The sequence below is a fragment of the Arthrobacter sp. zg-Y895 genome (assembly GCF_020731025.1).
Classification (GTDB): Bacteria; Actinomycetota; Actinomycetes; order Actinomycetales; family Micrococcaceae; genus Arthrobacter_B.
Genome location: NZ_JAJFZY010000003.1, coordinates 1 through 227,430, shown reverse-complemented (window position 1 = coordinate 227,430; position 227,430 = coordinate 1). Strand labels below are relative to the sequence as shown.

222 protein-coding genes, 4 tRNA genes and 1 riboswitch (1 of these 227 only partly in view) are annotated in these 227,430 nt (G+C 65.7%); of the genes, 163 read left to right on the top strand and 63 right to left on the bottom strand.

Features of this window, described 5'->3' with window-relative positions; translation table 11 throughout:
- The 3 genes in view from LJ760_RS02785 to LJ760_RS02775 are tightly spaced (at most 41 nt apart) and all read left to right on the top strand, a layout consistent with a single transcriptional unit that may run on beyond the window.
- On the top strand, positions 1–588 hold the 3' portion of the coding sequence (locus LJ760_RS02785; protein ID WP_227919033.1) for a histidine phosphatase family protein. Its footprint begins 153 nt before the window's first position; the window shows 588 of its 741 coding nt (coding positions 154–741); its start codon lies beyond the left edge, outside the window; it ends in the stop codon at positions 586–588.
- Positions 569–1,450, top strand: a complete 882-nt coding sequence (locus tag LJ760_RS02780) for an NAD(P)H-hydrate dehydratase (RefSeq protein ID WP_227919031.1) — start codon at positions 569–571, stop codon at positions 1,448–1,450. The genes LJ760_RS02785 and LJ760_RS02780 overlap by 20 nt, the downstream gene beginning before the upstream one ends.
- 41 nt (positions 1,451–1,491) lie before the next feature.
- Positions 1,492–2,256, top strand: a complete 765-nt coding sequence (locus LJ760_RS02775) for a CPBP family intramembrane glutamic endopeptidase (protein WP_227919029.1) — start codon at positions 1,492–1,494, stop codon at positions 2,254–2,256.
- A 151-nt stretch (positions 2,257–2,407) separates the two neighbouring features.
- On the opposite strand, the gene LJ760_RS02770 is transcribed toward LJ760_RS02775, so the two are convergent.
- Both LJ760_RS02770 and LJ760_RS02765 read right to left on the bottom strand, forming a co-directional pair.
- Entirely contained in the window at positions 2,408–2,812 is a 405-nt protein-coding gene (locus tag LJ760_RS02770; RefSeq protein ID WP_227919025.1) for a hypothetical protein, read from the bottom strand.
- Positions 2,813–2,827: 15 nt separating this feature from the next.
- Positions 2,828–2,960, bottom strand: a riboswitch (SAM riboswitch).
- A 676-nt stretch (positions 2,961–3,636) separates the two neighbouring features.
- A complete protein-coding gene (locus LJ760_RS02765; RefSeq protein ID WP_227919023.1) occupies positions 3,637–4,656 on the bottom strand; it encodes an LLM class flavin-dependent oxidoreductase in 1,020 nt (339 codons plus the stop codon).
- Between the two features lie 74 nt (positions 4,657–4,730).
- Between LJ760_RS02765 and LJ760_RS02760 the strand changes: the two genes are divergently transcribed.
- From LJ760_RS02760 to LJ760_RS02750, 3 genes are all read left to right on the top strand, one after another.
- Positions 4,731–5,282: an RBBP9/YdeN family alpha/beta hydrolase gene (locus LJ760_RS02760; protein WP_227919014.1), complete on the top strand. Its 552-nt coding sequence runs from the start codon at positions 4,731–4,733 to the stop codon at positions 5,280–5,282.
- 10 nt (positions 5,283–5,292) lie between these two features.
- A complete protein-coding gene (locus LJ760_RS02755) occupies positions 5,293–6,360 on the top strand; it encodes an ATP-dependent DNA ligase (protein ID WP_227919012.1) in 1,068 nt (355 codons plus the stop codon).
- A 115-nt stretch (positions 6,361–6,475) separates the two neighbouring features.
- The gene (locus LJ760_RS02750; protein ID WP_227919010.1) at positions 6,476–7,858 is read left to right on the top strand and encodes an FAD-binding oxidoreductase; all 1,383 of its coding nucleotides are present in this window, start codon (positions 6,476–6,478) and stop codon (positions 7,856–7,858) included.
- 56 nt (positions 7,859–7,914) lie between these two features.
- Here LJ760_RS02750 and LJ760_RS02745 read toward each other — a convergent pair whose 3' ends face one another.
- Positions 7,915–8,940 (bottom strand): SGNH/GDSL hydrolase family protein, encoded by a 1,026-nt coding sequence (locus LJ760_RS02745; protein ID WP_227919008.1) that lies wholly within the window; start codon positions 8,938–8,940, stop codon positions 7,915–7,917.
- A gap of 242 nt (positions 8,941–9,182) precedes the next feature.
- On the opposite strand from LJ760_RS02745, the gene paaZ reads away from it, so the two are divergent.
- Positions 9,183–11,258, top strand: coding sequence for a phenylacetic acid degradation bifunctional protein PaaZ (paaZ, locus tag LJ760_RS02740; RefSeq protein WP_227920883.1), 2,076 nt, complete (start codon positions 9,183–9,185; stop codon positions 11,256–11,258).
- Between the two features lie 32 nt (positions 11,259–11,290).
- On the opposite strand, the gene LJ760_RS02735 is transcribed toward paaZ, so the two are convergent.
- Positions 11,291–11,941, bottom strand: coding sequence for a CGNR zinc finger domain-containing protein (locus LJ760_RS02735; RefSeq protein WP_227919007.1), 651 nt, complete (start codon positions 11,939–11,941; stop codon positions 11,291–11,293).
- Positions 11,942–12,147: 206 nt separating this feature from the next.
- Between LJ760_RS02735 and LJ760_RS02730 the strand changes: the two genes are divergently transcribed.
- Positions 12,148–13,488: an MFS transporter gene (locus tag LJ760_RS02730; RefSeq protein ID WP_227919006.1), complete on the top strand. Its 1,341-nt coding sequence runs from the start codon at positions 12,148–12,150 to the stop codon at positions 13,486–13,488.
- Here LJ760_RS02730 and LJ760_RS02725 read toward each other — a convergent pair.
- The 5 genes from LJ760_RS02725 to LJ760_RS02705 all read right to left on the bottom strand — a co-directional run bounded on the left by LJ760_RS02725 (position 13,481) and on the right by LJ760_RS02705 (position 17,472).
- Complete coding sequence (locus tag LJ760_RS02725) at positions 13,481–14,527, bottom strand: hypothetical protein (RefSeq protein WP_227919005.1); 1,047 nt, start codon at positions 14,525–14,527, stop codon at positions 13,481–13,483. The two genes, LJ760_RS02730 and LJ760_RS02725, sit on opposite strands and share 8 nt — an antisense overlap.
- A 77-nt stretch (positions 14,528–14,604) precedes the next feature.
- Positions 14,605–14,772, bottom strand: coding sequence for a hypothetical protein (locus tag LJ760_RS02720; RefSeq protein WP_227919004.1), 168 nt, complete (start codon positions 14,770–14,772; stop codon positions 14,605–14,607).
- 116 nt (positions 14,773–14,888) lie between these two features.
- Positions 14,889–15,599 carry a TetR/AcrR family transcriptional regulator gene (locus LJ760_RS02715; protein ID WP_227919002.1) on the bottom strand — a complete coding sequence of 237 codons (711 nt, stop codon included), beginning with the start codon at positions 15,597–15,599 and terminating at the stop codon, positions 14,889–14,891.
- A 29-nt stretch (positions 15,600–15,628) separates the two neighbouring features.
- Positions 15,629–16,981, bottom strand: coding sequence for a phenylacetate--CoA ligase PaaK (gene paaK, locus LJ760_RS02710; protein WP_227919000.1), 1,353 nt, complete (start codon positions 16,979–16,981; stop codon positions 15,629–15,631).
- Positions 16,978–17,472: a hotdog fold thioesterase gene (locus tag LJ760_RS02705; protein WP_227918998.1), complete on the bottom strand. Its 495-nt coding sequence runs from the start codon at positions 17,470–17,472 to the stop codon at positions 16,978–16,980. Before LJ760_RS02705 ends, paaK begins: the two co-directional genes overlap by 4 nt.
- A gap of 152 nt (positions 17,473–17,624) precedes the next feature.
- Between LJ760_RS02705 and LJ760_RS02700 the strand changes: the two genes are divergently transcribed.
- The 6 genes from LJ760_RS02700 to LJ760_RS02675 all read left to right on the top strand — a co-directional run bounded on the left by LJ760_RS02700 (position 17,625) and on the right by LJ760_RS02675 (position 24,726).
- A complete protein-coding gene (locus tag LJ760_RS02700) occupies positions 17,625–18,542 on the top strand; it encodes a DedA family protein (RefSeq protein WP_331460700.1) in 918 nt (305 codons plus the stop codon).
- Between the two features lie 373 nt (positions 18,543–18,915).
- Positions 18,916–20,217 carry an ABC transporter substrate-binding protein gene (locus LJ760_RS02695; RefSeq protein ID WP_227918996.1) on the top strand — a complete coding sequence of 434 codons (1,302 nt, stop codon included), beginning with the start codon at positions 18,916–18,918 and terminating at the stop codon, positions 20,215–20,217.
- 93 nt (positions 20,218–20,310) lie between these two features.
- Positions 20,311–21,270, top strand: a complete 960-nt coding sequence (locus LJ760_RS02690; RefSeq protein ID WP_227918994.1) for a carbohydrate ABC transporter permease — start codon at positions 20,311–20,313, stop codon at positions 21,268–21,270.
- Entirely contained in the window at positions 21,267–22,211 is a 945-nt protein-coding gene (locus tag LJ760_RS02685; protein WP_227918993.1) for a carbohydrate ABC transporter permease, read from the top strand. Before LJ760_RS02690 ends, LJ760_RS02685 begins: the two co-directional genes overlap by 4 nt.
- Entirely contained in the window at positions 22,208–23,677 is a 1,470-nt protein-coding gene (locus LJ760_RS02680; protein ID WP_227918992.1) for a GH1 family beta-glucosidase, read from the top strand. Before LJ760_RS02685 ends, LJ760_RS02680 begins: the two co-directional genes overlap by 4 nt.
- On the top strand, positions 23,674–24,726 hold the full coding sequence (locus LJ760_RS02675; RefSeq protein ID WP_227918985.1) for a LacI family DNA-binding transcriptional regulator: 1,053 nt from the start codon (positions 23,674–23,676) through the stop codon (positions 24,724–24,726). Before LJ760_RS02680 ends, LJ760_RS02675 begins: the two co-directional genes overlap by 4 nt.
- Before the next feature lie 82 nt (positions 24,727–24,808).
- Here LJ760_RS02675 and LJ760_RS02670 read toward each other — a convergent pair whose 3' ends face one another.
- Together LJ760_RS02670 and LJ760_RS02665 are read right to left on the bottom strand one after the other, a co-directional pair.
- Positions 24,809–26,986, bottom strand: coding sequence for a S9 family peptidase (locus LJ760_RS02670; protein WP_227918984.1), 2,178 nt, complete (start codon positions 26,984–26,986; stop codon positions 24,809–24,811).
- Positions 26,987–27,130: 144 nt separating this feature from the next.
- Entirely contained in the window at positions 27,131–27,805 is a 675-nt protein-coding gene (locus LJ760_RS02665; protein ID WP_227918983.1) for a hypothetical protein, read from the bottom strand.
- 164 nt (positions 27,806–27,969) lie between these two features.
- Here LJ760_RS02665 and paaA point away from each other — a divergent pair, with 164 nt between their 5' ends.
- The 7 genes from paaA to LJ760_RS02630 all read left to right on the top strand — a co-directional run bounded on the left by paaA (position 27,970) and on the right by LJ760_RS02630 (position 32,993).
- Positions 27,970–28,929 (top strand): 1,2-phenylacetyl-CoA epoxidase subunit PaaA, encoded by a 960-nt coding sequence (gene paaA, locus LJ760_RS02660; RefSeq protein WP_227918982.1) that lies wholly within the window; start codon positions 27,970–27,972, stop codon positions 28,927–28,929.
- 2 nt (positions 28,930–28,931) lie between these two features.
- Complete coding sequence (paaB, locus tag LJ760_RS02655) at positions 28,932–29,366, top strand: 1,2-phenylacetyl-CoA epoxidase subunit PaaB (protein ID WP_227918980.1); 435 nt, start codon at positions 28,932–28,934, stop codon at positions 29,364–29,366.
- Positions 29,363–30,181 (top strand): 1,2-phenylacetyl-CoA epoxidase subunit PaaC, encoded by an 819-nt coding sequence (gene paaC, locus LJ760_RS02650; RefSeq protein WP_227918978.1) that lies wholly within the window; start codon positions 29,363–29,365, stop codon positions 30,179–30,181. The genes paaB and paaC overlap by 4 nt, the downstream gene beginning before the upstream one ends.
- Before the next feature lie 5 nt (positions 30,182–30,186).
- Entirely contained in the window at positions 30,187–30,690 is a 504-nt protein-coding gene (gene paaD, locus LJ760_RS02645) for a 1,2-phenylacetyl-CoA epoxidase subunit PaaD (RefSeq protein WP_227918976.1), read from the top strand.
- A 4-nt stretch (positions 30,691–30,694) separates the two neighbouring features.
- On the top strand, positions 30,695–31,828 hold the full coding sequence (gene paaE, locus LJ760_RS02640; protein WP_227918974.1) for a 1,2-phenylacetyl-CoA epoxidase subunit PaaE: 1,134 nt from the start codon (positions 30,695–30,697) through the stop codon (positions 31,826–31,828).
- A gap of 9 nt (positions 31,829–31,837) precedes the next feature.
- Positions 31,838–32,605, top strand: a complete 768-nt coding sequence (locus LJ760_RS02635) for an enoyl-CoA hydratase/isomerase family protein (protein WP_227918972.1) — start codon at positions 31,838–31,840, stop codon at positions 32,603–32,605.
- A gap of 139 nt (positions 32,606–32,744) precedes the next feature.
- On the top strand, positions 32,745–32,993 hold the full coding sequence (locus tag LJ760_RS02630) for a DUF6480 family protein (protein WP_227918970.1): 249 nt from the start codon (positions 32,745–32,747) through the stop codon (positions 32,991–32,993).
- A gap of 128 nt (positions 32,994–33,121) precedes the next feature.
- On the opposite strand, the gene LJ760_RS02625 is transcribed toward LJ760_RS02630, so the two are convergent.
- Positions 33,122–33,574 (bottom strand): Lrp/AsnC family transcriptional regulator, encoded by a 453-nt coding sequence (locus LJ760_RS02625; protein ID WP_227918969.1) that lies wholly within the window; start codon positions 33,572–33,574, stop codon positions 33,122–33,124.
- Positions 33,575–33,758: 184 nt separating this feature from the next.
- Here LJ760_RS02625 and pdhA point away from each other — a divergent pair, with 184 nt between their 5' ends.
- From pdhA to LJ760_RS02600, 5 genes are all read left to right on the top strand, one after another.
- Positions 33,759–34,976: a pyruvate dehydrogenase (acetyl-transferring) E1 component subunit alpha gene (gene pdhA, locus LJ760_RS02620; protein WP_227918966.1), complete on the top strand. Its 1,218-nt coding sequence runs from the start codon at positions 33,759–33,761 to the stop codon at positions 34,974–34,976.
- Positions 34,977–35,044: 68 nt separating this feature from the next.
- Positions 35,045–36,148, top strand: a complete 1,104-nt coding sequence (locus tag LJ760_RS02615; protein ID WP_227920881.1) for an alpha-ketoacid dehydrogenase subunit beta — start codon at positions 35,045–35,047, stop codon at positions 36,146–36,148.
- The gene (locus LJ760_RS02610) at positions 36,145–37,764 is read left to right on the top strand and encodes a dihydrolipoamide acetyltransferase family protein (protein WP_227918964.1); all 1,620 of its coding nucleotides are present in this window, start codon (positions 36,145–36,147) and stop codon (positions 37,762–37,764) included. The genes LJ760_RS02615 and LJ760_RS02610 overlap by 4 nt, the downstream gene beginning before the upstream one ends.
- 62 nt (positions 37,765–37,826) lie before the next feature.
- Entirely contained in the window at positions 37,827–38,687 is an 861-nt protein-coding gene (locus tag LJ760_RS02605; protein WP_227918962.1) for an MBL fold metallo-hydrolase, read from the top strand.
- Between the two features lie 49 nt (positions 38,688–38,736).
- Positions 38,737–39,969, top strand: coding sequence for an MFS transporter (locus tag LJ760_RS02600; RefSeq protein ID WP_227918960.1), 1,233 nt, complete (start codon positions 38,737–38,739; stop codon positions 39,967–39,969).
- Here LJ760_RS02600 and LJ760_RS02595 read toward each other — a convergent pair.
- On the bottom strand, positions 39,966–40,901 hold the full coding sequence (locus tag LJ760_RS02595) for a phosphatase PAP2 family protein (RefSeq protein WP_227918959.1): 936 nt from the start codon (positions 40,899–40,901) through the stop codon (positions 39,966–39,968). The two genes, LJ760_RS02600 and LJ760_RS02595, sit on opposite strands and share 4 nt — an antisense overlap.
- A gap of 86 nt (positions 40,902–40,987) precedes the next feature.
- Between LJ760_RS02595 and LJ760_RS02590 the strand changes: the two genes are divergently transcribed.
- Positions 40,988–41,989, top strand: a complete 1,002-nt coding sequence (locus LJ760_RS02590; protein ID WP_227918958.1) for an o-succinylbenzoate synthase — start codon at positions 40,988–40,990, stop codon at positions 41,987–41,989.
- A gap of 33 nt (positions 41,990–42,022) precedes the next feature.
- Here LJ760_RS02590 and LJ760_RS02585 read toward each other — a convergent pair whose 3' ends face one another.
- Positions 42,023–43,651: an SLC13 family permease gene (locus tag LJ760_RS02585; protein WP_227918957.1), complete on the bottom strand. Its 1,629-nt coding sequence runs from the start codon at positions 43,649–43,651 to the stop codon at positions 42,023–42,025.
- A 112-nt stretch (positions 43,652–43,763) separates the two neighbouring features.
- Complete coding sequence (locus LJ760_RS02580; RefSeq protein WP_227918954.1) at positions 43,764–44,852, bottom strand: tartrate dehydrogenase; 1,089 nt, start codon at positions 44,850–44,852, stop codon at positions 43,764–43,766.
- Positions 44,853–45,081: 229 nt separating this feature from the next.
- Between LJ760_RS02580 and menD the strand changes: the two genes are divergently transcribed.
- Together menD and LJ760_RS02570 are read left to right on the top strand one after the other, a co-directional pair.
- On the top strand, positions 45,082–46,854 hold the full coding sequence (gene menD / locus LJ760_RS02575) for a 2-succinyl-5-enolpyruvyl-6-hydroxy-3-cyclohexene-1-carboxylic-acid synthase (protein WP_331460699.1): 1,773 nt from the start codon (positions 45,082–45,084) through the stop codon (positions 46,852–46,854).
- A 66-nt stretch (positions 46,855–46,920) separates the two neighbouring features.
- Positions 46,921–47,115, top strand: coding sequence for a helix-hairpin-helix domain-containing protein (locus tag LJ760_RS02570; protein ID WP_227918952.1), 195 nt, complete (start codon positions 46,921–46,923; stop codon positions 47,113–47,115).
- 182 nt (positions 47,116–47,297) lie between these two features.
- Here LJ760_RS02570 and LJ760_RS02565 read toward each other — a convergent pair whose 3' ends face one another.
- The 5 genes from LJ760_RS02565 to LJ760_RS02545 all read right to left on the bottom strand — a co-directional run bounded on the left by LJ760_RS02565 (position 47,298) and on the right by LJ760_RS02545 (position 52,187).
- Complete coding sequence (locus tag LJ760_RS02565) at positions 47,298–48,047, bottom strand: amino acid ABC transporter ATP-binding protein (RefSeq protein WP_227918950.1); 750 nt, start codon at positions 48,045–48,047, stop codon at positions 47,298–47,300.
- A gap of 5 nt (positions 48,048–48,052) precedes the next feature.
- The gene (locus LJ760_RS02560) at positions 48,053–48,838 is read right to left on the bottom strand and encodes an amino acid ABC transporter permease (RefSeq protein WP_227918949.1); all 786 of its coding nucleotides are present in this window, start codon (positions 48,836–48,838) and stop codon (positions 48,053–48,055) included.
- Positions 48,839–48,911: 73 nt separating this feature from the next.
- Positions 48,912–49,700, bottom strand: a complete 789-nt coding sequence (locus LJ760_RS02555; protein ID WP_227918948.1) for a basic amino acid ABC transporter substrate-binding protein — start codon at positions 49,698–49,700, stop codon at positions 48,912–48,914.
- A 170-nt stretch (positions 49,701–49,870) separates the two neighbouring features.
- Positions 49,871–50,650 (bottom strand): basic amino acid ABC transporter substrate-binding protein, encoded by a 780-nt coding sequence (locus LJ760_RS02550; protein ID WP_227918947.1) that lies wholly within the window; start codon positions 50,648–50,650, stop codon positions 49,871–49,873.
- 187 nt (positions 50,651–50,837) lie between these two features.
- A complete protein-coding gene (locus LJ760_RS02545; RefSeq protein ID WP_227918939.1) occupies positions 50,838–52,187 on the bottom strand; it encodes an isochorismate synthase in 1,350 nt (449 codons plus the stop codon).
- Between the two features lie 120 nt (positions 52,188–52,307).
- Between LJ760_RS02545 and LJ760_RS02540 the strand changes: the two genes are divergently transcribed.
- The 3 genes from LJ760_RS02540 to LJ760_RS02530 are packed head-to-tail and all read left to right on the top strand — an operon-like array spanning position 52,308 to position 55,448.
- Positions 52,308–53,018: a demethylmenaquinone methyltransferase gene (locus LJ760_RS02540; RefSeq protein ID WP_227918937.1), complete on the top strand. Its 711-nt coding sequence runs from the start codon at positions 52,308–52,310 to the stop codon at positions 53,016–53,018.
- The gene (locus LJ760_RS02535; RefSeq protein ID WP_227918935.1) at positions 53,015–54,343 is read left to right on the top strand and encodes a geranylgeranyl reductase family protein; all 1,329 of its coding nucleotides are present in this window, start codon (positions 53,015–53,017) and stop codon (positions 54,341–54,343) included. Before LJ760_RS02540 ends, LJ760_RS02535 begins: the two co-directional genes overlap by 4 nt.
- 49 nt (positions 54,344–54,392) lie before the next feature.
- Complete coding sequence (locus tag LJ760_RS02530; protein WP_227918933.1) at positions 54,393–55,448, top strand: polyprenyl synthetase family protein; 1,056 nt, start codon at positions 54,393–54,395, stop codon at positions 55,446–55,448.
- 67 nt (positions 55,449–55,515) lie between these two features.
- Here LJ760_RS02530 and LJ760_RS02525 read toward each other — a convergent pair whose 3' ends face one another.
- The 4 genes from LJ760_RS02525 to LJ760_RS02510 all read right to left on the bottom strand — a co-directional run bounded on the left by LJ760_RS02525 (position 55,516) and on the right by LJ760_RS02510 (position 58,606).
- On the bottom strand, positions 55,516–56,028 hold the full coding sequence (locus tag LJ760_RS02525; protein WP_227918930.1) for an HIT family protein: 513 nt from the start codon (positions 56,026–56,028) through the stop codon (positions 55,516–55,518).
- Positions 56,012–56,440, bottom strand: coding sequence for a hypothetical protein (locus LJ760_RS02520; protein ID WP_227918929.1), 429 nt, complete (start codon positions 56,438–56,440; stop codon positions 56,012–56,014). The genes LJ760_RS02525 and LJ760_RS02520 overlap by 17 nt, the downstream gene beginning before the upstream one ends.
- 117 nt (positions 56,441–56,557) lie before the next feature.
- Complete coding sequence (locus tag LJ760_RS02515; RefSeq protein ID WP_227918928.1) at positions 56,558–57,187, bottom strand: putative glycolipid-binding domain-containing protein; 630 nt, start codon at positions 57,185–57,187, stop codon at positions 56,558–56,560.
- Positions 57,188–57,196: 9 nt separating this feature from the next.
- Positions 57,197–58,606 (bottom strand): PucR family transcriptional regulator, encoded by a 1,410-nt coding sequence (locus LJ760_RS02510; RefSeq protein ID WP_227918927.1) that lies wholly within the window; start codon positions 58,604–58,606, stop codon positions 57,197–57,199.
- Positions 58,607–58,752: 146 nt separating this feature from the next.
- On the opposite strand from LJ760_RS02510, the gene LJ760_RS02505 reads away from it, so the two are divergent.
- Together LJ760_RS02505 and gabT are read left to right on the top strand one after the other, a co-directional pair.
- Positions 58,753–60,183: a gamma-aminobutyraldehyde dehydrogenase gene (locus LJ760_RS02505; RefSeq protein ID WP_227918926.1), complete on the top strand. Its 1,431-nt coding sequence runs from the start codon at positions 58,753–58,755 to the stop codon at positions 60,181–60,183.
- Positions 60,184–60,234: 51 nt separating this feature from the next.
- Positions 60,235–61,590: a 4-aminobutyrate--2-oxoglutarate transaminase gene (gene gabT, locus LJ760_RS02500; RefSeq protein WP_227918925.1), complete on the top strand. Its 1,356-nt coding sequence runs from the start codon at positions 60,235–60,237 to the stop codon at positions 61,588–61,590.
- Positions 61,591–61,621: 31 nt separating this feature from the next.
- On the opposite strand, the gene LJ760_RS02495 is transcribed toward gabT, so the two are convergent.
- Together LJ760_RS02495 and rarD are read right to left on the bottom strand one after the other, a co-directional pair.
- Positions 61,622–63,364, bottom strand: a complete 1,743-nt coding sequence (locus tag LJ760_RS02495) for an HNH endonuclease signature motif containing protein (RefSeq protein WP_227918924.1) — start codon at positions 63,362–63,364, stop codon at positions 61,622–61,624.
- Between the two features lie 202 nt (positions 63,365–63,566).
- Positions 63,567–64,661: an EamA family transporter RarD gene (gene rarD, locus LJ760_RS02490; RefSeq protein ID WP_442860640.1), complete on the bottom strand. Its 1,095-nt coding sequence runs from the start codon at positions 64,659–64,661 to the stop codon at positions 63,567–63,569.
- A gap of 189 nt (positions 64,662–64,850) precedes the next feature.
- Between rarD and LJ760_RS02485 the strand changes: the two genes are divergently transcribed.
- From LJ760_RS02485 to LJ760_RS02440, 10 genes are all read left to right on the top strand, one after another.
- Positions 64,851–66,272 (top strand): FAD-dependent oxidoreductase, encoded by a 1,422-nt coding sequence (locus LJ760_RS02485; RefSeq protein ID WP_227918922.1) that lies wholly within the window; start codon positions 64,851–64,853, stop codon positions 66,270–66,272.
- A 164-nt stretch (positions 66,273–66,436) separates the two neighbouring features.
- On the top strand, positions 66,437–67,801 hold the full coding sequence (locus LJ760_RS02480) for a GAF domain-containing protein (protein WP_227918921.1): 1,365 nt from the start codon (positions 66,437–66,439) through the stop codon (positions 67,799–67,801).
- 102 nt (positions 67,802–67,903) lie between these two features.
- Positions 67,904–69,427, top strand: coding sequence for an acetaldehyde dehydrogenase ExaC (gene exaC / locus LJ760_RS02475; protein ID WP_227918920.1), 1,524 nt, complete (start codon positions 67,904–67,906; stop codon positions 69,425–69,427).
- Positions 69,428–69,509: 82 nt separating this feature from the next.
- Positions 69,510–70,529, top strand: a complete 1,020-nt coding sequence (adhP, locus tag LJ760_RS02470) for an alcohol dehydrogenase AdhP (RefSeq protein ID WP_227918919.1) — start codon at positions 69,510–69,512, stop codon at positions 70,527–70,529.
- Positions 70,529–70,924 carry a DUF779 domain-containing protein gene (locus LJ760_RS02465; protein ID WP_227918918.1) on the top strand — a complete coding sequence of 132 codons (396 nt, stop codon included), beginning with the start codon at positions 70,529–70,531 and terminating at the stop codon, positions 70,922–70,924. The genes adhP and LJ760_RS02465 overlap by 1 nt, the downstream gene beginning before the upstream one ends.
- 102 nt (positions 70,925–71,026) lie before the next feature.
- A complete protein-coding gene (locus LJ760_RS02460; protein WP_227918917.1) occupies positions 71,027–71,392 on the top strand; it encodes a hypothetical protein in 366 nt (121 codons plus the stop codon).
- Positions 71,393–71,497: 105 nt separating this feature from the next.
- Positions 71,498–72,118, top strand: a complete 621-nt coding sequence (locus LJ760_RS02455; RefSeq protein WP_227918916.1) for a TetR/AcrR family transcriptional regulator — start codon at positions 71,498–71,500, stop codon at positions 72,116–72,118.
- A gap of 282 nt (positions 72,119–72,400) precedes the next feature.
- Positions 72,401–72,700 carry a DUF4193 domain-containing protein gene (locus LJ760_RS02450; protein ID WP_146360892.1) on the top strand — a complete coding sequence of 100 codons (300 nt, stop codon included), beginning with the start codon at positions 72,401–72,403 and terminating at the stop codon, positions 72,698–72,700.
- Between the two features lie 81 nt (positions 72,701–72,781).
- On the top strand, positions 72,782–73,435 hold the full coding sequence (locus tag LJ760_RS02445) for a nucleotidyltransferase family protein (RefSeq protein ID WP_227918915.1): 654 nt from the start codon (positions 72,782–72,784) through the stop codon (positions 73,433–73,435).
- 144 nt (positions 73,436–73,579) lie between these two features.
- Positions 73,580–74,770, top strand: coding sequence for a TerC family protein (locus tag LJ760_RS02440; protein WP_227918914.1), 1,191 nt, complete (start codon positions 73,580–73,582; stop codon positions 74,768–74,770).
- 171 nt (positions 74,771–74,941) lie between these two features.
- On the opposite strand, the gene LJ760_RS02435 is transcribed toward LJ760_RS02440, so the two are convergent.
- Positions 74,942–75,565 carry a hypothetical protein gene (locus tag LJ760_RS02435; protein WP_227918912.1) on the bottom strand — a complete coding sequence of 208 codons (624 nt, stop codon included), beginning with the start codon at positions 75,563–75,565 and terminating at the stop codon, positions 74,942–74,944.
- An 89-nt stretch (positions 75,566–75,654) separates the two neighbouring features.
- On the opposite strand from LJ760_RS02435, the gene LJ760_RS02430 reads away from it, so the two are divergent.
- Positions 75,655–76,431, top strand: a complete 777-nt coding sequence (locus tag LJ760_RS02430; RefSeq protein WP_227918910.1) for a glycosyltransferase family A protein — start codon at positions 75,655–75,657, stop codon at positions 76,429–76,431.
- Positions 76,432–76,513: 82 nt separating this feature from the next.
- On the opposite strand, the gene idi is transcribed toward LJ760_RS02430, so the two are convergent.
- Complete coding sequence (gene idi / locus LJ760_RS02425; protein WP_227918908.1) at positions 76,514–77,035, bottom strand: isopentenyl-diphosphate Delta-isomerase; 522 nt, start codon at positions 77,033–77,035, stop codon at positions 76,514–76,516.
- A 35-nt stretch (positions 77,036–77,070) separates the two neighbouring features.
- Between idi and LJ760_RS02420 the strand changes: the two genes are divergently transcribed.
- Genes LJ760_RS02420 through LJ760_RS02395 form a run of 6 tightly spaced genes read left to right on the top strand, consistent with a single transcriptional unit; the run spans position 77,071 to position 82,376 of the window.
- Positions 77,071–78,138 carry a polyprenyl synthetase family protein gene (locus LJ760_RS02420; RefSeq protein WP_227918906.1) on the top strand — a complete coding sequence of 356 codons (1,068 nt, stop codon included), beginning with the start codon at positions 77,071–77,073 and terminating at the stop codon, positions 78,136–78,138.
- Positions 78,139–78,141: 3 nt separating this feature from the next.
- The gene (locus LJ760_RS02415; RefSeq protein ID WP_227918903.1) at positions 78,142–79,077 is read left to right on the top strand and encodes a phytoene/squalene synthase family protein; all 936 of its coding nucleotides are present in this window, start codon (positions 78,142–78,144) and stop codon (positions 79,075–79,077) included.
- A 2-nt stretch (positions 79,078–79,079) separates the two neighbouring features.
- Positions 79,080–80,759 (top strand): phytoene desaturase family protein, encoded by a 1,680-nt coding sequence (gene crtI, locus LJ760_RS02410; RefSeq protein WP_227920877.1) that lies wholly within the window; start codon positions 79,080–79,082, stop codon positions 80,757–80,759.
- Entirely contained in the window at positions 80,759–81,151 is a 393-nt protein-coding gene (locus LJ760_RS02405; RefSeq protein WP_227918901.1) for a lycopene cyclase domain-containing protein, read from the top strand. Before crtI ends, LJ760_RS02405 begins: the two co-directional genes overlap by 1 nt.
- Positions 81,148–81,492 carry a lycopene cyclase domain-containing protein gene (locus LJ760_RS02400; RefSeq protein WP_227918899.1) on the top strand — a complete coding sequence of 115 codons (345 nt, stop codon included), beginning with the start codon at positions 81,148–81,150 and terminating at the stop codon, positions 81,490–81,492. The genes LJ760_RS02405 and LJ760_RS02400 overlap by 4 nt, the downstream gene beginning before the upstream one ends.
- A gap of 35 nt (positions 81,493–81,527) precedes the next feature.
- Positions 81,528–82,376 (top strand): prenyltransferase, encoded by an 849-nt coding sequence (locus LJ760_RS02395; RefSeq protein WP_231709197.1) that lies wholly within the window; start codon positions 81,528–81,530, stop codon positions 82,374–82,376.
- 69 nt (positions 82,377–82,445) lie between these two features.
- Here the strand turns inward: LJ760_RS02395 and LJ760_RS02390 are convergent, their stop codons facing one another.
- The gene (locus LJ760_RS02390; protein WP_227918894.1) at positions 82,446–83,936 is read right to left on the bottom strand and encodes a catalase; all 1,491 of its coding nucleotides are present in this window, start codon (positions 83,934–83,936) and stop codon (positions 82,446–82,448) included.
- Between the two features lie 52 nt (positions 83,937–83,988).
- Positions 83,989–84,438, bottom strand: coding sequence for a Fur family transcriptional regulator (locus LJ760_RS02385; RefSeq protein WP_227918892.1), 450 nt, complete (start codon positions 84,436–84,438; stop codon positions 83,989–83,991).
- Positions 84,439–84,562: 124 nt separating this feature from the next.
- Here LJ760_RS02385 and LJ760_RS02380 point away from each other — a divergent pair, with 124 nt between their 5' ends.
- Positions 84,563–85,354, top strand: a complete 792-nt coding sequence (locus LJ760_RS02380; RefSeq protein ID WP_227918890.1) for an alpha/beta fold hydrolase — start codon at positions 84,563–84,565, stop codon at positions 85,352–85,354.
- Complete coding sequence (locus tag LJ760_RS02375) at positions 85,351–86,085, top strand: esterase/lipase family protein (RefSeq protein WP_227918888.1); 735 nt, start codon at positions 85,351–85,353, stop codon at positions 86,083–86,085. Before LJ760_RS02380 ends, LJ760_RS02375 begins: the two co-directional genes overlap by 4 nt.
- Positions 86,086–86,091: 6 nt before the next feature.
- On the opposite strand, the gene LJ760_RS02370 is transcribed toward LJ760_RS02375, so the two are convergent.
- A complete protein-coding gene (locus tag LJ760_RS02370; protein ID WP_227918885.1) occupies positions 86,092–86,835 on the bottom strand; it encodes an MBL fold metallo-hydrolase in 744 nt (247 codons plus the stop codon).
- Between the two features lie 120 nt (positions 86,836–86,955).
- On the opposite strand from LJ760_RS02370, the gene LJ760_RS02365 reads away from it, so the two are divergent.
- From LJ760_RS02365 to LJ760_RS02355, 3 genes are all read left to right on the top strand, one after another.
- Positions 86,956–88,227: an MFS transporter gene (locus LJ760_RS02365; RefSeq protein ID WP_227918883.1), complete on the top strand. Its 1,272-nt coding sequence runs from the start codon at positions 86,956–86,958 to the stop codon at positions 88,225–88,227.
- A 105-nt stretch (positions 88,228–88,332) separates the two neighbouring features.
- The gene (htpX, locus tag LJ760_RS02360) at positions 88,333–89,205 is read left to right on the top strand and encodes a zinc metalloprotease HtpX (protein ID WP_227918881.1); all 873 of its coding nucleotides are present in this window, start codon (positions 88,333–88,335) and stop codon (positions 89,203–89,205) included.
- 43 nt (positions 89,206–89,248) lie between these two features.
- Complete coding sequence (locus tag LJ760_RS02355; RefSeq protein ID WP_227918878.1) at positions 89,249–89,926, top strand: histidine phosphatase family protein; 678 nt, start codon at positions 89,249–89,251, stop codon at positions 89,924–89,926.
- 112 nt (positions 89,927–90,038) lie between these two features.
- On the opposite strand, the gene LJ760_RS02350 is transcribed toward LJ760_RS02355, so the two are convergent.
- Positions 90,039–90,530 (bottom strand): YajQ family cyclic di-GMP-binding protein, encoded by a 492-nt coding sequence (locus LJ760_RS02350; protein WP_227918876.1) that lies wholly within the window; start codon positions 90,528–90,530, stop codon positions 90,039–90,041.
- Between the two features lie 133 nt (positions 90,531–90,663).
- Between LJ760_RS02350 and LJ760_RS02345 the strand changes: the two genes are divergently transcribed.
- The 6 genes from LJ760_RS02345 (at position 90,664) to LJ760_RS02320 (ending at position 95,597) form a co-directional block, all read left to right on the top strand.
- Entirely contained in the window at positions 90,664–91,002 is a 339-nt protein-coding gene (locus tag LJ760_RS02345; RefSeq protein ID WP_227918874.1) for a hypothetical protein, read from the top strand.
- Positions 91,003–91,187: 185 nt separating this feature from the next.
- Positions 91,188–91,269 (top strand) — tRNA-Tyr (locus LJ760_RS02340).
- 92 nt (positions 91,270–91,361) lie between these two features.
- Positions 91,362–91,799 carry a MarR family winged helix-turn-helix transcriptional regulator gene (locus tag LJ760_RS02335; protein WP_227918872.1) on the top strand — a complete coding sequence of 146 codons (438 nt, stop codon included), beginning with the start codon at positions 91,362–91,364 and terminating at the stop codon, positions 91,797–91,799.
- Between the two features lie 62 nt (positions 91,800–91,861).
- Entirely contained in the window at positions 91,862–92,263 is a 402-nt protein-coding gene (trxA, locus tag LJ760_RS02330; protein ID WP_227918870.1) for a thioredoxin, read from the top strand.
- Positions 92,264–92,492: 229 nt separating this feature from the next.
- Entirely contained in the window at positions 92,493–93,713 is a 1,221-nt protein-coding gene (gene fdhA / locus LJ760_RS02325; RefSeq protein ID WP_227918868.1) for a formaldehyde dehydrogenase, glutathione-independent, read from the top strand.
- A gap of 291 nt (positions 93,714–94,004) precedes the next feature.
- Positions 94,005–95,597, top strand: a complete 1,593-nt coding sequence (locus LJ760_RS02320; protein WP_227918865.1) for an ammonium transporter — start codon at positions 94,005–94,007, stop codon at positions 95,595–95,597.
- Between the two features lie 7 nt (positions 95,598–95,604).
- On the opposite strand, the gene LJ760_RS02315 is transcribed toward LJ760_RS02320, so the two are convergent.
- Together LJ760_RS02315 and LJ760_RS02310 are read right to left on the bottom strand one after the other, a co-directional pair.
- Complete coding sequence (locus LJ760_RS02315) at positions 95,605–95,889, bottom strand: putative quinol monooxygenase (RefSeq protein WP_227918863.1); 285 nt, start codon at positions 95,887–95,889, stop codon at positions 95,605–95,607.
- A 54-nt stretch (positions 95,890–95,943) separates the two neighbouring features.
- Positions 95,944–96,924 (bottom strand): DNA-3-methyladenine glycosylase family protein, encoded by a 981-nt coding sequence (locus LJ760_RS02310; protein WP_227918860.1) that lies wholly within the window; start codon positions 96,922–96,924, stop codon positions 95,944–95,946.
- A 125-nt stretch (positions 96,925–97,049) separates the two neighbouring features.
- Between LJ760_RS02310 and LJ760_RS02305 the strand changes: the two genes are divergently transcribed.
- Both LJ760_RS02305 and LJ760_RS02300 read left to right on the top strand, forming a co-directional pair.
- The gene (locus LJ760_RS02305; RefSeq protein WP_227918855.1) at positions 97,050–98,429 is read left to right on the top strand and encodes a cystathionine beta-synthase; all 1,380 of its coding nucleotides are present in this window, start codon (positions 97,050–97,052) and stop codon (positions 98,427–98,429) included.
- Positions 98,430–98,499: 70 nt separating this feature from the next.
- The gene (locus tag LJ760_RS02300; RefSeq protein WP_227918852.1) at positions 98,500–99,645 is read left to right on the top strand and encodes a cystathionine gamma-synthase; all 1,146 of its coding nucleotides are present in this window, start codon (positions 98,500–98,502) and stop codon (positions 99,643–99,645) included.
- Here LJ760_RS02300 and LJ760_RS02295 read toward each other — a convergent pair.
- Entirely contained in the window at positions 99,642–100,085 is a 444-nt protein-coding gene (locus tag LJ760_RS02295) for a hypothetical protein (protein WP_227918850.1), read from the bottom strand. The genes LJ760_RS02300 and LJ760_RS02295 overlap by 4 nt on opposite strands.
- Positions 100,085–101,263: an amidohydrolase gene (locus tag LJ760_RS02290; protein ID WP_227918848.1), complete on the bottom strand. Its 1,179-nt coding sequence runs from the start codon at positions 101,261–101,263 to the stop codon at positions 100,085–100,087. The genes LJ760_RS02295 and LJ760_RS02290 overlap by 1 nt, the downstream gene beginning before the upstream one ends.
- A gap of 158 nt (positions 101,264–101,421) precedes the next feature.
- Here LJ760_RS02290 and LJ760_RS02285 point away from each other — a divergent pair, with 158 nt between their 5' ends.
- The 3 genes from LJ760_RS02285 (at position 101,422) to LJ760_RS02275 (ending at position 105,645) form a co-directional block, all read left to right on the top strand.
- Positions 101,422–102,711, top strand: a complete 1,290-nt coding sequence (locus tag LJ760_RS02285; RefSeq protein WP_227918846.1) for a glycosyltransferase 87 family protein — start codon at positions 101,422–101,424, stop codon at positions 102,709–102,711.
- 9 nt (positions 102,712–102,720) lie between these two features.
- Positions 102,721–103,401, top strand: coding sequence for an MOSC domain-containing protein (locus LJ760_RS02280; protein ID WP_227918843.1), 681 nt, complete (start codon positions 102,721–102,723; stop codon positions 103,399–103,401).
- A 345-nt stretch (positions 103,402–103,746) separates the two neighbouring features.
- On the top strand, positions 103,747–105,645 hold the full coding sequence (locus tag LJ760_RS02275) for a DEAD/DEAH box helicase (RefSeq protein WP_269436466.1): 1,899 nt from the start codon (positions 103,747–103,749) through the stop codon (positions 105,643–105,645).
- A 122-nt stretch (positions 105,646–105,767) separates the two neighbouring features.
- Here the strand turns inward: LJ760_RS02275 and LJ760_RS02270 are convergent, their stop codons facing one another.
- Complete coding sequence (locus LJ760_RS02270; protein WP_227920872.1) at positions 105,768–107,141, bottom strand: protein kinase domain-containing protein; 1,374 nt, start codon at positions 107,139–107,141, stop codon at positions 105,768–105,770.
- Between the two features lie 183 nt (positions 107,142–107,324).
- On the opposite strand from LJ760_RS02270, the gene LJ760_RS02265 reads away from it, so the two are divergent.
- The 4 genes from LJ760_RS02265 (at position 107,325) to LJ760_RS02250 (ending at position 109,420) form a co-directional block, all read left to right on the top strand.
- Positions 107,325–107,396 (top strand) — tRNA-Thr (locus LJ760_RS02265).
- Between the two features lie 75 nt (positions 107,397–107,471).
- Positions 107,472–107,545 (top strand) — tRNA-Met (locus tag LJ760_RS02260).
- A gap of 276 nt (positions 107,546–107,821) precedes the next feature.
- On the top strand, positions 107,822–108,388 hold the full coding sequence (locus LJ760_RS02255; protein WP_227918841.1) for a type 1 glutamine amidotransferase domain-containing protein: 567 nt from the start codon (positions 107,822–107,824) through the stop codon (positions 108,386–108,388).
- A gap of 81 nt (positions 108,389–108,469) precedes the next feature.
- The gene (locus LJ760_RS02250; RefSeq protein WP_227918840.1) at positions 108,470–109,420 is read left to right on the top strand and encodes a DUF2797 domain-containing protein; all 951 of its coding nucleotides are present in this window, start codon (positions 108,470–108,472) and stop codon (positions 109,418–109,420) included.
- On the opposite strand, the gene LJ760_RS02245 is transcribed toward LJ760_RS02250, so the two are convergent.
- Positions 109,417–110,238, bottom strand: coding sequence for a helix-turn-helix domain-containing protein (locus LJ760_RS02245; protein WP_227918838.1), 822 nt, complete (start codon positions 110,236–110,238; stop codon positions 109,417–109,419). The two genes, LJ760_RS02250 and LJ760_RS02245, sit on opposite strands and share 4 nt — an antisense overlap.
- Positions 110,239–110,343: 105 nt before the next feature.
- Here LJ760_RS02245 and LJ760_RS02240 point away from each other — a divergent pair, with 105 nt between their 5' ends.
- Genes LJ760_RS02240 through LJ760_RS02220 form a run of 5 tightly spaced genes read left to right on the top strand, consistent with a single transcriptional unit; the run spans position 110,344 to position 113,130 of the window.
- Positions 110,344–110,892: a maleylpyruvate isomerase N-terminal domain-containing protein gene (locus tag LJ760_RS02240; RefSeq protein ID WP_227918836.1), complete on the top strand. Its 549-nt coding sequence runs from the start codon at positions 110,344–110,346 to the stop codon at positions 110,890–110,892.
- Between the two features lie 45 nt (positions 110,893–110,937).
- Complete coding sequence (locus LJ760_RS02235; RefSeq protein WP_227918834.1) at positions 110,938–111,177, top strand: hypothetical protein; 240 nt, start codon at positions 110,938–110,940, stop codon at positions 111,175–111,177.
- A complete protein-coding gene (locus LJ760_RS02230; RefSeq protein ID WP_227918832.1) occupies positions 111,174–111,623 on the top strand; it encodes an FAS1-like dehydratase domain-containing protein in 450 nt (149 codons plus the stop codon). The genes LJ760_RS02235 and LJ760_RS02230 overlap by 4 nt, the downstream gene beginning before the upstream one ends.
- 5 nt (positions 111,624–111,628) lie before the next feature.
- Positions 111,629–112,060, top strand: coding sequence for a MaoC family dehydratase (locus tag LJ760_RS02225; protein ID WP_227918830.1), 432 nt, complete (start codon positions 111,629–111,631; stop codon positions 112,058–112,060).
- A 5-nt stretch (positions 112,061–112,065) separates the two neighbouring features.
- A complete protein-coding gene (locus tag LJ760_RS02220; protein ID WP_227920869.1) occupies positions 112,066–113,130 on the top strand; it encodes a UDP-N-acetylmuramate dehydrogenase in 1,065 nt (354 codons plus the stop codon).
- 21 nt (positions 113,131–113,151) lie between these two features.
- Here the strand turns inward: LJ760_RS02220 and LJ760_RS02215 are convergent, their stop codons facing one another.
- From LJ760_RS02215 to LJ760_RS02180, 8 genes are all read right to left on the bottom strand, one after another.
- Positions 113,152–113,643 (bottom strand): hypothetical protein, encoded by a 492-nt coding sequence (locus tag LJ760_RS02215; protein WP_227918828.1) that lies wholly within the window; start codon positions 113,641–113,643, stop codon positions 113,152–113,154.
- 184 nt (positions 113,644–113,827) lie between these two features.
- A complete protein-coding gene (gene asd / locus LJ760_RS02210; protein ID WP_227918825.1) occupies positions 113,828–114,970 on the bottom strand; it encodes an aspartate-semialdehyde dehydrogenase in 1,143 nt (380 codons plus the stop codon).
- 10 nt (positions 114,971–114,980) lie between these two features.
- Complete coding sequence (locus tag LJ760_RS02205; protein WP_227918823.1) at positions 114,981–115,691, bottom strand: dihydrofolate reductase; 711 nt, start codon at positions 115,689–115,691, stop codon at positions 114,981–114,983.
- 10 nt (positions 115,692–115,701) lie between these two features.
- Complete coding sequence (locus tag LJ760_RS02200) at positions 115,702–116,505, bottom strand: thymidylate synthase (RefSeq protein ID WP_227918820.1); 804 nt, start codon at positions 116,503–116,505, stop codon at positions 115,702–115,704.
- Between the two features lie 77 nt (positions 116,506–116,582).
- Positions 116,583–117,551 carry an NUDIX hydrolase gene (locus LJ760_RS02195; RefSeq protein WP_227918818.1) on the bottom strand — a complete coding sequence of 323 codons (969 nt, stop codon included), beginning with the start codon at positions 117,549–117,551 and terminating at the stop codon, positions 116,583–116,585.
- Positions 117,551–119,776: an RNA degradosome polyphosphate kinase gene (locus LJ760_RS02190; RefSeq protein WP_227918816.1), complete on the bottom strand. Its 2,226-nt coding sequence runs from the start codon at positions 119,774–119,776 to the stop codon at positions 117,551–117,553. Before LJ760_RS02190 ends, LJ760_RS02195 begins: the two co-directional genes overlap by 1 nt.
- Positions 119,777–119,867: 91 nt before the next feature.
- Positions 119,868–120,851 (bottom strand): mycothiol synthase, encoded by a 984-nt coding sequence (mshD, locus tag LJ760_RS02185; RefSeq protein ID WP_227918814.1) that lies wholly within the window; start codon positions 120,849–120,851, stop codon positions 119,868–119,870.
- Positions 120,852–120,910: 59 nt separating this feature from the next.
- The gene (locus LJ760_RS02180; RefSeq protein WP_227918812.1) at positions 120,911–121,615 is read right to left on the bottom strand and encodes a winged helix-turn-helix transcriptional regulator; all 705 of its coding nucleotides are present in this window, start codon (positions 121,613–121,615) and stop codon (positions 120,911–120,913) included.
- 193 nt (positions 121,616–121,808) lie between these two features.
- On the opposite strand from LJ760_RS02180, the gene LJ760_RS02175 reads away from it, so the two are divergent.
- From LJ760_RS02175 to LJ760_RS02160, 4 genes are all read left to right on the top strand, one after another.
- Positions 121,809–122,501, top strand: a complete 693-nt coding sequence (locus LJ760_RS02175) for a hypothetical protein (protein ID WP_227918810.1) — start codon at positions 121,809–121,811, stop codon at positions 122,499–122,501.
- Between the two features lie 312 nt (positions 122,502–122,813).
- Positions 122,814–123,413, top strand: coding sequence for an FABP family protein (locus tag LJ760_RS02170; RefSeq protein ID WP_227918809.1), 600 nt, complete (start codon positions 122,814–122,816; stop codon positions 123,411–123,413).
- Positions 123,414–123,474: 61 nt separating this feature from the next.
- A complete protein-coding gene (gene ygfZ / locus LJ760_RS02165) occupies positions 123,475–124,566 on the top strand; it encodes a CAF17-like 4Fe-4S cluster assembly/insertion protein YgfZ (RefSeq protein ID WP_227918808.1) in 1,092 nt (363 codons plus the stop codon).
- Positions 124,567–124,624: 58 nt separating this feature from the next.
- Positions 124,625–125,026: an ankyrin repeat domain-containing protein gene (locus tag LJ760_RS02160; RefSeq protein WP_227918806.1), complete on the top strand. Its 402-nt coding sequence runs from the start codon at positions 124,625–124,627 to the stop codon at positions 125,024–125,026.
- 16 nt (positions 125,027–125,042) lie between these two features.
- Here the strand turns inward: LJ760_RS02160 and LJ760_RS02155 are convergent, their stop codons facing one another.
- The 5 genes from LJ760_RS02155 to LJ760_RS02135 all read right to left on the bottom strand — a co-directional run bounded on the left by LJ760_RS02155 (position 125,043) and on the right by LJ760_RS02135 (position 129,226).
- Positions 125,043–125,759, bottom strand: coding sequence for a GNAT family N-acetyltransferase (locus LJ760_RS02155; protein ID WP_227918804.1), 717 nt, complete (start codon positions 125,757–125,759; stop codon positions 125,043–125,045).
- A 152-nt stretch (positions 125,760–125,911) separates the two neighbouring features.
- A complete protein-coding gene (locus LJ760_RS02150) occupies positions 125,912–126,943 on the bottom strand; it encodes a 6-phosphofructokinase (RefSeq protein WP_227918801.1) in 1,032 nt (343 codons plus the stop codon).
- 71 nt (positions 126,944–127,014) lie between these two features.
- Positions 127,015–127,257 carry a PspC domain-containing protein gene (locus LJ760_RS02145; RefSeq protein WP_227918799.1) on the bottom strand — a complete coding sequence of 81 codons (243 nt, stop codon included), beginning with the start codon at positions 127,255–127,257 and terminating at the stop codon, positions 127,015–127,017.
- 83 nt (positions 127,258–127,340) lie between these two features.
- Positions 127,341–127,715: a hypothetical protein gene (locus LJ760_RS02140; RefSeq protein ID WP_227918797.1), complete on the bottom strand. Its 375-nt coding sequence runs from the start codon at positions 127,713–127,715 to the stop codon at positions 127,341–127,343.
- 2 nt (positions 127,716–127,717) lie between these two features.
- A complete protein-coding gene (locus LJ760_RS02135) occupies positions 127,718–129,226 on the bottom strand; it encodes a PspC domain-containing protein (RefSeq protein WP_227918795.1) in 1,509 nt (502 codons plus the stop codon).
- Positions 129,227–129,360: 134 nt separating this feature from the next.
- Between LJ760_RS02135 and LJ760_RS02130 the strand changes: the two genes are divergently transcribed.
- Positions 129,361–130,749, top strand: a complete 1,389-nt coding sequence (locus LJ760_RS02130; RefSeq protein ID WP_227918792.1) for an ATP-binding protein — start codon at positions 129,361–129,363, stop codon at positions 130,747–130,749.
- Positions 130,746–131,408 (top strand): LuxR C-terminal-related transcriptional regulator, encoded by a 663-nt coding sequence (locus LJ760_RS02125; protein WP_227918790.1) that lies wholly within the window; start codon positions 130,746–130,748, stop codon positions 131,406–131,408. The genes LJ760_RS02130 and LJ760_RS02125 overlap by 4 nt, the downstream gene beginning before the upstream one ends.
- A 6-nt stretch (positions 131,409–131,414) precedes the next feature.
- Here the strand turns inward: LJ760_RS02125 and LJ760_RS02120 are convergent, their stop codons facing one another.
- Positions 131,415–132,635, bottom strand: a complete 1,221-nt coding sequence (locus tag LJ760_RS02120; protein WP_227918787.1) for a pyridoxal phosphate-dependent aminotransferase — start codon at positions 132,633–132,635, stop codon at positions 131,415–131,417.
- Positions 132,636–132,908: 273 nt separating this feature from the next.
- Between LJ760_RS02120 and LJ760_RS02115 the strand changes: the two genes are divergently transcribed.
- From LJ760_RS02115 to rplL, 8 genes are all read left to right on the top strand, one after another.
- Positions 132,909–132,981, top strand: a tRNA-Trp gene (locus LJ760_RS02115).
- A gap of 84 nt (positions 132,982–133,065) precedes the next feature.
- Entirely contained in the window at positions 133,066–133,347 is a 282-nt protein-coding gene (secE, locus tag LJ760_RS02110) for a preprotein translocase subunit SecE (RefSeq protein ID WP_227918785.1), read from the top strand.
- Positions 133,348–133,443: 96 nt separating this feature from the next.
- Positions 133,444–134,217 carry a transcription termination/antitermination protein NusG gene (nusG, locus tag LJ760_RS02105; RefSeq protein WP_227918783.1) on the top strand — a complete coding sequence of 258 codons (774 nt, stop codon included), beginning with the start codon at positions 133,444–133,446 and terminating at the stop codon, positions 134,215–134,217.
- A 129-nt stretch (positions 134,218–134,346) separates the two neighbouring features.
- Positions 134,347–134,778, top strand: coding sequence for a 50S ribosomal protein L11 (gene rplK, locus LJ760_RS02100; protein ID WP_227918781.1), 432 nt, complete (start codon positions 134,347–134,349; stop codon positions 134,776–134,778).
- A 113-nt stretch (positions 134,779–134,891) separates the two neighbouring features.
- Positions 134,892–135,599: a 50S ribosomal protein L1 gene (gene rplA / locus LJ760_RS02095; protein WP_227918778.1), complete on the top strand. Its 708-nt coding sequence runs from the start codon at positions 134,892–134,894 to the stop codon at positions 135,597–135,599.
- Positions 135,600–135,732: 133 nt separating this feature from the next.
- A complete protein-coding gene (locus tag LJ760_RS02090) occupies positions 135,733–136,815 on the top strand; it encodes a GNAT family N-acetyltransferase (RefSeq protein ID WP_227918776.1) in 1,083 nt (360 codons plus the stop codon).
- 329 nt (positions 136,816–137,144) lie between these two features.
- Positions 137,145–137,714, top strand: coding sequence for a 50S ribosomal protein L10 (rplJ, locus tag LJ760_RS02085; RefSeq protein WP_227918774.1), 570 nt, complete (start codon positions 137,145–137,147; stop codon positions 137,712–137,714).
- Between the two features lie 61 nt (positions 137,715–137,775).
- Positions 137,776–138,150 carry a 50S ribosomal protein L7/L12 gene (gene rplL, locus LJ760_RS02080; protein ID WP_227918771.1) on the top strand — a complete coding sequence of 125 codons (375 nt, stop codon included), beginning with the start codon at positions 137,776–137,778 and terminating at the stop codon, positions 138,148–138,150.
- 113 nt (positions 138,151–138,263) lie between these two features.
- Here the strand turns inward: rplL and LJ760_RS02075 are convergent, their stop codons facing one another.
- The gene (locus tag LJ760_RS02075) at positions 138,264–139,499 is read right to left on the bottom strand and encodes an acetyl-CoA C-acetyltransferase (RefSeq protein WP_227918769.1); all 1,236 of its coding nucleotides are present in this window, start codon (positions 139,497–139,499) and stop codon (positions 138,264–138,266) included.
- Positions 139,500–140,007: 508 nt separating this feature from the next.
- Between LJ760_RS02075 and rpoB the strand changes: the two genes are divergently transcribed.
- The 18 genes from rpoB (at position 140,008) to tuf (ending at position 163,714) form a co-directional block, all read left to right on the top strand.
- Entirely contained in the window at positions 140,008–143,508 is a 3,501-nt protein-coding gene (gene rpoB / locus LJ760_RS02070) for a DNA-directed RNA polymerase subunit beta (protein ID WP_227918768.1), read from the top strand.
- Between the two features lie 191 nt (positions 143,509–143,699).
- Entirely contained in the window at positions 143,700–147,590 is a 3,891-nt protein-coding gene (locus LJ760_RS02065; RefSeq protein ID WP_227918767.1) for a DNA-directed RNA polymerase subunit beta', read from the top strand.
- Positions 147,591–147,726: 136 nt separating this feature from the next.
- Positions 147,727–148,494 (top strand): IclR family transcriptional regulator, encoded by a 768-nt coding sequence (locus LJ760_RS02060; protein WP_227918766.1) that lies wholly within the window; start codon positions 147,727–147,729, stop codon positions 148,492–148,494.
- A gap of 162 nt (positions 148,495–148,656) precedes the next feature.
- Positions 148,657–149,940: an MFS transporter gene (locus LJ760_RS02055; protein WP_227918765.1), complete on the top strand. Its 1,284-nt coding sequence runs from the start codon at positions 148,657–148,659 to the stop codon at positions 149,938–149,940.
- Between the two features lie 158 nt (positions 149,941–150,098).
- Positions 150,099–151,295: a 4-hydroxybenzoate 3-monooxygenase gene (locus LJ760_RS02050; protein WP_227918764.1), complete on the top strand. Its 1,197-nt coding sequence runs from the start codon at positions 150,099–150,101 to the stop codon at positions 151,293–151,295.
- Between the two features lie 121 nt (positions 151,296–151,416).
- Positions 151,417–152,235 carry a protocatechuate 3,4-dioxygenase subunit beta gene (gene pcaH / locus LJ760_RS02045; RefSeq protein ID WP_227918763.1) on the top strand — a complete coding sequence of 273 codons (819 nt, stop codon included), beginning with the start codon at positions 151,417–151,419 and terminating at the stop codon, positions 152,233–152,235.
- A complete protein-coding gene (gene pcaG / locus LJ760_RS02040; protein ID WP_227918762.1) occupies positions 152,235–152,801 on the top strand; it encodes a protocatechuate 3,4-dioxygenase subunit alpha in 567 nt (188 codons plus the stop codon). Before pcaH ends, pcaG begins: the two co-directional genes overlap by 1 nt.
- Positions 152,802–152,804: 3 nt before the next feature.
- A complete protein-coding gene (locus tag LJ760_RS02035) occupies positions 152,805–154,220 on the top strand; it encodes a lyase family protein (RefSeq protein WP_227918761.1) in 1,416 nt (471 codons plus the stop codon).
- Positions 154,217–155,029, top strand: coding sequence for an alpha/beta fold hydrolase (locus tag LJ760_RS02030; protein WP_227918760.1), 813 nt, complete (start codon positions 154,217–154,219; stop codon positions 155,027–155,029). The genes LJ760_RS02035 and LJ760_RS02030 overlap by 4 nt, the downstream gene beginning before the upstream one ends.
- A 52-nt stretch (positions 155,030–155,081) precedes the next feature.
- Entirely contained in the window at positions 155,082–155,438 is a 357-nt protein-coding gene (pcaC, locus tag LJ760_RS02025; RefSeq protein WP_146361690.1) for a 4-carboxymuconolactone decarboxylase, read from the top strand.
- A 73-nt stretch (positions 155,439–155,511) separates the two neighbouring features.
- The gene (locus LJ760_RS02020; protein WP_227918755.1) at positions 155,512–156,711 is read left to right on the top strand and encodes a thiolase family protein; all 1,200 of its coding nucleotides are present in this window, start codon (positions 155,512–155,514) and stop codon (positions 156,709–156,711) included.
- Positions 156,712–156,743: 32 nt separating this feature from the next.
- Complete coding sequence (locus LJ760_RS02015; protein ID WP_227918754.1) at positions 156,744–157,427, top strand: 3-oxoacid CoA-transferase subunit A; 684 nt, start codon at positions 156,744–156,746, stop codon at positions 157,425–157,427.
- Positions 157,424–158,089: a 3-oxoacid CoA-transferase subunit B gene (locus LJ760_RS02010; RefSeq protein WP_227918752.1), complete on the top strand. Its 666-nt coding sequence runs from the start codon at positions 157,424–157,426 to the stop codon at positions 158,087–158,089. Before LJ760_RS02015 ends, LJ760_RS02010 begins: the two co-directional genes overlap by 4 nt.
- Before the next feature lie 19 nt (positions 158,090–158,108).
- Complete coding sequence (locus LJ760_RS02005; protein ID WP_227918749.1) at positions 158,109–158,891, top strand: IclR family transcriptional regulator domain-containing protein; 783 nt, start codon at positions 158,109–158,111, stop codon at positions 158,889–158,891.
- A gap of 341 nt (positions 158,892–159,232) precedes the next feature.
- Complete coding sequence (gene rpsL, locus LJ760_RS02000; protein ID WP_146361060.1) at positions 159,233–159,607, top strand: 30S ribosomal protein S12; 375 nt, start codon at positions 159,233–159,235, stop codon at positions 159,605–159,607.
- A gap of 1 nt (position 159,608) precedes the next feature.
- Positions 159,609–160,079 carry a 30S ribosomal protein S7 gene (gene rpsG, locus LJ760_RS01995; RefSeq protein WP_146361062.1) on the top strand — a complete coding sequence of 157 codons (471 nt, stop codon included), beginning with the start codon at positions 159,609–159,611 and terminating at the stop codon, positions 160,077–160,079.
- A 110-nt stretch (positions 160,080–160,189) separates the two neighbouring features.
- Positions 160,190–162,304, top strand: coding sequence for an elongation factor G (gene fusA, locus LJ760_RS01990; protein ID WP_227918748.1), 2,115 nt, complete (start codon positions 160,190–160,192; stop codon positions 162,302–162,304).
- Between the two features lie 219 nt (positions 162,305–162,523).
- On the top strand, positions 162,524–163,714 hold the full coding sequence (gene tuf, locus LJ760_RS01985; protein ID WP_227918747.1) for an elongation factor Tu: 1,191 nt from the start codon (positions 162,524–162,526) through the stop codon (positions 163,712–163,714).
- Positions 163,715–163,763: 49 nt separating this feature from the next.
- Here the strand turns inward: tuf and LJ760_RS01980 are convergent, their stop codons facing one another.
- The 3 genes from LJ760_RS01980 to aroA are packed head-to-tail and all read right to left on the bottom strand — an operon-like array spanning position 163,764 to position 170,126.
- Complete coding sequence (locus LJ760_RS01980; protein ID WP_227918746.1) at positions 163,764–165,788, bottom strand: oxidoreductase; 2,025 nt, start codon at positions 165,786–165,788, stop codon at positions 163,764–163,766.
- A gap of 7 nt (positions 165,789–165,795) precedes the next feature.
- Positions 165,796–167,064, bottom strand: coding sequence for an acyl-CoA dehydrogenase family protein (locus LJ760_RS01975; RefSeq protein WP_227918745.1), 1,269 nt, complete (start codon positions 167,062–167,064; stop codon positions 165,796–165,798).
- Positions 167,061–170,126: a 3-phosphoshikimate 1-carboxyvinyltransferase gene (aroA, locus tag LJ760_RS01970; RefSeq protein WP_227918743.1), complete on the bottom strand. Its 3,066-nt coding sequence runs from the start codon at positions 170,124–170,126 to the stop codon at positions 167,061–167,063. Before aroA ends, LJ760_RS01975 begins: the two co-directional genes overlap by 4 nt.
- A 332-nt stretch (positions 170,127–170,458) precedes the next feature.
- Here aroA and LJ760_RS01965 point away from each other — a divergent pair, with 332 nt between their 5' ends.
- From LJ760_RS01965 to glmM, 36 genes are all read left to right on the top strand, one after another.
- Positions 170,459–176,275 (top strand): hypothetical protein, encoded by a 5,817-nt coding sequence (locus tag LJ760_RS01965; RefSeq protein WP_227918741.1) that lies wholly within the window; start codon positions 170,459–170,461, stop codon positions 176,273–176,275.
- 181 nt (positions 176,276–176,456) lie between these two features.
- Positions 176,457–176,588 carry a hypothetical protein gene (locus LJ760_RS17375; RefSeq protein ID WP_257793638.1) on the top strand — a complete coding sequence of 44 codons (132 nt, stop codon included), beginning with the start codon at positions 176,457–176,459 and terminating at the stop codon, positions 176,586–176,588.
- A gap of 510 nt (positions 176,589–177,098) precedes the next feature.
- The gene (gene rpsJ, locus LJ760_RS01960) at positions 177,099–177,407 is read left to right on the top strand and encodes a 30S ribosomal protein S10 (RefSeq protein ID WP_146361073.1); all 309 of its coding nucleotides are present in this window, start codon (positions 177,099–177,101) and stop codon (positions 177,405–177,407) included.
- Between the two features lie 17 nt (positions 177,408–177,424).
- Complete coding sequence (gene rplC, locus LJ760_RS01955; RefSeq protein WP_227918739.1) at positions 177,425–178,081, top strand: 50S ribosomal protein L3; 657 nt, start codon at positions 177,425–177,427, stop codon at positions 178,079–178,081.
- A gap of 4 nt (positions 178,082–178,085) precedes the next feature.
- Positions 178,086–178,700 (top strand): 50S ribosomal protein L4, encoded by a 615-nt coding sequence (gene rplD, locus LJ760_RS01950; protein WP_227918737.1) that lies wholly within the window; start codon positions 178,086–178,088, stop codon positions 178,698–178,700.
- Complete coding sequence (gene rplW, locus LJ760_RS01945) at positions 178,697–179,002, top strand: 50S ribosomal protein L23 (protein WP_104052736.1); 306 nt, start codon at positions 178,697–178,699, stop codon at positions 179,000–179,002. Before rplD ends, rplW begins: the two co-directional genes overlap by 4 nt.
- 30 nt (positions 179,003–179,032) lie before the next feature.
- Positions 179,033–179,872, top strand: a complete 840-nt coding sequence (gene rplB, locus LJ760_RS01940) for a 50S ribosomal protein L2 (RefSeq protein ID WP_146361090.1) — start codon at positions 179,033–179,035, stop codon at positions 179,870–179,872.
- A 12-nt stretch (positions 179,873–179,884) separates the two neighbouring features.
- Positions 179,885–180,166, top strand: coding sequence for a 30S ribosomal protein S19 (gene rpsS, locus LJ760_RS01935; RefSeq protein WP_104052734.1), 282 nt, complete (start codon positions 179,885–179,887; stop codon positions 180,164–180,166).
- 38 nt (positions 180,167–180,204) lie between these two features.
- Positions 180,205–180,570, top strand: coding sequence for a 50S ribosomal protein L22 (gene rplV / locus LJ760_RS01930; RefSeq protein WP_227918735.1), 366 nt, complete (start codon positions 180,205–180,207; stop codon positions 180,568–180,570).
- On the top strand, positions 180,571–181,413 hold the full coding sequence (gene rpsC, locus LJ760_RS01925; protein WP_227918732.1) for a 30S ribosomal protein S3: 843 nt from the start codon (positions 180,571–180,573) through the stop codon (positions 181,411–181,413).
- A complete protein-coding gene (rplP, locus tag LJ760_RS01920; RefSeq protein ID WP_055239353.1) occupies positions 181,414–181,830 on the top strand; it encodes a 50S ribosomal protein L16 in 417 nt (138 codons plus the stop codon).
- A gap of 2 nt (positions 181,831–181,832) precedes the next feature.
- Positions 181,833–182,162 (top strand): 50S ribosomal protein L29, encoded by a 330-nt coding sequence (gene rpmC, locus LJ760_RS17370; RefSeq protein ID WP_146361098.1) that lies wholly within the window; start codon positions 181,833–181,835, stop codon positions 182,160–182,162.
- The gene (rpsQ, locus tag LJ760_RS01910) at positions 182,159–182,464 is read left to right on the top strand and encodes a 30S ribosomal protein S17 (protein WP_279326965.1); all 306 of its coding nucleotides are present in this window, start codon (positions 182,159–182,161) and stop codon (positions 182,462–182,464) included. Before rpmC ends, rpsQ begins: the two co-directional genes overlap by 4 nt.
- 382 nt (positions 182,465–182,846) lie before the next feature.
- The gene (gene rplN / locus LJ760_RS01905; protein ID WP_055239356.1) at positions 182,847–183,215 is read left to right on the top strand and encodes a 50S ribosomal protein L14; all 369 of its coding nucleotides are present in this window, start codon (positions 182,847–182,849) and stop codon (positions 183,213–183,215) included.
- 3 nt (positions 183,216–183,218) lie between these two features.
- Complete coding sequence (rplX, locus tag LJ760_RS01900; protein WP_227918730.1) at positions 183,219–183,578, top strand: 50S ribosomal protein L24; 360 nt, start codon at positions 183,219–183,221, stop codon at positions 183,576–183,578.
- Complete coding sequence (gene rplE, locus LJ760_RS01895) at positions 183,578–184,147, top strand: 50S ribosomal protein L5 (RefSeq protein ID WP_227918727.1); 570 nt, start codon at positions 183,578–183,580, stop codon at positions 184,145–184,147. The genes rplX and rplE overlap by 1 nt, the downstream gene beginning before the upstream one ends.
- Positions 184,148–184,237: 90 nt before the next feature.
- The gene (gene rpsH, locus LJ760_RS01890; RefSeq protein ID WP_146361106.1) at positions 184,238–184,636 is read left to right on the top strand and encodes a 30S ribosomal protein S8; all 399 of its coding nucleotides are present in this window, start codon (positions 184,238–184,240) and stop codon (positions 184,634–184,636) included.
- 18 nt (positions 184,637–184,654) lie between these two features.
- Positions 184,655–185,191, top strand: a complete 537-nt coding sequence (rplF, locus tag LJ760_RS01885; protein WP_227918724.1) for a 50S ribosomal protein L6 — start codon at positions 184,655–184,657, stop codon at positions 185,189–185,191.
- A 2-nt stretch (positions 185,192–185,193) separates the two neighbouring features.
- Entirely contained in the window at positions 185,194–185,577 is a 384-nt protein-coding gene (gene rplR, locus LJ760_RS01880; RefSeq protein WP_227918722.1) for a 50S ribosomal protein L18, read from the top strand.
- A 29-nt stretch (positions 185,578–185,606) separates the two neighbouring features.
- The gene (rpsE, locus tag LJ760_RS01875; RefSeq protein ID WP_227918719.1) at positions 185,607–186,287 is read left to right on the top strand and encodes a 30S ribosomal protein S5; all 681 of its coding nucleotides are present in this window, start codon (positions 185,607–185,609) and stop codon (positions 186,285–186,287) included.
- Complete coding sequence (rpmD, locus tag LJ760_RS01870; protein ID WP_227918717.1) at positions 186,287–186,499, top strand: 50S ribosomal protein L30; 213 nt, start codon at positions 186,287–186,289, stop codon at positions 186,497–186,499. Before rpsE ends, rpmD begins: the two co-directional genes overlap by 1 nt.
- Position 186,500: 1 nt before the next feature.
- Positions 186,501–186,956 (top strand): 50S ribosomal protein L15, encoded by a 456-nt coding sequence (gene rplO, locus LJ760_RS01865; RefSeq protein ID WP_227918714.1) that lies wholly within the window; start codon positions 186,501–186,503, stop codon positions 186,954–186,956.
- Between the two features lie 245 nt (positions 186,957–187,201).
- Positions 187,202–188,512, top strand: a complete 1,311-nt coding sequence (gene secY / locus LJ760_RS01860) for a preprotein translocase subunit SecY (RefSeq protein WP_227918712.1) — start codon at positions 187,202–187,204, stop codon at positions 188,510–188,512.
- Positions 188,509–189,081, top strand: a complete 573-nt coding sequence (locus LJ760_RS01855) for an adenylate kinase (protein ID WP_227918710.1) — start codon at positions 188,509–188,511, stop codon at positions 189,079–189,081. Before secY ends, LJ760_RS01855 begins: the two co-directional genes overlap by 4 nt.
- Before the next feature lie 45 nt (positions 189,082–189,126).
- Positions 189,127–189,951, top strand: coding sequence for a type I methionyl aminopeptidase (gene map, locus LJ760_RS01850; protein WP_227918708.1), 825 nt, complete (start codon positions 189,127–189,129; stop codon positions 189,949–189,951).
- A 256-nt stretch (positions 189,952–190,207) separates the two neighbouring features.
- Complete coding sequence (locus tag LJ760_RS01845; protein WP_227918706.1) at positions 190,208–191,032, top strand: glycerophosphodiester phosphodiesterase; 825 nt, start codon at positions 190,208–190,210, stop codon at positions 191,030–191,032.
- Between the two features lie 171 nt (positions 191,033–191,203).
- On the top strand, positions 191,204–191,425 hold the full coding sequence (infA, locus tag LJ760_RS01840) for a translation initiation factor IF-1 (RefSeq protein WP_055239372.1): 222 nt from the start codon (positions 191,204–191,206) through the stop codon (positions 191,423–191,425).
- An 83-nt stretch (positions 191,426–191,508) separates the two neighbouring features.
- Positions 191,509–191,622 (top strand): 50S ribosomal protein L36, encoded by a 114-nt coding sequence (gene rpmJ / locus LJ760_RS01835; protein WP_012397712.1) that lies wholly within the window; start codon positions 191,509–191,511, stop codon positions 191,620–191,622.
- Positions 191,623–191,823: 201 nt separating this feature from the next.
- Positions 191,824–192,201, top strand: coding sequence for a 30S ribosomal protein S13 (gene rpsM, locus LJ760_RS01830; RefSeq protein ID WP_227903828.1), 378 nt, complete (start codon positions 191,824–191,826; stop codon positions 192,199–192,201).
- Between the two features lie 66 nt (positions 192,202–192,267).
- Positions 192,268–192,669, top strand: a complete 402-nt coding sequence (gene rpsK / locus LJ760_RS01825) for a 30S ribosomal protein S11 (RefSeq protein WP_049829160.1) — start codon at positions 192,268–192,270, stop codon at positions 192,667–192,669.
- A 181-nt stretch (positions 192,670–192,850) separates the two neighbouring features.
- Positions 192,851–193,861 (top strand): DNA-directed RNA polymerase subunit alpha, encoded by a 1,011-nt coding sequence (locus LJ760_RS01820; protein WP_146361126.1) that lies wholly within the window; start codon positions 192,851–192,853, stop codon positions 193,859–193,861.
- Positions 193,862–193,926: 65 nt separating this feature from the next.
- The gene (rplQ, locus tag LJ760_RS01815; RefSeq protein WP_227918703.1) at positions 193,927–194,472 is read left to right on the top strand and encodes a 50S ribosomal protein L17; all 546 of its coding nucleotides are present in this window, start codon (positions 193,927–193,929) and stop codon (positions 194,470–194,472) included.
- 38 nt (positions 194,473–194,510) lie between these two features.
- Positions 194,511–195,440 (top strand): tRNA pseudouridine synthase A, encoded by a 930-nt coding sequence (locus LJ760_RS01810; RefSeq protein WP_227918700.1) that lies wholly within the window; start codon positions 194,511–194,513, stop codon positions 195,438–195,440.
- A 320-nt stretch (positions 195,441–195,760) separates the two neighbouring features.
- Positions 195,761–196,204 (top strand): 50S ribosomal protein L13, encoded by a 444-nt coding sequence (gene rplM / locus LJ760_RS01805; RefSeq protein WP_227918698.1) that lies wholly within the window; start codon positions 195,761–195,763, stop codon positions 196,202–196,204.
- A 39-nt stretch (positions 196,205–196,243) separates the two neighbouring features.
- Positions 196,244–196,741, top strand: coding sequence for a 30S ribosomal protein S9 (gene rpsI / locus LJ760_RS01800; RefSeq protein WP_227918696.1), 498 nt, complete (start codon positions 196,244–196,246; stop codon positions 196,739–196,741).
- Positions 196,742–197,110: 369 nt separating this feature from the next.
- Entirely contained in the window at positions 197,111–198,481 is a 1,371-nt protein-coding gene (gene glmM / locus LJ760_RS01795; RefSeq protein WP_227918694.1) for a phosphoglucosamine mutase, read from the top strand.
- Positions 198,482–198,520: 39 nt separating this feature from the next.
- On the opposite strand, the gene coaA is transcribed toward glmM, so the two are convergent.
- On the bottom strand, positions 198,521–199,504 hold the full coding sequence (gene coaA, locus LJ760_RS01790; RefSeq protein ID WP_227918688.1) for a type I pantothenate kinase: 984 nt from the start codon (positions 199,502–199,504) through the stop codon (positions 198,521–198,523).
- A 120-nt stretch (positions 199,505–199,624) separates the two neighbouring features.
- Between coaA and glmS the strand changes: the two genes are divergently transcribed.
- From glmS to tsaD, 13 genes are all read left to right on the top strand, one after another.
- Positions 199,625–201,511, top strand: coding sequence for a glutamine--fructose-6-phosphate transaminase (isomerizing) (gene glmS, locus LJ760_RS01785; RefSeq protein WP_227918686.1), 1,887 nt, complete (start codon positions 199,625–199,627; stop codon positions 201,509–201,511).
- Between the two features lie 13 nt (positions 201,512–201,524).
- On the top strand, positions 201,525–201,875 hold the full coding sequence (locus LJ760_RS01780) for a holo-ACP synthase (protein ID WP_227918684.1): 351 nt from the start codon (positions 201,525–201,527) through the stop codon (positions 201,873–201,875).
- Between the two features lie 10 nt (positions 201,876–201,885).
- Positions 201,886–203,445 carry an NAD(P)H-hydrate epimerase gene (locus tag LJ760_RS01775; RefSeq protein ID WP_227918676.1) on the top strand — a complete coding sequence of 520 codons (1,560 nt, stop codon included), beginning with the start codon at positions 201,886–201,888 and terminating at the stop codon, positions 203,443–203,445.
- A gap of 48 nt (positions 203,446–203,493) precedes the next feature.
- Positions 203,494–205,674 carry a glycogen debranching protein GlgX gene (glgX, locus tag LJ760_RS01770; protein WP_227918673.1) on the top strand — a complete coding sequence of 727 codons (2,181 nt, stop codon included), beginning with the start codon at positions 203,494–203,496 and terminating at the stop codon, positions 205,672–205,674.
- Positions 205,671–208,007: a malto-oligosyltrehalose synthase gene (gene treY, locus LJ760_RS01765; protein WP_227918669.1), complete on the top strand. Its 2,337-nt coding sequence runs from the start codon at positions 205,671–205,673 to the stop codon at positions 208,005–208,007. The genes glgX and treY overlap by 4 nt, the downstream gene beginning before the upstream one ends.
- On the top strand, positions 208,004–209,746 hold the full coding sequence (gene treZ / locus LJ760_RS01760; protein ID WP_227918667.1) for a malto-oligosyltrehalose trehalohydrolase: 1,743 nt from the start codon (positions 208,004–208,006) through the stop codon (positions 209,744–209,746). Before treY ends, treZ begins: the two co-directional genes overlap by 4 nt.
- A gap of 148 nt (positions 209,747–209,894) precedes the next feature.
- Positions 209,895–210,941 carry an L-glyceraldehyde 3-phosphate reductase gene (gene mgrA, locus LJ760_RS01755; protein WP_227918665.1) on the top strand — a complete coding sequence of 349 codons (1,047 nt, stop codon included), beginning with the start codon at positions 209,895–209,897 and terminating at the stop codon, positions 210,939–210,941.
- Positions 210,942–211,466, top strand: a complete 525-nt coding sequence (locus LJ760_RS01750) for a GNAT family N-acetyltransferase (RefSeq protein WP_227918660.1) — start codon at positions 210,942–210,944, stop codon at positions 211,464–211,466.
- A complete protein-coding gene (alr, locus tag LJ760_RS01745; protein ID WP_227918658.1) occupies positions 211,463–212,713 on the top strand; it encodes an alanine racemase in 1,251 nt (416 codons plus the stop codon). Before LJ760_RS01750 ends, alr begins: the two co-directional genes overlap by 4 nt.
- Positions 212,713–213,237 (top strand): tRNA (adenosine(37)-N6)-threonylcarbamoyltransferase complex ATPase subunit type 1 TsaE, encoded by a 525-nt coding sequence (tsaE, locus tag LJ760_RS01740; protein ID WP_227920868.1) that lies wholly within the window; start codon positions 212,713–212,715, stop codon positions 213,235–213,237. Before alr ends, tsaE begins: the two co-directional genes overlap by 1 nt.
- 57 nt (positions 213,238–213,294) lie before the next feature.
- Entirely contained in the window at positions 213,295–213,963 is a 669-nt protein-coding gene (tsaB, locus tag LJ760_RS01735) for a tRNA (adenosine(37)-N6)-threonylcarbamoyltransferase complex dimerization subunit type 1 TsaB (RefSeq protein WP_227918655.1), read from the top strand.
- Between the two features lie 29 nt (positions 213,964–213,992).
- Positions 213,993–214,478: a ribosomal protein S18-alanine N-acetyltransferase gene (gene rimI, locus LJ760_RS01730; RefSeq protein WP_227920867.1), complete on the top strand. Its 486-nt coding sequence runs from the start codon at positions 213,993–213,995 to the stop codon at positions 214,476–214,478.
- Positions 214,475–215,557 carry a tRNA (adenosine(37)-N6)-threonylcarbamoyltransferase complex transferase subunit TsaD gene (gene tsaD / locus LJ760_RS01725; RefSeq protein WP_227918653.1) on the top strand — a complete coding sequence of 361 codons (1,083 nt, stop codon included), beginning with the start codon at positions 214,475–214,477 and terminating at the stop codon, positions 215,555–215,557. Before rimI ends, tsaD begins: the two co-directional genes overlap by 4 nt.
- 86 nt (positions 215,558–215,643) lie before the next feature.
- Here the strand turns inward: tsaD and LJ760_RS01720 are convergent, their stop codons facing one another.
- On the bottom strand, positions 215,644–216,789 hold the full coding sequence (locus LJ760_RS01720) for a glutamate--cysteine ligase (RefSeq protein ID WP_227918650.1): 1,146 nt from the start codon (positions 216,787–216,789) through the stop codon (positions 215,644–215,646).
- A 158-nt stretch (positions 216,790–216,947) separates the two neighbouring features.
- Between LJ760_RS01720 and LJ760_RS01715 the strand changes: the two genes are divergently transcribed.
- Complete coding sequence (locus LJ760_RS01715; RefSeq protein WP_227918648.1) at positions 216,948–217,760, top strand: shikimate 5-dehydrogenase; 813 nt, start codon at positions 216,948–216,950, stop codon at positions 217,758–217,760.
- Positions 217,761–217,790: 30 nt separating this feature from the next.
- On the opposite strand, the gene LJ760_RS01710 is transcribed toward LJ760_RS01715, so the two are convergent.
- Complete coding sequence (locus tag LJ760_RS01710; RefSeq protein WP_227918645.1) at positions 217,791–219,008, bottom strand: THUMP-like domain-containing protein; 1,218 nt, start codon at positions 219,006–219,008, stop codon at positions 217,791–217,793.
- Positions 219,009–219,062: 54 nt separating this feature from the next.
- Between LJ760_RS01710 and LJ760_RS01705 the strand changes: the two genes are divergently transcribed.
- From LJ760_RS01705 to LJ760_RS01685, 5 genes are all read left to right on the top strand, one after another.
- Complete coding sequence (locus LJ760_RS01705; protein ID WP_227918643.1) at positions 219,063–220,238, top strand: MalY/PatB family protein; 1,176 nt, start codon at positions 219,063–219,065, stop codon at positions 220,236–220,238.
- Positions 220,239–220,358: 120 nt separating this feature from the next.
- Positions 220,359–220,727, top strand: a complete 369-nt coding sequence (locus tag LJ760_RS01700) for a DUF6507 family protein (RefSeq protein ID WP_227918641.1) — start codon at positions 220,359–220,361, stop codon at positions 220,725–220,727.
- Position 220,728: 1 nt separating this feature from the next.
- On the top strand, positions 220,729–222,063 hold the full coding sequence (locus LJ760_RS01695) for a hypothetical protein (protein WP_227918639.1): 1,335 nt from the start codon (positions 220,729–220,731) through the stop codon (positions 222,061–222,063).
- A gap of 97 nt (positions 222,064–222,160) precedes the next feature.
- Positions 222,161–222,580 (top strand): hypothetical protein, encoded by a 420-nt coding sequence (locus LJ760_RS01690; protein WP_227918637.1) that lies wholly within the window; start codon positions 222,161–222,163, stop codon positions 222,578–222,580.
- The gene (locus LJ760_RS01685) at positions 222,580–223,992 is read left to right on the top strand and encodes a hypothetical protein (RefSeq protein WP_227918635.1); all 1,413 of its coding nucleotides are present in this window, start codon (positions 222,580–222,582) and stop codon (positions 223,990–223,992) included. Before LJ760_RS01690 ends, LJ760_RS01685 begins: the two co-directional genes overlap by 1 nt.
- 10 nt (positions 223,993–224,002) lie before the next feature.
- On the opposite strand, the gene LJ760_RS01680 is transcribed toward LJ760_RS01685, so the two are convergent.
- The 4 genes from LJ760_RS01680 to LJ760_RS01665 form a co-directional block, all read right to left on the bottom strand.
- Entirely contained in the window at positions 224,003–224,296 is a 294-nt protein-coding gene (locus LJ760_RS01680; protein WP_227918633.1) for a hypothetical protein, read from the bottom strand.
- 202 nt (positions 224,297–224,498) lie between these two features.
- On the bottom strand, positions 224,499–225,257 hold the full coding sequence (locus LJ760_RS01675; protein ID WP_227918630.1) for an iron ABC transporter ATP-binding protein: 759 nt from the start codon (positions 225,255–225,257) through the stop codon (positions 224,499–224,501).
- Positions 225,258–225,294: 37 nt separating this feature from the next.
- Complete coding sequence (locus tag LJ760_RS01670) at positions 225,295–226,311, bottom strand: iron chelate uptake ABC transporter family permease subunit (RefSeq protein ID WP_227918627.1); 1,017 nt, start codon at positions 226,309–226,311, stop codon at positions 225,295–225,297.
- Complete coding sequence (locus LJ760_RS01665) at positions 226,304–227,344, bottom strand: ABC transporter permease (protein WP_227918625.1); 1,041 nt, start codon at positions 227,342–227,344, stop codon at positions 226,304–226,306. The genes LJ760_RS01670 and LJ760_RS01665 overlap by 8 nt, the downstream gene beginning before the upstream one ends.
- Positions 227,345–227,430: the final 86 nt, after the last annotated feature.

Here is a 227,430-nt window from a genome sequence, read left to right as displayed (position 1 = left end):
GCGCTTGGCCGCTGGATTGCCGGGCTTCCCGCCGATGAGCTGCCCGAGTCTGTCTGGTGTTCACCCTACCTGCGGGCCCGGCAGACGGCCGAATTGGCGGGGCTGCCCGGCCTCACCGGCGTCATGCGGATTGACGAGCGCCTGCGGGACCGGGAACTGGGGATCCTGGACCTGCTGACCTCCGCCGGCGTCGCGGCGCGTTATCCCGAGGAAGCCGAACGCCGGTCCTGGCTGGGGAAATTCGCCTACCGTCCGCCGGGCGGCGAGTCCTGGGCCGACGTCGCGCTGCGGCTGCGTTCGGTGTTCCGGGACCTTGACGACGAGGAAGACGGCAAGCGTGTGGCAGTGGTTTGCCACGACGCCGTGATCCTGCTGATCCGCTACGTTTTGGAACGGATGAGCGAGCAGGAACTGCTGGACACCGCCGCCGCCAACAGCGTGCGGAACGGCTCAGTGACCCGGCTGGTGCGCCCCGCCGGCACCGGGCCCTGGAAGCTGCACACCTTCAACAGCGTGCTCCACCTGCAGGACAGTGGAGCACCGGTAACCGAACATGCAGGAGAAACTGATGACATCCACCCCCGCTGAGCTTGTTACCCCCGCGCTGCTGCGCGGCTGGCGGCTTTCCACCGAGGCCTCCGGCAAGGAGGACCGCGGCACCGTGCTGGTGGTCGGCGGAGCCCGGAGCACTCCGGGAGCGGTGATGCTGACCGGGCTTGCCGGGCTGCGGGTCGGCGCAGGCCGCCTGACCATGGGGTTGGCGGAATCGGCAGCGATCGCCGTCGCCGTGGCCATCCCCGAATCCGGGGTGGTGGGACTGCCCGAGGAAGACGGCGGGATTGACGGCGCTGCGGCAGGCAAGGTGCTCGAATCCGATCTTTCGACGGCGTCGGCAGTGGTAATCGGTCCCGGCCTGGACGACGCCGAGCAGGCCGCAGCGCTCCTGCAGTCAGTGGTTCCTCTGCTCGGGAAAAAGACGCAGGTGGTACTGGACGCCTTTGCCCTGGGAGTGCTGCCCGGGCTGCCGGAACTTTACGACACCCTGGCCGGCAGGCTGGTCCTGACCCCGAACGGTGCAGAAATCCTGCGTCTCCTCGAGGACGAGGATGCCGACGAAGACTCTCTGGACCTGCCGAAAGCCTCGCTGGAGGTGGCACGGAAATACTCCGCGGTGGTCAGCGCGCACAACGTCATTACCGCGCCTGACGGAAGGAGCTGGGAAGTGCCGGCCGGGAACTCGGGCCTGGGTACTTCCGGGTCCGGGGATGTCCTTGCCGGTGCGGTGGGAGGGTTCCTGGCCCGCGGTGCGACGCCGGAACAGGCAGCGTGCTGGGGCACCTATCTGCACGCGGTGAGCGGGGACCGGCTCTCCGCCTCGCGGGGACCGCTCAGCTTCCTGGCACGGGAACTGCTCGAGGCCATGCCGCCGGTGATCGCGGAGTTGAGCTAGCGAGGGCTGTATCCCGGCGGAACGGCCCATATCCTGAGGTAATGACAGCGAACGAATACCGGACCGGCCCTCCGGGGCGACCTGCGGCCCAAATTCCGTGGCTTTCCTACCGTTTCACCCGCCGTGACGCCGTGGCAGCAGGTTTCTACGTGTTGTTCCTGCTGGTCCTGAGCTTTGCGCCCGGACTCGTCATGCCTGTCCTGGTGCTGCTGGTTCCGGATCCGGTTGCAGCTGCCTACGTCCTGAACCTGGCGTTTTACGGGGTTGCCGGCCTCTTGGCTTTCCTCGCGGCCAGGCCCTACGTGGTGCGCGAAGCCAAGATCCTGGCCACTCGGCCGGTGCTGTCCCTGTCCCTGATTCCTGTCGGCGTCATCGCCATGCTTATTGTCACCATGATCGGGGCGTTGCTGAGCGGGCAGGTCGAAACGGCGGTGAACCAGGAAGCCGTGGAGGGATTTGTGGGGTCCGTTTCGCCGTGGCTGGTGGTGCCGCTGCTGGTGGTGCTGGCGCCCTTTGTCGAGGAGTACATTTTCCGGCACCTGCTGATCGGCAAGCTCAGCCGCTACTGGAATCTCTGGGGTTGCTGCATCCTGTCGGTCCTGTTGTTCGCCTCCATCCACATTGTGGGCAAGGAATCCCTGTCCCTCCCGGTGCTGATGCCCTACCTGGCGATGGGAGCCACCCTTGTGGGCATCTACGTCTGGGCCGGAAACAACTTCATGCTTTCCTACGGTGTGCACGCCGCCAAAAACCTGCTGGGTGTCATCCTCATCTACAGCGTGCCGCCGGAGCTGCTGCAGCAGTAGCTGCCGTCTGCCTTCTGGACAGCTAACGCCGGGGTCCGTGGCTGGCCTCGTAGCGGAGGGCACGCACCCCGACGTTCCCCTGCGACCGGTTTCCTCCGCGTAGCTTGCTCTGCCCCGGTATCCGTTGGGATCCCGGGGCGTAGCAGAACGGCTAGGAGCCGGCCTTTTCGATCCGCTCAGTTTCCGGGGCCCGAACCAGGGAGCCGTTGCATGGAACCACCTGCTCCGGCCGGGCCAAGTAGAAAAAAGAACTCCGGGCATCCGAATCGAATCCGCCGGGCACCATCAGTGTGGAATAGCGCTGGCACCACTGCGGGGTGTCGACGGCGGCCGCGAGCGCAGTGGCGACGGCCGGAACGTTGTGGAACCACATCAGGTGCTGGGTTCCGTCGGACACCAGATAGATGAGGTCCAGCTGCGGATCGGCCGTGACTTCGACGTCCGACCACTGCTCCCAGCCCTCGAGGCGGCGGCGATGGATCCAATGGATGTTGTGCCCCGGGGCGAAGCCGCTGCAGTTGCTGAGACCGGATTTGCTGACACTGGAAATGCTCACAGTGGGTTCCTTTGCAGGTTGTCCTTGCCTGCGACGTATGACGCAGGCCGCTTCGTCATCCGAACCACCCGCCGAACAGTGGGGTTGGTGTGGGGCCAGTCGGAGCTTTTGTGCCCGGTAAACCGGGCGAAGGCCACATCTCGTGAAGCTGAAACTACTGTAGCTGAGGCCACTGACATTTCGACAGAGGACCGTTTCCGGGTGTGCGGTTGTGCGCGTTCCGGTGGGTGCGTCGGGCGGTGCGATGGGGGTACGTTCCCGGTGGGTGCGCCGGGCGGACCGGAACGGCGGCAACGAAAATCCCTGCTCGCAGAGCTCGCAAGGATTATTAAAGCCGCCTAACCCGGCCCGTCCGGAGCCTGCGTTCCGCACCTCACCTGCCATCAACCCCGGGAGACCGCTGGACGAACATCCTCACGCTCGCCGCCGCAGGAGCTGGGGTCAGAACCCGCCACCGGAGACACGGGGGCCACATCCCGCCACCGGAGACACTGAGGAGCTGGGGCCCATGCGCCGCCGGAAGGTGACACCACACGCCGCCGCCGGAGGGGCTGGAGGAAGGCGGCTTTAATATTTCCCGCGAGCTCTGCGAGCGGGGAATTTCGTTGCCGCCGTTCCAGCCCCGCAGGGGGCGGACGCAGGGGACGAACTCTAGGGGGACCGCCCGCAGGGGGGCGAACTCTAGGGGGACCGCCCGCAGGGGGGGGGCGAACTCTAGGGGGACCGCCCGCAGGGGGGGCGAACTCTAGGGGGACCGCCCGCAGGGGGGGGCGAACTCTAGGGGGACCGCCCGCAGGGGGCGGGTCCGGCCCCAGGGACGAGACTTACCGCCAGCCGGCCCCCGGGGCCACAAGCTTGACGATGCTCTCCAGCAGATGTGCATTGTACTCCACGCCCAGCTGGTTCGGCACGGTCACCAGGACGGTATCGGCCTCCTGCACCGCGGCGTCCGCGGCCAGCTCTGCGGCAATGACGTCCGGTTCCCCGATGTAGCTCTTCCCGAACCGGGCCAAGCCGCCGTCGAGGTGGCCCACCTGGTCCCGGCCTTCGGCCTGCGCCCGCAGCCCGAAGTAGTGCCGGTCCTGCCCGGTCACCAGCGGAATGATGCTGCGGCTGACGGACACCCGCGGGGTGCCCTGGTGTCCGGCGTCGGCCCAGGCCTTCCGGTACACCGCGATCTGCTCGGCCTGCAGCTGGTCGAACGGCACCCCGGTGTCCTCGGTCAGGAGCGTGGAGCTCATCAGGTTCATGCCCTGCTCGCCGGTCCACTTGGCGGTGGCCCGGGTCCCGGACCCCCACCAGATCCGCTCCGGCAGTCCGGGGGACAGCGGGTCAATGGCCATGGCTCCGGTGCTGCCGGTCATGGCCGGATCAGCCTGCGCCACCCCGGCGCCGGCAATGGCGGCACGGAACACTTCGGTGTGCTGCCGGGCCATTTCCGCGTCGGAGGAATCCGGGCCGGGAACGTAGCCGAAGGACTCATAACCGCGCAGGGCAGGCTCGGGGGATCCCCGGCTGATGCCGAGCTGCAGCCTGCCGCCGCTGATCAGGTCCGCCACTGCGGCGTCTTCTGCCATCGCCAGCGGATTCATGTAGCGCATGTCGATCACGCCCGTGCCCAGCTCGATCCGGCTGGTCCGTGCCGCCATGGCGGAGAGCATGGGGAAGGGGGCGGAGAACTGCGGGGCGAAGTGGTGCACCCGCATGTACGCGCCGTCGACGCCGATTTCCTCGGCGGCGACCGTCAGTTCAATCTGCTGCAGTATTGCGTCCTGCGCACTGGGAGTCATCGATCCCACGGCATTCCGGTAATGTCCGAAGGACAGGAATCCTATTTTCTTCATACAAGCTCCAGCGCCGGAAACGCCGGCAGTATTCCCGGTCACCTGCGCCGAACCAGTGAAAGGAAACAGCCCCAGTGCACATCACCATGGTCCCGGGCTATCAGGGCTCACCACCGGAGCAGTGGCAGAGCCGCTGGGAGGCGGAGCTGCCGGACGTCACCCGCATCGCGCCGTCGTCGTGGGATGAACCCGAGCTGGAGGACTGGATGGCGGCGCTGGACCGGGCCGCCGGCGCGCAGAACGGTCAGACGGTCCTGGTGGCACACAGCCTGGGCTGCCTGGCGGCGGTGGAATGGCTGCTGCGCAACCCCGACGGCGCCCACGGGGTGTTCCTGGTCAGCCCGCCCGATCCCGTTGCCGCTTCGTTTCCGCAGGCCGCAGGAACGTTCCGGTCTCCGCGGATGCAGGAACTGCCCGTGCCCGGCCTGCTGATTGCCAGCGAGAGCGATCCGTACTGTGCGCTGCCGGCCGCGCAAAGCATCGCCGCGGCCTGGAAGGTGCCCGTTATTGATGCCGGCGAGCTGGCCCACATCAACGAAAAGAGCGGGGTGGGCTACTGGGAGCAGGGCCGCGACCTGCTCACGGCCTTCACAGCAGGGCTGGGGGAACCGGCCGCAATCGGATAAGAATGGGCACATGGACCTTCCAGTGATGCCCCCGGTTGCCCCGATGCTGGCCAAATCCGTCAGCGCCCTGCCCCGCGGGGACTACTTGTACGAACCCAAATGGGACGGATTCCGGTCCATCATTTTCCGGGACGGCGACGACGTCGAGATCGGCTCCCGGAACGAGAAGCCAATGACGCGGTACTTCCCTGAAATCGTCGAAGCCCTCAAAGCGAACCTGCCCGAGAGGTGCGTGCTGGACGGCGAGATCGTCATGGTGGCTCCGGACGGCAAACGGCTGGACTTCGAACTGCTGCAGCAGCGGATTCATCCCGCCGCCAGCCGGGTGAAACTGCTCGCGGAGGAAACCCCCGCCCGATTTGTGGCCTTCGACCTGCTGGCCCTGGGCGACGTCGACTACCGGGACCGGCCGTTCTCCGAACGCCGGGAGGCCCTGGTCCAGGCGCTGAAAACGGCACAGGCACCGGTGTCCGTCACCGCCGCCACCGACGACGCCGACCAGGCGCAGGACTGGTTCGGCCGTTTTGAAGGTGCCGGCCTGGACGGCGTGGTGGCCAAACCGCTGGACGGCCCGTACGCGCCGAACAAGCGCACGATGGCCAAGCTCAAGCACGAACGCACTGCGGACTGTGTGCTCGCCGGCTACCGGGTGCACAAATCCGGCCCCGATCTGATCGGCTCCCTGCTGCTGGGGCTCTACAACGACGACGGCGTGTTGGTGAACGTGGGCGCAGCAAGTTCCTTCCCGATGGACCGCCGCCGGGAACTGTTCGAGGAACTCCAGCCGCTGGTCGCCGTCGAGGACGGACACCCCTGGGCCGAGGGGGAGCAGGAGAAGGGCACGCGCACCCCGCGCAACTCCGAGGGCAGCCGCTGGAGCGGGAAAAAGGACTTCTCTTTCGTACCGCTGCGCCCGGAACGGGTAGTGGAGGTGCGCTACGACCACATGGAGGGGGAGCGGTTCCGCCATGTGGCCCAGTTTTCCCGCTGGCGGCAGGACCGGACGCCCGAATCCTGCACCTATGAGCAGCTGGAGGAGCCGGTGAAGTTCGATCTGGCGGAGGTGCTCGGGAGCTAGCGGAAACTGTCCGGCGGGGCTAGGCAGGGAAGCACATCGATGCCTAGCATTTTTTGTCAGCATCTCCGGTCCGCTGGACCGGCGGCCGCGGACACCCGCCCACAAGGAGCCGAAGATGATCCAGGCAGCCGACCTCGAAACCCTGCGCAGCGTTGTCCATGGTCCGCTGAACAGTCCAGGGGAGCCCGGGTACGCCGTAGACACCGCCGGCTTCAACCCCTCGTTGATCCAGCATCCCGATGCCGTGCTCGGTGCAGCCGACGTCGAGGATGTACAGAACGCCGTCCGCTGGGCCGCTGAGCGGGGCATCCCCGTCGGGATGCAGGCAACCGGCCACGGTGCTGCCGCCGCCATGGACGAGGGCCTGCTGATCAACACGTCCCGGCTGCAGGACCTGGCGGTGGACTCCGACGCAGGCACGGTCACCGTGGGTGCCGGCGTCAGCTGGCGCTCGGTGCTGGAGAAGACCGTGCTGCTCGGGCTTACGGGCCCGCACGGCTCCTCCGGAACGGTGGGAGTGGTGGGCTACGCGTCCGGCGGGGGGCTGCCGCTGATGGGCCGGGCGCTGGGATTCGCCAGCGACCACGTGCAGGCCATAGATGTTGTGACCCCCGACGGCAGCCTGAGGCACCTCGAAGCAGGCAGCGCCGAGGACGCCGGGTTGTTCGCGGCACTGCGCGGCGGCAAGGGCAACTTCGGCGTCATCACGGCCATGACGCTCGGGTTGACCCCGTTCCGGGAATTTTACGGCGGCGGCATCATGTACCCGGAAGATGCCGGCCCGGAGGCCCTGGCCGCCTTCCGTGCCTGGACACCCCAGCTGCCGACAAATGTTTCAGCGTCCCTGGCCTTCCTGCACCTGCCGGATGCCCCTTTCCTGCCCGAGGAACTGCGCGGTACCGCGCCGGTGCACCTGCGGTTCGCGGTGTTCGGCAGCCGGGAAGAGGGCGACACGCTGCTGGAACCCATGCGGCATGTCTCCGCGCCCTTCATGGATACGGCCGGACCGATGGACTACGGGGCAGTGGGCAGCATCCACATGGATCCGGACGAACCGGTGCCCGCCCTGGACCGCGGGACCCTGCTGGCCGAGCTGCCCGATGAACTGGCGGCCGGAGTGCTGGGCCAGGTGGGGCCGGGTTCGTATACTCCGCTGATGATGACGGAAATCCGGTTGATGGGCGGATCACTGGCTCTGGATCCTCCGTTCGAGGATGCGGTGTCAGGCCGGGAGGCAGCCTTCAACCTCTACTCCGTGGGACTCAACGTCCCGCCGGCTGCGGACGCCACAGCAGCCGCCCTCGATCGGCTCGACGTCGTCGTCGGCCCCTACGCTGCCGGCGCGCTGGTCAACCTCAGCGGACCGGCACGCACGGAGGCAGGCGCCCGGCCTGCGTGGGATCCGGAGGTTTTCGGGCGGCTGCAGGCGGCCAAGGCCGCCTACGATCCGCAGAACCTCTTCCGGTTCGGCCACGCGGTTCCGCTGCCGGTCTCCTGACGGCGGCCCGGACGGGAGGTTCTGGGCCGGGAGGTGCCGCCCGGCGGCATCCGCGTCTAGCGCCGTCCGCGGCAGCCGACCCCGAACTCGCTGCCCGCGTCCTCGAGGATGGCCGCGGTGTAGCCCTCCCGGTATCCCGTCTCCGTGGGATGCAGGTTGTACGGGCTTAGGAGATCGAAGATGATCCAGGAATCCGTGGACCCTACGCCGTGCCCGGCGAACTCATCCACCACGTCCACGAACACCCCGTTGTCCGGAACCTGTTCCGCGATGACCGTGTTCAAGGCATCGGTACCCCGTGTAAAGAGGGCCTGCGCCTCGGTACTGAGCGGTCCGGGGGTTCCGGGCTCAAACAGGTACGGATACCCCGTCACCACCAGGGTTGCCCTTGGAGCCAGTTCAGCGATCCGGGCAAACTCCGCTGCCAGCTGTGGTGCCAGGACGGTCTGTGCGTAAGCGGCAGCTTGATCGATGGCAGGGGCGCAGGTGGCCGGCAGCTGTGCCCCGGCGCAGGCGGCTACCACCGAAGCGAACCGGACGTCATCGCCGCCGATGGTCACGGTGACGGTGTCCGTCTTTCGATTCAGCAGGCCCCGGGCAGCGGCGTCGTCGATCTGCTCGGGAAGGTCCACCGGAGCGTCGGGCGGGGTTGTGAGAGCAGTGGCGCCCGAACAGGTGACATTACCGTCCAGCTCTACCCGGTCCAGGGCGTCCAGAAGCACGGGGTAGCCCTGTGCCGTCCGGCCGCAGGTGTCCAGTACGGGGCCGCCGCCGAAGCCGGAGGCATAGGAGTCACCGAACGCCACGTAGTCGACACTGCCGTGCCCCCGACCGTGCCCGCCGCCGTGCCCACCCCCATGCCCGTGTCCGCCGCCGTACCCGTGCCCGCCGCCGTGCCCACCCCCATGCCCGTGTCCGCCGCCGTACCCGTGCCCGCCGCGGTGCTCAACCGTATGCCCGCCGCGGGAATCGGGCCCGTGGGCACCGCCGGCGCTGGCCGGGGCAGCACCTCCGGCCAGGAGGGCAGTGGTAGTCACTGCCAGGACAGCCAGACGTCGGGACAGCAGCGGTTTGGGGCTCATCTCGTGCTCCTTAGCGGGGGTGCTGCAAACGTTCGAGGGCACGAGTCTGGCGCAGGGGAGGGACCCGCGGCAACCAGAGGTACACCATGTCGGCACGGCAGCAGTATTTAAAGTCCAACGGGTGTGGGAAGGGCCGCTTTCGGCTAGGGTGTCGATATACCGACCGCATGGTCAGTAATCCCGCGGCAGTGACGCCTGCAGGAGGACGGCTGCGGTTTCTTCCCGTTTCGAAAGGCAGCGAAATGACGGCCACCGCCATCGACGTCGAAACCGTTCCCAGCTACGTTCGGGGGTCCTGGTGGACACCGGATCCCGCAGGAGTCCGCGGAACCGAAGTGCACGATGCCAGCACCGGCGAGCTGCTGGCGCTGGTCAGCAGCGAGGGTCTGGACACCGCCGCCGTCGTCGACTATGCCCGAACCGTAGGGCAGGCCGAACTGGGGAAGTCCACCTTCCACCAGCGGGCCCTGCTGCTCAAGGAACTCGCAGTGCACCTCAATGCGCAGCGCGATGAGCTGTACGCCGTGTCCGCCCGCAGCGGCGCCACCCGGACCGATTCCCTGGTGGACATTGACGGCGGGATCGGTGTCCTGTTTGCCTACGGTTCCAAGGGCCGCCGCGAACTGCCGAACTCCAGCGTGATCATTGACGGCGGCGTGGAACAGCTCGCCAAGGACGGCTCGTTCCTGGGTGAGCACATCTACACCCGGATCCCGGGCGTCGCCGTGCAGATCAACGCCTTCAACTTTCCGGTCTGGGGCATGCTGGAAAAACTGGCCCCGGCGTTCCTCGCCGGGGTGCCGAGCATCGTCAAGCCCGCCAGCCCCACCGGGTACATCACGGCAGCGGCCGTGCGGATGATCGTGGACTCGGGCATCCTTCCCGCCGGATCCCTGCAGCTGATTTCCGGTTCCGCGCGGGACCTCCCGGACCACCTCGATTACCGGGACATGGTCTCCTTCACCGGCTCGGCCTCCACCGCCGAACGCCTGCGTGCCCATCCGCAGATCGCCGTAGGAGGTGTCCGTTTCACGGCGGAAACGGATTCGTTGAACGCGGCGATCCTGGGTCCGGACGCCGTTCCCGGTACCCCCGAGTTTGACGCCTTCATCCGCTCCCTGGTCACCGAGATCACGGCCAAGGCCGGCCAGAAATGCACCGCAATCCGCCGGGCCATCGTCCCTGCCGGGCTGGTCGATGATGTGGTTGCCGCGGCCGGGGAGCGCATCCGCGGGCGCGTGGTCCTGGGCGATCCGCGTGCGGAAAACGTGACCATGGGTGCCCTGGCCTCCCGGGAGCAGCTCGACGGCGTCCGGGAAGCGGTGCAGCGGATGCTGGCGGCCGGCGCGCAGCTGGCGCTGGGGTCGTTGGACGCCCCCGACGTCGTCCGTGCCGACGGAAGCGAGGGAACCTCGCCGGACGGCGCCTTCATGGAGCCGCTGCTGCTGACCTGGCCGGACAACGACGCGGATGCCCTGCACAATATCGAAGCGTTCGGCCCCGTGGCCTCGGTGGTGGGCTACACCGAGGTCGCCGACGCCGTCCGGCTGGCCGCGCGGGGCGGAGGATCGCTGGTCGCTACGGTATGCACCAATGACCCGGACGTGGCCCGGGAAGTGCTTACCGGCATCGCCGGACACCACGGTCGGGTATTGTTCCTGAACCGCGAAGACGCCCGTTCCTCCACCGGGCACGGTTCGCCCGTGCCCCACCTGGTGCACGGCGGTCCGGGCCGTGCCGGCGGCGGCGAGGAGCTGGGTGGCATCCGTGCGGTGCGGCATTACATGCAGCGCACCGCGGTGCAGGGCTCACCCAATATGCTCACCGCCCTCACCGGTATCTGGCATCCGGGGGCGGACCGCCGGTTCGACGCCGGACATCCGTTCCGCAAGCACCTCAGTGAGCTGCGGGTGGGCGACGCCGTGCGGTCGGATCTGCGGGAAGTGACCCTTGAGGACATCGCCGCTTTTGCGGAGACCACCGGGGACACGTTCTACGCCCACACGGACGCCGCAGCCGCGGAGGCGAATCCGTTTTTCCCGGGCATCGTGGCGCACGGCTACCTGCTGCTGTCCTGGGGTGCGGGCCTGTTCGTGGATCCTGCGCCGGGGCCGGTGCTGGCCAACTACGGACTGGAAAACCTGCGGTTCCTGACGCCGGTGGCCGCGGGGGACTCCATCCGTGTGACGCTGACCGCCAAGAAGATCACGCCGCGTGAAACGGACGGGTACGGCGAGGTGGCCTGGGACGCGGTGCTGACCAACCAGAACGACGAACTGGTGGCTACCTATGACGTGCTGACCCTGGTGGAGAAGTAAGTTCCCGGAAGGGGGCGGGCCAGGATTTCGGGCTAGGCATTCCGTTTGCGGTAGGCCTGCATCTTCGTGCGGGCGCCGCAGATCTCCATGGCGCACCAGGTTCCGCCCCGGTTGCGTGAAGTGTCGAAGAAGACCCAGCGGCAGACGTCCCGCCGGCACGCTTTCAGGCGCTGAAGCTGGGCCGGATCGGCATGGACCAGGACGGCACCGATGCGGGCGAGTGCCTCGCGCACCGGGGGCTGGGGGACCGGTTCGACGCGCGGCTCCCCTCCGGAGGCCACGACCCGAACCGGAAGCTGCTCCAGGGCACGGTCCAGGCGCTCCAGGCCGGTGACGACGTCGGGTGCCGGCGTGCCGTGCAGGTGCCCGCCGTCGTCGTGCGCAGCCGCGCGGTCCCCGCCGTCGTGGTGCGTGAGGAAGAGGGAGCGCAGCCCCTCCCGTAGGTCGAGCGCCAGGGCAAGATCCTCCTCAGTAGCCTGCGTGCCTGCCCCGACCAGCCCGTAGCCGGCCAGCCAGTCCGCCAGTCCGCCGGGGTTGTCCAGTGCGTCCTTCTCGGCTTCCCGGTCCGCAGTATTGGCGAACACCTGGAGGAGCCGCAGGGGAGCAGGGGCCGGTGCGCGCCCGCCCGGCTCCGGGTATCCGCTGTCCGCAGGAACATTTTGTTCCGAAGTGTTACCGCTCATAGGCGATTGCCGGTAACGTGTGCCGGAGCAACGGACAAGGACAAGCCGGCAGGGGACCCAGGTATGCACGCATCAGCGCGATCAAGGATGGCTCGTCGTCCCGACCGCATGACTCGATTCTTCGTCGCAGTGGGTCTCCATATCCGGCACATGCCTTCATTATTGCCCGTCACCTCCGCCAACGCGGTGCAGCGGAGGGTCTCGGTATGAAGGACCCAAGCTGGGTGCTGCTGCGCACCGACCGCAGTTTCCGCCGCTACTGGCTGGGGCAGGGCGCTGCCAGTGCCGGCGCCCAGGTCACGGGCATCGCCGTTCCGCTGGTTACAGCCATCGCCCTCGATGCCGGGCCGGCGGCGGTCAGCCTTGTCGCTGCGGCCGGCACGCTGCCGTACCTGTTGTTCTCGCTGGTGGCCGGCCATCTCCTGCAGGGGCGGGACCAGCGGCGCTCCATGGTGGCGGCCGATCTTGCCCAATGCGTGCTACTGGCACAGATTCCCCTGGCCTGGGCCGGGGGATGGCTCAGCGTCCCCCTGCTGGCAGCAGTCACCTTCCTCAGCGGCTGCTGCGCCCTGATCTTCGGGTTATCGGCCTTCGCCTTTGTCCCCGCCCTCGTTACGGATCAGGACCTCGCGCCGGCCAACCGTGCCGTCCAAGCCACTCGGACCGTTACGGAAATCGGCGGCCCGGGGCTGGCCGGTCTGCTGGTCTCGGCGGTGGGTGCTCCCGGCGCCTTGATCGCCACCATGCTTGGACATCTGGCTTCCGCTGCGGGAGTGGCCTCGAGCCGCCCCCGGGAACAACGTGCCGTTGCGGCGGCTCCGGCGTCGAGGGCCTCGATACCTGCGGGGGAGGAGAACCGGAGCCCGGTTCCGGAGAAGCGGCCCACGCTCCTCACCGGACTGCGGATCCTGTTCGGTGACCGCCATCTGCGCGCCTTGACCGTCCATGCGGCCACCTATAACGCGGCGGAACAGATCCTGATGCTGAACCTGATTCTCTGGGCGGTGCAGCAGCAGGACGTCGGTGTTGGTGCGTACGGCCTGGCGCTGGCCGGAGCCGGAGTCGGCGGTCTGCTCGGCACCCTGGTTGCGCTCCGCCTGGCCGACAAAGCAGGCCTTGGCCCGGCATTCGCCGTTTCGCTGGTGCTCTCCTGCGCGGTTCCGCTGTTGCTGCCGGTCTGGCCGTTAACCGGATGGACAATGGCGGGGGTCATTGCTGCAGTCATGTTGCTGCGTGGTATCGGCGAGGGCAACGCCAATGTCTACTCGCTGACGATGCGCCAGCAGCTCATTCCGAAGGATGAACTCACCCGCTCAGCCGGTGCCTATACCCAGGTGATGTACGGCTCGATTCCGCTGGGCGCCCTGCTGGCCGGCGTCGTCGGCGAAACGCTGGGGGTCCGCGCCGGCGTCCTGATCGGCGCCGTCGGGCTGGTGCTCTCCGCGGTTCCGATGCTCACCCCCGTGTTCCTGCGGCTCCGTACCATCCCTAGTCCCGGCCGCCGCTTAACGTCCCGGCCTGCAGGGGCCGGGGACAGGGTCAGCTGACACGGAACCAGACGTCACCCATTTGTTCCCGCCGCCAAACCTGCCGAGGCCCGCCGTTCTCTCGGACGCGGTCAGTCAGCCACAAGGTGCTGTCCGGGTCCCAGCCTGCGATCACTGAGGAGGTGCCGGCGTCGACGGGGAGGGCATGCCCTGCACTGCCGAGGTAGCCCAGGACAGTCAGGTGCACGGCGTCCCATTGTCCGGCTGCGCGTTCCCAGTCCGGGATCACCCAGCGGCCGGCGCGTCCCGTGGTGCGAAACCAGTCATGTCGGCGGGAGGCCGTGACCTCCAGCGGATAGGCACGGCACAGGGTAGTCCAGTCCTCGGGGGAGCGGATGTGGAGGATCCTGCCGATGCCGCTGACCGGAATTGCGGTCGCTTCTTCCACATCACTCGAGTCCTCGACGAGGCTCAATCCTGCGGGAATCTGCCCGACGGTGCGGACCAGCCCGAGCGGGATGGACCACCAGCTTCCGCTGAAAGGTGCCCGCGGATCCTGCGGCCGGTCCTTGGCGGCCAGCGCTTCCTCGGTGCGGACAGCTGTGCCCCACTTCTGCAGGGTGCCTTGGGGATCCCGGGGCAGGGGTGCCGGGTCCTCCGCCGGCCGCCAGTCGATGGCCCACTGTTCCGGCGGGCCGGGTCGGCCCCACCACTGTGCTGCCGGTGCGCCCAGCGCCCCTTCAGCCACGTGGTGAAGGGCGTTGCGGATGACCGGGAGTGCGGCCAGCACATCCTCACCGTCGGGTTCCTGCCAGTACCGTGCCGTGTCGACGGACCGTTGGAGGGCCGCCTGGATCTGTTCGCCGTCCAGGCGGCGGAGATCCAGAGACAGAATCCCGGCTGCGAGGTGATCGGGCGAGGGCAGGTCACCGGGGCCGGCGGAGCCGAACAATACCGTCGAAGTTCCTTTCCCAGGGTCGAGTTCGTAGCCCAGCCAGAACACCGCCGAGCGGATATCCGGATCCAGCTCGGCCGCAAGTTCAAGGCACAGGCGCCGTCCGCGCGGTCCCTCAACGAGCTGTTCTGCCGGCGACATCATGCGCCCATCCTTGCACGCCGGACCGGCTCAGCAGCTGCCGCGCCGGGTCGCCCACAACGCCACCTTCCTCTTCCAGCTCACTTGTTGGGGCTCTGCCGGTGCTGGTAGGTCTGTGCGGACACGTAGCCCACGAAAAGGGCACCAGGAAGTCCGATCAATGCCTTGTTGTCCGAAGCGAAGGCCAGAAAGGCCGCAACGGCGAGAAAACATAAAAAGGCAACAGCGATCCGGGCAGGCAGTTTCATGAATACTCCTCACATACGCGTGCCGCGGCACGATGCTTCGGTAAGAGCAGGCTAAGCGCTTCGGATTCAAGGCAGGGACAGGGAGGCTACCTGTCTTTTAGCGGAAAGCACTGCCCTCAAGAGCGGCGGGTGTGCAACCCGTCAAAGACCATGGTGATGATGTTGTCCGCAAGCTTCTGCGCGGGCAGCGGACCGCCGGGTTTGTACCATTCCACGATCGAGTTGATGGTGCCGAACAGCAGGCGCGTGGTGGTGCGCGGATCAATGTCGCTCCGCACCGACCCCTCGCGCCGGGCCGCGTCCACGAGTCCCGCCACCCGGTGGTCGAACTCCCGGCGCCGGGCCAACGCACTGCGTTCAACGTCGGTGTTGCCCCGGAGCCGCAGTAGCAGCGTGACGAACGGCAGTCGCTCCGTCAGCACCTCGATGGTGCCGCGCAGCACGAATTCCAGCCGGGCATCCGCGGCACCGGCCGAAGCCCGCGGATCATCCAGCACCGCCTCGAGCCCGTCCAGCGCATAGTCCAGCGCCAGGCGCAGCAGATCACCCTTGGACGGCACATGGTGGTAGATCGCCGACTTCGTGATGCCCAGGTTCTCGGCCAGGATTCCCATGGACGTGGCTTCATAGCCGTGCCGGTTGAAGACGTCCACGGCCACGTTCAGTACTGTCTGCTGGTCGTATCCCGGCCGGCCCCGGCGCGGCCCGGACGCGGTGCCGGACGCCGGGTCGGAGGCAGGGCCGACGGCGGCGGCGGACGCGGCGGATCCAGCATCGGCAGCGGGAACGGGAGCAGGTTCGGAGGAAGCTCCGGCGGCGGCAGGCATGGCGCTATTTTCCCACGTCAACGGGCGGTTCACCGCGCTGAGGCGGTATCGGTGCCGCGGCGCAGGTCGTAGATCCGGCGGAGCTTGCCGCTGGAGCGTGCCAGCGTCCCGGGGTCGACCACCTCAACGAGGCAGGAGGAACCGACGTGGATCTTGACCTGCGCGGCGAGCTCCGATGCCGCCGCCGCGGAGTCCGGCGTCGTGGAATCCTCACGGCGCTCGATCCGGACCGTGAGCTCATCCATGCGTCCCGGGCGGGTGATTTCCAGCTGGAAGTGCGGGCTCAGGGCCGGGATGCGCAGGGCGATTTCCTCGATCTGGGTGGGGAAGAGGTTGACGCCGCGCAGGATGATCATGTCGTCGCTGCGGCCGGTGATGCGTCCCATCCTGCGCATGGATGGCCGGGCAGTGCCGGGCAGCAGGCGGGTGAGGTCATGGGTCCGGTAGCGGATGATCGGCAGCGCCTCTTTGGTCAGGGAGGTAAAAACCAGCTCGCCCGGTTCGCCGTCGCCCAGGACCCGGGTCTCGTCAAACGGGTCGATGATCTCCGGCCGGAAGTGATCCTCCCAGATATGGGCCCCGTCCTTGCTCTCCACGCACTCGCCGGCCACGCCCGGCCCCATGACTTCCGAGAGCCCGTAAATGTCGCACGCGTCCAAGTCCATCAGCGTTTCGAGTTCGTGCCGCATTTCCTCGGTCCACGGCTCCGCCCCGAGAACCGCGTTCTTCAGCGAAGTCGAGCGCGGATCGATGCCGGCCGCTGCCATCGCATCGGCAATGGCCAGCAGGTAGGTGGGCGTGCAGAGGATGGTGTCCGGTTCGAAGTCCACGATGAGCTGGACCTGCCGCTCCGTCTGCCCGCCGGAAACGGGGATCACCGTGCAGCCGAGTCTCTCCGCGCCGAAGTGGGCCCCCAACCCGCCGGTGAAGAGACCGTAACCGTAGGCATTGTGCACCTTGTATCCCTGACGCACTCCGGAGGCACGCAGCGAACGGGCCACCAGGGAGCTCCAGCGGTCCAGGTCCCCGGCCGTGTAGCCGACGACGGTGGGCCGCCCCGTGGTTCCGGAGGAGGCGTGGATGCGGGCCACCTGCTGCTGCGGGACGGCGAACATGCCAAACGGATAGGTAGAGCGCAGGTCCTCCTTCGTGGTGTACGGGAACCGAGCGAGGTCGCTTAGTTCGCCCAGGTCGGAGGGGTGCACACCGGCGTCGTCGAACTTGCGCCGGTACAGCGGAACCCGTTCGTACGCGTAGGCGACGGTCTGCTTCAAACGCTTCAACTGGAGGGCCTCCAGTTCGTCCCGGCTCATGCGTTCCTCCGGGTCCAGCGTCGAAGGATCGGCTGCGGCGGACTTGATCGGAGCGGAGGGGGCTCTCATGGGCGGCCTTCGGTCGAGGCGCCGGACGGTGTCCGGGCGGGGTTGGGGATGGTGCGCGAGCGTCCGCGGAAGAGGGCGACCACGGCGGCGGTCCCGTCGGGACGTTCGGACCGCACCTCAACGTCGTAGACGCCGCTGCGGCCGTTGCCGGCACGGTGCTCGGCGGAAGCAGTCAGCCGGTCACCCGCCCTGGCCGGAGCCAGGAAGGTGACGTCGGCACCGGCAGCCACCGTGATGTGCTCCCGTTCCCGTGCCGGCCCGCCGTCTTCCGGATTGCAGGCCAGGGCGAAGGCCGTGTCGGCAAACGCGAAGACCATCCCGCCGTGCCCGATGCCGAAACCGTTGACCATCTGCGGGCGGAGAAGCATCGAAATACGTGCCGTGCCGGAGCCGATTTCCAACACATCGATGCCCATCCAAGCCGAGGCGGCGTCGTCGACCAGGAGAGGATGGGCCGGGGATGTGTCCCGGGGAACCTCGGTGTCAGCCATGGGACCTCTTTTCTTTACCGAATGTTCATTAGGTAATCCCGCCATGCGTTCGGCTGTCAAGGATTCCGGCGGTCCCGGCAGGCAGACCTTCCTGCGGACCGAACTTACAGACAGTCGGGGATCGGCCGGAGGCCGTGGCGTACCCTAGTGAGGTGACTCTCTCTGCGGCCACAGCCGTCTCCGGTCCTGTCCGCCCTCCAACGTCTTCCCTTTTGCCTGAGTGGCTGGACCCCCAGGTATTCCTTGCCGACCCGGCCCTCGCACCGTGGGTGGTCCTGATGGTCTGCGGCATCGTGTTTGCAGAAACCGGGCTGCTTATCGGCTTCTTCCTGCCGGGGGATTCCCTCCTGTTTACCGCCGGGCTCCTGGTGGCTACGGGCACCATCGACATTAACGTGTGGCTGCTTGCTGTCCTGGTCTTCATCAGTGCCTTTGTAGGGGACCAGACGGGCTATTACATTGGCAGGAAGGCCGGCCCCGCCGTCTTCAACCGGCCGGACAGCAGGCTCTTCAAACGGGAGAACGTAAGACGCGCCCAGGTGTTCTTTGACCGCCACGGCGGCAAAGCCGTGATCCTGGCCCGGTTCGTACCTGTGGTTCGGACCTTCACCCCGGTGGTGGCCGGTGTTGCCGAGATGAACTACAAGGCGTTCGTCTCGTTCAACGCGGTGGGCGCGTTCGTCTGGGGCGTCGGCGTGACCCTCCTGGGCTACGTCCTCGGTGACCGTGTGCCCTTTGTCCGGGAAAACCTCGACCTGATCTTCGTGGCTGTGGTGGTGCTCTCCGTGATTCCGATTGTCATTGAGGTTCTGCGCCAGTCCCACAAGGCCGCAACCAAGGATGATGACGAGGAGGACGACGGCAAGGACAGCAGCACCGAAGCCGCTGCTTCAGCAACCGAAGCCGGCGCCGTACCGGAGCGCAACGCCGAGACCGCACGTGCCTCCGACGTCGTCGAACACTCCGGCCGCCACACCGGTCCCGCGGAGGGCCGCCACACCGGTCCCGCGGAGGGCCGCCGTGTCACCGCACCGAAGCCGAACGTGGAAGGTGCAGGCGCGGTCGAGTAGCCGTCGAAGCCCCGGCTGGAGAATGTTCAGCGCAAGCAGGCCCGGACCGATTGGTCCGGGCCTTTTTTGTGCCCGCAGGAGCCGTGCGCGGAGGCATTCCTCGGTAACGATTTTGTAACCGCCGGGCCGCCATCTGCGGTTTGACCTGCGGATACGCAGCCGAGATCACTTTTACGAAAAGTGTGGGAGCGCTCCCACTTGACATGTGATTCAGCACACATCACGATTGGCTCATCGCTTGTGGGAGCGCTCCCACCATTTTTCTTGGCAGCCGGTTCGGCAGCAGGGCGCATCCGTAAGGCAGCGGCACGGAACGCGGAGGTACCGCGGACACTCGTGCTTCGACACCCGGATTATGACAAAGGAGTCAGCAATGAGTACCAAACCCACTTCCGCCGGCCGTGCACGCCGCGGACCTGCGCTTGCCGCATCCGTTGCAGCCGCAGCCCTTCTCCTGACCGCATGCGGCGGGGGAGACGACGGAGCTTCCGAAGGAGGGGACGGCCAGGTCACGCTCAGCATCAGCACCTTCAACGAGTGGGGCTACGAGGAGCTGCTCGAGGAGTACCAGGAGGCGAACCCCGACATCAAGATCGTGCATGACAAGAAGGCCACCTCCAACAATGCCCGGGACAACCTGAACACCAAGCTCGCTGCCGGTTCGGGCCTCTCGGACATCGAGGGCATCGAAGTGGACTGGCTGCCGGAACTCAAGCAGTACCCGGACCAGTTCGCGGACCTGGCCAGCCCCGAGGTGGAAGGCCGCTGGCTGGACTGGAAGGTCGAGGGCGCGACCACGGAGGATGGAAAGCTGATCGGCTACGGCACCGACGTCGGCCCTCAGGCTATCTGCTACCGCTCGGACCTGTTCGCAGCAGCGGGCCTGCCGACGGACCGCGAGGAAGTTGCGGAGCTGCTCGAAGGCGACTGGGACCACTACTTCGAAATCGGCGAACAGTTCACGGCGAAGTCCGACGCCGCCTGGTACGACTCCGCAATGTCCGCCTACCAGGGCATGATCAACCAGGTCGAGAACGCCTACGAGGAAAACGACGGAACGGTCATCGCCACCGAGAACCCCGAAGTGAAGGACATCTACAACCAGGTGCTCGAGAACTCCGTGGACAAGGATCTCTCCGCTCACCTGCAGCTGTGGTCCGACGATTATGAGGCAGGCTTCCAGAGCGGTGCCTTCGCCACCACCTTCTGCCCGGGCTGGATGCTGGGCAGCATCGAGGGCAACGCTGCCGGTGTCGAAGGCTGGGACATCGCCAACGTCTTCCCGGGCGGCGGCGGAAACTGGGGCGGCTCCTACCTGACCGTTCCCACGCAGGGAAAGAACCAGGAAGAGGCCATCAAGCTGGCACAGTGGCTCACCGCTCCGGAGCAGCAGATCAAGGCTTTTGCCTCCAAGGGCACCTTCCCCAGCCAGGTCGAGGCCTACGAGATGGAAGAGCTGACGGGCTCAACCAACGCGTTCTTCAATGACGCTCCGGTGGGCGAGATCCTTGCCGACCGCGCTGAAGCCGTGACTGTTACCCCGTTCAAGGGACAGAACTACTTCGCCATCAATGACTCGATGCAGCAGGCGCTGGACCGGGTAGACGTCCTCAAATCCGATGACCCCGAGTCTTCGTGGAAGAAGTTCGTCACCGGAGTCGAAGCGCTCCAGTAGCATCCACAGGCGTCCGGTGCCTGCGGCCGCGTAAGAGCGGCCGCAGGCACCGGAACCACACTTCGACACCCCTTGGACGTTAGGAAGATAGCCATGGCTGTCACCGTTAAGCCGCCGGCAGCGCGGACACCGGTACGCCGGGTAGGGTTCAGCAGCCGGCTGGCCCGTTGGGACGTAAAAATCTCCCCGTACCTCTACATTTCACCGTTTTTCATCCTGTTTGCGATTGTCGGGCTGTTCCCGCTGATCTACACCGGATGGGTCTCGCTGCATAACTGGAACCTGATCGGCGGCAACCTTGGATTCAGCGGCGCGGAGAACTTCACCTTCGTCCTCTCGCAGCCTTACTTCTGGAATGCGGTAGGCAACACCTTCAGCATCTTCCTGATCTCGGCGGTTCCGCAGATCATCCTGGCAATCGGCATTGCCGCCGTCCTGGATGCGAACCTGCGTGCCAAGACGTTCTGGCGTATGGGCGTGCTGGTTCCCTACGTGGTTGCCCCCGTGGCAGTGGGCCTGATCTTCGGCAATGTCTTCGCTGACCAGTCCGGCGCCATCAACGGGCTGTTGACGTCCATCGGCCTGGATCCCGTTCCGTGGCACTCCAACACCCTGGCAAGCCACATCGCCATCGCCACCATGGTCGATTTCCGCTGGACAGGTTACAACGCCCTGATCTTCCTGGCTGCCATGCAGGCCGTGCCGCGGGACATGTATGAAGCGGCGATCCTCGACGGCGCCAGCCGCTGGCGGCAGTTCATCTCGGTAACCGTTCCCATGCTGCGGCCCACCATCATCTTTGTCGTCATTACCGCCACCATCGGCGGCCTGCAGATTTTCGACGAGCCGCGTGTCTTTGACGCCTACGGCCTGGGCGGGGCCGACCGGCAGTGGCAGACCCTCACCATGTACATCTGGGAACTGGGCTGGGGACAGCGCAACCTTGGCCGCGCGTCCGCCGTCGCCTGGCTGCTGTTCGTCATCATCGTGCTCATCGCGGCCCTCAATTTCCTCATCACCCGCCGCATTGCCTCGCAGGGAGGACGGAAATGACCTCCGTACCCATGGTCGAACAAACGGCAGGCAAACGCGCCGCCGAAACCGCCCGGCGCCGTCGGAACCGCGGCGGTGCGCAGCCGCCGCACCCGGCACGGGGCCGCGGGCGGAAAACCGGCGGATACAACCGGCGGCCGGGCTTCGTCACCTACGGGCTGCTGGGGGCCGTGATTCTCGGCTCTGCCCTCCCCATCCTCTGGTCCGTCCTCGTGGCCAGCCATGACAGCACGGCGATCGTCAAGGGAGTCCCGCTGATTCCCGGCGGCAACTTCTTCGCAAACGCGGCCACCGTGCTGGATACCATCCCGTTCTGGAAAGCCCTGGGCAACAGCATCCTGGTTTCCACCGTGACGGCCGCTTCCGTGGTGATCTTCTCCTCCCTGGCCGGTTTCGCCTTCGCGAAGCTGCGCTTCCGGGGCAGCAAGGCACTGCTGGTCTTCGTAGTGGCCACGATGGCCGTACCCACCCAGCTCGGTGTCATTCCGCTGTTTATCGTGATGTCCAAGCTCGGCTGGACCGGGACCATGGGAGCCGTCATCATTCCGGGGCTGGTCACCGCCTTCGGTGTCTTCTGGATGACCCAGTACCTGCAGGACGCGCTGCCGGACGAACTGATCGAAGCCGTACGGATGGACGGCGCCAACATGTGGCAGGCCTTCTGGCACGTGGCCCTGCCCGCAGCGCGGCCGGCCGCCGCGATGCTGGCACTGTTCACCTTCGTTGCCACCTGGACCAACTTCTTCTGGCCGTTCATTGTCCTCAATGCGCAGAACCCCACCCTGCCGGTGGCACTGCAGCAACTGCAGTCAGCGCGCTTTGTGGACTACTCGGTGGTCCTGGCCGGCGTGGTGCTCTCCACCATTCCGCTGCTCATCGTTTTTGCCCTCGCAGGACGGCATCTGGTTGCAGGAATTATGCAGGGAGCGGTGAAGGGATGACCACGGACAACGCATCATTCCCGTCCGGGTTCGTGTGGGGTGCGGCGACCGCCGCCTACCAGGTGGAGGGCGCTGCTTCGGAAGACGGCCGGAAGGATTCCATCTGGGACACTTTCAGCCGCATTCCCGGGGCAGTGGTGAACGGTGACACCGGAGACGTCGCCTGCGACCACTATCACCGGATGGATGATGATGTGGCCCTCATGAAGTCACTGAACCTGGGCTCCTACCGGTTCTCCACCTCCTGGGCGCGGATCCGGCCCGACGGCGGCCCGGTCAACGCTGCGGGGCTCGACTTCTACAGCCGGCTGACGGATTCGCTGCTCGACGCCGGGATCCAGCCGTGGCTGACCCTGTACCACTGGGACCTGCCGCAGGCCCTGCAGGACCAGGGCGGCTGGGCGAACCGGGACACTGCCTATCGGTTTGCCGATTACGCCCTCAGCGTCCACGACGTGCTGGGCGACCGGGTGCGGGCCTGGACCACCCTGAACGAGCCCTGGTGCTCCGCCTATGTGGGCTACGCCAGCGGCGAGCACGCACCCGGGCTGCAGGACCGAAAACTCGCGGTTGCCGCCAACCATCACCTTTTGTTGGCGCACGGACTTGCCGTCCAGGCGCTCAAGGGCCGTGATCCGGGCCTGGACACCGGCCTGACCCTGAACTTCACGGTCGCCGATCCCGCCGATCCGCGGAACCTCGACGACGTCGACGCAGCCCGCCGGATCGACGGGCAGTTCAACCGGATGTTCGCGGACCCCGTCTTCCACGGGAAGTACCCCGAGGATGTGGTGGCGGACCTCGCTCCCTATGGTTTCGAGTCCCACGTCCGGGACGGAGACCTGGCCATCATCAGTTCGCCCATCGATTTCCTGGGGGTGAATTACTACCACGGTGATGCCCTCACCAAGACCCCGCCGACGGCACCCCTGACGACGGCGGCGCCGTCGGCCCGTCCCACGGCCAGCCCGTATCCTGCCGCGGACGGGATCCATGCCGTGCCGCGCGGACTACCGCGAACGAACATGGGGTGGGAGATCCAGCCCGAGGGACTCCGGCGGCTGCTGAACCGGCTGCAGCGCGACTACACCGGTCCGGCGGGCGTGCCGCTGTACATCACCGAGAACGGTGCAGCCTTCGATGATGACGTAGTGGCCGACGGGACCGTGCAGGACCTGGATCGACTCGACTTCATCCGTTCGCATCTGGCGGCGGTGCAGGAGGCGGCGGCGGACGGCGTCGATGTCCGCGGCTACTTTGCCTGGTCGCTGATGGACAACTTTGAGTGGGCCTGGGGGTACGCGAAGCGGTTCGGCATTGTGCACGTCGATTACGAAACACTGCAGCGCACGCCCAAGGCGAGCGGGCTCTGGTACGCGGAAGCGGCGGCCGCCAATGCCCTGCCCCCGGCCCTGCGGGTGCCGGGCACCGCTACACCTGCGTATGTCGTATCGTCGAAACGATGAGCAGCCTTAAGCCCGGGCCCCGGAACGGGGCGGTGAAACCCCGACGCAGCAGCCCCACGCTGGAAGACGTGGCGGCGCTGTCCGGTGTTTCCCGCTCGACCGTCTCCCGAGCCATCAACGGCGGTGCCCGGGTCAGCGCCCAGACGCAGGCCGCCATCGACGCGGCGATTGGGGAGTTGGGTTTCACGCCCAACCGTGCGGCCCGTTCCCTGGCCACCAGCCGCGCCGATTCCATTGCCCTGGTGATCCCGGAGCCGGATGGCCGGGTCCTGGTGGATCCCTTCTTCGCCATGACGTTGAACGGAATCACGGAGGCGTTGAAGGATACCGAGGTGCAGCTGGTACTGCTGATTGCCCGGCAGGGGGAGAAGGAAGGGCAGTTCATCCGATACCTGCGCAGCGGACACGTGGACGGAGCCATCATCGTTTCCCACCACAAAGCCGATGCCCTGGAAACCGAACTGGCGGACGCAACGCTGCCCGCCGTGTTCATCGGCCGGCCGTGGCAGGACCGCGCCGGGCTGGCTTTCGTGGATACGGATAACCGGACCGGCGGACTGCTCGCTGCCCGGCACCTTACGGGCCGCGGCTACCGGCGGATCGCCACGGTCACCGGGCCGGCGGACATGACGGCCGCCCAGGACCGGACCGAAGGATGGCGGCTGGGACTGGCCGAGGCCGGACTGGAACCGGCCGGCGTCGAATCCGGACACTTCACCACCGAGGGCGGTGCAGCTGCCGCGGCCCGCTTGCTCGACGCCGACCCGGGCATAGACGCCATCTTTGCCGCCTCCGACCCGATGGCGCTGGGCGTACTGGAGGTGCTGCGCGGGCGCGGACTGTCCGTGCCCGGCGACGTGGCGCTGGTGGGATACGACAACCACCGGCTCGCATCCTCCAGCACTCCGGGCCTGACCACGGTGGTCAACCCGATGGTCGAGATGGCCCGGCGGGCCGCAGAGATGCTGCTGCGCGAAATCGAAGAGCCGGGTTCACATCTGGAGCCTGTCGTCTACCCGCCGGAACTGGTGGTCCGGGAGTCCGCCTAGGCTACCGGGACATCCTGCCGCCCTTGGACACCTCGCTCGTTCCTCGCTCGGCGATGCGGGCTACGCAGAATGCCCCGTCCGCCTAGGCTGCGTTTTCCCGGCGGGCGGCGGGGAGCAGTTCCCGGGCGCCGAGCGCGGACAGGATAAACGCGTAGTCCCACGCCCGGTCCTTCCACGCCTCGTACCGGCCCGATGCTCCGCCGTGGCCGCCGTCCATTTCGATCTTCAGGACGATCGGTTCGCTGCCGGTAGTGGTCTCGCGCAGCTGCGCCACCCACTTGGCCGGTTCGACGTACAGCACGCGGGTGTCGTTGAAGCTGGTGACCGCCGCGATCTGCGGGTAGTCCACGGCCCGGATGTTCTCGTACGGGCTGTACTCCTTCATATACCGGTAGACCTCCGGATCGGTGATGGGGTTTCCCCATTCCTCCCATTCCAGGGCCGACAACGGCAGCTCGGGATCCAGGATGGTGGTCAGTGCATCCACGAAAGGCACCTGTGCCACGATGGCACGGTACTTTTCCGGGGCCAGGTTTGCGACGGCGCCCATCAGCAGCCCGCCGGCGGAACCGCCCATTGCGGCGATCCGGTCCGGATCCGCCCAGCCCGAGGCGGCAACCCAGTCCGTGGCATCCACGAAGTCGGTGAAGGTGTTCTTCTTGTTCAGCTTCTTGCCGTTGTCATACCAGGCGCGGCCCATCTCGCCGCCGCCGCGGATGTGCGCCACCACGTAGACGACGCCGCGGTCCAGCAGCGACAGCCGGGCGATGTTGAACGCCGGATCCATGCTCAGTTCGTAGCTGCCGTACGCGTAGACCAGTGCCGGGTTGCTGCCGTCCTGCTGCAGGTCCGCCCGGCGGATGACCGAGAGCGGAATGCGGGTGCCGTCCGCCGCCGTCGCCCATTCCCGCTCGGCCACGTACTCCTCGGAACGGTAACCGCCCTTCACGGGGGTTTCCTTCCGCAGCTCCAGCTCTCCGGTGGCCAGCACGTAGTCGTAGACGCGCGGAGGCGTGAGGTAGGAGGTGTAGCTGAGGCGGGCGATCGGGGAATCAAACTCGGCGTTGGCCAGGTTGGCCGTGTAAAGCTCTTCGTCGAAGGCAGGTTCCACGGGCGCGCTCTGCGCCGGGGTGCCCAGACCTTCCACAGGGAGGATCTGCACCCGCTCGGTGGTGTCCTTGCGGACCGACACGAGCACATGGGTGCGGGTTAGGGCGGCACCGTTGACGCGCACGGTGTCATCGTGGGCAATGACGGTGTCCCAGTGCTGGTCCGCCAGCGGCTTGGCGAATTCCTCTTCGGCAACGAGCGAGAGCATCGAGTTCAGGGCGTTCCGGTTGTGCGTCACCAGGTATTTGCGTGCGCCGTCCAGGGTCAGCGGCTCGGCTTCGTAAAGGATGCGCTCGCTGCGCGGGATCAGCGTGCGGACGGTGTCGGAGGGGTCGTCGAAGTCCAGGACCCGGTATTCGCTGTACTCGGAACTGCTGATGCCGATCAGCAGCTGCCGGCGGTCCGCCGAGAGATCGAAGCCGGTCCACATGGCGATGTCGTCTTCCTGGTAGATGACGACGTCGTCCTCCACCGGGGTGCCGAGCGTGTGGGCCTTGACCTGGTACGGACGCCAGGAATCATCCACCACGGTGTAGAAGACGCGGCGGCCATCGGGGGAAAAGGCCAACGAGTAGAAGACGTTGGAAATGACGTCCGGCAGCAGGTCGCCGGTGCGCAGATCCTTGATCCGCAGGGTGAACCGCTCGTCTCCGGCGTTGTCCTCGGAGTAGGCCAGCAGGTTGCCGTCTTCGGTGACCGCCAGGCCGCCGAGCGAGAAGAACGGCTTGCCTTCGGCCTCGGCGTTGCCGTCCACGAGGATCTGCTCGCCCGGAACCGGAACACCGGGGACGACGGCGGGCGGCGTCCAATCGGCGTCGAGGTTCCCGGTGTCCTGCGCGGCCGTGCGGCAGTGGATGGCGTACTGCTTGCCTTCCTCGGTGCGGGTGTAATACCACCAGCCCTTTTTGCGTGCCGGAACGGACAGGTCCGTTTCCTCGGTGCGGTTCTTGATTTCGTTGAAGATCTGCCCGCGCAGCTCTTCCTGATCTGCCGTCATCGCGGCGGAGTAGGCGTTCTCTGCCTTGAGGTGTTCCACCACCTCCGGGTTTTCCTTCTCCCGGAGCCACTCATAGTTGTCAATGAACGTGTCACCGTGGCGGGTGCGTTCGGTGGGGACTTTCTTGGCAACCGGAGGAAGGGGAGTAGTCATGCTTCGAATATATCCATCCCGGCGGCGGCGTCGAAGGACCGCGCTGCCGTTATGCTCGCGGCTTAGCCCCGCGGCAGCTGCCGGGTTGGCCGTGGGCCCGTCCCCGGGCAGGTTAATCCCCGGGCAGGCTAGTCCCCGGGCAGGCTAGTCCCCGAGCAGCAGCCAGGCGCAGAGTGCACCGGCGGCGAGGAAGAGTGCCCAGTTCACTGCCACCACCAGCAAAGTGGAGGTGAAGGAGCGTGCGGCGACTTGGTGCCGGGGAAGCAGCACCGGCTCGGGTGCCGGACCCTTGCGGAACTGGCCCCACAGGCTCGTGGACAGCAGGACGCCTCCTCCGCACAGAGCCAGCGGCAGCGCCGGCAGCGAGAACAGGATCACCTCCGGCGCGAACAGGAACAACACGGTCTCCATCAGGAGACAGGCAGCCAGTAGGAAGGCAGGCCGCCGCAGGGATCCCCAGGTGGGATTCACTGCGTAGAGCGGGCTGACTCCGGCCACCACCATGGCGGTAAGGGCCAGCAGCAACCCCGGAACGGTGACGCTGACGGTCGCTTCTTCAGCAGTCACAGCTGCCGACACGGCGAAGAAACCCAGCAGTCCCAAAAGCGTAGGGACGATGACGACGGCGGCGGATGTCCGCTCTGCCGGTCCGGTCTCCGCCTGCTCGGCACCTGCCGGTCTGGTTCCTGCCTGCCCGGCGCCTGCCGGAGCTGCGCCGACCTCCTCAAGGCCCGCCTGCTCCGCAGAGGATCCGCTGCTGCCCGAAGCTGCGCCCGCGCGGATGGCCCGACGGCCGGCGTCGGGCTCTGGAACACCCATAACTGTCCTTTCCGCACCGCAACATCTACTCACCAGTTTTACATAGCCAGCCTCTTGACGCGCCCATTCCGCCTCCATATCCTGAACGAACGGTCGGTAATTATTCAGCGGGCGGCTACTGGTCGAAATGACTGCTGTTCGGCGCAATTGGAAGCGGAGAAACCATGAGCGGGCAAGAGTATTTTGACGCACTCATTGCAGCGGATGCCCGGGTGGAGCCGCGGGACTGGATGCCCGAGGGGTATCGAAAGACTCTGGTCCGGCAGATCTCCCAGCACGCACACTCGGAAATCATCGGCATGCAGCCGGAAGCAAACTGGATCACCCGTGCGCCGTCCCTGAAACGCAAAGCGATCCTGATGGCGAAGGTGCAGGACGAAGCAGGCCACGGACTTTACCTCTACTCCGCCGCTGAAACCCTGGGCACCCCGCGGGATCAAATGACTGCCGACCTCATTGCCGGCAAGGCACGCTACTCGAGCATCTTCAACTACCCCACGCTGACGTGGGCGGATATGGGTGCCATCGGCTGGCTGGTGGACGGCGCCGCCATCTGCAACCAGGTCCCGCTCTGCCGTGCCTCCTACGGTCCCTACGGGCGGGCCATGGTGCGGATCTGCAAAGAGGAGTCCTTCCACCAGCGGCAGGGCTTCGAGATCCTGCTGGAACTGGCCAACGGCACCCCTGCGCAGCGGGAGCTGGCCCAGGATGCAATCAACCGTTGGTACGCCCCGTCGCTGATGATGTTCGGGCCGCCGGACGAGGATTCGCCAAACTCACGCCAGTCCATGGCGTGGAACATCAAACGCTTCTCCAACGACGAGCTGCGTTCCCGTTTTGTCGGCATGATCGTCGAGCAAGTGAAGGTCCTTGGGCTGACCCTTCCCGATGCGGATATCCGGTACAACGAGGAGACAGGGCGCTGGGAACACGGGCCGCTGGACTGGGACGAGTTTTCCGAAATCCTCGCCGGGCGCGGCCAGTGCAACTCGCAGCGGCTGGCCCGACGGCGGGAGGCCCACGAAGACGGAGCCTGGGTGCGTGAAGCCGCGGCTGCCTATGCCGCCCGCGAGGCCGGCCGCGCCGGCGCCGGGGTTCTCTCCAGCGAAGCGGGGGCAGCGTAGCCATGACGGGCGGATCAACTACGGGCGACGACGGTTCGAAGCCGGCTGTCTCGGGCACAAGTACGGCCGCAGCGAACGACGGCGGCGCGGTGCCGGGTGCCGTACGCGATGGTGGCCTGCAGCCTGCGGGCACGCCAACGGCCGCACAGACCTCCACTGCGGCCTGGCCGCTGTGGGAAGTGTTTGTCCGCTCCTCCCGGGGCCTGTCCCATGTGCATGCCGGTTCGCTTCATGCACCGGACGCGGATATGGCGGTGCGCAATGCCAGGGATCTCTACACCCGGCGAAACGAGGGTGTTTCGCTCTGGGTGGTGCCGGCGTCGGCCATCATCGCCAGTGATCCCGATGCCAAGGGGCAGTTCTTCGAATCCCCGCAGGGCAAGGATTACCGCCACGCCACCTACTACACCAAGTCGGAAGGGGTGAAGCACCTGTGAGTTCAGACAGCGCCACCCGGATTACACCCGGCAACGCCCTGCGGCCGGAGGACATTGCCGCCGCTGGAACGCGAGCGGATCCCGACGCCGCGGCTTACGCCCTGCGCCTGGGCGACGACGCACTGGTACTGGCACAGCGGCTCGGCTGGTGGATCTCCCGGGCACCTGAACTGGAAGAGGATGTGGCACTGGGGAACATTGCCCTGGACCTGATCGGGCATGCCCGTTCCTTCCTCAGTTATGCCGGCAGCGCCGACGGCCGTACCGAGGACGATCTCGCGTACTGGCGGAAGGAAACCGAATTCCGCTCCGTGCATCTGGTGGAACAGCCCAACGGCGATTTTGCCCGGACAATTGCCCGGCAGCTGGTGGTGTCCTTCTACCAGTTCGAGCTGTACGGCGCACTGCAGCATTCCACTGATCCCACCCTTTCCGCGATCGCGGCGAAGGCAGTCAAGGAAGTGGACTACCACCGGGACCACAGCGCACAGTGGGTGCTCCGGCTTGGCCTGGGCACGGACGAATCCCGACGCCGGATGATCCGTGCGCTCGAACTGACCTGGCCGTACGTGGCCGAGCTGTTTGACGACGACGAGCTGGTGGCCTCGCTCGGCGACCGGGCGGTTCTGCCCTCGTCTCTGAAGCAGGCCTTCGACAGCAATATTGCCGCCGTGCTGCGCGAAGCGGAACTGGACCTGCCCGCGGTGCCGCCTGCTCCCGGCGGCGGCCGGCGCGGACAGCACAGCGAACATCTGGGGTATCTGCTGGCCGAGATGCAGGTGCTGGCCCGCGAACATCCCGGCGCATCGTGGTGAGCCTGATGGAATCCTCCCTGCGTCCGGCGGACCCTGCCGCGGCAGCGGCCTGGGATATCGCCGCCACGGTCTGCGACCCCGAAATCCCCGTACTGACCATCGAGGACCTGGGTGTGCTTCGGCGGGTGGAGGTCATCGGCGCGCGGGTGAACGTGGCCGTTACCCCCACCTATTCCGGCTGCCCGGCCATGGACGCCATCCGGCAGGACGTCACAGCCGCCCTCGACGCTGCCGGTTATCCCAGCGTCCACGTTTCCCTGGAGCTGGCTCCGGCGTGGACCACCGATTGGATGAGCAGTGCAGGCAAAGCGAAGTTGGACGCCTACGGCATCGCGCCGCCGTCGGGCCGGGCCGCTGCGGGGCCGGTGCGGGTGGGCCTGAGCGTGAAATGCCCCCAGTGCTCGTCCCTGAATACCCGCGAGCTGACCCGCTTCGGATCCACGTCCTGCAAGGCGCTGTGGGTGTGCGGCGATTGCCGGGAACCGTTCGACTACTTCAAGGTGCTCTGAAGCCATGACCGCCCTTCCCGAAGCGCCGACCCGCCGCGGCGCCTTCCATCCACTGACCGTTGCCGCCGTTCGCCGGTTGACCGAAGACGCCGTCGAGGTCACCTTCGCGGTGCCGTCCGGGCTCGTGGACGCCTACTCCTATCTGCCGGGACAGTACGTTGCCCTGCGCACGGTGCTGGACGGCACGGAACTGAGGCGCAGCTACTCCATCTGCGCCGAACCGAAGCCAGGCGAACTGCGGGTGGCCGTCAAGCGGGACCTGGGCGGATTGTTTTCCTCCTGGGTAAACGAGCATTTGAGGGCCGGTGACGTGCTGGATGTGATGAGCCCGGCCGGCAGCTTCATCTCCCGGCACGCCCCGGGCCAACCCGGACTGGAAGCGGTGCACGGGCAGGTGTTTGCCGCCGTAGCCGCAGGGTCCGGCATCACCCCCGTGATCGCGATTGCCCGCACCGTGCTGGCGTCCTCCGACAGCTCGCGCTTTGACCTGGTCTACGCCAACAAGGCGGCCATGGATGTGATGTTCCTGGAGGAGCTGGCGGACCTGAAGGACCGCTACCCGTCGCGGTTTGCCCTGCACCACGTCCTCTCCCGCGAGCAGCGGATTTCGCCGCTGCTCAGCGGACGGCTCGATGCCGGGAAACTCACCACCCTGATCGACACGGTGCTCCCGGCAGCAGCCGTGGATGAATGGTTCCTCTGCGGCCCGTTCGACCTGGTGCAGTTGTGCCGTGATGCGCTCGCCGAACGCGGCGTCGATCCGGCGCGGGTACGTTTTGAACTCTTCACCACCGGGCGTCCCGACCGTCCGGAAGGTTCGGCCGGCCGTCCGGTCCTGCCCGACAGCTCGGGCGAGAACTTCGACATCACCTTCCGGCTGGACGGACTGCAGGGCAAGGTGGCGAGTCCGGTGCACGCCCGCGAATCCATACTCAACGCAGCCCTCCGCGTCCGCCCGGACGTGCCCTTCGCCTGCGCCGGCGGCGTCTGCGGAACCTGCCGGGCCAAGCTGGTCTCCGGCACCGTGGACATGGAGGAGAACTACGCGCTGGAACCGGAGGAACTGGAACGCGGCTACGTGCTGACCTGCCAGAGCCGGCCCACCAGCCCGGAGGTGAGCGTTGATTACGACTTCTAGGAGCACCCGTTGATTGAACTCGACATCCACGACGGCGTGGCCGAAGTGGTCCTGAATGCCCCGCAGAAACTCAACGCCTTGGACGGCCCCGCGCTGGCGGACCTGGGGCAGGCGTACGACGACGCCGCTGCCTCGGGCGTACGCGCGCTTTTGCTGCGGGGCGAGGGCAGGAGCTTCTGTGCAGGGCGGGACCTTTCCACTGTCTCGCCGGACCACGACGATGCCCGCGGCTACCTCGTGGATGACCTGTTGCCGCTGCTGCAGAAAATGTCCGCCTTTCCCGCGCCGACGTTCGCTGCTGCTCAGGGTGCGTGCCTGGGAGTGGGGCTCGGATTGTTGGTGGCCACCGACGTCGTCTACGTGGCCGCCGACGCGAAGATCGGCTCGCCGTTCGCGAATCTGGGTGCGGCGCTGGATTCGGGCGGGCACTGGTTGTTCACGGAGCGGCTGGGGCCGCACCGCACGCTGGACCTGATCTACACGGCGGATTTGATGAGCGGTGCGGAAGCGGTGGCTGCCGGGCTGTTCAGCCGCTCCATGGACCCCGCCGAACTGCTGGACCGCACCCGTGCCACGGCCTTGCGCGTTGCCTCAGGTCCCACGCAGGCCTTTACCGCGTCCCGGGAACTCGTGGCCCAGATCCGCGACCGGAGGCTGGGTTTCTGGGAAGCTCTCGATGCGGAGAACACCGTGCAGGAAAAGCTCAGCGGAACGCCCGACTATGCGGAGGGGTTCAAAGCCTTCCTGGCCAAACGCAAGCCCGTTTTCCAGGGCTGACCTGTCGGCTGCGTTCACCGGCCGCCGGTCGGCTTGTGATGCGGTGGACACCGGACTACCTTGGAGGTAACTCGTAAGCATGCTTATAACAAGTGCTTGCCGACGCTAGAGAACCTTGAGACACCGAGGAGGTAAGAACATGGCCGACAGCTACAACCCGAACAATGACCCGGCGAACCCGGATAAGCCGAAGGATGCGCAAAAGGGCTCCGATACGCAGGAGGGCACCGGTAACCACGCCCATAGCGAGGCCAAGGCCGGGAGCACCAATCCTGACCCGATGGACGGCAACATTACCGGCCTCGAGCCCGGCGGCGGCGTTCCTCCGGGAGAGACCCCTCCGGCCGAGGACCAGATGAGCACCGACCAGGGCCACGACGAAAACTGACCTGCCGGACTGGATGAACCGCTTGGGCTAAGGAAGCATCCGGACTGGATGAACCGCCCGGGCTGACATAAAAAGCAGGGCCTGCAGCTGCAGGCCCTGCTTTTTTGCTTCCTCTTACTGCTGCGCCTTCAGCGGGTATCGCGTTCCTCGAAGACCAGGAACGTCTGGGTGTCCAGGACGCCCGGCATGGACTGCAGCTGGTCGAAAATAACCCTGCGCAGGTGGATGTTGTCCTCGGCCCGGACCAGCACGATAACGTCGAACGAGCCGCCCACCAGGGCAATGTGGTGGATCTCCGGCACCTCGCTGAGCCGGTCCTTCAATTCCCGCCAGGCGTGCTGGCGGACCTTCAGCGTCACATACGCCGACGAGCCCAGGCCAGCTTTCTCCGGATCCACCAGCGCGGTGAACCGGCTGAGGACTCCGGACTCGGTGAGCCGGGCAATCCGCGAGTAGGCGTGCGCCCGGGAGATATGGACCGCCTGTGCGACGGCCGTAAACGAAGCCCTGCCATCGGCCCGCAGGACGGCCAGGATCTTCCGGTCAATGTCATCCAGCGCCTGCACCTGCGTTGTAGTCATAATGTCCACGCTCTCCCCAAGTAATCTGCGTCACATTTGCAAGGTGTCCATCAGATTACCCTCGCAGGCCGCTGGCGTCCAAGATTTCGGGGAATGCTGGTAACGATTCAGCGCCCGAAAGCATACTGGCAAGACAGAAGTTCCGTGTGCAAAGATGCCGCGGCACTGCGGACGGAGGCTCGCGATGACCATCTCTACCGACAGGACCCGCCAGGCTGCCTTTGGCACCGAAAGCGGTTCCGGGAGCGTCGATGCCCTGTTGCCGTCGGACGTCCCCGTCCAGCTGATAGATGCCGGCGGCGCAGCCCGCCGGGATTCCCGGTACGCGATGCCCGCAGATGAAATGCTGCTGGATGCCTATGCCCGTCTGGTGGCGGGCCGGCGGATCAATGACCAGGCCAACGCCCTGGTGCGGCAGGGACGGCTGGCCGTCTACCCTTCCTCCCACGGGCAGGAGGCCTGCCAGGTAGCCGCCGTTGCGGTGCTCCAAACGCAGGACTGGCTGTTCCCCACGTACCGGGACAGTGTTGCCGTTATGTCCCGCGGTGTGGACCCGCTGCAGGTGCTCACGCTGCTGCGCGGTGACTGGCACAGCGGATATGACCCGTACGAACACCGGGTGGCGCCGCAGGCCACGCCCCTGGCCACCCAGCTGCTGCACGCCGTCGGCGTCGCACACGCCGCGAAACTCAAGGGGGAGGACACTGTGGTGCTTGCCCTTTGCGGCGACGGCGCCACCAGCGAGGGCGACTTCCACGAAGCACTGAACTTTGCCGCGGTGTTCCACGTGCCCGTGGTGTTCTTCATCCAGAACAACGAATACGCCATCTCGGTGCCGCTGAAAAACCAGTCCGCGGCACCGTCGCTGGCCCACAAAGCCGTCGGGTACGGCATGCCGGGGGAGCGGGTTGACGGGAACGACGTCGCCGCCCTCCTCTCCGTCCTGGGCGCGGCGGTGCTGCGGGCACGCGAAGGCGGCGGACCGGCACTGGTGGAAGCACATACCTACCGCATGCAGGCCCACACCAACGCGGATGATGCCACCCGGTACCGTTCGGCGGAAGAAGTGCAGGACTGGTTGCCCCGGGACCCGCTGGCCCGGACCCGCACCTACCTGCGCGGCCGCGGGCTGCTCGATGATGCACGCGAGGATGAACTGGCCGCGGCGGCCGAAGCGCTTGCGGCAGCCATGCGCGAGGGCCTGAATGCCGACGTCGAACCGGACCCGCTGGCGCTGTTTGAACACGTCTATACCCGGCGCACGCCGCAGTTGACGGAGCAGTCCGAGTTGCTGCGCGGCGAGCTGCAGCGGGACGGGTTCGAAAGCGATGCGTTTGTCCGCAACGCCGACGCAGGCCCGGGCGGCGCCGGGAACCCCGCAGATCCCGGCGCTTCGCGGTGACACCTCCTGATCCGAAAGGCAGCACCATGGCAGCAACTCCAACGGTCACTGAGCCCCAGGCGGGGGAGATGACCGAAGCCGGGACAGAGTCCGGACCGGAAATCCTGACCTTCGCCAAGGCGCTCAACGCCGCGCTCGCCGACGAAATGGCGGCCGATCCCACGGTGGTGGTTTTCGGAGAGGACGTGGGTCCGCTCGGCGGGGTCTTCCGGATCACCGACGGGCTGACCGCGCGGTTCGGAACCGGCCGCTGCTTCGACACTCCGCTGGCCGAATCCGGGATCATGGGCATGGCCGTGGGCATGGCGATGAATGGTCTGCGTCCGGTGGTGGAAATGCAGTTCGACGCCTTCGCCTACCCCGCGTTCGAGCAGGTGGTCAGCCACGTGGCGAAGATGTCCAACCGCACCAGGGGGAAGGTGAAGCTTCCGCTGGTGATCCGCATTCCGTATGCGGGCGGGATCGGCGGGGTGGAACACCACTGCGATTCCTCCGAGGCCTACTACGCGCACACGCCCGGCCTGACCGTCGTCGCGCCGGCCACCGTAGCGGACGCCTACACGCTGCTGCGCGACGCGATCCGGCTGAATGATCCCGTGGTTTTCCTGGAACCGAAGAAGCTCTACTGGAGCAAGGAATCAGTGGATCTGGCCGTCCTGCGCCGAGCCGCCGATGAAGCGCTGCACACGGGCCGTTCGGTTTCGGGCGGTATCGGCACCGCAGCCGTGGCACGCACCGGAACGGATGCAACGTTGGTGGCTTACGGGCCGTCAGTGTCGACGGCCCTGGCTGCAGCGGCAGCCGCCGAAGCAGAGGGCCGGTCCCTGGAAGTCATCGACCTGCGCTCGATTGTTCCGTACGACGACGCCACCGTGGACGCGTCCGTCCGGCGCACCGGTCGGGCAGTGGTCATTGCCGAAGCACCGGGGTTTGCTTCTGTCGCTTCGGAAATCGCGGCCCGCATCTCCGAACGCTGCTTCCATTCCCTCGCCGCACCGGTGCTGCGGGTGACCGGCTTCGATGTGCCGTATCCGGCGCCGAAGCTGGAACACTGGTTCCTGCCCGGCGTGGACCGCATCCTGGACGCCGTGGATGAACTGCAGTGGGAAGAGCCGGAGGCTCCCGGTTCCGGCACGGGCGTCCGAATCTCTGCTTCGGAGGATCCCCGATGAGTGTGCGTACCTTCCTGCTGCCGGACCTGGGCGAGGGCCTGACCGAGGCGGAACTCGTCAACTGGCTCGTGGCTGTGGGGGACACGGTTGTGGTGGACCAGCCGGTGGCCGAAGTGGAAACGGCAAAGTCCCTGGTGGAAGTTCCGTCCCCCTTTGCGGGCCGCGTGGCGCAGCTGCACGGCCAGGCCGGCGAGAGCGTCGACGTCGGGCGTCCGCTGATCTCGGTGGACACCGCGGCTGCGGCAACAGCGGGGGCCGGCCTGCCCGCCGGAATGACAGCCACGGGAACCGGGGAGACAATGGCACCTGCGGCAGCCGTGGGACCGGCCGAAGCGGCCGAAGCAGTAGCGGCTGCGGAATCGGCCGGTGGGACTGCGGCGGGGGAGGCCTACCGGGAGGAAGAGAAGGCAGGGTCCGGGAACGTCCTCATCGGTTACGGAACCCCGGCCAACGGGCAGTCCCCGCGGCGCACCCGTGCACCCCGGCTGCGGATCGGCGCGGCTGGTGGCCAGGTTGCCGGCCCGATTGCCGGCCAAGCTGCAGGCCAGGTTGCCGGCCCCACCGCTCGAACGGAAGCTCCGCGTTGTGTATCCCCTCTGGTCCGCCGCCTGGCCCGTGACGCCGGATTGAAGCTGGCGGATGTGGCCGGCAGCGGTCCCGACGGGCTGATCCTGCGCCGCGATGTCGAAGCCGCCGTGGCGCCCGCTCGGGCGGAAGACACTGCCGGCGAAGGGGCGGCCCGAGGTAGTGCCGGCGGAACCGGGGCCGGGGCCGGCCGGGAAGTCCATTCTGTCCGGAATGCCGGAGCCACAGCCGGCGATTCCGGGACCGCAACGGATGCGCGGACGGGGCTCGCCGTCACCTCGCGCACTCCGGTGCGCGGCCTTCGGCGCACCGTCGCCGCAAACCTGAGCCGCAGCCGCAGCATGATCCCCGAGGCGACCGTGTGGGTGGATGTGGATGCCACGGCCCTGATGGACCTGCGCGCGGACCTTTCCCGCCAGCGGGAGGACGCCCCGTCGCTGCTGGCTTTCCTGGCCCGTTTCACGCTGGCCGGCCTCACCCGGTTCCCGGAACTCAACACCCGGTTTGTGCCTGCGGAGGAGAGAGTCGGTGCGGGCCCGGGGGAGGGCCCCCGGGATAACGCGGGCGAGGACCAGGACGAACAACAGGCCGTGATTGAGGCCTTCGACGGCGTGAACCTGGGCATCGCCGTGCAGGCTGAGCGCGGCTTGATGGTCCCCTCGGTCCGGCGGGCAGACACCCTGTCCACTCGGGAACTGGACGCGGAGATCCGCCGTCTCACCTCTGCCGCCCAGGCGGGCCGGGCAACTCCCGCCGAACTTTCCTCGGGCACGTTCACGCTCAACAACTACGGCGTCTACGGGGTGGACGGCAGCGCTGCCATCATCAATTACCCCGAGTCGGCCATCCTCGGCGTGGGACGCATCATCGAAAAACCGTGGGTGGTTTCCGGCCAGCTCGCGGTCCGGAAGGTCACCCAGCTGACCCTGGTGTTCGATCACCGCGTCTGCGACGGCGCGACCGCCGGCGGCTTCCTGCGCTACGTCGCCGACGCCGTCGAAAACCCGGGCCGCGTGCTGGCGGACCTGTAATACGTGCCGCAGAGAGCCACCCGCGATAGGTTGGAAACCGGCCGGCGAAAAGGAAAGCTGACATGACAGAAACACCGCAGCAGCACATCCCCACCCAGCGCAGCTGGCAGGAGGTTGCACCCCGGGTCTGGGTGCGCGCCAATGCTGCCTTTGCCATCAACACCGGGCTGGTGATCGGGGACGATCGGGCACTGCTGATCGATACCGGAGCAGGCCCCGGCATGGCGCAGGAGATTTACGATTCCGCCCGGATGCTGACCGACCTGCCGCTCACGGCCGTCAACACGCATGCCCACTTTGACCATTACTTCGGCAACGCCCTGATGCTCGCCAACGGTGTGGAGGATATCTGGGGTACCGCCGGATGCGCCGCGAGTATCCGTGAAAACGGAAACAGCCACCGCCCGCAGGCCGCCGACGTCGAACCCGAGATGGCTGCGGCCATGGGCGAAAACACGGCAATCGCCGAACCCACGAAACTGGTGGAGGACGCACCGGTGGACCTGGACCTGGGCGGCATCTCCGTGACCCTCTTCCACCTCGGACGCGGCCACACGGACCACGACCTGCTGGTGGGAGCCGGGGACGTGCTCTTCACCGGCGATCTCGTCGAACAGGGCGCTGATCCGGCTTTCGAGGACTCCTTTCCCAAGGACTGGATCCGCACGCTGGGGAAAATCTCGGCGCTCGAGGACCTCTACACGATTTTCGTTCCCGGACACGGCAAACCCGTCACGGTGGATTTCGTGACCACGCAAATGCACAAGATGCGCACCGCCGTCGCCGTCACCCGCAGCGCCATGGACCAGGCCTCGGTGGACATGACGAAGGCAATTCCCATCCTGCCGTACGGGCCGGACCAGTCCAGGGCATTGCTCACCCGCCTGCGGACCCTTGCCCGGTGGAAGTGGCTCAAGCAGTAATCACCTCCCCGGAACCGGAACCGGAATCGGTTGCGGATAGTCTAGGGCCGTGCCAGCGGACGATTTCAGCCTTCGGAAAATAGCTATCCCGGCCTACGGGCCTACCCTGCTTTACGGGTTGGCGACCGGAGCCATCCTGCCGGTCATCGCGCTCAGCGCCCGCGACCTGGGCGCCACCGTTGCCCTGGCGGCGCTGGTCATCACCCTTACCGGAGTCGGTTCACTCCTGACGAACGTGCCTGCCACGATTGTGACCACGCGTTTCGGGGAGAAATGGGCGCTTGTGGCTGCTTCGGCCTGGTGCGCGCTGGCGATGGTCCTTGCCGCTGCGGTCCCGGTGCTGGCGGTTTTCGCGCTGGCCGTCTTTATGATCGGCATGGCGGGGTCGGTCTTCGGGCTGGCCCGGCAGAGCTATTTGACGGAAGCCGTACCGGTGAACTTCCGTGCGCGGGCCCTGTCCACGCTCGGCGGGGTGAACCGGATCGGCGTCTTCATCGGTCCCTTCGCAGCCGCCGGTGCAATCCATTTCTTCGGCACCACCGGGGCGTACTGGGTGGGTGCCGCGGCCGCCGTCGGCGCCGGGATCCTCAGCCTCCAGGTGCCGGATCTTGCTGTCCGTTCCGGTAGGGACGGATCGGGGTTGGTGTCCAAGGCCGACGCCGTCCCCGCGCCCACCGTGCGGTCCATCCTGCGAAGCCATGCACGGATCTTCCGGACCATCGGCATCGGGGTGCTGCTGATCGCTGCCGTCCGTGCGACGCGGCAGGCAGTGATTCCGCTCTGGGGCCAGCACATCGGCCTGGACCCCACCACCACGGCGCTGATCTACGGGCTCTCCGGAGCCATCGACATGCTGATCTTTTATCCCGCGGGCAAAGCCATGGACACCTGGGGGCGGCGCTCGGTGGCGGTGCCCTGCATGCTGATCATGGGGCTGGGCCTCGGGCTGCTGCCGCTGGCTTCCGAAGCAACCGGACTGCTGCTGGCTGCGCTGCTGATCGGGTTCGGCAACGGCATCGGATCCGGGATCGTTATGACCCTCGGGGCGGACTTCTCGCCTTCGCCCGGACGTCCGCAGTTCCTGGGTATCTGGCGGCTGCTGGCCGACCTCGGGACCATGGGCGGCCCAGGCATCCTCTCCGGAGTGACTGCCCTCGTGTCGCTCTCGGCAGGGATCGGGGCCACCGCTGTCCTGGGACTGCTGGGCGCCGTCGTGCTCTGGATCTGGGTTCCCGGACGGAAGGCCGCTGGCAATCCGCTTACCGCCGGCGAGGCCCGCTAGCGGCGATTGCCCCGGGAACCGCCCGCTGCCCGTGCGGGGTCTCCGGCCTGCTGGTTGAACAGCCAGCAGGCGAGGGCGCTGACGAGGAAGCCGACACCCACTATCAGTGTCAGGCCCGCCCAGAAGTACAGCGGTGCGGAAGTGCTCACCGCCGTCGGGTCCCAGCGGGCATAGAAGTACAGTCCCAGGCTGGCAGCCGTAGCCAGCACTCCGGGCACGGCGCAGATTCCGGCAATCACTTTCGCCGTTCCCTGTGCCGCACCGTTGGCCGGCCAGCGGTTCCAGTCCGGGTTGGTCCGCATCATCACGAGGCCGCCGACAAGGGTCCAGGCGGCCACCACCAGCAGCGAGGCGACGACGTCGGCCGGCCGGTGCCAGAGGTTGAGGAAGGTGGCTGCGCCCGCGAGCACGGCGTAGCTGCCGCCGAAGAGTGCAACCAGGGGCCGCCAGCGCGGCGAGGCGAGCAGGAAGACCGCCGCAGCTGCGGAGGCTGCCAGCGTGGTGTGGCCGGACGGCAGGGAGTTGAAATCCAGGGTCACCACCCCGCGGTCCGGCCGGTCCAGCACGGTCCGTTTCAGCAGCTGGCTGCTGACATTTGCTGCTCCGAAAGTGCCGAGGGCAATCACCGCCGGTGAAATCCGGTGCCGCAGGATGGATACAAACACCACCACAATCACGGCGATGAAGACGGAGATCAGCGGCAGCTCGTCCAGGAAGGCGATCACCGGCCGTTCGGTGGCAGGTGCAATCAGCTCCGCTTCCTGGAAAGCGGACTCATCGGCGAGCTGGCCGGTGGTGGTGCGGACGAAGAACCAATACGTTGCGGCAACGCCGGCAGCGCAGAGGAGGGCCGCGAACAGAAAGAGCGCCGGATTATGCGCAGCCGGTCGTTCGGCACGGGCGCGCTGTGCCAGCAAGTTGCGAGTATCCATTGCATCCAGATTGCCACATCATCGTGGTCCTTACCTGTTCGACCCGAAGCGGGCAGCCGGTGAGCGTCAAAGCGTAGGCTGGCAGGGTGCCGAACAACCCTGACCTGTCTGCCCTCCTAGCCGGAGCCCGCGTGGTCTCCATTCCCATGCGGGTGAAGTTCCGCGGCATCCTGCACCGCGAGGCCCTGCTGATCGAGGGGCCGGAGGGCTGGGGCGAGTTTGCCCCGTTCCCGGAATACTCCGACGCAGAGGCCTCACCCTGGCTTGCCTCCGCCTTGGAAGCGGCCTGGCAGGGCTATCCGGAAGCGGTGCGGAAGTCCATCCCGGTGAACGGCACGGTGCCCGCCGTGCCGGTGCACCAGGTGGAGGGCGTGCTGGCCCGGTTCGGACATGTCCCTGCCGTGAAGGTCAAAGTGGCTGAAACGGGCCAGACTCCGCTTCAGGACCTGGCCCGGGTGGCCGAGGTCCGCCGGTTGCTGCCCGACGCCGGTATCCGGGTGGACGCCAATGCTGGCTGGGACGTGCCCACCGCCGTCGAAACGCTGACCCTGCTGGCCGAGGCCGGGCTGGAATATGCCGAACAACCCGTAGCGGGCATTGACGGCCTGCGTGCCGTCCGGACCGAGCTTCGCCGGCGCGGGGTTCCCGTGCTGATCGCCGCCGATGAAAGCGTGAGGAAGGAAAGCGACCCGCTGAAGGTCGCCCGGGAAGACGCTGCGGACCTGATCGTCATCAAGGCGGCCCCGTTGGGCGGGGTGCGCCGGGCCGTCGAGATTGTGGCGCAGGCCGGGCTGCCCGCTGTGGTGAGCTCCGCCATCGACACTTCCGTGGGGATCCGTACCGGCGTCGCGCTGGCCGCTGCGCTGCCGGAGCTGCCCTATGCCTGCGGGCTGGGCACCTTGTCGCTCATGGCCGGAGACGTGACGGAAGAATCGCTGGTGCCCGACGGCGGTGCCCTGGCTGTGCGGGACGTGCCCGTGTCCGAGGAGCTGTTGGAGCGGTTTGCCGCACCGCCGGAGCGCCGTCAGTGGTGGCTGGACCGGCTGGAGCGGGTGCATGCGCAGTTGGTGACGGCCCAGCAGCGCTAGGCTTTCGATCCGCATGTGTGTCTTAGGCCGGCGTCAGCCGCCGATACCGGTGACGCCAACCATGATGGGGACAATGCCGATGATGAGCGCTGCCCCGAGGATGTCGAAGACGAGTCCGGTGCGGATCATCCTGGTGATCGGTATGGTCCCGGAGCCGTAGACAATGGCGTTCTGCGGCGTCGATACCGGGAGCATAAAGCCGAAGGACGCCGCGAAAGTCGCCGCCAGGGCAGGGATGAACGGATCCACGTCCATCGCTACGCACAGGGGAATCACGATGGGCACGACGACGGCCGCAGAGGCGGTGTTGCTGGTGGTTTCCGAGATGAGGATAGCCAGGATCACTGAGAAGGCGGTGATGGTGATAACGCTGGTGACGCCCAGAGTGTCGGAGGCGGTGGTTCCGATGGTTTCCGCCAGGCCCGTGGCCGACAGCAGGGAACCGAAGATGATGCCCGTGCCGAAGAGGACGATGGTTCCCCAGTCGATCTTGGCTGCATCCGACCAGGTGAGGGTGGCTTCGCGCTTCTTCCAATCGGTGGGCAGGATGAACAGCAGCGAGGCCCCGAGAACTGCCACGATGCCTTCGTCCAGCCTGTCGTCCAGGAAAATGTACTGGCCGGAGTCCGTGCCGAAGATAAGGCTCGCGAACGCGGGGAGCAGCCACAGGGTCACGGTGAAACCGAAGGCGATCAGGGTGTTGACCTCTGCCCGCTTCATTTTGCCCTGCTCGGCTTTTTTCTCGCTGATGAACCCGTCAACACCTTCAATCCTGCGGATCTCGGGCTTATTGAGCAGGAACATAACGAGGGCGAGCACGATGAACATGGCGAGGCAGAGCGGTGCAGCAGTGGCGGCCCACTGGGCAAACGAGATGCGCACGCCCGTCGCTTCCTCGATCAGGCCGCGGCCGATGAGGTTCGGCGGGGAACCCACAGGCGTGAGCAGTCCGCCCACGCTGGCGCCGTAGGCCAGCATCAGCATCAGCGCGGCACCGACACGCAGGCGCAACGGGTCGAAGTCGGACTTGACTACGCCACGGTTCTGCAGAAGTTCGCCGATGACTGTGAGGATGCCCAGAGCCGTAGGCAGAAGCATGGCCACCGTTGCGGTGTTCGACACGAAGGCAGAGAGCAGGCAGGTGATCACTCCGAAGGCGGTGATAATACGGTACGTCGACTTTGCCACTCCGGGAACGGACAGGACGGCGAAGGCCAGCCGCTGCGCGATGCCGTGCTTGAGCATGGCCTGGGCCAGTATGAAGGCTCCGATAAACGTGAAGATGGTGGTGGAGCCAAAGGGCTGCAGGACCTCCGCTGCCGGTGCGATGCCGAGGATCACTACGGCGGCAACCCCCATGAGGCCACCCACGGGGATGGGCACCGGTTCGCAGATCCACAGGATGATCACGCCGAGCAGGACCGCAGCGAGCAGCTGCTGGGTCGGGTCCATGGCCGTGGGCAGGAGGGCGAAGACGATTGCAACGGCCGGTGCGAGGAACAACCCCAGCGTCTGGCGTGCCCGCTCAAACTTCTCCTCACGGGGAGAGAGGGATTGTTCGCTTAGGCTCCGGAACGTTTTCCCGCCCAGCAGGGCGGCTTTGACATCGGTGAACCCCGGCGTCTTCGGGGCCGGCATGGACAGCGGCACATTCTGGGACATCTTCGTCCTCCCGATTTTGGGTGCATTTTCTCGGTTCGACGGGCCGCGGCCCGTGGTGTGCCGCTGTGGAACTAAATCGGCACAACATACGACCGCCGAAATCCCCTACAGGTCATCCGGCGGCTACGGCACTGATTTCATTGGCTATGGCTTTTCCCAGCTGTTCGGTGGTCCCGCTGCCGCCGAGATCGGGCGTGAGGGAAACATCTCCCCGGGCCAGCACGTTTTCGAAAGCCTGAACCACGGCTGCTGCTGCTGCATGCTCGCCCAGGTGCTGCAGCATCATGGAGGCGCTCCAGATCTGGCCGATGGGGTTCGCGATACCCTGACCGGCAATGTCCGGAGCGGATCCGTGGACAGGTTCGAAAAGGCTCGGGAAACGGCGTTCAGGATTTATGTTGCCGCTGGGTGCGATGCCGATGGTGCCCGTGCATGCCGGACCCAGGTCCGAGAGGATGTCGCCGAAGAGGTTGCTGGCCACGACTACGTCGAATCTTTCGGGATGCAGCACGAAGTGCGCCGTAAGGATGTCGATGTGGTAGCTGTCGATCCTCACATCTGCGTAATTGCCGGACATTCGAGCTACGCGCTCGTCCCAATACGGCATGGTCACCGAAATTCCGTTGCTTTTGGTGGCGGAGGTCAGGTGCTTCTTGGGACGGCTGCCGGCGAGGTCGAACGCGTACTTGAGGATGCGGTCCACACCGGTCCTGGTCATGACCGTTTCCTGGATCACCGTTTCCCTGTCGGTGCCCTCGAATATCCGCCCGCCAATGCTGGAGTACTCGCCCTCGGTGTTCTCACGGACAACGTAAAAGTCGATTTCCCCGGGCCGGCGGTCGGCCAGCGGACTCCGGACTCCGTTCAGCAGCTTCACCGGTCGGAGGTTGACGTACTGGTCGAAGTGGCGGCGAAACTGGAGGAGGCTTCCCCACAGGGAGATATGGTCCGGAACCGTTTCAGGGGAGCCGACAGCACCGAAGAAGATGGCGTCGAAACCCTCAAGCTGCTCAACCCAGTTGTCGGGCAGCATCCTGCCGTGCTTGAGGTAGTAGTCGCCGTTGGCAAAGTCGAAGTCTGTGCTCTTCAGGGTGAAGTCAAAGGCCTCAGCTGCGGCAGCCAACGCCCTCATCCCTTCGGGCACCACTTCCTGCCCGATCCCGTCTCCGGCGATGGTGGCGATTCTGTGGGTCTGCGTCATAGCGGACCTTCCGGTCGCGGCGCACCTGCGCCGCGCGAGTCTCAAGGTGCTGGTTCCAACAGTGTAGGGACGGCGCGATGCCACGGTTAGACCTTCCGGGCAAAGCATTATGTCCAGTTCTGAAAGTAGGGATTCGGCTCGGCGTGCAGCCTGGATCAGGAGCACCCTGCCCAGCGACCCTGCAATGCGGCCGCTACGGTCCGGATGCACCGAACCCTAGGATGGAAGAGTGAACGGAACCTCGAAGTCTCCCAACCCGTCCTCCGCCTCCGGGGCGCCTGCTTCCGGCTCCTCTGCGGTAGGCACCCCTGACCTGTCGGATGCGGCGCGGACCGGATTGAGCTCCCTGCAGGCAGCCCGGTCCGCCGTCGCCGCCCTGGCATCCGCAGGAGTGCGCGACGTCGTCCTGGCCCCGGGATCGCGCAGCGCACCGCTGGCCTACGCGCTGGCGGAAGCGGAACTGCAGGACCGGATGCGGGTGCACGTACGGATTGATGAACGGGTTGCCGGCTTTACTGCCCTCGGCCTGGCGCGCGGCGGGCGCCGTCCCGCAGCCGTCGTGACGACGTCGGGCACTGCCGTGGGTGAACTGATGCCTGCCGTGATGGAAGCCCACCATGCCGGTGTTCCGCTGGTGGTCCTCTCGGCGGATAGACCGGCCGAGCTGCACGGCACCGGTGCCAACCAAACCACGGTGCAGCCCGGCCTCTTTGCCCACTTCCCTGTGACGGCTGCGGATGTGGAGGCCGGCACCGATCCTGCGGAAGCCATTTCCGCAGCTCTGGCCAGCCTTGGCAACGGGATCCCGGTGGGACCGGTGCACGTGAACCTCCAGTTCCGGGAGCCGCTGACCCCCGGCGAAACCGACCCCTTGTTCCTCGAATCCGATTCCGTTCCGGAGGCTTTGCCTGCCTCCGCTCCGGTTCCGGCGGAAGACCGGGTCCCTGCCGCCGATCCGCCGATCCCCGGTGTTCACCGCACCGTGGTGGTGGCGGGCGACGGCGCCGGAGAGCTTGCTGCGCTCTTTGCCCTGCATGCCGGGTTGCCGCTGCTGGCGGAACCGTCCTCCAACGCCCGCTTCGGTCCCAACGCCGTGGGCGCGTACCGCCTGCTCCTGCCGGAACTCGGCCCGATGATTGAACGGATCGTGGTGTTCGGCCGCCCCACGCTCTCCCGTCCGGTCGCCGGACTACTGGCCCGTACCGACGTCGAAAAAGCCCTTTATCTGCCCCGGCCGGTGAACTGGTTTACCGAGGGACGGCGACCGGAAACCATCATCAGCGACATCCCCGGACTCTTCGAGTTCGCGGGAACCGGTGCGCCCGGCTGGCTTGAGCAGTGGCGGACGGCCTCGGAAGCGGCCATGAACACGCTGAACAATCTGCTGGAACAGCAGGCCGGGCTCACGGGCCTGCAGGTCGCGGACCTGGTGTGGGACGCTGCAGACGCCAATCTGGTACTCGGTTCCTCCAACGTCATCCGGGACATGGACCTGGTTGCCTCTCCGGGCTGGCATCCGCTGGACGTGTACGCCAACCGCGGCCTGGCCGGGATCGACGGGACCATTTCCACGGCCACGGGCATTGCGCTCGCCAACGGCATTCCCACCCGGCTGCTGCTGGGCGACCTCACGTTCCTGCACGACGCCGGAGCCCTGCTCCTTGGAGACGGGGAGGACGAGCCGGACCTGCAGATGATCGTGTTGAACGACTCCGGCGGCGGCATTTTCACGGTCCTAGAACATGGTGCACTGGGGGAGGACCCGCGGTACACGGCCTTGGTGGAACGCTTCTTCGGGACACCGCACCGTGCCGATCTGGCCGCACTGTGCCGCGGCTACGGTGTCCGGCACCAAGTGATCCGCTCGGCCGACGAACTCGAAGCCGCATTGGCCGAACCGGTTCACGGACGGTCGGTGCTGGAGGTACGCACCGCACGGGAGACGCTGCGCGGCCTGCATCAGCAGGTGCAGTCGGCTGTGGGGGCGGCGGTGCGGAGCTAGTGCTGCGGGGTTAGTGCTGCGCGGGTAGGGCTTTACGCCCGCGTCGGCGAAGCGTAGCGTCGCCGCATGGTTACGCCGCTCGATGGCCTACCGGAGATCGGTGCGCCGGCTACCCGTGCCCTCGCCGAGGCGGGCTACGACTCACTTCGCCAGCTGGCCGGGGTCCCGCACGCGGAACTCGCCTCGCTGCACGGCATGGGTCCTAAGGCGCTGCGGCTCATAGCGCAGGCCCTGGACGAATACGGACTCGCACTGGGCTGAGTCTTGCGCCAAGCTGGCCGGAATAACCAATCCGGGCAACCAATCAGGCAACCAAGCCCGGCTAACCAACACCGGGAAACACAGCGCGGCCTGCACCTTGGAGGTGCAGGCCGCGGTGGCGGGTGCGTTGCTTCCGTCTTGGCCCCCGGGCCTGCGATAGGCCGGCGGCACGGGGAACGGGGTTAAAGAACCTTGGAAAGGAACGCCCGGGTGCGCTCGTGCTGCGGGTTGCCCAGGACATCTTCGGGACGTCCCTGCTCCACCACCACGCCGCCGTCCATGAAGACAACGCGGTCGCCCACTTCACGGGCGAAGCCCATCTCATGGGTCACCACCATCATGGTCATGCCTTCCTCGGCAAGCTGACGCATCACGGCGAGAACATCACCAACGAGTTCCGGGTCCAAGGCGCTGGTGGGCTCGTCGAACAGCATCATGTCCGGATCCATGGACAGTGCGCGGGCAATGGCCACACGCTGCTGCTGGCCGCCGGACAGCTGTGCGGGGAAGGCCGTGGCACGGTCCTCCAGACCCACCTTGGCGAGGTTCTTCAGGGCTACCTTGGAGGCTTCCTCCTGGCCGCGCTTCTTCGCCCGGCGCTGCGCCAGGGTCAGGTTGCGCAGCACGTTCAGGTGCGGGAAGAGGTTGAACTGCTGGAAGACCATGCCGATCCGGGTGCGTACCTTGTCCAGGTCCGTGTCGGGATCGGTAATGTCAACGCCCTCCACCAGGACGGTGCCGCTGGTGGGCTCCTCCAGGCGGTTGACGCAGCGCAGCAGGGTCGACTTGCCGGAACCGGACGGACCGATCACGCAGACCACTTCGCCCTGGTCTACATGGAAGTCGATGCCTTTCAGCACCTCGTTGCTTCCGAAGGACTTGTGAAGGTTGCGGACCTCGATGGCAGGGGCGTTGGTGTTCGGGACGCTCATGGCTGCTACCTGCCTCTCTGGTTGTGTCGTTCAAGCTTTGCCACCAGCTGGGTCAGCGGCAGCGTAATGATCAGGTACATCAGGGCAGCGAGCACCAGGGGTGTGGCGTTTGCGGTCTGGGACACGGAGTCACGCGCAAAGGTGGTCAGCTCGCGGTCCTGCAGCGCCATACCGGCAATGAAAAGCAGCGAGGTGTCCTTGATCAGGATGACCAGTTCGTTGGTCAGCGGCGGCGTGATGATCCGGAAGGCCTGGGGCAGGGTCACGGAAATCATGGTCCAGGTCGGACCCATGCCCAGCGAACGGGCAGCCTCGGCCTGGCCGGAGGGCACTGCCTGGATTCCGGCACGGATGGTCTCGGCGATGTAGGCGCCGGAAACGATGATCAGGGCCAGGAGCCCTGCGCCTGCGCTGCCTCCCGGCGGACGCCAGTCGAAGGCGATCGGCACGGCGAAGGCGAACCCGAAGATCACCAGCAGTGCGGGGAGTCCGCGGAAGAGTTCGATGTATGCCGTGGCGGCCCAGCGGTACGGGGCTACGGGGGAAAGCTTCATCAGGGCCAGCAGCAGGCCCAGGAGGAGCCCGCCCGCGAAAGCAATGACGGTATAGATAATCGTGTTCTTAACCGCCACCGTGATGATGGTCGGGAAGGCCTCACGGGCCACCTCGGCGTCGAAGAAGTTCTCGCCGATGGCTTCCCAATCGGCAGCCAGCACTACGGCTACCAGCGCGATGACGAAAACGGCGTACAGGACGCCCCGGAACAGGCGTCTGCGGGTGGAGGGTTTCAAAGTGGGGAGCCTTCCAAGGAAGAAAAGGGGTCGTCCCGGGCACCCGGCCCGGGACGACGCAGTGGTCTAGGCGTTATTCGGTGAAGTACTTGTCGTAGATCTCCTGGTATTTGCCGTTGTCCCGCAGCTCAGCGAGCTGCTCATTGACGGCGGAGATGAGTTCGGTGTTGTCCTTCTTCATGGCGAAGCCGTAGGACTCATCCGTCTCATACTCTTCGGCGATGGTGAATTCGCCATCCTCCGTGTGTCCAATGTTCACCGGAAGGTCCTGGAGCACAGCATCGACGTTACCGGACTGGATGGCCGGGAAAAGTTCGGCATCGCTCGGGAAGGCCACGATTTCGGCTCCGGGAGCATTCTCGCGGGCGTAGGACTCACCGGTGGTGTTTCCCTGGACGCCGAGCTTCTTGCCCTCCAGGTCCTCGATGCTCTTGATGTCCGAGTCGATGGGGACCAGCAGCGACTGCAGCGAGTCATAGTACGGATCGGCGAAGCCCATGGCCTCTTCGCGTTCCGCGGTGATGGTGATTGCGCTGGCCTCTAGGTCGCACTGTCCCGCCGCGAGCACGGTGCCGCTGGCAATTCCCTCGAACCCGGCGTCCTGGACTGCGAGTTCAAGGTCAAGCCCGGCCGCGATCTCCTTGACCAGGTCCATGTCGAAACCGGTGTATTCGCCGTTCTCTTCATACTCGAACGGAACGTACGGGATGTCCGAGCAGACCGTCAGCGTGCCTTCGGATACCAGGTTGTATCCGTTGGCAGCGTCGTCGGAGGCTCCGGCGTCGTCGCCGCCGCAGGCGGTCAGCGAGAGGGCGCCGATGGCCAAAAAGGTGAAGGCGGCGGTGCGGGCTTTATGCGGCATTGGTTTACAACCTTACGTCGGACGGTGTGAGCAGTCTCACCCGTAGCTGGGTATTGGGATGCAGTCTAGAGCGTACGTAGTCCATATTTCGGTAACGTGTCCGCCACTGTCGGCAGTAAAATAGAAGCCCACGTGGCGTGCCTTACTGCGGCACCCGGTTCCCAGTGCGGCTACTTCGTGAAGAACCGGTCATGGAGCTCCTGGTACTTCCCATTCTCCCGCAGCTCAGCAAGCTGTTCATTCACCTTCGAAACCAGTTCCTCGCTGCCTTCCTTCTTCATGGCGAAGCCATAGGACTCACCCGTCTCGAAGCTCGCTGAAATCCGGAACTTGCCGTCCTCGGTGTGGTCCTGGTTTACCGCGTGGTCCTGGAGAACCGCATCAATGTTTCCTGCCTGCAGTCCCTGGAACAGCTCCGCATCGGTCTGGAAGGACATGATTTCTGCGTCGGCGGCATTTTCCCGCGCATAGCTCTCACCGGTGGTGCCCTGCTGGACCCCTACCTTCTTGCCCTTGAGGTCTGCCAGGGAGGCAACTGGGGAATCGGCAGGAACCAGGAGGGTCTGCGGCGAGTCATAGTACGGGTCCGAAAATGCCAGTTTCTCGGCCCGCTCATCGGTGATGGACATGGCTGCGGCAATCACATCGCACTGGCGGGCAGCCAGTACGGTTCCGCTCTGCAGGCCGTCGAATCCAACGTTCTGCACTTCATGCTCGAGGCTCATGCCCTTGGCAATTTCGCGGGTGAGCTCGATATCGAAGCCGGTGAACTCGCCGTCCACTACGTATTCAAACGGCTTGAAGGGAACGTTGGAGCACACCGTGAGGGTGCCTTCGTTGACGGTCGTGAGACCGGACTCCGCGGAGTCGTCTCCTCCGCCGCAGGCGGTCAGGGACAACGCTCCGACGGCGAGGAGGGCGGCAAGAGTGGTGCGGGCTTTGTGCGGCATTGCGATTCAGAACCTTAGGTCGGCAGGAACAGAAGAGGCCGCAGGCGGAAACCAAACCGTCTCCAGAGCGGCATAGGGCGGAAATGGCCACGAAGGCACGATCCGAGTTTCTATTCTACCCACTGTAAATTTATGCAACGAACCAAACGGTTATGCAGCCGGTCTCCGACGGAGGCGTAAAGGGGCTTCAGGATCCGGCGGGAGAGGATGCGAAATCAGGGTTACGCACCGGAACGGCGCGGGGCCGGTCCAGGCCCAGGGCCTCAAGCATGGGGCGGAACTTGCTCCAGGTTTCCTCTAGTTCCGCCGCAGGATTGGAGCCGGCCACAATTCCACAGCCTGCATAAAGGCGTACTTCCGTGGGGCTCTCGATCACAGCGCCGCGCAGGGCGATACCCCATTCACCGTTTCCGGCGGCGTCCATCCAGCCGACGGGTCCGGAGTAGGGGCCACGGTCCATGTGTTCAAGCTCACTGATAAGTTCGCCGGCCACGCTGGTGGGGAAGCCGCAGACAGCGGCAGTGGGATGCAGTGCTTCGACCAGCGTCAGGGGCGTGGGGATCAGTCCGCCCGCATCCCGTGCGAGCTCGGCAGTGACGTCGGAGGCCAGGTGCCAGACGTTCGGCAGTTCGAGGACAAACGGCTCCGTGTGGGAAGTCATCGACGAGGTGAAAGGTTCAAGGGACCGGGTGAGGGAATCGATGGCAATTTGATGCTCGTGCTGCTGCTTGGCGGAACCGGCCAGCACTCGCTTTGCGTAGTGGGGATCATCGGCAGGAGCAGTAGCGCGGTCCAGTGTTCCGGCCAGCACGCGCGCCTCGGCGGTGCCGTTTTCGACCTTTATCAGCATCTCGGGCGTGGACCCGATCAACCCATCCACCGAATACGTCCAGCAGTCGCGGTATCGCACGGCCAGTTCGCGGAGTACCTGTGAAGCGACGAGGGGGCTGCCCAACTCCACGGCAACGTCGCGGGCCAGGACAATCTTGCTCAAATCGCCGGCTGCTACATGGGCCACCGACCGCGCCACGGCATTTTTCCACTCCGATTCGCTCAGCATGCCCGGAAGGACCCGGTCGGCAGGATCGCTTTCCCGGTAGAGCGGAAGATCGTCCAGATAACGGGCCAAGGCGGCCTTCGCGGTCTCCGCATTTAGTTCTGCTTCTGGATCCGCGGTTGTGTACGTCACCCAGCCGGCGCCGTCGCGCAGCCCGACGATGATTTCCGGAACCACCAGACGGGATTCAAAGGGGGAGCGTTTGGAAAAAGCGAAGGAACCAAAGGCGACGATGCCGGTGCCGGGAGCGGCAAGAGGATCCTCGACGTCGGCTTCCGCAAGGAGGGACCGCCACCAATCCTGTGCGCGCGCAAAGCGCTCGGGGCCGCTGGAAGTGAAGCGGGCCGCTTCTCCAAAGCCGACCAGCCCCTCTTGGCGCCGGATCCAGCACAGTTGCTCGTCAAGAACCAGATACTCCAGGAGACCCATGGCGGCGGAAAGCTCACCGACGGGCACTGTCACAGAACGCAGGGTGGTCATAGTGGTTCCAGACTACTCCGCCGTAGGTACCTGCCGGATATCGGGGGTCCGTGGCTGAGAGCAACACGACAGCGCCGCGGCCGGTTCGGCGGCCCTCCCATTGTTTGAGACAATGACAGAGTGAACCGCGCATCGTTGGAAAAACGCCCGGATGAAGTTGCTGCCATGTTTGATGACGTGGCACCTAAATACGACGTCGTAAACGACGTGCTGTCCCTGGGGCAGACGCGCCGCTGGCGCCGCATTGTGGTGGACGCTGTCGGAGCCGTGCCCGGACAGCGGGTCCTGGACCTGGCCGCCGGCACCGGCACCTCAAGTGAGCCCTACGCCGATGCCGGAATCGACGTCGTCGCCTGCGACTTCTCGCTCGGGATGCTTAAGGTCGGCAAGCGCCGCCGCCCGGACATCGACTTCGTTGCCGGTGACGCCACCAACCTCCCGTTCGAGGACAACTCCTTCGACGCCTCCACCATCTCCTTCGGTCTCCGCAACGTCAACGAGCCGAAAAAGGCCCTGGCGGAAATGCTCCGGGTAACCAAGCCCGGCGGCCGCCTTGTGATTGCGGAATTTTCCTCGCCGGTCATTCCGGTGTGGCGCACCATGTACACCGAATACCTGATGCGTGCCCTTCCTTCGATCGCCCGCAAGGTCGCCTCCAATCCCGATGCCTACGTCTACCTCGCCGAGTCCATCCGGGCATGGCCGAACCAGGACGGCCTGGCAGCCTGGATTGCGGAAACCGGCTGGCAGGATGTTGCCTACCGCAACCTGACCGGCGGCATCGTGGCTGTGCACCGCGCCGTCAAGCCCGGAGGGCATCCGGCCAAGTGAAGGTCCTTATTGTCGGTGCCGGGCCCGCCGGCTCCACAGCCGCGTACTACCTCGCCTCTGCAGGGGTGGATGTCACCGTTCTCGAAAAGACCGCCTTCCCGCGGGAAAAGGTCTGCGGCGACGGCCTGACCCCCCGCGCCGTGCGCGAAATCCAGTTCCTGGGCCTGCCGCACGAAGAAGCCGAAGGGTGGCGCCGGAATAAGGGGCTACGCCTGATTGCCGGCGGACGGACACTGGAACTGCCGTGGCCTGCGCTCTCGGATTTCCCCGATTACGGCCTGATCCGCACCCGTCTCGGTTTCGACGAGGCCCTTGCCCGCCACGCGCAGGCTGCCGGAGCGAAGATCCTTGAGCGGCACACAGTGGTCTCTGCCATCCGCGGCGACGACGGACGCGTGGAAGGTGCTGTCGCCAACATCCTGGATGAAAACGGGAGGCGCACCGGCGAACGGCGGGAGTTCTTCGCCGACGTCGTCCTGGCTGCCGACGGAAACTCGAGCCGGACCGCGCTGAGCGTGGGCATCGAAAAACGCGACGACCGTCCCATGGGCGTAGCCGTGCGTACCTACTTCGAGAGCCCGCGCACCAACGACGACTGGATGGAAGGCTGGCTGGAGCTTCCGGATGCCTCCGGCAATCCGCTGCCCGGCTACGGGTGGGTCTTCGGTGTGGGAGACGGAACGTCCAATGTCGGCCTGGGCATCCTGAACTCCTCCAAGGAATTCGGAAAGCTGGACTACCGCAAGGTCCTGCGCGACTGGACCGCCGGCATGCCCGCAGAATGGGGCTTCACCCCGGAAAACCATGTGGGTGAGATCCGCGGAGCAGCCCTGCCCATGGGCTTCAACCGCACCCCGCATTATTCGCCGGGGCTGCTGCTGCTCGGCGATGCCGGCGGCATGGTCAGCCCGTTCAACGGTGAAGGTATTTCCTACGCCATGGAATCGGCGCGCTTTGCGGCTGAACACATCATCGAGGGCTCCGGGGCCGCACTTGCACCGGGCCTGCTCACTTCGCGGGCCGCGTTCGACGTCGAACTGCGCGCCTATGCCGGCCACGTGCGGGAAGAATGGGGCAGCCACTTCACGCTCGGCCGCATTTTCGCCGCCATGATCGGCCGCCCCGCAGTCATGAAACTGGCACTGCGCACAGGAATGCCGATTCCCGTGCTTATGCGTTTCGTGGTGCGTATGCTCGCTAACCTGACGGACAGCAGTTCCAAGGGCATAGAGGATAGAGTGATTGCCTTACTGGAAATGCTGGTTCCGCCGGCAAGCAATCAAGGAACGCCGATAACTCCCCGGCAGCCCGCGCAGCACCCGTGACCTCTATGCCTGTTGTCCACCCGTTCCGACAAATAGTGAGTCTTGAACAGTGACTGAATCCACCAACACCAGCCCGGAAACCGTGCCGGGCACCTCCGCACTGCCGCCGGGCTTCGCCCTGCTGGCTGAGGACCCGAGGCTTGGCCCGTCAATGGCCGCATCCCTGGAGCAGGTGGAACTGCGGCTGCGCGAAGCTGTAGCCAACTCCGATCCCTTCGCCGACGTCACCTCCCGGCACCTCGTGGAGGCCGGCGGCAAGCGGATCCGTCCGCTCCTGACCCTCCTGGCTTCCCATCTCGGTGCCGAGGATGCGCCGGAAAAGGTTATCCAGTCCGCCGTGGTCGTCGAGCTGACGCACCTTGCCACGCTCTACCACGACGACGTGATGGACGAGGCACCGTACCGGCGCGGAGCGCCGACTGCGCATGAACTGTGGGGCAACTCGGTTGCCGTGCTCACCGGCGACCTCATCTTCGCGCGGGCTTCCAGCCTGGTCTCCGCCCTGGGTGGCCCGGCGCTGGCTATCCAGGCACACACGTTCGAGCGGCTGTGCCTGGGCCAGCTGCACGAAACCGTCGGCCCTGCCGAAGGCCAGGATCCGCTCGAACATTACCTGTCCGTGATCGCGGACAAGACCGGATCTCTGATTGCCGCCTCCGGCCAGTTCGGTGCATTGTTCTCCGGTGCGGGCCAGGAAACCATCGACATCATGGTTGAGTACGGCGAGAAGGTGGGCATTGCCTTCCAACTGGCCGACGACGTCATTGACGTCACCGGCAAGCAGGCGAAGTCGGGGAAGACGCCGGGCACGGACCTGCGCGAAGGCGTTCCCACCTTGCCCGTGCTGCTGCTTCGACGTGCCGCAGCCGGCGGGGATGCCGACGCCGCAGCCGTGCTCGAACTGGTGGAACGGGACTTGAGCTCGGACGAGGCGCTGGCCGAAGCCGTAGCCGCCCTGCGCAGCAGCCCCGTCACGGATCAGTCCTGGGAAGTTGCACGCAGCTGGTCCGAAGACGCCGTAGCTGCCCTCGCACCGCTGCCCGACTCCGTCGTGAAGGAAGCCCTGGCCGCCTTTGCGCGCGCCGTGGTCAACCGCGAGGTCTAGGTTCTGCTGCCGGGCCGGCAGTTTCCGGGATTCCCCGGACCGCTGAGGTTTCCTGCTGGAACTGCGGCTACAGGACCGCGCGCAGCTCGGCGGCCTTGCGGGCCCGGACCGCGGGCGGCACGATAGGCCGCTTGGGCGTGAAGTAGAGCCCGTCGTCCGTCCAGCGAGGGAGTACATGCTGGTGGTAGTGCCACACGTGCTGGCTCCCTGCTGGCTCGTTGTGCTGCCGGGTGGTGACGCCGTCGGGGTTCCAGGCCTTCTTGATGGCCACTGCCATATCCCGGGTCACGAGCATGATCCGCGCCGCGACGTCGTCGGGCAGCTCATAGAGCAGTTCGTAGTGCCGACGCGGTGTGACGAGGACGTGGCCCGGTTCAGGATCAAAACCGTGTGAAGCAATGAACGCAAGCACCAGCTCATCGGAGTAGATCAGGTCCCCGGGCTCGCAGAGGTTTCCGGGATATCGGAATTCGCCTGTCGCCATGTCGCAGAACGGGCACTCATACCCGTCCGGCGCGTGGCTTTTCCAAGCTGCTTCGCGGAAAACGTCCTTCATCGACGGCTCAGTCCTCGTCTTCATCCTCTTCGAAGATCCACTCGAACATGTCCAGGACATACTCGCTCAGGGTGCCTTCTTCGCTCTGCCAGTCACCGCGCGCGTTATTGCGTCGCCACACGATGGGGTCCGGAACGTCCAGCTGGTCGGCACGAATGCCCCAGACAAACTTCTCGTCCTCATCTTCGAGGAAGAGCAGGTAGCCGTCTTCGATCTCCAGCTCGTCCGGATCCCAGAAGAAGTGGAAGGCCTCCATCAGGTCTTCGCATCCGCCGAGGGCGAGGTAGAACTCACGCAGTACCAGCGGGATGTTGAAATCGTGGGCGGCCAGCATCGAATCGAGCTCCCGTTCGGGGATGCCGTCCTCTTCCCGCCAGTTGTCCTCAAGGTACTTGGGGACCAAGGCGCGGAACCGATCCAGGAAAATTTCACTCATGTGGTCTCCAAGCGTGCGTTGAGTGGATGTATTCCAATCCTAGCCGGGACACGGAGCCGGTCCGGACGAGGGGAGCCTTTGCGGGGTCTGGGGTCTGGAGCCCTAGACCCTTGGAGCCTAGGGCAGACGCGTCGCCAGTCCGGGATAGTCGATGACCATGCCGTCGGCGTCGACGGTGAGTTCGGCGGTGAACCCACGGTTGGCGGAGCTGTAGAGGACGACGGCGTGGCCCGGGTCAGGGGAATAGGCCCGCACCTGTGAATACACCTGCTTGCTGGGCAGGACCCGCAGACTGGGCATTTCCACCCAGGCCATTGTCAGCTGTGTCTCATCCGGGGGAGCGGAATCGTTCAGCAGGTCCAGCCGCAGGATCGGCATGGTGTTAGTCAGCGGGCACAGCCCGAGGTCACAGTCCTGGGCTTCGTCGAGGCTGCGCGGGTCGGCGATTCCGGGGGCGGGCAGGTCCGTGAGCCCGGACGTGGTTGTCTCCGCGCTCCATCTGCCCTCGGTGCTGCGTTCGAGCTCCAGGCTCCGGGACCAGCCCTTCCCCGTCACCTCTACCGTCAGCCGCCGGGTGACCCACCCCGGGATGGTAGACAGTGTCCAGGACGCCCGGTATCCGGCGGTGACAGAGGTGCCGGCTGCGGCGAGTTCCCGGTCACGAAAGGAGACCACTGCCGTGTCCGTACGCTCCGGATCGTCCTGTCCCTGCCAGTGGACGGTCCTGGCCTGCGCGGTGGTAGTCATCCCTACAGGTTAACCGCCCAAGCGTCGGACGTTTAGCGCAAGGTACAGGTGTACCCGGTCGGCGGTCACCGCCGGGTCGTATCCGGTCAGCTCGGCAATTTGTGCAAGGCGGTAGCGGACGGTGTTGCGGTGCAGGCCAAGATCCGCGGCGACGGCGGCCACGGATCCATTCAGGAGCAGGTAGGTGTCCAGGGTAGGGATCAGTTGCGCGCCGTGCCTGTTGTCGAAGGCGACCAGAGGGTCCAGGGCTTCGGCTGCCAGATCCGATAGTGGAACATCGCGGCTGGCCATCAGCAGGGACGTGAGGTTCAAACGGTCGGGTTCGTTCACTGCTGCACCGTTGCGGAGGGCCTCCCGTGCCTCGTAATAACTCCAGCGCAGCCCTGCTGTTTCGGTGTATGAACCGCCTATCCCCACCTTTGCCGTCAGCCCGGCTCCAAAGAGATACGCGCTCAACTCAGCGGCCAGCTCGTTCGCATCGGCAGCGGGAACCACCAAAGCCAGCCGGTTTTCATGAAGGGCCGTAGGTGCGCCGTTGAATCCGGCCGGCAGCGGGAGAGTGGGCAGGGTGCGGATCTGGCCGGACGCTACTTCCACGAGAAGCACGGCTTGCCGCAGGTCCGAGTCAATACCCGCTGCCTGCAGCCTCACAGCAGCGTCCTGACCTGCGAGCCGGCCATCCACAACGTCACCCAGGAGCTGGCCGGTGACGGCCCTGCTGCTGGCCCGCCTGGCGGCCTGGTTGCTCAGCTCCACGCCGATAAGGCTCTGCGCGTAGGCAATGATGTCCGGTTGTACAGACGGTTCGGCAATGGCCAAGGTGCAACGGTCCCGCATTCCGGTGGGGACAGGGATCCGCCGCCAGGAAGGATCGGGGTCGGAGGTGGCAAAGACCGGTGCGCCGTATTGGAAGAGGGCAACGTCGGCCTCTACAAGTCGGGAGAGTTGTGCCAGCAGCCGTGGCAGTCCCTTGCCGCTGAGCAGCGCCTCTGCCAGCACTTGATGGCCTGAAAGCAATTGATGCAGCTGGGCGACGTGCTGGGCGGAGAGGGAATCCGCAACCAGCTTTCCCAGAGCCATGAACGGTGTGCCGTAGGGGACCTCGAAGACGGGCATGCCGAGTCGGTCCGCCTCAGCGAGCAGGGGAGCCGGCACCGAGGCGTGGCTGAGGCCGGTGCCGAAACCGATCCCCAGCGCTCCGGCCCGCTCCACGCTTTGCACGAAGCGTTGCTGGGCCGCACTGCTGCCGTGCCGCAAACCCGTAGTCAGAACCACCTCTCCGCCGCCGAGGAACGGAGAGGGATCCTCCAGCTCGGTCACAGCGACCCACTGAATAGGCCGTGGAGAAAGGGGAGCCGACCCGTGGCGCGTCAGTTCCAACCCGCCCGCCGCCAGCAGGTCCGAGAGTGTGATCGACATTGCACCACTATAGACCGCGGACTTTTATGCGATCGCACTGCATCTTCCCCATAAGGCTGTGCATGCGGCCGTATGTGTGACCTGCGCTTCACAGTAGGTTTGGGGTAATCGAATACGCACCCGCCCGCCCCGAAAGGACGTCCGGCATGGCTGAGACACTGCAGAACTTCATTAACGGCGAGTTTGTCCCGTCCCGGGGAACCGATGTGCTGGATGTCGTTAATCCAACCAACGGTGAAGTGGTTGCCGTGTCGCCCGTATCCGTGCAGGCGGACGTCGACGCAGCCATGGACGCAGCCGCGGCAGCGTTCCGTACGTGGAAGCGCACCACTCCCAGCGAACGCCAGCGCATGCTGCTTCGTCTGGCGGATGCCTTTGAAGCCCATTCCGACGAATTGGTGGAAGCCCAGCACCGCAATACGGGTCAGGTTCGCTCACTGATTGCCGCAGAAGAAGTGGCCGTCGGGGCGGATCAGCTCCGCTTCTTTGCCGGCGCGGCCAGGCTTCTGGAGGGAAAATCCGCCGGAGAGTACATGGAAGGCTTTACCTCCTTCATCCGCCGCGAGCCGATCGGCGTCGTCGCCCAAGTAGCTCCCTGGAACTACCCGCTGCTGATGGCGGTCTGGAAAATCGGTCCGGCGCTTGCCGCCGGAAACACGGTGGTACTCAAGCCTTCCGACACCACCCCCGAATCCACCTTGGTCCTGGCCCGTCTTGCGGCAGATATCTTCCCTGCCGGCGTGTTCAACGTGGTCCTGGGGACCGGTGCCACCGGTGAGCTGATGGTTGAACACCCCGTGCCCGGCCTGGTTTCCATCACCGGGTCCGTGCGGGCAGGCATCGCCGTGGCCTCCGGTGCGGCAAAGACCCTCAAACGGGCCCACCTGGAACTCGGCGGGAAGGCCCCTGCAGTCGTATTTGCAGACGCAGACCTGGACCGGACCGCCACGGCCATTGCCGAATTCGCGTTCTTTAATGCCGGCCAGGACTGCACCGCCATCACCCGCGTTCTGGTGGAGGATTCCGTGCATGACGCACTGGTGGACAAGCTGGTGGCTGCGGCCAAGGAGCTGAAGACCGGCAGCGACAACGACGAGGAAAACTACTTCGGTCCGCTGAACAACATCAACCACTTCAACGCTGTGAATGCCGTGATCGAAGCTCTGCCCGCGCATTGCCGTGTGGAGACCGGCGGGCGGAGGGCAGGGTCCAAGGGCTTCTTCTTCGAACCCACCGTCATCACCGGTGCCCGCCAAGACGACGACGTGGTGCAGAAGGAAACCTTCGGCCCGGTCATCACCGTGCAGAAGTTCGACAACGAGGAGCAGGCCGTGGAAATGGCCAACGACGTCGAATACGCTCTTGCCTCCAGCGTCTGGACCACGAACCACGGCCGGGCCATGCGCCTGTCACGGGACCTGGATTTCGGAGCGGTCTGGATCAACACGCACATCATGCTCACCGCCGAAATGCCGCACGGAGGCTTCAAGAGCTCCGGTTACGGCAAGGACCTCTCCATGTACGGCGTGGAAGACTACACCCGCATTAAGCACGTCATGAGCGCGTTGGACGCCTAGCCCCGGCATCCGAACCCTGTTCCTCAGGCAGTATTTTCGAAAGGCAATCCCATGAGCATCTCCCTCACCACCCCGAGTTACCGCATCGAACAGCGACGCCGGATTACCGGCACTTTCCCGGGCCCGAAGTCTGCAGCCTTGGAGGCGCGGCGTGCCGCAGTTGTTGCGAAGGGTGTTGCCTCGAGCATTCCCGTGTATGCCGCTGATGCCGACGGCGGCATCATCGTGGACGTGGACGGCAATGCCTTCACTGACCTGGGCTCGGGCATCGCCGTGACCAGCGTGGGTGCCTCTGATCCAGCCGTTGTCGCCGCCGTGCAGGAACAGGTGGAGCACTTCACGCACACGTGCTTCATGGTGACGCCCTACGAGGGGTATGTGGCCGTCGCCGAACGTCTTGCTGCCGTGACTCCGGGGGACTTCGAAAAACGGACCGTGCTGTTCAACTCCGGTGCCGAAGCGGTGGAGAACGCCGTGAAGATTGCCCGCTCGGCTACCGGGCGCGACGCAGTAGTGGCTTTCGACCACGCCTACCACGGCCGCACCAACCTCACCATGGGGTTGACGGCCAAGGCCATGCCCTACAAGACAGGGTTCGGACCGTTCGCGCCGGAGATCTACCGGATGCCCATGAGCTATCCGTTCCGTGAAGAGAACCCGAACCTTACCGGCGCGGAGGCTGCGGACCGGGCCATCCTGGCCATCGAGAAGCAGATCGGCGCGGACCAGCTTGCCGCGCTCCTCATTGAACCGATTCAGGGAGAGGGGGGATTCATTGTTCCTGCGGAGGGCTTCCTGCCGCGGCTCGCGGAGTGGGCGCAGGCCAACGGTGTGGTCTTCATCGCGGACGAGGTGCAGTCCGGTTTCTGCCGTACGGGTGAATGGTTTGCGGTACAGCACGAGGGGGTAGTTCCCGACCTGATCACCATGGCAAAGGGGATTGCCGGCGGGCTGCCGCTCTCGGCCGTCACGGGACGGGCGGAATTGCTCGACGCCGTCCACCCCGGAGGTCTGGGAGGCACCTACGGCGGCAATCCCGTAGCCTGCGCAGCTGCGCTGGCGGCGATGGACACCATGGTTTCGCAGGACCTGGCCGGGCGGGCGCGGCACATCGAGGAGCTCGTCCGGCCAAGACTGGAGGCACTTGTGGTCGAGGGCGGCGTCGTTGGCGATGTCCGTGGACGCGGGGCCATGCTCGCCATGGAATTCGTTCGCCCCGGGTCTCGAACGCCCGACGCCGAGGCGGCCAAAGCTGTCGCAGCGGCGTGCCTGCAGGAAGGTGTCATCGTGCTGACCTGCGGAACCTACGGGAACGTCATTCGGCTGCTGCCGCCGCTGACCATTGGCGATGAGCTCCTGCTTGATGCACTGGAGGTTCTGGAGACCGCCGTCCGCGCCCGGAGCTGATGCCGTCATGGAAGGTCCTTGCGGTGAGGCGTCAGGTTCCGTTTGCGGTCCCGCCAGAGGCCGGGAACCCAGGGTGGAAGTAGGTGTTCCGCAGCGGTCTGCGCTCCGGATCCACGTAAGCCGGCGGCCGGAACCAGGGAATGCCCGCCTGCATTGATACGTGCCAGTTGCCCTGATGGATCAAGTGGTGGTGGAAGGAACACAGCAGCACCCCGTTCCCGATGCTGGTGTCTCCACCCCGTTCCCAGAAGGTGACATGGTGCGCTTCGGTCCAAGGTCCCGGAACTGTACATCCGGGGAAAGCGCAGCCTCGGTCGCGGGCGTGCAGGGCCTTCCGCAGGTGGGGAGGGAAAAGTCGTGCCGCCCGGCCCAGGTCCAGCACCTGTCCCTTGGATCCCAGGACTACCGGAATCAAATCCGCGTCGCAGGCTATGCGCCGGACAGCCCGGGTGTCGATTGGTCCCGAGAAGGCAGCGATGCCGGGCGACGGAGAATGCGATGTTTCGGTGTTCCTGTTATCCGGACCGCTGGCGGAATGTGGTCCGTCTGCGCGATCCCCGCGGATCCTGCGGTTCCTCGCGCCCGGCCCGCCTGTTGGGTTCGTCAGCCCCAGCAAGAGGGCGTCATGACTGATAGTGACCATAACTTGAGGACGCATACCCCCGGAAGCGGGCAGCCCCCCGGAAGCCAGAGCAGTGCGGACAGCGGCGAGCAGCCCCTCCAACAGCAGTTGCGGGCGGGTGGGCCTGGGCAGCCGGTCAAGGATATGGGGGTGCGGAGGTGAATCCTGTCCCGCTGCTGCGGGTGTAAAAGCTCCCTCCGCAGGAATGTGGCGCTCGGGCTGAGTGCTACCGGGTTCGGCCGCGCGGTCCGGCTCGGTCGCGCGGCCCGGTTCGGTTGCGCAGCCTCGCTGGATCGCGCAGCCCGGCTCAGTCGCACAGCCCGGTTCCGTCTTGCGGTCTGATTCCGGGGCGCCGCGGTTGGTACCTTCCTGGCCGTTCACCCGCGGATTGGAGGCGCTGTTCATCAGGGTGGTGAGTGCTTCGTGCTGTTCGTCGGTGCAGTAAATGTGGAGATGGTTCAATCCATTTCGGCGTCGTCCAGGGAAGATCCCTTGGAACCGGACGAGCTCTTCCTCGCTAGGTGGCCGGTCCTGGTCCAGCAAAGCGGTCCAATGCTTCGCCGTACGAACGAGAAAATCATGGTCCTGATGGGAACCGATATCAGTGAGCTGCTTTTCCATGGCGTCGAGAGCCTGTGGTTCCATACGCGGAAGCGCTTCTTCCAACGCGTGTGCGATCACATCAGCATCTGTTGCAGCGAGGGCGGCATCAGCACAAGCCTCAGCCAACCGCGGATACGCGGGTGGGCGACTCTCGCCTGTGACAGTGGTTGCGGGAAGGACAGCTGAACCGAGCGACAGCCGGCGGCGCGCTTCGGCGCGTGAGATTCGAAGGCGGGCTCGCATGAAGTCCGGAGTACTCCGGAACTCCCGCAGATCGCCCTCGCCAAACGTCTGAGCGGGTCTCTGCCGATCGATGGCCGCGGCTGCGACCAGCTTCAGGTAGTCCGTAACGCGTGAAATACCTTCAACGGCCGCAGCGAAATCCACCGCGTCCTGAAAACCTAGAAGATCCCAGGCCTCAGTCGCGTCTTCACCGAGGTCACGGGCTTCCGCGACGAGCGATTCGGCACGCTGCATCAGGCTCACACCTGTTGTAGCGACGGAGAATTCCGCCGGTAGCTGCAACTCGCTCAAAGTTTCCGAAGTCATGCAACAAGGCTGCCGCGGCAGAGCGACTGATGGTCCGGTAGGGCCCCGGATTGGGGACAACAATCAAGACGCGCTGCCCAGGGTGAAGCGGGGGAGGACTAGTCGCCCGCCCTATAACCACGCAGACCGGATCTAGCATCGTCGGTGTGGTTAGGACGGGGGAGGACTAGTCGTTAGAACATCTGCGTCGCCGGACTAACCCCTAGACAGCCGCCGCAGCACGCAGCCGCCGATTGCGGCGGGGGCCGCCGATCATATCGACGGTCAGCATCACCAGTGCGAGCCAGACGAGGCCGAAGCCCGCCCAGCGCTCGGGCGGCATCGCTTCCTTGAACACGGTCAGGGCCAGGATGAACTGCAGGGTAGGCGCCAGATACTGCAGCAGTCCCACGGTGGACAGCGGCAGGCGGCGTGCAGCCGCCCCAAAGAAGATCAGCGGTACGGCAGTGATGATGCCGGAGGCGACCAGAAGCCAGAGATGCCCGGCACCGTTGGTAGTCAGCGTGGCCGCTCCGGTCATGGAAAGCCAGATCATCACGCCGACTGCAATAGGTGTGAGCACGGCCGTTTCAATCGTCAGGCTCGAAACTGCGTCAACACGCGAGCCGATGCCCTTCTTGACCAAGCCGTAGAACCCGAAGCTGAAGGCCAGGGCCAGAGCCACCCACGGCACGGTTCCGTACGCGAAAGCCAGGACCAGAACGGCAATGAAACCCACTGCCATGGCCGCCCACTGGAGCGGACGCAGTTTTTCCTTGAGCACCAGCACGCCGAGCAGCACCGACACGATCGGGTTAATGAAGTAGCCCAACGCTGCTTCCACTGCGTGCTCGTTCAACACGGCCCAGGAATACGTCAGCCAGTTCACGGCGATCAGCAGGGCAGCACCCGCCAGGGTTCCTACTGTGCGGGGGTTCCGTCCAGCGGCAAGCATCGGCTTCCAGGCCCGCATGACGGAGAGCAGGATCGCGCAGAACACCAGTGACCAGACAACACGGTTGGCAACGATTTCCACCGCACCGGCGGGCTTGAGGACCATGAAATAGAGCGGAAGCAGACCCCAGAGCCCGTACGCACCAATTCCGAAGAGGATGCCGGGAAGGTTCTCGCGTCCCGTCCCCGCAGGCCCGGACGACGACGGTCCCGTCCCCGCAGGCCCGGACGACGACGGTCCCGTCCCCGCAGGCCCGGACGACGACGGAGCAGCCGACTGATCCGGCGCACCTGGCGCCCCGGACGAACCGGCGGACGGACCCGAGGTCGCGCCGACGCCCTCGCCGGGCATAGCGGTACGGATGCCGCGGAGGGCGGGGACAGGCTTTGAGAAAGGCACGCACAGCTTAACGCGCCTGCACCTGTGCGTATTCCCGAGGCCTCCCGCACCCGTTTTTTCGAGCCGTTTAGACGGTGGCGAACCCGGCATTTAGAATAAATAACTGTGTGTTAATTGCGCACCCAGAAGCTCAGAAGAGAAGAAGGACTATCAGTGACTAACCCTGCCGCGGACAGCGCCCAGCGTCCTTTGAGGGTCGCCATTATCGGCGCAGGCCCCGCCGGTGTTTACGCCGCCGACATCCTTACCAAAGCCGAGCGGGACTTCGAGGTCAGCATTGACCTCTTCGACCAGTACCCCGCGCCCTACGGGCTCATCCGCTACGGTGTGGCTCCCGACCATCCCCGGATCAAGGGCATCGTCAACGCCCTGCACAAGGTGCTGGACCGCGGGGACATCCGGTTCCTCGGCAACGTCAACTACGGCCGCGACCTGACGCTGGCAGACTTCCGCCACTTCTATGACGCCATCATCTTTGCCACGGGCGCCATCAAAGACGCCCCGCTGAACGTGCCCGGCGTCGACCTGGAAGGCTCCTTCGGCGGTGCGGAATTCGTGTCCTGGTATGACGGGCATCCTGATGTTCCGCGCGAATGGCCGCTGGACGCCAAGGAAGTGGCTGTGATCGGCAACGGCAACGTAGCCCTCGACGTCGCCCGCATCCTTTCCAAGCACGCAGATGACCTGCTCAGCACGGAAATTCCGACCAACGTCTACGAGGGCCTGAAGAAGTCCCCGGTCACCGATGTGCACATCTTCGGCCGCCGCGGACCGGCACAGGTGAAGTTCACGCCGCTGGAACTTCGCGAACTCTCGCATTCGCGCGATGTCGATATTGTCCTGTACCCCGAGGACTTCGAATTCGACGAAGGCTCCGACGAGCAGATCCGCACCAACAACCAGACCAAGACCATGGTCAACACCCTCACCAACTGGCTGGTGGAGGAACAGGACACCGGAGCTTCCCGCCGCCTGCACCTGCACTTCCTGCACAGCCCCGTGGAGATCTATGACGATCCCGCGGATCCGGGCAAGGTCGCCGGTATGAAGTTCGAGCGGACCGAGCTGGACGGCACCGGGAACGTCCGCGGCACCGGCGAGATTGTCGACTACCCGGTCCAGGCCGTTTACCGGGCCATCGGGTACTTCGGCTCCGAGCTGCCCGAAGTCGGCTACGACGAGCAGCGCGGCGTGATCCCCAACGAGGGCGGCCGCGTCATCAATGAAGACGGCGCTCCGGTGCCGGGCATCTACACCACCGGTTGGATCAAGCGCGGACCCGTGGGCCTGATCGGCCACACCAAGGGCGACGCGCTGGAGACCATCGGCTTCCTGCTCGAGGACCGGCTGAACCTGCCGGCCGCCACGCACCCGGACCCGTCGTCGATCATTGAGCTGCTGGAAGAACGCGGCGTCAAGTACACCACTTGGGAGGGCTGGCTGAAACTGGATGCTTATGAGCGCAGCCTCGGCGCCTCCTACATCCACCCCGAACCGCTGACGGGCGAACTCGTCCGTGAGCGTGTCAAGGTGGTCGACCGCGAGGAAATGACCCGTATCTCCCGCGGCGAGTAGTCGTAATCAGCAACCCGTAGTTTCTCTGGCCTCCGCCGGTCCGCGCATGGGAGCATATCCAGCAAGGTGTGTTCCCTAACCGGACAACGTCCATTTTGGCGACGTTGTCCGTTTATCAGCGTGGATAGGCGGGGGCCGTGCGCATTGCGGCGCGAAATGAAGGTTTGGCCCAGAACGGGCAGTCCGGTGTCCTGCCGCGGATACCGGCGGAGGCGCTGCTTCGCAACGCCGTCCGGGCCCACGAGTCGCTCGGTGTCGGAACCGGCTGGCTGGAGCGGCTTAGGCCTTCCATCCGGGAGTCCTGGCAGCGTTCGCTGCAGCACCACTCGGACCCGGACGTTTCGCGTCCCGAGTTGGTGTTCGACGACGCCGCCCTGGACCGTTACCGTGCCGCGCATCCGCTCGCTGCCGTGATGCCGGTAATCCGCCGCCTGCTCGTGGAGCCCGGAGAGGACTCCGGGCTGTTGGTGGCCGTAGGCGATGAACTGGGCCGCCTGCTCTGGGTCGACGGCGACGCTGCCCTGCGCCGCCGCGCGGAAGGCATGTTGTTCCTGCCCGGCGCGGATTGGTCCGAACGAACGGTAGGCACCAGTGCCCCCGGAACCGCCCTCGCCACAGGGGCCGACGTGCAGATTGCCGGACCGGAGCATTTCAGCAGGCTCGTGCACTCCTGGAGCTGCACCGCCGTGCCCGTGCATGACCCGGATACCGGTTCCGTGCTGGGCGTCGTGGACGTTACCGGCGGCCCCGAAGCCGTCGCTCCGCATACGCTCGCCCTTGTCCGGGCAGCTGTCGCTGCCGCCGAAGCCCGGCTCCAGGTCCAGCGGCTGCAGGCCCGCCGGGATACCCGTAACGGATCCCCCACAACCTCCGGAGCTCCGCTGCGCCGTCGTGCCCGCCGGAAGCCCCCGCCGCCGGTCCCCGGCTCCACGGAAAGCCTGGAGCTGCTCGGCCGGGACCGGGCCGTCCTGCACATCAATGGCAGGCCGGTGGAACTCAGTTCCCGCCACGGCGAACTGCTGGCCGTGCTGGCGCTGCATCCGGGCGGGCTGACGGCCGAGGAACTGGCCTCGCTTGCCTACCCCGACGGCGGACAGACAGGTACGGTGCGCGCCGAGATGCTGCGCCTGCGCAACCTCATGGAAGGCGTGGCCGCCGGAACGGAGCCGCTGGTGCCGCGCTCCCGCCCCTACCGCCTGTCGCGTCCGCTCGAAGTGGACGCCGCACAGGTCCTGGGGTTCCTGGAACACGGCGCCTACCGGCTGGCCCTGCGGAGGTACGGCGGACCGGTGCTGCCGCGCTCTGAGGCGCCCGCCGTCGTCCGGCTGCGGACCGAGGTCTCTGCCGTACTGCGCCAGGCCATGCTCTCAGACGCCGGTGCCGACACCCTGCTCCAGTACCTGCACCTGCCGGAGGCAGAGCACGACGCCGAGGCATGGCAGCTTGCCCTGCGCGTCCTTCCGCCGCGCTCACCCCGCAGGGCAGCCGTCATCGCTGCCCTGGAACGGATCGAACGGGACCTGGCCTAAAAAGGCACAAACCTCTCGTTGCAACCTGCTTGCAACGTTGCGCTCCGTAGCCTCGGGGATGTCCGCAACCGACACCGACGTCGAACGCACAAGGAGCGCAAAATGACCGTTTACGCACAGCCAGGCACCGAAGGATCGAAAGTCACCTTCAAACCGCGCTACGAGAACTGGATCGGCGGCGAATGGGTGGCCCCGGTCAAGGGACAGTACTTCGAGAACATTTCGCCGATCAACGGCCGCCCATTCTGTGAAGTGGCCCGCGGTACATCGGCTGACATCGATCTCGCGCTGGACGCCGCGCACAAGGCCGCCGGGGCCTGGGGCAAGACTGCCGTGGCCGAACGGGCCCTGGTCCTGACCCGCATCGCGGACCGGATCGAAGCGAATCTCGAAATGCTCGCCGTCGCCGAAACCTGGGACAACGGCAAACCGATCAGGGAAGTCCTGGCCGCCGACCTGCCGCTGGCCGTCGACCACTTCCGCTACTTCGCCGGCGCCATCCGCGCCCAGGAGGGCGGCATCTCCCAGATCGACGACAACACCACGTCCTACCACTTCCACGAGCCGCTGGGAGTTGTGGGACAGATCATTCCGTGGAACTTCCCCATCCTGATGGCCGTCTGGAAACTGGCTCCGGCGCTGGCGGCAGGCAACGCCATCGTGCTGAAGCCCGCTGAGCAGACGCCGACGTCGATCCTGGTCCTGATGGAGCTCATCGCGGACCTGCTGCCGGCCGGCGTGCTGAACGTGGTGAACGGCTTCGGGGTGGAAGCCGGCAAACCCCTGGCATCCTCGAACAGGATCCGGAAGATCGCCTTCACCGGTGAGACCACCACGGGCCGGCTGATCATGCAGTACGCCAGCCAGAACCTGATTCCGGTCACCCTCGAGCTGGGCGGCAAGAGCCCGAATATCTTCTTCGCCGACGTCGCCGCCGCCGATGACTCGTTCTACGACAAGGCGCTCGAAGGCTTCAACATGTTCGCGCTGAACCAGGGCGAGGTCTGCACCTGCCCGTCCCGTGCGCTGGTCCAGGACTCCATGTATGACTCCTTCATGGCGGACGCACTGGCCCGCACGGCCCAGATGATCCAGGGCAATCCCCTCGATACCAACACCATGGTGGGCGCCCAGGCGTCCAACGACCAGTTGGAGAAGATCCTCTCCTACCTGGATATCGGCAAGCAGGAGGGTGCACGGGTCCTCGCCGGAGGCGAGCGAGCCCACTTCGACGGCGACCTTGCCGGCGGCTTCTTCGTCCAGCCCACCGTTTTCGAGGGCACCAACAACATGCGCATCTTCCAGGAGGAAATCTTCGGTCCGGTGGTTTCCGTGACCCGGTTCTCCGACTACGGGGAGGCCATGGCCATCGCCAATGACACGCTGTACGGCCTTGGTGCCGGTGTCTGGTCCCGGGACGGCAACACCGCCTACCGGGCAGGACGCGATATCCAGGCCGGCCGGGTATGGGTGAACAATTACCACGCCTATCCTGCCCATTCCGCTTTCGGCGGCTACAAGTCCTCCGGCATCGGACGCGAGAACCATGCCATGATGCTGGACCACTACCAGCAGACCAAGAACCTGCTGGTCAGCTACGCGGAAAACAAGCAGGGGTTCTTCTAAGCGGTACCCCGACCTGCCTAGGCTTGGGTGTCACTCGCTTTCCACTGGAATTCCCCTAAACCGCTGATGGAAAGAGAACCCCATGGCCAGCATGCAGGCAGCAGTAGTGAACCAACTCGGTGAAGGCCTCTCCATCGAGGAAATGGCGGTGCTTGAACCAGGTCCGGGCCAGGCGCTCGTCAAGCTGGTGGCGACAGGTGTATGCCATACGGACCTCCATGCCGCAGACGGTGACTGGCCCGTAAAGCCGACTCCGCCGTTCATCCCCGGCCACGAGGGGGTAGGTGAGGTGGTGCAGGTCGGTGAAGGGGTCACCGACCTGCACCCGGGCGACATGGTGGGCAACGCCTGGCTCGCCTACGCCTGCGGTGTATGCGAGTACTGCCGGACCGGCTGGGAAACCCTGTGTGAGCAGCAGCAGAACAGTGGTTACTCCGTGGACGGCTCCTTCGGCCAGTACATGCTGGTAGATGCGCGTTTTGCGGCGCGCATCCCTGAAGGGGCCGATCCGCAGGAAATCGCTCCGGTCCTCTGCGCAGGCGTCACGGTCTACAAAGGACTGAAAGTCAGCGAGGCACGGCCCGGTCAGTGGGTCGTCATCTCCGGCATAGGCGGGCTGGGACACGTAGCAGTGCAGTACGCCATTGCCATGGGACTGCGCGTCGCCGCCGTGGATATCGCAGATGACAAGCTGGAGCTGGCAACGAGGTACGGAGCCGAGGTTGTGGTCAATGCGCGCACCGAGGACCCGGCGGAGGTTATCCAGGAAAAGATCGGCGGTGCACACGCAATACTTGTCACCGCGGTGCATCCGACAGCCTTCGGACAGGCCATCGGCATGGCCCGGCGCGGCGGAACGATTGTCTTTGTCGGGTTGCCGCCGGGAGACTTTCCGGCTCCTATCTTTGACACTGTGCTCAAGGGCCTCACCATCCGGGGGTCGATTGTGGGGACGCGCCAGGACCTGGCGGAGGCAATCGACTTCTACGACCGCGGACTGATCCACCCCAACATCACCGTCCGCAATCTGGAAGAGATCAATGATGTGATGACGGAACTTCGAGAAGGCCGCATCGACGGCCGTGTAGTGATTGGATACTGATGGATTCTTCGCTTGCCCCCGGGCTGGAGGCGGCTGCCGCACTGCCCGGAGAGAGTTTTTCCCGGGTGGCGCTGACGCCGGAGGCACAGGCCCTGCTGCTGCGGCTACGGCCCGTCCACGGTGCGCTGATGTTCCACCAGTCCGGGGGCTGCTGTGACGGGTCCTCGCCCATGTGCTTTCCGAAGGGGGAGTTCCTGACTTCGGATGCCGACGTCCTTCTGGGGGTCTTCGACCTGGCGGGGGAGGAACTGGAGTTCTGGATGTCGCGTGAGCAGTTTGAGTACTGGAAGCACACCCATCTGACCGTGGATGTTGTCTCCGGACGGGGAAGTGGGTTTTCCGTGGAAGCACCCGAGGGTAAACGCTTTCTCATCCGGTCCCGTCTGCTTGACTAGGATCCAAATAGTAAGCTGGCTGTTGAACCTGCCGTTTTGAACGGTAGGGTGCAGTGGACGGAACTTATCAAGGCCCCGTGAGGGCAGGAGAAGAGGAAGACCATGGTAAAGAAGTTTGTATTTCTGGCGGGCGCGGGTATTGGCTACCTGGTTGGCTCCAAGGGCGGCCGCGAAAAGCTGATGCAGCTTTGGAATGACCCGAAGGTGCAGGAAACTGTTTCCCACGGCACCGATTGGGCGAAGGAAAAGGCACCGGGCCTGCAGGATAAGGTTACGGGCGTCGCCAAGGATGCCGCCTCCAAGGTCACCGGTTCCAGCAGCGGATCGGGCTCTTCCGGCAGCACCGGATCCGGGTCCACCGGTTCCACCACGGGTTCTTCCGCGGCCGGCAGCACGGGAACCAATGGTTCCTACACCTCCGGCGGCGAGCAGAAGATGTCTCCGGCTGAACCGCAGCCTGAGGCATAAGCGCAAAGAGCAAGAGAAGCACCGGATAGGCAGGCTAAAACCTGCTTGTCCGGTGCTTTTTCGTTCCCCTTGCCCGCCGTGCAAAGTTGCACTTAGTGTATTGGCGTGGCAGCAGGAGAAACGGCCGCCCCCTCACGGCGGGAACTGAACAAATCGGTGACACGCGCAGCCATCGCCGCGGCTGCCCTCAGCTTGGTCCGCAGCAAGGGCCCGGGCAATTTCACGGTGGACGACATTGCGGAGCGGGCCGGTGTCTCGCGCAGGACCTTCTTCAACTATTTTTCCAGCACTGAAGCATCGCTCACGGTGGCCATGGAAGGATTCCTGGAAACCGTGCTGGGCCACTTCGAGTCCCGTCCGCAGGACGAAAACATCGTGGAGTCCATGCTGGAGGCCCTGACCTCCCCGGCGGAACCGGAGCGGCTGGCGGTGACTGCCGAGCTCTACGCCATTGCCCAGGACAACCCGGTAATGATGCGGTTCCAGCTGGAGGCATGGGACCGGGCAGAACAGCGCATCGTCGCTTCCATCCGGCAGCGATTAGGCGATGCCGCCGATCCCTTCTACATCTCCTGCCTGGTTGGTTCAGTGCTGACCTGCGGACGAAGCGCCTTTGCCCAGTGGGAACGGCGCACGCAGGGCGCCATCACGCCGGAGTCCCTCAAGCTGCTGGAACAGCTGTTTGCCGAAGCGATTGGGTTCCTCCGCAACGGATTCAACCGTTAACAAGTACCGTCGAAAAAGCGGAACCTGCACGGCTGGATGCACGTTGGGTAGGAAAGGGTGCGCGGGGACCGCACAATGGACCCGGACGGCTTCCCGGCACGTGCGCACTTTCGGCGCCGCGGGGCTGGGCGCCCAAGGTCCGGGCACCCAGGGTCCGGAGAAAGAAAAACGGCAGCTGAACGGCCGATGGGAATAGTACGCGACCGTACAACCGTTATGTTCGGCTAGTATCGAGTGCCCCGGAAACAACATAACTACGGATTTGGAGTGTGAGCCGAGAAAATGGCTACAGATTATGACGCGCCGCGCAAGACTGAGGAAGAAGCCGGCCCGGCTTCTATCGAAGAGCTTCAGGCACGGCGCAGTGACAAGCAGTCTGCCGTAGTTGACGTGGATGAGACCGAGGCAGCTGAAGGATTTGAACTGCCCGGCGCAGACCTGTCCGGTGAAGAACTGCTTGTCCGCGTAGTGCCGCCGCAGGAAGACGAGTTCACCTGCAACTCCTGCTTCCTGGTCCGCCACCGCTCCCAGCTGGCCGTCGAAAAGAACGGCCTGGCCTACTGCAAGGACTGTGAAGGCTAATTACCCGAAACCTCAACCGTCGCACCATCCAAGGGTGCGGCGGCTGCCTGTTTAAGTCCGGAGCGGAGTGAGGACGGACCAATGACCGGAACGACGACGGCGGTCCTGCTGGCTGCCGGTGCCGGCAGACGTCTCGGCCGCGGGCCCAAGGCGCTGCTGCCTTTCCGCGGGCGGCCCCTGATCGAGCATCAGGTCGAGGTGCTGCTGGCCGGAGGGTGTGCCCAGGTGGTCGCAGTGCTTGGCGCCGGGAGCACTGAGATTCTGGCCTCGGTCCGGCTGCAGGATGCTGTACCGGTGGTGAATCCACAGTGGGAGCTCGGAATGGGCACCAGTTACCGTTGCGGGATCCTGGCGGCACTGGCCCGGGAGCCGGAGACCTCGGTCCTTGTGGCCCTGGTAGACCAGCCCGGATTGACCCCGGCCGTCGTCTCCCGCGTCCTCGCCGCGGGGCGGCCCGGCAGGATAGCCGCCGCCGGCTACCGGATGCCGGATGGGGAGTTGCGGCGCGGGCACCCCGTTCTGTTCGATGCTTCCCTGGCCGCGCGAAGCCTGGAACCGGATACACGCTATTCAGGGGCTGAACATGCAGGGGAAGGGAAGCAGGGAGTCAATCCGGATTCCGGTGCCCGTGCGTTCCTGGCTGCCCATCCGGAGCTCCTGGACATCGTGGACTGTTCCGACCTGGCCGATGGGCGGGACGTGGACTGCGATGCGGACCTGGCCCTGTTAGACTGATTCCTTCGTAGGGGAGTATCCCAAAACGCAGATATCCGTCAACACGTGGAGCACCGACGCTCCGCCGGGTTCAGCGGCCAGCCTGTCCAGGGTGGCGGGAGAGACCTATGCTCCTTCGGCATACCCTACGAAAGCAGAGATTCCATGACTGTTTCCCCCTTGGTCTGGGGAGTGACCATTGCGGTCATCCTGGCCCTTCTGGCCTTTGATTACTTCTTCCACATCCGCAAGGCCCACATCCCTACGCTGAAGGAAGCGGCCATTTGGTCCTCCATTTACGTAGGCCTGGCCGTGGTTTTCGGCGGTGTTGTTTGGGCCCTTGGCGGAACCCAGATGGGCACCGAGTACTTCGCCGGATACATCACCGAGAAAGCGCTTTCGGTGGACAACCTGTTCGTCTTCCTGATCATCATGGCGAGTTTCCGGGTTCCGCGTGAAGACCAGCAGAAGGTCCTCCTCTTCGGCATCGTCTTCTCCCTGATCGCCCGTACCGCGTTCATCCTTCTCGGTGCCGCGCTGATCAACTCGTTCTCCTGGGTCTTCTACCTCTTCGGCCTGATCCTGCTGATCACGGCGGGCAACCTGCTCAAGCCTGAAAGCACCGAGGGCGACGACGAAGCCAACAACTTCATCATTCGGCTCGCCCGCAAAATCTTCCACACGTCGGAGACGTACGACGGCGACAAGCTCTTCACGATGGAGAACGGCAAGCGCGTCCTCACCCCGATGCTGCTGGTCATGGTGGCCATCGGCGGTACCGACATCCTCTTCGCGCTCGACTCAATCCCGGCGATCTTCGGCCTGACGCAGAACGTCTTCATTGTCTTCACGGCCACGGCGTTCTCCCTGATGGGCCTGCGCCAGCTCTACTTCCTCATTGATGGACTGCTCGACCGCCTGATCTACCTCAGCTACGGCCTGGCAACCATCCTGGCCTTCATCGGCGTCAAGCTTGTCCTGCACGCCCTGCACGAGAACACCCTGCCCTTCATCAACGGCGGCGAGCACGTTCCGGTTATCGAGATCACCACCGGCCTCTCGCTCTCCGTCATTGTGGGCGTCCTCCTGGTGACCGTTGTTGCGTCCCTGGTCAGCCCGGCAGGCAAGGCCATGACCGCCGTCAACAACGCGCGGCGCCATGCGGATTCCTACCTGGACCTGTCCTACACCGCAGATCCCGCCGAGCGGGAGCGGGTCTACAAGGCCCTGTGCGATGAAGAGCAGGACATCCTGAAGATGGACGTCAAGTACCGCAACAAGGTCAAGGACATCGAAGAGATCCGCGAAACCGTAGCCCGCGCCCACAGCGAGCACGAGCGGTACCTCTCCCGCTAGCGAGAACAGCCGGCGGGGATCCGCCGGCAGTACAGGGCATTCCGGGCAGCCATCGCTGCCCGGGATGCCCTTCGCAGTTAAGCCTGGATGCGCCGGGCTACCAAGCGTGTGAACCCGGGCCACAGCCGGCTATCAGCGGGGCGAGCCCGGGCCAGCGGCGCGAGCCCCGGGCTAGCGGCGGGAACGGTGCGGCACCGGCGCATTCTGCCGCGCACCGGACCGGCGGACGGCAACACCCAGGCACAGGCCGGCCGCCAACGCGCCCAGCCCTCCGGCAGCCAGATCTCCCATGGTGTCCGCATACCCGACGTTGATGCTTGCATCCACGTACGTGTGGCCCCACCACTCACCGATTTCCCAGAGGACACTCATTCCCAGGCCAAGCGCCAGCACCAGCAGCGGAACCACCACGGGGAGCGAGGGCGAGTGACGGTGCGGGCGCTGGACTGCAGGTACTGCGCCGAACTGCACCAGCAGGAAATAGGCCATCACGGCCAGCGCACCGGTGGTGGCAAAGTGGACGGCGAGATCCCACCAGGAGATGCGGGCGTAGAGGTCCGCCACGCTGCTCCAGGCCGCGGCCAGCAGCACCACGCCGTAGGCGGCGTCAAAATCAGGGAAGACCGCCAGCGCCCGGGAGACCAGAAGCCCCAGCAGCACCAGCAGGAACAGGGCCGTTTCCACCGGTCCGAGCAGTACGAGTGCCGTCAGGACACTGAGTACTCCCACTGCACGTACCGCGTCAGCCAGGTACGCCTTCCGGGACTCGGGCGGGCGGAGCAGTGCGTCGATCATCCTCATACGGTAGCCCGGCACCACTGACGGAGGCAGTGGGCATCGGAAACGGGCCGGGAGAACCAGTGGCTCCACGCTAAACTCAGCCCATGCCTTCTGAGCTTCCGGCTGTTGCCGTGGTCATCCCGTGCCGCAATGATGCCGCCCTCCTGGAAGCGTGCCTGGAGTCGCTGGCCGGGCAGAGCCTGCAGCCCCGGGAAATAGTGGTGGTGGACAACAACAGCAGCGATGCCAGCGCAGAGGTTGCCCGGAGGTTCGGCGCCCGAGTGGTTTTCGAACCGGCTCTCGGAATCCCAGCCGCTGCCGGTGCCGGGTACGACGCCGCTGCTCAGGGCCTCGACGCGGACGCCATTATTGCGAGATGTGACGCAGATTGCGTCCTGCCCCCGGATTGGATTGCGCGCATAGCTGAAGCCTTCGCCGCCGATCCGCAGTTGGAAGTGCTTAGCGGTCCCGGTGTTTTCTACGGGATGCCCCGCCTCCCGGCGCTACTGCTCTCCCGGGTGTATCTGGGGTCCTATTACCTGGCCATGGGGTCAGCTTTGGCCCACTGGCCGTTTTTCGGCTCGAATCTGGCCCTGCGCGCCGGGACCTGGCAAGCGGTCAGCGGCGAGGTGCATAGGAGCGATGCGCAGATGCACGACGACGTCTGCCTCAGCTTCCATCTTGGCCAAGGCCGTCGCTGCCGCCGGGATCCGCACCTGACCGTAGGGATGGCGCCGCGGGCAGTGCAAAGCCGGGCAAACGTGGCCCTGCGCTTCCGGAGGGCCTTCCACACCCTGGCCGGGCACTGGCCCCAGGAATACCCCTGGGTCCGCTGGGCCCGGAGGTTCGCGGGCAGCAAAACCGCAGCACCGGCACACTGAGCGCCTGCCGCGCCGTCAGTCCGCACGCACACCGTCAGGCCGACCCCACGCCGTCGCCCACCGCAGACAGGCCGGGCCGGATCTAGGGGTAGAGCAGCGGAAGCTGCAGCACCAGCCAGGGACTGAATGCCCAGGGCGTCAGCCGAACCGCCGGAACAAGCTGCGCCGGATCCGCCCACTCCCAGTCCATGACCTCGTCCGCTGCCGGGACCGGATCGGCGTCGGCCACGGCCGTATAAACGGGGCAGATCTCATGCTCGACAATCCCGGAGGCATCCACGGCACGGTAGCGGAAATCCGGCAGCCGCAGCGTCAGGTCCCGCACTTCGAGCCCCAGCTCGCGCCGGGCGCGCCGGTTCACCGCGTCCTCCGTCGCTTCTCCGGGTCCGGGATGGCCGCAGAAGGAATTTGTCCAGACTCCCGGCCAGGTCAGCTTGGACATCGCCCGGCGGGTGACCAGCAACGAGCCGCGGGTATTGAAGACGTGGGTGGAGAACGCCAGGTGCAGCGGCGTGTCAGTGGTGTGCACGGCGGCCTTGTCCCGGGTGCCCACGGGACGGCCGTCATTGTCTACCAGAACCACGCGTTCTGAGCCGTCTGTCATTTCTTCCGCTAGTCCCATACGTGTTTACTTTACCTATGCAGACGCACCCCCCGCTCGACTTGTCTATCGGCCAGGATCTGGTCGAGACCGTTCTGAACCGGTTCTTCGAGCGGGCCAAAGCCCGCGCCGCGAAACTGGGTCCCGGCTACCTCTCGCTGTGGCAGGCACTGGAAAACTCGACTGCCGGAGGTAAGCGGGTGCGCCCGCGCATCCTCTTGACGGCTTACCTGAATCTCGGCGGCACCGACACGGCGGCCGCTGCCAGTGTAGGCGCCGCATTCGAACTGCTGCATACGGCCCTGATTGTGCACGACGACGTGATCGATCTGGATTTCACCCGCCGCGGCCACGAAAACGTTTCCGGCGTCTATCGGGAGCTGGCCGCCGCCGCAGGCGTTGAAACAGCCGCAGCCCGGCACCGCGGGCTCTCCGCCGGGGTCATTGCAGGGGACCTGGCCCTGACCGGCGCATTCCGCATGCTGGACAGCGCCGAGGTGGACACAGGCCTCCGGTCACGGATGGCCGAGATCCTGGACGAGGCCGTCTTCGCATCCGCGGGCGGAGAGCTGATCGACGTCGACCTTTCCTTCCACCCTGATGCCCCGCCCATCGCCGAAATCCTGCACATGGAGCGGCTCAAGACCGCCGTCTATTCCTTCGAAGCGCCGCTGCAGGCCGGGGCGGTGCTTGCCGGGGCACCGGACGACGTCGTAACCACCCTCGGTCTCTACGGTCGGGACATCGGGATTGCCTACCAGGTTGTGGATGACCTGCTGGGGGTTTTCGGCACGGAGAGCGCCACGGGCAAGTCCAGTTTTTCGGACCTGCGCGAGGGAAAGCGGACGGTGCTGGTCTCCTATGTTGCTCAGAAGCCGGAGTGGGAAGAACTCTCGGGCCTGATCGGCAACCCAGAGCTGACCGCCCGTGATGCCGCCCGCGCCCGGGAACTGTTGGTTTCCTCCGGTGCCCGGGACCATGCGCAGCAGCTGGTGCGCGAATATGCAGACCGGGCCCGCCAACACCTGGACTGCCCTGCGGTCACCCCAGGGCTGCGCGCAGCACTGTCGACAGTGGTTGACGACGCCGTGAACCGGGGGCGGTAGTCCGTGGTAGCTGAGCAGGGCCTGCCCCTCTATAACGCCGTCGCGCGCCGGACTTCGGCCGTGCTGATCCGGTCCTACTCGACGTCCTTCGGGCTGGCCTCCCGGCTGTTGCCGGCCCGGACGCGACTGCAGATTGAAACCATCTACGCGCTGGTCCGGCTGGCGGACGAGATTGTCGACGGCGTGGCGGCGGCCGCGCTGGTGCCCCGCACGGAGATCGGCGAGCTGCTCGATGAGCTGGAGGCGGACACGGAACGTGCCCTGCGCACCGGCTACAGCGTCAATCTGGTGGTCCATGCGTTCGCGCTGACGGCGAGGGAAACCGGCATCGGAACGGACCTCACCCGCCCGTTCTTCGCGTCGATGCGCGCGGACCTGGACCGGGTGGAACACACCGAGGCCAGCTTCAACGAGTACGTTTACGGCTCCGCCGAAGTGATCGGGCTGATGTGCCTGCGGTGTTTCCTCGACGGAGTTCCGCTGCCCGATGACCAGGCCAAGCGGCTGCACGAGGGCGCCCAACGGCTGGGGGCAGCGTTCCAGAAGGTCAACTTCCTGCGGGATCTTGCCCAGGACTTCGAGACCCTGGGACGCAGCTATTTCCCCGGCATCACCGTGGCAGCGTTCAGTGAAACGGACAAGCACCGGATCCTGGCCGGCATCGAGGCTGACCTGCTGGTTTCGGGCGCCGCGGTGGCGGAGCTGCCGGCAAACTGCAGGGCCGCCGTCGCGCTGGCCCAGGACCTGTTCGGAGAATTGGCCCGCAGGCTCCGGAACACACCCGCCGAACAGCTGCGTACCACCCGGGTGCGGGTCCCGAACCCCGTGAAAGTCCGCATCGCAACGCGTGCGGTTCTGACCCGCCGGGTTGCCGGTCCTGTCGGGCTCCGGCACCGCGGCGCAAACCAAGCTGTCCCGGGAAACGAAAGGCAACTATGAGCATGCGTCCGCGCACCGCCGTCGTGATCGGCGGCGGGATTACCGGTCTGGCCACCGCGGCACTGCTGTCGCGGGAAGGCCTGGAGGTCACGGTGCTGGAGAAGCAGCCGGAGACCGGGGGACGGGCGGGGAGCTGGGAGACCGGAGGGTTCCGCTTTGACACGGGGCCGTCCTGGTACCTCATGCCCGAGGTCTTCGACCACTTCTTTCGGCTGCTGGGCACCACCGCTGCCGAGCAGTTGGAGCTGGTACGGCTGGATCCGGGGTACCGGGTGCTCTTCGAGGACACCGCGGAACCGGTGGACGTGGCTGCCACCCGGGACGGCAACATTGCGTTGTTCGAGTCGCTGGAACCCGGTGCCGGAGCCCGGCTCGAGGAATATCTCGAGTCCGCCGAAGAGGTCTACGCGATGGCCAAGAAGCGGTTCCTGTACACAACGTTTGCCTCGTTCCTGCCGCTGCTGCGCCCCGATGTCCTGCGCAGCGGCCCCCGGCTTGCCAGGCTGCTGCTGGAACCGCTGAGCACCTTCGTTGGCCGGCGTTTCACGGATCCGCGGATCCGGCAGATCCTGGGCTACCCCGCCGTTTTCCTGGGCTCCTCGCCGTTCACCACACCCAGCATGTACCACCTGATGAGCCGGCTGGACCTGGCTGACGGGGTGCTTTATCCCATGGGCGGCTTCCACCGGATAGTCTCGGTCATTTCCGACCTGGCGCGTGCAGAGGGCAGCCGGGTCATCACCGGTGCCGAGGTCACCCGGATCAGGACTTCCGCTCCGGCCAACCCCAAGAGCGGCCGGGCCCGCTTCCCCCGCCGCAAGCCCCGTGCCGTGGGCGTGGAGTACCGGGATGCCGGCGGCTCACTGGTGTCGCTGGACGCGGACCTGGTGGTTTCAGCAGCGGATCTGCACCACACCGAGACCACCCTCCTGCCCCGGGAGCTGCAGACCTATCCGGAGGCATACTGGGAGCACCGGGTCCCCGGCCCCGGCGGGCTGCTGCTGCATCTCGGTGTGGAGGGGAAACTGCCGCAGCTGGAACACCACACCCTGCTGTTCACCCGGGACTGGGAAGCCAACTTCGAGAAGATCTTCGGTCAGGACACCTCGGTGCCGGATCCGGCCTCCCTGTACGTCTGCCGACCGAGCGCGACGGACCCCGACGCGGCGCCGGAAGGACATGAAAACCTGTTTGTGCTGGTGCCGGTACCTTCGGATCCGTCGCTCGGAGCCGGAGGGATCGACGGCGCAGGGGATCCCCGGATCGAGAAGATGGCCGACGCGGTCATCGAGCAGCTCTCATCCTGGGCCGGTATTCCCGACCTGGCCGAACGCATCATAATCCGCCGCACCGTGGGTCCGCAGGACTTCGTTGCCGACCTCAATTCGTGGCGCGGAACCCTGCTGGGACCGGCGCACATCCTGAAGCAAAGTGCGTTCTTCCGCGGAACAAATGCCAGCCGGAAAGTGGAGGGGCTGCTTTACGCCGGCGGGTCCACCCTGCCGGGCATCGGACTGCCCATGTGCCTGATCAGCGCGGAACTCGTGCTCAAGCGGCTGCGCGGGGAAACGGGCACCGAGGCGCTGCCGGAGCCCGCGCCGTGGGGTGCACGGGTGTCATCAAGCCAGCTTCCTGACGGACAGCACCCGGCCCCGCAGCCGTCGGCAGAGGCGGGAGCGTAATGGGCGTCCTGTACCTGCTTTTCCTGCTGCTGTCCCTGGGCTGCATGGTGCTGCTGGACCACCGGTTCCGGCTGTTCTTCTTCGCCCACGCACGGCGGGCAGCCGCAGTGCTGGCCATCGGAGTGCTGTTCTTCACCGGCTGGGACCTGGCCGGCATCGGCTCCGACATTTTCTACCGCGGCGAGACCCCGTTTATGCTCGGCCTGACCTTGGCACCGCACCTGCCCGTCGAGGAGATCTTTTTCCTGGCCTTCCTTTGCTACCTGACCATGGTGCTCTTCGGCCTGGTGCGTCTGGTCGCGGATCGGGCCGGCGAACGGGCCACCGAACGAAACACCGACCGGACCGGCAGGCACCCGGCCCGCAGGCCGAGCGAGAGGACCCGGCCGTGACCTACTGGACCCTCAATGCCTTCTTCCTCGTGCCGGCGGCTCTGATCTTTACAACCGCCCTGCTGGGCCGGAACCGCCCGCGGCACTTCGCAGCTGCAGCTGCCGTCACCGGCGTCGTCCTGTTGGCACTGACCGCCGTCTTCGACAACCTCATGATCCGCGTGGGCCTCTTTTGGTACAACGAGGACCGCATTTCCGGAGCCTTTGCCGGTGCTGCGCCGCTGGAGGATTTCGCGTACCCGCTGGCGGCCGTCCTGCTGCTGCCGGCGCTCTGGATGCTGCTGCCCGGACGTGCCCCCGCGCCGGGAGACGCCAAGCCGAACACTAAGGAAACACCGTGAGCACCGCCGCCACCTCGACCGCGGGAACCCTGCGGATGCTGCTGGTGTCTTCGCGGCCGCTCTCCTGGGTGAACACCGCGTATCCGTTCGCCGCCGCCTATCTGCTCACCACCGGGCAGATCGACCTGACCTGGGTCATCGGTACGCTGTACTTCCTGGTTCCCTACAACCTGGCGATGTACGGCATCAATGACGTTTTCGACTACGAGTCGGACCTGCATAATCCGCGCAAGGGGGGAGTGGAAGGCGCCGTCCTGGACCGCGGTTTCCACCGCATCACGTTGTGGGCTGCAGTCATCACCAATGTGCCGTTCCTCGTGGCCTTGATCCTGCTGGGAAGCCCGCTGTCCTGGCTGGTGCTGGCAGTCAGCGTCTTCGCAGTGATTGCGTACAGCGCACCCGGACTGCGGTTCAAGGAACGTCCCTTCCTGGATTCCATGACCTCGAGCACCCACTTCGTCAGCCCTGCAGTGTACGGACTGGTCCTGGCCGGCGCGGTCTTCACCCCGGGGCTCTGGGCAGTCCTGGGGGCGTTCTTCCTCTGGGGCATGGCCAGCCAGGCCTTCGGTGCCGTGCAGGACGTGGTGCCGGACCGGGAAGGGGGCATCGGGTCCATTGCCACGGTGCTGGGGGCGCGGCCGGTGGTGGTGCTTGCCGCCGCTGCCTATCTGGCGGCCGGCCTGCTGATGCTGCTGACTCCCTGGCCGGCGATGCTGGGCGGGTTGCTGGCCCTGCCCTACATCCTCAACCTGGTTCCGTTCCTGCGGATCACCGACGCCGGGTCCGGTGCTGCGAATGCCGGCTGGAGACGGTTCCTGAAGCTGAACTTCCTCACCGGTTTCCTGGTGACGCTGCTGATTATCTGGTACTGGCCTACCCGGTAGGAGGCAGGACATACAGCAGCGGCCGGCCCCCGAAGGGACCGGCCGCTGCTGGTTTAGCGGGTGCTGAAATTACTCAGCAACGCCCACGAACTCGGCCTTTTCGTTGGCCGTGGTTTCGCCCTGTGCCAGGGAAAGGCGCAGCTTCTCGCCCAGGGTCGCGTCAACGTTGGTCCAGTACTGGATCGCAGCTTCGCGGATATGCGGACGCTTCACGCCGGAGATGGCACCGGTGATGGTTTCCAGGAAACGCTGCTTGGCGGCGTCGTCGTAAACCTCGCGGTACAGGGTACCGGCCTGGACGAAGTCGCTGTCCTCGGAATGCAGGGTTGCGGCGGCACGCACCAGGGCGCCGTCGTTCTCCCAGCTGCCCGAACCGGCCAGCGCTGCATCGGCCGCGGGGCCGCCCAACGTGTTCGGTGCGTAGACCGGAGTCTGCGGGGAGTTGTAGGAGAAGCGCATGGCGCCGTCCTGCGAGTAGTTGTTAACCGGGGCCTTGGGTGCGTTGACCGGCAGCTGGTTGTAGTTGGCGCCGATGCGGTAACGCTGGGCGTCCGGGTAGGAGAAGATGCGGGCCATCAGCATCTTGTCCGGGCTGGCGTCGATGCCGGGAACCAGGTTCGCGGGGGACAGGGCAACCTGTTCGATCTGCGCGAAGAAGTTTTCCGGGTTGCGGTTCAGGGTGTGGGTACCCACCTTGATCAGCGGGTAGTCCGCGTGCGGCCAGACCTTGGTCAGGTCGAACGGGTTGAACCGGTACGTCTTGGCATCTTCGTACGGCATAACCTGCACGTGCAGGTCCCAGGACGGGAAGTTGCCGGCCTCAATGGCCTCGTACAGGTCGCGGCGGTAGTAGTCGGCGTCGGCGCCGGCAATCTTCTCGGCCTCGGCACCGGTGATTTCATGGTTGCCCTGGTTGGACGTGAAGTGGTACTTCACCCAGAAGCGCTCGCCGGCGGCATTGATCCACTGGTAGGTGTGCGAACCGAAGCCGGGCATTTCACGCCACGACGTCGGAAGCCCGCGGTCGCCCATGAGGTAGGTGACCTGGTGGGCGGACTCGGGGGAGTTGGTCCAGAAGTCCCACTGCATGTCGGCGTCGCGCAGGCCGGAACCCGGAAGGCGCTTCTGCGAGTGGATGAAGTCCGGGAACTTGATGCCGTCGCGGATGAAGAACACCGGAGTGTTGTTGCCGACGATGTCGTAGTTGCCCTCGGTGCTGTAGAAACGCAGGGCGAAGCCGCGCACGTCGCGCCAGGTGTCGGGCGAACCCATTTCGCCGGCAACTGAGGAGAACCGCTGGACGGTTTCGGTGACGGTGCCCGGCTGGAAGACAGCGGCACGCGTGTACATGGAGACATCCTCGGTGACAACGAACTCACCGAATGCGCCGCCGCCCTTGGCGTGCACGATGCGCTCCGGAATACGCTCCCGGTTGAACTGTGCCAGCTTCTCGACCAGGTAGCGGTCGTGAAGGGCGATGGCGCCGTCGGCGCCGGTGCTCAGCGAGTGTGCGTCGCTCGCTACCGGGGTGCCGGTCTGCGTGGTGGTGAAGTTGGACATACTTGTTCTTTCTCTGGTGCTGACAAAAGGGAGGAAAGGCTTTGGGGGCGGGCTACGAGGCTGCGGCGGCGCAGTCGGTGCAGATCCCGCGGTAGAGCACATCCGCAATCTGGATGGTCATACCGTGTGTGTTTCCGGGGGTGAGGCAGGGAGCGTGGCCGACGGCGCAGTCCACGTCCTCGATCCGCCCGCATTCGGTGCAGATGGCGTGGTGATGGTTGTCATTCACACGGGTCTCGTACCGGGCCGGAGAATCGGGGGTTTCGATTTTCCGCAGCAGGCCTGTTTCGGTGAGGTCGGCCAGGATCACATAGACGGACTGCAGGGAAATGTCCGGAAGTTCCCGGCGGACGCCGGCCGCGACGTCGTCCGCTACCGAGTGCGGTGCGGTGTCGACGGTACGGAGCACGGCGAGGCGCTGCTTGGTCACCCGACGGCCGTGGGCGCGCAGCTCATCGGACCACCTGGCGGTGGTTTCCTGTGGAGCTGCGTTTCCGTTCATGTCCAACATCCTATCCTTATTCTGAGTTATTCATAATAAGGATCGCCTAACCTGCCCGGGTCCCGGTACGCTGGCCCTAAAGCGTCCCGACAAGCGTCTCGACGGAACAGGAAGCAGAGGCACAGTGCCTGCAGCAGCAGAAGCTCGAACGGGATTCCAGCGCGTGACGGTAGGGGACACGCAGGTGGACATCCGCACCTACCGCCGCTTTGACGACGCCGGGACACCCGACTGGCACGAGACCCGCAGCGAGGTGGTCCTGGTGCACGGGATCGGCGCCTCGGAGCGGTACTACCGCCCGCTGATCTGGGAACTGGCGCGCACATCCATCGTCCATACGCTCGAGCTGCCCGGCTTCGGATCCACCCCGAAGCCGCGCAGGCAACTGCAGATGGAAGACTTCGGGCGCATCGCCGCCGAGGCGCTCGATACCGCCGGCATCCGGGGTGCCCAGTGGGTGGGCCATTCCATGGGCTGCCAGGTGGTGGTGGAAATGGCGCTCGCCGCCCCGGATGCGGCGTCCTCGGTGGTCCTGCTGGGGCCGACCATTAACGACGCCGAGCGCTCCGCCCCGCTGCAGGCCCTGCGGCTGATGCAGGACTGCCTGGTGGAACCCCCGGCCGTCAACTTCATTCTGGTCACCGACTACCTGCGTGCCGGGCCGCGCTGGTATCTCTCCACGCTGCCCGTGATGATCCACCACCGCCTCGAGGAGCGGATCCGCGAGGTAAAGCCTCCGGTCCTGCTGGTGCGCGGCGGGAAGGATCCAGTGGTGCGGGCCGACTGGCTGGCCCGGCTGGCCCTTGCCCGGCCGGGTGCCGTGACGGCGGAAATCCCCGGCCAGCCGCACGTGATGATGTACACCCGTCCGAAAGAAACCGCTGAGCTGATGCGCACGGCGGCCGCCGTACAGTGACATCCTTCCGCCCCGGAGTCCGTCCGCGCCGGCAGGGGCGGATCTTCCGGTGGGCGCGCCAGGCACGGGGCTGGGCCTCGGACTATGCATATGTGGCCTATTGGCAGGTGCACGGCTTTGTCTTCCGCCGGGACCCGTCGGCGTACCTGCATCCGGAGGGTGAGGTGCGGGCACCGGTGGTGCTGATTCCCGGTGTCTTTGAAAACTGGCAGTTTATGCGGCCGCTGGCGGACTACCTGTATGAGCGGGGACATCCCGTGCATACCGTGGCCCCGCTGGGCTACAACCGCGGAGCCATCGAGGAGATGGCCGTGCTGGTGGAACGCTATCTGGTGGAGCGGAACCTGACGGGCGTGCTGGTGCTGGCGCACAGCAAGGGCGGCCTGATCGGCAAGCACCTGATGACCCTGCCGGACGGCGGGTCCCGGGTGGAGCGGATGATCGCCGTCAACACGCCTTTCTCGGGCTCCGTGTACGCCAACCTGTTTCCGCTGGCCTCGATCCGGGCCTTCGCGCCGCGGGACCCGTTCCTGCAGAAGCTCCTGCTCAACGTGGACGTGAATGCGCGGATCACTTCGGTGTACAGCAGCTTCGATCCGCATATCCCGGCCGGGAGCCACCTGGCCGGTGCGCGGAACGTCCAGCTGGAAACCATGGGGCATTTCCGGCCCATCGGGGATTCCCGGCTGCTGGAGGTCGTGGAACAGGACCTGGACGCAGCCGAGCGGTAAGGAACGTTAGGACGCACCGCGGGCCAGGGCCTGCTCGACAGCCGCCGCCGAGCCGTCCCGCCACGGCTCTCCGTGCCCGGTGAGCAGCAGGGGAGCATCGGTCTCCGCCAGCAGTGAGAGGGAAGCGAGCGCCTGCGCGCTGTCTGCGGTGGCCGCCCCTGAAACGATCTGCGGACCCTTCGCGCCCGTGTAGGGATCGAGGGTGACGAGCGAGTCCCCGCTGATCAGGGCTCCGCGGTCCGGATAGTGCAGTGCCACATGTCCGGCGGTATGCCCGGGCGTGTACAGGATCCGCGGCTTGCCCGGCAGGGCGTCGCCGGAATCCAGGGCCAGGCTGTGCACATCGGTCACGCCGCGCACGTTCAGCGCCCCGGCGAGGGTCATTGCGCCCAGGACGGGAACCGACTTGGGATAGCGCAGCGGATACAGAAACCGGTTGGCCTCGTGCCGGTAGCGGTAGGGATGTGCGGCAATGTACCGGTCGGCGTCGTGCACCAGGATGGGTGTGCGGTACTCCTGCCGCAGCCGTGCCGCAGTGCCCACGTGGTCGAAATGCGCATGCGTCAGCACCAGGGCCCGGATATCGCCGGCACCGTAGCCCAGTTCGTCCAGCGCGCCGGTCAGGTGCGGCCACATCCCCGGCAGGCCCGCGTCGATCACTGCCACGCCGTCGTCGTCCTCGACCAGGTAGACATTCACATGGGCATGCTCAATGCGGTGGATTCCATCGGCAACGTTGCGGGTAAACACGGCGGCTACTCCTTCGGCAGGGTGCGGGGCAAGCGGTTCCGTCCCATCCTAAGCATGCTTTCTATTGCGGTGCGCGTGTGGTGCGCCGGAACGGGCACGGCGGGGCCCTAGACTGCTCTGGTGCCAAGACTGCTCGCTGACCTCACGCCCCTGCGTGAAAGCCCCGAATTCCGCCGGCTCTGGACCGGAACGGCGCTCTCCGCCGTCGGCACCCAGCTCACCCTCGTGGCGGTGAGCCTGGAGGTCTACGAACTGACGAAATCGAGCTTCAATGTCGGTCTGCTCGGATTGGTGGGCCTGGTGCCCCTGGTCCTGGCCGGGCTGTACGGCGGGTCGGTGGTGGACGCGTATGACCGGCGCAAGGTCGCTCTGTTCTCGTCGGGACTCCTCTGGCTCAGCACCATCGGGATAGCCGCCCAGGCCTGGGCCGGAGTCGGCAACGTCTGGCTGCTGTACTTCCTCGTGGCCGTCAACGCAGGTGCCGGCGGGCTGAACCACCCGGCCCGCAGCGCCATCATTCCCCGCCTGGTCCGCCCCGAGCTGCTGCCTGCCGCCAATGCGCTGAGCATGATGACCTTCGGCCTGGCCATGACCGCGGGGCCGCTGCTGGCCGGAGTGCTGGTGGCACGGGTGGGCTACGGCTGGACCTACACCATCGACGTCGTTACCTTCACTGCCGCCATGTGGGCGCTGTACCGGCTGGCGCCGATGCCGCCCGTGGGCAAGGTGCAGAAGGCCGGGCTGGGCTCCGTGCTGGAGGGGTTCCGGTTCCTGGGCACCCGCCCCAATATCCGCATGACCTTCGTGGTGGACCTGTGCGCCATGGTCTTAGCCCAGCCCCGTGCACTGCTCCCCGCCATCGGGGCGCTGATGCTCGGCGGGGGCGCCGCCACAGTGGGGGTGCTGCTGGCAGCCACCGCCGTGGGTGCCTTCCTCGCCGGCCTGTTTTCCGGGCCGCTCGGGCTGGTGCGCCGGCAGGGCCTGGCGGTGCTCTGGTCCGTAGCGGCCTGGGGGTTGTCGGTGACGGCGTTCGGCGTGGTGGTGGTGCTGGCCGGACACAACGACGGCGCGGTCCCCTCCCGGTGGCTTCTTCCCGCGGCGCTCGCGATGGCCTGCGCCGGGATAGCCGATTCCATCAGCGGCGTTTTCCGGTCCACCATCCTGCAGTCCGCCACTCCAGACGCCATGCGCGGCCGGCTGCAGGGTGTGTTCGTGGTGGTAGTGGCCGGCGGACCGCGGCTGGGGGACCTGGTGGCGGGCGTGGATGCCTCCCTGGTCGGGGAGGGCTGGGCGGCAGTGCTGGGCGGACTGATCTGCCTGGTCCTGGTGGCGGTGCTGGCCCGAATCCAGCCCCGGTTTGCACGGTACGACGCGCAGCATCCGGAGCCCTGAAGCCCTCAGCGGAGCAGGAACAGTCCGGCCCGGTTAAACGTTGAAGTATATGGACAAAACCGAGATTGCTGGCCGAAACGGCCTGCGTGAAAGGACCATGTACCCGTGCACCGACACTTCAACGGCCTCAAGACGGCAGCCCTGTTCGGCGTGCTTTTCGCCGTGCTGCTGGGAATCGGGGCCCTGCTCTCGAGTGGAACCGGAAGCCCGTCGTTTATCTGGGTCTTCCTCTTTATCGGCCTGGCCACCACCGCGTACAGCTACTGGAACAGTGACAAGCTCGCCATCCGGGCAATGCGCGCCGTGCCCGTCACGGAGGCGCAGGCTCCGGAAATGTACCGGATCGTCCGCGAGCTTTCACAGCAGGCCGGGGAGCCCATGCCGCGGCTCTACATTTCGCCCACCATGGCACCCAACGCCTTCGCCACCGGCCGGAACCCGCAGCATGCTGCGGTGTGCTGCACACAGGGCATCCTGGCACTGCTGAACGAGCGTGAACTGCGCGGCGTGCTCGGCCACGAGCTGATGCACGTCTACAACCGGGATATCCTCACCTCCTCAGTGGCAGCTGCCATTGCCGGCGTTATCACCTCGCTGGGACAGTTCCTGCTGTTCTTCGGTGGTGGGGACCGGCGCAATGCCAACCCGCTGGCCATGATTGCCATGGCCATCCTCGCGCCGATGGCGGCGTCGCTGATCCAGATGGCTATCGGCAGGACCCGCGAGTACGACGCCGACGAAGACGGCGCGAAGCTCACCAACGATCCGCTGGCACTCGCCTCGGCCCTGCGCAAGCTGGAGAGCGGAACCCAGCGTGCACCGCTGCCGGCGAATGACCAGAAGCTGGCTAATGTGTCCCACCTGATGATCGCCAACCCGTTCCGTGCCGGAGTGCGCGGCCTGCTGGCCACCCATCCGCCCATGGCCGACCGCATCCTGCGGCTGGAGCGCATGGCCGGGCGCACCTTGGGCGCCTGACGCAGTGCCGATCCGTGTCCCGCTTACGAAGTAGGCTTCGAGCATGCGACTGATACTTGTCCGCCACGGTCAGACCCCCTCCAACGTGGAGCATTACCTCGACACCGCAGTCCCCGGACCGGGACTGACGGAGCTGGGCAGGGAACAGGCCGCGGCGCTGCCCGAAGCCCTCGGGCACGAACCCATCGACGGGGTCTTTGCCTCCAATCTGGTCCGCACCCAGCTCACCGCCGCGCCTCTGGCCGCTGCCCTGGGCCTGCCGGTCCAGATCCGCGACGGGCTGCGGGAGGTCTTCGCCGGAGACCTGGAGATGCGCAATGACCGGGACGCGATCATTACCTACCTGAAGACCGTTTACCGCTGGGTCTCCGGTGACACAGCCGTCCGGATGCCCGGCGGCCCGGACGGAGCCGAGACGCTGGGCCGCTTTGACGCCGTGGTTGAGGAGCTGGCCGCCGCGGGGTTGAAGTCCCCGGCGATCTTCAGCCACGGGGCGATCATCCGGGCCTGGGCCACGGCCCGCGCCGAAAACGTGGGACCGGACTTTATTGTCGCGAACGCCCTGAGCAACACCGGCATTGCCGTGCTCGAAGCCCAAGAGCTGCCCGACGGCAGCCTCGGTCCCTGGGAGCTGCTGACCTGGATGGGTGAAGCCGTAGGCGGGGAAGAGCTGGAAGACTTCGGCGACGACGGCCCCGCTGCCGACGACGTCGCGCTCTAAGGCGGCGAGTTGCTTTAGAACGCCGGCTGTTTCAGAACCCCGGTGGTCTTAAACCACCGACGGCGCCGTCCCCGCTGCGGGGGAGGCGCCGTCGCAAGTGCTCCGGAGAGACCTAGCGGAAGTTGATGAACTGCAGGTCAACCTCGAGGTCCGTGCCCTTGAGCAGGGCCATGGTGGCCTGAAGGTCATCGCGGGACTTGGAGCTGACCCGCAGCTCGTCGCCCTGGATCTGGGACTTGACGCCCTTGGGGCCTTCGTCGCGGATCAGCTTGTTGATCTTCTTGGCCTGGTCCTGGGCGATGCCCTCCTTCATGGAGGCTTCAATCCGGTATTCCTTGCCGGAAGCGTACGGCTCGCCGGCATCCAGGGACTTCAGGGAAATGCCGCGCTTGACCAGCTTGGACTGCAGCACGTCGAGTACTGCCTTCACCCGGTCTTCCGAGTTGGCCTTCATCAGGATCTTCTCGCCGCTGAAGTCCACCTCGGCGCCGACTCCCTTGAAGTCGTAGCGCTGGACGATTTCCTTCTGCGCCTGGTTCAGCGCATTGGCCACTTCCTGCTTATCGATCTTGCTGACGACGTCGAACGTGGACTCGCTGGCCATATCGGGCTCCTCTAAGTTGGTGACTTTTCCTGGTACTTAGCGTAGTAGGTCCGAGCCGTGATGGCGCCCCGCTCCCAGCCGGTACACAGCAAACACCCGGCGTTGTCCCATCAGGGAGGGGAAGGGTCAGGGGGTGGAAAACAATCCCAGTGCCGCGTCCCGTCCATCCTTCCGCCGTCCCGCAGCTGTCCGGATCCGCGCCGTGGCGGCCGGTTCCTTCCTTGCAGCAGCGTCTGCCGCGGGGCTTGGCGCCATTGGTGCCGCGCCGGCGAGGGCCGCATTGGTCCCGCCTCCGGTATTGTCCGCCCTGGAATGCGCGGCTCAGGCCGCCGGAATAGATTGCGGAAGCCAGCAACGTTTGGCAGGCATCCGCGCCGACCTGGGGAACGCCGTCGCCTGGGGGTCGGTGACCCAGGCGCAGGCCGACCGGTTCTACGCGCAGCTCGAAGACCGGATCTCACGGGGACTGTAGCGCCTCCGACAGGGGGCAGCGGACGCCCCGCAGCCCCGCTGGCAACGGCTGGAAACGGGCCGGAAACCGGCCGGAAACGGGCCGGCAGGACCCGGTTTGGGGCTCGATTCGTAACTTCGGAGAATCTTCGGTAAAGTTGTCTTGTCCGCAGCTACTGCGGGCAAGGTCTTCACTTGAAGACACTCGGCAGATTACCCGAGCGGCCAAAGGGGGCTGACTGTAAATCAGCTGGCAACGCCTTCACTGGTTCGAATCCAGTATCTGCCACAGACAAACCCGTCCTCACCACTGGTGAGGGCGGGTTTTTCCTTTCCCGGGGACCTTGCGCCCAGAACTCCTAGATATTAGGCTCCCTAAATATGACTAGCGATCCCGCCCTGGACGACCTCGCCGAGGAATTCCGTGAATCCCTCCGGCTGGCACTGTATATCGCCCGCAACATGGACGCGGATACGGACATCAGCGCCACGCAGGTCAGCATCATGAAGATGGCCGCCGGCGAGGGGATGCGGGTGAGCGAGATTGCCCGGAACCTCGGAGTGAAGGTCCCCAGCGCCACGGAGCAGATCATCCGCCTTGAGGGTGCGGGCCTGTTGAAGCGCAGCCCGGATCCCCATGATTCCCGCGGTGTCCGGGTGACTCTCACTTCGCAGGGAGGCGAAGCGCTTCAGGAAGCCAACGGCAGCAGGACGGCGCTGATGGCGGCCCTGCTGGAGCAGTTGAGCAGCGAGGAGCGGAGTGCCCTGTCGGCAGCGCTGCCCGTCATCCGCCGGCTGACGAAACTGCCCAGGGCCTAGAGGGCTTCACCGGACAGCGAACAGCTACAGACAATGCCACCGGCCCCGGCTAGCGTTGGACCATGGCTACTATCGACATCACCGAAGCAACATTCCCCGAGACCATCGAGGAAAATGACATAGTCTTCGTGGACTTCTGGGCGGACTGGTGCGGTCCCTGCAAGCAGTTTGCACCCGTATATGAATCCGTTTCGCAGCAGCACGACGACATCACCTTTGCCAAGGTGGACACAGAGGCTGAGCAGGGCCTGGCAGCTGCCGCCGGCATCACCTCCATTCCCACCCTCATGGCGTTCCGTGAGAAGGTGCTGGTGTTCTCCCAGCCCGGAGCCCTGAATGCCAGCCAGTTCAGCGAACTGGTGGAAGCAGTCAAGGGCCTGGATATGGCGGCCGTGCACGAGCAGATTGCAGCGCAGGAGCGCGAGGCAGCAGCAGGCTCAAACGGCCAGGCCAAGCAGGCCTAGCCCCACCCGCTTTTTCCTTCAGGGAAGCATCCGCTCCAGGATGCTTCCCTGATTGCGTTAAAGGCGCCGTCCGGGCTACGCGGATTCGAAAACGCCACGTCTACCGTCGCCGCAGCGGCCGTTGTACCCTCGCTTCCATAAGGCGCACCGCCTGGGGAGCGCATGGGGGAGTGCACGGGGGAGCGAGCAGTGCGGACGTCAACGACGACGAGACGACAGCGAGGACAACATGAGTTCCAACCGAGGGATTGCCTATCTGGAACCGGGCGTGGTGGAAGTCCAGGACATCGACTACCCCACCTTCGAACTGAAAGACGGGCCGGGTGTTAACCCGGCTAACATCGGGCGCAAACTTCCACACGCCGCCATCCTGAAGGTGGTCACCACCAACATCTGCGGATCCGACCAGCACATGGTCCGCGGGAGGACGACGGCGCCGCCCAACCTGATCCTGGGCCATGAGATCACCGGGGAAGTGGTGGAAACCGGATCGGACGTGGAGTTCATCAAGGTGGGCGACCTGGTCTCGGTGCCGTTCAACATTTCCTGCGGCCGCTGCCGCAACTGCAAGGAACGCAAGACCGGCATCTGCCTGAACGTGAACCCCGACCGCCCCGGCAGCGCCTACGGATACGTGGATATGGGCGGCTGGGTGGGCGGCCAGGCCGAGTATGCCCTGGTACCGTACGCGGACTGGAACCTGCTGCGGTTCCCGGACAAGGACCAGGCCATGGAGAAGATCCTTGACCTCACCATGCTTTCGGATATCTTCCCCACCGGCTATCACGGCGCAGTCACCGCCGGGGTGGGGGTTGGCTCCACCGTCTACATCGCCGGGGCGGGACCAGTCGGTCTGGCGGCAGCAGTCTCGGCACAGTTGCTGGGCGCCGCCGTGGTGATTGTCGGCGACCTGAATGAGGAGCGGCTGGCCCAGGCGCGCAGCTTCGGCTGCGAAACCGTGGATGTATCGCTGGGTGCTCCTCAGGACCAGATCGAAATGATCCTCGGGGTGCCGGAAGTGGACTGCGCCGTCGACGCCGTCGGGTTCGAGGCCCGCGGCCACGGTGCCGGGTCAAGCAGCGAGGCACCGGCCACTGTGCTGAACTCGCTGATGGACGTCACGGCTGCCGGCGGGGCACTGGGCATCCCGGGACTGTACGTGACCGGCGATCCGGGCGGCGTGGACGAGGCGGCGCAGAAGGGTTCGCTCAGCATCAACCTGGGTACCGGCTGGGCCAAGTCGCTGTCCTTCACCACCGGGCAGTGTCCGGTGATGAAGTACAACCGTGAACTGATGACGGCGATCCTGCATGACAAGGTGCAGATCGCCAAGGCCGTCAGCGCCACGCCGATCAGCCTGGACCAGGCACCCGAGGCCTACCGTGAGTTCGATTCGGGCGTGGCGAAGAAATACGTCATCGACCCGAACGGGATGGTGGGTTCGCACTAGTCCACCGGTCCGTCCGCTAAGCAGGAGGACGGACGAACAGCAGCACGCCCGGCAGGACCGAAACCAAATCGGTCCTGCCGGGCTGTCTTCGCGCCCGCACCCTTCTGATGCCTCCCGGCCCGGCGGTACGCTCAATTGGTCCGGGGTCCCGTCACAGCTTTTCGGGCCTCCGCCACTCGAACGCCCACGGCTTGATAAAAGCGGAGTTGGAAGCGGGGATCGTATGTGCGGCAGCAGCGGAACGATCGGCAAAGCCGGAACCGGAACACCTGACATCCAGGGGAGGCCGGCATGAACGGGGCGGACACCGCGTGGGTGCTGATCTGCGCCGGGCTGGTGCTGTTTATGACCCCGGGCCTGGCACTCTTCTACGGCGGGATGGTTCCGGTCCGTAACGTCCTGACCATGCTGATGCAGAACATCATCCCGCTCGGAATCATCTCGGTGACCTGGATCCTGGTCGGGTACACCCTGGCCTTCAGTAACCGGGGCAACTCCGTGCTCGGCGAATTCGATGCCTTTGCGCTTATCGACGTCGACACTCCGCAGTTCCACACCGTTGCGGCGGGCGTGACCATTCCAACGCTGGCCTTCGTGGCCTACCAGATGATGTTCGCGGTGATCACTCCCGCACTGCTCACCGGTGCGACAGCCGGCAGGCTCCGGTTCGCCGGCTGGGTGGTTTTCCTTGCAGCATTCTCCATCCTGGTCTATCCGCAGGTGGCGCGCTGGCTCTGGCATCCAAAGGGTTGGCTGTTCCAGCTCGGCGCCCAGGACTGGGCCGGCGGCATGGTGGTGCACGCCTCCGCGGGTGCCGCCGCCGTGGCGGTGCTGCTGGTGGTGGGCCGGCGGCGCGGGTGGCCCAACCTTCGGAACTCGCCCAACAACCTTCCGCTGATGCTGGTGGGCGGTGGCATTCTCTGGTTCGGGTGGTTCGGATTCAATGCGGGTGACGGGCTGCAGGCCAACGACATTGCCGCGCAGGCGCTGATCAATACCCACGTGGCAGGATCGGCCGCGATGCTCACCTGGTTGCTTGTGGAGCGGATCACCAGAGGACACTGCACGCTGGTAGGAGCCATTTCCGGTGCAGTTGCGGGCCTGGCCACCATCACGCCCTGCGCAGGCTATGTCGGCACCGGGGCGGCCCTGCTGATCGGACTGATCGCGGGATGCGTGTGCGTGGTGGCGGTGCGGCTCAAGAGCGTCCTGCATTACGACGACGCCCTGGACGTCATTGCCGTCCATTTCGTGGGCGGTGTGCTGGGGTCCTTCCTGCTGGGTTTCTTCGGGGACAGTTCAGTGAACCCGGCCGGAGATGACGGCATCTTCTCCGGCGGCGGGGGAATGCTGCTGTGGCACCAGATCGTGGCCCTCGTTTCCGTGGTGCTCTTCTCCTTCGTGCTCAGCTGGATTGTTGCCGCCGTCATTTCCCGGACCATAGGGCTGAAGGAGCCGGGTCCGGAGCAGGAGGACCTGGACCGCGTCCAGCAGGACTCGTCCGCATATTCACTCAGCGGCATCAGCGCCCGGCCCACGGCAGCAGGCCGGGCGGCGGTGGACGGAAGCCCCGGCGGCGACGTCCGGCACTCCGCACCCAGCCATGTCATCAGCGCGGTGGTCAACACCGAGCGCATTGACGGGCTGCGGGACGCGCTGCTGATGGCCGGCGCCCGCTCCCTGGAGCTCTCCGACACCGCTGTCTACTCCGGGAAGATCCGGACCGATTCTTTCCGCAGCGAAAAGCGCCTGATCGATTTCGATGAGCGGTTCCGGGTACAGGCAGCGGTGGACTCAGATCATGAGGAAGCGGTGGTCGCGGTGCTGAAACGGTTCGGGGCGGAACCCGAATCCATCTACCGGATGGCAATCGCCCCGAACTGACGCCCGGTTAGACCCGTTCCACCTTGAGCGGTTCGGCCAGCAGGGCGCTGAGGGATTCCTGCAGGTCCTGGAGGGCTGCACCACGGGCATGGCGCTCCAGATCCTCGCGGGAGGCCCACTGTTCCGCCAGCACAATTGCCGCCTCCGAGTCCTCAATGATTTCGTAGCGCAGGCAGCCCGGTTCCGTCCGTACCTGCTCAATGGCGATGTCCAGGGCCAGCTTCACGCGCATGTGCTCGCCGGCGTTCGGGACCAGGGTGGCGCGGAGATTGATGGGGGTATTGGTTTCCATTCCCCCACCATAGGACTTCCACGGAAACCGCCGTGCAACCGACCCTCGAATACCTCAGCGGCGGCGGTGATCCATCGGGGCGAGCTTCGGCCCGTAGGTGGGTTTGCGGTAACCGCTGAGCATGATCATCCGCACCACCCGCTGGCGGTGTCCCCGCCAGGGTGCGAGCAGCTCCAGCATGCCGGCGTCGTCGGTCCGCTTCCCGGTGAGGGCCGCGCCCACGTAGGCGGCCAGATGGTAGTCGCCAACGGAGACGGAATCCGGAGCACCGTGTGTCCGCTGGGTGATTTCCGCAGCGCTCCACACGCCGATTCCCGGCACCGAGCAGAGCTTGGCGGTCAGCTCCTCGCCGAGCGGATCCCCGGCCAGCCGCTCCAGCCCCGAGGCGAGTGCACAGGCCCGCAGGATGGTGGTGGAACGGGAGAGGTCCACCCGTGCCCGGTGCCAGTCCCAGCTGGGGATCTTCCGCCAGGTCTCCGGGGCAGGGGCGGCTTTCATGCCCGACGGCGCCGGGCCGGGTGCGTCAACGCCGTAGCGGGTCACCAGGTAGCGCCAGGCGTAGTAGGCCTCCAGCACGGTGACTTTCTGCTCCAGCACCACAGGGATCAGGCTGTCCATGATCCGGCCCGTGCTCGGCAGCCGCAGGGAGAGGTTCCGGCGCCGGGTCTCGGTGACCATTCGGGGCAGGGTGGCGAGGAACGCGTCGTCGTCGAAGCCGGACCAGTCGTCGTGTTCGCCCAGCAGGGCGGGTACCGAGTCCAGCGCGCACCGGGCACCCGGTCCCCAGGCCTGGGCGCGGACCCGTGCGCCGGGGGCCGGGACGGGTTCCTCGCGAAGGTTCAGGGTGGCCGGACCCTCCGGGGTGAGGAAGGCCAGCCACGCAACACCCGGGCCGAGGCGGATGGTCGGATCCTGCTTACCGCGGACCAGGATGCGCAGCGAAGTCTGCAGGCAGTACGGGGCGGGGGACTCCCAGCAGCGCACCAGACCGGAGTGAGCCTGCTGCAGCGCTGGAACAGCGGCAGTGAAGGACATGCAACTATCGTTGCACGTACCACCCCCGCTCCTGCCCGCACTGCTGGCTGCCCCGATTGTGGCTTTTGCTACGCCGCGTTCCGTCCCCCATGCCACAGCGGGAAGGAAGAAGTACCGTGGGTCACATGAAGTATGCCAATACCGTCCTGGACCTGATCGGCAACACTCCCTTGGTGAAGCTCCACCACGTGACCGAAGGCATCAGTGCCACCGTCCTGGTGAAGCTGGAGTACCTGAACCCGGGCGGATCCGTGAAGGACCGCATTGCCGTGAAGATGATCGACACGGCCGAGCGCGAGGGGAAGCTGCTGCCCGGCGGCACGGTGGTTGAGCCCACCAGCGGCAACACCGGCGTCGGGCTGGCGTTGGTGGCCCAGCAGAAGGGCTATAAATGCATCTTCGTTACCCCGGACAAGGTGGGGGTGGAGAAGCGGGACGTACTGCGTGCCTACGGTGCCGAAGTGGTGGTCACCCCGACGGCGGTCGCTCCGGACAGCCCCGACTCCTATTACGGAGTCTCCGACCGGCTGGTGCGCGAGATCGACGGCGCCTACAAGCCGGACCAGTTCTCCAACCCGTCGGCCCCGGCCAGCCACTACGAATCCACGGGACCGGAAATCTGGGCGGATACAGACGGCCGGGTGACGCACTTCGTGGCAGGCGCGGGCACGGGCGGCACCATTACCGGCACTGGACGCTATCTGAAGGAAGTCTCCGCGGAACGTGCCTCCGGGCCGGTACGCGTGATTGCCGCTGACCCGGACGGGTCAGTGTATTCCGGCGGCACGGGCCGCCCCTACTTCGTGGAAGGCGTGGGGGAGGACATGTGGCCGGACAACTACGATCCGTCCGTGCCGGACGAGGTGATTGCCGTGAAGGACGCGGAGTCCTTCACCATGACCCGCCGCCTCGCCCGGGAGGAAGGCCTGCTGGTAGGCGGTTCCTCGGGCATGGCCGTCACGGCGGCCCTTGAAGTTGCCCGCTCGCTGGGGCCCGACGACGTCGTTGTGGTCCTGCTGCCGGACAGCGGCCGCGGATACATGGGCAAGATTTTCAACGACGAGTGGATGCGCTCCTACGGTTTCCTGCAGGACGGCGGGGAGCAGGCCACCGTCCGCGACGTGCTGGCCACCAAGGACGGCTCGCTGCCGGAACTGGTCCATACCCATCCAAACGAAACCGTGCGGGACGTCATCGCCATCCTGAACGAGTACGGGGTCTCGTATCTGCCTGTCCTCTCGCAGGAACCGCCGGTGGTCCTGGGTGAAGTCCTCGGATCTGTGGATGAGCGCTCGCTTACGGAGAAGCTCTTCCGCGGCGAGGCCAAGCCGACGGATCGGATCAGCGAGCATATGGGGCCGCGTCCGGAGCTGGTGGGTGCGGGGGACAACGTGGCCGCCGCGCGTTCCAAGCTGCAGGAGGACGACGCCGTCATGGTTACGTCCGATGGCGCAGCCGTTGGCATGCTGACCCGGCACGACCTACTTTCGTACCTGAGCCTGTAACCCCGGCGCACCTTCGCAGGGGTGCTGCCTGCACCAATCTGCCGGTCCCGGCCGGCGCTAGGAGAACACCATGAGCAGCTTCAGTACCCGCGCCATCCATGCGGGCCAGGAACCGGATCCCACCACGGGCGCAGTTATTCCGCCGCTGTACCAGAGCACCACCTACGCCCAGGACGGTATCGGCGGCCTGCGCAACGGCTATGAGTACGGCCGCGGAACCAACCCCACCCGGGATTCGCTGCAGCAGCAGCTTGCAGCACTGGAAGGCGGCAGGCATGCCTTCTCCTTCAGCTCCGGGCTGGCTGCGGAGGACGCCCTCATCCGGGGGCTGCTGGCTCCCGGGGACCACATCGTCCTGGGCAACGATGCCTACGGCGGAACCTACCGCCTGATCAACAAGGTGCTGGGCAAGTGGGGAATCACCAATGCTGCCGTGGACATGTCCGACGCCGCGGCGGTTGCGGCTGCCATCGCGGCCGGGAACACGAAGATCGTCTGGCTCGAAACACCGTCGAACCCGATGATGAAGATCAGCGACATCGCCGCAACGGCACAGGCAGCACACGACGCCGGTGCTCTCCTGGTGGTCGACAACACCTTTGCGTCCCCGTACCTGCAGCAGCCGCTGGCCCTGGGGGCCGACATCGTCGTGCACTCGACCACCAAGTACATCGGCGGGCACTCCGACGCCGTAGGCGGTGCCGTAATCCTGAACGACGACGCCATGGCGGAGGAGATCGGATTCATCCAGTTCGCTGTCGGTGCGGTCTCCGCGCCGATGGAAGCCTGGCTGACCACCCGCGGCCTGAAGACCCTGGCGGTGCGGATGGACCGCCATTCCGCCAGCGCAATGGCCGTGGCGAAGTGGCTGAAGGAGCAGCCAGCAGTGGAGCACGTGCTGTATCCGGGACTGGAAGAGCATCCGGGGCATGACCTGGCCAAGGCCCAGATGAAGGACTTCGGCGGAATGGTTTCGGTGTCCTTCAAGGGCGGCGAGACAGCGGCCCGGAAAGTGGCCGAATCCACCCGGCTGTTCCTGCTCGCCGAATCCCTGGGCGGGGTGGAGTCCCTGATGAACTACCCCTCGGACATGACCCACGCTTCGGTCAAGGGCACCGAACTGGCCGTGCCGGAGAACCTGCTGCGGCTTTCGGTGGGCCTGGAGGATGTCGAGGACCTCATTGCGGACCTCGACCAGGCGCTGGGGCAGCTCTAGGAAGCCGTATCCCTGCGCCCCTTGCGCTTCCTGGGGTCGCGGAGCTGGAAATACCTGCTGCTCTGCGGCAGCCAGAGCAGCGCCGTGCAGGCCAGCAGCACCAGGCCTACGGCTACCAGCGACGGGCCGCGGAAGAGCAGCGGGAACCCGGCAATCACACCGATGCTGCTCAGTGTTTCCCGGGCGCTGCGCTTCCCCGAGCGCAGGCGCAGCACGCTGTAGGCGCTCAGGGCAGCAAGCACCAGGGCCAGGGTTCCCAACAAGGTCAGCGCAGCGCTGTCCTGGTGCTGGGTCCGGGCCGAAATGATGAAGGAGACACCCGCCGTGGCCACCAGCGCAGCTGCCGCCAGCCAGGCGGCCGCCGCCGCCCGGATGATGCGGGGCGGGCGGGCGCGCGGCGCGGGAGTGCGCGGCGCAGGGGTGCCGGAACCCGGTCCCATCAGCGGGGCGCCACGATCTGTTCGCGGGCCTCAAGGTCATAGCGGTAGACCTCCCGGCCGCCGATCCACACCTTCAGCGCCCGCTGCATCACGTCCAGCGGATCGCCGCTCCACAGGAGCAGATCCGCGTCCTTGCCGGGTTCCAGGGAACCGAGCCGGTCCGCGAGGCCCAGGACCCGGGCGGGATTGATCGTCACGGCACGCAGTGCCTCGTCGGGGTCCAGCCCCTCCTTCACCGCGAGCGCGGCTTGGTAGATCAGGAAATTGATGGGGACCACCGGATGGTCGGTGATGATGGAGATCTCCACCCCGGCAGCAGCCAGTTTCCCGGGATTTGCCATACTGCGGCCGCGCAGCTCCACCTTCGAACGGGTGGTGAAGAGCGGACCGATGAGCACCGGGATGCCGCGTTCGGCCAGGACATCGGCCAGCAGGTGCGCCTCGGTGCCGTGGTCCAGCACCAGGTCGTAGCCGAACTCGTCCGCCAGCCGCAGGGCGGTGCCGATATCGTCCGCCCGGTGGGCATGCTGCCGCCAGGGGATTTCCCGCTTCAGCACCATGGCCAGGGCTTCGAGGTGCGGGTCGCGGGAGTTCGGGTCCGCCTTGCCCAGATAGTTCTGAGCATCCATAAAGGCCTGCCGGATCACCATCGCCGTACCCAAACGCGTGGAGGGGGTCTGCTTCTTGTCGCTGTAGACCCGCTTCGGGTTCTCTCCGAGCGCGGACTTCAGGCCGCTGGGTGCGCGCAGCACCATTTCCTCCAGATAGCGCCCGTGCGTGTGCAGCGCCACTGCCTGCCCGCCGATCGGGTTGCCGGAACCGGGGTTGATGTTCGCCGTGGTCACTCCGCCGGCCAGCGCGTCGTCGAACCCTGTATCAAAGGGGTTGACGGCGTCCAGGGCGCGGACGCCCGCCATCACCGGGTCCGTCATCTCGTTGGAATCGTTGCCGGCCCAGCCTTCACCCTCCTCATGCACGCCGAGGTGGGTGTGCGCATCCACCAGCCCGGGCAGCAGCCACTGTCCTCCGGCGTCGAGCACCCGGGCGCCTGCGGGCACAACGACGTCGGGGCCAAGCTCCCGGATCCGTCCGTCCTCGACGATGACGGTGCCGTCGAAGGGCCTGCCGGTGACCGGAACCACATGGGCATTGGTGATGGCTTGAAGCGCGGGGGACATGGGGACCTTTCGCTTACTGATCTGGTCCGGCCAGCCTATCGCCTGCCTCCGGGCGGGGGAGGCGGGGCAGCCTGCCCGGTAGACTTGCGGGTGTCAAGATCGACGAAAAAACGCTATGTAGCGCCACGCGCGCGGCCGGCAGTCTTACAGGGAGAACAATGGGCCAGATCCACCGATCCGCTTTTGTGCGGACCGTTGCGACCCTGGGGGCGCTGGCATTAGCCGGACTGCTCGTATGGACAGCTTTCGACTTGTCGCCGCGCCACGGCCTCGACTTCAGCGTCTACCTTTCCGGCGGGCAGAGCGTCATCGACGCCGCCGGTGAACTGTATACGAAGTCGGTCCAGTACGACGCCGACAGCAGCCTGCTCTTCACCTACCCGCCTTTTGCCGCGCTGGTCTTTGCCGTGCTGGCTCCGTTCGGCCAAAGCGTGGGGCTGAATATCTTCACCGGCATTTCCATCGCCATTGCCGCAGCCACCGCCGTCTGGGCAGTCCGCTATGTCTTCCGCCGCCGGGGCGCAATGGATGTACTCCGCCACCCCTGGCTCCGGCCGCTGGCGATCGCGGGTACCGGGTTGATCGTGCTGCTCGGACCGTGGCGCGAAACGCAGGCCTTCGGGCAGATCAACATCCTGCTCTTTGGGCTGATCATGGCCGACTTCGTGATCAAGAAGGAGGGCTGGCCCACCGGGCTGCTGACCGGGGTGGCGGCCGGGCTGAAACTCACCCCGTTGGTTTTCGGCCTGTACTTCCTGGCACGGGGCGACTGGCGCGGACTGCGCAACATGACCTACGGCTTCCTCTCAACCTTCGCCCTGGGCTTCCTGATCCTCCCGCGGGAATCCCGCACGTACTGGCTGGACCTGCTGCCGGACACCTCGAGGATCGGCGGTGCCGGCTACGTGGACAACCTCTCGATCAAGGGTGCGATCCTGCACTTCGGCGGCCCGGATTTCCCCGTCGACCTTCCGTGGCTCCTCCTGTCGCTGATGGCTGTCGCCGCTGCCGCCGTCGTCATCCGCATCGCCGGCAACCGCGGGGAGACTTTCACCGCTTTGGCGGCCACCGCGCTGCTGATGCTCCTGATTTCCCCCGTCTCCTGGTCGCACCACTGGGTCTGGGTGGCCCTCTTCATCCCTGTCCTGGCCCGGAACATGATGGATTTGGAGCCGGAGCGCCGGAGACTGAAGATCACGGGGTTCCTCCTGCTGGCCTCCTCGCTGGTGATCTTCATTTACTCGCCCAAGACCATCGGCGAACTGTTCAATGCGCCCAACTTGGACTCCCAGCTGCCCGAGCCGTGGCTGATGGCCTCCAGCGCCGGTGTCTTCTGGGGTATCGGGCTGCTGGCCTGGTGGACCGTCAACTATTGGGGCAGCCGCCCGCGCCACTGGTGGCGCAACAATCCGCCCGGGTTGCAGCGGGCCACGGAGCCGCAGCCCTAAACTGCTGGCATGAGAACCGGTTCACTGCTCGCCGTTTGCCTGGTGCACGGCCTCCTGCCCACGAAGGACGCCACCGGCGTCACTGCCATCGACAAACGCGCCGTGGCAGGACCGGTAAAAATCCATCCCCTGGGGCTGACCGGAGACCTGCAGGCCAGCCGCAAACACCACGGCGGTGAATCCAAGGCAATCTATGCCTATTCCCAGGATGACGCCGAGTACTGGTCCCGGGAACTGGGACGCGAGATCCCGCCCGGCCTGTTCGGCGAAAACCTGCGGCTGGACGGTTTGGACGCCACTGCCGCCCTGATCGGCGAGCGGTGGCGGATCGGCGCCGAAGTCGAGCTGGAAGTGACCTGTCCGCGTACCCCCTGCCGCAACTTCCAACGGCGGATGGAGGTGCCGAACTGGCAGCGCCGCTTTGCGGAGGCCGGCCGGGTGGGCACCTATCTGCGGGTCCGCCGCCGCGGCAGCATCACTGCGGGGGACACGGTGGAAGTGGTGACCGCACCCAGCCACGGCGTGAGTGTCCGTGACGTCTTCCGCGGCCTCGACGCCGATCAGGCAGCGGCGCTGCAGGCGTCCCGGAGCGCCGGCGAAATCACGCTGTCACCGGAAATACTCAAGGTCCTGCGCACCATGTCGGCCAAAGCCGAGCGGTCCGCGGCGGCAGTGCCGGCCTCGGGTTAGCCCTGCCCGCGGCGCCTGCCCGCAGCGCCTGTGCGCAAGCTCACCGGCTCCGACCACGCACCCGACGCCGGGATGCCGTACACTGGAAAACATCCCCCACTCCGGTATTCCCTTATTTCCTACGGTTCAATCCGTACGGTTCGTTGTGTTGGGGCTCGCATCTAATGCGGGCAGATTCATCTTTCGGGGAGCGCCGGCAAAGAAATCGTCACACCGGTCGTAGGCACAATCCAGTGAAATCGGCCCACAGCTGTGACGGAAAGTCCTGCCTGGGATTGCAACAGCGCCGGACTTACGTCCTGCAGCCTATTGGTTGCCCGGTCCCGATTGAATGAGGATTACCTCTTGTCTGAAGCCACGCTGGAAAACACCAACGTCGAAAATGCCGCTCCCGAAACCGAAGAGAACACCGTGCTGTTCAGTGACTTCGGATTGGACGAGCGCGTCCTGGCAGCCCTGAAGGATGTCGGCTACGTAACGCCGTCTCCCATCCAGGCAGCTACCATCCCCCTGCTGCTCGAAGGCCGCGACGTCGTCGGCCTGGCCCAGACGGGTACCGGCAAGACCGCGGCATTCGCCGTTCCGGCCCTGTCCCTCCTCGCCGGCCGCCCGGCAACCAAGGACACCCAGGTGCTGGTGCTTGCACCCACCCGTGAACTGGCCCTGCAGTCTGCAGAAGCCTTCACTTCCTACGCTGTCCACATGGACGGCATCACCGTGCTTCCCGTGTACGGCGGTTCCGCCTACGGCCCCCAGCTCAACGGCCTTCGCCGCGGCGCCCAGGTTGTTGTTGGCACCCCCGGCCGTGTGATTGACCACATCGCCAAGGGTTCCCTGAACCTGTCCAACCTCGAGTACCTGGTGCTCGATGAGGCTGACGAAATGCTCCGCATGGGCTTCGCCGAAGACGTGGAGCAGATCCTTTCCTCCACTCCGGCGAGCAAGCAGGTTGCACTGTTCTCCGCCACCATGCCGCCGGCCATCCGCAAGATTGCCAAGAAGTACCTGAACAACGCTGCGGAAATCACGGTCAAGTCCAAGACCACCACCGGCGCGAACACCCGCCAGCGCTACGTGCAGGTCATGGGCCCGCACAAGCTGGATGCAATGACCCGCATCCTGGAAACCGAAGAGTTCGACGGCGTTATCGCGTTCGTCCGGACCAAGGCGGCCACCGAAGACCTGGCTGACAAGCTCAAGGACCGTGGCTACAGCGCCGCCGCCATCAACGGCGACATCCCGCAGCAGCAGCGTGAGCGCACGGTCGAGGCCCTCCGCGACGGCAAGATCGACATCCTGGTTGCCACGGATGTTGCCGCCCGCGGCCTCGACGTCGAGCGCATCAGCCACGTCGTCAACTACGACATCCCGCACGACACCGAGTCCTACGTCCACCGCATCGGCCGCACCGGCCGTGCAGGACGCACCGGCGACGCCATCCTGTTCATGACCCCGCGCGAGAAGTACCTGCTGCGGGCCATTGAAAAGGCCACGCGCCAGCCGGTTGAGCACATGCAGCTGCCGAGCGTCGACGTCGTCAACGAGAAGCGCCTGGCCAAGTTCTCCGAGAAGATCACGGAAACCCTCGGTTCCGAGGACATCGCGGTGTTCCGGGACCTGGTGACCAAGTACCTGGCCGAGCACGAAGTTCCCGCCGAAGACGTTGCAGCAGCCCTGGCCGTCATGGCCCAGGGTGGCCGCGACCTGCTGCTGCGGGAAATCCCGCAGGCTCCGGCCCGCCAGCGTGAGCGTTCCGAAGGCCGCAACGACGGCGTCGGCTCCCGCGGCCCGACGCGCCCGCTGACCGAAGGCAATGCAACGTACCGCATCGCCGTCGGCCGCCGCCAGCGCGTGCTGCCCGGTTCGATTGTCGGCGCCATTGCCAACGAGGGCGGCCTGTCCTCCGCGCAGATCGGCGGCATCGACATCCGTGCAGACCACACCCTGGTGGAACTGCCTGCAGACCTGTCCAAGGACCAGCTGCGCGCCCTGTCCCGCACCCGGATCGGCGGCGAACTGATCCACCTGGAACTGGACAAGGGACGCAAGCCGGCCCGTGAGCGTGAAGGCGGCGGCAGCTTCAACGACCGTGCCGACCGTGGCGGCTTCAAGAAGGATTTCAAGAAGCGCGACGGCGAGCGTTCCTTCGGCGACCGAGGCAGCGACCGCCCGTTCAAGAAGCGTGAAGGCGGCTTCCGCGACAGCGCCGCTGCCGGTGCCCGCAAGCCCCGCTTCCGCGACTAGGAAGCAGCGGCGCCCGTAAACCCGGGCGCCGCACCGCAGTTCCGTACAAACAAGAAGGACGCCTCCCGCTGCGGGAGGCGTCCTTCTTGTTATGCCCTGTGGTGCCGGGGCGCTGTTCCGGCTTACTGCACGGACCCGCCTGCACGGCGGCTCTCGAGGCGCATTTCCAGGTCATTCATGACAATCGCAGCCAGGTCCGAGAGCGTTGCCTCGTCCTCGGGGGAGAAGGTGCGTGGCTTCGTGTCCAAGATGCAGAACGTGCCCAGACTGAACCCGTCACTGGTCTGCAGCGGAACGCCGGCGTAGAACTGCAGGCCGAAGTCTCCGGCCACCAGCGGGTTGGCCAGCGTCCTCGGGTCGTGCCGGGCGTCGTCGACCACATAGACGCCGTCCTGCAGGATGGCGGAGGCGCAGAGGCCGGGATCGCGGCCGATCTCGACGGCTTCCGTGCCGTGATGGGACTTGAACCAGATCCGGTCGGTGTCCACCACGCTGACGATTGCCACGGGGACGTCAAAGAGGCGGGATGCCAGGGCCGTGACCCGGTCGAAGGCGCCGTCCGGGGGAGTATCCAGCAGGTCGTAGCGACGCACCGCGTCCATCCGCCGGGCTTCGTCGGCGGGCAGGATCTCCGGGTCAACCCGGTGCCGGCCGCGCGCGGCGATGATCATGTCATACAGGACCTGGGAGACGTCGTGGGCACTGGGACGCTCTGCAGCGTCCTGAGCGGTCATGGCGCGCAGCAGCGACGCCCAGTCCGCTCCCAGCTCCGAGGGGATCTCCGGGTCCTTCAGGAGGCGTGCGAGGGCACTCTCCAGGGCGGGGCCGGGGAAGGCCGGCTTGCCCGTCAGGCACTGCAGCAGCACGAGGCCCAGCGAATACACATCGCTCGACACCCCCGCCTGTTCGCCGCGGGCCTGTTCGGGACTCATGAATGCCGCGGTGCCGGAGAAGGTGCCGTGCTGGGACTGCGGATCGCTGGCCACGAAGGCAACACCGAAGTCGGTGAGCTTGGCGCGGATGCGGGCATCGGCACTGCTGTAGTCGAACAGCATGATGTTCGCCGGTTTGACGTCCCGGTGCACAACGCCGTTTTCGTGGATGTACTCCAGGCCCAGCGCCAGGTCATAGCCAAGCAGCGCGGTGTGGCGGCGGGGCAATCGGCCCTCTTTCAGCCGTTCGCGCAGATCGAGGCCCTGGACAAGTTCCATAACGAGGTAGATCAGCGGCGATGCCGGGTCGGACGTGTCGGATCCGGCATCCAGCAGAGTGACCAGGCTGTGGTGGTTCAGGCGCGCCAGGATCTTGGCCTCGGCGTCGCTGCGCCGCAGGTCGATCTCACTGGTGGCCGACGGGCGGATGATCTTCACCGCTACGTCTCGGTCCAGGAACTCGTCCTTGGCCCGGTGGACGGTGCCCATGGCACCTGCCCCGATTTGATTCAGGAGTCTGTATCTTCCACCCAGGAAGAGACCTTCTGAAACATGGTTCGGCACTATGCTCACGTGCCCTCGCTTTCTCGTAGCATAAGCATACTGATAAACCGGGGAGGATTTGACCTTTTTTGCCGCACTGAACGGCGTGTCGGGCGGGTGGAAAGTGTCGCTGGTCACCTTTGGGCTCAATGGTCCATCTCGATTTCATGTTCCTGAAAAGTGCTGGTAGAGTTTTATGTCGTTGCCCCGATAGCTCAGTGGTAGAGCGCCATCTTGGTAAGATGGAGGTCCCGGGATCGATTCCCGGTCGGGGCTCTCAATGGGAGGGCCCGCGTTGCAAAGGCTGTATGTTCTGCAGAGGCCTGTGTAGGGCGGGCTTCACTCATTTTTGGCGGTGTAGCTCAGTTGGTTAGAGCGCACGACTCATAATCGTGAGGTCGGGAGATCGAGCCTCCCCACCGCTACAAACAGGGCAGGTCCTGGAGATTTCAATCTTCCGGTACCTGCCCTTTTTGTTTGCCCTGCGCTGTGGGCCGTGGGCCTTGGGCTGTGGGTCGTGAGCCGCGCGCCGCGCCGCCACGCCGCTCCGACAGCCCACTAAGGTTGCTTATCATTGCCGGTTCTCCATAGGGTGGGCGTAGCGGGAAACCGAAAGGTTCCCCGATCCAGGCACCACCACCGTAGAAGCATCGCTGCGGCCCGCAGGTTTTCCGGCTGCAGCTGAAACGAACGGAGTTCCCATGGCAGAGCACGATATTTCCGGCAAGAAGGTAGCGTTCCTCCTCACCGACGGCGTGGAGCAGATTGAGTTGACCAGCCCCTGGGAAGCAGTCAGGAACGCCGGCGGCGAGCCGGTCCTCGTGTCCCCGAAGAAGGGCACCGTCCAGGGCTTCGACGGCATGGACAAGGGTGAAACCTTCACCGTCGACCTGGATGTGGCCGACGCCGATGCAAGCGACTTCGACGCGCTGGTCCTGCCAGGCGGCGTCGTCAACGCAGACTTCCTCCGAGTGGACAAGAACGCCCAGCAGTTTGCCCGGGCCTTCTTCGAGGCACACAAGCCCGTGGCTTCCATCTGCCACGGCCCATGGCTCCTGATCGAGGCGGGCGTCGTCAAGGGCCGCGACCTGACGTCCTACCACACGCTGGCAACGGACCTGAAGAACGCCGGCGCGAACTGGACCGACGAGGAAGTGGTGGTGGACCAGGGGTTCGTCACCAGCCGCAACCCGGACGATCTGCCGGCTTTCAACGACAAGCTCGTTGAGGAAATCGCCGAAGGGGAACACGCGGGCCAGCACGCCTGACACCTCCCGAAACACCGCCGAAGGGTGGGGTAACGTGAAAAACGTTATCCCACCCTTTTGGCGTTATCCGGGAGGTTCACCATGCCTGCAGCCGTGGGCAGCGCAGCATCCGCCGACGCCGGCAGGTTCCTGTGTTCGGGGACCTCCTGGAGCACTGCCGGGCCGAACCTGACACTGCACCTTCCCAGCGGGCAGGCCGAAAAGCAGCCGCTCACTCCGGGCACCGAACTCCGGTTCCGTGTCCTGGCGGACACCAAAGGGAACGAGAAGTTCTGCCTTGGCTCCTGGCAGGTGAACGACGACGGCGTCCAGTCCCACACACCCTGTCCAGGCCAGGCTCCTGCCGAGCGCGGTTATCAGTGCAGCAGCTGCTTCATCCGGGACGAGGTGCGGGGAATCCACAACAGCCACCGTGTGGACAGCATCCCCACCGCGCTCCGGCGCTACCTGGACCAGCCGCACTGGCTGTACGTGGCCACTTTCGCCGACGGATCCACCAAGGTCGGCACTGCCGCGGACGGGCGCAAGCAGCTCCGCCTGATTGAGCAGGGGGCAGTCCGCGCCCGATACGTCGCCCGTGCCGGCGACGGGCTGGTGGTGCGGGTGCTCGAAGACGCCGTGACGGCCGTGGTCGGCCTGCAGCAGGCGGTCCGGGCGGGAACCAAAACGGCGGCGCTGGCCCGGCCCCTGGCCGCCGCGGAGCTGGACGCCCGCAACGCCGAGGCGGCGGAGTCGGTGCGTTCCATGCTGCCGGACGTGGCGATTACCGGGTTCCGGACGGCCGATGAAGTCTGGGAACCGCCGGCCCAGTTCCGTACGGTGCTGGAGACGCCGTGCGAACTGTATCCCTGCGACCCGGCGTCCGGAGAGCACGGCATGGTCATCCAAGCCGTCCTGGGCGCAACGGCCCTGGTCCGGGTGGACGGTGAAGAAACCCTGTTTGCAGCGGACCTGTCCCGGCTGAAGGGCCGTCGGCTGCAGTACGGTCCCTTCCGCACATCCGTTCCGGCGCTGCAGGCCGCACTGTTCTAGCGGGAGTCCCGTGCCAAGGCTGCGAACGCACCGGGTGTCCATCCCGTCGCGGCCCGGAAATCCCGGGAAAAGTGCGCCTGGTCGGCATACCCGAGCCCTGCAGCCAACTCGCTGAGCGATCCGCCGGAGCGGAGCTGCGCTCCCGCTTCCTGCAGCCGGCGCTGCCGGATCATCCACCGCGGACTCACGCCAAGGAAACGCGTGCAGATTCGCTGCAGCGTCCGTTCGTGCAGATCAAAAGCTGCACGGAGCGCGGCGACGGTGGTGATGCGGGGGTCCTCTTCCACCCGGGCCACAAGTGCGTCGGCGAGGGCTGCCTCGCCGGAGGGGTTTCCGAGCGCAGGCAGCCGATCTTCCAGCAGTTGCCGGCCAGCAGCATGTGCACCGGCACTGGTCGGGTCGGTTTCCATGATTCCGCGGACCGCGGGAACCAGATCCGCCAGGAGGCGAACCCCTGCCAGATCCGCATGTTTGTCCGTTAATGAGCCGATATCCGCCTGCAGCAAGGGGCGGCCTGCACTGGGCCTGAGCATGACCCCGAAAGCCCACCCCGCCCCTGACAGCGGCATGCGTGCCGCCGTGGTGCGCGGACCGAGCAAACGGGCATAGGAGGCAGTGATACTGAGCAGGCAGACCGGATACGTGAGGATCCGCTGCTCGCGGACTTCGCCGGGAGGCACATGCCATACCGGAATCCAGAACACCCGCAGCCACTGGCGGCACCCCGGCGACGGCGGATACCGGTACATGGCGAAGGACCGGTCGTGCGCATCCCTGAGGTGGCCCCGGCCGATCTCCCTCGTGCTGCCGTCATCCAACACGTGCTCCTTTCCGGAACCGGTGTCGGTTTTATTCAATACGCTTACTCCACCGCGGTCTAGCGTCGGAGGGACCAACACCTGTTCAAGGACAAGGAGACCGTCATGGCAACTTTTCACAACTGGCGCACATATGCCGTCCCGTTTTCCGCCGTCGTCGCGGACACCACGGACTGGGATGCTGCTACGCCCTGCACTGAATGGACAGCTCGCGATGTGGTGGAGCACGTGGTGATGACCCAACGGGACTTTCTGGCACAGCACGGCCTGCTGCCGGCCGGGCCCGCCGGCATCGCGCCGGACGGGGAGAGGCCCGATCTGCTCTGGAAGAACCACGAGAGCCTCGTTGCGGCACTGCTTTCCGATGCCGCCGTCGCCGGCCGGGAATTCGACGGATATTTCGGTCCCAGTACCATCGGGGCCACCATCGTGGAGTTCTATGGCGTGGATCTCCTTACCCACCGGTGGGACCTTGCCGTATCCCAGGGCCTGGATCCGCTCCTCACCGGCGAGGACCTGGACGCCATCGACGCCGCCATGGACAGCTTCGGTGAACAGGCCTACGCGCCCGGGCTGTTCGCACGCCCGGTAGGGGTTCCGGACAGCGCCGACCGCCGGGCGGTTGTCCTGGCCCGGACCGGACGCCGGGCCTGACCAGGTGGTTCGGGCCCTTCCCGCCCGCCCCTGTATTCTGAAGACATGCTAAATACGCCTTGGGAAACCGGCTCGCCCCTGTACCGGAAACTCGTCGTGAGCGCCCTGGCGCTCAGCGGACTCGGGGTGCTGCTGGTACTCCTGGGAGCCGTCCTGGACAACCAGGTCCTGATGTACACCGCCCTTCCCCTGATTGTGGTGGGCCTGAGCACGCACCTGAGCGGTATGGTGGTCCGCGCCAGGGACACCCGGCGCCGCATCAAGGGCATGGAGGGCAAAAAATGAGCATCAACCCCCAGCTCCAGGGACGCACCTACCCGGCCGGGGCGGCGTACTCCGTGGGCCGCGAGAAGATCCGCGAATTCGCTGCGGCCGTCAAGGCCACTAATCCGGCCCACTTCGACGTCGCACGCGCCCAGGAACTCGGCTACGCAGACCTCGTTGCCCCGCCCACCTTCGCCATCATCGTTGCCCAGCGTGCCGACGCGCTGCTGGTTGCCGATCCCGATGCAGGCATCGACTTCTCCCGGGTGGTCCATGCCGATCAGCGCTTCACCCACCACCGTCCCATCGTGGCCGGAGACGAGCTGGTGGCAGAGCTGCACGTGGACTCCGTGCGGGCCATGGGCGACGGCGCCCTGATCACCACCCGCGCGGAAATTTCCACAACCGAGGGCGAGCAGGTAGCCACCACCCTTTCATCCATCCTCGTCCGCGGAGAGGGACAGTAACCGCTATGTCCATTGCACTGAGTGAACTGTCCAAGGGCACCGAGATCGGTTCCGCGGCGCTGGAAATCTCCCGCGCCGACCTTGTCCGCTACGCCGGCGCCTCCGGCGACTTCAACCCCATCCATTGGAACGAGCGCTTCGCCCGCGAGGTGGAACTGCCCGGCGTCATTGCGCACGGCATGTTCACCATGGGCACCGCAGTCCAGCTGGTGAGCGACTGGATCGGAGACCCGGGAGCGGTGATCGACTACCAGACGCGGTTCACCCGGCCTGTCCTGGTGGAGGACATCGACGGCGCCCCCGGGGCGGTCGTGGAGGTCGCCGGTGTCATCGGCGCCATCGACGCGGACAACTCGACGGCACGCGTGGATCTCACCGTGACCTTCAACGGACAGAAGGTGCTGGTCAAGGCGCAGGCAGTGGTGCGGGTCTGGTGACTGCTTTGACCCGGATGCCGCTGGCATCCCTGACCACCGCGCGTGTAGGCGGACCGGCACGCCGCTACCTGGAAGCAGAAACCGAAGACGAACTCATCATTGCCGTCCGCGCCGCGGATGAGGCGGGGGAGTCACTGCTCATCATCGGCGGCGGTTCCAACCTGTTGATCTCCGACGAAGGTTTCGACGGCGCCGTCATCCACATTGCCAGCCGCGGGCTGGACATCCGGGAGACCGGGGACGGAACAGCCGTCCTGCGCGCAGAGGCCGGGCACCCGTGGGACGAGCTGGTGGCGTACACCCTGTCGGAGGGCTACTCCGGGCTGGAGGCGCTTTCCGGTATTCCGGGGCTTGCCGGAGCGACGCCGGTGCAGAACGTGGGTGCCTACGGTGCCGACGTCTCGCAGTCCATCACTTCGGTGCGCGCCTGGGACCGCACCGAGCGCACCGTGGTGGAATTCGCCAACGACGATCTCGAATTCGGCTACCGGGATTCGGTGCTCAAGCGCAGCACGAAAAACGGCTCTCCCCGCTACGTGGTGCTGACCGTGGAGTTCGCCCTCTCCAAGGGGACCACCAGCGCTCCGGTCCGCTACGCCGAGCTCGCCCGGGCTCTGGGAGTGGATATCGGCGAGCGTGCCGACGCCGTGGACGTGCGCCGCGAAGTCCTTCGGCTGCGGGCAGGGAAGGGCATGGTCCTGGACGCCGCGGACCCCGACACCTACAGCACCGGTTCCTTCTTCACCAACCCCATCGTTGACGAGGCAACCGCAGCCGCGCTGCCGGCAGACGCTCCCCGCTACCCGGTGGCGGAACCCGGCAAGGTGAAGCTCAGCGCCGCATGGCTGATCAGCCACGCCGGTTTCCGCAAGGGCTTCGGACTGGCTCCCGAGGACGGCACCGGCGGCCGGGCCGCGCTGTCCACCAAGCACACCCTGGCCGTCACCAACCGCGGCGACGCCACTGCCGAGGACCTGCTGGCGGTGGCCCGCGCGGTTGCTGCCGGCGTGGAGAAGGCCTTCGGCATCCGGCTCCACCCCGAGCCCCTGCTGGTGAACTGCGCGCTGTAGCGGTCCGGGGCACGGCAGGTATCAGCCGCCGGGACTGCCGCCGAGCGCGGGTCCCGGCGGTCGAGGACCTTCCTCCGCAAATCCTTTCCGCGCAGGTCCCTTCCGCGCAGGGCCTTTCCGCGCCTCGGCAGCCGCGGCCCGCGCACTTCGGATAGCCGGACGGTCCCGGCCCGGATCCAGCAGGCAGCTGTTGCACAGCCACTGGATCAGCCGGGGCGTCAGGGCCACCTGGGTGCGCCGGTCCTGCAGATCCGGCAACAGCCACTCCGGCTCCAGGAAGCCGCTGAGGGCATACGCGAGCTCGTGGGCGCCGAACAGCCGGGCGAAGGCAGCTTCCGGCTCAAGGCTCCGCTCAAGCGCCAGCAGCGCTTTGTCCTCGGCGCAGAGGACACGCGCGCCCTCGGCCTCGAGATACCGGCGCAGCTGGAGCGCCACGCGGAGATAACGGGCCCGTGTGGGAGTCTGCTTGCCGGCACAGCTGAAGGCGAAGAAGGTGTTAAGGACGAGATCCACGCTTTGCTGCTCCATGCGGACAACATGCCACCCGGCACTGACAATTTTTGAGCGCTCCGGTTCTGGCTGCCATCCAGGCTTAGGTGCCTCCGCCCGGCAGGCCTCTGCCCCTGGTAAGCCACCTGCCCGTTAACGCAGCGCGGGTCCGCTCCACGGGGAGCGGACCCGGAACGGGAACCGGAAATCAGAGGTTGCCGGTGGCGATGCGCAGCATCCGGCGCAGCGGTTCGGCGGCGCCCCAGAGCAGCTGGTCGCCAATGGTGAAGGCGCTGATGTACTCCGGACCCATTTCCAGCTTGCGGATGCGGCCCACCGGGATGTCCAGCGTGCCGGTGACCGCCACCGGCGTCAGCGCGGCCATGGTCGCTTCCTTGGTATTGGGCACCACCTTGGACCATTCATTGTCCGCGTCGATGATCTTCTCGATCTCGGCCACGGAAAGGTCCTCCGTCAGCTTCAGGGTCAGGGCCTGGGAGTGGGACCGCATGGCACCGATCCGAACGCACAGCCCGTCAAACGGTATCCGTCCGTCGGTCCCGCGGCCCAGGATCTTGTTGGTCTCCGCGCCGCCCTTCCACTCTTCCTTGGACATGCCGTTACCGAGGTCCGCATCGATCCAGGGGATCACCGAACCGGCCAGCGGCACGCCGAACTGGGAGGAGTCCATGGACGGGTTCTTCTGCTGGGCCAGGACGGCACGGTCGATCTCCAGGATGGCCGACGCCGGATCGGCGAGGTTGGGCGCCACCGCAGCGTTCAGCGCACCGAACTGGTTCAACAGTTCGCGCATGTGCCGGGCACCGCCGCCGGAAGCTGCCTGGTAGGTCATGGAGGTGCCCCACTCGACCAGGCCGTTGCGGAACAGCCCGCCCAGGCCCATCAGCATGCAGGACACGGTGCAGTTTCCACCCACGAAGTTCTTCACGCCGCGGGCCAGGCCCGCGTCAATGACGTCACGGTTGACCGGATCCAGCACGATGATCGCGTCATCGTCCATGCGCAGCGTGGACGCGGCGTCAATCCAGATGCCGTCCCAGCCGGCGGCGCGCAGCTTCGGGAAGATTTCCGCCGTATAGTCGCCGCCCTGGGCGGTGACGATGATCGGCAGCTTGGCCAGCGCGTCGACGTCGTACGCATCCTGCAGCGGTCCGGCGCCGGCCGCGAAGGACGGCGCGTTGCCGCCGGCGTTGGAGGTCGAGAAGAACACCGGGTTGACCAGCTCGAAGTCGCCCTCGTCCTGCATGCGCTGCATCAGGACGGAACCGACCATGCCGCGCCAGCCGACGAAACCTGCACTGGGAAAAGCGGGAATGGAGGAAGAAGTCATGCTTTCCACTCTAGGCCAGCGGGTCCGCTGCGTCTTGGTTGTGTCCGTCACGGTTCTCTTCCGCACGGTCCCGTGTCCAGAGGGCAATCCGGTATCGGGTGCCGTTGGAAGACGTGTACCAATCGGCGGCAGGACTGACCCCGCTGAAGGTCCAGTCCTGGCCCAGTGCCGGGGCGAACGTGTCGCCTTCGGTCTCCATGTCGATGACCGTCACCACCGCGGTGTTGGCCACGGAAACGGCTGCCTCATATAGCTGTGCGCCTCCGATGATCCAGATTTCCGTGCTGCCGGAACTGGTTCGGGCCACGGTCAGGGCATCTTCGAGGGAGCCGACGACGACGGCGCCGGCCTCCGCGGCTTCGTCCCGCAGTTCGGCACTGGAGGACACGATGATGTTTGTCCGCCCGGGCAGCGGCCGGTAGGCAGCAGGGAAGGACTCCCAGGTGCGGCGGCCCATGATGACCGGGTGTCCCGCCGTCGTCGCCTTGAAGTGCGCCATGTCCTCGGGCAGGTGCCACGGCATGCCGCCGTCGCGTCCGATGACGCCGTCAACCGTCTGGGCCCACACCATGCCGATAACGGGTTCACCGTCGGGTACGGTGCCGCGCTCCCGGAGGACCTGGCCCAGGTCCGCGCCCTCACCGGAGCCGCCGCCTACCGGGAAGTAGCGGGTGGGGCCTGCCGGGGCGGCAGCAGTTGTTACGGGAAGGGACTCGGTCATGGTTGTCCTCTCAAACGGCGATAGGAGCTTTGATACCGGGGTGGTGCCGGTAATCGAGGACCTCGAAGTCCTCAAGGGTGTAGTCGAAGATGCTCTCGGGAGTACGGCGGATCCGAAGCTTCGGGTACGGGAAGGGCTCCCGGCTGAGCTGCTTCCGGACCTGGTCCACATGGTTGTCGTAAATATGGACGTCGCCGCCGCTCCAGACAAATTCGCCGGGCTCCAGTCCGGTCTGCTGGGCCACCATCAACGTGAGGAGCGCGTAAGAGGCGATGTTGAACGGGACCCCGAGGAAGGTGTCCGCGGAGCGCTGGTACAGCTGGCAGGACAGCTTCCCGTCCGCCACGTAGAACTGGAACAGGGCGTGGCAGGGCGGTAGGGCCATGTTCTCTACTTCGGCAGGGTTCCAGGCCGTGACGATGTGGCGGCGGGAATCCGGGTTTTTCCGGATGCCTTCCACCAGTTTCGCAATCTGGTCGATATGTCCGCCGTCGGGCGTGGGCCAGGAGCGCCACTGGACGCCGTAGACCGGGCCGAGCTCGCCGTCCTCGTCCGCCCATTCGTCCCAGATGCTGACACCCTGTTCCTGCAGCCAGCGCACGTTTGAGTCGCCGCGCAGGAACCAGAGCAGCTCGAGTGCCACTGACTTGAAGTGCACCCGCTTGGTGGTGATCAGGGGAAAGGACTCGCTCAGGTCGAAGCGCATCTGGCGGCCGAACACGCTGCGCGTGCCGGTGCCGGTGCGGTCCGATTTCTGCGTTCCGTTGGCCATGACATCGCGCAGCAGGTCTTCATACGGGGTAGGAATGCTCACCCGGCCAGTCTAGTTCAGGTCGGCGCGCGGACAGGGGGAATGCGAGGCGTGCCACAACGGTGCCTGGGCAGCCGATGCTAGTCGTCGAAGGCCCGGTATTTTTCCAGGGACACAATCCGTCCCTCGTCCGCACTGCTCACCTGGCAGATCACGGACTCGCCGGGTGCCAGGTACGGGTCCTTGGCGGGCAGGCCGGCGGCCATGTCAGCGGGCATGTGCCCCGCCAGCACGTCGAAGACCAGGGGCAGCACCGGCCGGTGGGTGCACACCGCTACGGGTTTGGCCTTGTCGAAGAGGCCCTCAATGGCGTTCCGGGCCTTGCCCGGCTTGCGCTTGGCGCTGTGCTCGGTAAGCGCGTCAACCGTCTTGAACTTGGTGCCTTCTGCCTTCACGTACGGGCGGACGGTCTGCACGCAGCGCACCCAGGGACTGGAAACCACGCGTTTGGGCCGCCAGGCCACCAGCAGCCGCGAGACCGCCATGGCCTGCCGCAGGCCGGTGGCTACCAGCGGACGTTCGCCTTCTGCCCGGGTCCATGCGGACCGGGGCTTGGCCTTGGCATGCCGGACAATGATCAGCGGCCAGGTCCTCAGCCGCTGCTCGTTCCAGGCCGCCACCAGTTCCTTCAGCGGCAGCCTGTCCGTGGGGTTGGAGAGTGCCTCGGCGGCTTCCTCCGGGGTGCACCAGCGTGTGCCGTCCACTTCCTTGCCGTCTGGCCGTGCCTTGTCCGAGTCCACGTGGGAGGCCCAGTAGTGCACCATCTTCATGCCCGAAGCCACCGGGTAGAGCGTGGAGGGCAGCGGAATGCCCAGGTTGATCCTCAGGCCCACTTCCTCACGGACCTCCCGAACGGCGCATTCCGGGGTGGTTTCGCCTTCATCGAGCTTGCCCTTGGGCCAGGACCAGTCGTCATACCGGGGACGGTGGATCATGAGGACCTGCAGCTTGCCCTCCCGTTCGCGCCAGCACAGGGCACCTGCAGCCACTACCTTGACAGGGGTGTCTTCCTGGACCGGAGCGGCGGCGGGGGAGTGAATTGCTTCCATCAGCGCCGAGCCACGGAGCGCTGGCGGGAACGGGACGCCAGCAGCCAGGACTGCACGTCCTGCAGCGGGTTGCCTTCCTCGTCCTTGTGGTGGCGGATCCAGGCGCCCTCCGGATCCAGGTGCCAACTCGCCGTGCCGGGATCCATGTACCGGTCCATCAGGCCGATCAGATCGGCGACGTCGTCGCGGGCCACCAGCTGGACCAGGGCCTCCACGCGGCGGTCCAGGTTGCGGTGCATCATGTCCGCCGATCCGATGAAGACCACCGGGTCGCCGCCGTTGGCAAAGGCGAACACCCGGGAGTGCTCCAGGAAGCGGCCCAGCACGGAGCGTACGGTGATGTTCTCGCTCAGGCCGGGTACGCCCGGACGGACCGAGCAGATTCCGCGGACAATGACGTCCACCCGGACCCCCGCCTGGGAAGCACGGTAGAGGGAGTCGATGATCGCCTCGTCCACCATGGAGTTGACCTTGATAATCACGCGTGCGCTGAGGCCGGCCTTCTTGTTCGCGATTTCGCGCTCAATCCGGTCAATCAGTCCGGACCGGACCGAGCGCGGAGCCACGAGCAGCCGCTTGAACGTGGACTTCGGCGCGTAGCCGGAGAGCTGGTTGAACAGCTTCGTCAGGTCTTCGCCCACCTGCTCGTTGGCGGTCAGCAGGCCCAGGTCCTCGTAGTAGCGGGCGGTGCGCGGATGGTAGTTGCCCGTGCCGATATGGCAGTAGCGGCGCAGTCCGTCCACTTCCTGGCGGACCACCAGCGACAGCTTGCAGTGCGTCTTCAGGCCCACGATGCCGTACACCACGTGCACACCGGCCTGCTCCAGCTTGCGCGCCCAGGAAATGTTGGCCTGTTCGTCGAACCGGGCCTTGATTTCCACCAGTGCCAGGACCTGCTTGCCGGCCTCGGCGGCGTCGATCAGGGCATCAACGATGGGCGAATCGCCGGAGGTGCGGTACAGCGTCTGCTTGATGGCCTGCACCCGCGGATCTGCGGCCGCCTGCTCCAGGAAAGCCTGGACGGACGTCGAGAAGGAGTCGTACGGATGGTGCAGGAGGATGTCCCGACGGCGCATGGCCGCGAACACGTTCGCCGGCTTCGAAGTCTCGGACTCCTTCAGGTGGCGGTTGGTGTGCGGCACCTGCTTCGGATAGTGCAGGTCCGGCCGGTCGATCCGGCTGATCGGGGAAAGGCCGCGGAGGTCCAGCGGCGCGGGCAGGACATAGACCTCGTCCGATTCCACGCCCAGCTCGCGTTCGAGCAGTTCCCGGATATTCGGGTTCATCTCCGGGGTGACTTCCAGGCGCACGGGCGGCCCGAAGCGGCGCCGCAGCAGTTCCTTTTCCAGGGCCTGCAGGAGGTTCTCGGCGTCGTCCTCTTCCACCTCGAGGTCTTCGTTGCGGGTCACGCGGAACGTGTAGTGCTCAATAACGTCCATGCCCGGGAAGAGCTGGTCCAGGTGCTGGGCAATGATGTCTTCAAGCGCGATGAACCGGGCCGTGCGTCCGGCCACGTTGCCCGCGCGGGGCCCGTCCACGGAGATGAGGCGGGGGAGCTGGTCCGGAACCTTCACGCGTGCAAAGAATTCCTTGCCGCTGACCGGGTTGCGGACCACCACGGCCAGGTTCAGGGAGAGGCCGGAAATGTACGGGAAGGGGTGGGCCGGGTCCACGGCAAGGGGAGTCAGGATGGGGAAGACCTTCGAAGCGAACTGCTTGTGCAGGCTCGCCTTGGCGGCGTCGTCCAGTTCGTCCCAGCTGACCAGGTAGATCTGCTCTTCCGCCAGGGCCGGCCGGATCTGGCTGGCGAAGACGTCCGCATGGCGCTGCTGCAGCCGGTAGCCCGCCGCCACGATTTCCTCGAGCTGTTCAATCGGGCTCTGGCCTGCGGCGGAGGGAACCGCCAGGCCGGTCGCGATGCGGCGCTTGAGGCCGGCAACCCGGACCATGAAGAACTCGTCGAGGTTGGAGGCGAAGATGGACAGGAAGTTCACCCGTTCCAACAGGTACAGCTCAGGGTCTTCAGCGAGTTCCAGGACCCTGGCGTTGAAGTGCAGCCAGCTGATCTCCCGGTCCAGGAACCGTTCCGGCGTGATATCTCCGCTGGGAACAAGGGCGGGACCGAAGTCCGGGATGTCGATGCGGTCCTGGGTGGCCCGCGGTGCCGACATCGCCTCTGCGGACCCGAAGGTCGAGCGGGGCTCTGCGTCGGTATCGAAACTCATAGTGTCTCCCTGAGGTGCTGGCGGCGGATCAGGGCAGGCGTAACGGGCGGACCGCCTGGCCCTGCAAACAACATTACAAGCTGTACGCACCCTATGCGGGTGCGTACATCACGTCCTGGTCCCAGCGGACGAAGCCGAGCCGGCGGTACAGGGCGACGGCGGCGGTGTTGTCGGCGTCGACATACAGCATGACGGCGTCCAGTCCCGCCGCGTGCAGGTGCTGGATTCCGGCTACCGTCAGGGCTTTTCCGAGCCCCCGGCCCTGCGCCTCGGGGCTTACGCCGACCACATACACTTCGCCGATGGGCGGGTGCCCTCCGGTGCCGGGGTGGACCTTGGTCCAGTGGAATCCGAGGATTGTGCCTTCCTCGTCCACGGCCAGGAGGAATCCGGCCGGGTCAAACCAATCCTCGTCCATGCGGGCCTGCAGATCGGCAAGGCTCATGGACCCCTGCTCCGGGTGGTGGGCAAAGGCTGCGGCGTTGACGTCCAGCCAGGCGCGCTCGTCCTGGCCGGGTTCAAAGGGACGGACGGACACCCCGGCGGGGAACTGCGTTTCCGGCAGCGAGGCGTTGGACCGGCTCAGGCGCATCTTCCACAGGTCACGGACGGGACGGTAGCCGAAGCGGGCGGCGAGCTCCACGGCCGCCTCGTGGTTTCCATGCGACCAGGCAGCGGGCCGGGGATCGACGTCGGACGGGCTGTCCCGCACCGCATCCTGCACTGCGGCTGCAAGGGCCGTGCCGACGCCCTGGTTGCGGTAGTTCGGGTGTACCACCAGTTCGAGCACCCCCGGATCCTGCGGAGTTTCGGATACCAGGACGGCGACGCCGGCCAGCCATTGCCCGCTGCCGGTATCGGAATCGGAGTCACTGGCATAGGTGGTGAAGACGGAGAGGGTGTCCGGATCGGCGTCGGGGGAGCGCAGGTCCACGAGCGTCTGCTCGGACAGCGGCGGGTTGCCGTCCGAGTCCTGCGCGGCGGACGCCAGTTGCAGGATGTCGGCGAGCGCGGCGGGCTCGGGCGTGCCGCGGGTCTCGACTACGGGCCAGGCTGTCTGCGGTTCTTCACTCATGCCGAAAGCCTAGCGCGGCTGGTGCCCCTGCGCAGGGCGCGGCGCCGCGGGAGCAGCACTCAGGCGTCCTGGCTGGCGGCTGCCGTGGTTTCGGCCCGCGAGCGGGTGAACCGGTAACCGACGTTCCGCACCGTGCCGATCAGCGTCTCATGGTCCGGCCCCAGCTTGGCCCGCAGCCGCCGTACATGGACGTCGACGGTCCGGGTGCCGCCGTAGTAGTCGTAGCCCCACACCTCGTGGAGCAGCTGGTCTCGGGTGAACACGCGGCCGGGATGCTGAGCCAGGTATTTAAGGAGTTCGAACTCCTTATAGGTCAGGTTCAGGGCCGTGCCGTTCACGCGGGCGGTGTAGCTGGCCTCGTCGATGACGACGCCGGAGGCGCGGATCTCGGTGGAAGGAGCCTCGACTGTCCCGACGCCGCGGGCCGCCGCCAGGCGCAGCCGCGCTTCCAGCTCGGCCGGGCCGGCGGAATCGAGGATGACGTCGTCAGCCAGCCAGTTGGGGGCGACGGCAGCCATTCCGCCCTCCGTGAGGATAAGGAGAAGAGGCGTGCCCAGGCCCGTGGCTTTCAGCAGCTGGGTCAGGGACCGCGCGCCAACGAGATCCCTGCGGGCATCCACCAGGATGACGTCACTGGGATCGGTGTCCAACAGGGCCGTAGGTTCCGCCGGCACCACATGGACCTTATGGTTCAGGAGCTCCAGGGCGGGCAGGACGTGAACCGAGGAACCCGAGCTGTTGGTAAGAAGCAAAATGTGCGACATAGGTCCTCCGAATGTTGGGCGCACACCATCGGGCGGTTTCCTTCGCCGATCCGCTTGGCTTGAAGTGATCGAAAGTATACCCATCGAGGTAACGGGCCTGTCGTTTTTCTTCTGGACGCCGTAATAAGGCAGGATAACTAGGGTGAAACTTTGGAGCTTAGCGGTGCCGGCGGCGCTTGCCATTATCGGTATCGTGAGCGCTTCCTACCTGTCCGTGCCCGCGGTGGCCGTGATCAGCGGTCTGGCCGCCGTCCTCACCGGCGTCTGCTGGCCGCACCTGATAGGGGTGCCTGCCCGCAAGACACAGGGCGCAACCCTGGGCCTGGTAGGCGCCGGAGCAGTGGCGGCCGCGTACTTCGCGCCAGCCGCGGCCATGCTGACCTGGTTGCCGGCCGCCGTCGCCGTAGGTGTGGGAGCAGTCTTCCTGATCCAGCTGCTCCGCGGCACCGGGCAGGCGCACCGGCTCGAATCCATCGTCGGCATCATCTCAGGCGTGCTGGTTACCGCCATGGGCTCCGGCTGGGTGGCCGCTGACCGTTTGGCCGGCACCGACGGGAATCCCGCACTCCTGAGCGTGGCCGGCGGCGCCGCATTGGCAGCCGTGGCCGTGACGCTCATTCCGCTCCCGGACCGGATGGCCGCACCGCTGGGCCTGCTCGCCGGCGGCCTGACCGCAGCCCTGGTGGCCCTGGCCGTGGCCGGCGTTTCCTGGCAGGCGGCAGCGTTCAGCGGCGTGGTGATAGCCGCCGTCGTGATGGCGTTCCGCCGGCTGGCCCTTTCCCGCAACGATGCGTCCAATGCGGCGGGACGCCTGGCGCTGGGCCTGGCTCCGGTGGTTACCCTCGGATCCGTGGTCTACTTCCTCGGACGGCTCCTGGCTTTCTAAACAGCTGCGTTTCCCGAACAGCGGCGTTGGGCGGCGGCGTTTGAAACCCCGGCGGGGTTTGGCCCGCAGGTCCCTGTCATGATCGAATGGCGGGAAGGAAACTGTTCCTCCCGCGCGTTAGGATGTAGCCATGGTTGCTCTCGAAATTTTCTTTATTGCCCTGCTGGGCATCACCGGCCTCGCGATGGCCGGATTCGCTGCACTGGTTATCTCCCGCCTGTACAAGGGCCAGAAGTAAACACCGGCCAGAAGTAAACACCGGCTTCGCCCGCCGGCACCAGCCACCCGTTACATCGAAGGACAGGTTCCACCATGCCAATGGAGATCCCCACCGATCTGACCCCGGAACTGGTACCGCTGTCCTGGCTCCTCGGCACCTGGGAGGGTTCCGGACGGCTGGGTGAGGGCGAGGCTGATTCGGAGCACTTCACACAGAAGGTCACGTTCACCCAGAACGGCCTGCCGTACCTGCAGTACACCGCGGAAAGCTGGCTCACCGATGAGCAGGGCACCCGCCTGCGGCCGCTGGCCGTCGAGACCGGATTCTGGGCCCTCGACCGCCCCCTCAACGACGCCGACGGCGGGCCCGGCCTGGTTCCGGCGGATATCGTGCCGGCGCTCCGCAGCGCTGACGAGGTCGAGGAGCTGCGCAACGACGCCGGTGGTTTCGATATCACCGCCACTATCGTGCACCCCGGAGGCATCGCCGAGCTGTATTACGGGCAGATCAAGGGACCGCAGATCCAGTTGAGCACCGATGTGGTGATGCGCGGCGTGAACTCCAAGGAATACTCCGCAGCCACCCGGATCTACGGACTGGTCAACGGCGACCTTTACTGGCGCTGGGACGTTGCCTCCGAGGGTGAGGCCCTGAAGGCCCATGCCTCGGCCATCCTGAACAAGACCTCCTAAAACAAAACCGGCAAAGCCGGCCGGAGGAATAGGCCCGAGCCGCTAGGACGTTGCACCTGATATGACGTATTCCAGCCCCCTGCTTTCCCGCCACGGCGCCGTTGAAGCCGGCGGACTCGACGCCGGTACGGCCTCGCACTACGGCGATCCGCTCCGTGAACAGCGCGACCTTGCACGCGGCAGCGCCGTCGTCGACCTTTCCTTCCGCGGCGTGGTCACCGTGTCCGGCCCCGACCGCCTCAGCTGGCTGAACACGCTGTCCTCCCAGCAGGTGGCGGATCTTCAGCCAGGCGTGAGCTCGGAGCTGCTGCTGCTCAGCGTGCAGGGTCGGATCGACTATGACGCGCGGATCATCGACGACGGCGCCACGTCCTGGCTGCTCGTCGAATCCGCTGAAGCGCCGGGCCTGACCGAGTGGCTGCAGCGCATGAAGTTCATGCTCCGGGTCGAAATCGCAGACGTCACGGACCAGTGGGCCGTGGCCGGTGCGACGGTTGAGGTGCCGCAGTGGGAGCAGTACCTGCGGTGGACCGATCCCTGGCCGCACATTGGTGCCGGCGGGTTTGCCTACACCGCCGTGCCGGAAGAGGCCCACCCCGGGCTGGAGCGGCCCTGGTACGAGTACCTGATTCCGCGGGCGGAGTTCGAGGCCGCAATGGACGCTTCCGGGCGCACCCTGGCCGGCTCCATGGCTTCCGAGGCACTGCGCATCGCCGCCTGGCGCCCACGGCTGGGAGCGGAGACGGACGAGAAAACCATCCCGCACGAGCTGGACCTGATCCGCACCGCCGTGCACCTGGCCAAGGGCTGCTACAAAGGCCAGGAAACCGTGGCGCGGGTACACAACCTGGGCCACCCGCCCCGCCGGCTGGTCTTCCTGCAGTTGGACGGTTCGCAGCACACCCTTCCGGCCGCCGGCAGCCCGGTTCTGCTGGGGGAGCGGCAGATCGGCACGCTGACCTCGGTTGGTGCCCACTACGAAATGGGCCCCGTGGGCCTGGCAGTGGTGAAGCGGTCCGTGGATCCGTCCGTGCAGCTGGTAGTGAACGACGACGGAGAGCTCTACGCCGCCGCGCAGGAACCCATCGTGGCGCCGGATGCGGGAGCCGTGGTGGGACGCGCCTCGGGCTTCCTGAAGGCACCGCGGCGCTGACCGCAAGCTTCTTTTCCGCAAAAATGACAGCCAGAAAATCAATACCCCCAGGAGCACCATGAGCACCCCCGAATCCCGCCCCCAAATCGATGATGATGTTATCGAGCTCGCAGGCTTGGTTTTCGATGCTGCGCGTGCCGGCGATACCGAAGGGATCCGCCGCTACCTCGACGCCGGCGTGCCCGTGAACCTGACGAACGGCTCGGGAGACAACCTGCTGATGCTGGCCTCGTACCACGGCCACGCGGAGCTGACCGCCCTGCTGGTGGAACGGGGTGCGGATGTCAACACGCAGAATGACCGCGGCCAGACACCGCTTGCCGGTGCCGCGTTCAAGGGGTACGTGGAGATCTTCCGCATCCTGGCGGAAGCCGGTGCGGATCCCGACGCGGGATCGCCCACCGGGCGGGACACTGCCGGGTTCTTCAAGCGGCAGGAAATGCTGGACCTGCTCGGTTAGCGCGGGTGCGTCGCGCCTAGGCGTTCAGAGCCACGGAGGTGCGGCTGCCGGCGGGGATGAAACCGGAGCCCACTGCGGTCCTGGCGGCGCCTACGTTGTCCAGCCGGGCCCGCCACTGCGGGATCAAGCCGCCTGCCATGGCATCCTCGAGGGCCACCGAACTGATGTAGCTGCCCAGCCCGCGCAACCGGTGGCCCGGGGCGGTCAGAACGCTCATGTCCGCCAGGATTCCGTCGGTGATGCTGTATCCCGCACCTGCCACGGGACGCGGTTCGTCCTGGGTGTCATCCACCAGGACAAAGACTTCTTCCTTCTCCGCCAGGCCGGCCTCCGCCACGTCGTCCGGAGGGCAGAGCCGTTCGAGGGCGACGGCGAGAGCCGGTTCGTTGCTGACGGCAAGCTCGTCGAGCGGAATGACGCTCGGGAAAGCGTCAGCGAAAAACAGCTGCTCGGCGCCCAGGACCCGTCCGCCGTGTTCCATGGACATCTGGATCAGCCCTGAGTTGCGGGTCAGCTGCGCAGCGCTTTGGGTCCGGGCGCGGTCGGCAGCCCATTCGGGGCCGCTGAAAACCTCGGCGCCGAAAAGGCGCAGGAAGCATGCTGTGTCGGCCTGGTCCTGAACGCTGTAGATGCGTTCGCCGGTGTCCGTCTCCGCCAGGGCATTATCTGCCAGGCCCAGATGGCGGGACCAGGCCAGCTGGATGATCGCGATGGTTCCCGAGTCCAGATTCATGGTTTTCAACCTACACCGGGTCAGTTGCGGCGACACAAACGCCTTGCCGCCGCAAACGGAATCCTCAGCAAATGCACAGGAACTCCCGAAAAACGCCCAACCGAACCGGACCACCCTCCCGAACCGGCAGCGGCTAGCCGAACCGGCAGCGCCTAACCGAACAGGATGGCGGCCTCGTCGTAGCGGTGCTCGGGGACCGTTTTGAGATTGCCGAGGGCCTTTTCGAAGCCCACGTGCACAATGTCCGTACCGTGCAGCGACACCATGGTTCCCCACAGGCTGTCCACCACCGAATCCACTGCAGCCATACCCAGTCGGGTGGCAAGGACCCGGTCGTAGGCCGTAGGTACACCGCCGCGCTGGATGTGGCCAAGAACCGTGGCACGGGTTTCAATGCCGGTCCGCGCTTCGATTTCCGGCGCCAGCAGTTCTCCGATGCCGCCAAGCCGCGGGCGGCCGAAACTGTCGAGGCCCCGCTCCGAGTGCGGCGTTTCCATATCAGTGGTGACGAAACCTTCGGCAACAACCACCAACGGGGCACGGCCGCGGTCTCGGGCATCGCTGACCCACTGGGCAATCTGGTCGATGCTGACCGGGTGCTCGGGAATCAGGATGGCGTGGGCACCGGCTGCCATGCCGGAGTGCAGGGCAATCCAGCCCACGTGCCGGCCCATGACTTCGGCCACCATGCAGCGGTGGTGGGATTCGCCGGTGGTCCGCAGGCGGTCGCAGGCCTCGGTGGCAATTTCCACTGCGGTATCGAACCCGAAGGTGTAATCGGTGGCGTCGAGATCGTTGTCCACGGTCTTGGGCACGCCGACAATTTTCAGGCCGGCGTCCGTGAGCCGCTGGGCGGCTGCGAGGGTGCCTTCACCGCCGATGGCGATAACGGCGTCGATCCCGAGGCGTTCCAGCGTGGCCTTGATCTTCTCCGGCCCGCCGTTCGGACCTTCAAACGGGTTGGTGCGGGACGTCCCGAGGATCGTCCCGCCCTGCTTGGAGATGCCGCGGACGCGGGAGCGGGGCAGGTCCATGATGTCGCCGTCGACCACCCCGCGCCAGCCGTCACGGAAACCAACGAACTCGATGTCCTCGTATTCCTTGATGCCTTTGAGGACGGCACCGCGGATCACGGCGTTCAGCCCGGGGCAGTCCCCTCCGCTGGTGAGGATACCGATCTTCATGTCATTACCCCTGGATCTGCTGGCTGTGGTTATGTCCTGGCTTTGATTCTAGCCAGCAGACCGGTGGAGGACTAAGCGCGGGGGCTCACCAGGCGTTGCAGGATGATGGTTCCATCCGTCTTCGGCAGCAGCAGCCATGCCACGACGTACGTGCCCAGGCCTACAAACGGCAGCAGGAAACTGAGGAGGACGCCGATCCGGACCAGGGAAACATCCCACCCGTAGGTGGCCGCGATGCCGGCGCAGACTCCGCCGACCCAGCCTCTCTGCCTTTTGATGGGGGAGGAGCGCACGATGCTGAAGAACTTTTCCATGTACTAAGCCTTATCTGATGGTGTCGAAATAGGGAAATAGGGGTGCCGGACCGGTCCGCCGATACGGTGACCGGGATCCGCCGTCAGCGGGATCGGCTCCGCTGAAGGCCGGAAAGGAACCCGCCCAGCAGGAGGGCCAGTCCCGCACCAAGGGTGAGGCAGAGGACCAGCAGGACAGGATCCACCGACAGGTTCACGGTGTTCACCAGCAGCAGGAGGACGGCGAGGACGGTCAGGACCAGGCCCCACACCACCGTGCCTACCTGCAGTGCGCGGGGCGGGACGGCAGCCGGGTTGTCATCGGTCTCCACCGCCGGTGCAGCGGAGCCGCGGGACTCCGCCGGGTCTGTTTCGGGACTGCGGGGACCCGGGTCCGGTGCCGACGGGCGGTCCGGGGCTTCGTAGCTTCCGGGTCCGTACTGGCGTCCCAGATAATCCCTCTCGTTGTCCTGTTCCATGGCTAGAGATCGCTTTCTTCAGTCGTGACGAGTACGTTGCCCGCGAGTCCGCGGACATCAATGGTGATCCGGTCTCCGTCGGCGCCGTCGTTGAGCGTGCGCTCGTCGGATGGCTGCCACAGTCCGCTGTATTCCTGCCGGTCCGACCCGTCGTTGACCTCGACATTTCCCGCAGCCATGCCGAACTTGATGGTTACCGGCGCGTCCTCGGGAACGAGGATGGCGAGGTTCCCTGCGGCGACGCTGGCCGGGACCTCGAAGTTCCCCGAAGTCTCGGTCTCGCGCAGGTCGACTGTGCCGTTGGCGGCTATCACGGTGTAGCCGCCGCCCGCCTGGGCAGCGTCCCGGGGCACCCAGTCCGCATTGCTGGCCACCAGCAGGTTGTCGTTGACCATGCTGCCCTGGGTCAGGAGGGAGGCGACGAGTGCCGCCACCGCCGCCGTGCCGATCCCGCCGGAGTGCCTGCCGACTACGCCCAGGATCACGATGCCGAGGCCCAGGACCGCAGCGGCGGCCGCCAAGGCAACGGAGACCGGTGCGCCGAGGGAAAGGACGTTGAGGTAATCCATGGCGAGGACGGTTCCGCCTGCGAGCAGGGCGGCACCGAACAGAGCCGCTGCGAAGGACCCGGGGGCTCCCGGGACGCGCTTTGCCTTGCATTCCGCGTTCCGCTGCGTTTCGGCTGCCGGTGAAGGCACCGGTCCGGACGGAACGGCAAACCCGCGGAGCGGTACGGCAGTGAAGGGAGCTGTGCCGCCGGCAGGTGCAGAACCGGCAGGGTCGGTGCCGGTGGCGGCCATGCCGGGTTTGGCAAGCGATACGGGCTTCCCGGGACCGGCTTCCGGCGCGTTGGCTCCGGCACCGGCGGGAGGAGCGAAGGCGACGGTGCTGTCCGGGTCCCCGGACGCATCCGCAGCGGCCCCATGGCCGGAAAGGTGGAACCGGCCCTTGCCCGTGGAGAACCAGTAAACGGCGGCCACACCCGCGCCGATCCAGAACAGTGTCCAGACGACGGCGCCGAACCAGCCGTCCGCGCCGAGGAAGGAAGCACCGGGACCGCCCATTCCGAGGATGGCGAAAATGAGTGCTCCGGTCATGCCGGATGTCCAGTCGCCGCGGATCGCCTCTTCGAGATGGATCCTGCCGTCCGGTTCCGGGAGCAGTGCCCAGGCGACTCCGTAAACCAGCAACCCGATGCCAAAAGCGCCGAGGACTACGAACAGGCCGCGGACAAGCACGGGGTCCAGCCCGGTGCGTGCCGCGATCCCGGTCGCGACACCGCCGAACCAGCGGTCGCCGCCGCGCGGGAGGCCGAGGGAGCGGATCCAGTTAAAGAAACCGCTGTGCAATCCGCCGGATGACGGTGCGCCGGGTCCTCCCGCAGCGGTCGCACCGGTGCTCGTGGAACCGTTGCCTGCCGCATGGCTGCCTGCAGGGGCCGGCGGGTGCTCAGCGGAAGGTCGCGCTGCGGGGCCGTGGGCCCCGGAATCAGGGGATGGGGAAGGGTTCATGCCTCCAGTCTTCTCCGGCTGCAGCGATACTGCATCAGGGACTACCCTGACCCGCCCCTGAACGGCCCCTGAAGAAAAGGGATTATTGCCGTCAGGGCCGGTGCCCGGCGGCTTCCCCGTGTTTGGATAGGTCCATGAGAGAACCCCTGGTGCGTCCCCGCGAACGGATCATTGCCGGCGTCTGCGCCGGGCTGGCCGCACACTTGGGCTGGCCCGTGAAGCTGACCCGGATCATCATGGCCGTGCTGGTGCTTGGCGCTGGAAGCGGCTTCATCCTCTACGGGTGGCTGTGGATCATGGTTCCGACCCAGGAGGAGCAGGAGAAGAAGGAACAGGTATCCGCCAACCCGCGCAGCATCGCCGAGAACTATGCAAGGCAGCTTCGGGAAGGTGCGGTCCCCGCCCCGCAGCCGGGTAAGACCGGGCACCGGGAGGTGGCGGCAGGCCTTGCCCTGCTGCTGGTGGCAGCTGCCTTTATTGCCCAGCGGTTGGGTGCCAACCTGAACTGGGGCTTGTTTATTCCGGTCGCGGCCATTGCCGGCGGTGCGGTGCTGGCATGGATGCAGCTGGACGAGAGCCGGCGGGCCGGGCTGATGAACAGTGCCGGAGCCGACCGGGCCTCGGGCATGATCCGCTTGGCGGCGGGCCTCCTGCTGGTGGTCGCCGGGGTGCTGGTGGTGGTCTCGGGTGCGGTGAGCTGGGATGTCCTGATGTCGGGGCTGTTGGCGTCCGCTGCCGTGCTGGCCGGCGTGGCACTGGTGTTCACTCCGTGGGCGATAAAGCACTGGCGGGACCTGGAAGCCGAGCGGTCGGGACGGATTCGGCAGACCGAGCGGGCCGAAATTGCGGCCCACCTGCACGATTCGGTGCTGCAGACCCTGGCCCTGATCCAGAAGCGCGCCGGCTCCGAGCAGGACGTCATCCGGCTTGCCCGCGCCCAGGAAAGGGAGCTGAGGCAATGGTTGTATTCCGACCGTGCCCGGGCCGAAGACCACCTCGTGGAATGCATGCGCCGGATTGCAGCAGAAATCGAGGACGCCTACGGCCACCCGATTGAACTGGTGGCAGTCTCGGATGCCGCACTGGATGAGCGGACCGAAGCCCTGGCCTCCGCTACGCGGGCTGCCATGCTGAACGCCGCCCAGCATGCCGGCGGCACGGTTTCGGTCTATGTTGAATGCAGGCCGGAGCAGCTCGAAGTCTTCGTGCGGGACCGCGGCTCCGGATTCGACCTGGACGCTGTGCCTGCCGACCGGATCGGCGTGCGCGGATCCATCATCGGACGGATGCAGCGTGCAGGTGGCAGTGCGGCCATCCGCAGCACCGCCGACGGCACCGAGGTCCGGCTGGTGCTGCCGCTGCCGAAAGGCACGGAAAACGGTTCCCGTGACGACGCGCCCGGCGCGGCGAACAGCACGGGTAACAGCAGCACGGGCAACGGCAGCACGGCCGACGCCGGTGCAACACAGAAGAGCCCCTCGACGGACAACCGCGTATCAAGCAACGGAGCACAACCTAAATGACGGTCCACCCCTCGCCGCCGATCGACGTCGTCGTGGTTGATGACCATGCCATCTTCCGCTCCGGCCTCCGCGCAGACCTCGACGCCCGCATCAACGTGGTGGCGGAAGCGGACAGCGTCGAAACCGCGATCGCAGCGATCACGGCCCGGCGTCCCGCCGTCGTCCTCCTCGATGTCCACCTGCCCGGCGGCAACGGCGGCGGAGGAGCGGAAGTGCTGGCGGGGTGCGCCGGGCTGCTCGGGGTGACCCGCTTCCTGGCGCTGAGCGTCTCCGATGCCGCCGAAGACGTGGTCACGGTCATCCGGGCCGGGGCCCGCGGTTACGTCACTAAGACCATTTCGGGACCGGAGATTTCCGACGCCGTCCTGCGGGTGGCCGGCGGCGACGCGGTGTTCTCGCCGCGCCTGGCGGGATTCGTGCTGGACGCCTTCGGCACGGCGAGCGTGGCCGCAGTGGATGACGAACTGGACCGCCTCTCGGCCCGTGAGCTCGAGGTCATGCGGCTGATCGCCCGCGGCTACAGCTACAAGGAGGTGGCCCGCGAGCTGTTCATTTCCGTGAAGACGGTGGAAACCCACGTCTCCTCGGTGCTGCGCAAGCTCCAGCTCTCCTCACGCCACGAGCTCACCCGCTGGGCCGCGGACCGCCGGCTGCTCTAGCAGTCCTTACCGGCCCTTGCCGAGGAAGTCCTGCAGGCGCTCCATCCCGGTGGCGAGGTCTTCGTCGCCCAGGGCATAGGAGAGGCGGAGGTAGCCCGAGGGGCCGAACGCTTCACCCGGAACCACGGCAACCTCAACGGTGTCCAGGATCAGTGCCGCGAGCTCGGCGGACGTCTGCGGCCGGACCGGGCCTTCCTTGCCCGGGAACTCGCGCCCAAGCAGGCCGCGGACGTCTGCATACGCGTAGAACGCGCCTTCGGGCATGGGGCATTCGACGCCGTCGATGGCGTTGAGGGCCGACACCATGGTGCGGCGGCGGCGGTCAAAGGCCTGCTTCATTTCATCCACGGCCGTAAGCGGTCCGGACACAGCGGCCAGGGCGGCCATCTGCGACACGTTGGACACGTTGGAGGACAGGTGGGACTGCAGGTTGGTGGCGGCCTTGATGACGTCAGCGGCGGCAATCATCCAGCCGACCCGCCAGCCGGTCATGGCGTAGGTCTTGGCGACGCCGTTCAGCACCACAACCTTGTCGCCCAGCTCAGGGGCCGCGGTGGCGATCGAGGTGAAGGGCACGCCGTCGTACGTCAGGTGCTCGTAGATTTCATCCGTGATGACCCACAGCCCGTGCTCTGCCGCCCAGCGGCCGATTTCGGCGACCTGCTCCGGGGGGTATACGGCGCCGGTGGGGTTGGACGGGGAAACGAAGAGCAGGACCTTGGTGGCCCCGGTGCGGGCGGCCTCAAGCTGCTCGACGCTCACCAGGTAGCCCTGCTCCGGGCCGGCAAAAACCTCTACCGGGACACCGCCGGCGAGCCGGATGGCCTCCGGGTACGTGGTCCAGTACGGGGTGGGAACCAGGACTTCGTCACCCGGGTTCAGCAGCGTCGCGAAGGATTCGTAGACGGCCTGCTTGCCGCCGTTGGTCACCAGGACCTGGGCGGGGTCTACGGCGTAGCCGGAGTCCCGCAGGGTCTTGGCAGCAATCGCCTTCTTGAGCTCAGGGAGCCCGCCGGCGGGGGAGTAGCGGTGGAAACGCGGCTGGCGGGCGGCGTCGACGGCGGCGTCGACAATGTAGTCCGGGGTGGGGAAATCCGGTTCGCCCGCGCCGAAACCGATCACCGGGCGCCCGGCGGCCTTTAATGCCTTGGCCTTGGCGTCCACTGCGAGGGTTGCGGACTCGGCAATGGAAGCGATGCGCTCTGAAATACGGCCGGTTGAAGACATGGGATTCCCGTCTGGTGTGTGGCGGCGGCTAACGTTTGCCGCGTCGGTCCTGCCGGACGACGGCGGCGTTCCCCAGTTTAGGCGCTTGGAATCCCCGCTGCAGGTCAGGACGGCACGCGGCGGACAGGCCCCGGTTCGACGGGACGGCAAAGTTTGCGTAGACTGGTTCTTCGGTGGTTGAGCACACCACGCTGCTTTGTGCCTTTCGATCGGGGAAATAGTCTCCGGTTCGTTACGGCTACAATGGTGGCGGTAGGGTGAGTTTTCCTCCATAGGGTAGTGGCGCAATTGGTAGCGCAGCGGTCTCCAAAACCGCAGGTTGCAGGTTCGAGTCCTGTCTGCCCTGCGCAGAACTGTCATTTCCGGCAGCTCAGCAGTCCTTCATGGAATGAGCAGTCCCAGCGCTTGCTGTGATTGTGAACCGACACAGATGAGTGAGGCGAAGGTGACCGAGACAGCTGCCAGCAGCTCCAAGGGACACCCCTCCAGCGGGCCCAAGAAGCGCGGGTTCTTCGCCGGTATAGCTCTCTTCCTGCGCCAGGTGATTGCCGAGCTGAAAAAGGTGGTCACCCCCACCCGCAAGGAACTGCTGAGGTACACGCTCGTTGTCCTCGCATTCGTGATGGTGATGATGCTTATCGTTACGGCTCTCGACTTTGCCTTTGGCAGGGGCGCACTGTGGATCTTCGGCTCGGGCGGCGGCGAAAGCTAGCCAGAGACCTAAGGTTCCGCCCGCTGGGCGTGGAACCGGAGACCATGAGCTAGTGACAAACCCGATAGTGCTCTGAAGAAGAAAGCAGGAATCTACGTGTCCGAGCAAGAACTCGAATCACAGATCAATGACAACGCTGATCTGGATACCGAGGATCAGATGACCGCAGCCGACGTCGACGAGGCGCCCGCTGCTGTTGATGCTTCGGCAGACGAAGAAAACGCAGCCGAAGAGGCTGCCGATTCCGCAGAAGACGCTGAGCCCGAGGAAGATCCGGCTGTTGCCTTCAAGGCCAAGCTGCGCCGCCAGGAGGGTGACTGGTACGTCATCCACTCCTACGCCGGCTACGAAAACCGCGTGAAGTCCAACCTTGAGACCCGCATCCAGACGCTGGACATGGAAGAGGACATCTTCGAAATCCAGGTCCCGATGGAAGAAGTCGTCGAGATCAAGAACACCACGCGGAAGATCGTCAACCGCGTCCGCATTCCCGGCTACGTCCTGGTGCGCATGAACCTCACCGATGAGTCCTGGGGCGTTGTCCGGCACACCCCCGGCGTGACCGGCTTCGTGGGCAATGCACACAACCCGACTCCGCTGAGCCTGTCCGAGGTGTACTCGATGCTCGAGCACACGATCGTTTCCCCGAAGACCGAGGCCGGCAAGCCTGCACAGCAGCAGTCTTCCAACATTGCCGTTGACTTCGAGATCGGCGAGCCCGTAACGGTCAACGAAGGCCCGTTCGAGACGCTCCAGGCCACCATCTCGGAGATCAAGCCCGAGTCCCAGCAGCTGGTGGTCCTCGTGACCATCTTCGAGCGCGAGACGCCTGTGACCCTCGGCTTCGGCCAGGTCACGAAGCTCCAGTAGCTATCAGATTTCGCTGTCCGCAGGTCCGCTTTAACCTGCAGGCAGCGTCCGGCCGCCAAGCCATGGCGGCCACCGCCCCGGACGGACGCTCCTGTCCTTCGGGAACATAATTTAGAGAAGGACCCTTTCATGGCCCCCAAGAAAAAGGTCACCGGCCTCATCAAGCTGCAGATCAACGCAGGTGCCGCCAACCCGGCTCCTCCGATTGGTCCGGCACTTGGCCAGCACGGTGTCAACATCATGGAATTCTGCAAGGCGTACAACGCTGCAACGGAATCCCAGCGCGGCAACGTTATCCCGGTGGAAATCACCGTCTACGAAGACCGTTCCTTCACCTTCATCACGAAGACTCCTCCGGCTGCACAGCTGATCAAGAAGGCTGCCGGTGTCGCCAAGGGTTCCGCAACCCCGCACACCACCAAGGTTGCCAACCTGACCCAGGCACAGGTCGAAGAGATCGCCACCATGAAGATGGAAGACCTCAACGCCAACGATGTCCAGGCAGCTGCCAAGATCATCGCCGGCACCGCCCGTTCGATGGGCATCACGGTACAGGGCTAAGTCCCCGTACTCGTTTCACATTCACATAACTGCCGCCGACCCTAACGGGCGACGGCGCGTGGCAGGGCCCGGCGCGGTCCGACAGACCACAACTGCACAAGGAGAAAAAGCAGATGGCAAAGCGCAGCAAAGCATATGAAGCAGCTGCAGCCAAGATCGATGCGGACAAGCTGTACGCACCGGTCGAGGCTGTAGAGCTGGCGAAGGACACCAATCCTTCCAAGTTCGACGCAACCGTTGAGGTGGCTTTCCGCCTGGGCGTTGACCCCCGTAAGGCTGACCAGATGGTCCGCGGCACGGTCAACCTGCCCCACGGCACCGGCAAGACGGCCCGCGTCCTCGTTTTCGCGACCGGCGAGAAGGCTGAAGCAGCAATCGCTGCCGGCGCCGACTTCGTTGGTTCCGATGACATGATCGAAAAGGTTGCAGCAGGCTGGACCGACTTCGACGCCGCAGTGGCTACCCCGGACATGATGGGCAAGGTCGGCCGCCTGGGCCGCGTGCTCGGCCCGCGTAACCTCATGCCGAACCCGAAGACCGGCACGGTTACCCCGAACGTGGCCAAGGCCGTTACGGACATCAAGGGTGGCAAGATCGACTTCCGCGTCGACAAGCACTCCAACCTGCACTTCATCATCGGCAAGGTGTCCTTCGACGCCCAGAAGCTGGCTGAGAACTACGCAGCAGCTCTGGAAGAGGTCCTTCGCCTCAAGCCGTCGGCAGCCAAGGGCCGCTACATCTCCAAGGCGACCGTGTCCACCACGTTCGGACCGAGCATCAGCGTTGACCCGAACGTCACCAAGGTTCTCGCCGACGCATAGTCAGCAGTAGTACCTGGGGATACCTCCCCGAAGAGCGGCCGCAGCCTTTGCTGCGGCCGCTCTTTTGTGTCCGGCCGCTGTGCATCCCGCTTCGGCTTTTGAAGCTCGGCGTCCGTGCGGCAGGATGTGTGCCATGACTCAACTGCCCGTGTCCATCGAGCCGATTGCCGTACCGTCCGGCCTGGACGCACCGGGGGCCGCGGATTTCATCGCCGTTGCCGAGCTCCTGAATGCCCAGCTGCGTGAGTTCTGGGGCAATGACGACTTTTACGGCCCGCCGCAGGCGCAGCTTGCCGGCCGTCGCAGTACTCCGACCCGGCGGCGGGAGCTCCTGGTCGCCCGGGCCGGGGCTGACATCGTGGGAGTGGCCCAGATAAACCTCCCGTTGACGGACAACCTGCACAGTGGAACGGTCAACGTTGTGGTTGCACCTTCCGCCCGGCGCCGCGGCGTTGGAACGCAGCTCTACGCCGCGGCGGAGCAACTGGCGGCGGCGGACAACCGGCGCATGCTCATGGCGGAGACGGACCATTTGCCCTCCGGTGAGACGTCGGACCCGATCGCCCATACCCCGTCGCTGGTCCCGCAGGACGCCGCCGCCTTGTTCGCTTCCGCGTTGGGCTTCCGGCTGGAACTGGTGGACCGCGTCAGCCGGCTGGAGCTGGGAAGCGCTGCAGATGATGAAGCCGTGCTGGAGCAGGCGAGGGCCGTAGCCGGATCGGACTACGAACTCGTCTTCTGGAGCGGGGCCTGCCCTCCGGACCTGGTGGATGCCTACGCGCTTCTGCGGCAGAAGATGAGCATCGATGCGCCGATGGGAGGACTGGACCTGGCGGAGGAAGTATGGAACGAAGCACGGGTACGGGAGGCCGAGGCACAGGCCCGCGACATGGACGCCGAGGTCCTGGTCAGTGCCGCACGGCAGGTCGCGACAGGCGAACTTGCCGGGCATACCGTCCTGGAAATCTTCCGCAACAACCCTGCCGTGGTTTATCAGGACGACACCCTGGTGCTGGAAAGCCACCGGGGAAATCGCCTGGGCATGCTGCTCAAGGCCGCGAACCTGGTACGGCTCCGGCAGATGGTGCCCGAAGCACGCCGGGTCTACACCTGGAATGCCGAGGAGAACCGGTACATGCTCTCCATTAACGAGCGGCTTGGCTTCCGGCCCATCGGCTACTCCGGGGAGTGGCAAAAGGAGCTGTCCGCCGAATGACATTCGGGTGGCAGCTGAGTCCGGCCTCTGCCGGATGATGCCGCCGGCCCCCGGGATTTGTTCCCCGTCGCAATCTCCCGTACTCTGGAACTACCAAAGACCGTCGGTCGATGTGCATTCAATCCCACCGTAAGGCTGAACCTTCAGCCCGCCACGTGTGGAACCCGGTTGGACAAACATCCGAAAGTCCCTTGATAGGGCGGCCTGCGCAGGTGAACGAACTGCACTCCGGAACACGTGTCCGTAGAGTGAAGCCCCGTGCATCTGCCCGGGGCGTTTTTTATGTTCGGGACCCGATCCACCGGCACTATTTCCCCGGAAGGAGGGTTATGGCAACGCCAACAAAGGTGTCAGCAGTCGAGGAAATCACCACCGATTTCAAGGAATCGACCGCTGCTGTCCTAACCGAATACCGCGGGCTCACCGTTGCACAGCTCAAGGAGCTGCGTCGTTCGCTCGGCCAGGACACCAAGTACTCGGTCGTAAAGAACACCCTGACTGGCATTGCAGCCAAGGAAGCCGGCATCGACGCGTTCGAAGGCCAGCTTGCCGGACCTACTGCAATTGCCTTCATCAAGGGTGACGCAGTTGCAGCTGCAAAGAGCCTGACGGATTTTGCCAAGACCAACCCGCAGCTCATCATCAAGACCGGTGTCTTCGAGGGCAATGCCCTGGATGCCTCCGGTGTAGCCGCACTGGCTGCCCTTGAGTCCCGTGAGTTCCAGCTTGCACGCGTCGCCGGTGTCCTCAAGGCACCGATGTCCATGCTCGCCCGCACGGCTGATGCACTGCGCATGAAGCTTGAAGAGGAAAGCGGCGCCCCCGCTGCCTCCGCTGCAGAAGAGGCTCCGGCCGCTGCAGAAGAAGCTCCGGCAGCAGAAGCAGCCACCGAAGAGTAATTCCTCTTCTCCATCAATCTCCGGTGCCTGCGTGCACCAACTATAGGAAGGACGCCACACCATGGCGAAGCTCACCAACGAAGAGCTCATTGAAGCTTTCAAGGAACTGTCCATCATCGAGCTCTCCGATTTCGTGAAGCTCTTCGAGGAGACGTTCGACGTCACCGCTGCTGCTGTTGCAGTTGCCGGCCCAGCTGCCGGTGCCGCTGAAGCCGCTGAAGAGAAGACCGAATTCGACGTCATCCTCGAAGCTGCCGGCGACAAGAAGATCGCAGTGATCAAGGAAGTTCGCTCCCTGACCTCGCTGGGTCTGAAGGAAGCCAAGGACCTGGTTGACAGCGCTCCGAAGGCCGTCCTCGAAGGCGCCAACAAGGAAGCCGCTGACAAGGCCAAGGAAGCTCTCGAAGCTGCCGGCGCCACCGTCACCGTCAAGTAGTTTTTACTGCCTCACAGCATAAAAACGCTTAGCAGAAGGCCCCGTTCCGAAAGGAACGGGGCCTTCTGTTTTGATTTCGGGGCGGTCACTCCGGGGCAGCTGCTCCGGGGCGGTTATGCCTCTTCGCGGTAAAGCAGCAGCGCCTCGCCCTGCCCGCCGCCGCCGCAGAGCGCGACGCCGGCCCGGCCGGATCCGCGCCGGGCAAGCTCATGCGCTGCCGTGAGGGCCAGCCGGGCGCCCGAGGCGCCGATCGGATGCCCGAGTGCGATCGCTCCGCCGTGCAGGTTGCACTGTTCAAGGTCCATCCCCAGTTCGTTGAGGGACTGGACCGCCACGGCACCGAAGGCCTCGTTGATCTCGATGAAGTCCAGGTCCGAGGTGCTCCAGCCGGCCCGCCCGAGCGCGGCGAAGAGGGCATTGGAGGGCTGGGAATGCAGCGTGTTGTCCGGGCCCGCGACCTGGCCGGGAAGCCCGACGGCGGCGAGGACATTCAATCCGTTGGCTTCGGCGTAGTCCCGGGTCGTGATGATCAGTGCTGCCGCACCGTCGGACAGGGGAGAGGAGTTGCCTGCCGTGATGGTTCCTTCGGAATCGAACGCCGGACGAAGGCCCGCCAGCGTATCCACGGTGGTGTTGGGCCGCACGCCTTCGTCCGAGGTAAGGACCAGGGGCTCTCCGCGGCGCTGCGGCACCGTCACGGGAACGATTTCCGCGTCGAAGATCCCGGAGGCCATGGCGGCTGCCGCGCGCCGGTGCGAGGCAGCGGCTACTTCGTCCTGCTCCAGGCGCTTGATGGCCAGCTTCGTGTTTCCCCGCTCGGTGGAAATGCCCATGGAATCGTTGTCGAAGGCATCAGTGAGGCCGTCGTGTGCCACCGAATCCAGTGCGGAAATGTTGCCGTAGTTCCAGCCCTGCCGGGAACCGGGAAGCAGGTGTGGTCCGCGGGTCATGGATTCCTGGCCGCCGGCCACCACCACGGTGGCCTCGCCGCCGCGGATCAGCCGAGCGGCATCAATCACCGCAGCCAGGCCGGACAGGCAGACCTTGTTGACGGTGACCGCCGGGACGTCCCAGCCGATGCCGGCCTTGATGGAGGCCTGGCGGGCGGGGTTCTGCCCGCAGCCGGCCTGCACCACATGCCCCATGATGACGGAGTCGACAGCCGCGGCATCAACGCCGGCTTTGTCCAGCGCGCCCTTGATGGCAAACGCGCCGAGCTCGACGGCCGTGAAGGCGGACAGCTGGCCGTTCAGGCGGCCCTGGGGCGTACGTGCGCCCCCGACAATAACCACTTCGGGAACGGCGGCGCCCTCGCGGGCTGCGGAGGTGCTTGTGGGTGCGTTAGTCACTCGTGCATCGCTTTCGTCGGTGTATTCGTCATTGAAGACAGGGATAAGGCTACGCCACCCCGGCGCGCCGGGGGAGAGCGCCGTCACAGGGGTCCGCGGCACTGCACACCATGCGGGCACGCATAAAAGCGCCGTTGTGCGGTAAGGTATCTGTATCCGATGCGTGAACGGTGCGCCGGTGCAGCCTGTAGCTCCCCCTCGATTCCGGGATTAGTCTCAGATGAGTCAGCCGGAAATTCGATCCCCGGAACATCCTTTCGGAGGGGTTGAGCGAAGCAGGGTTCAGATACCGGGTAGACTTGTCTGCCCATAATGCCCTATAGTGGATATTTGCTTCCTCCTGTTAACCTTCAGCCTTCATATAGCGGTGGGCTTCGTTCCGTGCCGGGCAGTATCCGCAACCTGTGGATAGGCCCCATGCCGGACACTGGGACGCACACGGACTCGGTCCGCATCGTGCAGGGGAGGAGGCGTGAAACACGCCTGAAGGTCTGTGGAAGGATCCCTCTTGGTCGCCTCGAGCACCTCTAATAACGAAACCGCTACTAATCCGGAGAACGCAGCTTCCCGGATTTCATTCGCAAAGATTCACGAACCGCTTGACGTTCCCAATCTTCTTGCCCTGCAGACGGACAGCTTTGACTGGCTCGTCGGCAACGAGCGCTGGAAGGCGCGCGTTGAAAAGGCGCGGGAGACCGGCGAACAGGGTATTGCCACCACTTCCGGCCTGGCTGACATCTTCGAGGAAATCTCCCCGATTGAAGACTTCCAGGGCACCATGTCCCTGAGCTTCTCGGAGCCGGAGTTTGCCGACCCGAAGTACACCATGGCGGAGTGCAAGGACCGGGACGCTACGTACTCGGCCCCGTTGTACGTTAAAGCCGAATTCATGAACAACAACACGGGTGAAATCAAGCAGCAGACCGTGTTCATGGGCGACTTCCCCCTCATGACCAACAAGGGAACGTTCGTCATCAACGGCACCGAGCGTGTTGTTGTTTCCCAGCTGGTCCGTTCCCCGGGCGCATACTTCGAGCGCACCGCGGACAAGACCAGTGACAAGGACATCTACACCGCGAAGATCATTCCTTCCCGCGGTGCATGGTTTGAACTTGAGATCGACAAGCGTGACCAGGTGGGCGTCCGCCTGGACCGCAAGCGCAAGCAGTCCGTCACCGTGCTGCTCAAGGCACTGGGCTGGACCGAAGGCCAGATCCTCGAGACCTTCGGCGAGTACGACTCCATTCGGGCCACCCTGGAAAAGGACCCGACGGAAACCCGCGAAGATGCCCTGCTGGACATCTACCGCAAGCTCCGTCCGGGCGAGCCGCCCACGGTCGAGGCTGCCCAGACCCTGCTGGACAACCTGTACTTCAACCCGAAGCGTTACGATCTGGCCAAGGTTGGCCGTTACAAGATCAACCGCAAGCTGGGCATCGACAAGCCTCTGACGGATTCCGATGCTTCGGTACTGAACAATGACGACATCGTCGCCATGATCAAGTTCCTCGTAGCACTGCACGCCGGCGAGAAGACGGTTCCGGGCAAGCGCAACGGCGACGACGTCGACATCCGCGTTGAGGTCGACGACATCGACCACTTCGGCAACCGCCGCATCCGCGCCGTCGGCGAACTGATCGAAAACCAGATCCGCACGGGCCTGTCCCGTATGGAGCGCGTAGTCCGCGAACGGATGACCACCCAGGACGTCGAGGCCATCACGCCGCAGACCCTGATCAACATCCGTCCCGTTGTTGCTGCAATCAAGGAGTTCTTCGGAACCTCCCAGCTCTCGCAGTTCATGGACCAGAACAACCCGCTTGCCGGCCTGACGCACAAGCGCCGCCTGTCCGCGCTGGGCCCGGGCGGTTTGTCCCGTGACCGCGCAGGCATGGAAGTCCGAGATGTGCACCCGTCCCACTACGGACGTATGTGCCCCATCGAAACCCCTGAAGGCCCGAACATCGGCCTGATCGGTTCGCTGGCTTCCTACGGCCGCATCAACGCGTTCGGCTTCATCGAAACCCCGTACCGCAAGGTCGAGGAAGGCGTAGTCACCGACAAGGTTGACTACCTGACCGCCGATGACGAAGTTGAGCGCACCATTGCCCAGGCAAACGCTCCGCTGCGCGCCGACCAGCACTTCGCCGAGGACCTCGTCCTTGTCCGTGCCCGCGGCGGCTCCGGTGAGCCCGTCCTCGTTGAGCCCAACGAGGTCGAGTACATGGACGTCTCCCCGCGCCAGATGGTGTCGGTGGCTACGGCCCTGATTCCGTTCCTCGAGCATGACGATGCCAACCGCGCCCTTATGGGTGCGAACATGCAGCGCCAGGCTGTGCCGCTGCTCCGTTCCGAGCGTCCCGTCGTGGGCACCGGCATGGAGAAGTACACCGCCGTTGACGCCGGCGACTCCGTGACCGCCAAGAAACCCGGTGTTGTCACCGAGGTTTCCGCTGACCTCGTCACCGTCATGAACGACGACGGCACCGAGACCAGCTACCCGATCATGAAGTTCGAGCGCTCCAACCAGGGCAACGCCTACAACCAGCGCGTGCTGGTCTCCGAAGGTGCCCGGGTTGAGGTCAACAGCATCATCGCCGACGGTCCCGCAACGGACCAGGGTGAACTGGCCCTTGGTAAGAACCTGCTCGTGGCATTCATGTCATGGGAAGGCCACAACTACGAAGATGCCATCATCCTGTCCCAGCGCATGGTCTCCGACGATGTCCTGACCTCCATCCACATTGAGGAGCACGAGGTTGACGCCCGCGACACCAAGCTTGGTGCCGAGGAAATCACCCGCGACATCCCCAACGTCTCCGAAGAGGTGCTCTCACAGCTCGACGAGCGCGGCATCATCCACATCGGTGCCGAGGTTGAAGCCGGCGACATCCTGGTCGGCCGCGTCACCCCGAAGGGCGAAACGGAACTGACCCCGGAGGAGCGCCTGCTGCGCGCAATCTTCGGCGAGAAGAGCCGCGAAGTCCGCGACACGTCCCTGAAGGTGCCCCACGGCGAGTCCGGCACCGTCATCGGCGTCCGCATCTTCGACCGTGACAACGACGACGAGCTGCCCCCGGGCGTCAACCAGCTGGTCCGCGTCTACGTGGCCCACAAGCGCAAGATCACCGACGGTGACAAGCTGGCCGGCCGCCACGGCAACAAGGGCGTCATCTCCAAGATCCTCCCGATCGAAGACATGCCGTTCATGGAAGACGGAACCCCCGTCGACATCATCCTGAACCCGCTGGGTGTTCCGGGCCGAATGAACGTCGGACAGGTCCTGGAAATCCACCTGGGCTGGGCTGCCAAGCAGGGCTGGAAGATCGAAGGCGAGCCGGACTGGGTCAAGGACCTGCCGAACCTGCCCCGTGAGACCGGTCCCACCACTGTCGCCACCCCGGTGTTCGACGGCGCCAGCGAGGACGAGATCACCAACCTGCTCGACTCCACCAACGTGACCCGTGACGGCAACCGCCTGATCGGTGCATCGGGCAAGGCCCGGATGTACGACGGCCGCTCCGGCCAGCCGTTCCCGGACCCGATCTCGGTCGGCTACATGTACATCCTGAAGCTGCACCACCTGGTGGACGACAAGATCCACGCACGCTCCACCGGTCCGTACTCCATGATCACGCAGCAGCCGCTGGGTGGTAAGGCACAGTTCGGCGGACAGCGCTTCGGTGAAATGGAAGTCTGGGCCCTGGAAGCGTACGGCGCCGCCTACACGCTGCAGGAACTGCTCACGATCAAGTCCGATGACATCCATGGCCGCGTGAAGGTCTACGAAGCCATCGTCAAGGGTGAGAACATCCCGGAGCCCGGCGTTCCGGAATCGTTCAAGGTCCTGATCAAGGAAATGCAGTCGCTCTGCCTGAATGTGGAAGTCCTCTCCACCGAAGGCAACACGATTGAAATGCGTGACTCGGATGAAGAAGTCTTCCGGGCCGCGGAGGAACTGGGTATCGATCTGTCCCGCGCAGAGCCCAGCTCCGTCGAAGAGGTTTAGCAGTATCACCGTCCCGGCTGGCGCCGGGACGGTCCGGAACGGCGGCAACGAAATTCCGCGGCTCGCAGAGCTCGCAACGGAATATTAAAGCCGCCTAACCCGGACCGCCTGGCGCCAGTGGGATGGTCACCTAGAGCTCTTTCCGTACCCCGAGACATTCAGATTTAGAGAACAAGAGAGAACAGGGACCCATGTCCAACGATTCCACGTTCGGCCTCATGCGAATCGGCCTTGCCACCGCGGATGAAATCCGCGGCTGGTCATACGGCGAAGTCAAGAAGCCGGAAACCATCAACTACCGAACCTTGAAGCCGGAGAAGGACGGTCTTTTCTGCGAAAAGATCTTCGGTCCTTCCCGCGACTGGGAATGCTACTGCGGTAAGTACAAGCGCGTCCGCTTCAAGGGCATCATCTGTGAGCGCTGCGGCGTCGAGGTCACCCGTGCCAAGGTGCGCCGCGAACGCATGGGCCACATTGAGCTCGCCGCTCCGGTCACCCACATCTGGTACTTCAAGGGTGTTCCGTCCCGCCTGGGCTACCTGCTGGACCTGGCACCGAAGGACCTTGAGAAGGTCATCTACTTCGCTGCCTACATGATCACCTCGGTGGACGAAGAGAACCGCCACGCGGAACTGCCGAACCTGCAGGCCGAGCACGACGTGGAGCGCAAGCACCTCGTCGACCAGCGCGACTCCGACATTGCCGCGATCGCCAAGGACCTGGAAGGCGAGCTTGCCCGCCTCGAGGGCGAAGGCGCCAAGGCTGCCGACAAGAAGAAGGCACGCGACTCCGCCGACCGCCAGATGGCCAAGGTCCGCCGCGACGCCGACAACAACATCGAGCGCCTCGAGCAGGTCTGGGACCGGTTCAAGAACCTCAAGGTCGGCGACCTGGAGGGCGACGAAGGCCTCTACCGCGAACTGCGTGACCGTTACGGTCTGTACTTCGAAGGCTCCATGGGTGCCGAAGCCATCAAGAAGCGTCTTGAAGACTTCGACATGCAGGCCGAGTCCGAGAACCTGCGCGACATCATCCAGAACGGCAAGGGCCAGCGCAAGACGCGTGCCCTGAAGCGCCTGAAGGTTGTCAACGCGTTCCTGACCACCACGAACAGCCCGCTGGGCATGGTCCTGGACGCCGTTCCGGTTATCCCGCCGGAACTGCGCCCGATGGTCCAGCTCGACGGCGGCCGCTTCGCGACGTCGGACCTTAACGACCTGTACCGCCGCGTGATCAACCGCAACAACCGCCTGAAGCGCCTGCTGGATCTCGGTGCCCCCGAGATCATCGTGAACAACGAAAAGCGGATGCTCCAGGAAGCTGTTGACTCCCTGTTCGACAACGGCCGCCGCGGCCGTCCGGTCACCGGACCGGGCAACCGTCCGCTGAAGTCGCTGTCCGACATGCTCAAGGGCAAGCAGGGCCGCTTCCGCCAGAACCTGCTGGGTAAGCGCGTTGACTACTCCGGCCGTTCCGTTATCGTCGTTGGCCCGCAGCTGAAGCTGCACCAGTGCGGCCTGCCGAAGCAGATGGCACTGGAGCTCTTCAAGCCGTTCGTGATGAAGCGCCTGGTTGACCTCAACCACGCCCAGAACATCAAGAGCGCCAAGCGCATGGTCGAGCGTTTCCGTCCGCAGGTCTGGGACGTACTGGAAGAGATCATCACCGAACACCCGGTGCTGCTCAACCGTGCACCCACCCTGCACCGCCTCGGCATCCAGGCCTTCGAGCCGCAGCTCGTTGAAGGTAAGGCCCTTCAGCTGCACCCGCTGGTCTGCGGCGCCTTCAACGCTGACTTCGACGGCGACCAGATGGCAGTCCACCTGCCGCTGAGCCCCGAAGCCCAGGCTGAAGCACGCATCCTGATGCTGTCCTCGAACAACATCCTGAAGCCGTCCGACGGCCGCCCGGTCACCCTGCCCTCGCAGGATATGATCATCGGCCTGCACCACCTGACCACGAAGCGGAACGGTGCTGCCGGTGAAGGCCGCGTGTTCGGTTCCATGGCCGAAGCCATCATGGCCTTCGACATGGGCGAGCTGCACCTGAACGCACTGGTGAAGATGCGCGTGGACGGCTTCGTCCCCAGCGCAGGCCAGCCGGCACCGGAAGGTTGGGAAGAGGGCACTCCTGCCCTCATCGAAACCTCCCTCGGCCAGGTCATCTTCAACCAGACGCTGCCCGCGGACTACCCGTGGGTGAAGGAAGTTGCCGATAAGGGCCAGCTCTCCGCGATCGTCAACGATCTGGCTGAGCGCTACCCGAAGGTCGTCACGGCTGCAACGCTGGACAACCTGAAGGACGCCGGTTTCTACTGGGCCACCCGCTCGGGCGTTACCGTTGCCATCTCCGATATCGCGGCTCCGATCGACAAGCCCGCCATTATGGAAGGCTACGAAGCGCAGGCTGCCAAGGTCGAAAGCCAGTACGGCAAGGGCCTGATCGCTGAAGACGAGCGCCGCCAGGAACTGATCGACATCTGGAACAAGGCCACCAACGAGGTTGCTGCTGCAATGCGGGCGAACATGCCCGAGTTCAACAACATCAACCGCATGGTGTCCTCCGGTGCCCGTGGTAACTGGCTGCAGGTCCGCCAGATTGCCGGTATTCGTGGCCTGGTGGCCAACCCTAAGGGCGAGATCATCCCGCGCCCGATCAAGTCCTCCTACCGCGAGGGCCTGTCGGTGCTGGAATACTTCATCGCCACCCACGGTGCCCGTAAGGGTCTCGCCGATACCGCTCTGCGTACCGCCAACTCGGGTTACCTGACCCGTCGTCTGGTGGACGTTTCCCAGGACGTCATTGTCCGCGAGGAAGACTGCGGCACCGAGCGCGGCCTGAACGTAACCATCGCGGTTCCGGACTCCAACGGTGAACTGCAGCTGCACGAAGAGGTCGAGAACTCGGCGTACGCCCGTACGCTGGCCACCGACGTCACCGATGCACAGGGCAACGTCCTGGCCAAGGGCGGCGACGATGTGGGCGACGTCCTCATCGCCAAGCTGTTCGAAGCCGGCGTCACCGACATCAAGGTCCGCTCCGTACTCACCTGTGAGTCCGCCGTCGGTACCTGTGCACTTTGCTACGGCCGCTCCCTGGCCACGGGTAAGACCGTGGACATCGGCGAGGCCGTGGGCATCATTGCCGCACAGTCCATTGGTGAGCCGGGTACCCAGCTGACCATGCGTACCTTCCACACCGGTGGTGTTGCTTCCGCTGAGGACATCACCCAGGGTCTGCCCCGTATCCAGGAGCTCTTCGAAGCACGTACGCCTAAGGGTGTTGCTCCGATCTCCGAGACCGCGGGTCGGGTCACGCTGGAAGAGACCGACCGCCAGATGCGTCTGGTTGTCACTCCCGACGACGGCTCCGAGGAAATCGCCTACCCGGTCCTGCGCCGTGCCCGCCTGCTGGTTGCCGACGGCGACCACGTAGAGGTTGGCCAGCAGCTGGTCTTCGGTGCGGTGGATCCCAAGCAGATCCTCCGTATCCTCGGCCCGCGCAAGGCACAGGAATTCCTGGTGGACGAAGTCCAGCGCGTGTACCGCAGCCAGGGTGTGGGCATCCACGACAAGCACGTCGAGGTTATTGTCCGCCAGATGCTGCGCCGCGTAACCGTGATCGAGTCCGGCGATTCCGATCTGCTCCCGGGTGAGCTGACCGAACGCCGCCGCTTCGAAAGCGAGAACCGCCGCGTCGTTTCGGAAGGCAAGAAGCCTGCTTCGGGCCGTCCGGAACTCATGGGTATCACCAAGGCCTCCCTGGCCACCGAGTCCTGGCTGTCCGCAGCTTCCTTCCAGGAGACAACCCGCGTCCTGACGCAGGCTGCCATGGAAGGCAAGAGCGATCCGCTGCTCGGCCTCAAGGAGAACGTCATCATCGGTAAGCTGATCCCGGCCGGAACGGGCCTGCCCCGTTACACCGAGGTCACTGTCGAGCCGACCGAAGAAGCAAAGGCCAATCTCTTCACCGGCCCGAGCGCCTTCAGCGACTTCGACTACGCCGGCGTTGACGGCGGCCTGAGCCCTGAGTTCCACGCCATCCCGCTGGATGACTACGACATGGGCAGCGACTTCCGCTAACCAAGGCAACCGGCGCCGCGTGTAGTGCGCAGCGTCAACGGCAGGTCCCGCACCCCCAGGGTGCGGGACCTGCCGCGTTTAACGGCTAGGCCGGGATAGTCGCCGTGCCGGATATTGGCTGTGCGAGACTTAAACAATGGCCAATTCCCCGAGCGGCGAGTCCATGACCAGCCGGATCGTGCGGGTCATCAGTGCCTTCGACGAAACCCACCAGGCCATGCCCATCGCCATGCTGGCCCGCCGCGCCGGGCTGCCGCTGTCCACCGCGCACCGGATCGTGAACGAATTGATGGGGCACGGCTTCCTGCAGCGGGAGGCCGACGGCGGCGTCCGTCTGGGCCTTCGCCTGTGGGAACTGGCCAACCGCAGCTCCGCCGCCCTCGGCCTCAAACAGATTGCCATGCCGTTTATGGAAGACATCCAGGCAGTGGTTCGGCAGCACACCCAGCTGTCCGTGCTGCGCCAGGATGAGGTGCTGTTCATCGAACGCCTCTCCAGCCACGGATCGGTGCTGAACCACGCGAAGGTCGCGGGCCGGCTCCCTGTCCACGTCTCCTCATCGGGGATGGTGATGATGGCCCACTCGCCGCGGCACGTACAGGAGGAGTACCTGGCGCAGCAGAACCCGGATGCCTCCGAGGAAAAGCGGCTGCGTTCTTCCTGGGCAAAAATGCGCCTGGAAGGCAGCGCAAGCCTGCCCGGCGCCGTCGTTCCGGACACCACGGGAATAGCCGTGCCCGTCTTCGGCCCGGGCGGCACGGCCGTGGCCGCCATCGGAGTCGTGGTGCCCACCGGCAGCGAACACATCTCTTCGACCATCCCGGCGCTGATGACTGCTGCCCGCGGAATCTCCCGCGGCCTGGGCGTCCGGGCAGAGGCCGCAGGACCCCACTACCAGCGCTGACCCACCGGCCGGCCATGGCCGGAACCGGCCGTGCCGCGTGGCGCTGCAGGCCGGCGGCGGACTCCCGGGTAATAGTAGTGCCGGGCCGGCAGCACATCCTGCCGGGACCTTCTCCGGCAATTCCGTGCCGGCACCAAACGGAGCGGCACAACGGGGGACAGAGTGGCAAAATCAGGGGCGGGCGTCTGGGCGCTGCCTGCTTTCCGCGGCCTGTGGCTGGCCACCACTGCGGTGCACGCCGGCCGTGATGTTGCCGTGTTTGCCGTGTCTGTGGGAATGATCTCCGTGCTTGGCGCTACGCCGTTCCAAGCCGGGCTGGCCGCACCCCTAAGCAGCGCCGGGCCGCTGCTCTTCGGGCTGGTGGCAGGGGTGGCTGTTGACCGGTGGGGGCAGCGGCGGACCATGCTCGCCATGACCTGGGTCCGTGCAGCAGCCTATGCCTGGGCCGTTGCGTCGTTCTTCCTGGGCTGGCTGGAGGCATGGCAGCTGCTGCTCGTGATCCTGGTGGTCGGGATTGCCGACGTGTTCTTTATGGCCGCCCATACCTCGGTATTGCCGCGGCTGGTGGGACGGCACCGGATCGCCGATGCCGCATCTTCGCTGATGGCCTCCGAGCAGGTGGTGTCCCTGGCCGGTCCGGCGGCCGGCGGGATACTGGTGCGGCTTCTTCCGGCGCCGGCCGTGCTTGCCGTAAGCGCAGCCACACAGCTGGTCGCCGCCGCGGGACTGGCCCGGCTGCCCCCGGACAACCCGGCCCCGCCGAAGACGGATCGGCCGGGCATCCGGGAAGCCGTCGCGACGGGGGTCAGGTTCATCGCCGGCCATCGCGTTCTGCTGGCACTGATCATGACTACCACTACCAACAACTTCGCCGCCGGTCTCTACCAGGCTGCCGAGTCCTGGTTCATCCTTCACGATCTGGCAATGGACCCGGCACTCTTCGGTGCCATCTGGTCCGTCAGCGCCGTCGGCGGAATCGTCGGTGCGGTGCTGGCCCCGCGTATTGGGAAGGCGATCGGCCCGCTCCGCGCCATGCTGCTGGCAGCGCTGATGATGCCGCTGAACTTCGCGCTCGTGCCGCTCACTGCACTGTGGCCGCATCTCGCGGTGCTGAGCATCGGGGTATCGTTCACCCTTTTCGGCCTGGCTCTTGGCCTGATGATGGTGAACAGCTCGGCCCTGACCACTGCACTGATCCCGGATGACCTTCTGGCCCGCGTTTCGTCCACCCGCCGCACCCTCACCCAGGGCTCCGTTGTGCTGGGCGGTGTCCTCGGAGCGGTGCTGCTGGGCTGGATCGGTGCTGTGCCGACCCTCTGGCTGGCCGTGGCCGTGGCATTGGGCCAGTGCGTGTTCCTGCTGCTGATAGGGGTGCCCCGGCGGGGTGCGCTGCTGGCCTCGGAGCTTCCCGCGGAGCCGGAGTCACTGCCCGCCCCCGGACGGTAAACCGGTCCCTAAACCGGACCCGTGAACCGCGCCTGACTATCCGCGGCGCCGGATACCCACCGATTTCCCATTCAATGAGAATCACTTTGCTGCTCCCCGTGTGCCGGCAGTCACACTGGGAGGTAGTGTCCGCTACAAAGTTTTCAAGGGAGTAATAGATGGGTGCAGAGCGCACTATCCTCAAGACGCAGGTCGGCATTGTGGGCGGCGGCCCTGCCGGACTGATGCTTTCGCACCTGCTGTCGAAGTCCGGCATCGACAATATCGTGGTGGAGAAGCGGGACCGCGAGACCATCCGCACCACCCACCGGGCCGGCATCCTGGAGCACGGAAGTGTCCGCATGCTGACCGACACCGGGGTAAGCAACCGGGTGCTTACGGAGGGGTACCGCCACGAGGGCATCGACCTGCGCTTCGGCGGTGAGAGCCACCGGATCGATTTTGAAGACCTGGTGGGGGAGTCCGTGTGGCTGTACCCGCAGAACGAGGTCTTCACGGACCTGGCCGCCGCCCGGGAACGGGACCACGGCGATGTCCGCTACGGAGTCAGCGAAACATCCGTCGCGGACCTGGCGACGGAAACCCCCAAAATCCTGTTCACAGACAGCGACGGCAGGGACTTTGAAATCCATTGTGAAATCCTGGTGGGCTCCGACGGTTCCGGCGGAATCTGCAAGCGCTCCATCCCCAAGGAAGCGCGCACGGATAACTTCATCGAATACCCCTTCGCCTGGTTCGGTATCCTCACCAAGGCCGCACCCAGTGCCCCGGAACTGATCTATGCCAATTCCGACCGCGGCTTTGCCCTGATCAGCCAGCGCAACGACTCCGTCCAGCGGATGTACTTCCAGTGTGATCCGAACGAGGACGCGGACGCGTGGAGCGAGGACCGCATCTGGGATGAACTCCAGGCGCGGGTGGACGGCCCGGACGGCTTCGAGCTGACGCGGGGCCCCATCTTCGAAAAGACCGTCCTGAAGTTCCGCAGCTATGTGTGTGAACCCCTGCGGTACGGCAACCTGTTCCTGGCGGGCGACGCCGGACACACGGTTCCGCCCACCGGCGCCAAGGGCCTCAACCTTGCCCTGGCCGACGTGAAGGTACTGTTCGAGGCCATTGACTCGTTCTACGCCACCAAGTCCCCTGACCTGCTGGACGGGTACAGTGACAAGGCACTCGAGCGGGTCTGGCGCGCGCAGAACTTCTCCTATTGGATGACGTCGATGCTGCACACCCGGGCGGACGCCAGCCCCTTCGAACGCAAGCGTGCGCTGGGAGAGCTCAGCGGCGTCGTCTCCTCCCGGCACGGCAGCGCCTACCTGGCCGAGGCCTACACGGGCTGGCCGCACGACTAGCGTTCGCATAACGAACATCTGTACATCCAACGAACAGGCGGTGTAACGTGGTCTCGACCACGTGGATGCTTGGAAAGCCGGAGCGCAAGGGTGCGCTTCATTGAAAGGAAAACCCATGGAAATGGAAGAGAACCTTTTCTCGAACAGCCATGTCATCGAGAAGCTGGACGCAGCCGAGGCCTCACAGGACCAGATCTCCGCTGAAATCGCCGCGGTCCACGCCGAGTACTCCAAGGGGGTGGACGACGGCGCCGCAGAGGAAACCCAGCCCCGCATCGATTTCACTCCCTACCGCAGTTCGCTCCTGCGCCACCCCACCAAGGATCCGCACCACGTGGACCCCGAAACCATCGAGCTGTGGTCCCCGGCATTCGGCCACCAGGACGTCCACGCGCTCGAGAGCGACCTGACCATCCAGCACAACGGCGAACCGATGGGGGAGCGGATCATCGTCCGCGGACGCATCCTCGACGGCGACGGGCACCCCGTCCGCAACCAGCTGGTGGAAATCTGGCAGGCCAACTCCGCCGGCCGCTACATCCACAAGCGCGACCAGCACCCGGCCCCGCTGGACCCGAACTTCACCGGCGTCGGCCGCTGCATCACCACCGACGACGGTTCCTACGAGTTCACCACCATCAAGCCCGGTCCGTACCCGTGGAAGAACCACTACAACGCCTGGCGGCCGGCGCACATCCACTTCTCACTCTTCGGCACCGACTTCACCCAGCGCATGATCACCCAGATGTACTTCCCCGGGGATCCGCTTTTCGCGCTGGATCCGATCTACCAGTCGATTACGGACTCCAAGGCGCGCGACCGCCTCGTGGCCACGTACGACCACAACATCACCTCGCATGAGTGGGCCACCGGCTACAACTGGGACATCGTGCTCACCGGCAGCAACCGCACCTGGATGGAAGACGAGGACGCAGAGTAATGAACGAGCAGAAGCTAACCGCCACGCCCGGGCAAACCATCGGCCCGTTCTACGGCTACGCCCTCCCCTTCGAGAAGGACAACCAGCTGCTGTCCCCGGGCATGCCCGGCAGCGTCCGCCTCCAGGGCACCGTGACCGACGGCGCCGGAGACACCATTCCGGATGCCCTGCTGGAAATCTGGCAGGCCGACGCCGACGGCAATATCCCCCAGCGGACCGGATCCCTGGTCCGTGACGGCTACACCTTCACCGGCTGGGGCCGCACCGCCGTCGACAATGCCGGCAACTACACCTTCACCACGGTCAACCCGGGCCCTACGGAAGAGGGATCGGCCCCCTTCATTTCCGTCGTCATCTTCGCCCGCGGCCTGCTCAACAAGCTGCACACCCGGATGTACCTGCCGGACGACGAAGAGGCCCTGGCCCGCGACGCCCTGCTGTCCTCACTGCCCGAGGAACGCCGGCGCACCCTGATCGCCACCCGCGAAGCAGACGGCGGACTCCGCTGGAACATCTGCCTGCAGGGCGAAGGCGAAACCGTCTTCCTCACCTACCCCGGGGCGTAACCGGTGGGTGCAGCGGACAGCGCGGACTACGGGCTGCTCTCCCCGGCCTGGGCGGGTACCCGGGTCGCGGAACTGACCGGGGACCGACAGCTGCTCCAGGCCCTCCTGGACGTGGAGCTCGAATGGGTGCGCGTGCTGGCCTCCGCCGGCCTGGCCGATCCGGAAGCACCCGCCGCGGTGGCCGCCGTCAGCGACGCTTCCCGGTACGACGCCGCGTCCCTGGCCGAGCGGGCGCAGGGCGGCGGCAATCCCGTGATTCCGCTGCTGGCCGACCTCCGGGCCCAGGCACGGGAATCTTCGCCCAAGGCCGCGGCCGCCATCCACCGCGGCGCCACCAGCCAGGACATCATGGACACCGCCCTGATGCTGCTGGCCCGCCGCGCCCTGGACGCCATCATCGCGGATGCCGACCGGGCCGCCGCTGCCCTGGGTGCCACCGCCCGGCGCCACGCAGCGACCCTGTGCGTGGCCCGGACCCTGACCCAGCACTCGCTGCCCTCCACCTTCGGCCTGCGCGCCGCCCAGTGGCTGCACGGGGTGGGCAGCGCCGCGCAGGGACTGCGTACCGCCGCCGGCAACCTCCAGCTGCAGTGGGGCGGCGCCTCCGGAACCCTTGCAGCAGTTTCCCTGGCCGCCGGCTCCGCTGCCCCCGGAGCGGAGCGCATCACCGCCTTCGACCTCACCGCACGCCTGGCACGCGGCCTCGGCCTGGCCGAGCCCCTGGCACCCTGGCAGACCAACCGGCTGCCGGTGACCGCCCTCGGCGCTGCACTGCAGGACTTCACCGCCGCGGCTGGAAAGGTTGCCAACGACGTCCTGCTGCTCAGCCGGCCGGAAATCGGCGAGGTCTCCGAACCCCGCGCCGCCGGCCGCGGAGGATCCTCCGCCATGCCGCAGAAGCAGAACCCCGTCCTGTCCGTCCTGATCCGCAGTGCGGCCCTGGCCGCACCCGGCTACGGAATGCAGCTGAACGCCGCTGCCGCAGCCGCGGACGATGAGCGGCCCAGCGGCTCCTGGCACGTGGAATGGCAGGCCCTGCGCTCCCTGCTGCGCCTCGCCGGGGGAGCAGCTGCCAAGCTGGCCGAACTGGCCGAGGGCCTGCAGGTCTCCACGGACGCGCTTGCCCGCAACCTGGAATCCGCCGGGCCGCTTGTGGTCAGCGAGAAAATCATGGCCGTGGCCGCCCCGCTGCTCGACGACGGCGTGCCCGGACGCGGCAAGGAAATCATCGCCGACACCGTGGCCCGCTCGCTGTCCTCCGGCGAGCCCTTCGAAGAGCTGCTGCGCGCAGCGGTCCCCCCGGAAGTCCTTTCCGATACGGAACTCAAGAGCATCCTCGACCCCGCCGAATACCTAGGGGAGGCCACCGCCCTCATTGAGCGGATCACCGCGGCCTACCCCGGAAAGCCCTCAGCATGAGCATCCCCGCCATCAAGGCCTCCCGCCTTTCCAACGCCGGCCCCGCCGCACCCGTCCTGATCGCCGGCCCGTCGCTGGGCACTGCGTCCATGCCGTTGTGGAGCCGGGCCGCGGCCGCCCTGGACACCTTCACGGTCATCGCCTGGGACCTGCCCGGCCACGGTGCCAGCCCCGCTGCAGGGGAATCCTTCAGCATCGCGGACCTGGCCGCCGCCGTCGCGGCGATGGTCACCGCAGCCCGCAACGCCGGAGACATTCCCGCAGATGTCCCGGTCTTCTACGCCGGGGTATCGCTGGGCGGCGCCGTCGGACTCCAGCTCGGCCTGGACCACGGGTCGCTGTTCGACGGCGTGGCCGTCCTCTGCTCCGGTGCCAAGATCGGCGAAACCGGAGCCTGGGAGGAACGCGCGGAAACGGTGCGCCTCCAGGGCACGCCCACCCAGGTGGTCGGCTCGGGACAGCGCTGGTTCGCCCCGGGCTTTATGGACCGGGAGCCCGCTGCCGCTGCCGCCCTGCTCCACTCGCTGCAGGACGCGGACCGCTTCTCCTACGCCCTCTGCTGCCGGGCACTGGCGACCTTCGATGTCCGGGGACGGCTGCCGGACATCACGGTCCCCGTGCTCGCGGTAGCCGGTGCCGACGACGTCGTCACGCCGCCGTCGTTCGCGCAGCTCATTGCCGACCGGGTGGCCAACGGAACCGCCGCCGTCGTTGACGACGCCGCGCACCTGGTCCCGGTGGAGCAGCCGGCCGTAACCGCAGAACTGCTGAAGGACTTCTTCGGCGCCCAGTACCTCGAAGGGAAATGACGCAGTGATCGCAGATGCCAACAAGAGCCGGCAGGACGTGTACAACGAGGGCATGGCGGTACGCCGCGAAGTCCTCGGCGCCGAGCATGTGGACCGCGCCAACGCGGGCAAGGACGAGTTCACCACCGACTTCCAGGACCTGATCACCCAGTACGCCTGGGGCACCATCTGGACCCGTCCGGGCCTGCCGCGCACCATGCGCAGCGCCATCACCCTGACGGCACTGATAGCGCACGGCCACCTGGAGGAGTTCGCCATGCACGTCCGGGCAGCGCTGCGCAACGGCCTGGACCGCGACGAGATCAAGGAGATCGTGCTGCAGTCCGCCATCTACTGCGGCGTCCCCTCCGCCAACTCCGCCTTCAAGGTGGCCCAGGGCGTCTTCCGCGAGATTGACGCCGCGGCCTGAGCCGGCGGCAGCCCTTCCCCATCCCGGCCCTTCCCCCTCTTCCAGTTTTCGCTTTCCAGTTCAAGGAGCACCCGTGAACCAGGCCTACATCTACGACGCAGTCCGCACCCCCTTCGGCAAATTCGGCGGAGCCCTCGCCGGCGTCCGCCCGGACGACCTGGCCGCCCAGGTCCTGGAGGCCTCCGTGTCCCGGGCCCCCGGCCTTGACCCCGAGCGGATCGACGAAGTGGTCTTCGGCAACGCCAACGGTGCCGGCGAGGAAAACCGCAATGTTGCCCGGATGGCCACGCTGCTGGCCGGCCTGCCCACCTCGATCCCGGGCACCACGGTCAACCGCCTCTGCGGCTCGTCCCTCGACGCAGCACTGATCGCCTCGCGGCAGATCAACACCGGTGAAGCGGACCTGATGCTGATCGGCGGCGTCGAGTCCATGAGCCGTGCCCCCTGGGTGCTGCCCAAGAACGAGAAGCCCTATCCCGCCGGAGATCAGACCCTGGCCTCCACCACGCTGGGCTGGCGGTTGGTCAACCCGGCCATGCCGAAGGAATGGACTGTCTCCCTGGGGGAGGCCACCGAGCAGCTGCGCGAGAAGTACGGCATCACCCGGGAACGCCAGGATGAGTTCGCCGCAGCCTCGCACGCCCTCGCCGCAAAGGCGTGGGATGAGGGCAAATACGCGAACCTGACCGTCGCCGTCGACGGCGTGGACCTGGACCGGGACGAGAGCATCCGCGCCGGTTCCACGGTCGAGAAGCTCGCCACGCTGCGCACCGTTTTCCGGCCGGCGTCGGAGGACGTCTCCGGCGGCACCGTCACCGCCGGCAACGCTTCCCCCCTGAACGACGGCGCCTCCGCGGCCTGGCTGGGCAGCGAAAACGCCGCCGGCATCCTGGGCCTGGACCCGCTGGCCCGGATCGCCGGCCGCGGCGCTGCCGCCAACGAGCCGCAGTACTTCGGTTACGCTCCGGTGGAAGCGGCCAACACGGCGCTGAAGCGTGCCGGCATCAGCTGGAGCGACGTCGGCGCCATTGAACTCAACGAGGCCTTCGCAGCCCAGTCCCTGGCCTGCCTGGACGGCTGGGATGTGGACCCGGCCATCGTCAACGCCTGGGGCGGCGCTGTCGCCATCGGACACCCGCTCGGCGCTTCCGGCACCCGCATCCTCGGCACCCTGGCCCGCCGGCTGCAGGAGTCGGGGGAGCGCTGGGGCGTGGCCGCAATCTGCATCGGCGTGGGCCAGGGCCTCGCCGTCGTGCTCGAAAACGCCAACTGAGAATCCAGTTCCCGAAGACGTAAGGAAAAACCGTGCTCAACATTGTGCAGGACGTTGATGAGGCCGTTGCGCCCATCCACGACGGCGCCACCGTCATGATCGGCGGGTTCGGCCAGGCCGGACAGCCCGTGGAGCTCATCGAGGCGCTGCTGCGCCAGGGTGCCAGGGATCTGACCGTGGTCAACAACAACGCCGGCAACGGAGAACAGGGCCTGGCCGCCCTGATCGGTGCCGGCCGGGTGAAGAAGATCATCTGCTCCTTCCCGCGCCAGTCCGACTCGCAGATCTTCGACGCGAAGTACCGCGCCGGGGAGATTGAACTGGAACTGGTACCCCAGGGCAACCTCGCGGAACGCATCCGCGCCGCCGGTGCAGGCATCGGCGGGTTCTTTACTCCCACCGCCTACGGCACCCCGCTGGCCGAAGGCAAGGAAACCCGGATGATCGACGGCCGCGGCTACGTCTTCGAAACTCCGCTGCACGCCGACTTCGCACTGGTGAAGGCACTGCGGGCCGATAAGGCAGGGAACCTGGTCTACCGGAAGACCGCCCGGAACTTCGGACCGATCATGGCCGCCGCCGCGAAGACCGCAATCGTGCAGGTCCGCGAGATCGTGGACATAGGAGAAATGGACCCCGAAGTCGTGGTCACCCCGGGAATCTACGTCAACACCCTGGTCCGCGTGGACCGGGAGAAAGCGCCGGCTGCAGCATGAGCAACCAGACCGAAAAACTGGGCAAGAACGACCTCGCTGCGCTGGTGGCGGCCGATATTGCCCCGGGGTCCTTCGTGAACCTTGGCATCGGCCAGCCCACCCTGGTCTCCAACTACCTGCAGCCGGAACAGCACATCACCCTGCATACCGAAAACGGGATGCTGGGCATGGGCCCCGAAGCCTCCGGGGACGAGGTGGACCCGGACCTGATCAATGCCGGGAAGATTCCGGTGACCGAACTGCCGGGCGCCGCCTACTTCCACCATGCCGATTCCTTCGCGATCATGCGCGGCGGGCACCTGGACGTCTGTGTCCTGGGTGCCTTCCAGGTCTCCGCCTCCGGGGACCTGGCCAACTGGCATACCGGCGCTCCCGACGCCATTCCCGCAGTGGGCGGCGCCATGGACCTGGCCACCGGCGCCAAGGACGTCTACGTCATGATGTCGCTGTTCACCAAGGACGGCCTCAGTAAGCTGGTGAAGGAATGCAGCTACCCGCTCACCGGCGTCGGATGCGTTACCCGCGTCTACACTAATGAAGCGGTCTTCCTGCTGAAGGAAGACGGCGTCCACGTCCGCGACACCTTCGGAACCACGTTCGAGGAACTGGCGGCAAAGATGGACATCCCGCTGATCCGCGCCGCGGCCAACAGCCAGCAGTAACCGACAACATAGGGGACACGTGAGCGAGACGGCATCGGCCAGCGACCAGTTCGTACAGTCGCTGGCCCGCGGCCTCACGGTGATCCGGGCCTTCGACGCCGACAACGTGCAGATGACCCTGAGCGAGGTTTCCCGCCGGACCGGACTGACCCGGGCCACCGCCCGCCGCTTCCTGCTTACCCTCGTGGAACTCGGCTACGTGCGCACCGACGGGCGGACTTTCGAACTGACCGCCCTGGTCCTGCAGCTGGGTTACTCCTACCTGTCCGGCCAGTCCCTTCCCCAGCTTGCGCAGCCGGTACTGGAGGACCTGTCCAGGGAAATCTCGGAATCGACGTCGGCGTCGGTGCTCGACGGCGACGAGATCGTCTACATCGCCCGGATCCATACCCGGCGGCTGATGACAGTCGGGATCAGCGTTGGGACCCGGTTCCCGGCCTACGCCACCTCCATGGGCAGGGTCCTGCTGGCGGGGCTCCCCGAGGACCGGTTCGACGATTACCTGTCCAAAGCCAGCCTGAGTCCCCTGACGGAGCGCACGGTCACGGACCCGGACCGCCTGCGCACCCTCGTGGCGCGGGCACGGGAACAGGGCTGGGCCGTCGTGGACCAGGAACTGGAACTCGGGCTGCGCTCCGTGGCCGTTCCCGTCCTGGACCCGCGGGGGAACGTGGTCGCCGCCCTGAACACGTCCATGCAGGCCACCATGGGGCTTACTCTGGAAGAGGCAGCCGCACGCGTGCTGCCGCACCTGCAGCAGGCTTCGGCCACGATTACCGCGGCCCTGAGTGCCCGCAGCTAGTGACGCTGCTCGCACTTTCCGCCGGGAGTCGTTAAGTCTGCTAGACTGAAAACCAATTGTTTGTGTGGCAGTGGATGAAGGCCGCTCGCGTGCCCTCCGTGGAGAGATACTCGGAGGAATGCATTCCGTAAGGAATGGGCGGGCCTGTTTCCGGGTTGCGGGGTCCTTGCGCAACGAATGCCACACTTTTGCACGCCTACGGTCGCTTTCGGCGAGAACATCGGAACTTCTCGGGGCATTGCGGCAACGACTTGAAGCGCGCCGCCCCTTTAGTTGGTTTCAGCCGGCAGCGGGGCGGGGCAACCAGAGAATTATCTCGAGAAAAAACGGAGAACACGAAAGTGCCTACGATTCAGCAGCTGGTCCGCAAGGGCCGCTCACCCAAGGTCTCCAAGACCAAGGCTCCTGCCCTCAAGGGCAGCCCGATGCGCCGTGGTGTCTGCACCCGCGTTTACACCACCACCCCGAAGAAGCCGAACTCGGCTCTGCGTAAGGTTGCACGTGTCCGCCTCAACGGCGGCATCGAAGTAACCGCTTACATCCCCGGTGTGGGTCACAACCTTCAGGAACACTCCATCGTGCTGGTGCGCGGCGGTCGTGTGAAGGACCTTCCCGGTGTCCGCTACAAGATTGTCCGCGGTGCCCTCGATACCCAGGGTGTCAAGAACCGCAAGCAGGCTCGCAGCCGCTACGGCGCGAAGATGGAGAAGAAGTAATATGCCCCGCAAGGGTCCGGCCCCCAAGCGGCCGCTCGTACTGGATCCCGTCTACGGCTCCCCGCTGGTCACGCAGCTGATCAACAAGGTTCTGGTAGACGGCAAGAAGTCCACCGCAGAGCGCATCGTTTACGGTGCACTTGCAGGCGCTCAGGAGAAGACCGGACAGGATCCGGTTGCAGCCCTGAAGAAGGCCATGGACAACATCAAGCCGAGCCTTGAGGTCAAGTCCCGCCGCGTTGGCGGCGCTACTTACCAGGTTCCGGTCGAGGTCAAGCCGGGCCGTGCAACTGCACTGGCCCTGCGCTGGCTGGTCGGCTACTCCAAGGCCCGCCGCGAAAAGACGATGACTGAGCGTCTGCGCAACGAAATCCTGGACGCTTCCAACGGTCTTGGTGCAGCTGTGAAGCGCCGCGAGGACACCCACAAGATGGCCGAGTCCAACAAGGCCTTCGCCCACTACCGCTGGTAATACGCCAAGCTGACGGCAGCCGCTGACGGCCCTGTGGCCCGCATTTGCGGGCCGCAGGGCTTCAGCCGGATAAGCGCCGTTGACGGAAGCAACCAAAAAAGGGAGAAACCGTGGCACTTGACGTGCTTACCGACCTGAATAAGGTCCGCAACATCGGCATCATGGCCCACATCGATGCCGGCAAGACAACTACCACTGAGCGCATCCTGTTCTACACGGGTGTCAACCACAAGATCGGCGAGACCCACGACGGTGCGTCCACGATGGACTGGATGGCACAGGAGCAGGAGCGGGGCATCACCATCACCTCCGCAGCTACCACGTGCTACTGGGACAACAACCAGATCAACATCATCGACACCCCGGGTCACGTTGACTTCACTGTCGAGGTTGAGCGGTCCCTGCGCGTCCTCGACGGCGCCGTTGCTGTCTTCGACGGCAAGGAAGGCGTTGAGCCGCAGTCCGAGACTGTCTGGCGCCAGGCCGACAAGTACGACGTTCCGCGTATCTGCTTCGTCAACAAGATGGACAAGCTGGGCGCTGACTTCTACTTCACCGTAGACACGATCATCAACCGCCTCGGCGCCAAGCCGCTGGTCCTCCAGCTGCCGATCGGCTCCGAAAGCGAATTCGAAGGCGTCGTTGACCTCCTCGAAATGCGTGCACTCACCTGGCGCGGCGACGCCAAGGGTGACGTGACCATGGGTGCCAAGTACGAAATCGAACCGATCCCCGCAGAACTGCAGGAAAAGGCCGAAGAGTACCGCGCACAGCTCGTCGAGACCGTTGCTGAAGCCAGCGACGAACTGATGAACAAGTACCTTGAAGGCGAAGAGATCAGCATTCCCGAGCTGAAGGCCGGCATTCGTAAGCTGACCATCAACTCCGATGTCTACCCGGTTCTGTGTGGCTCTGCCTTCAAGAACCGCGGTGTGCAGCCGATGCTGGACGCCGTCGTCGACTACCTGCCCAGCCCGCTTGACGTCCCGAACATCAAGGGCCACGACATCCGCGACGAAGAGGTCATCCTCGAACGTGCCGCTGATGCCAAGGCTCCGTTCTCGGCTCTGGCATTCAAGGTTGTGACGCACCCGTTCTTCGGCCGTCTGACCTACATCCGCGTGTACTCCGGCCACGCTGCTTCCGGCGCCCAGGTCATGAACGCGACCAAGCAGAAGAAGGAGCGCATCGGAAAGCTCTTCCAGATGCACGCCAACAAGGAAAACCCGGTCGAGGAAATCACGACGGGCCACATTTACGCCGCCATCGGCCTGAAGGACACCACCACGGGCGATACCCTGTGCGACCTTCAGGAGCCGATCGTGCTGGAATCCATGAGCTTCCCGGAGCCCGTGATTTCCGTGGCCATCGAGCCGAAGACCAAGGGTGACCAGGAGAAGCTCTCCACGGCCATCCAGAAGCTCTCCGAAGAGGATCCGACCTTCCAGGTCTCCCTCGACGAAGACACCGGCCAGACCATCATCGCCGGCATGGGCGAGCTCCACCTGGACATCCTGGTGGACCGCATGCGCCGCGAGTTCCGCGTCGAGGCAAACGTGGGCAAGCCCCAGGTTGCCTACCGCGAAACGATCCGCCGTGCAGTCGCCAAGCACGACTACACGCACAAGAAGCAGACCGGTGGTTCGGGTCAGTTCGCTAAGATCCAGATCGCCATCGAGCCGCTGGATACGTCCGACGGCACGTTCTACGAATTCGAGAACAAGGTCACCGGTGGTCGCGTTCCGCGCGAATACATCCCCAGCGTTGACCAGGGTATCCAGAGCGCGCTTACTGACGGTGTGCTCGCCGGTTACCCGGTTGTCGGCATCAAGGCCACGCTGCTTGACGGCGCGTACCACGACGTCGACTCCTCGGAAATGGCGTTCAAGATTGCTGGACGGCAGGCTTTCAAGGAAGCCGCACGTATGGCAAGCCCTGTCCTGCTTGAACCGCTGATGGATGTTGAAGTCCGCACCCCTGAGGAATACATGGGTGAAGTTATCGGTGACATCAACTCCCGTCGCGGCCAGATGCAGTCCATGGAAGATGCAGCCGGCGTAAAGGTCATCCGGGCGCACGTCCCGCTGTCCGGCATGTTCGGCTACATCGGCGACCTGCGGTCGAAGACCCAGGGCCGCGCCGTATACTCCATGTCCTTCAACAGCTACGCCGAGGTCCCGAAGGCAGTTGCCGACGAGATCATCCAGAAGACGCGCGGCGAGTAAAACTTGGAGGGTGGACCGGTTCACGCCGGGCCACCCACCGTGTGCGGCTGGTCCGGGCTTCGGCCCGGACCGGGCGCATAGCCAGACTGAGCGGCCTTGCGAGGCTGCTGCGGAAATCGGCAATTTCATCAAATAAACAGCCCCAAGTAGACTTACATCAGTTTCAGTTGCGAAAAGCGCGGCTGGAGATTGAGTCTTCTAACTCTCTAGGAGGAACCCGTGGCGAAGGCAAAGTTCGAGCGGACTAAGCCGCACGTCAACATCGGCACCATTGGTCACGTTGACCATGGAAAGACGACGTTGACCGCTGCCATTTCGAAGGTGCTTGCTGACAAGTACCCTGATCTGAACGAAAAGCGCGATTTCGCTGCTATCGACTCTGCACCTGAAGAGCGCCAGCGCGGCATCACCATCAACATCTCGCACATCGAGTACCAGACCGAGAAGCGCCACTACGCACACGTAGACGCCCCCGGCCACGCTGACTACATCAAGAACATGATCACTGGTGCAGCTCAGATGGACGGCGCAATCCTCGTGGTTGCCGCTACCGACGGTCCGATGGCACAGACCCGCGAGCACGTCCTGCTCGCCCGCCAGGTTGGTGTTCCCTACCTGCTGGTCGCACTGAACAAGTCCGACATGGTTGACGACGAAGAACTGCTCGACCTCGTGGAAATGGAAGTTCGCGAACTGCTGAGCTCCCAGGACTTCGACGGCGACAACGCTCCCGTCGTCCGCGTTTCCGGCCTGAAGGCTCTCGAAGGCGACCCCAAGTGGGTTGCAGCCGTCGAAGAGCTCATGGAAGCCGTTGACAACAACGTGCCGGACCCCGTTCGCGACAAGGACAAGCCGTTCCTGATGCCGATCGAGGACGTCTTCACGATCACCGGTCGTGGAACCGTTGTCACGGGCCGCGCCGAGCGCGGTACCCTCGCCATCAACTCCGAGGTCGAGATCGTCGGCATCCGTCCGGTCCAGAAGACCACGGTTACCGGTATCGAGATGTTCCACAAGCAGCTTGACGAAGCATGGGCCGGCGAGAACTGTGGCCTGCTGCTCCGCGGTATCAAGCGCGAAGACGTAGAGCGTGGCCAGGTTGTCGTGAAGCCGGGTTCCATTACCCCGCACACCGACTTCGAAGCCAACGTCTACATCCTGTCCAAGGATGAAGGCGGACGCCACAACCCGTTCTACTCGAACTACCGCCCGCAGTTCTACTTCCGTACCACGGACGTAACCGGCGTCATCACCCTCCCCGAGGGCACTGAAATGGTTATGCCCGGCGATAATACTGAGATGACCGTTGAGCTCATCCAGCCGATCGCTATGGAAGAGGGCCTCGGCTTCGCTATCCGCGAAGGCGGCCGCACCGTTGGATCAGGCCGCGTCACCAAGATCATCAAGTAATTTGATGGTTTAGCCTGAACCTCATCGGTTCTTAGCAGGGCCCCGTTGCTTATGGCAGCGGGGCCCTGCTGCTTTTAAGCCATGGCCCGTCCTTCGGTTCATGCGGGTCGAGTAGGCGTGCCACGGCGGTGCCGGCCGCCAGCCCCTGTTCGAAGGCACGGACCGCGTTCAGGTCCGAGGCGTCCAGCGCGCCGCCGATCACCGTACCGGGCAAGCCCCGGGCGTCGAGCTGTAAGCGGAGCGGGTTGAACGGTACCTGTCCGGCAGCCAGGACGACGGCGTCAGCCGGCAGGAGCGCCGTCGTGCCGTCCGGGTTCCGGACCCGGAGGCCGAGGGGAGTGACTTCCAGCGGCGTGGTCCCCGCCAGGGCCCGGACGCCGGCAGCTCGGATTTCCTGCAGCACGGCCCACCGCGTGGACAGGCCGATGCCCTGGCCGATTCGGGCTCCCCGGCGCATTATCGTTACGTCCCGGGGACCGCCCGCGACGCCGGCATCCGCCAGCAGGTGTGCAAGGTCCACTGCAATGCCGCCGGCACCGACGATGACTACCCGGCGGCCCAGCGGTGCCGGGTCCGCGAAGGCCTGCCGGTAGTCCAGTACAGGGAGCAGGCCGGCGCCGGGCAGATGAACGGTCCGGGGCCGGACACCGGTGGCCAGCACCAGGTGTGCATAACCGGCCAGTTGCGCGGCTTCGGGGGCGGTGCCGGTCAGGACGCGGACGCCCAGCCGGGCCAGTTCATGGGTGAAGTAGCGGATTGTCTGCAGGAAGTCTGCCTTGCCCGGCACTTTGCCGGCCAGCCGGAACTGCCCGCCGATGGAGCTGTCCTGTTCATAAAGGTCCACGGGGAGTCCGGCCTGCGCCAGCGTTGCCGCTGCCTGCATCCCCGCCGGGCCGGCGCCCACCACGGCAACCCGTGCGGAGGCGCTCACGGGCCGCCGGGGTGGCCGCAGCGGGAGCGGAAATTCTGTTTCACGGCCGGCCCGCGGGTTGACCAGGCAGGAGACAGGTTCGGCGCCCAGCGAACGGTCGATGCAGGCCTCGTTGCAGGCTATGCAGGTGTTGACGAGGTCCGACTCTCCGCGCCGGGTCTTGGCCACGATCGCCGGGTCAGCGAGGAAGGGACGGGCCATCGAAACCAGGTCCGCGTGTCCGGCGGCCAGGGCCCGCTCTGCAAGCTCCAGCGAGTTGATCCGGTTGCCGGCGATGACCGGCACGGGCACTCCCGCAGCTGCCAGGTCCGCGCGGATCTGCCCTGCAATCTCCATCCAGCGGCCGTGCGGAACCATACCCTGCACGGACGGTACCTTGGACTCGTGCCAGCCGATGCCGATGTTGACGGCATCGGCCCCCTCCCGGGCCAGTGCCACCGCCAGGGCTGCCGATTCCTCCCGGGAGCTCGATCCGGCGACGAAGTCGGCGCCCGATGTCCGGTAGATGACCGGGTAGTCGGGCCCTACGGCGTCCCGGACCGCCTGCAGCACCGCCAGTGGAAAAGCCTGCCTGCGCTGCGGGTTCCCGCCCCAGCGGTCCTGTCGCATGTTGGTCAGGGGCGAGGCGAACTGGTTGATCAGGTACCCCTCGGAGCCCATGATTTCCACGGCGTCGAAGCCCAGGGCGCGGGCGGCAGCGGCACCCGCGGCGAAGTCCGCAAGTGTGTCTTCGATCTGCGCCGGCGTGAGTGCGCGGGGCAGCGTCCGTGAAAAGTCCGAATACACCTCCGACGGCGCGGCCGGACGCAGCCCGTATGTGCTCTCCCGGGCGTAGCGTCCCGCGTGGAACAGCTGAAGGGCAAGTCTGCCGCCCGCATCGTGCACCGCGTTGAGCATCGGGGAAACCCGAGCGGCGGCTTCCGGCTCATTGATCAGCAGGTAGATGGGCCCGCCGGCGCCGGCGCGGTTCACTGCCGCTCCGCCCGTGACGATCAGCCCGGCTCCGGCGGCCGCACGTTCCGCATAGAACGCGGCCAGGGCGCGGGGGTGATCCTCCCGGTTCAGGTGCATTGAACCCATGATGATCCGGTGGTCCAGACGCAGCGTCCCAATGGAAACGGGGGAGAAGACCCGGTCCAGCATGCCGGCGTCAGGGGCGGGCGGCGGGTGCCGCAGACGGATCGGGAGACGGATCGGGAGACGGATCGGGAATGGGCAGCGCGGCGTCGGACCTCGGTGCCTGGTCCCGGCGGAAGATACCGCGGGCAATCACGGTTTTCTGGATCTCGTTCGTTCCCTCTTCGAAGCGCTGCGCCCGCGCGTCGCGGTACACCCGCTCGATGGGCGCGGTTTTCCAGTAGCCGATGCCGCCGTGGACCTGAAGGGCCTTGTCGGTTACGCGGGTGAGCATATCGACGGCGGTCAGCTTGGCCATGGAGGACAGGGACCCGGCGTCGGGAGCGCCGTCCTGCCAGGCCGAAGCTGCGTGCAGGGTCAAAGCGCGGGCAGCCTCGATATCGGCGGCGTTTTCCGCCAGCGCAAAGGCGATGGCCTGCCGTGCGGCGAGCGGCTTCCCGAAGGTGGTGCGCTCCAGGGCATGGGCGACTGCGAGTTGCTGGGCGCGTTGGGCCAGCCCGACGCAGCTCATCGCCACGGAGATCCTGCTGGGGGTGAGGAAGCCGCCGAGGGCAACGGCGAGTCCGTCTCCCTCCGCTCCGAGGCGGTTGGCAACGGGGACGGGAGTATCCCTGAAAGCGAGGGAGGCATGGTCGGTGCCGCGGACCCCCATGGTCTGCGACGTGTCTTCCACTTCGACGCCGGGCGCATGCCGGTCCACCAGCAGCGCCACCGTTCCGCCGCTGCCGGAACTGCCCTCCAGTCGGGCAAAAAGCAGCCAGTAGTCGCAGCGCACACCGAAAGTGATCAGATGCTTGCGGCCGGTCAGGTAGTAGGTGTCGCAGACCCGCCGGACACTCGAGGTGATATCCGCTCCCGTGCCGTTGCCCGGTTCCGTCAGCGTGAAAGCAACCAGCAGCTCCCCTGCCACGGAGGGAAGGACGAATTTCCTTCGCTGCGCCTCGTCGGCATGCGGATTCATGGCCCGCCAGGTGCCGTTGACCACGTGCACGATCATGCGGACCGAAGCGTGTGAACGGGAGAAGACCTCCATCAGCCCCATCCACTGGACAAAGCTCAGCCCCCGGCCGCCCAGTTCCACAGGTGCCGCCAGGGAGAGGAAGCCGGCCTCGCGGAGTTCCTTCCACAGGGCATCGGGTGCGGTACCACTGGTTTCGATGCGGTCTGCCCATGCCTCGCCGGGGCCCTCGACCCACTCGGTAACGGAAGTGAGCAGGTCTCGGTATTCGGGGTCCGGGATACTGCTGCCCCGTCCGTCGGCTGCGATGGCTGCAGTGCTCACGGGCTGCTCCGATCCGGTGTGCCGGGCTCCGGCGGTCCGCCGCCGGCGGGAAAGCTGCGGGCCCTGTCCCGCAGCAGGAACTTCTGCACCTTGCCCACCGCATTGCGGGGGAGGGCGTCGACCAGTTCGAGGCGTTCGGGCCAGTAATGCCTGACGACGCGGTGCCCGTCGAGGAACGCGGTGAGATCCGCCAGCTGCGGGCGCATCCCCGCCACGGGAACGACAAAGGCGCAGGCCCGCTCGCCCAGCCGGTCATCGGGCATAGCGGCCACTGCTACGTCCCGTACGGCAGGATGCCGGTAGAGCAGCTGCTCGATCTCGGCCACCGGGATTTTCTCCCCTCCACGGTTGATGATGTCGCGAACCCGTCCGGTGATGCGCAGGTACCCGGCATCATCGAGGACGGCGGTGTCTCCCGTGCGGTACCAGCCGTCTTCGGTAAAGACTTCCTTGGTCAGGTCCGGACGGTCAAGGTACCCGTCAAAGACGGTGGGACTGAGAAGTTCGAAGTTACCTTCCACGCCGGGCGGCAGGAGGAGGCCGTCGTCGTCGACTATCCGGGTCCGCACACCCTCCAGGGCCCGCCCGTCGGTGCCCCACACTTTTACCGGTTCGTCCCCGGGCGATGCCAGGGTGGCCAGGCAGGTTTCAGTGGTTCCAAACGCACCGCAGATACCCGCGCCCAGGACGCGTGTGGCGCGCTCGGCGAGGTGCCGGGGGACGGCGGCGCCTGTCGCAACGAAGATACGCAGGCTGGGCGGAGCGGCGGTACCCGCGTCTACGGCGGCAACCAGGTCGGTGAGGAACGGGGTGGCTGCCTGGACGAAGGTGGCGCGCCATCCGCGCATGAGTTTCACGGCCCGTTCCGCGTCCCAGACCGGCTGCAGGATCTGCGGGCAGCCGAGGACGAACGAGAGCCACATTCCGTACAGGAAGCCTGTCTGGTGGGCCAGGGGTGACGGGATGAAGACGGCGTCATCACTGGTGAGGCCCAGATGCGCCGCTTCCATGGCCGCAGCGCGGCTAAGCGTTCCATGACGGTGCACCACACCCTTGGGCTCCCCGGAGGTGCCGGATGTGAAAAGCAACTGTGCAGCATCCCCGGCGGTTGGCACAGCACCGTGACGGAGCACAGCCGCAGGGCTAACGGGGCCCAGCAGCGCGTCCCAGTCGTGGAACCGCGGGCCGCCGGACACGGAGGGGAGGGGACGCCGCGGCTCGGCATTCCGCAGCACGAAAACATCCGCCACCTTGGGGGCGGGCACCGCATCGGCTCGGTCCGTGCGCTGCAGCAGCCCGGCCAGTTCCTCCGCCGGCCGGCGTCCGCGGAACTCCTCGACGGCAACGAAGACGCGGGCACCGGCCCGGTGCAGTGCCAGCGCCACCTCCCGTTCCCGGAAGATCGGCATCACGGGTGCGGCGACCGCGCCGAGGCGGAGGACAGCCACGGTGAGGACAACGAACTCGCTTCGGTTGGGGAGCTGGAAAGCCACCCGGTCGCCCGGCCGCACCCCCAGCTCCAGCAGTGCTGCGGCGACGCGGTCGGCCTGCGTGTCGAGTTCGGACCAGGTGAGGTGCCCCGATACCCGCGGGCCGCCGTCGACCACCGCTGTTTCGTTGGGGCGTTCCGCCGCCCAGCGCCGTACCCAGTCCGGACCCGTGACGGACGCTGCCGCCTCCACTGCGGCCGGTCCGGAAATGCTTCGGGAGCGGCTTCCGCGTGCGGTCCGGGCCGGCCGGCTGGGGCGGGGACGCCGGATCACGCCGTCCTCGACCTTCATGCGCAGCCCGAAAGCGGTCATGGCCGTCAGATATTCGGGGTAGGAAATGCGGTAGGCGTTGGGATAGGTGAGGGTGCTGCGTCCTTCTGCCGCGGAGGCCGCCACGGCCAGGGACATCAGGACCCGGTGGTCATTAAAAGAGGAGAGATCGGCCCCGTCCAAGCTGCCGACTCCGCGGACCACCAAGGTAGAACCCTCCACGGTGAGGTCCGCGCCCATGGAGTTCAGCTGCAGCATGGCGGCCACCCGATCGGACTCCTTCATCCGCACATGGTCGATGTTGCGGAAAACGCTCCGCCCCCTGGCGAGGCACGCCATCACGGACAGCACCGGAAGCATGTCCGGGACGCGGCGGCAGTCGACGTCCACGGGTTGCAGGTCCAGGCCCTGATGGCGGACCCTCACCGCGTCGGTTGCCTGGTCGTAGTCCATGGGCACACCCATCTGCGCGGCCAGGTCCAGGAAGTCAGCTTCGGGATGGTCGGATCCGGTTGAGGAGGTGGCACTGAGCCCGGTAAGGGAAATATCTGCCGGATGCAGGGCCGCCGCCGCGAATCCGAAGGCCGCCGATCCGATATCCGGGGGGAGCCGCAGGTCCGCGGGGACTGCCTGCTGGTCCGCCGGGATCCGGAAGCGCCTGAGGTCCTCGGAGGCCTCCACCTGCAATCCGAACCGCGCCATCATGGCGAGGGTCAGTTCCACATAGCTGGTTTCATTCTGCAGGCCCTCCACCACCACGGTGGTTTCGGAGCGGGCAAACGGTGCCAGCAGCAGCAGTCCCGAAATCCACTGCGAGAGGGTTCCGGAGATATGGACTTCACCGCCGCGCGGCCGCCCGTGGGCAACCTGCAGGGGAGGGCAGTCGTCGCTCGAGGCGATGTCGACGCCCATCTCGCGGAGGGCAGCCAGCAAGGCACCGATGGGACGGCGCTGGAAGTATTTCTGTCCGGTGACGACGACGTCGCGTGTCCCCAGCGAGGCGAGTCCGGCCATGAAGTACAACGTGGTTCCGGAGCTGCCGGCGGAGACAACGGCACGCCGTGGACGGTACGGCCCGCCGTGGACAATAAAGGTGTCATCCTGCACCTCTATTCCGGTACCGAGCTGGCGGAGCGCGGCCACCGTGTACTGCACGTGGCGGGCATCGGTCAGCCCGGAAATGCGGCTCGTGCCCGGAGCAAGGGAAGCCAGTATCAGCGCCCGGTGGGCGTGGTATTTGGAATTGGGAACCTGCACCGAACCGGAGATGCCGGAGTGCGTTCCGAGGACCGAAAGATACATGGCCGCAAGGCCCTTTCCGTTCGTCTGGGCGCCTTCCCCCTGGCTCCTCGTGCGCCGACGCTACCAGTTGGTTATCCGGGCCGGAACAGCCCTTGCCTCAGATCGGCAGCCTGGGGCGCATTTCCGCCGGGGACCGCTGTGCCGCCTTCAGGGTCCGGACCGCGGTCCGGCGGCCTTGGCCGCGCGCATGCGGGAACTGTTCCTGCACAGGGCGCCCGGGTGCGGCCGGCACGGAATAGATACACACACCGGGGTCGAACAGATAACGGGTTGTGAGGTGCGGCACCCTAGGATGGTCTCCAGTCGAACTTGAACCGGAAGGTAGCAGTTTCATGGGGGTCTTTCTCTTATTCCTGGCCGCAGCCGCAGCCAGTTTCGCCGTCGGGCGGGCGGTAGGTAAAAAAGCCGCCCGACCCGTGGACGGCCAGGGCCGGCCGCTGCCGCCGCCGGCCCAAATCTATGAGGACGGCTACCGGGCGGGATTCAACGACGCAGCAGTGCGGTTCCGGCCACCCGCGACCGTCCACGTTCCAGAGGGCTCTGCAGCTTCGGGTGCTGCCGCCGTCGCACCGGCTCCGGCTGCACCTGCCCCCGGTGCTCCTGCCGCACCTGCCCCCGGTGCTCCTGCCGCACCTGCCGCCGCTGCAGCGGCCCCCGCTCCAGCCCCGGCACCCACTGCTTCGTATGTCACTTCCTACGCTGTTCCCTCGTCTCCGTCCCACTCTCGGTCAGCAGCTGTGCCCCCTCCCGGCGAGCCGGCCGGCCACCCGTCCACCGTCGCCCCCGTGCCCGCCGCCCCGAACCGGAACGTTCCCGTCCCGCCCAGGCCGGCTCCGCCCAGGCCGGCTCCGCCCAGGCCGGCTCCGCCGGTCAAGACCGAAGCCGAGCTGAAGGAAGAAAAACGCCGCCGGGACCTGCGCAATATCAACATCACGCTCTACTCCGCCAGCCTCCTCCTGGTGGCTGCCGCGGCATTGTTCATCGGGCTCGCCATCCCGGCAGAGGCCCGCTTCTTCGGAGTTGTCGCTGTCACGGCCCTGTTCTACGTTTCAGGACTGGTCATCCATGCCCGGAGCGCCCGCCTTCGACCGGCAGCCGTAGCATTTACGGGTACGGGCCTTGCCTTGATCCCCGTGGTCGGACTCGCCCTGTTCAATTTCGTGCTTCCGGACGGCCCGGCAGCCTGGCTTGTTACCTCGGTGGTTGGAACCGCGGCGTTTGCCTACGCCGCTGCAAAGATTGAAAGCCGGGTAGTCACCTATCTCGCCTTGACGTTCCTGCTGTCCTCGGGCCTGGCTTCCGGAGCGGCACTGCGCTGGGGAATCGTCTGGTACTTCCTCTTCACCGTCATTCTCGCCACCCTGATCAGCCTCGCGGCGATCCGGCGTCCGGGTTGGCTGAACAATCTCTATGTGGATGCATTTGTCCGCTCCCACCGCTATCTGGTTCCGGCTACAGCCATCGCCTCCGTCCAGATCTCCGGCCAGCTGAGCGCGGCGCAGTTGGGGATCCTCTTCCTCGCATTCGCCCTCTACTACGCAGTAATGCTTTGGCAGGGCCCCGCCCGCCACCAGCTCGTCAACAGCTACGGGCTGCGGGCCGCCGGCACCGTGGGACTTACGTCCCTGTTCTATTCCTTTACGGACAGCACCCAGCTGACGTTGCTCGCTTTCGCGGTGCAGGTTGCGGTCCAGACGGCAGGGGTCCTGGCGCGCCGCCCCATGTACGGGGCCGCGGCCCTACTGCAGGTGGCTGCCAAGAGCACCGGGCTGCCTTTGGACCGGGAGAGCGACGAGCGTCCCCGCCCGGAGGCCGGCGCTGACTCAACAGGGGATTCCGCTCCGCTGGGAACGGCAGCGGGACAGGGCGAAAAGGCCGTGCCACTGTCGGCACCACCGGCACCGCCGGCACCGTCATCTCCCGCCGCGTTCACGCCCGCCCCGGCATCCGATTCCGTGGCTGCAGCGGCGGCAACCGTCAGCCTCAAGAAACCGGCGGTCGCCCCCGAAGAGGCTGCGCGCAGGTTCTTCCGCGTCGATGTGGCCGCCCTGCTGGTTCTGCAGGCGTGCACCGCACTGGCAGCCGGACTCTGGCACGTGGTTCGCGAGTGGGAGTCTTCGGGCAGTTCCGCTGCCTTCGCCGGAACCGCCGTCGTGGTCCTTGTGACGTATCTGGCCGCGGCATGGAAACTGGGCGGGCGCCTTGAGTATGCCGTCCTGGTGCCGGCCGCCCTCGCCTTCGTGCCCAACACGCTGATGCCCGGTGACGCACTGTGGCCGGGTGTCCTGTCCACCGCAGTCCTCGCTGGGTATCTGGTGGTCCGTGCGGTGCGGGGCGGCGCGGCGGAACGCCTGGTATTCGTCCTCGCCGCACGTGCTGCGGCCATCCTGCTGGTGGCCCTGACTGTCCTTGCATCCCTTGCCGGAATACCCGGTGTGAATGCCGGAGCCTGGGCCCTCGCCACCGCGGTGCTCGCACTGACGGCCAACCAGGCCGTGTCAGTTGTCCGTACCCGGCGCGCAAAACCCGAACGCTTCCCGGGTGCCGCCATCACCGCTGCGGCTGCTGCCGCAGCGGTCCTGACCCTGCTGCTCCGCTTCCAGGAATCGCCGGGGCTGGTGTTGACCTTGCTCGGCCTGTGGACCGTTGTGGCCGGAAACGTTTTGACATCCACGCTCCGGCCCGGCGGAAGGTACCTCATTGCTGCGCCGGCCGGTTTCGCCGCTGCCGCACTTATGGGTGCGGGCGTCCTGGGCGTCAGGGGCTACGAACTGCTTGCAGCCGCTGCTCTTTGCTACTGTGCCGTCCTGGCCTGGAAGCTGGCACCCAGGACGCACCGGACCTACTACCTGGCGGCAGGACAGACCCAGCTGACTGCGTTGTCTGCCCTGATTGCCGCAGACCTCGGAGCCGGGGTGCACGGGATCTTCATTGCCATGGCGGTCTGCCTGGCTGCCCAGCACCTCCTGCGGGTTCTCCTGGACCGGAAACTCCGCGGGCTCGGACTCTCCCAGACACTCCTGTGGGCAACCGTCACCGTGCTGGCGGTGCTGCCCCCGCTCTATTACCTCCTCACCTACACGGCGGCACGTTCGGAGACCGGTGTCGTCCTGCTGCTCATCGGTGTCGGGTCCGCGGTCCTTACCCAGGGTGCCTACACACTTGCGGCGACGGGACGGACGCGCTTCGGTGAACGCGGCGCGGCCGGTACCGGTTTGCCGGAGCCAGCTGCCGCAGCTTCCAGCGTGACCGCCGGCGTTACCGGCCGTATGAGGGTCTCCGGCACCAAGGCTTCTGTCGGTACCAAGGCTTCTATCGGCGCTGCCGCTGCAGCAGGACTGGTGCTGCTGCTGGAGATCGGAGTACGGGCGGCGGAAGGCAACGGAGCAGTTGCCACCGTGGCCGTCCTCGCAGCGGCGCTTGCTGTCAACGTGTTTACGGCGCTGATGCTCCGCCGCAGCTGGCCGGCTCTGACTGCACCCGCCGGCTTCACCGCAGCCGCCGTCGTCGGCGCGGGAGTCCTGGGGATCAGGGGGTACGAGATCCTCGTGCTGGCAGCCCTTGCCTACTGCAGTTACCTCGTTTTGGGACGCAGCAATCCCCTCCGTGGTGCCTATCTCCTGGCTGCCCACATCCTGGCGGTTGTCCTGGCCGGGCTGGCGGCGGCCGACCTGACCGGGGACGTGCACCAGGTCTTCGCTGCCGTGGCCGTCGGCATTGCTGTCGGACAGGTGCTGCGGACCGTCTTTGCAGGGCTGCTGGAACCCCTGGGGCTTGCATCGTGGGCGCGGTGGGGCGGCCTGGCGGCATCAACAGGAGTTCCGCTGGCATATATCGGACTGCAGGGGCCGGCAGCGCAAAGCGGCATGCTGATGTTCCTTGTCCTCTGCGCCGCCGGCGTGGCAGTGTTCAGCCAATTGGCCGCCGTCGTCCGGGTACGGAGGGGAAGGCCGCTGAAATTTGCTGCCGAGTTCCTCTGCGCCGCCGCACTGGTGGCGCTGCTGGCTACTGCCGCATCCCGCGGGGTCGAGGGCCACGGGACCGGCTGGACCTTGGCGTTGCTCTGGACCGCGCTGGCCGCAAACGCAGCCACATCGCTCTTGCTTCCCGATCGGTATGAAGCAGCGGCGCTGGCAGGATTCGCCGCTGCAGCGGCCGTAGGTGCCGGAGTGCTGGGGCTGCGCGGCTACGAACTGCTGGTGCTGGCAGCGCTGGCCTACTCTGCGTACCTTGCACTGAAGCGCTCGGAACCCAACCGCGGTCTCTATCTCCTCGGCGTGCAGGGCCTCCTGGTGGTCCAGACGGTGCTCGTAGCTGCCGACCTCGGCGTCGGCATGCATGGTCTGTACATTGCCGGGGCAATGGCGCTGGCAATACAGCAATTGATCCGTACCCTGCTGCATCGCCGGCTCGACGCGCATGGATACTCGGAAACGTCGCAGTGGCTGAGCATCGCCTTGCTGGCCCTGCTTCCGATCCCCTACGGATTCCTTGCCGGAACGGCAATCCAACGGGACGTCGTCGCTCTGCACCTGTTCCTGCTGCTCATCACGGCCGCGGCGGCGTTCACCCGGCGCCGGGCGGAGGGTCACCCGAGATCAGCCTGGGTTGTTTATCCCGCCGCGTACGCTTTGGGTGCGCTTGGGCTGGTCCTCGCCAACCTGCTGGAGTTCAGCAGCCGGGGGGCAATTCCGGAACCGCTGCTCGCAACCGGCGCAGCAGGATCGATTCTGCTCATCCTCGCAGCGGCGGCATTGTGCGGGGAAGCGCGCCGGTCCCTCGACGAGCCCACCCGTACGGTACTGCTGGCAGCTGCCATCGGCTATACCGCTACGGTCCTTGCGGTCAGCCCGGCCGCAGATAGCCGATTCCTGCCGGCTGCTGCCTTCGTCCTGGGTGCAGCGATCTTCCTGGTTGTTTCCTCTACCCGCAGCCTTACCTGGCTGGCCGTGGGGACGCCGGTCCTGCTCACCGTAGGAATGCTGTTCCTGTTCCGGGGACTCTTCGACACTGTCCTGGCCGGCAGCTGGGACACCGGCTTCGCTTCGCTGCTGCCGCTCTGGGTGACCGCAGCCGTTCTCCAAGCGATCCGCCTCCTTACCCCCGCCCGTCCGGTCGAAGCGTCCTTGCCCGGTGGCGCGGCGGCCCGCATTTCGCCCTCGCAGCTCCGCAGGCGCATCCTGGGTTCGGCCTCGGCTCTTATCCCGGCTCTGGCCGCCATACCGGCGATGGCCCCCGACTCGTCAGCCGCAGCCGGTGCACTGACCGTGGTTGCTGCGTTGGCGCTGGCCCTCCTGGAGGTTCCAGCCCGGTTCCGGGAGCCGGCCGTGCAGGCCGCCGTACTGGTGACTGCACTCGCAGTGCAGCGGATGGGCTGGCTCGTCCTGGGCAACGTCAACGGATTCTGGTCCCTGCAGTACTGGGCCACTGTCCTGGCCGGATTGGCGGCTTACGAGTTCCTTCGCAAACGTGACCAGAGGGGCACCGCGGTCCTGGTGGTTTCGGCTGTCATTCTTTCCGCCAGCGGTCTGTCCACGGTCATCTTCGGTGGAGGCGGAAAACAGCTCTGGGCGCTGGTGGCACATGCCGGGCTCCTTGCCTTCGGCCTCCTGGCAAGCAGAAGGCTGTTCACCCTGTGGGGCGCGGCGGGTGTGGTGCTGGCGGTGCTTTGGTACCTGCGCGGTTACACGTTCCTGCTCTTGGCCCTGCTGGGTATCGGGCTGATCGCCCTGGCCGTCTGGCGGCTCACCCGCGTGCGGACCGATGACCCGGGGACTCCACCTGTTCAAACTACGCAGGGGACCCCACCGGCCATTCCGGTGCCGGTGCCTTCGCCGGCGAGTACGTCACCCGGCAACATGCCGCCGGTGTCGGCGCCCTGGTACGGGCCGATGGATGGGGCAAACGGATCCGCTGCGCCGGGTTCGGCAGCGGGGTTCACTCCGCCGGGTTCGGCGCCCGGGTTTGCTCCGCCGGCGCCACCGGCGTCGGTGTACCCGGCGCAGGGGAGTGCCCCGGCGGGCTCCGGCCCCGCCACCACCGGCGGTGCCGATGGAGTCGGGCCTGCACCGGGCGGCAACACCGGACCCGGAACGGACGCACACGGTCCGGGCCGCAGGCAGGGCCAGGAAGAGGACCGCACGCACTGACGTCCCGGCGGATCCTGGACGCGTGCAGCGCAGGGGAGAGGCTGTTCTCCGGCCCGGCCCGGGCCGGAGACGGCGGGGATGGATCAGCAACGATCCCGTGCAAGGCGCAGACCGCCGCGCGCAGACCAGGGAGGAGCCCCGTGCCGCTGACGCCGGGCCATGGCTCCGCTAGGCTCGGAACATGGAATTCCTTATCCTTCTGGTGATCGTGGCCGCAGTGGTGGCAGGTGTCGGGTGGTCCCGTAAGCGGTTCCGCCCGGAAATCGAACGGGCCAAGCGCATCCGCCGGTCCAACCGGGACGGCCGCGCCTGACTTTCGAAAGTGCCGCCGGCTGTGCGTTAGACTGGTGGAAGTTAACACGCTGCCCGTTTAGGGGTTTACCCCGGGAGCAGCGTGCACGGACTTGGGCGGACCGGCGTCGGGACCCTGGAGGGAGACCTCCGGAGACAGATGCCTGATTAGCCATCTGTGCCCGAGTCTGGCAGACTAGAGAAGTTGTTCAAGCGCTTTTGTGCCCACACGCGCCCATGTTCCTGCGAACAGCAGGGGCCAGGCAGTGGTGAGATTTCGTCCCGGTCAGGATAATGCCTGATGCAGGGTCGGATCCTTCAGGGAAAGAGCCCATATATAACCCGCCCCTAATCTTGCTCGGCGTCGTTGGCCTCAACACCGCGACACGCCCGAGCGCGGGGGTCGGAGCCTCGGCAGGGTGAGGAACCCGGAATTATCCGGATTCAGTCTGTTGGAGGGGCGCCAGGCCGTAAGGCAGTTCGGTGCAAAAACTGTACAGAGAGCATTACTCGAAGAAAGAGGCACGACGCCATGGCGGGACAAAAAATCCGCATCCGGCTGAAGTCGTATGACCACGAGGTCATTGACGTATCAGCACGGAAGATCGTTGAGACGGTCACGCGTGCAGGCGCAACGGTAGTAGGCCCTGTGCCGCTGCCCACGGAAAAGAACGTTTACGTTGTTATCCGTTCGCCGCACAAGTACAAGGACAGCCGCGAGCACTTTGAAATGCGCACGCACAAGCGCCTGATCGACATCATTGACCCCACGCCTAAGGCCGTTGACTCGCTCATGCGTCTCGACCTGCCTGCCGACGTGAACATCGAAATCAAGCTGTAGGGGGGGAGCGGATACTTATGTCTACTTCACTTACACGCCAGGTAAAGGGACTGCTGGGCACCAAGCTCGGCATGACCCAGGTTTGGGACGAGAACAACAAGCTCATCCCCGTAACCGTCGTCCAGGCTGACTCCAACGTCATCACGCAGCTGCGCAACGCGGAAAAGGACGGCTACACCGCCGTTCAGATCGGCTACGGCCAGATCGACCCGCGCAAGGTGACCAAGCCGCTGGCCGGCCACTTTGAAAAGGCCGGCGTTACGCCGCGCCGCCACGTAGTTGAACTGCGTACCGCCGATGCCGACACTTACGAGCTGGGCCAGGAACTCTCCGTTGAGATGTTCGCAGCCGGCCAGAAGGTCGACGTCACCGGAACCTCCAAGGGTAAGGGCTTTGCCGGTGTCATGAAGCGTCACGGCTTCCATGGCGTTGGTGCCTCCCACGGTGCACACAAGAACCACCGTAAGCCGGGTTCCATCGGTGGCGCATCCACCCCGGGCCGCGTCTTCAAGGGCGTTCGGATGGCGGGCCGCATGGGCGGCGTCCGTCACACCACCATGAACCTCACGGTTCACGGTGTGGACGCCGAGAAGTCGCTCCTGCTGATCAAGGGTGCCGTTCCCGGCGCCCGCGGCCAGGTCGTCCTCGTACGCTCTGCCGTGAAGGGAGATTAGTCTCATGGCTAACGAAACCACTGTTGAATTCCCCGCAGAGATCTTCGACGTTCAGACGAACGTACCGCTGCTCCACCAGGTGGTAGTTGCTCAGCTTGCAGCCGCCCGCCAGGGTACGCACAAGACGAAGACGCGTGCCGAGGTAAGCGGCGCAGGCCGCAAGCCGTTCAAGCAGAAGGGCACCGGCCGGGCTCGTCAGGGCTCCATCCGTGCTCCTCACATGACCGGCGGCGGCGTAGTCCACGGACCGACGCCCCGCGATTACAGCCAGCGCACCCCCAAGAAGATGAAGGCTGCTGCACTGCGCGGCGCCCTGTCGGACCGGGCACGCAACGGCCGTATCCACGTCCTCGAATCCCTGGTTGAAGGCACCAAGCCTTCCACCAAGGACGCACTGAGCGCCCTGCGTTCGGTTTCCGACCGCAAGAACCTGCTCGTTGTTATCGAGCGCGCCAACGATGTTGCCGCACTTTCCGTGCGCAACGTTCCGGCTGTTCACGTGATCTACGTAGATCAGCTGAACACCTATGACGTGCTTGTTGCCGACGACGTGGTCTTCACCAAGGCTGCCTACGACGAGTTCGTCGGCAAGAACACAGTCAAGGAGGACGCCAAGTGAGCGCGACCACCGCTAAGGATCCGCGCGACGTAGTGCTTGCACCCGTCGTCTCGGAAAAGAGCTACGGCCTGATCGACGAAGGTAAGTACACCTTCCTGGTCGACCCCCGCTCCAACAAGACCGAGATCAAGCTGGCCGTGGAGAAAATCTTCTCCGTCAAGGTCGACTCGATCAACACCATCAACCGTGCCGGTAAGCGTAAGCGCACCAAGTTCGGATGGGGACAGCGCAAGAACACCAAGCGCGCCATTGTCACCCTCAAGGACGGCACAATCGACATCTTCGGCGGTCCGCTCAGCTAGGGCGGAGACCACTTTAACGAGGAATAAATAATGGGAATCCGTAAATACAAGCCGACTACCCCGGGCCGTCGCGGCTCGAGCGTAGCCGACTTCACCGAAATCACGCGGTCGACGCCGGAAAAGTCGTTGGTACGTCCGCTGCCCAAAAAGGGCGGCCGTAACAACACCGGTAAGATCACGACCAGGCACAAGGGTGGTGGACACAAGCGTCAGTACCGTCTGATCGACTTCCGCCGCCACGACAAGGACGGCGTCAACGCTCGCGTTGCCGAGATCGAATACGATCCGAACCGTACCGCCCGCATTGCCCTGCTGCACTACGTTGATGGCACCAAGCGTTACATCATTGCTCCGAACAAGCTCAAGCAGGGCGACTTCGTAGAGGCCGGCGCCGGCGCTGATATCAAGCCCGGCAACAACCTGCCCCTGCGCAACATCCCCGTGGGTACCACCATCCACGCCGTTGAACTTCGTCCGGGCGGCGGTGCCAAGATGGCCCGCTCCGCCGGTGCATCCGTTCAGCTCGTTGCCAAGGAAGGCCGCTTCGCCCAGCTGCGTCTGCCCTCCGGCGAAATCCGCAACGTTGATGTGCGCTGCCGCGCCACGATCGGCGAGGTCGGCAACGCCGAGCAGTCGAACATCAACTGGGGCAAGGCCGGCCGTATGCGCTGGAAGGGCGTACGCCCGACCGTCCGTGGTGTCGCCATGAACCCGGTCGATCACCCGCACGGTGGTGGTGAAGGTAAGACCTCCGGTGGACGCCACCCGGTCAACCCGAACGGTAAGCGCGAAGGCCGTACCCGCCGTCCCAATAAAGAGAGCGACAACCTCATTGTGCGTCGCCGTCGTTCCGGCAAGAACAAGCGATAGGAGCCTGGAAACATGCCACGCAGCCTGAAGAAAGGCCCCTTCGTCGACCAGCACCTGTTTCTCAAGGTAGCGGCCGAAAACGAAAAGGGCACCAAGAACGTCATCAAGACGTGGTCCCGCCGTTCGATGATCATCCCCGACATGCTCGGGCACACGATCGCCGTACACGACGGACGTAAGCACATTCCGGTGTTTGTCACCGAGTCGATGGTCGGGCACAAGCTCGGCGAATTCGCTCTGACGCGGACATTCCGCGGCCATGTGAAGGACGACCGCAAGGGCAAGCGCCGCTAGGCGCTGCTCTTTCGGCAGAAGACGAGAGAAGGAAAGCAATGGAAGCCAAGGCAATTGCGCGTCATATCCGCGTAACGCCTATGAAGGCCCGGCGCGTCGTCAACCTTGTTCGTGGCAAGCAAGCGAATGAGGCTCTGGCAATTCTGAAGTTTGCCCCCCAGGCAGCTTCGGAGCCGGTACTTAAGGTAATTCAGTCGGCTATGGCCAATGCACGTGTCCTCGCGGACCGTGACGGCGTGGCCTTCGACGAGGGTGACCTCTTCGTCAGCGAAGCATTCGTTGATGAAGGACCCACCATGAAGCGGTTCCAGCCGCGGGCCCAGGGCCGCGCCTACCGCATCAACAAGCGGACCAGCCACGTCACCGTGGTAGTCGCAACCCCTACGATCGAGGAGGAACGCTAAGTGGGACAGAAGGTAAACCCGCACGGGTTCCGACTCGGCATCACCACTGACCACGTATCGCACTGGTTTGCTGACAGCAACAAGCCGGGCCAGCGTTACAAGGACTTCGTCCGCGAGGACATCAAGATCCGTCAGCTGATGTCCACCGGCATGGACCGCGCCGGCATCGCCAAGGTTGAGATCGAGCGCACCCGTGACCGTGTTCGTGTGGATATCCACACTGCACGTCCGGGCATCGTGATCGGCCGCCGCGGCGCCGAAGCGGACCGCATCCGCGGCGAGCTCGAAAAGCTCACCGGCAAGCAGGTCCAGCTGAACATCCTCGAGGTCAAGAACCCCGAGATGGAAGCACAGCTTGTTGCCCAGGGTGTTGCTGAGCAGCTCTCTTCCCGCGTGGCTTTCCGCCGTGCGATGAAGAAGGCCATCCAGTCCGCACAGCGTGCAGGCGCCAAGGGTATCCGTATCCAGTGCTCCGGCCGTCTGGGCGGCGCTGAAATGAGCCGTTCCGAGTTCTACCGCGAAGGCCGCGTGCCCCTGCACACCCTCCGCGCGCAGATCGACTACGGTTTCTTCGAAGCCAAGACCACCTTCGGCCGCATCGGCGTAAAGGTCTGGATCTACAAGGGCGACGTTACCGCTAAGGAACTGGCTGCACAGCAGGCTGCTGCACCGTCCCGCGGACGCTCCAACGACCGTCCGGGCCGCGGCCCGGCCGACCGCGGTGACCGTGGCGGCGACCGCCGTCGTCGTCCCGAGCGCGGCGACAAAGCCGCCGCGCCTGCTGCTGCAGAGGCTCCGGCCGCTGAGGCAGCTGCCCCCGCAGCAGAAGGAGGACAGGCTTAAATGCTCATCCCACGTCGAGTCAAATACCGTAAGCAGCACCACCCGGGTCGCTCCGGCGCTGCAACCGGCGGCACTGCCGTCAGCTTCGGCGAGTGGGGTATCCAGGCTCTGACGCCTGCATACGTCACCAACCGCCAGATTGAAGCTGCGCGTATTGCCATGACACGCCACATCAAGCGCGGCGGTAAGGTCTGGATCAACATCTACCCGGACCGTCCGCTGACGAAGAAGCCTGCTGAAACCCGTATGGGTTCCGGTAAGGGTTCTCCGGAGTGGTGGGTTGCAAACGTCAAGCCGGGCCGGGTTCTGTTCGAACTCTCCGGTGTTTCCGAAGAGGTAGCTCGTGAGGCCCTGCGCCTGGCGATCCATAAGCTGCCGTTGAAGGCACGCATTGTGCGTCGCGAGGGTGGTGAATAGAAATGGCAGTTGGATCAAAAGAGCTGACAACCGAGCAGCTGGACGGCTTCGATAAGGACCGTCTCGTAGAAGAACTGCGCAAGGCCAAGGAGGAGCTGTTCAACCTCCGCTTCCAGTCGGCTACCGGCCAGCTGGAAAACCACGGTCGTCTGCGTGCAGTGAAGCGCGATATCGCCCGCATCTACACGGTGCTGCGTGAGCGCGAGCTGGGCATTCGTCCCGAGGTTGTCGCTCCCGTTGAGGAAGCAGCACCCGAGGCACCGAAGAAGTCAAAGAAGAAGGCTGACAAGTCTGAAGCTGAAGCCAAGGTCGCTGAGGATGATGCCAAGTGAGCGAAAACAAGAATGAGGCAGCAGTGACAACTGACGCAAACGGCGCCGATGCCCGCGGGTACCGGAAGACCGCACGCGGCTACGTGGTCTCGGACAAGATGGATAAGACCATCGTTGTCCAGGTTGAAGACCGCGTGAAGCACGCCCTTTACGGCAAGGTTATTCGCCGGACCGAGAAGCGCAAGGCACATGACGAGCAGAACGCTGCCGGCATTGGTGACCTCGTGCTGATCGCCGAGACCCGGCCGCTGTCCGCTACCAAGCGGTGGCGCCTGGTCGAGATCCTCGAAAAGGCCAAGTAACCTAGTAGTAAGAAGTACCGGCCGGCCCGCCGGTGTGTTCCCCGCGACAAGCGGAGAACACGCCGGCACCGTCCAAAGCGTGAGGGCCCCGGCCGCGTTATCATCTTCGATTTCGCTTCCGGGGCCTTTTCGCGATAAACTTGAAATCTTGTCTGTGTGGTGCGGAAGTGTGTCCGGAATCCGGTCTCGAATCGGGGCTCCGGTACGCACTTCCTCACCGCCGAATGAGACAAAAGCCCGATAATCTTGTTCGACGCCGCGTAAGGCGGCTGCACTGGCGTGCGGCCGGCCCGCCCGGCGTTGAGTACCAGTATTACGGGGTCCACCCATATCCGTTCCGCAAGGCTCATTTCGAGAACCGGCGCGACGACAGGAGTAATAAGTGATTCAGCAGGAGTCGCGACTGAAGGTCGCCGACAACACGGGTGCCAAGGAAATCTTGACCATCCGCGTTCTCGGTGGATCCGGCCGTCGCTACGCAGGCATTGGCGACACCATTGTTGCCACCGTCAAGGATGCAATTCCCGGCGGCAACGTCAAAAAGGGCGACGTGGTCAAGGCCGTCATCGTCCGTACCAAGAAGGAACGCCGCCGCCAGGACGGTTCCTACATCAAGTTCGATGAGAACGCTGCAGTGATCTTGAAGAATGACGGCGACCCCCGCGGTACCCGTATCTTCGGGCCCGTTGGCCGCGAACTTCGCGACAAGAAGTTCATGAAGATCATTTCGCTGGCTCCGGAGGTGCTGTAGTCCATGGCAAAAATCAAGAAGGGTGACCTCGTTCAGGTCATCACCGGTGCTAAGGCTGAGCGCGGCGGAGACCGCGGCAAGCAGGGCAAGGTTCTGAAGGTCTTCCCCGAGAGCAACCGCATCCTCGTTGAAGGCATCAACCGCGTCACCAAGCACACCAAGGTTGGCCAGTCCTCCCGCGGTTCCAAGACCGGCGGCATCGAGGTTGTTGAAGCCCCGATCCACGTTTCCAACGTCGCCATTGTCGACCCGGAGACCAAGAAGCCGACCCGCGTTGGCTTCCGCACTGAAACCGTCGAAAAAGATGGCCGTGAGCGCACTGTGCGTATCCGCGTGGCCAAGGGCTCTGGGAAGGACCTCTAATGACTGAGACTGTCACCAAGATCGTTCCCCGTCTGAAGACCCGCTACGCAGCGGAGATCAAGCAGACCCTGCAGGACGAATTCAACTACTCGAACGTCAACCAGGTTCCCCGCCTCGTCAAGGTGGTTGTGAACATGGGTGTTGGAGATGCCGCTAAGGACTCCAAGCTCATTGACGGTGCGGTACGCGACCTCACCCAGATCACGGGCCAGAAGCCCCAGGTCACCAAGGCACGCAAGTCCATCGCTCAGTTCAAGCTGCGCGAAGGCATGCCGATCGGTACGCACGTTACGCTGCGTGGCGACCGCATGTGGGAATTCGTGGACCGCTTGGTCACCCTGGCACTGCCCCGTATCCGTGACTTCCGCGGCCTGAACGGCAAGCAGTTCGACGGCAACGGCAACTACACGTTCGGTCTGACCGAGCAGTCGATGTTCCACGAAATCGATCAGGACAAGATCGACCGCGTACGCGGCATGGACATCACCGTGGTTACCACCGCAAAGACCGATGACGAGGGACGCGCGCTGCTGAAGGCGCTCGGCTTCCCGTTCAAATCCGAAGATTAATTACTACGTAACAGGTCCGACGGAGATCCGTGAGGCGACGCCGCACGGGGATCCTGCAGGAAACCGTTACGAGGGAGGGCAAGAGCCCAAATGACAATGACAGATCCTGTCGCAGATATGCTCACGCGTCTGCGCAATGCAAACTCGGCATACCACGATTCCGTGTCCATGCCTTACAGCAAGCTCAAGGCGCGCGTTGCTGACATCCTGAAGGCCGAAGGCTACATCGCCGGCTGGAAGGAAGAAGAGGCCGAGGTCGGCAAGAAGCTGACCCTGGATCTCAAGTTCGGTCCGAACCGCGAGCGTTCCATCGCCGGCGTTCGCCGCATCTCCAAGCCCGGTCTGCGCGTTTACGCGAAGTCCACCAACCTGCCGCACGTGCTGGGTGGTCTGGGTATCGCAATCCTGTCGACGTCGTCAGGTCTCCTGACCGACCGCCAGGCCGCCAAGAAGGGCGTAGGTGGGGAAGTCCTCGCCTACGTCTGGTAGCAGGGAAGGGAAAGAAAAATGTCACGTATTGGACGTCTGCCCATCCCGGTTCCTGCCGGAGTAGATATCGCCATCAACGGCAACGTTGTATCCGTCAAGGGCGCCAAGGGCGAGCTGAGCCACACTGTGCCCAGCCCGATCACGGCAACGCTTGAAGACGGCACCATCACCGTTACCCGCCCGAACGACGAGCGTGAATCCCGTTCCCTCCACGGCCTGACCCGCACGCTGATCGCCAACATGATCACCGGCGTGACCGAGGGCTACAAGAAGGATCTGGAAATCGTTGGTACCGGTTACCGCGTAGTCGCGAAGGGTGCGGACCTCGAGTTCGCCCTGGGCTACAGCCACCCGGTCCCCGTCGCGGCCCCCGAAGGCATCACGCTTACCGTGGTCGCCCCGACGAAGGTCACCGTGTCCGGTATCGACAAGCAGCAGGTGGGCGAGGTTTCCGCCAACATCCGCAAGCTGCGTAAGCCCGACCCGTACAAGGGCAAGGGTATTCGTTACGCCGGCGAGATTGTCCGCCGCAAGGTCGGAAAGGCTGGTAAGTAACCATGGCCATCAGCATTAATAAGAAGCGAAACAGCAAGAGCAAGTCTGCCCTGCGCAGCCGTCGCCAGCTGCGTATCCGCAAGCGGATTTCCGGAACCGCGGTTCGTCCGCGCCTCGTGGTCAACCGCTCTGCCCGCCACATCTTCGTCCAGGTTGTCGATGACAGCCGCGGCGTAACCGTGGCTTCCGCCTCCACCATGGAAGCGGATCTGCGAGCACTGGACGGCGACAAGACCGCCAAGGCCAAGCGCGTTGGCGAACTCGTTGCTGAGCGGTCCAAGGCCGCCGGCATCGAAGCCGTTGTCTTTGACCGCGGTGGTAACCGCTACCACGGCCGTATTGCTGCAGTTGCAGACGGCGCACGTGAAGGTGGGCTGGCACTGTGACCGAGGTAAACAAGGAAAAGGAAAATCAGGTGACTGAAGCTACAGCTGCTGAGGCAACTGAGACCAAGGAAGCCGCAGCCACCGGTACCGACGACCGCCGCGGCGGACGTCGCGGCGAGCAGCGCGGTTCCGACCGTGGAGGCCGCGGCGAACGCGGTGGCCGCGGTGGCCGCGACGGCGGACGCAACGATGAGAAGGACAAGTTCATTGAACGCGTCGTGACCATCAACCGCGTTGCCAAGGTGGTCAAGGGTGGCCGTCGCTTCAGCTTCACCGCCCTCGTTGTTGTCGGTGACGGCAACGGCATGGTCGGCGTTGGCTACGGCAAGGCAAAGGAAGTTCCCTCCGCTATTGCAAAGGCCGTTGAAGAAGCCAAGAAGACCTTCTTCCGCGTCCCGCGCATCGGTGGAACCATCCCGCACCTCGTCCAGGGTGAAGCTGCTGCAGGCGTTGTCCTGCTGCGTCCGGCTTCCCCCGGTACCGGTGTTATCGCCGGTGGTCCGGTCCGCGCCATTCTCGAATGCGCCGGTATCCACGACGTCCTGTCCAAGTCGCTCGGGTCCTCCAACGCCATCAACATCGTGCACGCCACGGTTGATGCGCTGAAGCGCCTCGAAGAGCCCCAGGCAGTGGCAGCACGCCGCGGCCTTCCGCTCGACCAGGTCGTTCCCTACGCGATGCTCCGCAACATGCAGAAGGCAGGTGCCTGATGTCGACTCCGAAGAACGTCGTCGTTAGCACGGCTCGACTGGAAATCACTCAGATCAAGTCCACCATCGGTGGTAAGCAGAATCAGCGCGACACGCTGCGTTCACTGGGCCTGAAGCACATCGGCGACTCTGTCGTCCGTACTGCTGATGCAGTGACCGTTGGCATGATCAACACGGTTCCGCACCTCGTGAAGGTTGAGGAGGCGAAGTAACATGCCCGAAGAAAACAGAACTCTGAAGGTCCATCACCTGCGTCCGGCACCCGGTGCCAAGACGGCCAAGACCCGCGTAGGCCGCGGTGAAGGTTCCAAGGGTAAGACGGCAGGCCGCGGTACCAAGGGTACGGCTGCCCGCTACCAGGTCAAGGCAGGCTTCGCCGGCGGTCAGCTTCCGCTGCACATGCGTCTGCCGAAGCTGCGCGGCTTCAAGAACCCGTTCCGGGTCGAGTTCCAGGTTGTAAACCTGGACAAGATCTCGGAACTGTTCCCCGAAGGCGGCGCCGTGGATATCGAAGCATTGGTTGCCAAGGGCGCGGTTCGCAAGAACCAGCCCGTGAAGGTGCTCGGCTCCGGCGACATCACCGTCAAGGTTGATGTCTCCGCCAACGCCTTCTCCGCCAGCGCTGCAGAAAAGATCGCCGCAGCCGGCGGATCCACCACCACGGTCTAAGACCTCGTGGCGGGTCTGTTTCCCTCCCCGTCCGGACACCTTGCGTGCACCGGCAGGGGAGGGGCGCACGATCCAACGTTTCACCACTGAACTCCTGGCGGACCCTATCCGGTCCGCCGGGAGTTCAGTTCCGTTTAAGGCAACTACCGCGTCCAGTACGGCGTTAACGCAGTACGGGCCGCGAGCGGCTAGACTCTGTTTCTGTCACAAGTCCGGATCGGACTTTCCAAACTTCAGGAGGACGCTTGCTTAGCGCTATTGGCCGGGCTTTCCGGACACCAGACCTGCGACGCAAGCTGTTGTTTACGCTGGGAATCATCACTATCTTCCGCATGGGTGCTTTTATCCCGGCCCCGGGTGTTGACTACGGCAATGTGCAGCAGTGTTTGAATCTGGGTGCCACCTCGGGTGGCATTTACCAGTTCGTCAATCTCTTCAGCGGCGGTGCGCTGCTGCAGGTCTCCATCTTTGCCCTCGGCATCATGCCCTACATCACCGCCAGCATCATTGTTCAGCTGCTGCGCGTCGTGATCCCGCACTTCCAGGCCCTCTACGAGGAGGGCCAGCAGGGCCAGTCGAAGCTCACCCAGTACACCCGCTACCTCACCATCGCGCTGGGCCTGCTCAACGCGACGACGGTTGTCTCCCTGGCCCGCTCGGGCGCACTCTTCAACAACCAGTGCGCCCTGCCGATCATCCCGGACGACAACATGGTCACCGTCCTGCTGCTCATCGTCACGCTGACCGCCGGTACCGGCGTCATCATGTGGATGGGCGAGCTCGTCACGGAAAAGGGTGTGGGCAACGGTATGTCGCTGCTGATCTTCACCTCCATCGCGGCGTCCTTCCCCAGCGCCCTTGGCGCCATCCTCAGCGCGCAGGGCTGGACCATCTTCCTGGCCGTCATCGCCGTCGGCGTCCTGACGGTGGCCCTGGTCATCTTCGTGGAGCAGTCGCAGCGCCGCATTCCGGTGCAGTACGCGAAGCGCATGGTTGGCCGGCGGACCGTAGGGGGAACCAACACCTACATTCCGATCAAGGTCAACATGGCCGGCGTGATCCCCGTGATCTTCGCGTCCTCCATGCTCTACCTGCCCAGCCTGCTGGCGCAGTTCAATACTCCCTCGCAGGGCACGCCGCCGGGATGGGTGGTCTGGATCAACAACTACCTCGTCAGCGGCGACCACCCGCTGTACATGCTGGTGTACTTCCTGCTGATCGTCTTCTTCACCTACTTCTACGTCTCCATCACGTTCAACCCGGACGAGGTCTCGGAGAACATGAAGAAGTACGGCGGCTTCATTCCCGGCATCCGGGCCGGCCGCCCCACCGCCGAATACCTGCAGTACGTGCTCTCCCGGATCACGCTGCCCGGCGCCCTTTACCTGGGCTTTGTCGCCCTGATCCCGCTGATTGCTCTGGTGTTGGTTGGAGCTAACCAGAACTTCCCGTTCGGCGGAACGTCAATCCTCATCATGGTTGGTGTGGGACTGGAAACGGTTAAGCAAATTGACGCGCAGCTCCAGCAACGTCACTACGAAGGGTTATTGCGATGACAAGAATGCTCATTATCGGGCCTCCCGGCGCCGGTAAAGGAACTCAGGCCGCTCGGATCTCGGACCGGCTCGGTGTCACGGCAATATCAACCGGCGACATTTTCCGTTCGAACGTGAAAGAGGAAACGCCCCTGGGCGTGGAGGCGAAGAAGTACATCGACGCCGGCAACTTCGTTCCGGATACCGTCACCAACGCCATGGTCCGCAGCCGGCTGGCTGACGGCGACGTCGAATCTGGCTTCCTGCTGGACGGCTACCCGCGCACAGTGGCGCAGGTTGAGGAACTCGACGACATCCTGGCCGGCAACGGCCAGAAGCTTGACGCGGTGCTCCTGCTTACCGCCGACGACGATGAACTCGTGGCCCGCCTGCTCCGGCGTGCGGAACTCGAGGGCCGCAGCGATGACACGGAAGACGTCATCCGGCACCGCCTGAACCTCTACACGCAGCAGACGGCCGACGTCGTCGCCCGCTACGAGGACCGCGGAATCGTCACCCGGGTGGATGGCCTCGGCGGCATCGACGAAGTCACCGAGCGTGTCATGGAAGCACTGAAGGACCTGCGCTAAGAAGGTCCGGCGCAAAAAGTTATCCGCTAGGAAGTTAGAAGACACATGTTCGGCCAGCCTCGAATCGAATACAAAACCAACGAGCAGATGCGCATCATGCGCGAAGCCGGCCTTGTATTGATCTCAGCGCTCGACGCGGCGGTCAAGGCCGCCGACGTCGGCGTCAGTACACGCGAGATCGATGCAGTATTTGCCCGGGTACTCAAGGAAGCGGGAGCCACCTCCAACTTCCTGGGGTACTACGACTACCCGGCCACGGTCTGCACGTCCGTGAATGAGGAAGTTGTCCACGGCATTCCGGGAGACCGGGTGCTGCAGGACGGCGACATCATTTCCATCGACGGCGGTGCAGTGGTGAACGGCTGGCACTCGGACTCCGCGCGTACCGTGATCGTGGGTACACCGGATCCGGAGGACCAGCGGCTGTCGGATGTCACCGAGAACGCCATGTGGCACGGCATTGCCGCTGCTGCCAAAGGCAAGTTCGTGGGGGACATCGGCGACGCCGTGGATGACTATGTCAGCAGCGTCCCGGGCAAGAAGCTGGGAATCCTCGAGGACTATGTCGGCCACGGCATCGGCACCGAAATGCACCAGGCGCCGGACGTCCTGAACTACCGCACCGGACACCGCGGGCCGAAGCTGCGGCCGGGCCTGTGCCTGGCCATCGAGCCGATGCTGGTACGCGGCAAGATCCTCACCCGCACGCTCGATGATGACTGGACAGTTGTCACCGAAGACGGCAGCCGTTCGAGCCAGTGGGAGCACTCCGTTGCGATCCATGAAAAGGGGATCTGGGTGCTCACGGCGCCCGACGGCGGTGCCTCCCGGCTGGAACCGCTGGGTGTCACCCCGGTTCCGATTCCCTAGGGAATCCTCCGCAGGCAGTAAACCGGCAGGCCCCGTTCCCTCAGGGAACGGGGCCTGCCGGCTTTTTCGGGACGGATGCGCAGACGGGCAGGGTGCACAGAGGGCCCGACGTCGGGGCGGGCACGTGCCGGCGTCCGGGGTTCCGCCGGCTGTCTGGATGAACTGCACCTGATGTCACGGGGAATCCTTGGCGGACAGTCGGTGAAGAGTGGTGTTTTCCCGGCTTTCGAGCGATCCGGCACCCTACCGTGAAGTCATGGCCTCGACGCACAGAGCAGCAGCCCCGGCGGCACGATCACTGAGCAACCTGCCGGCAGTGATTGCCCACAGGGGATACAGTTCGGCGGCACCGGAGAACACCCTTCCGGCATTTGCCGCGGCGGCAGCAGCCGGAGCCGCCATGATCGAAACGGATCTCCGCCTCACAGCCGACGGAACCGCGGTTCTCCTGCACGACGCGAAACTGGGCCGGACGACAAATCTGCGCGGGCGCGTGGGCCGCACCTCAGCTGCCCGGCTTGCAATGGCGGATGCCGGTGCCTGGTTTTCCAAAAACCACGCGGGAGTGCCGGTGCCGACGCTTGGGGACCTTCTGACGTTCCTCTCCGACTGGCAGCAACTGGGATTGGTACTCGAGTTCAAGGGAGAGTGGAGCCCCCGTCAGGTGGAGCCCGTGGGCGACGCCCTGTGGGCGGCGGGACTGGAAGGCCGGATGCTCGTGCAGGCCTTTTCGCGGCGAACCGTAGGAGCCCTTGCCCTGGCGGCCCCGGAATTCCGGCGGGGCCTGCTCGTCGGCCAAGGACCGTCGGGCAGGCATGGCGAGACGGCACTGCAGCGGTTCCTCTTCCGGGTGGACGCTGCAGCGTGTAATCCCGGCGCGCGGTTCCTGGCGGAGCGTCCGGACCTGCTGGAGCGGCTGCGCGCCGACGGGCTGTCCGTCTATCCGTGGACCCTGGACCGCCCGGCACAGTGGCTGGAAGCCTTCGATTCGGGGGTGGACGGGATCATCACCAACCGTCCCGGCGCGTTGGCGGCGTGGGGAAACACCCGGGGCGGGAACTGGACAGCCGGAGCGATTTAACTTATGGGGGGTCTTCCCGTAGAGTTATCTGTTGGTTGTCTCTACATTCGTGCCCGGATTGACCGCTTTCGATGCTTTGTGCGCCGATGCGGTTGGCTGGGCCGGGATGACGGCCACATTCGAAAAACCGTTGCCGGCGTCAAGCCGGTGACACAGACGTTAGCGGAGGATATGGCCAAGAAAGACGGCGTCATTGAGATCGAGGGCTCGGTAAACGAAGCCCTGCCCAACGCGATGTTCCGCGTTGAGCTGGCCAACGGCCACATTGTGCTCGCACACATCTCGGGAAAGATGCGTCAACACTACATTCGCATCCTCCCTGGAGACCGCGTTGTGGTGGAACTTAGCCCGTACGACCTCACCCGGGGTCGCATCGTCTACCGCTACAAATAAACCGCTGCAAAGACGGACAGCGCACCGCACAGCCGGTTCACTGACCGTTCAAGCTCAACCCTGCAACCACGCAAAGGAAAACCATGAAGGTCCAGCCGAGCGTCAAGCAGATCTGCGATAAGTGCAAGGTGATTCGCCGTAACGGTCGAGTCATGGTGATCTGCGAGAACCCGCGCCACAAGCAGCGCCAGGGCTAATCTGCTTCTCTAGCTCCGGAGTCCGAAAGGGCAACGGTAAGAGGGCCCCTGATTTCAGGGATCAGCCCACGCGTAGTTAATTGAATATGGCAGTGCAGCGTCTATACGCGTGACGCATACCCCCGGTACGGAGGCCGGGGACCTGGCAACAGGGACGCACTGCTTCAGACCTCCGGTAATAACCAAAGGAGAACCGCCGATATGGCACGTCTCGCTGGCGTTGACATTCCCCGCGAAAAGCGGGTAGTGATTGCGCTTACCTACATCTACGGCGTGGGCAAGACCCGTGCAGAGCAGACCCTTGTAGAGACCGGCATCAGCCCGGAAACTCGCGTCAAGGACCTCACCGACGCTGAACTCGTTCAGCTGCGTGACTACATCGAGGGCAACTTCAAGGTTGAGGGTGACCTCCGCCGTGAGGTGGCCGCCGACATCCGCCGCAAGGTTGAAATCGGCAGCTACCAGGGCATCCGGCACCGCCGCGGCATGCCCGTCCACGGTCAGCGCACGAAGACCAACGCTCGTACCCGCAAGGGCCCGAAGCGCACCGTTGCCGGTAAGAAGAAGGCCGGCCGCTAAATAAGCGGTCTTTCGGCCACGGCCCGAATCCGGGCCACCTAAACCAAACTCTTTGTAGGAGAAGTAATGCCCCCCAAGACTCGTGGAGCGGTCCGCAAACCGCGTCGCAAGGATAAGAAGAATATCGCGCTCGGCCAGGCGCATATCAAGAGCACCTTCAACAACACCATCGTGTCCATCACGGACCCGTCCGGTGCTGTTATCTCATGGGCTTCCGCCGGTGAGGTTGGCTTCAAGGGCTCCCGTAAGTCCACCCCGTTCGCTGCTCAGATGGCTGCTGAAGCAGCCGCAAAGCGCGCACAGGAGCACGGCGTCCGCAAGGTCGACGTCTTCGTGAAGGGTCCGGGCTCCGGTCGCGAGACCGCCATCCGTTCGCTGCAGGCCACCGGCCTGGAGGTTGGCTCCATTCAGGACGTCACCCCGAGCGCACACAACGGTTGCCGTCCCCCGAAGCGCCGCCGCGTATAAGCAGCACTGCGGTTCCGGTTTCCCCGGCGGGCAGCCCACTTTTCCAAGTGGGTTGCCCGCCGGAGGGCGCCGGTCCCGGGCTGGCTGTTAGCCGTCCAAGACGCCCGCGGAAGACCCGTCGTCGTCGTTTCCACCATTTGTGTTGCGTCATATAGCGGATGCTCGCTGAAAGGAAATGCAAGTGCTCATTGCACAGCGCCCCACCCTCACTGAAGAAGTCGTAGCCGACAACCGCTCACGGTTCATCATTGAACCCCTGGAGCCGGGTTTCGGTTACACCCTTGGTAACTCCCTCCGTCGTACCCTGCTGTCCTCCATTCCCGGTGCCGCTGTAACCAGCATCCGCATCGAGGGCGTGCTGCACGAGTTCACGACGGTTCCCGGCGTCAAGGAAGATGTCACTGAGATCATCCTGAACGTCAAGAACCTCTCGGTTTCCTCCGAGCACGACGAACCCGTTGTGGCTTACCTGCGCAAGCAGGGCCCCGGCGTGGTTACGGCCGCGGACATCGCTCCGCCGGCCGGCGTGGAGTTCCACAACCCCGACCTGCACATCGCCACGCTGAACTCGAAGGGCAAGTTCGAACTCGAACTGACCATCGAGCGCGGCCGCGGCTACGTGTCGGCCAGCCAGAACAAGTCCGGTGACCAGGAAATCGGCCGTATCCCGGTTGACTCCATTTACTCGCCGGTTCTGAAGGTGACCTTCCGCGTGGAAGCCACCCGTGTTGAGCAGCGCACCGACTTCGATCGCCTGATCGTTGACGTTGAAACCAAGGATGCCATTGCACCGCGCGACGCTGTCGCCTCTGCCGGTACCACCTTGGTTGAGCTGTTCGGCCTGGCACGTGAACTCAACACCGCCGCTGAAGGTATCGAAATCGGTCCGAGCCCCACGGATGCCGCACTGGCAGCCGACATGGCCCTGCCGATCGAAGACCTCGAGCTGACCGTGCGTTCGTACAACTGCCTCAAGCGCGAAGGCATCCACACCGTGGGTGAACTCGTAGCCCGCTCCGAGGCTGACCTGATGGACATCCGCAACTTCGGCGCGAAGTCCATCGACGAGGTGAAGGCAAAGCTGGTTGAACTGGGTCTGTCCCTGAAGGATTCCCCTCCCGGGTTTGACCTGGCCGCCCGTGCCGCAGCTATTGAAGAGGACGAGTCCGAGTACTCGGACGACGAGCTCTAACTGAAGCAAATTCTTGCCGTTCGGGCCATTGAGCACCGCACGGCACCGTTTGAGGAGAAAAAGTAATGCCTACACCCACCAAGGGTAAGCGCCTCGGAGGCAGCCCGGCACACCAGCGACTGATGCTGGCCAACCTTGCCGCGCAGCTGTTCGAGCACAAGCAGATCACCACCACGGTGACCAAGGCCAAGCGTCTGCGTCCCTACGCAGAGCGCCTGATCACGTTCGCAAAGCGCGGGGACCTGTCCTCGCGCCGTCGCGTCCTGGCCCTGATCTCCGACAAGGGCATCGTCCACGAGCTCTTCACCGACATTGCTCCGGCAGTCGAGAAGCGCGACGGCGGCTACACCCGTATCACCAAGATCGGCAACCGCAAGGGCGACAACGCTCCCATGGCTGTCATCGAGCTGGTCCTGGAACCGCTTTCTGCCAAGCAGTCGGTTGTGGCCGAGGCCAGCACCGCTGCCGCTGCAGCCGCTCCGGCGCCTGCCGTTGAGTCTGCAGATTCCGCTGAGTCGGCTGAATCCGCCGATTCCGCTGAGTCCGCCGATTCGGCTGAGTCTGCCGACTCCGCTGACGAGGCTGTCGAAGCGACCGAAGAGAAGAAGTAATTCTTCGCTGAAGTCCCGGTGCCCTTAATATGGGTGCTATGACTATTGAAAGGCCCGCCGTCCCCGAAATGGATGGCGGGCCTTTCCGCGTCCGGATGGACCTCGCCTATGACGGTGCTCCCTTCTCCGGCTGGGCCGCCCAGCCCGGCCTGCGGACCGTCCAGGGCCTGGTCGAGGACGGGCTGGCAGTCCTGCTGCGCCGTCCGGTCCGGACAACAGTGGCGGGGCGGACCGACGCCGGGGTCCACGCCCGCGGCCAGGTGGTGCACTTCGACCTCACCGCGTCCGAATGGCACGAGCTGGCCAGGGGGCGGGACATGGACCCGGGAGTCTCCCTGCGGCGCAGGCTGCACGGGGTGCTGAACAAGGAGCTGACCATGCCGGCGCGGGAAGCAGGCCTCCAGCGACGCGCCGTGGATGCCCTGGGCGGAGCCGTGGAAGTGCTGTCGGCCGTCCCTGCCCCCGCAGGCTTCGATGCCCGTTTTTCGGCCCTCTGGCGGCGCTACAGCTACCGCATCTGCGACCTGCCCGAAACCCGGGATCCGCTGTCCCGGCACACCACACTCTGGTTCAAGGCGCCCCTGGACATTGACCGGATGAACGAAGCCGCCGCCGGCGTGCTGGGTATCCGGGACTTCCTCTCCTTCTGCAAACCGCGGACCGGTTCCACCACCACCCGGGAACTCCTGGAATTCAGCTTCCACCGGGGCCGTGACGGAGTTATCACCACCCACATCCAGGCTGATGCCTTCTGCCACAACATGGTCCGCTCGCTGGTGGGCGGCTCACTGCTGGTGGGCTCGGGGGAGCGGCGCCCCCAGTGGCTTGCCGAACGCCTCTTCGCGCGGATCCGCGACTCGAAGTCACTCCTGGCCCCGCCGCACCCGCTGGTGCTGGAGGAGGTCCGCTATCCGGCAGACTCCGATCTGGCCCGGCGTGCCGAGCTGACCCGGGCACAGCGCGAATAGCCGATTCTGCGGTGGCGGTCCTAAAATAGGGGCAAAACCAATATCCGGCGCTGGAGCCATAACGCGGGGACAGCTTTTGACCTGACTACTCAAGCAGGCTATTGTTTATAGTCGTTGTGCGTGTCCTACCTCGATAGGCCTATGCCCACGGGAGCGGCTCAGTTGCAGAGCCACCTGGCCCCGGGGAAATAGCCGAGATCTCAGGACCACTGGTTAATTCAGTCCTCACCTGACCATCCGGTAACGCATAGAGAAGCTGCACTGTCCATGGCATCCATGGGCGGCGCGCCACCTAAGAAGAAGAAACGAAGGCAAACACCGTGCGTACGTACACCCCGAAGCCCGGCGACATCAACCGCCAGTGGCACGTCATTGACGCCACCGACGTTGTCCTAGGCCGTCTTGCCAGCCAGACCGCAACACTGCTGCGCGGAAAGCACAAGCCGACCTTTGCTCCCCACATGGACATGGGCGATTTCGTCATCATCATCAACGCCGAGAAGGTTGCCCTGACCGGCGCCAAGCTCGAACAGAAGCGTGCCTACCGCCACTCGGGTTACCCGGGCGGTCTGTCCTCCGTCAACTACGCCGAACTGCTGGAGCAGAACCCGGTACGTGCAGTTGAGAAGGCCATCCGCGGCATGCTGCCCAAGAACTCCCTGGCTGCTGATCAGATCAGCAAGCTGAAGGTCTACCGCGGTGCCGAGCACCCGCACGCCGCTCAGCAGCCGAAGACCTACGAAATCAACCAGGTCGCCCAGTAGTTCTGGCCCGCCAACTAAGAAATTAATTCAAGGAGAATCGTGGCTCAGAACACTGAAGAGCTCAATGAAAACACCGAGGAGCTTTCGAGCTACACCTCGGAATCCTCTGACTCGGTCCAGGCCGACGTCAAGGAACGCCCGGCCCTGACCGTCCCCGGCTCCGCCGTCGGACGCCGCAAGCAGGCTATTGCCCGCGTGCGCCTCGTTCCGGGTACCGGCAAGTGGATCGTCAACGACCGCGAGCTCGAGGATTACTTCCCGAACAAGCTGCACCAGCAGGAAGTCAACGAGCCGTTCAAGCTTCTTGACCTCGAAGGCGCATACGACGTCATTGCACGCATCCACGGCGGCGGCCCCTCCGGCCAGGCCGGCGCGCTGCGTCTGGGCGTTGCCCGCTCGCTGAACGAGATCGACCGCGAGAACAACCGCCCCGCCCTGAAGAAGGCAGGCTTCCTGACTCGTGACGCCCGCGTCATCGAGCGTAAGAAGGCCGGTCTCAAGAAGGCCCGTAAGGCACCTCAGTACTCCAAGCGCTAATTCAGCGCTTCCCCGGTCCCGCCCGCTGGCGCGTGCGGGACCGGGTCCCCTCGCGCTGAATTGGCGCTTGGCTCCACAAGCGCTAATTCAGGCGCTTGGCTCCACAAGCGCTGGTTTCCGGCGCTTGGGTGCACAAGACGCCGAAGAGTGCGGGGTTTCACCAAAAGGCAGTCGCTACGGCGGCTGCCTTTTGGCGTTAATGCGGCCGCCGGACGTCGGCTTGACCACACCGAGGCGGGTTATTTGCCTGACTGGCGCACGCTTTCACGTTTCCCGTTTCGGAGACAAGGGTGAACCGGTGGCAGAATGGGCCAGTAAGTTGCCCGTGAGCGGCTCCCGCTGTGGCTACAACCTGCTTGAGGATACGTAATGACTAGATTGTTTGGAACGGACGGCGTCCGTGGGCTGGCGAACGGGCTGATCACCGCCGAAGTTGCCCTGGGGCTTGCACAGGCCGCAGCAGTGGTGCTGGGCCATCGCCGAGTGGAACAGGGCCGTCGTCCGGTCGCTGTGGTTGCCCGGGACCCGCGCATCAGCGGTGACTTCATCTCCGCCGCCATGGAGGCCGGCCTCGCCAGCTCAGGTGTCGATGTCTACGACGCCGGCGTTCTGCCGACCCCGGCCGCGGCGTACCTGGTAGCTGACCTTGGCGCAGATTTCGGCGTTGTCATCTCCGCCTCCCACAACGCTGCCCCCGACAACGGCATCAAGTTCCTGGCCCGCGGCGGGCAGAAGCTGGATGACGCCGTCGAGGACGCCATCGAGGCCGAAATGGCACTCCCCAGCATGCGTCCCACCGGAAGCGAGGTGGGACGGATCCACCGCTTCGCCGATGCCGAGGACCGGTATGTGGTCCACCTGCTGCAGACCCTTCCCAACCGCATCGAGGGCCTGAAAGTGGTCCTGGACTGTGCGCACGGGGCAGCAAGCGGCTGCTCACCCCAGGTCTTCGCCGACGCAGGTGCCGAAGTAGTGGTCATCGGCGCCGAGCCGGACGGCCTCAACATCAACGAGGGTTACGGTTCCACCCACCTGGAGCAGCTGCAGGCAGCCGTGGTGGCGCATGGAGCCGACCTGGGCATCGCCCACGACGGCGACGCCGACCGCTGCCTTGCCGTGGACCATGAAGGCACCGTGGTGGACGGTGACCAGATCATGGCAATCATGGCCATTGCCATGAAGGAAGCCGGCAAGCTCAAGGACAATGCGCTGGTGGCTACGGTCATGAGCAACCTCGGCCTGAAGCTCGCCCTCCGCGAGGCAGGCATCGAGCTCATCGAAACCGGTGTGGGGGACCGCTACGTGCTCGAAGGGATGCGCCGCGGCGGCTACAGCCTCGGCGGGGAACAGTCCGGGCACGTCATCTTCTCCGAATACGCGACCACCGGAGACGGCGTCCTCACCGGCCTGCAGCTGGCGGCCCAGGTTGCGCGGTCCGGCCGGACCCTGAAGCAGCTGGCCGGCGTTATGCAGAAGCTGCCGCAGGTGCTCATTAACGTCAAGGGTGTGGACAAGTCCGCCGTCGAGACCAACGAACCGGTACGGCTCGCGGTCGAGCAGGCAGGGCAGGCACTGGGCGAAACCGGGCGCGTGCTGCTCCGGCCCTCGGGCACCGAACCGGTGGTCCGGGTCATGGTGGAGGCCGCGGACATGGAAACAGCAGCCGACACCGCACGGCGGCTCGCCGAAACGGTGGAAACCCATCTGGCCCTTAACGCAGGCGCCGGAGCATCGGTCTAGCAGCACCGCACCGGCGCGGGACCTAAGTCCCGCGCCGGCCTACGTCTTGCGCAGGAGCATCCGCCTCACCGAGTGGTCCGCGTCCTTGGTCAGCACCAGCTGGGCGCGGCCCCTCGTGGGCAGCACGTTGGTGATGAGGTTCGGCTCGTTGATCCGCTTCCAGATATCCAGGGCCGTGGCCCGGGCCTCTTCGTCCGTCAGATCCGCGTAGCGGTGGAAGTAGGATGCCGGGTCAGCGAAGGCCCCGGTGCGCAGAGACTGGAAGCGCTGGACATACCATTCCTCGATGTAGGAGGTGCGCGCGTCCACGTAAATGGAGAAATCGAAGAAATCGCTCAGCGCAAGGCCGGCACGCCCGTCGGCGCGCGTCCTGGCCGGGGCGAGGACATTCAGCCCCTCGACAATGAGCACGTCCGGCCGGCGGACCACTATCTCCTCGCCGGGGACAATGTCGTACGTCAGGTGCGAATACTTCGGCGCCCGGACTTCCTCGGCACCGCTCTTGACCTCGCTGACAAAGCGCAGCAGCCGGCGTCGGTCATAGGACTCCGGGAAGCCCTTGCGCTGCATCAGCCCGCGGCGTTCCAGCTCTGCGTTGGGGTACAGGAAACCGTCCGTGGTAATCAGTTCCACGTTCGGAGTTTCCGGCCAGCGGCGCAGCATTTCACGCAGGACCCGGGCCGTGGTGGATTTGCCGACAGCCACGGATCCAGCCACGCCGATCACGAACGGGGTACGGGTCGTCTTCTCGCCGAGGAATGTGGTGGTGGCACTGTGCAGGCGGCCCGCAGCAGCCACATACAGGTTCAGCAGCCTGGAGAGCGGGAGGTAGACCTCCCTGATTTCATCCAGGTTCAGCTGGTCACCGACGCCGCGCAGCCGGAGGATGTCCTCCTGGTTGAGCGGGGAGCGTATCTCATGTGACAGCCGCGACCAGGTCTTGCGGTCCAGCTCGACGAAGGGAGTGAAACTGCTCTCGGGCGGCTGGGCCGCGGAGGACTTAACATGGCGTTCGGTCACCATAGGAATTCTGCCCTGAACAGCAGGCAAACCCAAACGGCCCAAAGCGCGCAAAGCTGCCGCAACAGGCGGAAGGACACCATGCTTTCGGCATCCGGTCCGCGGGCCGGTACGCTTAGTGCTATGTGTGGAATTATTGGATATGCAGGCCGCCCGGACGCCATTGCAGGTATTAGTGCAGGCGGGCACGGAGCTCTCGACGTAGTAATGGAAGGCCTTCGGCGGCTGGAATACCGGGGCTATGATTCCGCCGGTGTTGCAGTACTTACTCCCTTGGGTATCGAATACCGCAAGAAGTCGGGCAAGCTGGCCAACCTGGTGGCCGAGCTGGAGGCGGCTCCGCTGACCCCTGCCACCACCGGCATCGGGCACACCCGCTGGGCCACGCACGGCGGCCCCACCGATGAAAACGCCCACCCCCATCTCGCGGACAACGGACGCCTGGCCGTGATCCACAACGGCATTATCGAGAACTTCGCCGAGCTGAAGGCCGAGCTGCTGGCCGCCGGCGCCGAGTTTGTTTCCGAAACCGACACCGAGGTGGCCGCCGCCCTGCTGGCCTCCGTCTACCGCGGCGAGGGCAACGCGGATCTGGCAAAGTCCATGCAGCTTGCCTGCCAGCAGCTCGAGGGTGCGTTCACCCTGCTGGCCGTCCACACCGATTCGCCCGGCACCGTGGTTGCCGCCCGGCGCAACTCCCCGCTCGTCGTCGGCCTGGGCGAAGGCGAGAACTTCCTGGGCTCGGATGTTTCGGGCTTTATCGACTTCACCCGCCGCGCCGTCGAACTGGGCCAGGACCAGGTGGTAACCATTACTCCTGACTCGGTCCTGATCACCGACTTCTTCGGGGAAGTCGCCGAGGGTACCGAGTTCTACGTCAACTGGGATGCCGCCGCCGCCGAAAAGGGCGGTTACGACTCCTTCATGGAGAAGGAAATCAACGACCAGCCCCAGGCAGTGGGGGACACCCTGCTGGGACGGTCGGACGTAGACGGACGCCTCACCCTCGACGAGCTGCGCGTCAGCCCCGAGGACCTCAAGAACGTCAACAAGATCATGGTGCTGGCCTGCGGGACCTCCGCCTACGCCGGACAGGTGGCCAAGTACGCCATCGAGCACTGGTGCCGGCTGCCGGTCGAGGTGGAGCTTAGCCACGAATTCCGTTACCGGGATCCGATTGTCGACTCGAACACGCTGGTCGTGGCCATCTCCCAGTCGGGCGAGACAATGGACACGCTGATGGCGGTGCGTTACGCCAAGGAACAGGGCGCGAAGGTCCTGGCCATCTGCAACACCAACGGTTCCACCATCCCGCGCGAGTCGGACGCAGTCCTCTACACGCACGCCGGACCGGAAATCGCCGTTGCCTCCACCAAGGCGTTCCTGGCGCAGATCACCGCCGCCTACCTGCTGGGCCTCTACCTGGCGCAGATCCGCGGCAACAAGTTCCAGGGCGAGATCAAGGACATCCTTGCGGACCTGGGCAAGGTGCCGGACAAGATCCAGCAGGTGCTGGACAACTCCGGGCAGATCAAGGAACTGGCGCAGCTGATGAAGGACGCCGGCTCGGTGCTCTTCCTCGGCCGCCACGTCGGCTTCCCGGTGGCCATGGAAGGCGCCCTGAAGCTGAAGGAGCTGGCCTACATCCACGCCGAAGGGTTCGCTGCCGGCGAGCTCAAGCACGGCCCGATCGCCCTCATCGAGGAAGGCCAGCCCGTGTTCGTGGTTGTCCCCTCGCCCCGCGGCCGGGATTCCCTGCACGCCAAGGTGGTCTCCAACATCCAGGAGATCCGGGCCCGCGGTGCCAAGACGATCGTGATCGCCGAAGAAGGCGACGACGCCGTCAAGGCCTACGCCGAGCACATCTTCTACGTGCCGGAAACCCCGACGCTGCTGGCTCCGCTGCTGACCACCGTGCCGCTGCAGATCTTCGCCTGCGAGTTGGCTTCGGCCAAGGGCTTCGACGTGGATCAGCCGCGTAACCTGGCCAAGTCCGTCACGGTGGAATAAGGAGCGTCCTTCGGTGATTATCGGAATCGGCGTCGACGTAGTGGACGTGCCGCGGTTTGGCCGCCAGCTGGAGCGCACGCCCGGGCTCAGGGCCCGGCTGTTCGCACCCGCGGAACGGGAATTGAACCTGCGTTCGCTGGCTGCACGGTTCGCGGCGAAGGAAGCCGTGGCCAAGGCACTCGGCGCCCCGGCCGGCATGAACTGGCAGCACTGCCAGGTCCTGCTGGATCCCGCCGGAGCGCCGCAGCTGCAGATCGACGGAACCGTAGCTGCCGTGGCAGAGGGCAAAGGCGTGCAGACCTGGCACCTTTCCCTGAGCCACGACGGCAACATGGCTACTGCAATGGTTATCGCCGAAGGCTAGGAAGAAGCGCATGATCAGTGCGTACACCGGCACCGCGGTCCGCCGGGCCGAGGCCCCGCTGCTGGCCGAAGGCCGGGGCGGGGAACTGATGCAGCGCGCAGCCTACGGGCTGTACGCAGCGACAGCGGCCCGGCTGGCGGCCCGCCGCGGCCGCCTCTACGGCGCCGGTGTGACCGTCCTTGCCGGCAGCGGCAACAACGGGGGAGACGCGCTTTATGCCGCCGCCCGGCTGGGCCGGCGCGGAGCAGCGACGACGGCGGTTCTCACCTCCGACGCAGCGCACCCCGAGGCACTCGCAGCCTTCAGGGCGCAGGGCGGAAAGGTCCTGGCACTCACAGAATCCAACGCCGCCGTCCTCGCCGATGCCGCACTGGCGGCCGATGCCGTAATCGACGGCGTCCTGGGCACCGGCGGCAGCGGCGGACTCCGCGGCCCCGTCCGCAAACTCGCAGAGACCCTGAACGCGGCACGGCTGCAGGGGCAGGCCCCGCTGGTCGTGGCCTGCGACCTGCCCAGCGGCGTCAATGCCGACTCCGGCCAGGTGGACGGCACGTGCCTGCGGGCGGACCTCACCGTGACCTTCGGCGCCGTCAAAACCGGGCTGCTCGCCGGCCCGGGGGCTGTGGCTGCGGGGGAAATCCGCTGCATCGACATCGGGCTCGGCCCGCACCTCGGAACCCCGGCCGCCTACCGCCTGACCGGGAACGACCTGACGTCTCTCCTGCCCCTCCCCGCACCTGCGGACCACAAATATAGCCGCGGCGTGCTCGGCATTGCCGCCGGTTCGGACACTTACCCCGGAGCGGCGCTGATGGCCACGGGAGCCGCTCTCGCCACCGGCGTCGGCATGGTCCGCTATCTGGGACCCGACGCCGTAGCCCGGCTGATCAACCTGGCGCACCCAGAAGCGGTATGCGGCTCAGGGACCGTAGAAAACACCCATGTCCAGGCCTGGGTTGCCGGACCCGGCGCAGCCAACGACGAGGACCAGCGCCGCCGGGCCGGCGAGGCCATGGCCTCCGGGCTGCCCGCAGTGATCGACGCCGACGCGATCGCCGCGGTCCGCACCGGGCTGCACCCCGGCGTCGTGCTTACCCCGCACGCCGGCGAACTCACCGCACTGCTGCGGTCCCTGGGCGAGGAGGCATCGCGGGCCGAAATCGAAGCCGATCCCATCCGCTACGCCCGCCTCGCCGCCCAACGCACGGGCGCCACCGTCCTGCTCAAAGGCTGGGCCACGCTGGCGGCGGCTCCCACCGGCGAACTGTACAGCCAGGCCGAGGCCACGCCGTGGCTGGCGACGGCGGGAAGCGGCGACACACTCGCCGGCATCCTCGGCGCCCTCTTGGCGACGGACCGGACCGCGGACACCGAGCGGGAACCGGGACACTATGCACGGCTGGCCGCGGCTGCCGCCCATCTCCACGGCCGTGCCGGCGCGCTTGCAGCCGTTGACGGGCCGGTCCAGCCGTCCCTGCTTGCACCGCAGATCCGGACGCTGGTGGCGGAATCCACCCAACGGAGAAGCGGACGAATTCAAGTAAGCTCCAAGTCTGGGGTAAAAAAGTAAGTAGACATATCAATTACGTGTTGTCAGGGAACTAGTCAGGAGCACTACATGGAAGTTTGGCCGGGAGATGCCTATCCGCTGGGCGCAACCTACGACGGAAACGGCACCAACTTCGCTCTCTACAGCGAGGTGGCAGATTCCGTATTCCTGTGCCTGTTCGACGAGGACGGCACCGAGCACCAGGTCCGCCTGACCGAGGTCGACGGGTATGTCTGGCACTGCTACCTGCCGCAGGTCATGCCGGGGCAGAAGTACGGTTACCGCGTGGACGGGCCGAACGATCCGGAGAACGGCAACCGGTGCAACCCGAACAAGCTGCTGCTGGACCCCTACGCCAAGGCTGTTGCCGGTGAGATCGACTGGGACCAGGCACTGTTCGGCTACAACTTCGGCGACGAACACTCGCGCAACGACGAGGATTCCGCCCCGCACATGATGATGGGCGTCGTCATCAACCCGTTCTTCGACTGGGACGGAGACCGGAAGCCCAAGGTCCCGTATCACCAGTCCGTGATCTACGAGGCCCACGTCAAGGGCCTGACCGAGCTGCACCCCGACGTACCGGAGGAGCAGCGCGGCACGTACGCCGGCGTCGCCCACCCCTCCGTGATCGCGCACCTGCAGAAGCTCGGGATCACCGCCATCGAACTGATGCCGGTGCACCAGTTCGTCAACGACTCGACCCTGCAGGAAAAGGGGCTGTCGAACTACTGGGGCTACAACACCATCGGCTTCTTCGCCCCCCACAACACGTACAGCGCCACCGGCGACCAGGGCCAGCAGGTCCAGGAATTCAAGGCCATGGTGCGCGCGCTGCACCTCGCCGGCATCGAAGTGATCCTGGACGTGGTCTACAACCACACGGCCGAGGGCAACCACATGGGCCCGACCCTGTCCTTCCGCGGCATCGACAACGCGTCCTACTACCGGCTGGTGGAAGACGACAAGAAGTACTACATGGACTACACCGGCACGGGCAACTCGCTCAACGTCGGCAATCCGCACTCCCTGCAGCTGCTGATGGACTCGCTGCGCTACTGGGTCACGGAAATGCACGTGGACGGTTTCCGCTTCGACCTGGCCTCGACGCTGGCCCGCGAGTTCTACGACGTGGACCGCCTCTCCGCCTTCTTCGAACTGGTGCAGCAGGACCCGGTAGTGTCCCAGGTCAAGCTGATCGCCGAGCCGTGGGACGTTGGACCCGGCGGCTACCAGGTGGGCAACTTCCCGCCCCAGTGGACCGAGTGGAACGGCAAGTACCGCGACACGGTCCGCGACTTCTGGCGCGGAGAGCCCTCCACGCTGGGCGAGTTCGCCTCCCGCATCACCGGCTCTGCCGACCTGTACGAGTCCTCGGCCCGCCGTCCGGTGGCGTCCATCAACTTCGTCACCGCCCACGACGGTTTCACGCTGCATGACCTGGTGTCCTACAACGAGAAGCACAACGAAGCCAACGGCGAGGACAACAACGACGGCGAGTCCCACAACCGCTCCTGGAACTGCGGTGTTGAAGGCCCCACGGATGACCCCTCCGTCCTGTCCCTTCGTGCCCGCCAGCAGCGCAACTTCCTCGCCACCCTGCTCCTTTCCCAGGGCGTGCCGATGATCGCGCACGGCGATGAGCTGGGCCGCACCCAGCACGGCAACAACAACACCTACGCGCAGGACTCCGAGCTGAGCTGGATCAACTGGGAGACCATGGACGCACCGCTGATGGAATTCACCGCAGCGGTCAACACCCTGCGCGCCGAGCACCCCACCTTCCGCCGGCGCCGGTTCTTCGACGGCCGCCCCGTGCGCCGCGGCGAGGGCGAGGCGCTGCCGGACATCGTTTGGCTGAACGAGGACGGCACGACCATGTCCCCGGACGACTGGGACACCCCGGTCAGCCGTTCCCTGGGTGTCTTCCTCAACGGACAGGGCATCTCGGGCAAGGACGCGCGCGGCCAGCGGATCACCGACCTGAACTTCCTGCTGTACTTCAACGCGCATGACGAAGCCGTGAAGGTCACCCTTCCGGCCAAGGAATACGCACCCATGTGGGACACGGTGATTGACACCGCCGGCGAATACGCCGACTCGGAGCCGGTTGCCGCGGACAGCCAGCTGACTGTGGCTGCCAAGTCCATGGTGGTCCTGCGGGCGCACGAAGAGGAAGAGGAGCACGACCACTCCGTGGCCGCGTCCCTCGCCGCCAAGGTCGCACAAAACACCGAGGCCGCCGAATGAGGACACCCCTCTCCACGTACCGCCTGCAGATCCGCCCGTCCTTCACCCTGTTCGACGCCGCGGAACTCGTGCCGTACCTGGCTGACCTTGGCGTGGACTGGGTCTACCTCTCACCGATCCTCACGGCGGAGGAAGGCTCCGACCACGGCTATGACGTCACCGATCCTTCAGCCGTTGACCCGACCCGCGGCGGAGCGGAGGGGCTGAAGGCCCTCTCCGACGCCGCCCGCGCGGCTGGTCTTGGCGTGCTCGTGGACATAGTGCCCAACCACATGGGCATCGCCACACCGCACCGGAACAAATGGTGGTGGTCCGTGTTGGCGGAAGGCCGCGGCTCCCGCTATGCCGAAGCATTCGACATTGACTGGGACGCCGGGAACGGGAAGCTGCGGCTGCCCGTCCTGGGCGACGGCGACAACGAGCTCGAGCAGCTCAAGCTGGCGGGCAATGAACTGCACTACTACGACCACCGTTTCCCGGTGGCCGAAGGCACCGCAGCAGAAGGCGAGAGTGCGCAGGACGTGCACGCCCGCCAGTCCTACGAACTGGTGAACTGGCGCCGCGCCGACAGCGAGCTGAACTACCGCCGGTTCTTCGGGGTCAACACCCTGGCCGGCATCCGCGTGGAAGAGCCCTGGGTCTTTGACGAGGCACACGCCGAAATCAAGCGCTGGTTCGACGAAGGCCTCGTGGACGGCCTGCGCATCGACCATCCGGACGGGCTCGCCGATCCCAAGGGCTACCTGGCCCGGCTGCGCGAGATCACCGGCGGAGCGTACATCCTGGTGGAAAAAATCCTGGAACCGGGCGAAAAGCTCTCCGCGGACTGGGAAACCGAAGGCACCACCGGCTACGACGCGCTGGCCGACATCGACCGGTTGTTCGTGGACCCCGCGGGCAGCGACACGCTGACCGCGCTGGTGCCCATGGAACCGTACGCACAGATGATCCACGGCACCAAGCGGGTCATTGCGGACGGCCTGCTTCACTCCGAGGTGCAGCGCCTCGTGCGCCTGCTCCCTGCGGACAGCGGACTGGCCCCGGAAACGGCTGCAGACGCGCTCGCTGAACTGCTGGCCTGCTTCCCGGTCTACCGCAGCTACCTGCCCGAAGGTGCCGACCACCTGACCGAGGCCGTCATCGCGGCCAAGGTGCACCGGCCGGATCTCGCGGCGGCGCTGGACATCCTGCATCCGCTGTTGAACCCGCTGCTCAGTGAAGACTCCGCGGAATCGGTGTCGCTTTCGAGCCTGGGCGAGCTGGCAGTGCGTTTCCAGCAGACCTCCGGCATGGTTATGGCCAAGGGTGTCGAGGATACGGCGTTCTACCGTTACTCCCGGCTGACCTCCCTCAACGAGGTTGGCGCTGACCCGGCACACTTCGCCGTATCGCCGTTTGAAATGCACACCCGGATGCTCCGCCGGCAACTGGAACAGCCGGCGGCCATGACGGCCCTGACGACGCACGACACCAAGCGCAGCGAAGACACCCGGGCCAGGATCTCCGTGCTCGCGGAAATCCCGGAGGAGTGGAGCGAAGCATTCACGCGCCTCGACGCCCTTGTCCCGATGCATGACGGGCCGATGGCGAACCTGCTCTGGCAGACCTTCGTCGGGGCCTGGCCGCTGAGCCGGGAACGTGCACACGCCTACGCAGAGAAGGCCGCCCGCGAAGCTTCCAGCAGCACCACCTGGACGGCTCCCAACGCGGAATTCGAAGAGCGGATGCATGCTGCCATTGATGCGGCGTTCGACAATCCGGAGGTCAACGCGGTAATCACTGCGCTGGTCGAACGCATCCGGGAGGCGGGGTACAGCAATTCGCTCTCCGCCAAGCTCCTGCAGCTGACCATGCCCGGTGTGCCGGATGTCTACCAGGGCACCGAGTTCTGGGACCGGTCACTGGTGGACCCGGACAACCGCCGCGAAGTGGACTTCGCCCGGCGGCGCGAGGTCGCGGCGTCGTTCGCCGACGCCGGTGTCCCCGCCGTGGACGAGGACGCGGCAGCGAAGCTGCTCATCACCACCCGCGCCCTGCAGCTCAAGCGCGGCCGGCCGGAGCTGTTCACCGGTTACGTCCCCGTAGCGGTGGAAGGACCTGCGGCAGAACACCTCTTCGGGTTCGACCGCGGCGGAGCGGTAACGCTCGTGACCCGTCTGCCGCTGGGGCTGGAGCGCCAAGGCGGATGGCAGGACACCGCCGTCGTCCTGGCTCCGGGAACCTACCGTGACGTGATCACCGGGAAGACGCACGAAAGCGGCGGCCGGCTGGCAGCTGCAGATCTGTTCGGCACCTATCCGGTGGCGCTGCTTGTTCGGGAGGACGGCAAATGAGGACCAACTTCGACGTGTGGGCACCCAAGGCCGGCACCGTGACGCTGCTGGCCGACGGCCGGCGCCTGTCGATGACCCGCGGCGAGAACGGCTGGTGGCACGCCCAGCACGCCGAACTCACCGAGGACATCGACTACGGCTACCTCATTGACGACGCCGGGACGCCGGTGCCGGATCCCCGGTCCCGGCGGCAGCCCGAGGGTGTGCATGCACTTTCGCGCACCTTCGATCCGGATCTGTACCAGTGGCATGACGCCGACTGGGTCTCCCCGGGGCTCGACGGCGGTGCGATCTATGAGATGCACATCGGTACCTTCACTCCCGAAGGCACGCTGGATGCGGCGATCGGCCGGCTGGACTACCTGGTGGACCTGGGTGTCCGCTTTGTCGAACTGCTGCCGGTGAACGCCTTCAACGGAACCCACAACTGGGGCTATGACGGTGTGCTCTGGTACGCCGTACAGGAAACCTATGGCGGGCCCGAGGCCTACCAGCGGTTCGTGGACGCGGCCCACCAGGCCGGACTCGGCGTTATCCAGGACGTTGTCTACAACCACCTTGGACCCAGCGGCAATTACCTGCCGATGTTCGGCCCCTACCTCACCGAGGGGAAGGCGAACACCTGGGGGGACTCGGTCAACCTGGATGGGCCGCTCTCCGACGTCGTCCGCGAGTACATTGTGGACAACGTCCTGATGTGGTTCCGCGATTACCACGTGGACGGGCTGCGGCTGGATGCGGTGCACGCACTGCATGACGAACGCGCCGTGCACATCCTCGAAGAGATGGCAGCCGCGACGGACAAGTGCGCGGAAGCCCTGGGAAAGCCGCTGTTCCTCATTGCGGAGTCGGATTTGAACAACCCCCGGCTCATCACCCCGCGGAACGTCAACGGCTACGGCCTTGCCGGCCAGTGGTCCGATGATTTCCACCATGCCGCCCACACCAACCTCACGGGTGAAAACGGCGGGTACTACGAGGACTTCGATTCGCTGGAAGCACTGGCGAAGGTGCTGCAGGAAGGGTTCTTCCACAACGGAACGTACTCCTCCTTCCGGGAACGCGGCCACGGACGTCCGCTGGACAAGGAGGTAGTGACCGCACGACAGCTGGTCACCGCCATCCAGAACCACGACCAGATCGGCAACCGGGCGGCCGGCGACCGGCTGAGCGCGACGCTGGGGTACGAGCAGCTCGCCCTCGGCGCGGTGCTGAGCCTGGCCTCGCCGTTCACTCCCATGCTCTTCATGGGTGAAGAGTTCGGGGCCTCCACACCCTGGCAGTTCTTCACGTCCCATCCGGAACCCGAGCTGGGGAAAGCCACGGCAGAGGGCCGCCTGAAGGAATTCGAGCGGATGGGGTGGGACCCGGCCACGGTTCCCAATCCCCAGGATCCGTCCACCTTCACCAACTCGAAGCTGGACTGGTCCGAGGTGGAAGAGGGGGACCACGGCAGGCTGCTGGACCTGTACCGCAGGCTCCTGGCGCTGCGCGGGGAGACCCCCGAGCTGATGGACCCGGACCTGCGCAATGTCCGGGTGGACTATGACGAAGTGGGCCGCTGGCTGGTTATGCAGCGCGGTTCCACGGCGGTGGCGCTGAACTTTGCCGACACCCCGCGCGAGGTGCCGCTTCCGTTCGGCCAGCAGGCGGAGATCCTGCTGGAAACCGCACCGGCGAAGCTCTACGGCGACGCCGTGCAGCTGCCGGCGTACGGCGCGGCCATCCTGGCCGGCTAGCCCCGGCCTTCCGCTGCAGCCGGCATCCGCAGGGACTTCTCCCTGCCGGGTGCCGGCTGCAGCGGGTTAACGCCGGTCCCGGCGCCGGACCCGACGCCGGACCAAGGCACCGCGGCGTGAGCCCGGCAACAGTGGCAGTATGGTCCCCATGACTTATGTTGCTGCGGACAACCGATACGAATCCATGCCCTACCGGCGCGTCGGAAAGAGCGGACTCCAGCTCCCGGCAGTCTCCCTGGGACTCTGGCACAACTTCGGCGATGACAAACCCTTCGAAACCCAGCGGGCCATCCTCCGCCGGGCCTTCGACCTTGGCGTCACCCACTTTGACCTGGCCAACAACTACGGCCCGCCCTACGGCTCCGCCGAAACCAACTTCGGCCGGCATTTCCGGGACGATTTCCGTCCGTACCGCGACCAGCTGGTGATCTCCAGCAAGGCAGGCTACGACATGTGGCCGGGTCCGTACGGCAACTGGGGATCCCGCAAGTACCTGCTCTCCTCCCTGGACCAGTCCCTGGAACGCATGGGCCTGGACTACGTGGACATCTTCTACAGCCACCGCCCGGACCCTGAAACCCCGCTGGAGGAAACCATGGGGGCCCTGGACACCGCAGTACGGTCCGGACGGGCACTCTATGCAGGCATCTCGTCCTACTCGCCCGAAAAGACCATCGAGGCGGCGCGGATCCTGCGGGAAATGGGCACCCCGCTGCTGATCCACCAGCCCTCCTATTCCATGCTCAACCGCTGGGTGGAAGACGGCCAGCCGGACCTGTTCGCAGCCCTGGATGAAGTAGGTGCAGGTTCCATTGCCTTCTCGCCGCTGGCGCAGGGCCTGCTCACCAACAAATACCTCAACGGCGTGCCGGAGGACTCCCGCGCTGCTGCCGGAAAGTCCCTGGACCAGTCCCAGCTTTCGGAGGAAAACCTGGAACGGGTACGGGGGCTCAACAGCATTGCCGAATCACGCGGCCAGAGCCTGGCCCAGATGGCCATCGCCTGGGTGCTGCGCAGCCGGACCGGCACTGCACCCATCACCTCGGCCCTGATCGGTGCCTCAAGCGTGAAGCAGCTGGAAGACTCGCTGGCTGCCGTGAACAACCTGGAGTTCTCCGCGGACGAGCTGCGCCGGATCGACGAATACGCCGTCGATTCCAAGATCAACCTGTGGGCAGCAGCCCTCGACGCGTAAATGGGTGCACTGACCATCCGGGAGGCCGGGCCCGGTGACTGGCCGGACCTCTGGAACCTGATGGAACCCATCGTGCGTGCCGGAGAAACCTACTGCTGGGATACCGGCAGCACTGAGGAGCAGGCCCGGCTGTTGTGGCTGGAGCCTGCTCCTACGGTGGTGTTCGTTGCCCTGAAGGACGGAAAGGTAGCCGGGACCGCGCAGCTGCACCCCAACAAGTCGGGCAACGGCAGCCACGTAGCCAACGCCTCCTTCATGACCGCCTCGGAGTTCAGCGGCCAGGGGGTTGCACGGGCACTCGGTGAGCATGTGCTGGCCGAGGCCGCCCGCCGCGGCTATCGCTCAATGCAGTTCAACGCCGTGGTGGAAACCAACACCCGGGCGGTGGCGTTGTGGCAGTCCCTCGGCTTCTCGATCCTCGCCACTGTGCCCGAAGCCTTCCGGCATCCCGCCAAGGGGCTGACCGGCCTGCACATCATGCACCGGACCCTGGACACGGAGGGGAGTGAAAGAATAGGTACGTGAACTACCCTGAATTCCGCCCTCCGGCCGAACGTGCTGCCGTAATCGACCTGGCTGCCATCCGGCACAATGTCCGCCACCTCTCCCACATTGTCAGCCCCGCCCGCGTTATGGCAGTGGTCAAGGCTGACGCCTACGGGCACGGCGCCGTCGAGACTGCGCGTGCGGCAATCCAGGCCGGCGCGGCCTGGCTGGGCGTGGCCCACATCAGTGAAGCGCTGGCGCTCCGCGCCGCAGGCATTGCCGAACCGGTCCTTGCCTGGCTGCACACGCGGGACGCCGAATTCGGTGAAGCCATCCGGGCCAACGTGGATCTTGGAGTCTCCGGCTGGGACCTGGACGCCGTGGTCGCGGCTGCCCGGGAATTGGAAATGCCGGCCCGGGTGCACTTGAAGATAGATACGGGGCTGGGCCGCAACGGCTGCCCGGAGGACCTCTGGGAAGCCTTCGTCGGCCGGGCCCTGGCCTATCAGGAAGAGGGCCTGCTGCGGGTGGTCGGGATCTTCTCCCACTTCGCCGTGGCGGACGAACCCCACCGTCCGGAAACCGATGAGCAGCTGCGGAAGTTCCGCGAGGCGGTCGCCGTAGCCGAAGACGCCGGTGTGGACCGCGAAGTACGGCACATCGCCAATACCCCGGGTGCGCTGTCCCGCCCGGATGCCCACTTCGACCTGGTCCGCATCGGGCTGGGCATGTACGGGCTGTCGCCGTTCGCCGGGCAGACCTCGGCGGAGCTGGGCCTGCGCCCGGCGATGAGCCTGAAGACCACTGTCGCTGCGTGCAAGGAAGTTCCGGCAGGCCAGGGCGTCTCCTACGGGCTGCACTACCGCACCAAGGAGCCGACCACACTGGCCCTGGTGCCGTTGGGCTATGCCGACGGCATCCCGCGGGTTGCCACCGGCGGCCCCGTCCAGATAGACGGACAGACGTACCCGGTGGTTGGGCGCATCGCCATGGACCAGATGGTCATTGACCTGCACCGGACCGGCATTGCCGGCACGCCGGATTCCTTCGAGGGCCGGGAAGCCGTCCTCTTCGGCGGCGAGGGCCAGCCGAGCGTCGATGAATGGGCGTCAGCGGCCGGGAGCATCAATTACGAGATCATTACCCGGATCAGCGGCCGGGTTCAGCGCGTCTATGTGGACACCGCGGTGGACGAGGACGCACCCGCCCCGCCCATCGCCTTGGAAGCCGCGCCCGGAGCGCCCGCTGCAGAAGGCGAACAGGCACAGGCGGTACAGGCCAAGTGATGCAGGAACCTGTCTGGGAAGCTGAATTCCGGACCAACGGAGCCGAAGAGACCCAGGCGCTCGCCGAACGCCTCGGCCGCGTCCTGCGCCGCGGGGACCTGCTGCTGCTCACCGGTGAACTGGGCGCGGGGAAAACCACCTTCACCCAGGGGCTCGGCGCCGGGCTCGGCGTGCGGCCGGGCATCATTTCGCCCACCTTCGTTCTGGTCCGGGAACACCCGAGCCTGGGGGACGGACCGGACCTGGTCCATGTGGACGCCTACCGGCTGGGTTCCGAGGCAGAAGTGGACGACATCGACCTCGAAGCCTCCATGGACCGCTCGGTCACCGTGGTCGAGTGGGGTCGGGGGCTGGTGGAGCACCTGTCCGACAGCCGGCTGGAGATCACCCTGGTCCGCGCCGTCGGCGGCGACGCTCCGGGCGCCCCGGCCACGGACTACTCCGACGAGGACACCGATGAAGAGCGCACCATCCGGCTGGCGGGATTCGGTCCACGCTGGCAGCAGGCGCCGGACCTGGGCTGAACGCCCGCGGCAGCTCCCCGGAAACGGCCATCCGGGCAGCGCCGTAGAATAGGAACCGTGCTGATTCTCTCCATTGATACCTCCGCCATCGCCAGTGCGGCACTGCTCAACGGGGAGGGAGAGATCCTGGCATCCTTTGCCACCGAAGACACCCGCTCCCACGCCGAAGTCCTTGCCCCCGGAATCGCCGGCCTGCTGGCCGACGCTGGGATAACCGGGCAGGACCTGGATGCAGTGGTCGTAGGTGTGGGTCCAGGCCCGTTCACCGGCCTGCGTGCCGGAATCGCCACTGCCCGGACCCTCGCCTTCGCCTGGGACAAGCCGCTGCACGGGGTCATGAGCCTGGACGCCATCGCCGTGGATGCCGCCCTTGATGCCTGGCGCCTGGGCATTGACGAATTCGCCGTGGCCACCGATGCCCGGCGCAAAGAGGTCTACTGGGCCGCCTACCGCAGCACCGGCGGAACACCGGAACTGCTGGACGGCCCGCACGTGAGCGGCCCCGGCGAGGTTCCCACGCTGCCCGTTTACGGAGCGGGAGCCGGCCTGTACCCGGACACCCTGCACGCCGTGGAGGGTTTCGCCGACGCGCAGCCCACCGCCGCGGCCCTGGGACGCACCGCCGTCGTCCGGCTGGTCCGCGGGCTGCCGCTGCTGCCCAGCACCCCGCTGTACCTGCGCGAATCCGACGCCAAGGTCCCCGGCCCGCGGAAGCGCGCCCTGTGACCGCCGCGGAGACCGTGCGCATCCGACGCATGGACGCCGAAGACATTCCCGCCGTCGATGCACTGGAACGCCGGCTGTTTCCCGTCGACGCGTGGCCGCTGCAGATGTTCCACGACGAACTCGCCCAGACGTCCACGCGGTCCTACTACGTGGCGGTGGACCCGGCCGGAACCGTCATCGGTTATGCCGGCCTGATGTGTGTGCTGCCGATCGCGGACGTCCAGACCATCGCCGTCGTACCCGAAAGCGAAGGGGCCGGCATCGGCTCCCGGCTGCTCACCACCCTGGTGGACGAAGCGAAGGAGCGCGGCGCCGAGGACGTGCTCCTGGAGGTGCGCGACGACAACCCGCGTGCCCAGCGCCTGTACCGCTGGTTCGGTTTCGAACAGATCCATGTCCGGCCGCGCTATTACCGCGACGGCGCCTCCGCGCTGATCATGCGCCTGCCCCTGGCCGAGTGGTCCGGCGCTCCGACGGCGGCCGGGACTGCAACAGAAACGAAGGACAGTAAATGAACCGCACCGACCCCCTGGTGCTTGGCATCGAATCCTCCTGCGACGAAACCGGAATCGGAATCGTTCGGGGGACCGACCTGCTGACCAACACGGTTTCCTCCTCGATGGAGGAACACGTGCGGTTCGGCGGCGTCATTCCGGAGATCGCCTCCCGGGCGCACCTGGACGCAATGGTCCCGGCGCTGCAGGCGGCCCTGGCCGAAGCGGGCGTGACGCTCGCCGACCTCGACGCCATTGCCGTCACCTCCGGCCCGGGCCTCTCGGGGGCCCTGATGGTCGGGGTCAGCGCCGCGAAGGCACTGGCCCTGGCCACGGGCAAGCCGCTCTACGCCATCAACCACCTGGTGGCGCACGTGGGCGTGGGCGTGCTCGACGGCGGCGCCCTGCCGGAAAACCTCGGAGCGCTGCTGGTCTCCGGCGGGCATACCGAGATCCTGCGCGTAGCCGACCTTACGAGCGATGTGGAGCTGCTCGGCTCCACCATCGACGACGCCGCGGGTGAGGCCTACGACAAGGTGGCCCGCATCCTCGGGCTGGGCTACCCCGGCGGACCGGCCATCGACCGGCTGGCGAGGGAAGGCAACCCGAAGGCCATCCGCTTCCCGCGCGGCCTGACCCAGCCCAAGTACATGGGCACCGCCGAAGCGCCGGGACCGCACCGCTACGACTGGTCCTTCTCCGGCCTCAAGACGGCCGTGGCCCGCTGCGTGGAGCAGTATGAGGCGGCCGGCCAGGACCTTCCGGTGGCGGACATCGCTGCGTCCTTCCAGGAGGCCGTGGTGGACGTGATTACCGCCAAGGCAGTGCTGGCCTGCACGGAGCACGGTATTACCAACCTGCTCCTGGGCGGGGGAGTGGCAGCCAACTCGAGGCTGCGCGCCCTGACCGAGGAGCGTTGCGCGGCAGCGGGCATCAAACTGCGGGTCCCGCCGATCTCCCTGTGCACCGACAACGGGGCCATGGTCGCCGCGCTGGGCGCACAGGTGGTCATGGCAGGCGGCGAACCGTCGGGGATCGGCTTTGGCACGGACCCGTCGCTGCCGGTCACCAGCATCCACGTGGCAGCGGCCCGGGCCTAGGACCGCACGGCTGCTGGCTCCGGCACGACGCAGAAGGGCCCCGGCGGAATACCGCCGGGGCCCTTTTCGTGCGCAGGAAACGGTGGTCAGGCGCGGCGGAGCTGCCGGATACCGTCCATAACGACGGCGCGCAGGTCGCCGCCGTTCTCTTCCGCCACCCGGCGCTGCTGCTGGTACCCGGCGCCGCGCTCAATGATGGTCCGGACGTCGGCCAGCTCGGTGCTGCAGCCCAGTTCGGCGGCGATCGGTGCCAGCCGGGGCAGGACATCCTCGAGCAGGTGGTCGGTGACCAGCTTTTCGTTGCCCTCGGCGTCGAGGATCACGATGGCTTCCAGGCCGTAGCGGGCCGCACGCCACTTGTTTTCCTGGACGTGCCAGGGCGGCATGGTGGGGATGCTGCCGCCGGCGTCGATGATCGAGGAGAACTCGTGCACCAGGCACTGGGTGAGTGCGGCGATGGCACCCACGTCCTGGATATCCGCCAACCCGTCGCAGACCCGCATTTCGATGGTGCCCAGTCCCGGAACGGGCCGGATGTCCCACCGGATTTCACTGATCGAATCGATGACTCCGGTGGTGAACATGTCCTGAACATAGGATTCGTACTCGGTCCAGGAGCCGAACTGGAACGGCAGGCCGGCGGTGGGCAGCTGCTGGAACATCAGGGCACGCTGGGAGGCGTAGCCGGTATCGTCCCCGGACCAGAACGGAGAGGACGCGGACAGGGCCTGGAAATGCGGGAAGTAGTTCACCAGTCCGTCCAGGACGGGCAGCACCTTGTCCCGACTGTCCAGTCCCACATGGACGTGGACCCCGTAAATGAGCATCTGCTGGCCCCACCACTGGGTCCGGTCAATAAGTTTGGCGTAGCGTTCCTTGTCCGTGACCGGCTGTGAACGCGGTGTGCTGAACGGGTGGGACCCTGCGCAGAACAGTTCAACGCCCATGGGATCGGTTACCTGCCGGACCGCTGCGAGGGAACGGGCAAGATCCGCCTTGGCCTCCGCGACGGTGCTGCAGATACCGGTCACCAGTTCAACGGTGTTTTCCAGCAGTTCCTGCTTGATGTGCGGGTGCTCGTCATCAGCATGCAGCGCGGGGTCGTTGACGTTCACGCCGCGCAGCACCTCATCCGCCACGGAGACCAGATCTCCGGTGGTGCCGTCCACAAGGGCCAGTTCCCACTCGACTCCCAATGTTGACTGGGCCGACTTGGCGAACTCGATTTCCAAACTGTCTCCTGCTTTATGCGCTACCACTGAAGTACCCGGACCCGCATCATTGCGTTGAGAACCGTACCAATCCTATAGCCGCAGGCGCCTGCTTCGGGCCTCGGCACCGAACACGCCGGGAAATCGAAGGCCGCGGCCGGCGCAGACATAATGGGGGAATGCCGATCCTGAACAAAGACATGACCCTGTGCATTTCCCTGGCCGCACGTCCCAGCAACATCGGTACGCGTTTCCACAACTACCTTTATGACCAGCTGGGCCTGAACTACGTGTACAAGGCGTTCGCCCCCGCTGACCTGGCACAGGCCATCGCCGGGGTGCGCGGGCTGCCCATCCGCGGCTGTGCTGTGTCCATGCCGTACAAGGAGGACGTGATTGCGCTCGTGGACCGGATGGATCCGTCCGCGAAGGCCATCGATTCCGTGAACACGATAGTCAACGACGACGGCGTGCTCACCGCCTACAACACCGACTACCTGGCCATCGCCCGGCTGCTGCGGGACCACAGGGTTCCGGCCACGCACTCGGTGCTGCTGCGCGGATCCGGCGGCATGGCCAAGGCAGTGGCCGCAGCACTGCGGGACGCGGGGTTCTCCGACGTCACGGTGGTCGCCCGCAACGAGGCTGCCGGCCGTGCGCTGGCCGATCTTTACGACTTTGCCTGGCAGGCGGAGCCCGGCACGTCCACGGCGGACCTGCTCATTAACGTCACCCCGCTGGGCATGTCCGGGCAGGACGAGGACGTGCAGTCCTTCGGCGATGACGCGGTGGCTGCCGCCCGGGTGGTGTTCGACGTCGTTGCGCTGCCCTCGGAAACCCCGCTGATCGCTGCCGCCCGCGCCGCCGGGAAACCGGTGATCACCGGGGCGGAGGTCATTGCCATCCAGGCGGAGGAACAGTTCGTGCTCTACACAGGGGTACGCCCGACACCGGAGCAGATCCGCGAAGCCAGCGAGTTCTCCCGGTCCTGACCCGCTTTCCGGCGCGGCCGCCCGCACCGTCTAGGCGGCCGGAACCGGTTCCACCACCAGCGCCACGCGGTCCTCGCCGATCCGGGTGAGGACCAGCGTCGCTTTGTTCGGGCCTTTACCGGAGCCGGTGAGCAGGGCCTTGCGGACCTCTTCGGGTGTCACGGACATGCCGCGCTTCTTGATGTCCAGCACACCGATGCGGTTTTCCCGGACCCAGGCCTTCAGCGCCCTGATGTTGTACGGGCGGACGTCGCGGATCCGGTAGGCGCGGGCGAAGGGAGTTTCGCGCAGTTCCGGGGCGCAGATGTAGGCGATGTGCGGATCCAGGAGATGTCCGTCCAGGGTGCCCGCGACGTCGGCCACCAGTCCGGCACGGATTACGGCGCCGTCGGGTTCATACAGGTAGCCCTCGGCAGGCCCCACGGCAACGTCCTGGGCACCGGCGTCGTAGTCCACCGGGGAGGTCAGCTCCGCAGCGCCGCCGGAACCGATCACCAGGGCGGCGCGCCGGACGCCCTCGCGGCGCAGCGCGTTGAACCACAGGGTCGCCTCGGTGACATCCCCGTCCACGGACACCCACTGCGCCTCGCAGTTGGCCGGCAGCGCCTCGTGCGGGATGCCGGGGCCCATCTTCACCCCGACGGGCAGGCCGGCGTCCGCCAGGGATTCCACGAAGGACAGGGGAGGGGAGAAGGCCTCCGGGTCGAAGATGCGCGTGGTGCCGGACGTCGACGTGGTCCTGCGCGCCGGATCCAGCCACACGCCGTCGAACCCGGTCAGGTCAAAGTCCTCGGCACGGCCCTGGACCACCGTCGCCTCCGGCCAGGGCATGAGGTTGATGGTGGCTGCCGCAGCGGTGATTTCATCCAGTTCGACGGCGGTCACCCGGCGGTCCAGGGTGGCCAGGGCGAGGGAATCGGCACCGATTCCGCAGCCGAGGTCCGCGATCTTCTCCAGCCCGGCCTCCTGGTAGCGGTGGGCGTGCAGGGCGGCCACGTTCAGCCGGGTGGCCTGCTCCAGGCCGGGCTGCGTGAAGACCATGTGCTCGGCGAACGGACCGAACTTTCCGCGGGCCTTCATCCGCAGTTTTGCCTGCGTCAGGACGGCGGCCACCAGCTCGGGGGAATGCCCGGCCTTGCGCAGGTCCGTGTTCAGCTTCAGGGACTCGGATTCGAGATAGGGGGGAAGCGAGTTCAGCAGCTGCCATCCCTCGGGGGTCAGAACATGGGCAAGGGAAGTATCGGGCATGCCCTCCAGCCTAGTTGTTCTGCCTGCGGGCACGTTAGCTGTAGGTTGGGCGGCATGACGAAGATCGCCGCCGAGCCGCTGGCCGCACTGCGGGCACGCACCAGCTACAAATGGCAGACCTATCCGGCGGATGTGCTGCCGCTGTTCGTGGCGGAAATGGACTACCCGCTGGCGGAACCGGTGCAGCAGGCCATCATCGACCGGGTGCTGGCCTCGGACACCGGGTATATCGCCGGGCCTCAGCCGGTGGCAGCGGCCTTCGCGGGGTTCGCCGCGCGGACCTGGGCCTGGGCAGTGGACCCGGATGACGTGCGGAGCACCACGGACGTGAGCGTGGCCATTGTGGAATGCCTGCGGCAGGCAGTACCCGTGGACGGGAGCGTGGTCATCACCCCGCCGGTCTATCCGCCGTTCTTCGAGCTGCCGCTGGAAGCGGACTCCTCAGTGGTGGAGGTGCCGCTCCTGTTCGACGGTGAGGGCTGGGAATTGGACCTGGCCGGCATTGAGCGGGCCTTTGCCCGCGGCGCTGACGCCTTGCTGCTGTGCAACCCGCATAATCCGCTGGGGCTGGTCCACTCTGCCGACACCCTGCGGGCGCTCGCCGACCTGTCCGTGAAGTACGGCGTGGCCGTGATCAGCGACGAGATCCACGCCCCGCTGACGTACGAACCGGGGGACTTCACTCCCTACCTCACCGTCTCGGAGAACGCGCGGGAATATGGCCTCTGCGTGACGGCCGCCAGCAAGGCGTGGAATATCGCCGGTACCAAGTGTGCGGTGATGATCGGCCAAAGCGACCGGACCCGGCTGATGCTGGCTTCCATGCCCGAGGAAGTCTCCGCGCGCACCAGCATCCTCGGCCTGCATGCCACGGCTGCGGCCTATAACGACGGCGGTCCCTGGCTCGCCGGGGTGATGGAGTCTTTGGCCGCGAACCGGCGCCTGTTGGCTGAGCTTCTGGCGGAGAGGCTTCCGGGCGCGGGGTACGGTCCGCCCTCGGCCGGCTACCTTGCCTGGTTGGATTTCCGAGCCCTTGGCTGGGGTGACGATCCCGCGGCGGTGGCCCTGCAACGGGCGCGGGTGGCGCTGGAACCGGGGCCGCGGTTCGGCCAGAAGGGCGCCGGATTTGTCCGGTTGAACTTCGCCTGCTCCCCGGAGGTGCTGACCGAGGCTGTAGGGCGGCTCGCCGAAGCGGCAGGTCAGGCAGGACAGCGGGCCGGCCATGGGTAGTTCTCCCCATGGCTCCAAACTGCGCGGACCGGTTAGGGTACTCACAGCGGAGGCACTATAGGGGCCGGCCCGCGCGTAGGACAACCCGTGAGGACGGGATTGGGACAACATGGGGGAATCATGAGTTTGAGCGGTTACACAATTCAGGTTGACGCGTGTTCGGGTCTGCTGATCCGGGTCCGTGACGACGAGGGAATCACGGATGCCGCCACGTCGTTGGAAACGGCATACGCCCAGGCAACGGACGGCTGCGGGAGTGCCCCGGTTGCCGCTGCACTGGAGGCGATACGCGAGATTGTGGCCCTTCAGGCCGAATGGGCCGGTAAACGGGTGGAGAACGCAGTCGACGGCGTCGGCCAGGCCCTCACTGCCTATCTCGAAGGCGACCAAAAGATGGCAGACGACGCCTGCGGTGTCATGACCCAGGCACCCGAACTGCCGATTGAGGCAGGCAGTGCCGACCGCTACTCACCCGTGGCGGTGTACTGAGATGGCTTTTGACACCACGGGGCTGCAGGGCTGGCCTTCCCCAGCACAGCTGACGGCTGGCGCTGACGCGGTTCGGGGCGCAGGGCCCGAACTCGAGAACGCCATCGCGGATGCGTCCGCTCAATGGAATGGTCTGCAGGGCATCTATCAGGCGCCGGAGGCCGAGGTGGCCTACGGTGTTTTCGCCAATATCACCCCCCACGGTGGATTTGTCAGCTCCGCGTGCGAGCAGGTAGCCAAAGCACTCCAGGAGTTCGCTGACGGAATTGCCCACCTGGAAACCGCGCGCACCCAGGTCCTGGCAGACATCGCGGCCCATAATGCCTTTGTAAACAGCGATTCCTTTGGCGAGGAACAGCAGGACATGGCCGACCTCGGACGGGACACGCTGCAGGGCACGGTCAACCATTTGGCTGCCGAATTCCTTTGGTTGGAGGAGAACTGTGTATCCGCCCTGTCGGATACCACGGGGGAAACCAATCCGTTTTTCTCTTTTATGGCAACGCAGTTCGCGGGTGTGATGTTCAACGTAATGGACACTGCGCTTGGAGGAGTGCGGTTCCGCACTTCACAGCATCCCGCAGGACCGGGTGCGTACTACGACATCCGGCCTGAGCGAAACAATGTTCTTTACGACAACAGCCGGCGGTACGCAGACTACGTCGACAACTCGAACAGATTCCACACGCCCCACGAGGAAGGCCTGGGTGGAAAGGTCGTCAAGGGCGGCGGCTGGGTGCTCACCGTCGGCGGCGCCTATTTCACCTATCAGGACCAGGAACAGAAGGCGTACAACGACCTGCTGGCCAGCAATCCGGAGATGACGGAGGAGGAACGGCGCGCCGAGGCGAGCAAAATCGCGGGGTTCCGTACCGGCACCAGCGTAGTCGGCGGGTTGGGGGCCGGCGCCATCGGGGCAGGCGTTGGAAGCTTCGCCGGCCCGGCAGGCACGGTTGTCGGCTTCGTTGTCGGCTCTGCCGTCGGGTGGGCAATGGAGCAGCCTTTGGATGCGCTGGGGGGCAGGACCGTTACGGAGTGGGCCGGAGATGGAATCCGCGAAGGATGGGATTACCTGAGCGGACCTGGGCTGGACCAGGCCCAGCAGGCCGCTGAGGCCTTGGCCGAACAAGCGGAAGAAGCAGCGGAAAAGGCGTATAAGGCCGCGGAAGAAGCAGCGGAAAATGCGCGCAGGGCCCTGGAAGACGCAAAGGAGAACGTTGACAGGGTCGTGGACGATGCGAAGGAAAACGTCGGCAAGGCCGTGGAAGATGCAAAGGAAAACGTCGAGAAGACAATTGACGACGTGAAAGACCGCGTATTTGGCTGGATGGGATAACCGGCCCCTGGTGAATCCATGGGATAGATTAGGCTGACTTCGGCACGGGCGTGCCGCCGTTGCCGCCGCATTAAAAGATCGGACGTGTGTCGAATAAATGAACGCCAATACTGTCGGGGCATTGATCCTGATTCCACTGGGCATCATTCTTATGCTTTGCGGTCTGCTCGTTTACAACGGCAGGTTCCGCCACTACCGGACCGGCCTCAACATCGTGCTGTCCGGAGAGCCGGCGCTCGCGACAACCTACCTTGGTGCGGCTTTTATCCTGATGCCGCTGACGCAGTTCGCCATGGACGGCGGCCTAAACGCGCTGGTAACCATGTTCTTGATCCTTCTGATGTTTATCGCTGGAATATTGGGGGTGCTGGGCAGTTTCTGGATGCCGCCGTTCCTGCAGCCGCAGTGGATACGAGATGAAAAGAGAGCCGCCCGCCGCCGTCGCCAGGAAGAAGCTGCCATGCGTGCCGGCGGGGGCGGAATGTCGTCCAAAGCCAACGGACGGAGCAATTCCTGATGGACCCGTTTTCCGGTTTCCCGAGAGTCAGTTTCCGCGGTGTCAGTGCCGTCCTTCCGCCGGGCTGGGAACAGCAGCCCGGTACCGGCAGCATGTGGATCCTTGCGCACCCGCCCGTTCCGGCCGGGCATTTCCGACCGAACCTGGTCATCAGGGCCGGCAGCAACGGGGGAGCGTCGCTGCTGCGACTGTCCACGGCGGGGCTGGCCGAAACCATGGCGACTCTTGCCCCGATCCACGTCCTCTCCGTTGACGAGTGGCCCAAGGTGTTTGACCGCCAGTCGGGCCAGGCACTGCCCGGGCGGCGGCACCGCTTTGTGTATGAGGCAGACGGGCACACCGTCTGTGTGGACCGTTGGGTTTGGGTCATCGGGGCCGGGGTTCTTGAAGCTACGGCAAGCTACGCCCTTGAGGACCACGTTGGGCAGAAGGCGCTCTTCGAGTACCTCGTGGACCAGTTGGAATTCAAGGACCACGGCGCAACGCATGTCCTGGACTGGTCGGGGTTCGACCTGGTCACCCGGTCCGACCCCATGCCCGACTTTTTCGCTTCGGAACAGCGCAGGACGGTGGTCGAAGACCTCAGCCGGATTTCGGCCGAGCAGCCGTATGTCCCCGCCGGGAAGGTGATGCCGGACGCCGCCGTCGAACTGTTCCAGACGCTGGGGCACCGGGGAAAGCTGGGGCGTTTTGACCTTGCGGGGCAGCAGGAAGCCGTGCGGGAACTGCTCCGCGCGGAGCTGCTGACGGAATCCGGCCAGGCCACGGCGAAGGGGAAGGAATACCTCACGCCGTATGTCGACCCGGAAGCCCGCCTGACGCTTACCGCTCGGCGCGGCGGCGAGGTGCGGAACGCCGAAGTATGGATGGGATCCGGGCGTGCCCTGCTGCTCGCCGATCCCTCCTTCTACGGTACCGGCCAAGCAACCGGCCGCGAGATCCGGCTGATGCGGGACGCGCATCTTCCACTGGCCCTGGCTGCCTGGGCCGGGGTCGCCCCTGCATGGCCGCTCCGGCACGCCCCGCTCGTGATTGATGAAACCCGGTTCGATGCCCGGGTGGCCTCGGAATCGGTGCCGCTGCCCCATGGATCGGACGAAGCCGTGGAACGGCTGTGGAACGCGTCCTGGACCAGCTGGTCCATCACACATGTTGAGGCCTACGCGGGGTTCCGCTGGCTGCATGCCGCCGAAGCCGGCCACTACTCCGTGATCCCCGTTGACGGCGGCCTGAGATTGGACGCGCAGCCCTCGTCCCTCGTATGGGATGCGATTGTCCGGACGGTCCACACTGCTGCCACCGGGTCCCAGCTCGACCTCGGTACCGATGTTCCCTCCGCCTGGCTGCATGCCCGGCTTCCTGCGCCCGACGCCCGGGAATCAGGAACAGGGGCGCAGACACCGGCACACTGACCTGCTGGCGCTACGCCAGGATACTCAGCTGCCGGGGCGCCAGGGGGTCCGAGGAAAAGCTTCCGGTAAGAACCGGCAGTTCGCCGGTTTCCGCACTGCGGGTCAATCCCGCCATTGCGTCTTCAGTGATGCTGGCCTTCCTGAGGTCCAGGAGCACGTTCAGGCCCGGCAGGGCAGCGTTGGTGCGGCGGGCGAGCACGTACAGCACCCTGCAGTTGCCTTCCGTGATCTTCCCGCGCACCACCAGCCGCGCCTGGCGCAGGTCGACGTCGAGCCGGATGGCAACGCGCAGCTTGGGCTCCATGGCAGACCTTCCGGGAAGGGGCGGAAAAGTGCGGCGGATTCCAACCTAGGAGTGCCTTTCCCCTTGGCGCAATGCGCCGGGCGGATACTGCCTGCCCGGGGTGGTCAACTTGGCCGCGGGCGGGGGTATTCGGATGCCGGGGGAAGACCGGTTCGCCACAGACTTCTTCGACGGCGGCAACAATCCGCTGGGCACGCGGGAGCTAGGCGAAATAGACGCCGATCCGGTTTCCGTCGATCTCCTCGATCCGGATATCGATCTCGTAGATATCCTTCAACACGTCCGGCTGCATGATGGCCGACGGCGGCCCCTGGTGGATCAGCCGGCCGTCGCACATGGCAATGATGTCGTCGGAGTAGCAGGAGGCGAAGTTGATGTCGTGGATGACCAGCACCACGGTCTTCCCGAAGTCGTCCGTGAGCCGGCGCAGCAGCCGCATCATTTCCACGGAGTGCTTCATGTCCAGGTTGTTCAGCGGCTCGTCCAGGAGCAGATAGTCCGTATCCTGCGCCAGCACCATGGCAATGAACGCCCGCTGGCGCTGTCCGCCGGAGAGCTCGTCCACAAACCGGTCCGCCAACGCCGTCAGGTCCAGGTACGCCATTGCCTGCTCGATGTGGGCCTTGTCTTCGGGTCCCGGCCGGCCGCCGTTGTGCGGGTAGCGGCCGAACCCCACCAGGTCCCGAACGGTCAGGCGGACGGTGAGCTGGTTGTCCTGGCGCAGGATCGCCATTTTCCGGGCGAGGTCCCGGCCGGGGGTGGAAACGACGTCGAGCCCGTCCACGGCAACCGTGCCGGAATCCATGGGCAGCAGGCGGCTGATCATGGAGAGCAGCGTGGATTTGCCCGCACCGTTGGGCCCGATGATCGAGGTGATGCCGCCTTCCTTGATCTCGCAGCTCACCCCGTCCACGACGACGGCGGAGGAGTAGCGCTTGGTGACGCCGTTGACGGTGATCATGAACGGGGGCCTTTCAGGCGGTGCAGGGGGAGGAGGGTCATTTCACGTTTCCCCTCAGGAGCAGGATGAGGAACACGATGCCGCCCACGAACTCGATGACGATGCTCAGCGCGGTGTCGAAGTCGAAGATCCGCTCCAGCACCAGCTGGCCGCCCACCAGGGCGATGATTCCCAGCAGAACGGCAATCGGCAGCACCGAAGCATGCCGGAACTTCGCGCAGAGCTGGTAGGCCAGGGACGCAATGAGGAGCCCGAAGAACGTCACCGGACCGACCAGGGCCGTGGACACCGCGACGAGCACCGAGCAGATGATGAGCGTGGCGGTGACCGCCCGCTTGTGGTCCACTCCCAAGTTCACCGCGGTCTCGCGGCCCAGGGCCAGGACATCGAAGGAGTGGCGCATCCGCCAGGCGACGGCACTGACAAGCGCGACGGCGGCCGCGGAGTAGCCCAGCAGGGCGGCGTCGACATTGTTGAAGCTGGCAAAGAACAGGTCCTGCAGGATGATGAATTCGCTCGGGTCGATCAGCCGCTGCAGCAGCGAGGAGAAGCCGCGGAACATCGTGCCGAAGACAATTCCGACCAGCAGCATCAAGTGCAGGGATTTCCCGCCGCCGGTGAACAGCCACCGGTACAGCAGGAACGAGAACCCGACCATCAGCAGCACCTCGAGGCTGAAGCGGATCGGCGCGCCCAGGGACAGCAGGGCGCCGCCGCCCAAGGCAAACACCAGGACCGTCTGGATCAGCACGTAGAGGGCATCGAAGCCCATGATCGACGGCGTGAGGATCCGGTTGGCGGTGACGGTCTGGAACAGGACGGTGGAAACCCCGACGGCGTAGGCCACCAGGATCATGGAGCCCACCTTGATCGCCCGGCGCGGCAGTGCGTAACCCAGGTTTCCGCGCAGCTCAATGGTCATGAACACCGCAACCAGTGCCGCCGCGACCAGGCCCAGGGTGATGATCCAGAAGCGGGCTGGAACGGTCCGGACGGGACGCCGGCGGTGCTCGGTAAGTGCTGCGGGCAGTGCGCTGGTGGATGGATCAGGCATGGGAACCGCGCTTGCGTAGGAGGAGGTACAGGAAGATGACGCTGCCTACGGCGGAAACCACTACACCCACCGGGATTTCATACGGGTAGCGGATGGTGCGTCCGATGATGTCGCAGAGCAGGACGAAGCCCGCTCCGAAGACGGCGACCCAGGGCACCGCGCGGCGGACGTTGTCACCGATCAGCAGGGACACCAGGTTGGGCACGATCAGGCCCAGGAACGGGATGGAGCCGACGCTGACTACCACCACGGCGCTGATGAGCGAGACGATCACCAGTCCGAGCGCCATGACCCGGTTGTAGTTCAGGCCGAGGTTGGTGGTGAAGTCCTGCCCCATGCCGGCAACCGTGAAACGGTCCGCGGCCAGGTAGCCGATCAGGGTCAGGGCGCCGACAATCCAGAGCAGTTCGTAGCGGCCGCGCAGGACGCCGGAGAAGTCGCCGATCATCCAGCTGTTCAGCGTCTGGAGGAGGTCGGTGCGGTAGGCGAAGAAAGTGGTGACGGCGGAAATCACGCCGCCGAGCATGATGCCCACCAGGGGAACGATCAGGGTGTTGCGCAGCGGGATCCGGCGCAGGATGAGCAGGAAGAGTGCGGTTCCTGCAGCGGCGAAGACCGAAGCCGTGGACATCTTCAGGAACATGGAGGCGCCCGGCAGCAGCACGGTCACCGCCAGGATCCCCAGCTGGGCCGACTCCACCGTGCCGACGGTGGAGGGTTCCACGAACTTGTTCCGGGCCATCAGCTGCATGATCAGCCCGGCCACGCTCAGGGCCATGCCCGCCAGGACAATACTCAGCGTGCGGGGGAGCTGGCTGACCCAGAACAGCATGTGCGTGGTGGGATCCCCGGACAGCAGCGAGGCGAGCGAAAGGTCACCGACGCCGACGAAAAGGCTGACGGCCGCCAGCAGCACCACAACGCAGACCCCTAGGACCAGTGCGGCGGTTGAACGCACAAAGCGCCGCCGTTCCGGGGGAGCGGCGGCGGACGCGGGGGCCGGTTTCTTTGCCGGCACGGCGGGGGCAGTCATATTTCGGTATCCAGTTCCTCCGTGGCCCGGCACCGACGGTGGCGGGCCACGGGGCGCCGAGGGGCGGCGAGGGCGCGTCGGGGTCG

Excerpts from the sequence above, each read along its gene's own strand:
- LJ760_RS02135 (WP_227918795.1), bottom strand. The coding sequence starts at position 129,226 with ATGAACCCTTCCCCATCCCCTGATTCCGGGGCCCACGGCCCCGCAGCG.
- rplD (WP_227918737.1), top strand. The coding sequence starts at position 178,086 with ATGGCTAACGAAACCACTGTTGAATTCCCCGCAGAGATCTTCGACGTT.
- LJ760_RS02285 (WP_227918846.1), top strand. The coding sequence starts at position 101,422 with ATGGGCCAGATCCACCGATCCGCTTTTGTGCGGACCGTTGCGACCCTG.
- rpmJ (WP_012397712.1), top strand. The coding sequence starts at position 191,509 with ATGAAGGTCCAGCCGAGCGTCAAGCAGATCTGCGATAAGTGCAAGGTG.
- LJ760_RS02065 (WP_227918767.1), top strand. The coding sequence starts at position 143,700 with ATGTCCAACGATTCCACGTTCGGCCTCATGCGAATCGGCCTTGCCACC.
- LJ760_RS02140 (WP_227918797.1), bottom strand. The coding sequence starts at position 127,715 with ATGGAACAGGACAACGAGAGGGATTATCTGGGACGCCAGTACGGACCC.
- tsaE (WP_227920868.1), top strand. The coding sequence starts at position 212,713 with ATGCAGGAACCTGTCTGGGAAGCTGAATTCCGGACCAACGGAGCCGAA.
- LJ760_RS02630 (WP_227918970.1), top strand. The coding sequence starts at position 32,745 with ATGGCCGACAGCTACAACCCGAACAATGACCCGGCGAACCCGGATAAG.
- LJ760_RS02290 (WP_227918848.1), bottom strand. The coding sequence starts at position 101,263 with ATGTCCCCCGCGCTTCAAGCCATCACCAATGCCCATGTGGTTCCGGTC.
- mgrA (WP_227918665.1), top strand. The coding sequence starts at position 209,895 with ATGACTTATGTTGCTGCGGACAACCGATACGAATCCATGCCCTACCGG.
- LJ760_RS02145 (WP_227918799.1), bottom strand. The coding sequence starts at position 127,257 with ATGGAAAAGTTCTTCAGCATCGTGCGCTCCTCCCCCATCAAAAGGCAG.
- LJ760_RS02595 (WP_227918959.1), bottom strand. The coding sequence starts at position 40,901 with ATGGATACTCGCAACTTGCTGGCACAGCGCGCCCGTGCCGAACGACCG.
- LJ760_RS02605 (WP_227918962.1), top strand. The coding sequence starts at position 37,827 with ATGACAGAAACACCGCAGCAGCACATCCCCACCCAGCGCAGCTGGCAG.
- asd (WP_227918825.1), bottom strand. The coding sequence starts at position 114,970 with ATGACTTCTTCCTCCATTCCCGCTTTTCCCAGTGCAGGTTTCGTCGGC.
- LJ760_RS02030 (WP_227918760.1), top strand. The coding sequence starts at position 154,217 with ATGAGCATCCCCGCCATCAAGGCCTCCCGCCTTTCCAACGCCGGCCCC.
- crtI (WP_227920877.1), top strand. The coding sequence starts at position 79,080 with ATGCGTCCGCGCACCGCCGTCGTGATCGGCGGCGGGATTACCGGTCTG.
- LJ760_RS02615 (WP_227920881.1), top strand. The coding sequence starts at position 35,045 with ATGACCGAAGCCGGGACAGAGTCCGGACCGGAAATCCTGACCTTCGCC.
- rpmD (WP_227918717.1), top strand. The coding sequence starts at position 186,287 with ATGTCGACTCCGAAGAACGTCGTCGTTAGCACGGCTCGACTGGAAATC.
- LJ760_RS02705 (WP_227918998.1), bottom strand. The coding sequence starts at position 17,472 with ATGGCTGACACCGAGGTTCCCCGGGACACATCCCCGGCCCATCCTCTC.
- LJ760_RS02310 (WP_227918860.1), bottom strand. The coding sequence starts at position 96,924 with ATGTCCTTCACTGCCGCTGTTCCAGCGCTGCAGCAGGCTCACTCCGGT.
- LJ760_RS02225 (WP_227918830.1), top strand. The coding sequence starts at position 111,629 with ATGTCCATTGCACTGAGTGAACTGTCCAAGGGCACCGAGATCGGTTCC.
- rplK (WP_227918781.1), top strand. The coding sequence starts at position 134,347 with ATGGCCCCCAAGAAAAAGGTCACCGGCCTCATCAAGCTGCAGATCAAC.
- rplR (WP_227918722.1), top strand. The coding sequence starts at position 185,194 with ATGGCCATCAGCATTAATAAGAAGCGAAACAGCAAGAGCAAGTCTGCC.
- rplJ (WP_227918774.1), top strand. The coding sequence starts at position 137,145 with ATGGCAACGCCAACAAAGGTGTCAGCAGTCGAGGAAATCACCACCGAT.
- secE (WP_227918785.1), top strand. The coding sequence starts at position 133,066 with ATGAGTGAGGCGAAGGTGACCGAGACAGCTGCCAGCAGCTCCAAGGGA.
- LJ760_RS02050 (WP_227918764.1), top strand. The coding sequence starts at position 150,099 with ATGGGTGCAGAGCGCACTATCCTCAAGACGCAGGTCGGCATTGTGGGC.
- tsaD (WP_227918653.1), top strand. The coding sequence starts at position 214,475 with ATGAACCGCACCGACCCCCTGGTGCTTGGCATCGAATCCTCCTGCGAC.
- aroA (WP_227918743.1), bottom strand. The coding sequence starts at position 170,126 with ATGTATCTTTCGGTCCTCGGAACGCACTCCGGCATCTCCGGTTCGGTG.
- LJ760_RS02735 (WP_227919007.1), bottom strand. The coding sequence starts at position 11,941 with ATGAGCGGTAACACTTCGGAACAAAATGTTCCTGCGGACAGCGGATAC.
- LJ760_RS02250 (WP_227918840.1), top strand. The coding sequence starts at position 108,470 with ATGCCTGCAGCCGTGGGCAGCGCAGCATCCGCCGACGCCGGCAGGTTC.
- LJ760_RS02090 (WP_227918776.1), top strand. The coding sequence starts at position 135,733 with ATGACTCAACTGCCCGTGTCCATCGAGCCGATTGCCGTACCGTCCGGC.
- LJ760_RS02315 (WP_227918863.1), bottom strand. The coding sequence starts at position 95,889 with ATGGAAACCAATACCCCCATCAATCTCCGCGCCACCCTGGTCCCGAAC.
- LJ760_RS02725 (WP_227919005.1), bottom strand. The coding sequence starts at position 14,527 with ATGATGTCGCCGGCAGAACAGCTCGTTGAGGGACCGCGCGGACGGCGC.
- LJ760_RS02430 (WP_227918910.1), top strand. The coding sequence starts at position 75,655 with ATGCCTTCTGAGCTTCCGGCTGTTGCCGTGGTCATCCCGTGCCGCAAT.
- exaC (WP_227918920.1), top strand. The coding sequence starts at position 67,904 with ATGACCGTTTACGCACAGCCAGGCACCGAAGGATCGAAAGTCACCTTC.
- map (WP_227918708.1), top strand. The coding sequence starts at position 189,127 with ATGTTCGGCCAGCCTCGAATCGAATACAAAACCAACGAGCAGATGCGC.
- rpsG (WP_146361062.1), top strand. The coding sequence starts at position 159,609 with ATGCCCCGCAAGGGTCCGGCCCCCAAGCGGCCGCTCGTACTGGATCCC.
- rpsK (WP_049829160.1), top strand. The coding sequence starts at position 192,268 with ATGCCCCCCAAGACTCGTGGAGCGGTCCGCAAACCGCGTCGCAAGGAT.
- LJ760_RS01675 (WP_227918630.1), bottom strand. The coding sequence starts at position 225,257 with ATGATCACCGTCAACGGCGTCACCAAGCGCTACTCCTCCGCCGTCGTC.
- LJ760_RS02120 (WP_227918787.1), bottom strand. The coding sequence starts at position 132,635 with ATGTCTTCAACCGGCCGTATTTCAGAGCGCATCGCTTCCATTGCCGAG.
- rplL (WP_227918771.1), top strand. The coding sequence starts at position 137,776 with ATGGCGAAGCTCACCAACGAAGAGCTCATTGAAGCTTTCAAGGAACTG.
- LJ760_RS02255 (WP_227918841.1), top strand. The coding sequence starts at position 107,822 with ATGGCAGAGCACGATATTTCCGGCAAGAAGGTAGCGTTCCTCCTCACC.
- LJ760_RS17375 (WP_257793638.1), top strand. The coding sequence starts at position 176,457 with ATGGAATTCCTTATCCTTCTGGTGATCGTGGCCGCAGTGGTGGCAGGT.
- LJ760_RS02155 (WP_227918804.1), bottom strand. The coding sequence starts at position 125,759 with ATGAATCTGGACTCGGGAACCATCGCGATCATCCAGCTGGCCTGGTCC.
- LJ760_RS01855 (WP_227918710.1), top strand. The coding sequence starts at position 188,509 with ATGACAAGAATGCTCATTATCGGGCCTCCCGGCGCCGGTAAAGGAACT.
- LJ760_RS02350 (WP_227918876.1), bottom strand. The coding sequence starts at position 90,530 with ATGGCCAGCGAGTCCACGTTCGACGTCGTCAGCAAGATCGATAAGCAG.
- rplP (WP_055239353.1), top strand. The coding sequence starts at position 181,414 with ATGCTCATCCCACGTCGAGTCAAATACCGTAAGCAGCACCACCCGGGT.
- LJ760_RS02495 (WP_227918924.1), bottom strand. The coding sequence starts at position 63,364 with ATGACTTCGGAAACTTTGAGCGAGTTGCAGCTACCGGCGGAATTCTCC.
- LJ760_RS02565 (WP_227918950.1), bottom strand. The coding sequence starts at position 48,047 with ATGAGCGTCCCGAACACCAACGCCCCTGCCATCGAGGTCCGCAACCTT.
- LJ760_RS02545 (WP_227918939.1), bottom strand. The coding sequence starts at position 52,187 with ATGACCACCCTGCGTTCTGTGACAGTGCCCGTCGGTGAGCTTTCCGCC.
- LJ760_RS02730 (WP_227919006.1), top strand. The coding sequence starts at position 12,148 with ATGAAGGACCCAAGCTGGGTGCTGCTGCGCACCGACCGCAGTTTCCGC.
- LJ760_RS02060 (WP_227918766.1), top strand. The coding sequence starts at position 147,727 with ATGGCCAATTCCCCGAGCGGCGAGTCCATGACCAGCCGGATCGTGCGG.
- rpmC (WP_146361098.1), top strand. The coding sequence starts at position 181,833 with ATGGCAGTTGGATCAAAAGAGCTGACAACCGAGCAGCTGGACGGCTTC.
- LJ760_RS02385 (WP_227918892.1), bottom strand. The coding sequence starts at position 84,438 with ATGAACGGAAACGCAGCTCCACAGGAAACCACCGCCAGGTGGTCCGAT.
- LJ760_RS01775 (WP_227918676.1), top strand. The coding sequence starts at position 201,886 with ATGATCAGTGCGTACACCGGCACCGCGGTCCGCCGGGCCGAGGCCCCG.
- LJ760_RS01685 (WP_227918635.1), top strand. The coding sequence starts at position 222,580 with ATGGACCCGTTTTCCGGTTTCCCGAGAGTCAGTTTCCGCGGTGTCAGT.
- LJ760_RS02240 (WP_227918836.1), top strand. The coding sequence starts at position 110,344 with ATGGCAACTTTTCACAACTGGCGCACATATGCCGTCCCGTTTTCCGCC.
- LJ760_RS02750 (WP_227919010.1), top strand. The coding sequence starts at position 6,476 with ATGATCCAGGCAGCCGACCTCGAAACCCTGCGCAGCGTTGTCCATGGT.
- LJ760_RS02180 (WP_227918812.1), bottom strand. The coding sequence starts at position 121,615 with ATGTCGCACATTTTGCTTCTTACCAACAGCTCGGGTTCCTCGGTTCAC.
- rpsS (WP_104052734.1), top strand. The coding sequence starts at position 179,885 with ATGCCACGCAGCCTGAAGAAAGGCCCCTTCGTCGACCAGCACCTGTTT.
- pcaH (WP_227918763.1), top strand. The coding sequence starts at position 151,417 with ATGGAAGAGAACCTTTTCTCGAACAGCCATGTCATCGAGAAGCTGGAC.
- LJ760_RS02445 (WP_227918915.1), top strand. The coding sequence starts at position 72,782 with ATGACCGGAACGACGACGGCGGTCCTGCTGGCTGCCGGTGCCGGCAGA.
- gabT (WP_227918925.1), top strand. The coding sequence starts at position 60,235 with ATGAGCATCTCCCTCACCACCCCGAGTTACCGCATCGAACAGCGACGC.
- trxA (WP_227918870.1), top strand. The coding sequence starts at position 91,862 with ATGGCTACTATCGACATCACCGAAGCAACATTCCCCGAGACCATCGAG.
- LJ760_RS02520 (WP_227918929.1), bottom strand. The coding sequence starts at position 56,440 with ATGAGTGAAATTTTCCTGGATCGGTTCCGCGCCTTGGTCCCCAAGTAC.
- LJ760_RS02680 (WP_227918992.1), top strand. The coding sequence starts at position 22,208 with ATGACCACGGACAACGCATCATTCCCGTCCGGGTTCGTGTGGGGTGCG.
- paaZ (WP_227920883.1), top strand. The coding sequence starts at position 9,183 with ATGACGGCCACCGCCATCGACGTCGAAACCGTTCCCAGCTACGTTCGG.
- pdhA (WP_227918966.1), top strand. The coding sequence starts at position 33,759 with ATGACCATCTCTACCGACAGGACCCGCCAGGCTGCCTTTGGCACCGAA.
- rplO (WP_227918714.1), top strand. The coding sequence starts at position 186,501 with ATGCCCGAAGAAAACAGAACTCTGAAGGTCCATCACCTGCGTCCGGCA.
- LJ760_RS02505 (WP_227918926.1), top strand. The coding sequence starts at position 58,753 with ATGGCTGAGACACTGCAGAACTTCATTAACGGCGAGTTTGTCCCGTCC.
- rplQ (WP_227918703.1), top strand. The coding sequence starts at position 193,927 with ATGCCTACACCCACCAAGGGTAAGCGCCTCGGAGGCAGCCCGGCACAC.
- LJ760_RS01680 (WP_227918633.1), bottom strand. The coding sequence starts at position 224,296 with ATGGAGCCCAAGCTGCGCGTTGCCATCCGGCTCGACGTCGACCTGCGC.
- LJ760_RS02465 (WP_227918918.1), top strand. The coding sequence starts at position 70,529 with ATGGATTCTTCGCTTGCCCCCGGGCTGGAGGCGGCTGCCGCACTGCCC.
- rplC (WP_227918739.1), top strand. The coding sequence starts at position 177,425 with ATGTCTACTTCACTTACACGCCAGGTAAAGGGACTGCTGGGCACCAAG.
- glmS (WP_227918686.1), top strand. The coding sequence starts at position 199,625 with ATGTGTGGAATTATTGGATATGCAGGCCGCCCGGACGCCATTGCAGGT.
- LJ760_RS02335 (WP_227918872.1), top strand. The coding sequence starts at position 91,362 with ATGACTAGCGATCCCGCCCTGGACGACCTCGCCGAGGAATTCCGTGAA.
- LJ760_RS02665 (WP_227918983.1), bottom strand. The coding sequence starts at position 27,805 with ATGGGTGTTCCAGAGCCCGACGCCGGCCGTCGGGCCATCCGCGCGGGC.
- LJ760_RS02625 (WP_227918969.1), bottom strand. The coding sequence starts at position 33,574 with ATGACTACAACGCAGGTGCAGGCGCTGGATGACATTGACCGGAAGATC.
- LJ760_RS01665 (WP_227918625.1), bottom strand. The coding sequence starts at position 227,344 with ATGACTGCCCCCGCCGTGCCGGCAAAGAAACCGGCCCCCGCGTCCGCC.
- treZ (WP_227918667.1), top strand. The coding sequence starts at position 208,004 with ATGAGGACCAACTTCGACGTGTGGGCACCCAAGGCCGGCACCGTGACG.
- pcaG (WP_227918762.1), top strand. The coding sequence starts at position 152,235 with ATGAACGAGCAGAAGCTAACCGCCACGCCCGGGCAAACCATCGGCCCG.
- LJ760_RS02320 (WP_227918865.1), top strand. The coding sequence starts at position 94,005 with ATGAACGGGGCGGACACCGCGTGGGTGCTGATCTGCGCCGGGCTGGTG.
- LJ760_RS02190 (WP_227918816.1), bottom strand. The coding sequence starts at position 119,776 with ATGAGTTTCGATACCGACGCAGAGCCCCGCTCGACCTTCGGGTCCGCA.
- LJ760_RS02610 (WP_227918964.1), top strand. The coding sequence starts at position 36,145 with ATGAGTGTGCGTACCTTCCTGCTGCCGGACCTGGGCGAGGGCCTGACC.
- rplB (WP_146361090.1), top strand. The coding sequence starts at position 179,033 with ATGGGAATCCGTAAATACAAGCCGACTACCCCGGGCCGTCGCGGCTCG.
- LJ760_RS02510 (WP_227918927.1), bottom strand. The coding sequence starts at position 58,606 with ATGTCGATCACACTCTCGGACCTGCTGGCGGCGGGCGGGTTGGAACTG.
- ygfZ (WP_227918808.1), top strand. The coding sequence starts at position 123,475 with ATGACGTATTCCAGCCCCCTGCTTTCCCGCCACGGCGCCGTTGAAGCC.
- LJ760_RS02580 (WP_227918954.1), bottom strand. The coding sequence starts at position 44,852 with ATGACGCAGACCCACAGAATCGCCACCATCGCCGGAGACGGGATCGGG.
- LJ760_RS01845 (WP_227918706.1), top strand. The coding sequence starts at position 190,208 with ATGGCCTCGACGCACAGAGCAGCAGCCCCGGCGGCACGATCACTGAGC.
- LJ760_RS02300 (WP_227918852.1), top strand. The coding sequence starts at position 98,500 with ATGAGCAGCTTCAGTACCCGCGCCATCCATGCGGGCCAGGAACCGGAT.
- LJ760_RS01710 (WP_227918645.1), bottom strand. The coding sequence starts at position 219,008 with ATGCCCGATACTTCCCTTGCCCATGTTCTGACCCCCGAGGGATGGCAG.
- glgX (WP_227918673.1), top strand. The coding sequence starts at position 203,494 with ATGGAAGTTTGGCCGGGAGATGCCTATCCGCTGGGCGCAACCTACGAC.
- LJ760_RS02515 (WP_227918928.1), bottom strand. The coding sequence starts at position 57,187 with ATGACTACCACCGCGCAGGCCAGGACCGTCCACTGGCAGGGACAGGAC.
- LJ760_RS02450 (WP_146360892.1), top strand. The coding sequence starts at position 72,401 with ATGGCTACAGATTATGACGCGCCGCGCAAGACTGAGGAAGAAGCCGGC.
- LJ760_RS02305 (WP_227918855.1), top strand. The coding sequence starts at position 97,050 with ATGAAGTATGCCAATACCGTCCTGGACCTGATCGGCAACACTCCCTTG.
- LJ760_RS01715 (WP_227918648.1), top strand. The coding sequence starts at position 216,948 with ATGCCGATCCTGAACAAAGACATGACCCTGTGCATTTCCCTGGCCGCA.
- mshD (WP_227918814.1), bottom strand. The coding sequence starts at position 120,851 with ATGAGTGAAGAACCGCAGACAGCCTGGCCCGTAGTCGAGACCCGCGGC.
- LJ760_RS02280 (WP_227918843.1), top strand. The coding sequence starts at position 102,721 with ATGAGAACCGGTTCACTGCTCGCCGTTTGCCTGGTGCACGGCCTCCTG.
- LJ760_RS02690 (WP_227918994.1), top strand. The coding sequence starts at position 20,311 with ATGGCTGTCACCGTTAAGCCGCCGGCAGCGCGGACACCGGTACGCCGG.
- coaA (WP_227918688.1), bottom strand. The coding sequence starts at position 199,504 with ATGGTGACCGAACGCCATGTTAAGTCCTCCGCGGCCCAGCCGCCCGAG.
- LJ760_RS02405 (WP_227918901.1), top strand. The coding sequence starts at position 80,759 with ATGGGCGTCCTGTACCTGCTTTTCCTGCTGCTGTCCCTGGGCTGCATG.
- LJ760_RS02780 (WP_227919031.1), top strand. The coding sequence starts at position 569 with ATGACATCCACCCCCGCTGAGCTTGTTACCCCCGCGCTGCTGCGCGGC.
- paaB (WP_227918980.1), top strand. The coding sequence starts at position 28,932 with ATGACGGGCGGATCAACTACGGGCGACGACGGTTCGAAGCCGGCTGTC.
- LJ760_RS02765 (WP_227919023.1), bottom strand. The coding sequence starts at position 4,656 with ATGAAGAAAATAGGATTCCTGTCCTTCGGACATTACCGGAATGCCGTG.
- rplE (WP_227918727.1), top strand. The coding sequence starts at position 183,578 with ATGACTGAGACTGTCACCAAGATCGTTCCCCGTCTGAAGACCCGCTAC.
- glmM (WP_227918694.1), top strand. The coding sequence starts at position 197,111 with ATGACTAGATTGTTTGGAACGGACGGCGTCCGTGGGCTGGCGAACGGG.
- LJ760_RS02745 (WP_227919008.1), bottom strand. The coding sequence starts at position 8,940 with ATGAGCCCCAAACCGCTGCTGTCCCGACGTCTGGCTGTCCTGGCAGTG.
- infA (WP_055239372.1), top strand. The coding sequence starts at position 191,204 with ATGGCCAAGAAAGACGGCGTCATTGAGATCGAGGGCTCGGTAAACGAA.
- LJ760_RS02695 (WP_227918996.1), top strand. The coding sequence starts at position 18,916 with ATGAGTACCAAACCCACTTCCGCCGGCCGTGCACGCCGCGGACCTGCG.
- LJ760_RS02570 (WP_227918952.1), top strand. The coding sequence starts at position 46,921 with ATGGTTACGCCGCTCGATGGCCTACCGGAGATCGGTGCGCCGGCTACC.
- LJ760_RS02460 (WP_227918917.1), top strand. The coding sequence starts at position 71,027 with ATGGTAAAGAAGTTTGTATTTCTGGCGGGCGCGGGTATTGGCTACCTG.
- LJ760_RS02670 (WP_227918984.1), bottom strand. The coding sequence starts at position 26,986 with ATGACTACTCCCCTTCCTCCGGTTGCCAAGAAAGTCCCCACCGAACGC.
- LJ760_RS01810 (WP_227918700.1), top strand. The coding sequence starts at position 194,511 with ATGACTATTGAAAGGCCCGCCGTCCCCGAAATGGATGGCGGGCCTTTC.
- rplF (WP_227918724.1), top strand. The coding sequence starts at position 184,655 with ATGTCACGTATTGGACGTCTGCCCATCCCGGTTCCTGCCGGAGTAGAT.
- rpsH (WP_146361106.1), top strand. The coding sequence starts at position 184,238 with ATGACAATGACAGATCCTGTCGCAGATATGCTCACGCGTCTGCGCAAT.
- LJ760_RS02010 (WP_227918752.1), top strand. The coding sequence starts at position 157,424 with ATGAGCAACCAGACCGAAAAACTGGGCAAGAACGACCTCGCTGCGCTG.
- LJ760_RS02230 (WP_227918832.1), top strand. The coding sequence starts at position 111,174 with ATGAGCATCAACCCCCAGCTCCAGGGACGCACCTACCCGGCCGGGGCG.
- paaE (WP_227918974.1), top strand. The coding sequence starts at position 30,695 with ATGACCGCCCTTCCCGAAGCGCCGACCCGCCGCGGCGCCTTCCATCCA.
- LJ760_RS02720 (WP_227919004.1), bottom strand. The coding sequence starts at position 14,772 with ATGAAACTGCCTGCCCGGATCGCTGTTGCCTTTTTATGTTTTCTCGCC.
- paaK (WP_227919000.1), bottom strand. The coding sequence starts at position 16,981 with ATGAGAGCCCCCTCCGCTCCGATCAAGTCCGCCGCAGCCGATCCTTCG.
- LJ760_RS02150 (WP_227918801.1), bottom strand. The coding sequence starts at position 126,943 with ATGAAGATCGGTATCCTCACCAGCGGAGGGGACTGCCCCGGGCTGAAC.
- LJ760_RS01980 (WP_227918746.1), bottom strand. The coding sequence starts at position 165,788 with ATGCTGGACCGGGTCTTCTCCCCCGTTTCCATTGGGACGCTGCGTCTG.
- LJ760_RS02685 (WP_227918993.1), top strand. The coding sequence starts at position 21,267 with ATGACCTCCGTACCCATGGTCGAACAAACGGCAGGCAAACGCGCCGCC.
- rpsJ (WP_146361073.1), top strand. The coding sequence starts at position 177,099 with ATGGCGGGACAAAAAATCCGCATCCGGCTGAAGTCGTATGACCACGAG.
- LJ760_RS02585 (WP_227918957.1), bottom strand. The coding sequence starts at position 43,651 with ATGTCCCAGAATGTGCCGCTGTCCATGCCGGCCCCGAAGACGCCGGGG.
- paaD (WP_227918976.1), top strand. The coding sequence starts at position 30,187 with ATGGAATCCTCCCTGCGTCCGGCGGACCCTGCCGCGGCAGCGGCCTGG.
- LJ760_RS01965 (WP_227918741.1), top strand. The coding sequence starts at position 170,459 with ATGGGGGTCTTTCTCTTATTCCTGGCCGCAGCCGCAGCCAGTTTCGCC.
- adhP (WP_227918919.1), top strand. The coding sequence starts at position 69,510 with ATGGCCAGCATGCAGGCAGCAGTAGTGAACCAACTCGGTGAAGGCCTC.
- LJ760_RS01695 (WP_227918639.1), top strand. The coding sequence starts at position 220,729 with ATGGCTTTTGACACCACGGGGCTGCAGGGCTGGCCTTCCCCAGCACAG.
- LJ760_RS02755 (WP_227919012.1), top strand. The coding sequence starts at position 5,293 with ATGGACCTTCCAGTGATGCCCCCGGTTGCCCCGATGCTGGCCAAATCC.
- LJ760_RS02195 (WP_227918818.1), bottom strand. The coding sequence starts at position 117,551 with ATGGAAGCAATTCACTCCCCCGCCGCCGCTCCGGTCCAGGAAGACACC.
- LJ760_RS02420 (WP_227918906.1), top strand. The coding sequence starts at position 77,071 with ATGCAGACGCACCCCCCGCTCGACTTGTCTATCGGCCAGGATCTGGTC.
- rplV (WP_227918735.1), top strand. The coding sequence starts at position 180,205 with ATGGAAGCCAAGGCAATTGCGCGTCATATCCGCGTAACGCCTATGAAG.
- LJ760_RS02440 (WP_227918914.1), top strand. The coding sequence starts at position 73,580 with ATGACTGTTTCCCCCTTGGTCTGGGGAGTGACCATTGCGGTCATCCTG.
- LJ760_RS01700 (WP_227918641.1), top strand. The coding sequence starts at position 220,359 with ATGAGTTTGAGCGGTTACACAATTCAGGTTGACGCGTGTTCGGGTCTG.
- LJ760_RS02130 (WP_227918792.1), top strand. The coding sequence starts at position 129,361 with ATGAGAGAACCCCTGGTGCGTCCCCGCGAACGGATCATTGCCGGCGTC.
- LJ760_RS02555 (WP_227918948.1), bottom strand. The coding sequence starts at position 49,700 with ATGCCGCATAAAGCCCGCACCGCCGCCTTCACCTTTTTGGCCATCGGC.
- LJ760_RS01705 (WP_227918643.1), top strand. The coding sequence starts at position 219,063 with ATGACGAAGATCGCCGCCGAGCCGCTGGCCGCACTGCGGGCACGCACC.
- LJ760_RS02170 (WP_227918809.1), top strand. The coding sequence starts at position 122,814 with ATGCCAATGGAGATCCCCACCGATCTGACCCCGGAACTGGTACCGCTG.
- pcaC (WP_146361690.1), top strand. The coding sequence starts at position 155,082 with ATGGCGGTACGCCGCGAAGTCCTCGGCGCCGAGCATGTGGACCGCGCC.
- LJ760_RS02525 (WP_227918930.1), bottom strand. The coding sequence starts at position 56,028 with ATGAAGACGAGGACTGAGCCGTCGATGAAGGACGTTTTCCGCGAAGCA.
- fdhA (WP_227918868.1), top strand. The coding sequence starts at position 92,493 with ATGAGTTCCAACCGAGGGATTGCCTATCTGGAACCGGGCGTGGTGGAA.
- idi (WP_227918908.1), bottom strand. The coding sequence starts at position 77,035 with ATGACAGACGGCTCAGAACGCGTGGTTCTGGTAGACAATGACGGCCGT.
- LJ760_RS02355 (WP_227918878.1), top strand. The coding sequence starts at position 89,249 with ATGCGACTGATACTTGTCCGCCACGGTCAGACCCCCTCCAACGTGGAG.
- LJ760_RS02295 (WP_227918850.1), bottom strand. The coding sequence starts at position 100,085 with ATGGGACCGGGTTCCGGCACCCCTGCGCCGCGCACTCCCGCGCCGCGC.
- LJ760_RS01690 (WP_227918637.1), top strand. The coding sequence starts at position 222,161 with ATGAACGCCAATACTGTCGGGGCATTGATCCTGATTCCACTGGGCATC.
- LJ760_RS01670 (WP_227918627.1), bottom strand. The coding sequence starts at position 226,311 with ATGCCTGATCCATCCACCAGCGCACTGCCCGCAGCACTTACCGAGCAC.
- LJ760_RS02390 (WP_227918894.1), bottom strand. The coding sequence starts at position 83,936 with ATGTCCAACTTCACCACCACGCAGACCGGCACCCCGGTAGCGAGCGAC.
- rplX (WP_227918730.1), top strand. The coding sequence starts at position 183,219 with ATGGCAAAAATCAAGAAGGGTGACCTCGTTCAGGTCATCACCGGTGCT.
- treY (WP_227918669.1), top strand. The coding sequence starts at position 205,671 with ATGAGGACACCCCTCTCCACGTACCGCCTGCAGATCCGCCCGTCCTTC.
- LJ760_RS02550 (WP_227918947.1), bottom strand. The coding sequence starts at position 50,650 with ATGCCGCACAAAGCCCGCACCACTCTTGCCGCCCTCCTCGCCGTCGGA.
- LJ760_RS02675 (WP_227918985.1), top strand. The coding sequence starts at position 23,674 with ATGAGCAGCCTTAAGCCCGGGCCCCGGAACGGGGCGGTGAAACCCCGA.
- LJ760_RS02715 (WP_227919002.1), bottom strand. The coding sequence starts at position 15,599 with ATGCCTGCCGCCGCCGGAGCTTCCTCCGAACCTGCTCCCGTTCCCGCT.
- paaA (WP_227918982.1), top strand. The coding sequence starts at position 27,970 with ATGAGCGGGCAAGAGTATTTTGACGCACTCATTGCAGCGGATGCCCGG.
- LJ760_RS02160 (WP_227918806.1), top strand. The coding sequence starts at position 124,625 with ATGAGCACCCCCGAATCCCGCCCCCAAATCGATGATGATGTTATCGAG.
- rplA (WP_227918778.1), top strand. The coding sequence starts at position 134,892 with ATGGCAAAGCGCAGCAAAGCATATGAAGCAGCTGCAGCCAAGATCGAT.
- LJ760_RS02235 (WP_227918834.1), top strand. The coding sequence starts at position 110,938 with ATGCTAAATACGCCTTGGGAAACCGGCTCGCCCCTGTACCGGAAACTC.
- rpsM (WP_227903828.1), top strand. The coding sequence starts at position 191,824 with ATGGCACGTCTCGCTGGCGTTGACATTCCCCGCGAAAAGCGGGTAGTG.
- LJ760_RS02775 (WP_227919029.1), top strand. The coding sequence starts at position 1,492 with ATGACAGCGAACGAATACCGGACCGGCCCTCCGGGGCGACCTGCGGCC.
- rimI (WP_227920867.1), top strand. The coding sequence starts at position 213,993 with ATGGACGCCGAAGACATTCCCGCCGTCGATGCACTGGAACGCCGGCTG.
- LJ760_RS02395 (WP_231709197.1), top strand. The coding sequence starts at position 81,528 with ATGCTGCTGGTGTCTTCGCGGCCGCTCTCCTGGGTGAACACCGCGTAT.
- LJ760_RS02435 (WP_227918912.1), bottom strand. The coding sequence starts at position 75,565 with ATGATCGACGCACTGCTCCGCCCGCCCGAGTCCCGGAAGGCGTACCTG.
- LJ760_RS01750 (WP_227918660.1), top strand. The coding sequence starts at position 210,942 with ATGGGTGCACTGACCATCCGGGAGGCCGGGCCCGGTGACTGGCCGGAC.
- LJ760_RS02125 (WP_227918790.1), top strand. The coding sequence starts at position 130,746 with ATGACGGTCCACCCCTCGCCGCCGATCGACGTCGTCGTGGTTGATGAC.
- LJ760_RS02205 (WP_227918823.1), bottom strand. The coding sequence starts at position 115,691 with ATGACCGAGTCCCTTCCCGTAACAACTGCTGCCGCCCCGGCAGGCCCC.